Below are 221,110 nucleotides of genomic sequence, written 5' to 3'. Positions count from 1 at the left end.
TTCAAGCCCTTGCGCGGCCTGGACCGCACGCAATTGGCCGACGCCTTCCTCGGCGCCAAGCTGTACATCGACTTCGGCCACCACCCCGGCAAGGACCGCCTGCCGCGCGAAGCCGCCCTGCACGGCTGCTGCGTGATCACCGCGCGTCACGGCTCGGCCGCGAACGACGTCGACGTGCCGATCCCGGCGCGGTTCAAGCTGGATGTGAAGGCCCCGGACTTCGTCCAGCGCTTCGGCGCCGCCGCCGGCGAGGTCATGGCGAAGTTCGATGCGTGCTCGGCCGAACTCGCCCGCTACCGCAAGGTGATCGCCGAAGAGCCGGACACCTTCCGGCAGGACATCCGCCAGGCCTTCGCGCTGCCCTAGAGCAGCACGATGTCGTACTGCTCCTGCGCCATGGCGCTCTCGCTTTGCAGCGAGATCGGCTTGCCGATGAAGTCCGACAGCCCCGCCAGGTGCGCGCTTTCCTCGTCCAAAAACAGCTCCACCACCTTGGGGTTGGCGACGATGCGGTACTCGCGCGGGTCGAACTGGCGCGCCTCGCGCAGGATCTCGCGCAGGATGTCGTAGGCCACCGAGCGCGCGGTCTTCACCACGCCCTTGCCCTGGCACGACTCGCACGGCTCGCACAGCATGTGCGCCAGCGACTCGCGCGTGCGCTTGCGCGTCATCTCCACCAGGCCCAGGTTGGAGAAACCGCCCGACATGGTCTTCACGCGGTCGCGCACCAGCTGCTTGCGGAACTCGGCTAGCACGGCCTCGCGGTGGTCCTCGCGCTGCATGTCGATGAAGTCGACGATGATGATGCCGCCCAGGTTGCGCAGGCGCAGCTGGCGCGCGATGCCTTGCGCGGCCTCCAGGTTGGTCTTGAAGATCGTGTCGTCGAAGTTGCGCGCGCCGACGAAGCCGCCGGTGTTCACGTCGATCGTGGTCAGCGCCTCGGTCTGGTCGACGATCAGGTAGCCGCCCGACTTCAGGTCCACGCGCCGGCCCAGCGCCTTGGCGATCTCGTCGTCGATGGAGTACAGGTCGAAGATCGGCCGCTCGCCCTTGTACAGCTGCAGCTTCTGCGCCGCCTTGGGCATGAACTCGCTGCCGAAGGCCTGCAGCATCGCGTGCTGCTCGCGCGAGTCGATGCGGATGGTCTGCGTGTCCTCGGTGACCAGGTCGCGCAGCACGCGCTGCAGCAGGTTCAGGTCCTGGTGCAACAGCGACGGCGGCGGCACGCGCGTGGCCGAGTCCTTGATGCGCGTCCAGGTCTTGCGCAGGTAGGCGATGTCGTCGGCCAGCTCGCCGTCGGTGGCTTCCTCCGCGTTCGTGCGCAGGATGAAGCCGCCGCCTTCCTTGCCCACCAGCTGCTGCAGCCGGTTGCGCAGCGACTCGCGCTGCTCGGGCGGGATCTTCTGCGATACGCCCACGTGGTCGTCCTGCGGCAGGAACACCAGCAGCCGCCCCGCGATGCTCACCTGCGTGGACAGCCGCGCGCCCTTGGTGCCGATCGGGTCCTTGATCACCTGCACCATGATCGCCTGGCCCTCGAAGACCTGGCGCTCGATGGGCACGGGCGGCTGGTGGTTGCGCGCCATCGCCGGGGGCTCGCCGTCGGGCTGGCGGTGCCACACGTCGGCCACGTGCAGGAAGGCCGCGCGCTCCAGGCCGATGTCGATGAAGGCCGACTGCATGCCCGGCAGCACGCGCGCGACCTTGCCCAGGTAGATGTTCCCGACGAGGCCGCGCTCCAGCGTGCGCTCCACGTGCAGCTCCTGCACCGCGCCGGCTTCGATGATCGCCACGCGCGTCTCCTGCGGCGACCAGTTGATCAGGATGTCCTGCTGCATTGTTGTAGGAGTTGTGCGGTCTCGAACATCGGAAGCCCCATGATCCCTGAGTAGCTGCCGCTGATGGACGGAATATACGCCGCGGCCCCGCCCTGGATGGCATACGCGCCGGCCTTGCCCATGGGCTCACCGCTGGCGACGTAGGCGCGAATCTGCGCGGGCGTCAACTTCGCGAAGGTCACGCGCGATTCGTTGAGCGCCGCGACCCGCTTGCGGCCCGACTGCACCGCCACCGCCGTCAGCACCCGGTGCGTGGTGCCCGATAGCTCGCGCAACATGCGCGCCGCGTCCTTCGCATCGGCCGGCTTGCCGTAGATCGTGCGGCCCAGCGCCACGGTGGTGTCCGAGCACAGCACGGGCGCGGGCGGCAGGCCGCGCCGCTTCAGCCGCGCGATGGCCGCATCGAGCTTGAGGCCCGTCACGCGTTGCACGTAAGCCGCCGGCGCTTCGCCCTTCAGCGGCTCCTCGAGGCTTTCGGTGTCCTCGCCCGCATCGGGCAACAGCAGCTCGTGCTTGACCCCCAGCATCTCCAGCAGCTGGCGCCGCCGCGGCGACTGCGAGGCGAGGTAGATGAAGTCACTCACGGTGGTACGGATGCCCCGCGTTGATCGACCACGCGCGGTACAGCTGCTCGACCAGCAGCACGCGCACCATCGCGTGCGGCAAGGTGAGGTCCGACAGGCGGATGCGTTCGTGCGCCGTGCGCTTGAACTCGGGATCGAGCCCGTCGGGCCCACCGATGACCAGCGCGACGTCGCTGCCGCCCATCTGCCAGTCCTTGACGTGCTGCGCGAGCGCCATCGTGGTCAGGGCCGTGCCGCGCTCGTCGAGCACGGCCACGTGCGCGCCCTTGGGGATCGCCGCTTCGATGCGCTGCTTCTCCGCGGCGAAGATCGCTTCGAGCGACTTCGACGCACGGGCTTCCGTCTTCACCGCGCGCAGCTCGATGCGCAGCTCCGGCGGGAAGCGCTTGGCGTAGTCGTCCCATGCGGCCTGGGCCCAGTCGGGCACGCGCTGGCCGACGGCGACGACGACGAGCTTCATCCGCGCCGCTTGGGCGCGCCGGACTTTTTCGCGGGCGCCTTCTTGGCGGGCGCCTTCTTCGGTGCGCTCTTCGCGCCGGTCTTCGCAGTTGCCTTCTGCACGGTCTTCTTCGGCGCGGGTTTCTTCGCCGCGGCCGGGGTCGCCTTCGCGGACGACTTCTTCGGGGGCGCCTTCTTGGCGGGCGCACGATCCAGCGAGGGCATCGCGGGCTTGGGCGCGCCGAACTTCAGGCGCACCGGCTTCTCGCCCCAGATTTCCTCGAGGTGGTAGTACTGGCGGATCGCGGGCTGCATGATGTGCGCGACGGCGGCGCCGCAGTCCACGATGATCCACTCGCCGTTTTCCTCGCCCTCGATGCGCGGCTTGGGAAAGCCCGCTTCGCGCACCGAGTCGCGCACGCTCGCGGCGAGCGCCTTGGTCTGGCGGTTGGAGGTGCCCGAGGCGACGATCACCCGCTCGAACAACGGTGACAGGTGCTCCGTGTTGAAAACCGCGATGTCCTGCCCCTTGACGTCCTCCAGCCCATCGACGATGGCGCGCTGCAGGCGCTGGGTGTCCTTCTTGGCTGCGGTTTCCTGCTGGGTCATCAGTTTCCTTGGGTATACAGGTGGTGGGAGGCAATATAGCCTGCAACGCCGGGCGGGACCAGCGAGGAAATGTCCTCGCCGCGCGCGGCCTTGCGGCGGATGTCGGTGGCGCTTTCGGGCATGTCGGGCATGCCGAGCTCGACGATCGTCGCGCCGGGCACGGCCGGCAACGCACCCGCCGGGCCACGATGCGCGACGCACAAGGTGGCAATGCGCGCGATCTCGCCCCATTCGTGCCAGGTCGTGAAGGCCGCCGCCTGGTCCGCGCCCATCAGCAGGAACAGCTGCGACTCGCCGAACTCGCGGCGCAGCTCCCGCAGCGTATCGATCGTGTACGTGGGGCCGGCGCGCTTCACTTCACGGTCGTCGACCCGGGTCTTCGGAAGCTTGTCGAACGCCAGGCGCGCCATCGCCACCCGGTGTTCCGCCGCGCTGGGCTGATGCTTGCGGTGCCAGGCACTGCCCGTCGGGAAGATGCGCAGCTCGTCCAGGTTCAACTGCGCCACCGCCGCCTGCGCCAGCACGACGTGCGCGTTGTGCGGCGGGTCGAAAGCGCCGCCGTACATCCCGATCTTCACACCCAGTCCCTTCGCACGAGGAACTTCTCCAGCAGCTCGGCCTCGGGCGAGCCGGCCTGCGGCTGCGTGCCATAGCTCCAGCTCACCAGCGGCGGCATCGACAGCAGGATCGATTCCGTGCGGCCGCTCGATTGCAGGCCGAAGTGCGTGCCGCGGTCCCACACCAGGTTGAACTCGACGTAGCGCCCGCGCCGGTACAGCTGGAAATTGCGCTCGCGCTTGCCGAAGGGCGTGTCCTTGCGCCGCTGCAGGATGGGCATGTACGCATCGAGGAAGGCATCGCCCACGGCGCGGATGAGCGCGAAGCCGCCGTCGAAGCCGCCTTCGGAGTAGTCGTCGAAGAAGATACCGCCCACACCGCGCTGCTCGCCGCGGTGCTTCAGGAAGAAATACTCGTCGCACCACTGCTTGAAGCGCGGGTGCTTGTCGGGGCCGAACGGCTCGAGGGCCTGCTTGCAGGCGGCGTGGAAGTGCACCGCGTCTTCCTCGAAGCCGTAGTACGGCGTCAGGTCCATGCCGCCGCCGAACCAGTACACCGCGCCCTTGTCCTTGGGCTGCGCGCGCAGGCAGCGCACGTTCATGTGCACCGTGGGCGCATAGGGGTTGCGCGGGTGGAAAACGAGCGACACACCCATGGCCTCGAACGAAGAACCCGCGAGCTCGGGCCGGTGCTGCGTGGCCGAAGGCGGCAGCTTGGGCCCCGTGACGTGCGAGAAGCCGCAGCCCGCGCGCTCGAACACCGGGCCGCCTTCCAGGATCATGGTGATGCCGCTGCCCTGCAAGGGCTCGCCCGGCTCCTTGCGCCAGGCGTCCTCGACGAAGCGCGTGCCGTCGGCCTGCGTGCAGGCCGTGGCAATGCGCCGTTGCAGGTCCAACAGGTAATCGCGGACCGCGCCGGCCGACTCCATGGTCAATGCTTGATGGCGCGGTGACCGATGTCGTGGCGGTACTGCGCGCCGTCGAAATGGATGCCTTGCGCGATTTCGTAGGCGTGCGCTTGCGCGGCCTTCACCGTGTCGGCCAGCACCGTCACGCACAGTACGCGGCCGCCGCTGGTGACGATGTCGTCGCCCTTGCGCGTGGTGCCGGCGTGGAAGACGACGGCCTCGTCGGTCGGCTTCGGCAAGCCGGTGATCGCATCGCCCTTGCGCGGGCTCAGCGGGTAGCCCGCCGCCGCCATCACCACGCCCAGCGCCGTGCGGCGGTCCCACTGCAGTTCCATGTCGCCCAGCTGCTGGCCCGCGGCGGCATGGAGCACGTCGTACAGGTCGGACTTCAGCCGCATCATGATCGGCTGCGTCTCGGGGTCGCCCATGCGGCAGTTGAACTCCAGCGTCTTCGGGTGGCCGTCGCGGTCGATCATCAGGCCGGCGTAGAGGAAACCGGTGTACGGGATGCCGTCCTTCTCCATGCCCTTGATCGTCGGGATGATGATCTCGCGCATCGCACGGGCGTGGATGGCCGGTGTGACGATGGGCGCGGGCGAATAGGCGCCCATGCCGCCGGTGTTGGGGCCCAGGTCCCCGTCCTTCAGACGCTTGTGGTCCTGCGACGTCGCGAGCGGCACGACACTCTTGCCGTCGCACACGACGATGAAGCTCGCCTCCTCGCCCTGCAGGAACTCCTCGATGACGACGCGCGCGCCGCCTTCGTTGTGCGTCACGCCGAGCTTGTTGTCCAGCAGCATGAAGTCGATCGCTTCATGCGCTTCGGCCGTGGACATCGCGACCACCACGCCCTTGCCTGCGGCCAGGCCGTCGGCCTTGACCACGATCGGCGCGCCCTTGCGGTCCACGTACTCGTGCGCCTTCGCCGGGTCGGAGAAGGTTTCGTATTCCGCCGTCGGGATGCCGTGGCGCTTCATGAAGGCCTTGGAGAAGGCCTTGGAGCTCTCCAGCTGCGCAGCAGCCTGGGTGGGGCCGAACACGCGCAGGCCGTGCGCCTGGAATTCATCGACCACGCCGGCCGCCAGCGGCGCCTCGGGGCCGACGACCGTCAGCGCGATCTTGTTGGCGATGGCCCAGTCGCGCAGGGCCACGTTGCCTTCGATGGGCACGTTCTCCAGCCGCGGGTCCATCGAGGTGCCGCCGTTGCCGGGCGCCACGTACACGGCCTGCACCTTGGGTGATTGCGCGAGCTTCCAGGCCAGCGCGTGTTCGCGCCCGCCGCCGCCGATGACCAGGACTTTCATTCTTCGTCGATCTCGGCGTTGTGGTAGACCTCTTGCACGTCGTCGAGGTCCTCGAGCGCGTCCAGGAGCTTCTGCATCTTCTGCGCGTCCTCGCCCGTGAGGTCCACGGTGTTGTCGGCGCGCATGGTGACTTCGGCAATCTCGGGCTTCAGGCCCGCGCCTTCGAGCGCTTCCTTCACCTTCTCGAAGTCGCCGGGCGCCGTCAGCACCTCGATGGCGCCGTCCTCGCTGGCGATGACGTCCTCGGCGCCTGCGTCCAGCGCCACTTCCATCACCATGTCCTCGCTGGTGCCCGGGGCCAGGATCAACTGGCCGACGTTGCGGAACTGGAAGGACACCGAGCCTTCGGTGCCCAGGTTGCCGCCGTTCTTGGAGAACGCGTGCCGCACCTCGGCCACCGTGCGCACCTTGTTGTCGGTCATGGTGTCCACGATGATGGCCGCGCCGCCGATGCCGTAGCCCTCGTAGCGGATCTCCTCGTAGCTCACGCCTTCGAGGTTGCCGGTGGCCTTGTCGATGTTGCGCTTGATGGTGTCGGCCGGCATGTTCGCCGCCTTGGCCTTGTCAACCGCCAGCCTCAGCCGCGGGTTGGCCGACAGGTCGCCGCCGCCCTGCCGGGCCGCCACCATGATCTCGCGGATGCAGCGCGTCCAGATCTTGCCGCGCTTCTCATCCTGCCGGCCCTTGCGGTGCTGGATGTTGGCCCATTTGCTGTGTCCAGCCACGAATCGTCCTTTTGTCTGCTTGCGTTGCTATATTGGATCACCCGATTCTACTTTTCGAACCATGGCCGAACCCCTCCTCGTCGCAAAGAACGACAAGACCGAAAGCTTCCTGCTGCCGGCCCTGGCCAACCGCCATGGCCTGATCACCGGCGCCACCGGCACCGGCAAGACCGTGACGCTGCAGGCGCTGGCCGAGAAGTTCTCGCAGATCGGCGTTCCCGTCTTCCTCGCCGACATCAAGGGCGACCTGACCGGCATCAGCCAGGAGGGCAAGCTCGGCGGCAAGCTCGAGGCGGCGATCAAGGAGCGCAAGCTGCCCACGCCCGTGCCCTTCGCGGCGCCCACGACGCTGTGGGACGTGTTCGGCGAGCAAGGCCACCCGGTACGCGCCACGATCTCCGACATGGGCCCGCTGCTGCTGGGCCGCATGCTGGCGCTGAACGAGACGCAGGCGGGCGTGCTGAACCTGGTGTTCAAGATCGCCGACGACCAGGGCCTGCTGCTGCTGGACCTGAAGGACCTGCGCGCGATGCTGCAGTACGTCGGCGACAACGCGGGCGACTTCCGCACGCAGTACGGCAACATCAGCGCCGCCAGCATCGGCATCATCCAGCGCGGGCTGCTGCAGATCGAGACGCAGGGCGGCGAGAAGTTCTTCGGCGAGCCCATGCTGGACATCGAGGACTTCCTGCAGACCGACGAGAAGGGCCGCGGTGTCGTCAACATCCTCGCCGCCGACAAGCTCCTGAATTCGCCGCGGCTGTACGCAACCTTCCTGCTGTGGATGCTGTCGGAGCTGTTCGAGCGGCTGCCCGAGATCGGCGACCCCGACAAGCCCAAGCTGGTGTTCTTCTTCGACGAGGCGCACCTGCTCTTCGACGAAGCGCCCAAGGTGCTGGTCGAGCGCATCGAGCTCGTCGTGCGCCTGGTGCGCTCCAAGGGCGTCGGCGTGTACTTCGTGACGCAGAACCCCCTGGACATCCCCGATTCCGTGCTCGCGCAATTGGGCAACCGCGTGCAGCACGCCTTGCGCGCCTACACGCCGCGCGACCAGAAGGCCGTGAAAGCCACGGCCGAGACGATGCGGCAGAAGCCGGGGCTGGACATCGCCACCGCGATCACCGAGCTGGCGGTGGGCGAGGCGCTCATAAGCCTGCTCGACGAGAAGGGCCGGCCGAGCGTCACCGAGCGCGTCTACGTGATCCCGCCGGGCAGCCAGATCGGGCCGATCACGCCCGAGCAGCGCAAGGCGATCCTCGCGGGGTCGATCGTCGCGGGGACCTACGAGAAGGTCGTGGACCGCGAATCGGCGTTCGAGAAACTCAAGGGCCGCGCGCAGCAGGAACCATCGGCCACTTCCTCGGGCGGAAACGGACCCACTGCCACGTCGACAGGCCCCAGCATGGGCGGCCTGGGCGACATCCTCTTCGGCTCGACCGGCCCGCGCGGCGGGCGGCACGAAGGAATGATCGAAGCCGCGGCTAAGTCGGCGGTGCGAACCATCGGCAGCAGCGTCGGGCGCGAGATCGTGCGCGGGGTGCTGGGCAGCCTGCTCGGAGGCAAGCGGCGCTGATCGAGGCGGCCGGGAGCGCATAGCGCGACGGGGGACATTCGCGCAGAGGGGCTGGCCCGTCGCCGGCCGGCCCACCCCAACAGGGCGTCCTGAGCTAAAGTGATTTCATGTCCTCTACCGTCCCCGGCCCACGGCACATCCGCCTGACGTCGCACGCCGGCGGCTTCGGCGCGCTGCCCATCCATTGGGGTGCCGCGACGCCGCTGGAGCGCGGGCCCATCGTGGGCACGACGACGACGCGCGCGCACCGCAACGTCATCGGCACGCACAGCGGCTCCTACAGCGTCTACCGCGCGCTGGCTGTGGCGGCAGGCGCGTTGAAGCGCGACCACAAGGCCGACCTCACCAACACCGCGCCCACCGACGTGATCGGGCCCTATCCGCAATGGACCGAGCCCGGCCGCATCGTCAGCATGGACCCGTGGGGCGCGACGGTGTCCGAGGTGTTCGCGGATGCGCTGGCGGCGGGCTACGACATCCGCCCGACCATCGCCGTGACCAAGGCGCACGTGATCCTGCCGGAAGTGATCGAGGGCCTGCAGGCCGGGCGGCTGAAGGCCGACAACAAGTTCCTCACGTCCCAAGGCGCGGCGCTGGTGACGAAGGCCGCGATCGAGCCCGTGTGGTGGCTGCCCGGCGTGGCGCAGCGCTTCGGCTGCAGCGAATCGGACCTGCGGCGCGTGCTGTTCGAGGAAACCGGCGGGATGTACCCGGAACTCGTCACGCGCAGCGACCTCGAGGTGTTCCTGCCGCCCATCGGCGGGCAGACCATCTACATCTTCGGCAACCCGCGCGACCTGGCGAATCCGGACGTGGAACTCACGGCGCGCGTGCACGACGAGTGCAACGGCTCGGACGTGTTCGGCTCCGACATCTGCACCTGCCGCCCGTACCTCACGCACGCCATCGAGGAATGCATCCGCGGCGCCCAGCGCGGCGGCGTCGGCCTGATCGCGTATTCGCGCAAGGAAGGCCGCGCATTGGGCGAAGTGACGAAGTTCCTCGTCTACAACGCACGCAAGCGCCAAGTGGGGGGCGACACGGCCGACCAGTACTTCGCGCGCACCGAATGCGTGGCCGGTGTGCAGGACATGCGCTTCCAGGAACTGATGCCCGACGTGCTGCACTGGCTGGGCGTCAGGAAGATCCACCGGCTCGTGTCCATGAGCAACATGAAGTTCGACGCCATCACCAACAGCGGCATCGAGATCGGCGAGCGCGTGAACATCCCCGAAGGGCTGATTCCGGCGGACGCGCAGGTGGAGATCGACGCGAAGATCGCGGCCGGCTATTTCTCGCCGGGCTCGGTGCCGGACGCCGAGAAACTCAAGAAGACGAAGGGCCGGGGCCTATGAGCACGCACCTGGGTGACGAGCACGGCGCGGCCGAAGCGGCGGCCAGCGAGCTGAGGACCACCGCGGCGATCCGCGAGCGCGCCGCCCAGCTGTTGCGCCGCGCTCGCGACGGCGAATCGCGCTGGTTCATCGTGGACGACGGCTTTCGCGAGACGGCTGCCGACGAGATCATCCGCGCCACGCGCGAGCGCTACTCGCGCGGCGCCATCCCCATCCACAGCCGCTGGCGCCATTTCGAGGCCGGTGGCATCGACCGCCGCGCGGAGCTGCTCAAGCTGCTGGGCAACGTGCCGAATGCCGTGAAGGCGCATTGCCTGATCGACCTCACCATCCTGAGCGTGCTGCTCGATGCGGGCGCGGGCCCCGAGTGGAAGTACACCGAGGGCGGCAGCGGCAAGACCTTCACGCGCTCCGAAGGCCTGGCGCTCGCCAGCTACCACGCCTTTGTCGCCGGTCTGTTCTCGGGCGACAAGAACCATCCGCTGCAGGCCGACTCGGTGGGCCTGCGCGCGCTGCAGACCGACCACCTCGCGCGGGCGTTCCAGGTGACGGAGACGAACCCGCTGGTGGGGCTCGAAGACCGCGCGATCCTGCTGCGGCGCCTGGGCGAAGTGATGGCCGAGCGCCCCGAGACCTTCGGCGACGGCATGCAGCGCCCCTCGGGCATCTTCGACATGATGATCTCGCCGCTGGGCCCCGACGTGCCGCACACGGCCGACATCGGCGCGCACGACATCCTGTCGCAGCTGCTCATCTCGCTGCAGGACATCTGGCCCGCCAGCAACTACATCTCCAACGTGGCTTTGGGCGACTGCTGGCGCCACTCCGCCGTGCGCGGGCAAGGCCTGACCGACGGGTGGATGCCCTTCCACAAGCTGTCGCAGTGGATGACGTACTCGCTGCTGGAGCCCTTCGAGTGGAGCGGCGTGAAGGTGCACCACGTGGACCGCCTCACCGCCCTGCCGGAATACCGCAACGGCGGGCTCATGCTCGACTCGGGCCTGCTCGCGCTGCGCGACGAGAAGGCCGCCGGCGAAACCTGGCAGGTGGGCGACGAGATCGTCGTCGAGTGGCGGGCGCTGACCGTGGCGCTCATGGACGAAGTGGCCGACGCGGTGCGTAAGCGCATGGGCGTCGACGAGCGCCACATGCCGCTGGCGAAGGTGCTCGAGGGCGGCTCCTGGGCCGCCGGCCGCGCGCTGGCGCAGAAGCACCGCAACGGGCTGCCCCCGCTGCGCGTGGTTTCCGACGGCACGGTGTTTTAATCCGCCCATGAACAACGTCCACGTCCTCGATCACCCGCTGATCCAGCACAAGCTCACGCTGATGCGCAACAAGGAGGCGTCGACGAACAGCTTCCGGCGGCTGCTCAACGAGCTGGCGATGCTCATGACCTACGAGGTCACGCGCGACACGCCCACGCGCGAGATCGAGGTCGAAACGCCGCTGGAGAAGACGAAGCAGAAGGTCATCGACGGCAAGAAGCTGGTGTTCGTCTCCATCCTGCGTGCGGGCACGGGCATCCTGGACGGCATGCTCACCGTGGTGCCCGGCGCGCGCGTGGGCCACATCGGCCTGTACCGCGACCCCAAGACGCTGATGGCCGTCGAGTACTACTTCAAGATGCCGCAGGCCATGGAAGACCGCGACGTGATCGTGGTGGACCCGATGCTGGCCACCGGCAATTCCGCCATCGCGGCGGTGGAGCGCATCAAGGAGATGCGGCCGAAGTCCATCAAGTTCGTGTGCCTGCTCACGTGCCCCGAAGGCGTGAAGGCCCTGCAGGGCGCGCACCCCGACGTGCCGATCTACACCGCCGCCATCGACCGGCAGCTCAACGAGCACGGCTACATCCTGCCGGGCCTGGGCGACGCCGGCGACCGCATCTTCGGCACCAAGTAGCTAGCGCTGCTGCGCGTACACGCGCCGCACTTCCTCGCGCTTCATGCGCAGGTAGTCGTCGCGGTCGACCTCGTGCAGCTGGCGCGCGAAGCGCTCGGTCGCGTCGAACCACGCGGCGATGCTCTTCTCGGCGCGCTGCGCCGGCGGCAGCGCCAGCGAGCCCAGGTAGGCGTCGATGCACAGGTAGTAGCGCATGGTGTTGCGCTCGACGATGCCGCGCACCCCGCCCACATAGCCTTCGTCCTTGGGCGTGGGCGGGCGCTCGTGCGTGAAGCCCACCTTGTTGCGCCCGAAGGTGGCCAGGTACAGCTTCATCGCGACCGAGCTCGCGCCGCCGTAGCTGAGGGCGTAGCCCATGTGGATGAAGGTGTGCTTCGCGTCCAGCGGCACGCTCTCGACGAACAGGCGGTAGTCGCGCGTGTCGTAGGGCCCGTCCTCGGCATCCATCTGCACGGCGACGTAGTCCGCGCGGCGGGTGGCGCCGCGCCAATCGAAGGCCACCAGCTCGGCGTCCTCGGGCGGCTGCGGCTCCTTGCGGCCGACGCGGATCTCGATGCGCTGCCGCCCGTTCACGACCGTCTCGCGGCAGCCCTTGGTGTTCAGGTGCAGGATGAGGATCTCGCACCACTGCAGCGGGTCGGCCAGCGCGGCCGCCACGCTCTCGAACGGGTGGTCGAGCACCGCGAACACCTCGCCTTCGATGCGCCGCGGCGCCTCGTCCGAGCGCAGCAAGAGCGGCCCGCCGAATTCGCTGGCGGCCAGGTGCGGCGCGATCGCCGCGTGGTGCTGGCGCAGGCCGTTCGCCCCGAGGGCGCCGCCGGCTTGCGCCGCGAACGAAAGCAGCAAGGCTGCGAGGAACAGGATGGAACGCATGGAAGGCGCATCATGCCGCGTCCGGGCGGCGCGTGGGGCCGTCCCTTTAGACTCTCGCCCCGATGCACCGATTCGCGACGCCGGCCCTCATCCTTGCACTGGCGCTGTCGCCCGCCTTCGCCGCCCCGTTCACCCCCGCCGGCGACGCCGAGGTGGTCGAGCGCCTGCCCGCCACCACCAACGACCCATCCGTGCGCCGCGTCGAATCGCTGCGCAAGCAGCTGGCCGCGCGGCCCTTCGACGTGGACCTGCGGCTGGAGGTGGCGCGCCGCTACTTCGACCTGGCGATGGCGCAAGGCGACCCGCGCTACGTGGGTTACGCATCCGCGGCGATCGCCCCGCTGGAGAAAGCCGCGCCGGACAACGCCGCCTACTGGCTGGTGCGCGGCGTCCTGCAGCAATACAGCCATGACTTCAACGGGGCGCTCGCCAGCCTGAAGAGAGCCGGCGAGCTCGACCCGCAGTCGCCGGAGCCGCCCGCATGGCGCGCGGCCATCGACATGGTGCAGGCCAAGTACGCCGACGCGCTGGCCGAGTGCGCGAAGCTGGCAGCGGTGGCCCACCCGCTGCACGCGCAAGGCTGCACGGCTTACGCGCAGGCCAACACCGGCCAATTGCGCCCGGCCTACGACGCCCTCACGAAGGCACTCGCCGAATCGCGCGATGCGCCCGCCGGGCTCAAGCTGTGGGTCCGCACGCGCCTGGCCGAGATGGCGATCCGCCTGCAGCGCACCGACGAAGCGGAAAGGCATTTCAAGGAAGCGCTGGCGCTGGGCATCACCGACCAGTTCCTGCTGGGCGCCTATGCCGATTTCCTGCTCGCGCGCAAGCGCCCGCAGGAAGCCATCGCGCTGCTGAAGGACTGGGAGCGCTCCGACATCCTGCTGCTGCGCCTGGCGCTTGCCGGCAAGGCGGCCGACGACGCGCGCGCCAAGGGCTGGGCCAGCCAGTTGCGCGAGCGCTTCGACGACGCGGCGAAGCGTGGCGACACGTTGCACGAGCAGGAAGCGGCACGCTTCGAGCTGGACGTGCAGGGCAACGCGGCCAGGGCGCTCGAATTCGCCGTGCGCAACTACGCGACGCAGAAGGAAGCGCGCGACGCCGAGATGCTGATGCGGGCCGCGCTGGCCGCCAACCAGCCGAAGGCCGCCGATCCCGCGCTGGCATGGCTCCAGTCGAACGGCTACGAAGACCCGGCGCTGGTTGCCCTCGCCGCGCAATTGGCCGGGGCGAAGAAGTGATGCGCCTCCTCGCCTTCCTGGCGGCCTTGTTGCTGCCCCTGGCCGCGGCGGCCCACAAGCCGAGCGACAGCTACCTCACGCTGCGCGCCGACGCGAACCAGCACGAAGTCGCGGTGCGCTGGGATATCGCGCTGCGCGACCTGGACTACGTGCTGGAGCTGGACCGCGACGGCAACGGCCAGCTCACCTGGGGCGAGGTGCGCACGCGCGCTGACGAGATCACGCAGTACGCCACCGCCCGCCTTACGCTGGAGGCCGGCGACAAGGCGTGCGCCTGGCAAACCGCCGCGCCGCTGCAGCTCGACAAGCACAGCGACGGCACCTACGCCGTGCTGTCGCTCACGGCGAAGTGCGAGCCTTTCGCCAAGGGCCTGCGCTTGCACTACGCGCTGCTGTTCGACGTCGACCCCTCGCACCGCGGGCTCGTGCAGTGGGTGGCGCCGGGCGGCGCGTCGTCGCAGGCGCTCGTCTTCGGCACCGACAACGCGCAGCAACCGCTGGCCCTGCAGCCCGCCGGCGCATGGCAGACGCTGCGCCAGTACCTGGTGGACGGCACGTGGCACATCTGGATCGGCTACGACCACATCCTCTTCCTGCTGTCGCTGCTGTTGCCCGCGGTGCTGGTGCGCGTGGCCGGCGACTGGGAGCCGGCGCCCAGCCTGAAGCGCTCGCTCGTCGAGGTGCTCAAGGTCGTCACCGCGTTCACGGTGGCGCACTCGATCACGCTCAGCCTGGCGGCGCTGGAGGTGATCAGCCTGCCCTCGCGCATCGTCGAATCGACCATCGCGGCGTCGGTGGTGTTCGCGGCCCTCAACAACCTGCGCGGCACCATCGAGAAGAAGCGCTGGGTGATGGCTTTCGTGTTCGGCCTGATCCACGGCTTCGGCTTCGCGTCGGTGCTGGCCGACCTGGGGCTGCCCCAAGGCGCGCTGGCCCTCGCGCTGGTGGGTTTCAACCTGGGCGTGGAGGTCGGGCAGATCGCGATCGTCGCCGTGTTCGTGCCGATCGCCTTTGCCCTGCGGCGCACGGCCTTCTACCGCCACGGCGTACTCACCTTCGGCTCCATCGCTGTCGCGCTCATCGCCGCGTACTGGTTCGTGCAGCGCGCGTTCGACTTCCAGGGACCGTTCTAGCAGCGATAGACTGCGCCTTCGATGCGCCGCCTCCTCGCCCTCATCCTCGCGTTGCTGCTGGCCGGCTGCGCCGGCACGCCGCGCGACACGGCGCGCATCGCGGTCATTTCGGCCTTCGAGCCCGAGCTGGCGCTGCTGGCCTCGAAAGTGGTCGATGCGCGCCGGCAGACCATCAATGGCGTCGAGTTCATCACCGGCACGCTGCAAGGCAAGCCCGTGGTGCTGTTCCTGTCGGGCATCAGCATGGTCAACGCCGCCATGAACACGCAACTGGCGCTGGACCGCTTCCACGTGAGCCACATCGTCTTCAGCGGCATCGCGGGTGGCGTGAACCCCGAGCTGAAGGTGGGCGACGTCATCGTCGCGCAGCGCTGGACGCAGTACCTCGAGGTGCTGCTGGCGCGCGAGGTGGCGCCCGGCAAGTACCAGGCGCCGGCCTTCATCGACGACGCGAAGCTGCCCAACTTCGGGATGATCCACCCGCGGCCCGTGGGCGTGCGCTCGGCGGGCCGCAGCGGCGAGGAGAAGATCCAGTTCTTCGGCGCCGATGCGCAGCTGCTCGCGATCGCGCGGCGCGCCGCCGCCGACGTGAAGCTGGAGCGCTGCGACGCCGGCAGGCACTGCCTGGACCACCAGCCGCGGATCGTGATCGGCGGCAACGGCGTGTCGGGTGCGGCCTTCGTCGACAACGCGGCGTTCCGCGAATACACGTTCAAGGTCTTCGAGGCCAGCGTGCTCGACATGGAAACGGCCGCCGTCGCGCACGTGGCCTATTCCAACCGCGTGCCGTTCATCGCGTTCCGCTCGTTGAGCGACCTGGCCGGTGGCGGCGGCGGCGAGAACGAGATCGCGACCTTCTTCCAGATCGCCGCGGACAACTCGGCGCGGGTGCTGCTGGCGTTCCTGGCGGCCTGGAAATAGCGCGTCACCCCGGCGCAGGCCGGGGCCCAGTGCCTTTATGGCGCTCTCGAAAGACACTGGATCCCGGCCTTCGCCGGGACGACCGCTTTCCTTTGTCAGCGATCGGTTGTACGATATCTGACATGTACAAGGAGACGACATGCAAACCTTTGTCCGAATGGCCGCTGCTGCAACGCTGTTTCCGGGGTGCTGACCATGCAAGGTTGTGCGACATCCTCCACTGCCGCGGCCTACGTCTCCAATGCCGACAGCAAGGAGATCACCGTCCTGAAGCTCGATCGCGCGAAGGGCACGGTGCAAGTCACGCAGACGCTGGAAGTCGGCGGCACGGTGATGCCGATGGCGCTCAGCCCCGACAAGCGCTTCCTGTACGCGGCGCTGCGCAGCGAGCCTTTCAGCGTCGCGAGCTTCTCCATCGACCCGGCCACCGGCGCGCTCAAGCGCATCGGCACCGCGCCGCTGCCGGACAGCATGGCGAACATCATGACCGACCGCACCGGCCGCTGGCTGTTCGCGGCCTCCTACGGCGGCAACAAGATCAGCGTGAGCCCCATCGGCTCCGACGGCCTCGCGGGCGGCGCCGTCGCGGTGATCCCCACCGGCAAGAACGCGCACGCGGCCATCATCGACGCGTCCAACCGCAACCTGCTCGTCACCAACCTCGGCAGCGACCAGGTGCTGGTGTTCAAGTTCGACGCGGCCAGCGGCAAGCTCGCGCCCGCCGAGCCCGCGGCGTTCGCCACGCGCGCCGGCGCGGGGCCGCGCCACCTCGTGCTGCACCCGAACGGCAAGCACGCGTACCTGTTGCATGAACTCGATGCCACGGTGGACCTGCTCGGCTTCGACGCCGACCGCGGCAACCTGAAGCTGCTCAAGACCTGGCCGACGCTGCCGCAGGGCTCCACCGTGAAGCCCTGGGCTTCGGACATCCACGTCACGCCCGACGGCAAGTACCTGTACACCGCCGAGCGCAACACGCACACGATCGCGATGTGGAAGATCGACGCGGCCAACGGCGAGCTCACGCTGGTGGGCCATCAGCCCACCGAGAAGCAGCCGCGCGGCTTCCAGGTCGACTCCACAGGCACGTGGCTGCTGGCCGTGGGGCAGACGTCGCACCAGATGACGGCGTACAAGATCGACCCGGCCACCGGGAAGCTCTCGCAGGCCGCGCAGCTGCCCATGGGCAAGAACCCGAACTGGGTGGAGATCGTCGACCTCAAGTGATCACAATGGGGTCATGCTCGACCTCCTGATCACCAACTGCGCCCTGCCCGACGGGCGCACCGCCATGTCCGTCGCCGTCAGCGGCGGCAAAATCACCGACGTGGCTCCGGGGCTCTCGGCGCCGGCGAAGGAAACGGTGGACGCCAAGGGCTGGATGCTCGCGCCACCGTTCTGCGACGCGCACTTCCACATGGACACCACGCTCACGTACGGCCAGCCACGCGTGAACGAGAGCGGCACCCTGCTCGAAGGCATCGCGGTGTGGGCGGAGCTCAAGCCCTCGCTGCAGCAGGAGGACATCGTGCGCCGGGCGCTCGCCTATTGCGAGATGGCGATCGGCAAGGGCCTGCTCGCAATCCGCAGCCACGTGGACACGAGCGATGCGCGCCTGCTCGCCGTGGAGGCGCTGCTCGAAGTGAAGAAGCGCGTGGCCGGCGTGATCGACCTGCAACTCGTCGCCTTCCCGCAGGACGGCGTGCTGCGCTCGCCCGGCGGCGCCGACAACCTGAAGAAGGCGCTCGCCATGGGCGTGGACGTCGTCGGCGGCATTCCCCACTTCGAGCGCACGATGGCCCAGGGTGCGGAAAGCGTGAAGCTGCTGTGCGAGATCGCGGCCGCGCAAGGAAAGATGGTCGACATGCACTGCGACGAGTCGGACGACCCGCTCTCGCGCCACATCGAGACGCTGGCGTTCGAAACGCACCGCCTGGGCCTGCAAGGCCGCGTCACGGGCAGCCACTGCACGTCGATGCACTCGATGGACAACTACTACGTGAGCAAGCTGATCCCGCTCATCGCGGAGAGCGGCGTGTCGATCATCGCGAACCCGCTCGTCAACATCCACCTGCAGGGCCGACACGACACCTACCCCAAGCGGCGCGGCATGACGCGCGTGCCCGAGCTGATGGCCGCCGGCGTGACGGTGGGCATGGGCCACGACGACTGCATGGACCCGTGGTACCCGCTGGGCACCGCCGACATGCTGGAGGTGGCGCACTTGGGCCTGCACGTGGCGCAGATGACGAGCCAATCGGGCATCCGCGCGTGCTTCGACGCCGTGACGACGAACGCCGCGAAGATCATGCACCTGCAAGGCTACGGCATTGCGCCCGGCTGTGACGCGAGCTTCGTGCTGCTGCAGGCGACGGACGTCGTCGATGCCATCCGCCGCCGCGCGAACCGGGTGAAGGTCTACAAGCGCGGCAGGCTCGTGGCCGAGACGCCGCCGGCCCTCACGACTTTGCACTTGTAGCGCGCAGCGCCTATAACGACCGCAGCTTCCTGAGGAGGGGGCGTCCATGGTGCACACACGGTTGTACGCCGCGGCAGTCCTTTGCGCGCTCGTTTCCGCTTGCGGGGGAAGCGGCGGCCTTCCGCGGGCGCCGCAGCCCGAAGACTACGTCCCCAGCCCGCCCCCGCCACCCATGTCGGCAGCCCAGTGCCAGGCCATCCGCAACGCGTTCGACAAGAAGTTCGCCGGCTACATGGCGCATTGCAACAACTACGTGTTCACGAAGGACAACTACCGGAGCGCCCCACTGCCCCCGGCGCTGCTGCAGACGGATGCCTGGAAGACGCTGGTCCCCCAGCTGCCGGTCCTCTACCCCGACAGCCCCATGGAGATCGCCCTGACCATCGCCGGCTGGCGCCACGGCGCCTGCTTCGACTACGGCCCGGCGGTGGAGATCGACATGCGCTACACGACCTTCGTGATCTACCAGGGCCAGCGCATCACCGCGTTCGACATCCAGGTGCTGTACGTGGCGGGTCCGGGCGACCTGTCCCTCCTGGAGCCCTGGACCGATATGACCGGGGCGCACCTGTCGAACGTGCTGTATTCGGCGGTGGGGACACTCAACGAGCCACCCATCGTGGCGGACCTCGCGATCCGGACCCGGTCCACGAACGACTTCGCGCGGTGCGTCGCCGCTATTCCCCCGTGATCTTCTTCTCCCGCACGATCTTCCCCCACTGCTCCGACTCCTTCTTCATGAACTCCGCGAATTGCTCGCGCGTGGTCGGCATCGGCGTGACGCCGTGCTTGAGCAGCTGATCCTTGGTCGCGGGGTCGTTCAGCACCTTCACGATCTCCACGTTCCAGCGGTCGAGGATCTCCTTCGGCGTCTTGGCCGACGCGACGAAGGCGTACCAGTTGAGCGCCTCGAAGCCCGCGTAGCCCGATTCGGCGACGGTCGGCACGTTCGGCAGCTCGCGCATGCGCTGCAGCCCGGTCGTCGCGATCGGCGTGATCTTGCCCGCCTCGATCTGCGGCAATGCCGTCGGGGGCGCGGCGAAGTAGGACGTGAACCGGCCCGCGAGCAGGTCCGGCATGGCCGCGGAGCCGCCGCGGTACGGCACGTGCGTCATCTCCACGCCGGCCCTTTGCGCGAACAGCTCGCCCGTGAGGTGCGAGGCCGACCCCGGCCCGGTCGACGCGAAGGTCACGCCGCCCGGGTTCTTCTTCGCGGCCGCGACGAAATCGGCCAGCGTCTTGATGCCCGACGCCTGCGAGTTGACGACCAGGATGCTCGCGAACTGCACGCCGCCCGACAGCGGTGCGAGGTCCTTGAACGGGTCGTAGCCCACCTTGAGCATGTGCGGCGCGATCGTGAGCGGCCCGATGGAGCCGAAGAGGATCACGCTGCCGTCCGCGGGGCCTTGCGCGGTGAGCTGGTGCGCGATGTTGCCGCCCGCGCCGGGCTTGTTCTCCACCACCACCGACTGGCCGATGTTCTCGGTGAGCTTCTTCGCGATGAGGCGCGCCGATGAATCCGCGGCGCCGCCCGGGGCGAAGCCCACGTACATGGTGACGGGCTTGGCGGGCGGGAAGGTTTGCGCCAGCGCCGGGCCCGCCATCGCGGCGGCCGCCAGCGAGAGCAGGAGGGTTCTTCTCAACATCTTCGTCTCCTTGGTTTCGGATTCAGGTGCGGTAGCTCGCATCCAGCCGGTCCAGCTTGCGCAGCAGCGCCGGCCACTCCATCAGGCCGTAGGGGCGGCGCGTGCCGGGCTGGTACTGGTTCCAGGTCTGCTCCGCGACATCGGGCTGCACGCTTCTCAACGGGGTGTTGCACGACATCGCCGCGACCTGCGCGCGGCACGAGAGCTCCAGCCGGTGCGTCCAGTTGAAGGCCTCGCCCACCGTCCTGCCGACGACGAGCGCGCCGTGGTTGCGCAAGATCAGCGCCTCGCCCTGGCCCAGGTCGCGCAAGAGCGACGTCTTCTCGCGCTCGTCGAGCACCACGCCTTCGTAATCGTGGTAGCCGATCTTCAAGAAGCGCATGGACGTCTGCGTGATGGGCAGCAGGCCGCACTCCAGCGCCGACACGGCCATGGTCGCCCAAGTGTGCACGTGGATCACGCAGCGCACCTCGGGCCGCGCCTCGTGCACCGCGCTGTGGATCACGTAGCCCGCGCGGTTGATGCCGTAGTCGAGCGCGCCGAAGTCGGGCTTGGCCAGGATGTTGCCCGCCAGGTCCACCTTGATGAGCGACGACGCGGTGATCTCCTCGTACATCATCCCGTAGGGGTTGATGAGGAACGCGCCTTCTTCGCCCGGCACGCTCGAGGAGATGTGGTTGGCCATCATGTCCGACAGGCCGTACAGGTCCACCAGGCGGTAGCACGCGGCGAGGTCCACGCGCGCCTGCCATTCGGCGGGCGCGCAGCTGTCCTTCATCGACGCGATCTGGAGCATGGTCAATCCGCTGCAACGGCGACGGGGTTGCGCCGCCGCCTTTCCACCTGGTACTTCAACAACGCGGCCACGCGATAGGCCGCATGGGCGAACTTGCCATAAGGCAGCGTGAGGAACAAGGCCATCACGCAGCCGAGGTGGATGGCCAGCCATGTGGGCATGGCCGACGTGTCGCGCCAGCCCAGCAGCGCCAGGCCGGTGATGCTCGTGGCGAGCAGCAAGGCGATGAAGCCGACATCCATCGGGCGTTGCGACGGTTCCGTGTGCAGCGGGTGACGTCGAAAGTTCAACCAGAGCAGGCCCACGGGACCGATGACGAGTCCGATGCCGCCCAGCGTGCCGAGCACGACGGGCAGGCTCGCGAGCGGATACGGCGCATGCAGGCCCATTGCGTAGTGATAGACGGTGGCGACACACGTGGCTGCGAAACACAGCATGAAGCCGTAGAAGGTGAAGTGGTGGAACACGCGGCGGCGCAAGGTGAAGCGGTCGTCCTCGTCGTTGCAGCCTTCGCCGTGGCCGCCGTCGAGGTAGCGCAGGGTAAGTGCGTCGCGCGTGGCTTCGGCGGCGGCGCCGGGTTCGGAACCCTCGGGGCCGATCGCGCGCCAAAAACGTGTGACGCCAACGGCCAGTGCGAACAAGGCCCAGAGGAAGACCACGCCGAACATCGTGACGAGCGTGCCGTGCGGGAACACCGCGTAGAAGTTGCCGGCCAAAGACGCTGCGTCCCGTCCTTCGCCGGGACGACCCCAAGTGGCGAGCACGAGGAAGAAGGCGAGCCAAGCCGCGGTGGCCAGCGCCACGAACAGGCCGTTGCGGCGGTACAGGCCACCCAGCCCGCGCGGCCACGCGAATTCCTCGTACGTCTTCACGCGCAGCTGCGCCATCGCGCGCGGCACGTTCACCGCGAATTCGTGCGGCGGCGCGTACTGGCACGCATGCAGGCACGCGCCGCAGTTGTGGCACAGGTTGGCCAGGTAGTGCGCGTCGGCCCCATCGAACGACAGCCGCCGCGTCATCGCGGGGAACACCGCGCAGAAGCCTTCGCAGTAGCGGCAGGCATTGCAGATCTGCATCTGGCGGTCCACCTCCGCCTCAGCCGCGCGCACCAGCGCTTCAAGCTGCTGCACGCGCGGCCTCCGTTCCTGCGATGCGGCCGAAGGCCGTGCCGATCGTCATGCCCACGCCCGCCGTGTAGCCCTGGCCCAGCACGTTGCCGGCCATCATCTCGCCGGCGACGAACAGGTTGTCGCTGGGCGCGCCGCCGAAGTGCACCTGCGCCTTCTCGTTCGTCTTCAGGCCCAGGTAGGTGAACGTCACGCCCGGCCGCAGCCGGTAGCCCACGAAAGGCGGCGTGTCGATGGGGCGCGCCCAGTGCGACTTGGCGGGCACGAGGCCTTCGGTGCGGCAATCGTCCAGCACCGTGTGGTCGAACGTGCCCGGGCGGCACGCCGCGTTGAACGCGCGCATCGTCTGCATGAACGCCGCTTCGGGCAGGCCCAGCTTGCGCGCGAGTTCTTCCAGCGTTACGGCCTCCTCGCCCGGGAACACCGGCGGCATGAAGCGCCCCAGCGCCTTGCGGTCGATGATGCAGAAGCCCTCCTGCTGCGGCTGGAAAGCCACCAGCCGCCCCCACAGCGCATAGCGCTTGGGCCAGAAGTCCTCGCCCTCGTCGTGGAAGCGTTGGCCTTCGCGGTTGACCATCACACCCAGCGAAACCGCATCGACGCGCGTGACGATGCCGCCGTCGTACAGCGGCGCACGCGCATCGATGGCCACGCAGTGGGCCTGCGTCGGGTCGCCGACGATGTCGGCGCCCTGCTCGCGCATGTGCCGGATGAGCACGCCCTGGTTGAAGCGCGTGCCGCGGATGATGAAGTTCTCGGCGGGCCATTCGCCGCGTTCGTTCCGGCCCCACGCCTCGCGCAGCCACTCGCGGTTGGATTCGAAACCGCCCGCGGCCAGCACGCAGGCCTTCGCCTCGATGCGCTCGCCCTTGGCGACGGCGGCGACGAAGCGGCCGTCGCGGATTTCCAGCGTATCCACCGGCGTGCCGTAGCTCACGTCCACGCCCATGCGCGCGGCGCTGCGGTAGTACGCATTGACCAGCGCCTTGCCGCCGCCCATGAAGAACGCGTTGGTGCGCGAAAGGTGCAAGGTGCCCGGCAGCGCCGGCTGGAAGCGCACGCCATGCCGCCGCATCCAGGCGCGGCACGTCGCCGATTCGCGGATCGCCAGGCGCGCGAGCTTTTCGTTGGTGATCCCGCCGGTGACCTTCAGCAGGTCCTGCCAGAACTCCTCTTCGGGATAGGCGTCCACCAGCACGTCCTGCGGCGCGTCGTGCATGCAGCGCAGGTTGCGCGTGTGCGGCGAGTTGCCGCCGCGCCATTCGCGCGGCGCCGCCTCCAGCACCCGCACGCTCGCCCCGGCCTCGCGGGCCATCAGGGCAGCGCACAGGGCGGCGTTGCCGCCGCCGATGACGAGGACGTCGACCATCGCCGGCAAGCTTACCGGTGAAGCGGTAAGCATGCCAACGCGGCTGTCAGGTGGGCCGGCGCTTCTTGTGGGGCTTGAGCGGCCCGACGGAGCGGCGCAGCGCGCCGAGCACCAGCAGGCAAGCCACCGCGCCGCCGACGGCCATCGCGATCGACAGCAGGTTGATCGCCGATCCACCGGGCTGCGGAGCCAGGACCATCGCCGGCAGGAATTCGCCCCCGAGGAAGGCGCCGAAAACGCCGACGGCGACCGATTCGACCATGGTGACGAAGTTCTTGGGCTCGTTCATGCGGCTGGCCACCCAACCGAGGATCGCGCCCAGCGCGCACCACAAATAGGAACCCATGGACTGCTTTCACCATGGATGTCCATGGAGACCCATGGTGACAGGTATCCATGAGCCACGGCGAGTTTATTTGCCGCGCAGCAGTCGAGCTCCGGCCCCGGCGTTCCGGGGCGATGACGCCAAGGCGACAGGGGTTTCCACCCTTGGCGCGCGAGTCGCGCCCGCGACATAAACCAGCCCATGTCGGCAACGCTTCTCGAAGTCTCCGATGTCACGGTGCGGTTCGGGGGGATCACGGCGCTCGACCGTGTCTCCTTTTCCATCCAGCCGGGGCATATCACCGGCCTGATCGGGCCCAACGGTGCGGGCAAGACCACGCTCTTCAATTGCCTGTCGCGGCTGTACAGCTTCAGCGAGGGCAGCATCCGCTTCGAGGGCCGGCCGCTCACCGATTTCGCGGCGCACAAGATCGCGGCCCTGGGCATAGGTCGAACGTTCCAGAACCTCGCGCTCTTCCGCACCATGAGCGTGCTCGACAACGTGATGATCGGCGGGCACTGCCAGACCCGCAGCGGCTTCCTCGCCAACGCCCTGCGCCTGCCCTGGGTGATGCGCGAGCAGGCCGACCTGCACGGCCGCGCTGCCGAGGCCATCGGCCTGATGGACCTGGGCGACGTCGCGCACCGCCCGGTGTCGGACCTGCCGTTCGGCACGGCCAAGCGCGTCGAGCTGGCGCGCGCGCTGATGTCGCGGCCCAAGCTGCTGCTGCTCGACGAGCCGGCCGGCGGCCTGAACCACGAGGAGGTCGACGGCCTGCGCCTGCTGCTGCGGCGCATCCAGCAGGAGCTCAAGCTCACCATCCTGCTGGTGGAGCACCACATGAACCTGGTGATGCGCGTGTCCGACCAGGTGGTGGCGCTGGACTTCGGCCGCAAGATCGCCGACGGCACGCCGGCCGAGGTGCAGGCCAACCCCGACGTGATCAAGGCGTACCTGGGGGAAGAAGAGAAATGACGGCGCCCGTCCTCTCCGTGCGCAACCTGCACGCGCAGTACGGCCCGACCAAGGTGCTGCACGGCATCTCGTTCGACGTGCAGCAAGGCGGCATCACCACCATCCTCGGCGCCAACGGCGCGGGCAAGACGACCACCTTGCGCGCCGTGTGCGGCATGGTCAAGACGCAGGGCGAGGTGTCCTTCGCCGGCGAGCGCATCGACGGCAAGCCCACCGAGGACATCGTGCGCCGCGGCGTGGCGCACGTGCCCGACGGGCGTGGCACCTTCCTGAACCTGTCGACCGAAGAGAACCTGCGCATGGGCGCGTACACGCGCAAGGACAAGGCGCAGGTCGAGGCCGACTACGAGCGCATGTACGGCTACTTCCCGCGCCTGAAGGAGCGGCGCAAGCAGCAGGCCGGCACGCTGTCGGGCGGCGAGCAGCAGATGCTGGCCGTCTCGCGCGCGCTGATGCTGCGGCCCAAGTTGCTGCTGCTGGACGAGCCTTCGTTCGGCCTGGCCCCGCTGATCGTGCGCGAGCTTTTCGACATCCTCGGCGAGATCAACAAGGCCGAGGGCACCAGCGTGCTGCTGGTGGAGCAGAACGCGTCGCTCGCGCTGCGCCTGGCCGACCACGCCTACCTGCTCGAGACCGGCAACGTCGTCATCTCCGGCACCGCCGAATCCATCCGCAACGACGAGTCGGTGCGCCGCTCGTACCTGGGCTACTAGAACAAGAACATGGAACTGCTTTTGCACCAGATGGTCTCGGGCCTGGCCACGGGCAGCATCTACGCCAGCCTGGCGCTGGCGCTCGTGATGATCTACCAGGCCACGCACCTCGTGAATTTCGCGCAGGGCGAGATGGCGATGTTCGCCACCTACATCTGCTGGTCGCTGATCAGCGCCGGCATGCCTTACTGGGTGGCGTTCTTCCTCACGGTGGTGATCGCGTTCGCCGGCGGCGTGCTGATCCAGCGCGTGATCATGCGGCCGGTGCAGAACGCGCCGGTGCTGTCCGTCGTCATCGTGTTCATCGGCCTGCTGGTCATCTTCAACAGCGTCGCCGGCTGGATCTACAGCTACACCATCAAGCCCTTCCCCAGCCCCTTCCCCACGAGTTCGGTCCTGGACAACAGCTTCATCGGCCCGCACGAGATGGGCGCGATGTCGGTGACGCTCGTCGTGCTGGCGCTGGTGTTCGCCTTCTTCCGCTTCACGCCGCTGGGCCTGGCGATGCGCGCGGCGGCGCAGAACCCGGTGTCGAGCCGGCTCGTCGGCGTGCGCGTGAGCTGGATGCTGGCCCTCGGCTGGGGCCTGGCGGCGGCCATCGGCGCCATCGCGGGGATGATGGTCGCGCCCGTCGTGTACCTCGAGCCCAACATGATGGGCGGCATCTTGCTGTACGCCTTCGCGGGCGCGCTGCTGGGCGGCATCGACAACCCCTGGGGCGCGGTCGTCGGCGGCTTCATGGTGGGCGTGATCGAGAACGTGGTGGGCGTGTACCTCGGCACCGAGCTCAAATTGACGGTGGCGCTGGTGATCATCGTCGCCACCATGGTCCTCAAACCCAGCGGCCTCTTCGGCCGCGTCCACGTGGCGCGCGTATGAACCGCAACCAGGCCATCGGCGTCGCCATCGCCATCGCGCTCGCATGCGCCCTGCCCTTCGTGCTGGGCAACTACACCACCTTCCAGCTGACGATGGCGCTTTGCTACGCCATCGCGCTCATGGGCCTGAACATGCTCACGGGCTACAACGGGCAGATCTCCCTGGGCCACGGCGCCTTCTTCGCCATCGGCGCCTACACGGCGGCCATCCTGATGGACAAGGCCAACTGGGCGTACTGGGCGACCATCCCGGTTGCGGGGCTCGTGTGCCTGGTGGCGGGTTTCCTCTTCGGCCTCCCTGCGCTTCGCCTCGAGGGGCTGTACCTGGCGGTGGCCACGCTGGCGCTGGGCAACGCCGTGCCGCAGATCCTCAAGCACAAGGGCCTGGAGCACTGGACAGGCGGCTCCATGGGCGTGGTGATCATCAAGCCCGAAGCGCCCGAATGGACGGGCCTGAACCAGGACCAGTGGCTTTACTACTTCACGCTGCTGTGGGTGGTGCTGCTGTTCTTCGCCGCGTGGAACATCCTGCGCGGGCGCGTGGGCCGCGCGCTCGTCGCCATCCGCGACCACCCCATCGCCGCGCAGGCCATGGGCATCAACACCGCCATCTACAAGTCGCTCACCTTCGGCGTGTCGGCGCTGTACACCGGCGTGGCCGGCGCGCTCGCGGCCATTGCGGTGCAGTTCGCATCGCCCGACTCGTTCACCATCTTCCTGTCGCTCACGCTCCTGATCGGCATGGTGGTGGGCGGCCTCGCATCGATCTCGGGCGCGTTCTACGGCGCGCTCTTCATCCAGTTCACCCCCAACATCGCCGACCAGATCTCCAAGGCAGCACCCTGGGCGATCTACGGCGTCTTCCTCATCGGGTTCATGTACCTGATGCCTTCGGGCGTGGCCGGGCTGATCCGCGTCGTCCGCCACAAAGTGCAAGTGCCTCTCTCCAGAAAGGAAACAAGATGACCCTCAATCGACGCAAGACACTGGCGATCGGCGCGGCCGCCGTCGCAGCCCCCTACCTGAACACCGTGTACGCGCAGGCCAAGAAGGAGGTCAAGCTCGGGCAGACCATGCCTTACAGCGGGCCCGCATCGGCCTACGGCACCATCGGCAAGTTGCACCAGGCCTTCTTCAAGAAGGTCAACGCCGAGGGCGGCGTGAACGGCGCGATGGTCAACCTGATCTCGCTGGACGACGGCTACAGCCCGCCCAAGACGGTGGAACAGATCCGCCGCCTGGTCGAACAGGACAACGTCGACGCCCTGTTCCAGACGCTGGGCACGCCCAGCAACTCGGCCATCCACAAGTACGTCAACGCCAAGAAGATCCCGCACCTGTTCGTGGCGACCGGCGCGACCAAGTGGAACGACGCCAAGAACTACCCGTGGACCTTCGGCTTCAACCTGAGCTACCAGACCGAAGGCGAGATCTACGCCAAGTACATCCTGAAGAACCGGCCCAACGCCAAGATCGCGATCCTTTACCAGAACGACGACTACGGCAAGGACGTTCTCGCCGGCGTGGAAAACGTGCTCAAGGGCGACAAGGCCAAGATGATCGTCGCGCGCGCCACCTACGAAGTGACGGACCCGACGGTGGATTCGCAGATCCTCACGCTCAAGGCCAGCGGCGCCGACACGTTCATCAACATCACCACGCCGAAGTTTGCCGCGCAGGCCATCCGCCGCGTGTACGACTCGGGCTGGAAGCCGCCGCTGAACATCGTGAACAACGTGGGCGCCTCGGTGGGCAGCGTGCTCACGCCCGCGGGCCTGGACAAGAGCGTGGACGTGATCACGGTGCAGTACTACAAGGACGAATCCGACCCGACGTGGAAGGACGACCCCGCCATGCTCGAGTGGCGCGCCTTCATGGGCAAGCACTACACCGAGGGCAACGTGCTCGACGCGAGCAACGTCTATGCGTACATCACCGCCAACCTGATGCTGCAGACGCTGAAGCAGTGCAACGGCAACTACAGCAAGGACAACATCAAGAAGGCGGCCGAGAGCATCAAGAACTGGAAGCACGGCCTGCTGTTGCCCGGCATCTCCGTGAACACCAGCGCCACCGACCACGCGCCCATCGACCAGGCGCAGCTGTCCAAGTTCGACGGCAAGAAGTGGGTGCTGTTCGGCGAGGTGCTCGGGGGCGGCGCGGGCTAGATATTTTCAGCTGATCCTTAAGAAGGGGCCCGCGCGGCCCCTTTTCCTTGGGCGTCAGGAAGAGGGCTGCATAGCGTTAATGCTTTCCTACTTACGCTGAATGCAGGAGAAGGCGGTACTAATGCACAGAGCACGTTAGCTCCTGACGCACATCGCAAGACGACCCATTACATTAACTCTCATAACGAATCACCAGGGAGATCCAGCCGCGCGGACATGCACGGCCCATCGATCTAATTCGATGACAACAAGAAGACAGTCGTGAAGCAGTCCGACGCTTCATACGTGTCGACACTGCGTCCAGCAGTCACCCAACGCCGGGCGGCCCTCACCGTCGCCGCGGTGTCCGTGCTTTTCTTTGCCGCCGCCGCGCCCTTCGCGAAGCAGCCCCTGCCGCAGGTCCCCGGTTTCCTGCCGGTGTACCAGTCGGCGCTGGTCATCTTCGACCTGATCACGAGCGTGCTGCTTTTGGGGCAGTACCGCATGCTGCGCAGCCGCGCCCTGCTGCTGCTGGCCGCGGGCTACATCTTCAGCGGCGCGATGGCCGTCGCGCACCTCCTGAGCTTCCCCGGCCTGTTCGGCCCCGCCGGCCTGATCGGCGGCGGCACGCAAAGCACCGCGTGGATCTACTTCCTGTGGCATGGGGGCTTTCCGCTGTTCGTCATCGGCTACGCGCTGTCGAAGACGCAGGACCAGCGCCTGCCCACGCGCCGCTCCACCGCCGGCACCGGCGCCGTCGTGGCCATCGGCGCCGGCGCGGCAGCGGCCATGGTGCTGGCCGCCACCGCGACGCACGACCTGCTGCCGCCCATCATGGCCGGCAACTGGGACGCGCCCGGCAAATGGATCGTCGCGGTCATCACGTGGGCGATCGGCCTGGCGGCGCTGGCGACGATCTGGCTGCGCAAGCCGCACACGGTGCTGGACATCTGGCTGATGGTGGCCATGTGCGTGTGGACGGCCGACACGGCGCTGGCTGCGGTGCTAAATGGCGCCCGCTTCGACCTGGGCTGGTACTCGGGCCGCATCTACGGGCTGCTCGCCAACGGTTTCGTGCTGGTGGTGCTGCTGCTGGAAAACGGCACCTTGTACGCGCGCCTGGCCGAAGTGAACCGGGTGCTGGCCATGAAAAACGGCCAGCTGGCCGACGCGAGCCGGCTGAAGTCGGAGTTCGTCGCCAACATGTCGCACGAGTTGCGCACGCCGCTCAACGCCATCATCGGCTTCTCGGAGGTGCTCAAGGACGGCGTGGTCGGCGAGATGAAGGCCGAACAGCGCGAGTACGTCACCGACATCCATTCCAGCGGCCAGCACCTGCTGTCGCTCATCAACGACATCCTGGACCTGTCGAAGATCGAGGCCGGCCGCATGACGCTGGACCTGGAGCCGGTGGAGGTCAAGCCGCTCTTCGAGCAGAGCCTGGCCATCGTGCGCGAGCGCGCGATGGCGCGGCGCGTGCGCCTGGAGCTGGACGTGAACCTGGGCCGCGAGTCGCTGCTGCTCGATGCGCGCAAGACCAAGCAGATCCTCTACAACCTGCTGTCCAACGCCGTGAAGTTCTCGCAGCCGGGCGGGCGCGTGCTGATGCGCGTGCGGCGCGTGGAGGCACGCGACGTGAAGGGCTGGGGCGCGCGCGGCGCCACGCAGGTGCGCATGCCGCTGCCGCAGGTCTCCAGCGAGCATTTCGTCGAGATCCTGGTGCAGGACGAAGGCATAGGCATCGCGCCCGACGACGCCGACCGGCTGTTCACGATGTTTTCGCAGGTGGATTCGTCGCTGTCGAAGGAAGTGGAAGGCACGGGCCTGGGCCTGGCGCTGGTCGACCAGCTGTCGCGCCTGGCGGGCGGCACCGTGGCGCTTTCCAGCACGCCCGGCGAAGGCACGGGCTTCTACGTGTGGCTGCCCTGGCGCGATGCGGACGCACCGCCCGAGCCGGCCGGGTCCACGTTGACCTCCGGCAGCCACCCGGACCACCAGCCCATCGTGCTGGTGATCGAGGACAACGACCATGCCGCCGAATTGATCCGCCTGCAGCTGGAGCCCGAGGGCTTCCGCGTGGCGCGCGTGTCCACCGCGCGCGCGGCGCTGGCATGGATCGCCGACGGCATGCCCGAGCTGATCATCCTGGACCTGCTGCTGCCCGACATGGACGGCTGGGACCTGCTGGTGCAGCTGAAGCACTTCGACAACCCCGCCGCCCTGGTGCCGGTGGTCATCGTCTCCATCGTGGCCGACGCGCCGCGCGGCATGGCGCTGGGCGCCGCGGCGGTGCTGCAGAAGCCCTACTCGCGCGACGAGATGCTCGCCGCCCTGAACCATGCCGGTTTCATCACCAGCCTGCCGCGCGCGCGCAGCATCCTGGTGGACCAGGTGCACAAAGCGCTCGAGTCGAGCGAGGGAGTGGCGTCGTGAGCACACCGATCCTCGTCGTGGAAGACACGCCGGCCAACATGAAGTTCGTCACCATGCTGCTGCGCAGCGCAGGCCACCAGGTGCTGCAGGCACGCACGGGCGAGGAAGGCATCGCGCTGGCCCGCGAGCACGGGCCGCAGCTGGTCCTGATGGACATGAACCTGCCCGGCATGGACGGCCTGCAGGCCACGCGCATCCTGAAGGCCGACGTGCGCACGCGCGGCATCCCCGTGGTGGCCGTCACCGCGCTCGCGATGGCGGGCGATCGCGAGCGCATCCTGGCCGCCGGCTGCGACGGCTACGTCGCCAAGCCGATCCGCTACAAGGACTTCCTGCAGGAAGTCGAGCGCTTCGCACCCGCGCCGCTGCGCGCCGCCGAATGAGCAACGGCCTGCCCGTCATCTACGCGGTCGACGACAAGGAAACGAACCTTCGGCTGCTGCGGGCCTACCTGCAGGGAGAGCCGTACTCGGTGGTCACCTTCACCAACGCCAAGGAGGCGCTGGAGACCATCGAGGCCGCGCCGCCCGACCTGGTCCTGCTGGACCTGATGATGCCGGTGATCGACGGCTTTGCCGCGCTGGAGGTGCTGCGCGAGTCGGCGCCGCAGGTGCCGGTGCTGGTGGTGACGGCCACCGACGACCGCGACGCGCGCCTGCGCGGCCTGGCCGCGGGCGCGCGCGACTTCCTGACCAAGCCGCTGGACCGCTCGGAGCTCCTGATCCGCGTGCGCAACCTGGTGGCGCTGAAGCAATCCACCGACGCGCTGGAGCAGGCGATGTCGGACCTGCGCCTGGCCAACCGCGACCTGCAGTCCTTCGCCGGCACGCTGGCGCACGACCTGCAGCAGCCCATCACCACCATCAACTCGTTCGCGCAGGTGATGCAAAGCCAGGCGGGCGGCCTGACGCCGGCGAGCGCGGGGCACCTGGCGAAGATCATCGCGGCGTGCGATGCGGCGCGCGGCATGATCAAGGCGCTGCTGGAGTTCGCGCGCCTGGGCCAGGCGCAGGTGCGCAAGGAAGACGTGGACCTGAACCACGTGCTGGCCGATGCGCGCGAGATCGTCACCAACGGCGGCGACTCGCCCGCCGTCGAGTGGAAGATCGGCACCCTGCCGGTGGTGCAAGGCGACCCGTCGCTGCTCAAGCTGGCCTTCGTCAACCTCCTGTCCAACGCCGTGAAGTACTCGCGCAAGCAGGCCACGCCGCAGGTGAGCGTGACGGCCATCCTGCTGGCGCACAACGGCCATGCGATCCAGGTGCACGACAACGGCGTGGGCTTCGACATGGCGCACGCCGGCAAGCTGTTCAACCCCTTCGAGCGGCTGCACACGGTCAGCGAGTTCGAAGGCACGGGCATGGGCCTGGCCAACGTGCGCCGGATCATGGAAAAGCACGGCGGCACGGTGAAGGCCGAATCGCAGGTGGGCCACGGGGCCACCTTCACGCTGGTGCTTCGCTGAATTGCTACAGTCGTCCCATGCAGGACGACTGGACCGCCGGCTACGTGGCCGACATCGGCTACACGTACGGCTATTACACCGAGCTGAACCCCGTGGCGGCGCGCTTTGCGCTGCTGGCGGCGGGCTACGCGACGCCCGAGGTCGAAAACGCGTGCGAGCTGGGCTTCGGCCAGGGCGTCAGCATCAACATGCACGCGGCGGCTTCGAAGACGCGCTGGTGGGGGAACGACTTCCTGCCGCAGCAGGCGGCCTTCGCGCAAGGCCTGGCCACGGCCGCCGGGTCGAACGCCACGATCTCCGCCGAATCCTTCGACGCCTTCTGCCACCGCGCCGACCTGCCCGACATGGACTTCATCGGCCTGCACGGCGTGTGGACCTGGGTGAACGACGCCAACCGCACCACCATCGTCGACTTCATCCGCCGCAAGCTCAAGCCGGGCGGCATCGTCTACGCCAGCTACAACACGCAGCCGGGCTGGGCCAACGTGATCCCGGTGCGCGAGCTGTTCATCGCCTACGCCGACGCCGTGGGCGGCCCGAACCAGAGCACCGCCACGCGCATCGACACCGCGGTGGACTTCACCGAGAAGCTGCTGGCGACGAACCCGCGCTTCCTGATGGGCAACCAGCAGGCGCAGCAGCAGATTCGCCACATCGTCGCGCAGGACAAGAATTACCTGGCCCACGAGTACTTCAACCGAGACTGGGAACCGATGTCGTTCGCGAAGTTCTCCGACTGGCTGGAGCCCGCGGGCCTGGCCTTCGCCTGCCCGGGCCACCTGCTGGAACACGTGGACGCGCTGTACATGAGCACCGAGCAGATGGAGCTGGTGCAGTCCGTGCCCAGCGCGCGCGTGCGCCAGTCGGTGCGCGACTTCGTGCTGAACGCCAACTTCCGCCGCGACTACTGGGTGCGCGGCGGCAAGCGCATGGACCCCGAGGCGCAGCGCAAGGCGCTGGAGGCGCAGCACGTGGTGCTGGTGCAGCCCGCGCAGAACGTGGTGCTGAAGGTGGGCGACGCGCGGCTGTCGGATGCGATCTACAAGCCCATCCTGGAGGCGCTGGCGGACCACAAACCCAAGGCCATCGGCGAGCTGGCGCGCGCGATGGAGCCGCGCGGCGTGCCTTTCGGGCAGCTGATGCAGGCGCTGGTGGTGCTGGTGGGCAAGCACGACGTGCTGGCCGCGCAGGCGCCCGAAGACGCGTCGCCCGAAACGGCGACGCGCCTGAACCGGCACGTCATGGGCATGGCGCGCAAGGGCGCGCAGGTGCAATACCTGGCCAGCCCCGTGACCGGCGGCGGCCTCTTCGTGCCGCACACGGACTTGCTGCTGCTCTCCGACAAATCCTTCGCCGGCCCGCGAGCAGCCGCCTACCGCGCCCTCGGCCTCGCCTGACTGTCACCCCGGCGCAGGCCGGGGTCCAGTGTCTTGCTAGGGTTTGCCCAGCCTCTCGCAGGCTTTGGCATACCAAACCTCCAGCCCCTCCAGCAAATCGCTCTGGCTGAACGAGCAACTCTCCCCATCGAACAGGGCGCTCGACTCCATGCGATCCGCCAGGTGGGCGAGGACCTCTGAGAATTTCGGCGGCAATGCGGCGGGCAGGATAAGCCCCCTCAAGCGCCGTGCGAGCGTGCCCATGTCGAGCTCACCCGCCCGCGCGGCCTGTAGGTCGCGCTGCAGCGTTTCGAACTTCATGGGCGGCGATGGTGCATGAAAAAAGGCGCCCGGCGCGGCGCGCGCGCTTGGGGAATTCCCGGTTGCCGAGCCGCGCGGCACGACAATTGCGACTCACCTCAAACAACCGGGGGCTCGCATGTTCATTGGCCATTTCGGCGTGGGTTTCGCCGCGAAGCAGATCGCACCGCGCGTGTCGCTGGGCACCGCCTTCCTGGCGGCGCAGTGGCTGGACCTGCTGTGGCCCACCTTGCTCCTGCTGGGGTGGGAGACGGTGCGCATCGCGCCCGGCGCCACCGCGGTGACCCCGCTCGTCTTCGAGAGCTATCCCATCTCGCACAGCCTGGTCGCCGTCATCTGCTGGGGCATGGTGCTGGGCGCGATCCACTCGATCTGGCGCAAGGACGCGAGGGGCGCGCTCGTCGTCGGCGCCCTCGTGGTCAGCCACTGGCTGCTGGATGCCATCGTGCACGTGCCCGACCTGCCGCTCACCCCCGGCGGCACCGAGCGCATCGGGCTGGGCATGTGGGAATCGCGAGCCGCGACGATCGCCACCGAGGTGCCGATCTTCGTGCTGGGCGTGTGGATCTACGTGCGGGCGGTGTGGGCCACGCTGGACAAGGTGGGCCGGTTCGCACTGGCCGGACTGGCGGCCTTCCTCGCGCTCATCTACGTGGGCAACCTCTTCGGCGCACCGCCGCCGAGCGTGACGGCGATCGCCTGGGTGGGGCAGGCGCAGTGGCTGCTGGTGGCCTGGGCTTACTGGGTGGATTCGCGGAATCGACCGGCGTAGGATGCGCGCACCCCCCATCAGGAGCCCGCCATGACCGTCACGTCCCGCCGTTCCGTCCTTCGCACCGCCGCCCTCCTCCCGCTGGCGCTGGCCGTGCCCGCGTTCGCGCAAGCACAGGCCAAGAAGCACCGCCTGCTGATCGCCGTGAGCGACAACGACCCCGGCAAGTGGAACATGGTGATGAACAACGTGAAGAACGCCCAGGAGGACGTGGGCGGCGTCGACAAGATCGACATCGAGGTGGTCGCCTACGGCCCCGGCATTAACATGCTCAGGAGCGAGACGCCCGTCGCAGGGCACATCAACGACCTGCTGAAGACGGGCGTGAAGGTGGTGGGCTGCGAGAACACCATGAAGAACCTGAAGCTGGAAAAGAGCCAGATGATGTCGACCATCGGCTACGTGCCGGCGGCCGTGACGGAGATCATGCGGAAGCAGGAAGAAGGCTGGGCGTACGTGCGGCCGTGAGGAGCACCCTGCGGTATTGCATCATTCGAGGCTCCGAATCTTTTGGACATGGTTCGCAATTTCAGCCGACTCTCCTTCTTTGTATTCGGCCAACGCTGCCTGCCTTGCCGCCGCCGCCTCCGCCGTCTTCCCAAGAGCTCGCAGGCTCAGTATTTTCATGTAGATACTAAACAATACATCTTTCCGCAATGCAGGGACGCCCGAGTAACGTTCAGCAATCGCATCGTAAGCTCGAATTTCGTCGTCGCTCCGACTCAAGGCCTGCAACGAAAATGCCTTTTGCAAAAGGGCATTTGAAACTGTCTGCTGAATAGTGAGTACGTCTTCTTTTCCAAAGCGAGATTCAACCTCTTCGAATACGCGAATAGCATCATCATGCTTCGACATCTGGGCCAGAGTGAACCCTTTATAGAACATGGCCTTGGCTGTCATCTCTCGCATCTCCGGACGATTACTTCCACCGAACTGCGCTAAGAATCTTTCATACGCAGAGACTTCCTTTTCCGGCTCTTTGGTCTGCCCATACGTGAGCGCCTCAAAATACATTGCTCTTGCGAATGCGAGCTCGATTTCCGCATCGGCTTCGCCTTTGAACTTTTCTTGAATCTGTTTGTAAATCTCGATTTCTTTAAACCTGTTGCCTAACTTTCCGACGGCTCCAGCCTTACGAAGCATGGCATTCGCTATCAGCCTCCTTTGCGCGATGTCTTGCACGGAACCATGCTTGGTCAACGCCTTGTCGTACAAGTCAATTGCTTGAGCCAAATCGCCGAGCTTGCCCAATGTTCCAGCCTTGAATACGAGCGCCTTGAGGACGACGTCGTTGATTTCGGAGTTTTCTGTTGAGTCAGGAGCTAAATCTATGATTTCGCTGTACGCGGTGACTTCTGCATCTCTATTTCCGGCGCGGAACTGGTTCAAAGCCTTGGCCAGAAGTGCTTGCAAAACAATCAGGCGAATTTCCGTTTCTGCGTCCGTTCTAAAACGCCGGATCAAGGCTTCCAGAGTGCTTGCCTCTTCCTCGTTTCGCTGCAGCTTTCTCAGGGCACTCGCTTTGGATATATAAGATCTTGCGATGACTATCGCCCTATCAGTGGCAATGTCTGGCGTATCGCGCGCGATGAGTTCCTCGAGGTAAACGAGTCCTTGTTCTATGCTATCTGTTTGAATTAGCGTAATAGCACACATGAACTTGACCCGCATCAGTTGAACCTGGACGTGGTCTGATTCATCGCCACGAAAATCTCGATCGATCGCTTGGTACATTGCGATCTCTTCCTTGCGATTTCCGCGATTCCCAGCTTGGAATGCCGCTTCGATTCGGGCGCCAAGCTCCAACGCCACTCCTTGCCGTAGCGGTGCCTCGGGCAACTCGTCGAGATTTGTGCGTGCGGGTGCTTTTGCTTGCTGAGCGGCAGCCGTAAGCGGCTCCGAAGAGGCATTTTGTAGAGGCGCTTTGCCTTCCTCCACTTTAGCTGCTTGCCTATCCTTCGCATTCTGGAATGCTTGACGCGCCGCTTCTGCCTCAGTTTCGACTCTCTCTCGTGACTCTTTGATCTGTCGGCTGCTCTCTTCTGCTTGGGCCACCAAGGTGGCGATCTGCTCCTTCAGCTTGGATTCGTTCTTTTCGAACCAATCCTTTGCCTCGCGCTTTGCCTTCTCCGTTGCGCTGATGTACGTGATAAAACTCGCAAGAAAAACCAAGATCGTGGCCCCGATTGCGAGTACTGCGATCAAGTTGGCCACCCATGCTGTGTGAGTCCCCTGCATAGTTGCCAATGTCGCGAAATCCGCTAGTCGCTTGTCCACGTTTTCCGCCGTGGTTTGCAACGCTCGTTTTTGTTCGCCAAGCTCCTGTTGGAGCTGCTGCACTCGTTGGTCTACTTTGTCTAGTTCCCGGGAATCAGTACGTGCCGCAGACGTGGCAAAGCATATCGTGGCCAATCCAATGAGCATGGCGATTCTGATCATCCTCCCCCCTTTGCCCCCTCTATTTCCGGGACGAATGTTATGCGCCCCACTCCTGATGGGCAACACCTCACTCCGCCGTTATCCCATTCCTCCGAATCAACTCCCCATACTTCGCCAACTGCCCTTTCGTGGCGATACCTAGTTCCTCCGGGCTCGTCCCCCGCGGCGTAAGCCCCTGCGCATCCAGCTTCGCCTTCACCTCCGGGTCCTCCAGCGCCTTCTTCACCTCCTGCGCCAGCCGCGCCGTGATCTCCTTCGGCGTCCCCGCCGGCGCCATCAAGGCAAACCACGAGTTGAACTCGAACCCCGGCAACCCCGACTCGCCCACCGTCGGCACGTCGGGGAACTGCGCCATGCGCCGCGGCGTCGTCACGCCGATCAGCCGCACCTTGCCCGCCTGGATCAGCGACTTCACGGTGCTGATGCCCTGCATGGCCGTCAGCACCTCGCCCGCGCCCACGCCCACCGCCGCCTGCGTGGCGCCCTTGTAGGGCACGTGCTGCATCTGGATGCCGGCCTGGCTGGCGAGAAGCGCCATCGCGATGTGCTGCGGGCTGCCGTTGCCGCCCGAGCCGTAGTTGATCTTGCCCGGCTCCTTCTTCGCGGCCGCGATCAGGTCGGCGGCCGTCTTCTCGGGGGCCTGCGCGTTCACCACCAGGCCCCACTCCACCGTGGCCACCAGCGAGATGGGCTCGAAGTCCTTCGTGATGTCCCACGGCATCTTCGGCGTCATGTTGGGCACCATGGTCATGATGCTGTCGTTGAAGCCGCCCAGCGTGTAGCCGTCGGGCGCGGCCTTGGCCACGTTGCCCGCGCCGATCAGGCCCGCGGCGCCGGGCTGGTTCTCGATGACGATGCCCACGCCCATGTTGCGCGCCATCTTCTCGGTGACGATGCGGGCGGCGTTGTCGACGGCGGAGCCGGCGGCCAGGGGGACGATGACCTTGATGGGTTTGGTGGGGTAGGCGGATTGCGCGTGGGCCGAGAGGGCCAAGGCCGTGGTGACGAGGAAGGTGGCGATCTTCATGGGGGGACTCCGGAAAGACACTGGGTCCCGGCCTGCGCCGGGACGACAAGCACTAGGTGCGTGGGAGGGGTTGTACACCCAGGCCGCGGGCGAAATCGTCGAGTTGCGTGAGGAGAGCCGTGGGGAGAGAGATGCCCTCGCGCTCGTGCCGCAAGCGCTTCTCGTGGCTCTGCTCGCCCGGCAGCCAGATGCGGTCCACGCCCGGCATGCGGGCGCTGCCGCGCATCTCGCGGATCAGCTGGTCCACCTTGCGCTTGAAGGCCTCGCCTTCGCCGAACGCGTCGGGGTCGATCACGCAGATCGCCTGGCCAGTGTTGGTGTGCGTCACGTCGTCGGCGTTGAAGTCGATGGTCTCGCTGCCCATGGCCGCGCCGTTCAGCGTGCCGGCCAGGATGCCCACCACCAGCGCCAGGCCGTAGCCCTTGTAGTCGCCGATGGGCAGCAGGAAGCCCTCGCCCGCGCGCTTGGGGTCCGTCAGCGGCTGGCCGTTGCGGTCGATCATCCAGCCCACCGGCATCTGCTCGCCCCGCTGCGCCTTGGCCTTCACCTTGCCGTAGGCCGCAACGGTGGTGGCCATGTCCAGCACGATGGGCGGCTCGTCGCCCGCGGGGATGGCGCAGGCGATCGGGTTGGTCGACAGCAGCATGTCGGTGCCGCCCCACGGCGGCAGGTGGTTGGCGTTGCCCACCGCGAAGTACAGGCCGATCATCCCGTGCTCCAGCGCCATGCGCGCATACAGCGACGCGGGCCCGGCATGGTTGGAATGCTGCGCGCCTACCCAGGCCACGCCGCAGTTCTTCGCCTTCTCGATCGCGACCTGCGCGGCGCGCGACATCACCAGGTGGCCCATGCCGTTGTCGCCGTCGATGAGGGCCATTGCGGCCTTCTCCTTCGCGATACGGATTTTCGGGTGCAGGTTCATGCCGCCGGCGCGGATGCGGCGCGCGTAAGGCATCAGGCGGATGACGCCGTGCCCGTCGGAGCCCTGGGCTTCGGCGTCAGCCATCAGGCGCCCGCAGGTGGCGGCTTCGTCGGGCGGCAGGCCCAGGCGCTCGAGGCAGGCGGTGATGAAGCCGCGCAATTGCGCGACGCTGGTGCGGGGGCTGCTCATCCTCGATTCTGGGTCGCGCCGCGAGGTATCCGCAATTCGCGGTATCCGGGGCAGAAGAAGGTATTCCCCAATTGGGGGGAAATGCGTGGCGATGTGCCAACTAATGCACGACGCCATGGTGGAACTGCGCGGCAAATCAGCCTACTATGAATTTTCGGATGAACAGGGAGGCTGAAGCCACGGGCGCATAAGCCCGGGCATCGGCCGCAACGGTCGATGAACGGGAGCTTCGTTTCCACGCTGCAGCCCGCGTCCTCGCATCGCAAGGCCGCGCTGCTTGCCGTGCTCGTGTCGCTGGTGGTGTTTGCCGCCGCCGCGCCTTTCGCCAGGCTGCCGCTGGCGCAGGTGCCCGCGTTCCTTCCCATCTACCAGTCGGCGCTGGTCATCTTCGACATGATCACCGCGGTGCTGCTGCTCGGGCAGTTCCGCATCCTGCGCAACCGCGGCCTCATCCTGCTGGCGGCCGGCTACATCTTCAACGCGCTGATGGCCACGTCGCACACCTTGAGCTTCCCGGGCCTGTTCGGCCCGCAGGGCGTGATCGGCGGCGGCGGGCAGACGACGGCGTGGATCTACTACTTCTGGCACGCGGGCTTCCCGCTGTTCGTCATCGGCTACGCCATGCTCAAGCCCAACGGCCAGCAGCACACGCTGGGTGGCAGCGTGCGCCTGGCGGTGTACGCCGCGGCCGTGTCGGCCATCGCGCTCGCTGCGGCGATGGTGCTGGTGGCCACGGCCTTGCACGACATCCTGCCGCCCATCATGGCCGGCAACACCGACGCGCCGGGCAAGATCGTCGTCGCGGTCATCACCTGGGTGCTGGGCCTCCTGGCGCTGGCCGCCATCTGGCGCCGCCCGCCGCACACGGTGCTGGACCTGTGGCTGATGGTGGTGCTGTGCGTGTGGTCGGCCGAGACGGCGCTGGCCTCGGTGCTCAATGGCGGCCGCTTCGACCTGGGCTGGTATTCGGGCCGCATCTACGGGCTGCTCGCCAACGGCTTCGTGCTGGCGGTGCTGCTACTTGAGAACGGCTCGCTCTATGCGCGCCTGGCCGAAAGCAACAAGCTGCTGGCCGAGAAGTCCGAGGCGCTGGAAGTGACGATGTCCGACCTGGAGCTGGCCAACCGCGACCTGCAGGCCTTTGCCGGCAGCCTGGCGCACGACCTGCAGCAGCCGCTGACGACCATCGCCGCGTTCTCGCAGGTGATGCAGCGCAACGCCGACCGCATGCCCGCGGCCGACGTCGTGAACCTCGGCAAGATCACCGCCGCCGCCGCGACGGCCAAGCGCATGATCCGCGCGCTGCTGGAGTTCGCGCGCCTGGGGCAATCGCAGGTGAGCATGGCGCGGGTGGACCTGAACCAGGTGGTGGGCGAGGCGCGCAGCGCCGTGATGGCCACCGAGTCGCGCTACATCGAGTGGCGCATCGCCCCGCTGCCCGCGGTGCACGGCGACGCGTCGCTGCTGCTGCTGGCGTTCATCAACCTGCTGTCCAACGCGGTGAAGTACACGCGCCACCAGCGCGACACGGTGATCTCGATCGACGCCGTGCCGCACCCGCCCGACCGCTACGACGTGCGCGTGCGCGACAACGGCGTGGGCTTCGACATGACGCACGCGGTGCGGCTCTTCCGCCCCTTCGAGCGGCTGCACACGGCGGCGGAGTTCGAGGGCACGGGCATGGGCCTGGCCAACGTGCGCCGCATCATGGAAAAGCACGGCGGCAGCGTGCGCGCGCGCTCGCAGCTGGGCGCGGGCGCCGAGTTCACGCTGCGCCTGCCATCCGCCGACGAAGCGCCGCCACCGCGCAAGCAGGGCTCGTCAGGATCGGGCAGCTTGTCCGGGCCTGGGCCGCTGGCTGCGCACCCGACATAGAGAACTGCGCCAGCATCACGGCGTCGCGGTCCGCCAGCTGAGCGACGGCATCGGCGATCTTGCGGTGGTGTTCGTCGGCGCGGCCGGCGGCCAGGTCGTCCATCGCGCCGGGCACATGCACGGTTTGCAGGTCGATGGCCTGCTTGCGTTCGCGCGCCATCTGTTCGATCTCGGGGGCCATCGAATCTATCGAAGGCGCGAAGGTGGCTACCAGCGCCAACCTTCGGCCCATCCCCAGCGCCTGCTCGAACATCGCTTCATTGGGCTTGAGCGTGGGGATGCCCACCGCCCTGCCCGCCTCGTCGATGGCCGGGCCGAAAGCGGAGCAGGTGAAGAGGATCGCGTCGGCGCCCGTGCCCTTGGCGTAGGTGGCCAGCGTGACGAAGCGCTGCGTCATCGCCGGCGTGAGCTCGCCGTCGCGCTGCCGGTCGCGCGACAGTGAATCGTCCAGCAGATGCATACGTTCGGCTTCGGGCCACAGCTGCGCGAAAGCGGCGTTGATCGGCTCGATGGACAGCGGCGTGGCGTGGATCAGGGCAATGCGGAGCATGTTGGCGATTTTGGAGCCACAAAAAGCTTGCGACCGGGATCGCTAATGGCTAGATTGCGAGACATTAGAACGAACCGCTTGCAGCGCAGTATTTTTGTCTGGCACCCCCAGATTGGAGGAGGGATGGAGGCCATCGTCCGGGGACTTGCGCATGTGAAAAAAGCGACCGGCATCGCTACCGCTGCGTCTTGGATTTTGCTTGGCCTTGCGTACCTAGCCGCCCTTGCCTTCGGCACATTTGGCACCTTCAGCCTAGGCCTCTATACGAGCCTTTACGAAAAATCCAGCGGGTTGCTGGGCGAAGGATTCGGCTTGTTCATGTTCTTCGCAATGATCTTCTTTTATCCCATCGGGGACGAGAAGACACCGCTTTTCGAGAAACTCATGGGCGCGTTCATGAAAAGCATGGGCGTCCTCATCGGACTGGCCATAGCCTTGCTTCTCGTGGGCGTCTTGCTTCAGTTCGCTTTCGAGTTGATGCTCGCCTTCGCCCGCTGGCTGCATCACGAGGGAATTCCTGCGTGGAAAGAGATCTGCAAGTACATCTCGGTCGGCTGGTTCGTCCTGATGGCACTTTGTTTGGCCGGGCTGCTTGCACTAAGACGAAATGAGCAAGCTCTCAAGGTGATTCTCGAATTGATACTGGAGAGCGTTCAGGAAGTTTTTGAGTTTTTTATCGAATTGGTAGTGCATTCGCGCAAGGGTCCTGGCGGCTAGCCCGCCAACGCCTCTCGGCGGAGGGCGTTCATCGCGGCACAATGCGCCAGTTGTGCGCAAAGCCATTCCCCTTCTCGTCATCCTCACGCTCGTCTGGGGCACCAACTGGCCGCTCTTCCCCATCGCGATGCGCGAAGTGTCGGTGTGGACGTTCCGCAGCGTTTCGTTGATGGGCGCCGGTGCCGCACTGCTGTTGCTGGCGCGCGTGCGCGGTGTTCCGCTGGGCATTCCCCGCGAACATTGGCCGACGCTGCTGCAGGCATCGCTGGCCTACCTGGTGGTGTGGAACATCGCCAGCGGCTATGCGGCCATCCTCATCCCTTCGGGCCAGGCCGCGATCCTCGGCTTCACCATGCCTTTCTGGGGGGCGTTGATCGGCTGGATGGCGTTCGGCCAGCGGCCCACGCCGCGCGTGCTGCTCGCGCTCGTGATCGGTTTTGCGGGCGTGCTGCTGTTGATCATCAACGGCATGAGTGCGTACGCCAAGGCGCCATTGGGCTTTGCGCTGGGCCTGCTCGCAGGCATCGGCTGGGCCGTGGGCACGCAGATGCTCAAGCGCAAGCCCCTGCCCGGCTCGCCGCTGGTCACCACCGGCTGGCAGTTGCTGATCGCGAGCATTCCCATCACGCTCGTCGCATTGGCGCAAGGCGGTGGCGAATGGCACACGCCGTCGATGACGACGGTGCTCGTCATCGCGTACATCACCTTCGTGCCGATGGCGGTGGGCAACGCCGCATGGTTCAGCGTGGCGAGCATGCTGCCCGCGAACATCGCGGGCCTGTCGACGGTGATGGTGCCGGTGGTGGCGATGATCTCGGGCGCGATCGTGCTGCAGGAGCCGCTGGGGCCCGTGCAGTGGATCTCGATGCTGTGCTGCGCGGCGGGCGTGGCGCTGGCCTTGCAGCGCAGGTGATGTCATCCCGGCGCAGGCCGGGATCCAGTGTCTTTTGGGCTATTCCGCCTTCGCGCCCGACGACAGCACCACCTTCGCCCACTTCTCGGTCTCCATCTTGTGGATGGCCCAGAACTGCTCGGGCGTGCCGGGGATGGGCACACCGCCCAGGTTCGCGAGTTTCTCGCGCATCCCAGGGTCGGCCAGCGCGGCGTTGATCTCGCGGTTGATGCGGTTGATCGCATACGCAGGCGTGCCCTTCGGCGCCGCCGCGCCGAACCACGCGCTGGCTTCGTAGCCCGGCACCGTCTCGGCGATGGCGGGGATGCCGGGCAACGCGGGCGAAGGCTGCGCGGTGGTCACGCCCAGCGCACGCACGCTGCCGGCGCGGATGTGGCTGATGATCGACGGCATGTTGTCGAAGATCAGGTCCACCTGCCCGCCCAGCAGGTCGGTGGTGGCCGGGCCCGCGCCCTTGTACGGGATGTGCTTCATGTCGATGCCGGTCATCGACTTGAACAGCTCGCCCGACAGGTGCACCGAAGTGCCCGAGCCCGACGACGCCATGTTCACCTTGCCCGGGTTGGCCTTGGCGTAGGCGATGAACTCCGGCACCGTCTTCGCGGGGAAGTCCTTGCGCACGGTCAGCACGTTGGGCACGCGGATGATGCCGGCGATGGGCTGCAGGTCGTTCAGGAAGTTGAACGTGAGGTTCTTGTACAGCGTGGCGTTGATCGCGTTGGCCGGGTTCACCAGGAAGATGGTGTAGCCGTCGGGCGGCGACTTGATCGCCAGCTCCGTGCCGATGTTGTTGCCGCCGCCCGGCTTGTTGTCCACGATCACCTGCTGCTTCAGCCGGTCCGACAGCCACGTGGCCATCAGGCGCGCCAGCAGGTCGGTGGTGCCGCCCGGCGGGTACGGCACGATCCACTTGATGGGGCGGTTGGGGTAGTCGGCCTCGGCGCTTTGCGCGAACGACAGGGCCGAGCTGCAGACGAGCGCGAGGCCGACGAGGGCCTTGGACAGCAAGCGCATGGAGTCTCCTTGTGGGTTGCACGCAGGCTAACGGGCCCCTCGCGCGCGCGTCAACGGGCCTTACGCGCAGGTTTGCAGCTCGGCCGCAAATGAAGGATGACGCCTGCACACGAAAGGCGTACGCTGGGCGCCCCCTACAACCCATCGCGATCGGAGCCCTGCCATGAACGCACCTGCCAACCCCAACAAGGCACTCTGGGAGAAAGGCGACTTCACGCGCATCGCGGCTTCGATGCGCGAAAGCGGCGAGGCGCTCGTGAAGGCCATCGGCATCGCGCCAGGGCAGTACGTGCTGGACCTGGGTTGCGGCGACGGCACCACCGCGCTGCCCGCCGCCAAGCTCGGTGCCAACGTGCTCGGCGTCGACATCGCGCGCAACCTCGTCGAAGCGGGGAACAAGCGCGCCAAGGATGCGGGCCTGGCCAACCTCTCGTTCCAGGAAGGCGACGCGAGCAACCTCGCGGGCATCGAGAACAAGACGTTCGACCAGGTCGTGAGCATCTTCGGCGCGATGTTCGCGCCCAAGCCCTTCGACGTGGCCAAGGAAATGGTGCGCGTCACCAAGCCCGGCGGCAAGATCACGATGGGCAACTGGATCCCCGGCGACCCGACGCTGGTCGCGCAGGTCCTGAAGATCAGCTCCGCCTACTCGCCGCCGCCGCCCGAAGGCTTCATCAGTCCCATGACCTGGGGTGTGGAGCAGAACGTCGCCGAGCGCTTCGGCGCCGCGGGCGTCTCGTCGAAGGACATCTCGTGCGTGAAGGACACGTACACCTTCCGCTTCGACGGCACGCCGGTGGACCTGGTCGACACCTTCCGCCGCTACTACGGGCCGACGATGAACGCGTTCGACGCGGCGGCGAAGAACGGCAAGGAAGAAGACCTGCGCCGCGAACTGGAGGCGCTTTTCAACGCCAAGAACGAAAGCACGACGGCGGGCAAGACGGTGATCCCGGCGACCTTCCTGCGGGTGACGGTGCAGGTGCGCTAGCGCTGCGTCTTGCGCCAGGCCTCGTAGCGCTTCTTGTTCTCTTCGTTGGGCGGGTACAGCCCCGGCAGTTGCGCGCCCTTCTCCACCTCGGACATGATCCAGTTCTCGAGGTGTTCCTGCTCGGTGGCCGCGGCGATCACGTCGTCCAGCAGCGCCGCAGGGATGAGCACGGCGCCGTCCTGGTCGCACACGATGACGTCGTTCGGGAAGACCGCTACGCCGCCGCAATCGATCGGCTCCTGCCAGCCGACGAAGGTCAGGCCCGCGACCGAAGGCGGCGCGGCCCAGCCTTGCGCCCAGACGTCCAGGCCCGTGCCCAGCACGCCTTGCACGTCGCGCAGCACGCCGTCGGTGACCAGCGCGGCCACGCCTTTCTTCACCATGCGCGCGCAGAGGATGTCGCCGAAGATGCCGGCGTCGGTGACGCGCATCGCGCCGACCACCGCGATGCAGCCGGAGGGCATGGCCTCGATGGCGGCGCGGGTGGAGATCGGCGAACCCCACGACGCCGGCGTCGCGAGGTCCTCGCGCGCCGGCACGAAGCGCAGCGTGAAGGCGCGGCCCGCCACGCGCGGCTGGCCTTCCTTCATCGGCAGCGCGCCGCGGACCCAGGTGTTGCGCAAGCCCTTCTTGATCAGCACTGTGGTAAGCGTGCCGGTGGAGACGCCCAGGAGCGCCTGGAGCTTGTCCTTTTCGAGCGGGAGCGGGTCGACGGGATTCATGCGGCCAGTATAGGATTGCCGCCCATGCGTACCCTGCCCTGCCTCATTGCCGCGGCGCTGCTCGCAGCCTGCGCCACCCTCCCTCCCCCCGTCACCACCGCCAGCGGACTGGTCTACCAGTCGCTGCGCGAAGGCAGCGGCGCCCCGCCCGGCCCGACCGACGTCGTGCGCGTGAACTACCGCGGCACCTTCCCCGACGGCAAGGAGTTCGACGCGTCCAAGGGCGCGCCGGCCGAGTTCCCGCTCAACCGCGTCATCAAGTGCTGGACCGAAGGCGTGCAGATGATGAAGCCGGGCGGCAAGGCCAAGTTCGTTTGCCCCCCGTCGATTGCGTACGGCGAACGCGGCGCGGGGGGCGGCGTGATCCCGCCCAACGCCACGCTGCATTTCGAAGTGGAACTGCTGGAAGTGAAGCGGTGACGGCCTACTGGCTGATGAAGTCCGAGCCCGACGAGGTGTCGGTGGACGACGCCATCGCGGCGCCCAAATCCACCGTCGCATGGACCGGCGTGCGCAACTACCAGGCGCGCAACTACATGCGCGACCAGATGCGCGTGGGTGACGGCGTGCTGTTCTACCACTCGAGCTGCCCCGAGCCGGGCATCGCCGGCATCGGCAAGGTGGCGTCCACGCCCTACCCCGACCCGACGCAATTCGACAAGAAGTCCAAGTACTACGACGAGAAGTCGAAGAAGGACGAGCCGCGCTGGATGCTGGTGGACGTCCAGGTGACGAAGAAAATCCCCCTCATCTCGCTGGCCGAATTGCGCGAGCGGCCGGAGCTCGCGGAAATGCTGGTGCTCAAGCGCGGTAACCGGCTGTCGATCACGCCGGTGGAGCCCAAGCACTGGAAGGCCCTCGTCGGCAAGGACAAGCCTTAAATGAACTTCACGCTCATCGGGTTCGCGTTCACCGTGCTCCTGCTGTTCTGGATGGGGTTCTTCACGCTCGGCTCGCTGCCGCTGATGATCCTCAAGCACGACACGCTGCTCGATGCACGCTTCATCCGCGGGCTGTTCGACGTGTACTACAAGGCGGTGATGGTGGTGTCGACCGGCGGCGCCGCGTCGTACGCCCTTGCCCGGCACCCTGTCTCGGCGACGGCCATGTGCGTCATCTTCCTCGTCGCCTATCTCAGCCGGCGCGCCGTGCTGCCGCGAATGGACAGCTTGCGCACCCGCGACGAACCGATGGAGCCCCCGCAGGTTCGCAGTTTCCGGCGGCTGCACGTTGGCGGGATGGCGCTGAATTTCACCCAGCTGATCGGCCTGTGCTTCGGCATGTCGCGCATGGGCCTTTGAACAACCGAAGGAGACGACGATGAAGACCGTGTTGCTGGTTTCCGCGCTGCTGCTCACCGCGTGCGCAAGCGCCCCGCCGGGTTTGTCGCGCGACCAGGCGGCCGCGATCGTGGCGAGCAGCGACCGCACGGCCGCCGACCGCAAGAACGACGAGCGGCGCAAGCCCACCGAGCTGCTGGCCTTCATCGCCCCGCGCAAAGGCATGACCGCCCTTGACGTGAGTGCATCGGGCGGCTACACGACGGAGCTGGTCGCGCGCGCCGTCGGGCCCACCGGCAAGGTGATCGGGCAGTCGCTGGTGCCCGCCGCCGGGCCGCAGGCGCCGCCGCCCCCGGCCTTCGTCGAGCGCACCAAGAACCCGCAGCTGGCGCATATGCAGTACGTGCGCCGGCCATTCGAGGACCCGGTGCCGCCGGAGCTCAAGGGCAAGCTGGACCTGGTGACCTTCATGTTCAATTACCACGACATGGGGCACCTGAAGGTGGACCGCGACAAGTTGAACCGCTCGGTCTTCGAGGGGCTCAAGCCCGGCGGCATCTTCATCGTCGCCGATCACTCGGGCCGCGCCGGCACGGGCATCAGCGAGTCCGGCACGCTGCACCGCGTGGAAGAAGCCTTCGTGGTGAAGGAAGTCGAAGCCGCCGGCTTCAAGCTGGCCGCCCGCGGCGACTTCCTGCGCAACCCGCAGGACCCGCGCGACCAGGCCGAGCCGGCGCACCCCAAGGACGAATTCGTCCTCAAGTTCGTCAAGCCGTAGCGGCACGGGTGTTGCTTCTTCCCTGGCGAAGGAGCAACCATGAACCGCAACGACGTCACCGAAAAAATCATCGCCGCGAAGGTCTCGCGCGGCATCAGCTGGGCTTCCGTCGCCCAGAAGGTCGGGCAGTCCAAGGAATGGACCACCGCCCTGTGCCTCGGCCAGATGACCGCCAACAAGGAGCAGGCCGGCGCGATCGCCGAAGTCTTCGGGCTGAGCGGCGAAGAGGCGAAATGGCTCACCGTGGTGCCTTACAAGGGCTCGCTCCCCACGGCGGTGCCTACCGACCCGCTGATCTACCGCTGGTACGAGCTCGTGAACGTGTACGGCACCACCATCAAGGAACTCATCCACGAAGAGTTCGGCGACGGCATCATGAGCGCCATCGACTTCTCCATGGACATCACGCGCGAGCCCCATCCCAAGGGCGATCGCGTGCACGTCGTGCTGTCGGGTAAGTTCCTGCCCTACAAGACGTACTGACTGGGACTACGCCGGGCCCGCGCGGCCCGGCCTAAGGTGGTGATCAACCAACAAGGAGATCACCATGAGCGTCCTGGGCAACCTGTTCAACCGCATCTTCCACCGCAACCAGCCGGGTGCGGCCACGACGACGGCGCAGACGGCGCCCGCCGGCAGCGGCGCGGCCCCGCAACCGCAAGCCGGCGCCGCCGCGGCGACGACCGAGCGCGTCGACATCGAGAAGGTGCTGAACGAGATGGCCGAGAAGAACCCGCAGAAGCTGAACTGGCGCACCTCCATCGTCGACCTGATGAAGCTCGTGGGCATGGACAGCTCGCTGGCCGAGCGCAAGCAGCTCGCGGACGAACTGGGCTACACCGGCGACAAGAACGACAGCGCCTCGATGAACATCTGGCTGCACAAGCAGGTGATGAAGAAGATGTCCGAGAACGGCGGCAAGGTGCCGGCCGATTTGCTGGACTGACCGCTTAGCGCCTCGTTTCCGCAGCAACGACTGCTTTCGACGCACAGGGCCTGGGGCTTCGTCCTACAGGTCCTGCTCTGCCTCGTGCCTACAATGAATCGCTTCCTCGCGCTGCAACGGCGCGACTCACACCAAGGACCGAATGAGCCAGGAAACGGAAGCAATCCACTCCCTTTTGCAGCAAGACGAAGCAGGCGTGCTGCAGGGCTGGCTCGATGAAGCGGGAACAGGACACGACGGGACGCAGCGCGCCAATCAGCAGGAGGCGCGCGAAATCCTCCATGCCATGAAGGCCGCCCTGGCGGGCAACGCCGACACCGAACAGTTCCAGGGCCCCGCGTGGGCGGGCCTGCGGGACGTGCTGTCCTCCATCTCGCGATCGCGCGCGGCGCAGGGCAAGACGGCCGGGGACACCAGCGTGTTCATCCTGGCGGTCAAGCGGCCCATCTTCACGCTGATCCAGAAGCGGCTGGCCTCCAGCCCGCAGGTGCAGGTGTCGGCGCTGTGGGCCCTGTCGTCGCTGGTCGACCAGATGGCGCAGTGGACGGTGAACACCTACCAGCAGTCGCGCGAGGACATCATCAAGCGCCAGCAGGAAGAACTGCTGGAGCTGTCGACCCCCGTGATCAAGCTGTGGGACGGCGTGCTGGCCGTGCCGATGATCGGCACGCTCGACTCGGCGCGCACGCAGGTCGTCATGGAGGCGCTGCTGCAGCGCATCGTGGACACCGGCTCGCAGCTGGCGATCATCGACATCACCGGCGTGCCCACCGTGGACACGCTGGTGGCGCAGCATTTGCTGAAGACCGTCAGCGCCATCCGCCTCATGGGCGCGGACTGCATCATCAGCGGCATCCGCCCGCAGATCGCGCAGACGATCGTGCACCTGGGCATCGACCTGCAGGGCATCGCCTCGAAGGCGACGCTGGCCGACGCGCTGGCGCTCGCACTGGAACGCAACGGTTTCCGCGTGACCAACGAGCCCCTCGCCGCTTGACCGGCGGCCGCGCATGAACCGCATCCCCATTCTGCAGATGGGCAGCTTCCTGCTCGTCACCATCCAGGTGGACATGCAGGACCAGACGGCCCTGGCCCTGCAGGACGACCTGGCGACCAAGATCTCGAACTCGGGCGCCAAGGGCGTGCTGATCGACATCTCGGCGCTGGAGATCGTCGACTCCTTCGTCGGCCGCATGCTGGCGTCGATCTCGGGCATCGCCCGCATCCTGGACGCGGCCACGGTCGTCGTCGGCATGCAGCCGGCGGTGGCCATCACGCTGGTCGAACTCGGCCTTTCCCTGGAAGGCGTGCGCACCGCGCTGAACGTCGAACGCGGCATGGAACTGCTGCGCCCGGCGCGGCGAGGGAGCGCGCATGGCCGTTGACATCGAAGGCACGCTGCCGATCCGCAGCGAGGAAGACATCGTCGCCACCCGCCAGGCGGTGCGGCAGATCACGCAGCAGCTGAAGTTCTCGCTGGTCGACCAGACCAAGATGATCACGGCGGCCAGCGAGCTGTCGCGCAACACGCTCGTGCACGGCCGCGGCGGCCACATGCGCTGGGAGCTGCTGGAGCAGGGCCTCAAGCGCGGGCTGCGGCTGCACTTCGAGGACCAGGGCCCCGGCATCGCCGACCTGAAGATGGCGATGACCGACGGCTACACCAGCGGCGGCGGCATGGGCCTGGGCCTGCCCGGCAGCAAGCGCCTGGTGCACGAGTTCGACCTGGACTCCGCGCCCGGCGAAGGCACCCGCGTGCGCATCACGCGCTGGAAGTAGCCGCGTGGCCTTCATCGCAGGACGCACGCACGCGGTCTTCCCGATCGCCGACGCCAGCCGCGTCGGCGAAGCGCGCCGCCATGCCGCATCGCTCGCCGCCCGCTGCGGCTTTGACGAAACACTCGCGGGCCGGCTGGCGATCGTCGTGACGGAACTGGGCACCAACCTGTTTCGCCACGCGCAGGACGGCCGCATGCTGCTGGCGGCGTCGGGCGACGAGGTGGAGGTGATCGCCATCGACCGCGGCCCCGGCATCGCCGACGTGCGCCGCAGCGTCGCCGACGGCTTTTCCACCGGCGGCACGCCCGGCACCGGGCTGGGCGCGGTCAAGCGCCTGTCCACCGATTTCGATCTGCACTCCGTGCCGGGCGAAGGCACGCTGATCGTCGCCCGCCTGCGCGTAGGCGCGAAGCCTCCCGCGCACGACGAGCCCCTGTGCATCGCCGGCATCGCCACGTGCGCGCCGGGCGAATTCGTGTGCGGAGACTCGTGGGCCGCGCGGACCGAGGGCGACCGCGCCACCGTGATCCTGGCCGACGGCCTGGGCCACGGCGAAGCGGCCGCGGAAGCCTCGCGCGATGCGGTGGAAGTGTTCCGCACCGGGCTGCCGGCCAGCCCGCGCTCGCTGCTGGAGCAGGCGCACGTCGCGCTTCGCACCACGCGCGGCGCCGCGGTGGCGATCTTCCACGCCGACCGCGCCGCCGGCAAGTTCAACTACGCGGGCGCCGGCAACGTCGTCTCGCGCGCCGTGTCGGGCACGTCCGACCGCACGCTGCTCACGCAGCACGGCACGGCGGGCCTGCAGATGCGCCGACCCGAGGAGGCCACCGCGGACTGGCCGCCGCACGCCGTGCTGGTGATGCACAGCGACGGCATCGAGGCGCGCTGGACCCCGCAGCGCATCGTCCCGCTGCTTGGGCGCGACCCCGCGCTGATTGCCGCCGTGTTGATGCGCGACCACTGCCGGGGCCGCGACGATGCGACGGTCGTGGTCGTGGCCGCCCGAAAGTAGGTGCCCGTGAGCGATCCCATGACCCTCCTCGAAACCGCCCAGCGCGACCTGGTGTCACTGCGCTCGGAACTCGACGAGACGAACCGCGGCGTGCTGGCGCTGTACGCCGAGCTGGACATGCAGGCCGAGCAGCTGAAGCAGGCGACCGAGCTGAAGAGCCGCTTCCTCGCCTACATGAGCCACGAGTTCCGCACGCCCATCGGCTCGATCCGCAGCATCGTGCGCCTGCTGCTGGACCGCGTGGACGGGCCGCTCACCGGCGAGCAGGAAAAGCAGGTGCAGTTCATCGAGCAGAACGCGCGCGAGTTCGCCGAGATGGTGGACGACCTGCTGGACCTGGCGAAGGTCGAGGCCGGCCGGGTGGAGATCTCGCCGGCGTGGTTCGAGATGGTGGACCTGTTCTCGGCGCTGCGCGGCATGTTCAAGCCCGTGCTGACCAACCCGGACGTGCACCTGGTCTTCGAGGAACCGCCGCAGGACATCCCGCGCCTGTACACCGACGACCGCAAGCTGTCGCAGATCCTGCGCAACTTCATCTCGAACGCGCTGAAGTTCACGCGCAACGGCGAGGTGCGCGTGACGGCGCTGCCCGACGGCGCCGGCCACGTGACCTTCCGCGTCAGCGACACCGGCATCGGCATCGCGCCGGAGTACCAGAACACCTTGTTCGAGGACTTCAAGCAGGTGCACGAGAACTCGGCGCTGCAGCGCAAGCTGAAGGGCACCGGGCTGGGGCTGTCGCTCAGCCGGCGCCTGGCCCACCTGCTCGGCGGCGACGTCGGCCTGGAGAGCGAGCTGGGCAAGGGCTCGGTGTTCCGCGTGACCATCCCCGTGCAGCTGCCGCCCGCGAACCCATGAACGACACGGACGTCATCAACGTCACCGTCGACCGGGGCCAGCACACGGTGCTGGTGGTCGACGACAACGACGCCACGCGCTATTCGACGGCGCGGGTGCTCAAGGCCGCCGGCTTCCGGACCGACGAGGCCGCGAACGGCACCGAAGCCATCGCGAAGTCGGCCAGCGGCGTGTCGGCGATCGTGCTGGACGTGAACCTGCCCGACATGGACGGCTTCCACGTGTGCCGCGTGATCCGCGCGCGGCCAGAGACCGAACACATTCCCGTCATCCACCTGTCCGCGACGCACGTGGCCAGCGAGGACCGCATCACGGGCCTGAACGCCGGCGCCGACGCCTACCTCGTGCACCCGGCCGAGCCCGCGGTGGTGGTGGCGACGATCCAGGCGCTGATCCGCGCACGCACGGCCGAGGAAGGCCTGCGCCGCAGCGAGCACCGCTTCCGCGCGATCTACGACCATGCGCAAAGCGGCATCGCGCTGCTGGACGTGCACGGCGGGTTCGCCGATGCCAACGGCGCCATGCTGCGCCTGCTGGGGCGGCCCCTGAAAGATGTCGTCGGCCGGCCGCTCGCGTCGTTCGCCGCGCCCGGGTTCGAAGCCTCGTTCCCCGCGCACGAAGCGAGCCACGTCGAAATGCCGGTGCAGCACCCCGACGGGCGCATCGCCTTCCTCGACTGGACGATCTCCGCGCCCATCGGCGAGGGGCTTCGGATCGCCACCGCGTCGGACCTGTCCGAGCGGCACGAACTGGAGCAGCGCCGGCGCGAAGTGCTGGAGCGCGAGCAGGCCGCGCGCGCCGCGGCCGAACAGCACAGCCGCACCAAGGACGATTTCATCGCCGTGCTGTCGCACGAGCTGCGCACGCCGCTGAACTCCATCGTGGGCTGGGTCGCCATCCTGCAAAGGCGCGACCCCACGCCCGAGGCGCTGAAGGGCCTGGCCGCGATCGAGCGCAACGTGAAGGCGCAGGCGCGCATCATCTCCGACATCCTGGACGTCTCGCGCATCAACTCGGGCAAGCTGCGCCTGGAGCGCGAGCGCGTGGACCCGGCGGAGGTGGTGACCAACGCGCTCACCGCGCTGCAGAAGGACATCGACGACCGGTCGATCCACGTCGACGTGGACTTCGACTGCGGCAACGACCCGGCATGGATGGACCCGAACCGCTTCGAGCAGATCGTCTGGAACCTGATGACCAACGCGGTGAAGTTCTCGCCGGCGGGCAGCCGCGTCGACGTGCGCCTGCGCCGCGAGCGCGACACCCTGCAGCTGGTGGTGCGCGACTTCGGGCAGGGCGTGGCGGCGGAGTTCCTGCCGCGCCTGTTCGACCGCTTCTCGCAAAGCGATTCGCCGGGCAACCGCCACCACGGCGGGCTCGGGCTGGGCTTGTCCATCGTCAAGCACCTGGCCGACCTGCACGGCGGCCGCGTATCGGCGTTCAGCGCCGGGCCGGGCACGGGCGCGACGATGCAGGTGGACCTGCCCGTGTTCGGCTCCGCTTTCAGCGCCGAGCGCCCGCCCGATTCGGAGCTGGACGACCGCAGCCCCGACGAGCTGCAGGCGCGCCCGCTCGAGAACCTGGACATCCTCGTGGTCGAGGACGACGCCGGCGCGGCCGAGATGCTGTGCGTGGTGCTCGCCGACCGCGGCGCGACCGTGCGCAGCGCGCGCGACTACGACACCGCGCTCGAGGCACTGGGGGCTTCATGGCCCGACGCGCTGGTGAGCGACATCGGGCTGCCCGGTCGCGACGGCTACGAACTGATCCGCGCCGTGAACGCGATGGCGCGCCAGAGCGGGCGGCGGCTGCCCGCCGTGGCGCTGACGGCCTTCGCGCGGCCCGAGGACCGCTCGCGGGCGATCGACGCGGGCTTCGACCTGCACGTCGCGAAGCCGCTCAAGCCGCACGCGCTGGTGAGCGCGCTGCTGTCGGTCACGCCGTCGCGGCGCAAGCCGGCCGCTTAAGCCTTCGTGATCACAGCGCACGCGATGCGTGCGCCGGAATTGCCCGTCGGCTGCGTCTTGTAGTCGTCGGGGTCGCGGTGCACGATGAGCCCCCTGCCCACGACGTCGTTCGCAGCGCCGCTGCCCACAGCAATCGTCGCGCTTTCGTACTTGAAGCTCGCGACGCCGTTCGCATCCGATTTCAACGACATGAGGTCGCCCGCGTGATGCGGCGCGTGGCCATGCTCGCCGTGCGGCTTGCCGTCGGGATTGAAGTGGCCGCCGGTGGTCATGCCGTCGGCGCCGGAACAATCACCCTTCTCGTGCACGTGGAAGCCGTGCAGCGCGTTGGGCTTGAGCCCGCGCACTTCACCGCTGACTAGCACCTTGCCGCCGGACTGCGCGAAGGTGACCGTGCCGCTCGCGGTGTTGCCCGCGGTGGGCTGCAGGCGAGCGGTGGCGCTGGGGCCGGAATGCATCGAGGCGCAGCCTGCGACAAGCAGAAGCGCGGACAGTTTCATCAAGCGGGTCATCAGCGTCTCCTTTTATTTGCCGCGACTCTAGCGCCTAAATGAAGAAGCCGCCCGGAGGCGGCTTCACAACTGACACGGGGCTTACTCAGTTGCCCCCGCCCTCGGACACTTCCTCGGGTTCGGGCTTGGCCTTGCCCTCCTTCTTGGGCAGCGGCTGGATGTCCAGCAGCACTTCGTCCTTGTCGTCCAGGTCCACCGTGAGGCGGCCGCCTTCGGTGAGCTTGCCGAACAGGAGTTCGTCGGCCAGCGCCCGGCGGATCGTGTCCTGGATCAGGCGCTGCATCGGGCGCGCGCCCATCAGCGGATCGAAGCCCTTCTTGGCCAGGTACTTGCGCAGCTTGTCGGTGAAGGTCACTTCCACCTTCTTCTCGGCCAGCTGCTGCTCCAGCTGCAGCAGGAACTTGTCGACCACGCGCAGGATGACCTGCTCGTCGAGCGACTTGAAGCTCACCGTCGCGTCGAGGCGGTTGCGGAACTCCGGCGTGAACAGGCGCTTGATGTCCGCCATCTCGTCACCCTGCTCGCGCGAGTTGGTGAAGCCGATGGTCGACTTGTTCAGCGACTCGGCCCCCGCGTTCGTCGTCATGATGATGATGATGTTGCGGAAGTCGGCCTTGCGCCCGTTGTTGTCGGTCAGCGTGCCGTGGTCCATCACCTGCAGCAGCACGTTGAAGATGTCCGGGTGCGCCTTCTCGATCTCGTCGAGCAGCAGCACCGCGTGCGGCTTCTTCGTGATGGCCTCGGTAAGCAGGCCGCCCTGGTCGAAGCCCACGTAGCCCGGGGGCGCGCCAATCAGGCGGCTCACGGCATGGCGTTCCATGTACTCCGACATGTCGAAGCGGATCAGCTCGATGCCCATGATGTAGGCGAGCTGCTTGGCGGCTTCGGTCTTGCCGACGCCCGTGGGGCCGGAGAACAGGAACGAGCCGATCGGCTTGTCGCCCTTGCCCAGGCCCGAGCGCGCCATCTTGACGGCGGACGCCAGCACCTCGAGCGCCTTGTCCTGGCCGAACACGACGGCCTTCAGGTCGCGCTCGATGTTCTGCAGCTTGCCGCGGTCGTCGCTGGACACGTTGGCCGGCGGGATGCGCGCGATCTTGGCCACGATCTCCTCGACTTCCGCCTTGGAGATGGTCTTCTTGCGCTTGGTCACCGGCAGGATGCGCTGCGCCGCGCCGGCCTCGTCGATCACGTCGATGGCCTTGTCGGGCAGGTGCCTGTCGTTGATGTACTTCGCGCTCAGTTCCGCAGCCGCTTGCAGTGCGTTGGCCGCGTACTTGACGCTGTGGTGCTCCTCGAAGCGGCTCTTCAGCCCCTTGAGGATCTCGATCGTCTCGGCCACGGTCGGCTCGACCACGTCGACCTTCTGGAAGCGGCGCGACAGCGCCGCGTCCTTCTCGAAGATGCCGCGGTATTCCGTGAACGTGGTGGCGCCGATGCACTTGAGCGTGCCTTGCGACAGCGCCGGCTTGAGCAGGTTGCTCGCGTCCAGCGTGCCGCCCGAAGCGGCGCCGGCGCCGATCAGCGTGTGGATCTCGTCGATGAAGAGGATCGCGTTGGGCTTGTCCTTGAGCGACTTCAGCACGCCCTTCAGGCGCTGCTCGAAATCGCCGCGGTACTTGGTGCCCGCCAGCAGCGCGCCCATGTCGAGCGAATACACGGTGGACTCGGCCAGGATTTCCGGCACGTCCTTCTGCGTGATGCGCCAGGCCAGGCCTTCGGCGATGGCCGTCTTGCCCACGCCGGCCTCACCCACCAAGAGCGGGTTGTTCTTGCGGCGGCGGCACAGGATCTGGATGACGCGCTCGACCTCGTACTCGCGGCCGATCAGCGGATCGATCTTGCCGTCCTTGGCCGACTGGTTGAGGTTTTGCGTGAACTGCTCCAGCGGCGAAGCCTTCTCGCTCTTCTCGCCGCCCTCTTCGCTTTCGCCGCCCGTGGACTCGCCACCCTTCGTGGGCTCCGGCGGGTCGCTCTTCTTGATGCCGTGGGCGATGTAGTTCACCACGTCCAGGCGCGTCACGCCCTGCTGGTGCAGGTAGTAGACGGCGTGCGAGTCCTTCTCGCCGAAGATCGCCACGAGCACGTTGGCGCCCGTCACTTCCTTCTTGCCGTTGCCCGTGCTCTGCACGTGCATGATGGCGCGCTGGATCACGCGCTGGAAACCCAGCGTGGGTTGCGTGTCGACATCGTCGGTGCCGGCCACCTGCGGGGTGTTGTCCTTGATGAAGTTGGACAGCGACTTGCGCAGGTCGTCGATGTTGGCCGAACAGGCGCGCAGCACTTCCGCCGCGCTGGGGTTGTCCAGCAAGGCCAGCAGGAGATGCTCCACGGTGATGAATTCGTGGCGCTGTTGCCGCGCTTCCACGAACGCCATGTGCAGGCTGACTTCCAGTTCCTGGGCGATCATTTGAATTCCTTCTGCCTTGGTTTCTCGAATACTGTAGATCGGTTCGACCGGCCTTTATTCAACCGGTTCACTCAAACACTGAAGCGGGTGGCCCGCTTGGCGCGCGGCCTCCTGCACCTGTTCCACCTTGGTGTTGGCGATGTCGCGCGGGTAGACACCGCAGATGCCTTTCCCGTCCAGGTGGATCTTGAGCATGATCTGGGTGGCCGTTTCGCGGTCCTTGTGGAAGAACTCCTGGATCACGACCACCACGAATTCCATCGGGGTGTAGTCGTCATTGAGCATGACGACCTGGTACATCTGGGGGGGCTTGGTGCGCTGGGTGCGCCTCTCGAGCACGACCGAACCGCCGTCGTCGCTCTTCGGCCGGACCACGGGGGGCGCCGGCACGGGAGGTTCGGGGGGTTGGGTCGCCATCAAATTCATTCTAGCCAGCGGCACTTCGCACCGCAGCCTGCCAGTGAATTGGTGGCACCAGCGCGACATTCAAGCGGCAACTCGCAGTGTCATTTTCCGCGGGCGCATTTGACCGCCGCAACGGCCCGGCCGGGCCACCCCGAACCGGCCCGTCGTCCCCGAAACTTTAGTATGTGAAATCATTGACAGCCGAGCGCTTAACCGTGAAACTTCGCACGGTCAAGAGGGGCATTCTGAAGGAAGAAGAAATGGCGACAGGCACTGTCAAATGGTTCAATGATGCAAAGGGGTTCGGCTTCATCGAACCCGACGGCGGCGGTGCGGACGTGTTCGCGCATTTCTCGGCCATCGCGATGGATGGTTTCAAGACGCTGAAGCAAGGCGCACGCGTCAATTTCGAGATCACGCAAGGCCCCAAGGGCCAGCTCGCGCAGAACATCCACGCCGAGCCGGGCACCGGCGAGGTCAAGCCCATCACCACGCAACCCTCCGCCGACCGGCAGCCGCGCCACTCCAAGGTGCGCGCGCCGCAGTTCCATGCTTCCGGGCATGGGGACCTGTCGCAGAAGTAAGCAGCCTGCCCCGACAAGAAAAAAGCCGCCCGAGGGCGGCTTTTTTCATGCGCTCACGCGTCACATGTTCTCGATCATCACCTGCCCGAACCCCGAGCAGCTCACCTGCGTCGCGCCTTCCATCAGGCGCGCAAAGTCGTACGTGACCTTCTTCGACAGGATCGCTTTTTCGAGCGAGCTGATGATCAGGTCGGCGGCCTTGGTCCAGCCCATGTGGCGCAGCATCATCTCGGCCGAGAGGATTTCGGAACCGGGGTTCACGTAGTCCTTGCCGGCGTACTTGGGCGCCGTGCCGTGCGTGGCTTCGAACATCGCGACCGAGTCGCTCAGGTTCGCGCCGGGCGCGATGCCGATGCCGCCCACTTGCGCGGCAAGCGCGTCGGAAACGTAGTCGCCGTTGAGGTTCAGCGTCGCGACGACGCTGTACTCCGCCGGGCGCAGCAGGATCTGCTGCAGGAACGCGTCGGCGATCGAGTCCTTGATGACGATGTCCTTGCCCGTCCTCGGGTTCTTGAACTTGCACCACGGGCCGCCGTCGATCTCGACCGCGCCGAATTCCTTCTTCGCGAGCGCGTAACCCCAGTCACGGAAGCCGCCTTCCGTGTACTTCATGATGTTGCCCTTGTGCACGAGCGTGACGCTGGGCTTGTCGTTGTCGATCGCGTACTGGATCGCCTTGCGCACCAGGCGCTCGGTGCCCTCGATCGACACGGGCTTGATGCCGATGCCCGACGTCTCGGGGAAGCGGATCTTCTTGACGCCCAGCTCGTTCATCAGGAACTTGATGACCTTCTGCGCCTTCTCGCTCTTGGCTTCCCACTCGATGCCGGCGTAGATGTCTTCCGAGTTCTCGCGGAAGATGACCATGTTGGTCTTCTCGGGCTCCTTCAGCGGCGAGGGCACGCCGGCGAAATACTGGATGGGGCGCAGGCAGACGTACAGGTCCAGCTCCTGGCGCAGGGCCACGTTCAGCGAGCGGATGCCGCCGCCCACCGGCGTGGTCAGCGGGCCCTTGATCGATACTACGTACTCGCGCACGGCGGCGAGCGTCTCCTCGGGCAGCCACACGTCGGGGCCGTACACCTTGGTCGATTTCTCGCCGGCGTAGACCTCCATCCAGTGGATCTTCTTGCTGCCGCCGTAGGCCTTGGCCACCGCGGCATCGACCACCTTGAGCATGACGGGCGTGATGTCCATGCCGGTGCCGTCGCCCTCGATGTAGGGAATGATCGGCTGGTCGGGGACGTTCAGCGAGAAGTCCTTGTTGACGGTGATCTTCTGGCCCTGCGAGGGGACCTTGATGTGCTGGTATGCCATGTGGGGGGTTGTCTCCGGGTAAACCATGGGATTCTAGTCCTGAAAAACCTACGCCTTCCTGTCAACGGATGAGCAGCAAGCGGCGTTTCCGGGGGGTTGCCCATAGGAACGGGCAGCAATTTTTCGAAAACCATCCCTGGAAGGACTCCAAATGAACAAGCTGCTCGCCGCCCTCGTGGCCACCCTCTTCGCCGGCGCCACGTTCGCCGCTTCGCACGCCGGCGCCCCCATGGCCGCCGCCTCCGGCGCCAAGCCGGCTGCTTCCGCCGCCAAGCCGGCCGCCTCCGGCGCCAAGGCTGCCGCGTCCGCCGAGAAGAAGGCCGAGACGAAGGCCGACAAGAAGGCCGCCAAGGCCGAGAAGAAGGCTGCGAAGGCCGAAGCCAAGGCCGAGAAGGCCAAGACCGAAGCCAAGGAAGCCAAGGCCGAAGCGAAGGCCGAGAAGAAGGCCGACGCCGCTTCCGCCAAGAAGTAAATCGGGTTTCCCGATCGTGATGAACGCCGCCTGCGGGCGGCGTTTTTCATGGCGTGTCAACCAGCTCTTCCAGCGCGGCGTTGTTCATGCACCTTCCGCCAGTTGGGAGGGTTTTCGAAAAAATCATCCGCATCCCTGAAAGGACCTGAGAAATGAACAAGCTGCTCGCGACCCTCGTCGCCACCCTGTTTGCCGGCGCCGTGTTCGCGCAAGCAACCCCCGCCACGCCGGCCACCCCGGCGACGCCCGCGAAGCCCGCCGCTTCCGCCGCCGCCGACAAGCCGGCCGCGAAGGCCGAGAAGAAGGCCACCAAGAAGGCCACCAAGAAGGCTCCGAAGGCCAAGAAGGCTGCTTCGTCGTAATCCGGCCTCGCCCGCAGTAACGAATGCCCGCCCTGCGCGGGCATTCGCGTTTCAGGGATCACGCCACAATCACGCCATGAAGTCGCTCGCCACCGCCCTCGCCTCGCTGGCCTTCGCTGCCGCAGCCCTGGCCCAGGACCGCCCGCAGATGGACCTGCCGCGCGTGAAGCTGGCCGCCGGCATGCACCAGATCGACGCACAGGTCGCCGCGGACCTGAACACGCGCATGGTCGGCCTGATGTTCCGCAAGGAGATGCCGCAGCACGAGGGCATGCTGTTCGTCTTCGACCAGCCGTCGGTGCAGTGCTTCTGGATGCGCAACACGCTGCTGCCGCTCAGCGCCGCGTTCATCGCCGACGACGGCACGATCGTGAACGTCGAGGACATGAAGCCGCTCACCGAGGAGTCGCACTGCTCGAAGAAGCCGGTGCGCTACGTGCTCGAGATGAACCAGGGCTGGTTCGCGAAGAAGGGGATCAAGCCCGGCGCGAAACTCTCCGGCCCCCCGTTCCATTAAAGGACAAGGCCCGCAAGTGCGGGCCTCGTTTTGTGTTGGAGCGGAGCAGTTACCCGAAATTCTTCGCCGCGAAATCCCAGTTCGCCAGCTTGTCGACGAAGGTCTCGACGAACTTCGGGCGCAGGTTGCGGTAGTCGATGTAGTACGCGTGCTCCCACACGTCGACGGTGAGCAGCGCCTTGTCCGCGGTGGTCAGCGGCGTGCCGGCCGCGCCCGTGTTCACGATGTCGACGGTGCCGTCGGGCTTCTTCACCAGCCAGGTCCAGCCCGAGCCGAAGTTGCCCACGGCCGACTTCACGAAGGCTTCGCGGAACGCCGCGTAGCTGCCCCACTTCTTGTTGATCGCGTCGGCCAGCGCGCCCTTGGGCTCGCCGCCGCCCTGCGGCTTCATGCAGTTCCAGAAGAACGTGTGGTTCCACACCTGCGCCGAGTTGTTGTAGATGCCGCCGGAGGATTTCTTGATGATCTCCTCGAGCGTCATGTTCTCGAACTCGGTGCCCTTCTGCAGGTTGTTCAGGTTCACGACGTAGGCGTTGTGGTGCTTGTCGTGGTGGTATTCGAGCGTTTCGCGCGAGTAGTGCGGCGCGAGCGCGTCGTAGTCGTACGGCAGCGGGGGCAGCGTGTGTTCCATGGTTCCTCTTGTTCGTGGGGTGTACGTGAAGCGCCGATTCTAGGGAGGAAATCACGCCTTGGCGCGCACGGTGAGAGCAACCTCGCCGTCGGCGAGGGTTGCGCTCACCGCCTGCCCCGGATGAGTTTGCTTCGCGCTCGTGATCGGTGCGCCGCCCTCGTCGCGCAGCAGCGCATAGCCGCGCTCGAGCACGAGCTTGGGGTCGAGCAGTTCCAGCCGCTGCTCCGTCAGCTCCAGGCCGTTGAGTTCGCGGTGCAGCCGCGAACGCAGCGCGAAATGCAGGCGGTGGGCATGGCGCCCGAGCGCCAGGTGTTGCTCCGACAGGCGTGCCAGCGGCCGGCCCAGGCGCGATGCGACATGGTCCAGCCGCTGCTGCGCCGAGTCGATGCGCCGCTGCACGCTGCGCTGGAGCACGGCGGCGCTGCCGCCCAGCTGGTCCAGCCACTCCTGCCGCGCCCGTGAAGCAAGTTCGGCCGCGGCCGTCGGCGTGGGCGCGCGCACGTCGGCGCAGAAGTCGGCGATGGTGAAGTCGGTCTCGTGGCCCACGCCGCACACCAGCGGCACGGGGCTGCGCACGATGGTGCGGGCCAGGCGCTCGTCGTTGAAGGCCCACAGGTCCTCGATCGAGCCGCCGCCGCGCACGAGCAGGATCACGTCGATCTCGCCGCGTTCGGCGCGCTGGTACAGGGCTTCGAGTGCATCGACCAGCTCGGCGGGCGCGCCGCTGCCCTGGACCGCGGCGGGCGCGAACACCACCGGCACATGGCAGGCGCGACGCCTGAGCGCGGTCACCACGTCGTGCAAGGCCGCGGCCTGGGGCGACGTCACGAGGCCGATCCCGCGCGGGAACACGGTCAGCTCGCGCTTGCGGCCCTCGTCGAACAGCCCTTCGGCCTCGAGCTGGGCCTTCAGCCGCAGGAACTGCTCGAACAAGGCGCCCTGCCCCGCGCGGCGCATCGTTTCCACGATCAACTGCAGGTCGCCGCGCTGTTCGTAGACGCCCAGGCGCCCCCACACCTCGACCAGCTCGCCGTCGCGCGGGGCGAAGTCCATCATCGACGCCGCGCGGCGGAACATCGCGCAGCGAATCTGCGCCTGCGAATCCTTCAGCGAGAAGTACAGATGCCCGCTGGACGGGCGCGACAGGCCCGAAACCTCGCCTCGGACCGCGACGGGATTGAAGCGGGACTCCAGGGAATCAGCAACGGCGCGGCACAGCGGGCCGACTTGCCAGATTCGCGGCGCCAATACTGGGTTCGGGTTGTCGGACATCGGAAAAATCGAGGCGTGGCGCGGGTTTGCCGGGCTTCAGTTAGTCCACAGATGCACGGACGCGGGCCGCGCGATGCAGCGAACGCCGCCAAACGCGCATTTTGTCGAGCAAGCCCTTGATTTCATTCGGGATTTCCGTGCCCGTTTTGTCATCGATCTGTCATGTCGAAGCATTGACGCGGGTTTGCGCGGGCCGGGAGCAGGGTTCTCAACAAAGTTGTCCACAACTTCTGTGGGTCGTGTCCTACTTGCTCCTACAGCTTGCCTCCATAATCGCGCGCACCAACAGGCAGTACACGCATTTCGCGCGGAGATCCGTCCCCTTGTTTTCGATCATACAAGCCGCAGGCTGGCCGATCTGGCCGCTCATTGCCTGCTCCATCCTCGCGCTGGCCCTCGTCATCGAACGGTTCATGAGCCTCAAGACCAGCAAGGTGGCGCCGCCGCAACTGCTGGACGAAGCGCTGGCCGTCTCGCGCAGTTCGGTGCCCACGCCGGACGTCGTCAAGCAGCTGGAACAGAACTCGGCGCTGGGCGAAGTGCTGGCCAGCGGGTTTCGCGCGCTCAACTCCAACCCGCGCTGCTCCGAGATGGACCTGCGCGCCAGCATGGAGGCCACGGGCCGCGCGGTGGCGCACCGGCTGGAGCGCTACCTGAGCGCGCTGGCCACCATCGCCTCGGCCGCGCCGCTGCTGGGGCTGCTGGGCACCGTGATCGGCATGATCGAAATCTTCGGTTCGCAGTCGCCCGCGGGCGGTGCCACCGGCGGCAACCCGGCGCAGCTCGCGCACGGCATCTCGGTGGCCCTGTACAACACCGCGTTCGGCCTGATCGTGGCGATCCCGTCGCTGATCTTCTGGCGCTACTTCCGCGTGCGCGTCGACGACTACCTGCTCACGCTGGAGCTCGCGGCCGAGCGCTTCGCCCGCCACCTGGTGTCGCTGAGGGGCCGATGAACTTCCGCCCGCGCCAGAAAGAGGAACCGGAGATCAACCTGATCCCGTTCATCGACGTGCTGCTGGTGATCCTGATCTTCCTGATGCTGACCACCACGTACAGCAAGTTCACCGAGGTGCAGCTGCGCCTGCCGGTGGCCGACACCGACGTGCAGCGCGACTACCCCAAGGAGATCATCGTCACGGTGACGAACGACGGGCGCTACACCGTCAAGGGCAACACGGTGCTGGGCCGCAACGTCGAGGCCGTGGCGCAGGCGCTGTCGGAGACGCAGCCGCAGAAGGACAGCGTCATCATCATCACGGCCGACGCCGCGGCGCCGCACCAGGCGGTGATCACGGTGATGGAGGCCGCGCGCCGCGTCGGCTTGAGCCAGATCACCTTCGCCACGCAGAACTCGGCGCACGCCGGGACGCGCTGACCATGCGCGAGGCGCTGCAGCGGGCCTGGCTGCATCGCGGGGCGCTGGCGTGGCTGCTCTTGCCCTTGTCGCTCGTGTTCGGGCTCGTCGCGGCGCTGCGGCGCGCGACGGCAGCCCCGCAGCGCGTCGGCGTGCCGGTGGTCGTGGTCGGCAACGTCATCGCCGGCGGGTCCGGCAAGACGCCGGTCGTGCAGACGGTCGTGCGCCACCTGAAAGCGCGGGGATTGAAAGTCGGGGTCGTTTCGCGCGGCTACGGCCGGCGCACGAGCGACTGCCGCGAAGTGACGGCACAGAGCGAAGCAGCAGACGTGGGCGACGAGCCGCTGCTCATCGCGCGCAGCTGCGGCGTGCCGGTGTTCGTCGCGGCCAAGCGCGTCGAGGCGGCGCAAGCGCTGTTGCGGGCGCATCCCGGCACGCAGGTCATCGTGAGCGACGACGGGCTGCAGCACCACGCGCTGGCGCGCGACATCGAGATCTGCGTGTTCGACGAGCGCGGCACCGGCAACGGCTGGCTGCTGCCGGCCGGGCCGCTGCGCGAACCGTGGCCGCGCCGGGTGGATTTCGTCATCGGCCATGGCGGCCTCGCCGTGTTGCGGCAGCTGGCCACGGAAGCCGTGCGCGCGGACGGCTCGCACACGCCGCTGGCGCGGCTGCAGGACGTCACGGCCGTCGCCGGCATCGCCAAGCCGCAGGCGTTCTTCGACATGCTCACGGCCGCGGGTGTCGGTGTGACGCGAACCATCGCCCTGCCCGACCACCACGATTTCGCCGCGCCGCCCGACGTGCGCGGCACGCTCGTCTGCACCGAGAAGGACGCCGTGAAGCTGTGGCGCACGCGGCCCGACGCATGGGCGGTGCCGCTGCAGGTCGAGCTCGACCCGGCGTTCTGGACAGCGTTCGATGCAAAGCTATCATCGACGCTCGATGGACCACAAACTGCTTGAGCTGCTCGTGTGCCCGGTGACCAAGGGCCACCTGGACTACAACCGCGAGCGCCAGGAGCTCATCTCGCGCAGCGCGCGGCTGGCCTACCCCATCCGCGACGGCATCCCGATCCTGCTGGAGCAGGAGGCGCGCACGCTCAGCGACGACGAGCTCGAGAAGCTGCCGCCGCGCACCCCGCTGGTCTGATGGGCTTCACGGTCCTCGTCCCCGCGCGGCTCGCGTCCACCCGCCTGCCGAACAAGCCGCTCGCCGACATCGCGGGCCTGCCTATGATCGTGCGCGTCGCGCAGCGCGCCGCGCAGTCAACGGCGCAGCGCGTGGTGGTCGCGGCGGACCATGCCTCGATCGTCGATGCGTGCAAGGCCAACGGCGTCGAAGCGGTGCTGACGCGCGAGGACCATGCCTCGGGCAGCGACCGGCTGGCGCAGGCCTGCGAGATCCTCGGGCTCGACGGCGACGCCGCCGTGGTCAACGTCCAGGGCGACGAGCCGCTGATCGATCCCTCGCTCATCGACGCCGTCGCGGCGCTCCTCGACGAACGCCGCGAGGCGCAGATGTCCACGGCGGCGCATGCGATCCACGACGCGGCCGACCTCACCAACACCAACGTCGTGAAGGTCGTGCTCGATGCGCGCGGCCTGGCGCTGTATTTCAGCCGCGCGCTCATCCCATGGTCGCGCGACGCGTTCGCCAACGGTGTGCGCGCCGTGCCGCCGATGCCGGTGCTGCGCCACGTGGGCATCTATGGGTACCGCGCGGCATTCCTGCGCCAATTCCCGAAGATGCCGCAGGCGCCCATCGAAACCGCGGAGGCACTGGAACAGTTGCGGGCGCTGTGGCATGGCCACCGCATCGCCGTGCACGTGACCGAAACGCCGCCCGGCGTGGGCGTCGACACACCCGCCGATCTGGAGCGAGTCAGAGCCCTTTTCGCGTAAGCCACGCGAAGGGTCGCATGCTATTCTCTGCACCGAAAGAGGGAACCATGAGACTCATCCTGTTGGGCGCGCCCGGTGCCGGCAAGGGCACGCAGGCGACGTTCATCTGCCAGAAATTCGGCATCCCCCAGATCTCCACCGGGGACATGCTGCGCGCGGCCGTCAAGGCCGGCACGCCGCTCGGGCTGGCAGCCAAGAAGGTGATGGACTCCGGCGCGCTGGTCAGCGACGACATCATCATCGGCCTGGTCAAGGAGCGCCTCGCGCAGCCCGATTGCGCCAAGGGCTTCCTCTTCGACGGTTTCCCCCGCACCATCCCGCAGGCCGAGGCGATGAAGAACGCCGGCGTGAAGCTCGATTACGTGCTGGAGATCGACGTGCCCTTCGACGCGATCGTGGAGCGCATGAGCGGCCGCCGCTCGCACCCCGCCTCGGGCCGCACGTACCACGTCAAGTTCAACCCGCCGAAGGTCGAAGGCAAGGACGACGTCACGGGCGAGCCGCTCGTGCAGCGTGACGACGACAAGGAAGAAACGGTCACGAAGCGCCTGCAGGTCTATTCGGACCAGACACGGCCGCTCGTCGACTACTACGCCAACTGGGCGAAGGCCGACCCGAAGAACGCGCCGCGCTACCGCGCCATCAGCGGCATGGGCAGCGTCGAAGAGATCACGCAGCGCGTGTTCGCCGCGCTAGCCGCCTAGCAGCAGCAGGATCCGCGCCTTCACGGGCGAGAGGTTCGTCGACGGCAGCTCGTCGCCGGGCTGCGCGATGACGCCACCTTCCGCGCAGCGGCTCGCCCTCAGCACCTTCACGCCCTGCTTCTGCGCATCCAGCAGCGCCGGCATGAGCTCGCGATGGACCGTCCCGTTGCCGGTGGTCGCGACGACGATGCCTTGCACGCCACTGCGCACGAGGGCGTCGACGTGGTCGCGCGAGGCCCCGGCGTGGCTGAAGACGATCTCGACGCGCTGCAAAGGCACGGGCGCCGTGCGCGTGTACAGGATCCAGTCGCCGGGCCAGTTGCGCACGAGGCGAACCTCGCCCTCCTCGACGTAGCCGATAGGCCCCGCGTCACCCGAGCTGAAAGGATCGAGCCGGTAGTGGTGGACCTTCATGACGTCGCGCGAATCGTGGATCACGCCCGCGCACACGACGACCACGCCGCAGGCCTCTTCCTGCGTCGCCACGGCCACGGCATCGACGATGTTCTGCGGCCCGTCGGGGCTGAGCGACGTCGCCGGCCGCATCGCGCAGGTCAGCACCACGGGCTTCTGCGGTGAGAGCACTTCCTGGAGGTAGAAGGCGGTCTCCTCGATCGTGTCGGTGCCGTGCGTGATCACGATGCCGGCGACTTCCTCGCGGCCGAGGTGGTGCTTGCAGCGGTCCTCGAGCTTGTCCCAGACGCCGCGCGTCATGTCCTTGCTGTCCACCTGCGCGACCTGCTCCGTCTCGATCGGCACCCCCCTCAGCAGCGGGATCGCCCCCACCAGGTCCGCGATCCCCACCTGCGCCGCCGTGTAGCCGACGTTGTCGCCCGGCCTGCTGGAAGTGCCCGCCAGGGTGCCGCCTGTCCCCAAAACAACGATCTTTCGTTGAGCCACTTGCGTTTTCCGTGTCAGCTGGTTAAAAATACAGGTACTGGATATGAAAACAGGAGCAGAAGCTGTGGACCAACCCAAGCTCACGCCGCGCCAGCAACAGATTCTGGACCTGATCCAGAGCGCCATCGCACGCACGGGCGCTCCACCCACTCGCGCCGAGATCGCCGCGGAGCTCGGCTTCAAGTCCGCCAACGCGGCCGAGGAGCACTTGCAGGCCCTCGCGCGCAAGGGCGTGATCGAACTCGTCAGCGGCACCTCGCGCGGCATCCGCCTGCGCAGCGAGGCGCTGCGGCAGATCAACGAGTCGCGCATCAAGCAGTTCTCGCTGCCCCTGCAGAACCTCGCGCAGCTGGCCCTGCCGCTGGTCGGCCGCGTGGCCGCGGGCTCGCCCATCCTGGCGCAGGAACACATCGACCAGACCTACTACGTCGAGAGCACGCTGTTCCAGCGCCGGCCCGACTACCTGCTGAAGGTGCGCGGCATGTCCATGCGCGACGCCGGCATCATGGACGGCGACCTGCTTGCCGTGCAGTCCACCAAGGAAGCCAAGAACGGCCAGATCGTCGTCGCCCGCCTGGGCGACGAGGTCACGGTCAAGCGCTTCCGCCGCAACAAGCACCTGATCGAGCTGCATGCGGAGAACCCGGACTACCCGACCATCGTGGTCGAGCCCGGCGAACCGTTCGAGATCGAAGGCCTCGCCGTCGGCCTGATCCGCAACACGATGCTCATGTAGCCGTCGTCATTCGTCCGCGCGCCGCAGGTGGCAGGCGTGTCCCGTCCCGGGACTACCCTGCGGCAAGGCCGGATCCCCCGTAGCAATCCTGCCGTGTGATTCTTCGAAGGAGTCCCACGTGGCCGCTGCTTTGTTTTCTTCGCTCGTTTCCATTGCCCGCTCGCTGTTGCCCCGCCGGGAGTGCAACGCGTTGCCCACCATGCATTCCCTGAGGGTGCGCGGCGGGCAGCGCGGCGGCGTTCCCGGCGGCTCTTTTTGCGAAGCGCGGCGCGCGCCCACGCTGCGCGTGGTCCGTGACACGGGTCGCATCGTGATCTCCGGCCGCATGGCCGACGTGTGCGCGGAGCTGGACCGCCTGGCCGCGCTGGAGAGCGCGGGCGCCTAGCCGGCGCTGCCCACCAGGAAGTCGCGCTTGCCCAGCTCCACGCCGTTGTGGCGCAGGATCGCGTAGGCGGTCGTGATGTGGAAGAACATGTTGGGCATGGACCAGGTCGTGAGGTACGCCTGCGCCTTCATGGTCCGCGACGAGTCGCGCCCCACCGGGAAAGTGACGTCCTTGTCCTCGGTGCCATCGAGCTGGTCGGGGCGCACGGAGGCCAGGAAGTCCAGCGTCTTCTGGATGCGCGCCTTCAGCTCGGGAAAGCTCGCCTCGTTGTCGTCGAACTTGGGCGCCTCGATGCCCGCCACGCGCGCCACGCCGTTCTTGCAGGCGTCGCACGCGATCTGGATCTGCTTGGTGAAAGGCAGCATGTCCGGCGCCAGCCGGTAGTTGAGCAGGTTCGCGGGGTCGAACTTCTTCGCCTCGGCGTGCGCCGCCGCCTTGTCGAGGAGGTGGGACAGGTTGCCCAGCATGTGCTTCATCACGGGGACGCTCGCGGCGTACATCGACATCGTCATTTCCTTGCTCCTCGTTATGTAACGATCCGAAAGCGCGGATGCTAAGCCTTCGCCGGATTTCCTGCAGGCGGCGGGCCCCCGCACGCAAGGCACAATCCGGGGATGAACATCGTGATCCTCGACGATTACCAGGACGCCGTGCGCAAGCTCAAGTGCGCGTCCCGGCTCGAAGACTATCCGGCGAAGGTCTACACGAACACGGTCAAGGGGATCGGCCAGCTGTCGGTGCGCCTGCGCGACGCCGACGTCATCGTGCTCATTCGCGAGCGCACCCACATCACCCGCCAGCTGCTCGAAAAGCTGCCCCGCCTGCGCCTGATCGCGCAGACCGGGCGCGTCGGCGCGCACATCGACCTGCAGGCCTGCACCGAGCGCGGCATCGCCGTGGCCGAAGGCGTGGGCTCGCCGATCGCGCCGGCCGAGCTCACGTGGGCGCTGATCATGGCGGCGATGCGCCGGCTGCCGCAGTACATCGGCAACCTGAAGCACGGCGCGTGGCAGCAATCGGGCATGAAGGCGGCGTCGATGCCCGCGAACTTCGGCCTGGGCCTGGTGCTGCGCGGGCGCACGCTGGGCATCTGGGGCTACGGCAAGATCGGCCAGCTGGTGGCCGGCTACGGCAAGGCCTTCGGCATGCGCGTGCTGGTGTTCGGCAGCCAGTCGTCGCGCGAGCGCGCGGTGGCCGACGGCCTGCAGGCCGCCGCTTCGCGCGAGGAGCTGTTCCAGGAAAGCGACGTCCTGAGCGTGCACCTGCGCCTGTCGGACGAGACGGCGGGCATCGTCACGCTTGAGGACCTGGGCCGGATGAAGCCCACGGCCCTGTTCGTGAACACCTCGCGTGCGGAGCTGGTCGAGACCGACGCCCTCATCGCGGGCCTGAACCGCGGCCGCCCCGGCATGGCCGCCATCGACGTCTTCGAGAGCGAGCCGATCCTGCAAGGCCACGCGCTGCTGCGGCTGGAGAACTGCATCTGCACGCCGCACATCGGCTACGTGGAGCTGGACAGCTATGAGCTTTACTTCGGCGCGGCTTTCGACAACGTGGTCAACTTCATCAAGGGCACGCCCACGAACATCGTGAACCCCGGCGCCTTGCAGGTCCGGCGTTAACGGCCATGGACCGGTTGGATGCGCCACGCGCATGCGACCGATTCCAATTCATCGTTTGTACGGGGCGCGGGCGGCCCGTATATTGATTCTCCCCAAGAATGCCAAACGGAGAAGAACCGATGCTGTCCCAAGCCCAGGCCGTGGCCGCAGCGCCGCAGGCCGAACGCCTGCCCGCCGTCCTCTGGCCCCTTCTGTTCGGCAACTTCGTCATCGGCAGCGGCGTCATGGTGGTGCCCGGTGCGCTGAACGACATCCAGGCCAACCTCGACATCTCGATCGCCACCGCGGGCCAATTGATTTCCGCCGGCGCGCTGCTCATGTGCCTGGGCGCGCCCCTGTTCGCAGCCTTCGTCGCGGGCTGGGACCGCCGCCGGCTCCTCGCGCTGTCGATGGCCTGGTACGGCATCTTCCACCTGGCCTGCATCGCGGCCACCAGTTTCGCGGCCCTTCTGCCGCTGCGCGTGGTTGCGCTGATTGCCCCTGCCATCTTCACGCCCCAGGCCGCGGCCTGCGTGGGCTTGCTGGTGCCGCCCGAACAGCGCGGCAAGGCCATCACCTTCGTCTTCCTCGGCTGGTCGGTGGCCTCGGTGCTGGGCCTGCCCATCGCGGCCTACGTCGGCGAGACGCTCGGCTGGCGCAGCGCCTTCTCGCTGGTGGCGCTCATGAGTTTCGTGAGCGCGCTGTGGGTGTGGCGCAGCATGCCCGACGGCGTCAAGCCGCCGGCCCTGTCGCTGGGCGCGTGGAAGGAAACCTTCCGTTCCGGCGCGCTGATGCTCACGGTGCTGGTCACCGTGCTCTATGCCGCGGGCCAGTTCGTGCTGTTCTCGTACATGGCGCCGTACTACAAGGCGAAGATCGGCATGACGCCGGGCCAGATCGGGCTGCTCTTCATGTGGTTCGGCGCCTTCGGCTTCATCGGCAACGTGCTGATGACGCGCCACATCGACCGCCTCGGCGCGCCGCGCGCGATCATGATCGCCATCGCGGGCATGGCCGCCAGCCTGCTGCTGTGGCCGCTGGGCACGACCATCGCGCTGGTCGCCCTCATCATCATCCCCTGGGCGCTGGGCTGCTTCTCGTCCAACTCGGCGCAGCAGGCGCGGCTGGTGGGCATCGCGCCGCCGCTGGCGTCGGCATCGATCTCCCTGAACAGCTCCGCGATGTATGCGGGCCAGGCCATCGGCGCCGCCGCGGGCGGCTGGATGATCGCGCAGGGCCGCATGGACTCGCTGCACTGGGTGGGCTTCGTGATCCTGCTCGCTTCCATGGCCGTCAGCTGGTGGGCGACGACCTTCTCGCACGGCCGATAATGGCCGGATGTCCCTGACGTTTTCGAAAGTCGGCGTCGTCGGCGCCGGTGCAATGGGCCGCGGCATCGCGCAGATCGCGGCGCAGGCCGGCAGCACCGTCCTCCTGTACGACACGCAGCCGCAGGCCGTCGACAAGGCCATCGCCGAGGTGTCGTCGCAATGGGCCCGCCTGCAGGAAAAGGGCCGCATGGACGACGCGCAGGTGCGCGCGTGCCGCGATCGGCTGAAGCCCGCCGGCGCCCTTGCCGACCTGGCCGGCTGCGAGCTCGTCGTCGAGGCGATCGTCGAGCGCCTCGACGTCAAGAAGCCGCTCTTCGCCGAGCTCGAAGGCGTCGTCGGCGAAACCGCGATCCTCGCGACCAACACCTCGTCGCTCTCCGTGACCGCCATCGCCGCGGGCTGCAAGCGCCCGCAGCGCGTCGCCGGCTACCACTTCTTCAACCCGGTGCCGCTGATGAAGGTGGTCGAGGTCATCGCGGGCCTGAAGACCGACGCCGAGGTGTGCGCGCGGCTCGCGTCGTATGCGCGCGAGATGGGCCATACGCCCGTGCAGGCGCAGGACACGCCCGGGTTCATCGTCAACCACGCCGGCCGGGCCTACGGCACCGAGGCGCTGCGCCTCGTGAGCGAAGGCGTCGCCGATTTCGCCACCGTCGACCGCATCCTCAAGGACCAGGTGGGCTTCAAGCTCGGGCCCTTCGAGCTGCTGGACCTCACGGCGCTCGACGTGTCGCACCCGGTGATGGAGTCCATCTACCGCCAGTACTACGACGAGCCGCGCTACCGGCCGAACGTCATCACGGCGCAGCGGCTCGCGGGGGGCGTGGTCGGGCGCAAGTCGGGTGAAGGCTTCTTCCGCTACGTCGACGGCAAGGCGCAGCTGCCGCCCGAGCCGGCCGTTCCGCAGGTCGAGGACATCCCCCCGGTGTGGGTCTCCACGCGTGCCGCGCGGCGCGCCGAGCTGTTCCAGCTGCTCAAGGAACTGGGCGCGAAGATAGAAACCGGCCAGTCGCCCTCGCTGAACGCGCTGACCCTGGTCGCACCGCTGGGCTTCGACATCACGACGGTGGCCGTGGTCGAGCGGCTCGATCCGGCGCGCACCATCGGCATCGACCTGCTGGTCGACGACGCGGCGACGAAGCGCCGCGTGCTCGCGACCAACCCCGCCACGCGCACCGACATGCGCGACGCGGCGCACGCCCTCTTCGCCCGCGACGGCAAGGCCGTCAGCGTGATCCGCGACTCGGGCGGTTTCGTCACGCAGCGCGTGGTGGCGGCCATCGTGAACATCGCCTCCGACATCTGCCAGCAGCGCATCTGCACGCCGAAGGACCTCGAGACCGCCGTGACGCTGGGCCTGGCCTACCCCCTGGGCCCGCTCGCCATGGGCGATCGCTGGGGCCCCGCGAACATCCTCGAGGTGCTGTTCAACATGCAGACCGTCTATGGCGACCCGCGCTACCGCCCCAGCCCGTGGCTGCGCAGGCGCGGCGCCATCGGCCTGTCGCTGATGCACGAGGAGGAGTAGAGCGCGATGCCCGCCGAACTGAAGAGCACCAGCCAGGGCCGCACCATGGTGCTGGCGATCAGCAACCCGGACAACCGCAACGCGCTGGACCCCGCGATGTATGCGGCGGGCGTCGAGGCGCTGAACGTCGCCGAGACCAACCCCGAGGTGCGCAGCGTGATCCTCACCGGCGAGGGTTCCATGTTCTGCGCGGGCGGCAACCTGCAGCGCCTGCAGGCCAACCGCCAGCAGCCGCCCGAGGTGCAGGCCCGCAGCATCGAGGGGCTGCACAGCTGGATCGAGGCGATCCGCACCTTTCCCAAGCCGGTGATCGCCGCCGTCGAAGGCCCGGCCGCGGGCGCCGGCTTCTCGCTGTGCCTGGCCTGCGACTACATCGTGGCCGCGCAGGACGCGGTGTTCGTCATGGCCTACAGCAACGTGGCGCTCTCGCCCGACGGTGGGGCCACCTGGCACCTGGCGCGCATGCTGCCGCGGCAGGTGGCCAGCGAGCTGCTCCTGGGCGGCGAGAAGATCGCCGCGGCCCGCCTGCATGAGCTGGGCGTGGTCAACCGCGTCACGGCTCCCGGGGCCGCCCTGGCCGAAGCGCTGGCGCTCGCCGAGCGCCTGAACGCGCGCGCGCCCAATGCGCTGGCCAGCATCAAGGAGCTGCTGAACGAGGCGAAGGACACCTCGCTCAGCCGCCAGCTGGCCGCCGAGCGCGACCACTTCGTGCGCAACCTGCACCACGCCAACGCCGGCATCGGCATCGAGGCCTTCCTCTCGAAGAAGCCGCCGCGCTACGAGTAGTTTCCTCCGCCTGCGGCGCCGGAAGGCGTCTCCTGTTACTCAGGCGACAACCCTGTTGGTGCAAGTTGGTCCCTCACGCGACAATGGGACCGGCCCCTAGTCACGCACCCGACAGACCATGGACGATCCCATTCTTAGCATCGAGGAACGAGAGGCGATCAATGCCGGTCGCTGGTTCTCGTCGCTATCACCCTCACTTCGACACGACATCCTGCGATGCGCCTACGTCAAACGCTACAAGGACGGCGAGCTGATCGCCGCACGCGGCGACATGGCGGAAGCATGGAGCGCGGTGGCGCGGGGGGCGGCCCGCGTGAGCTCGACGTCGATCACGGGCAAGCAGGTGACGCTGACGTACGTGGAACCGGGCATCTGGTTCGGCGACATCGCGATGTTCGACGGGGACCGGCGGACGCACGACGCGTTCGCGCACGGGGATACGACGCTGCTGTGCGTCTCGCGCGGGGACTTCAAGAAGATCCTGTCGCAGCACGTGGAGCTGTACGAGGCGCTGCTGCGCCTGCAGGCGCGCCGCCTGCGCCAGATGTTCGGCCTGATCGAGGACCTGAACACCTTGCCGCTGCGCGCGCGCCTGGCCAAGCAACTGGTGCACCTGGTGCGCAGCTACGGGGTGCCATCCCTGTCGGACGGTCGCGAGATGCGCATCGGCCTGCAGCTGGCGCAGGAAGAACTCGCGCAGCTGCTCGGGGCATCCCGGCAGCGCGTCAACCAGGAACTCAAGCAGATGGAGCGCGAGGAAGTGATCCGGATCGAGCCCGGCGGGCTCGTGATCCGCAACCGCGATGCGCTGATGCACATCGTGGAGAGCGACGAATGAGCCAGTTCGACCATTTCGTGGGCACGCGGCCGGTGGCCGACCAGCACCGCTTCGACGCCGCGGCGCTCACGGCCTGGCTGCAGGCGAACATCGAGGGCTTCCAGGGCCCGCTGACGGTGGAGATGTTCAAGGGCGGCCAGTCCAACCCCACGTACAAGCTCATCACGCCGTCGCGCAGCTACGTGATGCGGGCCAAACCCGGCCCCGTGGCCAAGCTGCTGCCCTCGGCGCACGCGATCGAGCGCGAGTTCGCCGTGATGAGCGGCCTGGCGGGCACCGCGGTGCCGGTGCCGCGCATGTACGGCCTGTGCGAGGACGAGGCCGTCATCGGCCGCGCCTTCTACATCATGGAGTTCATGCAGGGCCGCGTGCTGTGGGACCAGTCGCTGCCCGAGTTCACGCCCGCGCAGCGCGGCGAGATCTACGACGAGATGAACCGCGTGATCTCGGCCCTGCACACGGTGAAGTTCGCCGAGCGCGGCCTCGCCGGCTACGGCAAGCCGGGCAACTACTTCGAGCGCCAGATCGGCCGCTGGAGCAAGCAGTACAAGATGTCCGCCGACGGCGCGGGCCCGATGTCGCAGCCGATTCCCGAGATGGACCGCCTGGTCGAGTGGCTGCCGGCGCACATCCCCGCCGCGGCGCGCGACGAGGCCAAGGTGTCCATCGTCCACGGCGACTTCCGCCTGGACAACCTGATGTTCCACCCCACCGAGAACCGCGTGATCGCCGTGCTCGACTGGGAGCTGTCGACGCTGGGCCACCCGCTGGCCGACTTCAGCTACCACTGCATGGCCTGGCACATCCCGAACAGCTCGTTCCGCGGCATCGGCGACCTGGACCTCACCGGCCTGGGCATCCCGCGCGAGGACGAATACATCCGCCGCTACTGCGAGCGCACGAAGCTCACCACGCCCGGCGAGCTGAAGGCGGACTGGAATTTCTACATGGCCTACAACCTGTTCCGCCTCGCCGCGATCCTGCAGGGGATCGCCAAGCGCGTCGAAGCGGGCACGGCCTCGAGCGCGCAGGCAGCTTCGTCTGGCGCCAGTGCGAGGCCCCTGGCCCAGATGGCCTGGGCATTCGCCGAAAAATCCGCGTCAAGGCCCTAACAACCGATCATCCCCAAGGAAGGCAAGATGGATTTCGACTACTCCCCCAAGGTCAAGGACCTGCAGCAGCGCGTGCAGCGCTTCATGGACGACCACGTCTACCCCAACGAGAAGGCCTTCACGGACGAACTCGAGGCCAACACGAAGGCGGGCAAGCGCTGGAGCGCGCTGCAGACCATCGAGAAGCTCAAGCCGAAGGCGCGGGAAGCGGGCCTTTGGAACCTGTTCCTGCCGGTCGACAGCGCGCATGCCTCGGGCTACAAGGGCGCGGGCCTGACGAACCTGGAATACGCGCCGCTCGCCGAGATCATGGGCCGGGTGGGCTGGGCCAGCGAGGTGTTCAACTGCTCCGCGCCCGACACCGGCAACATGGAGACGCTGGCGCGCTACGGCTCCGAGGAGATCAAGGCCAAGTGGCTCAAGCCGCTGCTCAACGGCGAGATCCGCTCCGCATTCGCGATGACGGAGCCGGAAGTCGCCTCGTCCGACGCCACCAACATCTGCACCCGCATCGAAAAGCAGGGCGACCACTACGTCGTCAACGGCCACAAGTGGTGGATCTCCGGCGCGGCCGACCCGCGCTGCGCGGTCTTCATCACCATGGGCAAGACCGACCCCGAGGCGCCCCGGCATTCCCAGCAAAGCATGATCGTGATCCCGGCCGACACGCCCGGCATCCGCATCGTGCGGCCGCTGAACGTGATCGGCTACGACGACGCGCCGCACGGCCACGTCGAGATGTACTTCGAGAACGTGAAGGTGCCCGCCAACAACATCCTGCTGGGCGAAGGCCGCGGCTTCGAGATCGCGCAAGGGCGCCTGGGCCCCGGCCGCATCCACCACTGCATGCGCCTGATCGGCATGGCCGAGCGCGCGCTGGAGCTGATGTGCAAGCGCGCCCTGTCGCGCGTGGCCTTCGGCAAGACCGTGGCGCAGCAGACGGTGACGCAGGAGCGCATCGCCGAGGCGCGCTGCAAGATCGACATGGCGCGCCTGCTCACGCTGAAGGCGGCTTGGATGATGGACGTGGCCGGCAACAAGGTGGCGCGCACCGAGATCGCGATGATCAAAGTGGTGGCGCCGACGATGGCGCTGCAGGTGATCGACTGGGCCATGCAGGTGCACGGCGCGGGCGGCATGTGCGACGACTTCCCGCTGGCGCATTTCTTCGCCGGTGCGCGCACCCTGCGCTTCGCCGACGGCCCGGACGAGGTGCACCGCAACGCGATCGCCAAGTGGGAGCTGGGCAAGTACGGCGCCTACGGCAAGGATGCCGAGGCCGCGGTCACCCGCGGGAGCTGAGCGCTACTTCTTCCGGAACACGCCGACGGCCGCCTCGCACGCACTGGTGAAGATGCGTGCGGCGTGCTGCAGCGTGCCGAGCTCGGCCGGCGTGTATTCCATGCGCAGGTAGGCCTTGCCGTTCAGGAGCAGCAGCACGAAAGGCACTTCGGCCGACGGTGCGGGCCGGGGCCACTCGGTAAGCAGCTCGGCCAGCACGGGGTCGATCCAGGCGAGCGCGCAGGCGCGGTTGTCCGTGAGCACCGAGAAGCGCGTCCAGAAGTGCTCGGGCAGCTTCTCCCACGCCACCTCCTCGAACATCGCGAGCCAGCGCATCTCCTCGGGCAGGCTCGAGTCCACCGAGGTCTGCAGCGTGTTCGTGTACATCTCGTAGGCGCGCTTCTCGAGCGCCTCCTTCAGCGGTCGGTTCATGACCAGCACCGCGACGTCCTCGGGGATGCCCAGCTCCGCGCGGCCGCGCACTTCCTCGCCGAAGATGTAGTTGCGGGTGGGCTTGCCCAGCTGCAGCCGCCAGGGACGGCCGCCGATCTTGCCTTCGAGCGCGACGTTCTGGCCGCCGTCGAGGACGGAGAAGCCGAAGCCCTGGGTGGCGGCCCATTCGGACATGGGGCCCGCCGCGAACTGGGACGGCGTCTCCTCGGCGGATTTCGCCTCCTTGCTGAAGGCCTTCTTGATGCGCTCGAACATCGGCTTCCCGCTTCCCCTAAAGTGGTCCCATTATCGGATCAAACCCCCCGAACGGTAGCAAGCCAATGATCGACGTCTACACCTGGCCCACCCCCAACGGCCACAAGGTGCACATCATGCTGGAGGAATGTGGCCTCGCGTACACGGTGCATGCCGTGAACATCGGCGCGGGCGACCAGTTCGAGCCCGACTTCCTCGCCATCAGCCCGAACAACAAGATCCCCGCCATCGTCGACAGCGACGGGCCCGATGGCGGCGAGTTTTCGCTGTTCGAGTCGGGCGCGATCCTGGTGTACCTGGCCGGCAAGACGGGCAAGTTCCTGCCACGCGGCGACCGCAAGCGCTACGAGGTGCTGGAATGGCTGATGTTCCAGATGGGCGGCGTGGGCCCCATGCTCGGACAGAACCACCACTTCCGCCAGTACGCGCCCGAGAAGCTGCCGTACGCCATCGACCGCTACACGAACGAGGCCAAGCGCCTCTACGGCGTGATCGACAGGCGCCTGGCGAAAAGCGAATGGCTGGGCTGCGACGAGTATTCGATCGCCGACATCGCCACCTGGCCGTGGCTGCGCAACTGGAAGAACCAGGGCATCGAGCTCGACGCCTACCCGCACCTGAAGGCCTGGTTCGAGCGCATCGAGCAGCGTCCCGCGGTGCAGCGTGGCGTGCAGGTGCTGGCCGACCGGCGCCGCCCCATCACCGACGACAAGGCGCGCGAGGTGCTGTTCGGCAAGACCCAGTACGAGCGGCGCTAGGGGCTCCCGGGCCCCACGAACTGTCCAGCAAGGCCTATCATGGCCCGATGGCCGCGCGCACTCTCTCCAAGCCAGAGATCGAGGCGCGTTCGGCCTTCCGCCAGCAGCTGCGCCAATTCGAGCGCAGCGGCGAGGACACGGCGAAGAGCCACGGCATCACCTTCCCGCAATACCTCGTGCTGCTGCACGTGAAAGGCATGCCGGGCCGCTCCTGGGCCCTGGTCGGCGAACTCGCCGAACGCATGCTGCTGGAGCACCACAGCGTCGTCGGCCTGGTCTCCCGCTGCGAGGGTGCGGGGCTCGTCAAGCGCAAGCGCAGCCTGGAGGATGCGCGGCAGGTGGAGGTGCACCTCACCGCGAAGGGCGAGCGCGCCATGAACGCGGTGGCCGCGGCCCAGTCCGACGAACTCAAGGGCCTGCTGCGCTTCCTCGCGGCGGCGGCGAAGCGCTCGGTGCGCCGCCGGGCATAGAATCCCCACCTGTCGGAGCGTAGCGCAGCCTGGTAGCGCATCTGGTTTGGGACCAGAGGGTCGGAGGTTCGAATCCTCTCGCTCCGACCAAGTCGATCGAACCCACTGGAGGAGACGCCATGGCGCTGAAGATCTACTACCACCCCGCTTCCACCACCTGCCGGCCGATCATGCTGTTCGCGCGCGAACAGAAGGTCGACGCCGAATTCGTGCTCGTCGACCTCTTCACGGGCGAGCACATGCAGGAGGCCTATGCGCGGAAGAACCCGAACAAGCTGGTGCCCCTGCTCGAAGACGGCGACTTCCGCCTGACGGAGAGCTCGGCGATCCTCAAGTACCTGGCCGACCTGTCGAACTCGCCCGCCTACCCGAAGGACCTGAAACGGCGCGCGAAGGTCAACGAGATGATGGATTGGATCAATACGCAGGTCTGCCGCGACTTCGCGTACGGCTTCGTCTACCCCCAAATCTTCCCGTTCCACGACCGCGGCGACGAGGCCGTGCAGAAGGCCACGCTGGCCTGGAACGGCGAGCGCGCCCGCAAGTGGCTGCAGGTGCTCGATCGCGACCTGCTGGGGTCCCGCAAGTTCCTCTGCGGCGACGAGCTGACCATCGCCGATTACTTCGGCGCGTGCTTCGTCGCGCTGGGCGAAATCACGCGCAGCGACTTCAGCGCGTTCCCGAACGTGTCGGCGTGGCTCGGGCGCATGAAGCAGCTCCCGAGCTGGAAGCCGGTGTTCGAGGCCATCGACGGCTACGCGGCGTCGATGAAGGACAAGCAGTTCGCCAGCCTGTGAGGTCGCGATGCTGAAGAAGCTGCACCACAACGCCTACCGCTGCCGCGACTCGGAGGAGACGCGGCGCTTCTACCAGGACTTCCTGGGCCTGCCGCTCGTGCACACGCTGGAGATCAAGGAGACGAAAAGCGGGCGCAAGACCGGGACGCTGCACACCTTCTACCAAATGGACGACGGCTCGTGCCTGGCCTTCTTCGAGGCGCCGGACATGCCCTTCGAGTTCAAGGCGCAGCATGACTTCGACCTGCACATCGCGCTGGAGGTGGACCCGCCCGTGATCGACGACATGCTCGCCAAGGGCAGGAAGGCAGGCATCGAAACGCGCGGCCCGTCGGACCACGGCTTCATCCGGTCCATCTACTTCCGCGACCCCAACGGCTACGTGATCGAGCTCACGGCCAAGGAGGCGGGCCACGACGACGCGATGGACCCTGCGCGCAACGAAGCACGCGCGCGGCTCGATGCGTGGCAGGCCGCCAAGAGGTAGTCGCCCGGGTCACCACCAGCTCACGCGCGCGGTGCGCATGTGGCGCTCGGCGCGCGCAGTGGCCGCGAACGCCAGCTGCTCGGGCGCGCGGACGGCGCTGGCGGACACCAGCATCCTGAATTCACGCAAGAGCGAAGCCGGCTGCGGATTGCGAACCCGGATGGCCGGGGCGGCCTGGTTGCTCTTGCTCATCTTCCATCTCCTGGCCGAAGCGGCCTGGGACGCATTCAACTCCCATGCGAGCCCTCGCGCATCCCCCAATCGAGCGAGAAGCGCCGATCTGGAAACTTTGCCGCGGTACTTTTTGGCGGTTCATGCGCCGCAGGCCGCCAAGGGATAATCGGGCCCGCACTGCCCGTAGCTCAGTTGGATAGAGCAACAGCCTTCTAAGCTGTGGGTCGGGGGTTCGACTCCCTCCGGGCAGGCCAGTCGTACCCCGCGCATCGCAGACAACCATCCATGGCAACCATCCTCCTCATCACCGGCCTGAACAAGACCGGCACGCAGTCCCTGCAGGCGACGTGCATGCGCAACCGGGCGGAGCTCGCCCGGCGCGGCGTCGTCTACCCGGCTTTCGAATTCGGCGACGGCTGGCAGCGGCGCAACCACAACCCGTTGCTCGAGAGCTGCTTCGGTCGCCTCGAAGGCGTCGATGCCGCCACCCGGGAGCAGGCGCGGGCGGCGCTGAAAAGTACCCTGGGGGACGCGCAGCGCGTGATCCTCGCCGCCCCTGAACTCTCGGGCTTCGCACCGGCGCACCTTGGGGAACTGAGGCGCTGGATGCGCGCCCAGGGCCACACGTTGCAGCCGACCTGCATGGTCCGCCACCTGTCGAGCTGGACCCACTCGTTCACGGCTCAGCGCGTCACGGGCCGCCGCCGGCGCACCATCGAGCAGGTGGTCCAGACGTTCTCGGTGCGTGGGTTCGTGCGCTGGCGCATCGAGCTGCTGAAATCCGTGTTCCCCAAACTGCGCTTCGGCAGCTTCGAATCCGCCTTGAAGCACCCGCAGGGGCCGGCGGGCGCGATCCTCGAATCCTTCGGCGTGGACATTGCCGGCCTGAAGTTCGTCCGCGCCAACGAATCGGCAAGCGACGCCGCCGTGCGCGCCATCTCCGAACTGAACGCGCGCGACCGCACGGCCGACATCACGAAGCTGCTGGAGCTGCCCGGGCCCCGGTTCCGCCTGCTTCCCGCCGAATTCCCGCCGGAGCTGGTGGCGAAGCTCGACGAGGAGCGCGCTTGGCTCGGCACGGCGCTGGGCGAGCGCTTCGCGGGCGGGCCGATCGAACTGAAGCCCGCGGCGTAGGGCTCAGAGCTTCACGTACTCGTACTCGACCGGCTGCGCATTGATGCCGCGGTCGGGCGGCGCGATCCAGCCGGCGATCCTGCCGGGCTCGGTCACGCGCTGCATCAGGCTCTTGACGAAGCGCTGGTCGTCCTCGCTCGGGATCCACCCGTGCTTCTTCGCGTCGAACTCGGCCTGCGTGATCGGCTGGCCCTCGGGCGTGGTCGGGATGCCGGCCCACGCGCCGACGTCGCGGCGGAAGCGCGTGGACGGCAGCTTGAGCTCGAAGGCCACGCCCGCGCGCTTGATCATCATGTTCCAGCGCGTCACGCCGACGTTGCAGTCCTTGACGTACTCCAGCCGCGTCACCTCGTTCAGGCCGTTGCGCACGCTGATCGTCTCGTCCTTGAGCCCGCCCTTGCCGTCCGGGACCTGGAGGGTCATCGTGGTCTCGGCCTCGACGTGGTCGGCGAACTTGGCTTCGTCGGGCCGGCCCTTGATGCCGTTGCTGAAGTAGTTGGCGGCGTTGGACGACGACTCGGAGCCGAAGAGGTCGAGCGAGTCGGTGAACCAGTAGTTCAGGTAGCGCTGGATCGTCGGCAGGTCGATGGCGCCAGCGTTGCGGATGGCGCCGGGTTCGTCCGTGTCGAGCTCCTTCATCACTTCCAGCGTGCGCTTGATGACGCGGCCGATGCCCGTCTCGCCCACGAACATGTGGTGCGCTTCCTCTGTCAGCATGAAGCGCGTGGTGCGCGCCAGCGGGTCGAACGCGCTCTCGGCGAAGGACTTGAGCTGGAACTTGCCGTCGCGGTCGGTGAAGTAGGTGAAGCAGAAGAAGGACAGCCAGTTGTCCATGGGCTCGTTGAACGTGCCCAGGATGCGCGGCTTGTTGGGGTCGCCCGAATGGCGCTCGAGCAGTTCCTCGGCTTCCTCGCGGCCGTCGCGGCCGAAGTGCGCGTGCAGCAGGTACACCATCGCCCACAGGTGGCGGCCCTCTTCCACGTTCACCTGGAACAGGTTGCGCAGGTCGTACAGCGACGGCGCGGTGTGGCCGAGCATGCGTTGCTGCTCGACGGACGCCGGTTCGGTGTCGCCTTGCGTGACGATCAGGCGGCGGAAGGTCGAGCGGAATTCACCGGGCACCTCCTGCCAGACGTCCTGGCCCATGAAGTCGCCGAAACCGATCTTGCGGTTCTCTTCCTTGTCGGCCAGGAAGATGCCCCAGCGGTAGTCGGGCATGGGCGTGTAGCCGTAGCTGGCCCAGCCCTGCGCGTCCACGCCGACGGCGGTGCGCAGGTAGACCTCCTTGGCCTTGAAGTCGCTCGGGCCCATCTCGTCCCACCAGTTCAGGAAGGCGGGCTGCCACTTTTCCAGTGCGCGCTGCAGCTGGCGGTTGTCCGCCAGGTTCACGTTGTTGGGGATGAGGGCTTGGAGGTCAATCGAGGACATATCAGATCCGCTTCCAGTCGAACCTGGCCTTCTTGCCGGTCCCGAACAATTTGAGGGCGCCCTCTTCGCCGACGGCGTTGGGGCGGATGAAGATCCAGTTCTGCCACGCGGACAGGCGCCCGAAGACGCGCGTGAGCATCGTCTCCTTGCCCGGAAAGCGCAGCGATGCTTCCATGCCGGTGAGCGCATCGGGCGAGAGCGACGCGCGCTCCTCCAGCATGATGCGGATCTCCTCGTCCCAGTCGAGGTCGTCCGGCGTGAGCGTGACCAGGCCCAGTTCCAGCGCCTGGTCGGCGCGCAAGGCGCTGTCCTGCAGGCCGTGCAATTGCTCGATGGCCTTCGCGTCGTCGTAGAAGCGCGTCTGCAGGCGCGTGAGGCCATTGACCGCCGGGTAGCGGCCGAAATTGGCTTCGCTCAGTTGCAGCGACGGCGCGGCATCGGGCGAGTCCGGCAGGTCCAGCATGTAGATGCGGTCGCACGCCAGGGCCAGTTCGTAGAAGGTGCCGGCGAAGCAGGAGCCCTCGTCCACCAGCGCGATGAGCGAGCGGCTCGTCACGTCCAGGCGCGCGAGCGCGCGGCGCAGCAAGCCGGTGGTTTCGCGCACCAGCCAGTGCGACTTGTGCTTCTCGAGCACCTCGTCGGCCAGCATGACCTTGTTGTGGTCGCCGCGCGTCTTGAGGACCCAGGTGCCGACTTCGAGCTCGTTGGTGCGCAGGTTGAGGATGGCGTCGTCGAGCTCGCGCGCGAACTGCAGCGGCCACCAGGCGGTGCCGGCCTGCTCGATCGCTTCGGGCGTGGATTCGATGGACTTGGCCGGCGCGTGGACGGTGATCGTCGCGATGCGCTTGTCGCGGTCGACCTGCGCGTCGACGGTGGCGTAGTGGTAGCCCTGCTCGTCGATCTTCACTTGCAGCGGCGTGAGCGTGATGCCCTTCGCCGGGCCGCTGCGGTTCGACTTGGCGCGCAGCGCCGCGATTTCATGGTCGACCAGTTGCGGGAATTGCTGCGGCTTGGCATGCGCGTCGATCAATTTCCAGTCGCGCGCGCGGTCGGCACGCACGCCTTCGCTGGTCGTGCAGAAGATGTCGGCGAGGTCGCGGCGCACCTTGCGCTTGTCCGTCACACGCGTCAGGCCGCCGGTGCCCGGCAGCACGCCGAGCAGCGGCACCTCGGGCAGGCTCACGGTGGACGAGCGGTCGTCGACCATCACGATGCGGTCGCAGGCCAGTGCCAGTTCGTAGCCGCCGCCGGCGCACGCACCCGTCACGGCGGCCAATGACTTCAGGCCTTCGTGCTCGGAGGAGTCTTCCAGGCCGTTGCGCGTCTCATTGGTGAACTTGCAGAAGTTCACCTTCCATGCGTGCGTCGAAAGACCGAGCATGTAGATGTTGGCGCCCGAGCACCAGATGCGGTCCTTGGCGCTTTCGAACACCACCACCTTCACGCCGGGATGCTCGAAGCGGATGCGGTTGACCGCATCGTGCAATTCGATGTCGACACCGAGGTCGTACGAATTGAGCTTGAGCTTGTAGCCGGGCTTGATGCCGCCCTCCTCGTCGATGTCGAGCTTCAGGCGCGCGACGTCGCCTTCGACGGCCAGCGTCCAGTGGCGGTACCTCGACGGGTCGGTGGCAAAGCTCACCAGCTCGCGGTCGCCCTGCTTGAACAGGAGCGGCTCGGTCATGGCGTTCATCGTTTCGTCTCCTTGCCGGCGGGCACGGCCCGCTCGAGGTCTTTGAGGGATTGCTTGACGGTGCGCGACGCCGTGTCCACCACGGCATCGGCTCGCGCATACAGGGCTTCGCGGCTGGCCAGGATGCGGCGCAGGTCCTCCAGCGCCTCCCCGGTCGCGCCGCGCGTGGAATCGAAGGGGCGCATGTCGCCTTGCGCGACCACGCGGCCCATGTGTTCCTCGGGGCTGGCCTTGATCCACACGCAATAGAAGCGGCCCTGCAGCAGGTCGAAGGTCTCTCGCTCGCTCACGATGCTGCCGCCGGTGGTCATCACCACGCCTTCGGGGTATTCGTCGGCAATGCGCAGCAGCGCGCGCCGCTCGTAGCGGCGGTAGCCGGCCTGGCCGTGCAGCAGCAGGATCTCGTTCATGCTGGTGCCGGCCTCGCGCTCGATCTCGCGGTCCAGTTCGATGAAGGGCACGCCGCGCTGCTGCGCGAGCTGCTCGCCCAGCGTGGACTTGCCCGCGCCGCGCAGGCCGATGAGCGCGACCCGCTTGTCGCGGCCCTTGTCCTCGCCGATGCCGAACTGGTCGGTGAGCAGCTGGTAGGCCTGGTCGAGCTGCGTGTCGTCCAGGTGGCCGAGCAGGCCCTGCACGCGGGCCAGCGCGGGGCGCGGCGAATCCTGCAGCAACTCGATCAGCGAGATGTTCAGCGCGCGCGCCGTTGCCTCCAGCGAATTGACGGAGGCGTTGCCCTTGCCGCCTTCGACGTCGGCGAGGAAGCGCTCGGACAGGCCCGAGTCCTCCGCCAGCTGCTTGCGGGTCATGCCCCGGCGCGCCCGCCAGGCGCGGATCCGCGCGCCCAGCTCGGGGAGCGTTGCGCGGGCTTCCTGCTCAGTCAGGGTTTGCATGGGTCAAGAACTTTCTGCGGGGGACTTGCGCTGGATCAAGATTGCAGTATACTTCCTGTCATCCCGCTGTCAAGCAGTTTAGTGCATATCGGAGATACCGGATGAAGCTCAAGATCCTCGTCGGCACGATGACCAACACGGCCGAGTACGTCGCGCAGGCCATCGAGATGGATTGCGCCGGCCTCATCGACGAGATCGAGATCACGATGATGGACGGCTTGTCCATCGACGTCTTCGACGAGGATGCGCTTTACCTCATCTGCACCTCCACCTACGGCTCCGGCGACGTGCCCGACAACGCGCGCGCCCTGTACGACTCCCTCGACACCAATCCCAAGTACCTGGGACACGTGAAGTACGGCGTGATCGCGCTGGGCGACCGCACCTACCAGCAGACCTTCGCCTTCGGCGGCCGCAAGTTCGACGAGCGCCTGTCGGGCCTGGGCGCGCAGCGCATCGGCGACCTCTTCATCCACGACGCCAGCGCCGGCACGATGCCGGAAGAACTCGGCACGGCCTGGTGCCGCGAGTGGCTGCCGGTTGCAGTCGCAGCGATGACGAAGCAGCCGGCCTGACGCCATGCACCTCAGTCACGCGGATCACGGCAGCACCCCGCCCCGAATCGAGATCCCGCGCGACTACAACGCGGCGCACGACCTGCTTGCGCGCAACGCGTCGCGCAGCGAGAAGGTCGCGTTCATCGACGGCGCCAGCGGCGCGCAACTGACCTACGGCCAGCTGGCCGAGCAGGCGCATCGCTTCGCGAATGCGCTGCGCAAGCAAGGCATCGCGCCCGAAGCGCGCGTGATGCTGGCCATGCTCGACACGCTCGAGTGGCCGGTGGTGTTCCTCGGCTGCATCCTTGCCGGCGTCGTGCCGGTCGCGGCCAACACGCTGCTGACCACGAAGGACTTCGAGTTCATGTTGCGGGACTCGCGCGCGCAGGTGCTCTTCGCCTCCAAGCCCCTGCTCGCGACGTTCGAGCCGCTGGTCGGCAAGATCGGGTCGCTGCGCTCGATGGTGATCGCGGGCGAGACCGGGCCGAATTCCGTCGCCGCGATGATCCAGTCCGGCGCGGCCGACGCGCGCGTCGAAAGCACGTGCAGCGACGACCCCTGCTTCTGGCTGTATTCGAGCGGCTCCACCGGCACGCCCAAGGGCACGGTCCACCTGCACTCGCACTTGATCCAGACCGCCGAGCTCTATGGCCGCGGCGTGCTGGGCATCCGCGAGGACGACCTCGTCTTCTCCGCCGCCAAGCTGTTCTTCGCCTACGGCCTGGGCAACGCCCTCACCTTCCCCATGAGCGTGGGCGCCACCACGGTGCTGTGGCCCGCACGGCCGACGCCGGCCGATGTCTTCGGCGTACTCACCAGGTTCAAGCCCACGATCTTCTACGGCGTGCCCACTCTGTATGCCGCACTGCTCGCGGATGCAAACCGCCCGAAGAAAGCGGATGTCGCGATGCGCGTGTGCACCAGCGCCGGCGAGGCGCTGCCGGCGGAGATCGGCAAACGCTGGACCGCCGAATACGGCTGCGAGATCCTCGACGGCATCGGCTCCACCGAGATGCTGCACATCTTCCTGTCGAACCGTCCGGGCGAGGTGCGCTACGGCACCACGGGCAAGGCGGTTCCCGGCTACGAGCTGCGCATCGTGGGCGACGACGGCCGCGAATGCGGCGACGGCGAGATCGGCGAGCTGCAGATCAAGGGCCCGAGCGCCGCGCTGATGTACTGGAACAACCGCGCCAAGACGAAGGCCACCTTCGCCGGCGAATGGACCAAGAGCGGCGACAAGTACACGCGCGACAAGGACGGCTTCTACACCTACGGCGGGCGCAGCGACGACATGCTCAAGGTTGGCGGCATCTACGTCTCGCCCTTCGAAGTCGAGGCCTGCCTGATGACGCATGCAGCGGTGCTGGAAGCCGCCGTGATCGGCGTGGCCGACACCGACGAACTCGTGAAGCCCAAGGCCTACGTCGTGCTCAAGCCCGGCCAGCAAGCCAGCGCCGAGGACCTGCAAGTCCACGTGAAGAACGCGCTCGCCCCCTACAAGTACCCGCGCTGGATCGAGTTCGTGCCCGAGCTGCCGAAGACGGCGACGGGCAAGATCCAGAGGTTCAAGCTGCGGGCGGCGAACGCGTAGGGAAATTCAGGTGGCGTTCGCGGCGAACTTGGGTTAAAAATACTTTAAGCCTAAACAATCCAGAAGAAGGAGCCCCCACCCATGACCACCCGCCGCCTCGTCCTCACCCGCAGTGCCGCCATCGTCGGCGCCGCGTCCACCGGCCTGCTGCTGCCGCAGATCGTTCGTGCGCAGTCGAACAAGGTGCGCGTCGGCCTCATGCTCCCGTACACCGGCACCTTCGCGCAGCTGGGCGTCGCCATCGAGAACGGCGTGCGCATGGCGATCGCCGAAAAGGGCGGCAAGCTGGGCGGCCGCGAGATCGAGTGGTTCAAGGTGGACGACCAGTCCGAGCCGGCCAAGGGCGTTGAGAACGCCACGCAGCTCGTGCAGCGCGACAAGGTCGACGTGCTCATCGGCACCGTGCACTCGGGCGTGCAGATGGGCATCCAGAAGGTCGCGCGCGACTCCGGCGTCCTCAGCCTGATCCCCAACGCGGGCGTGCATGCCGCCACGCGCGCGCTGTGCGCCCCCAACGTCTTCCGCACCTCGTTCACCAACTCGCAGCCCACGCTGGCGCTGGGCAAGCCGATGGTCGACAAGGGCCTGAAAAAGGCTGTGTGGATCACCTGGAAGTACGCGGCGGGCGACGAAGCCTTCGAAGGCTTCCGCGACAGCTACACCAAGGCCGGCGGCACGATCGTGAAGGAGCTGGGCCTGCCCTTCCCGAACGTCGAGTTCCAGGCGCTGCTCACCGAGATCGCGTCGATCAAGCCCGATGCGGTGGCGTGCTTCTTCGCCGGTGGCGGCGCGGCCAAGTTCATCCGCGACTACGCGGCTGCGGGCCTGAAGGACAAGATCCCGCTGTGGGGCTCGGGCTTCCTCACGGAAGGCGTGCTCGATGCAGCCGGCCCCGCGGCCGACGGCATCATGACCACGATGCACTACAGCGATTCGCTCGACACGCCGCGCAACAGGCAGTTCCGCACGGCCTACGCCACGCAGTTCAAGCTGCAGCCCGACGTCTACGCGGTGCAGGGCTACGACACGGGCCTGCTGCTGGTGCAAGGCGCCAACGCAGTGAAGGGCGACCTGTCGAACAAGCAGGCCCTGTACAAGGCCATGGAAGGCGCGAAGATCGACAGCCCGCGCGGCACGTGGACCATGAGCCAGGCGCACAACCCGATCCAGGACATCTACCTGCGCCGCGTCGAGAACAAGGAGAACAAGGTGATCGGCGTGGCCGCCAAGGCGCTGTCCGACTCCGGCGCCGGCTGCAAGATGGGCTGATTCCCTCGCGACGCGACAATGGGAGGTGAAGGCCTCCCATTTTTTTGACCCTCGCATCTCCCGATGACGCTTTCGACCTATCTCCTCTTCCTGGTTGCGGTGACGCTGCTGATCGTCACGCCCGGCCCGACGATGCTGATGACGCTCACGAACTCCGTGAACCACGGCCCATGGCGTGCGTTGGCCTCCCTGTCGGGCGCGCTGGCAGCCAACTTCGCCATCATGGTGCTGTCGGCCCTTGGCCTCGGCGCGGTGCTTGCGGCATCCGAGGCCGCGTTCACGACGCTCAAGGTGATCGGCGCGGCCTACCTGGTCTGGCTGGGCATCCGCACCTTCCGCGGCGCGGGCGGCCTCGACATGGGCGCAGCCGGCCCGCCGCGCGGCGGGTCGCTCTTCATGCAGGGCGTGCTGGTCGGCGCGAGCAACCCGAAGTCGCTCCTCTTCTTCACGGCGTTCTTCCCGCAGTTCATCGACCCCTCGGCGCCGTTCCTGCCGCAGTTCCTGCTGCTGTCGCTCACCTTCGTGCTCGGCGACTTCCTGATCCTCGGCGCGGGCGCATTCGGCGTCGGGCGCGTCGCGCCCTGGCTGCGGCAGGCGCACGTGGTGCGGTGGATCAACCGCGTGTGCGGCGGCCTGTTCGCCGTGCTCGGCGGCCTGCTGCTGTTCGCGCGCCGCAACGCCTGATGGACGTCTCCAACTTCCTGATCCAGCTGCTGAACAGCGTGCAGTACGGCCTGCTGCTGTTCATGCTCGCCGCAGGCCTGACGCTGATCTTCGGGATCATGGGCGTGGTGAACCTGGCGCACGGCAGCTTCTACATGCTGGGCGCGTACCTGGCGTGGTCGCTCTCCAGCCTGACGGGCAGCTTCACGATCGCCGTGGTCGGCGGCGCGCTCCTGTCGGTCGCCTTCGGCCTGCTGCTGGAGCGCCTGCTGTTCCGCCATTTCTACGACCGCGACCACCTCGACCAGGTGCTGCTCACCTTCGGCCTGATCTACATCTTCGAGGAGTCGCGCTCGCTGCTGTGGGGCGACGACGTGCACGGCGTGACCATCCCGTCGCTGCTTTCCGCGTCCATCCCCCTCACCGACACGATGTCCTACCCGGTGTACCGCCTCTTCATGTCGGGCGTGTGCATCCTGCTCGCGCTCGGCCTGTACTTCCTGATCTCGAAGACGCGCCTGGGCATGAAGATCCGCGCGGGCGCCTTCAACCGCGACATGACCGAGGCGCTGGGCGTCAACATCAAGTTCATCCACGCCATCGTGTTCGCGATCGGCGTGGCTCTGGCCACTGTCGCCGGCATGATCGCCTCGCCGATCTCCAGCGTGTACCCGAACATGGGCTCGCAGGTGCTGATCATGTGCTTCGTGGTCGTGGTGATCGGCGGCATCGGCTCCGTGCGCGGTGCGCTCATCTCCGCGCTGCTGGTGGGCTTCGTCGACACCTTCGGCAAGGTGCTCTTGCCGCAGGTCGCCGGCATGCTGGTCTACATGCTGATGGCCGCCGTGCTGCTGTGGCGTCCCGAGGGCCTGTTCAAGCAATGAGCACCAAGGCCAACCTCGAGTCGCTGCCGCGCAGCCTGAACGCCGTGCTGGCCGTGGGCTTCCTCGCGCTCGCCGTCTTTCCTTTCGTGGGCACCGACTTCTATGCGCAGGTCGTGGCACGCATGATGATCCTGGCGATCTTCGCGATGAGCCTGGACCTGCTGCTGGGCGTGACCGGCCTCGTGTCGCTCGGGCATGCGGCCTTCTTCGGCCTCGCGGGCTACACGCTCGCCTTCGTCACGCCGCAAGGCGAAGCCGCGAGCCTGTGGTGGACGCTGCCGGCATCGGTGGGCGCCTCGGCGCTGGCGGCGCTGGTGATCGGCTTCTTCGTGGTCCGCACCAAGGGCATCTACTTCATCATGGTGACGATGGCCTTCGCGCAGATGGTCTATTACCTGTTCTTCGACAACAAGGTGCTGGGCGGCTCCGACGGCCTCTACGTCAACTTCAAGCCGAAAGCGGTGCTGTTCGACCTGGAGAACAAGACGGCCTTCTATTACTTCGTGCTGGCGATGCTGCTGGCCACGTACCTTTTCCTGCGCCGCCTGCTGTTCAGCCCGTTCGGCCGCGCGCTCGCGGGCATCCGCGTCAACGAGCACCGCATGCGCGCCATCGGCTTCGGCACCTTCGGCTACAAGCTGGCGGCCTTCACGCTGGCCGGTGGGCTCGCGGGCCTGGCGGGCTACCTGTGGGCCGCGCAGACCGGCTTCGTGAACCCGGAGCTCATGGGCTTCCACATGAGCGCGCACGCGATCATGATGGTCATCCTCGGGGGCATGGGCAACTTCGCCGGCGCGATCGTCGGCGCCTTCGCCTTCGAGTGGCTCCTGCACTTCTTCCAGGACCTGCCCGCCGTCGGCTCCTTCCAGACCGGCAAGCACTGGCAGCTGTGGATGGGCCTGTTCATCGTGCTGGTCGTCACCTTCGCATCGCGCGGACTCATGGGCGCGGCGGCGCGCATCCTCGCGCGCAAGGAGCAGGCGCATGAGTGACGCGCTGCTCGTCGCATCGAACCTCACGAAGCGCTTCGGTGGCCTCGCCGCGGTGAACGACGTCTCGCTCGAGCTGCACCAGGGCCGCATCCATGCGGTGATCGGGCCCAACGGCGCGGGCAAGTCCACCTTGACCAACCTGCTCTCGGGCGACCTGCCGCCCACCAGCGGCCGCGTGGTGCTGGCGGGCCACGACGTCACGGGCTGGAACCCCGAAAAGATCTCGCGCGCGGGCCTGGGCCGCAGCTACCAGAAGACCAACATCTTCCTGCCCTTCACGGTGTGGGAGAACGTGCGCCTGTCCGCGCAATCGCGCCAGCCGCACGCCGCGCGCTGGCTGAACCTGGCGACGGGCTTCGCGGCGACCAACGAGCGGGCCGAGCGCGCGCTGGAACTGGCCGGCCTGAAAGACCGCCGCAACGCCACGGCGGGCGCGACCAGCCACGGCGAGCAGCGCCAGCTCGAGATCGCGATGACGCTCGCCACCGGCCCGCGCGTGCTGCTGCTGGACGAGCCGCTGGCCGGCATGGGCACGGCCGAAGCCGAGCGCATGGTGCAACTGCTGCTGAAGCTGAAGCCCGGGCACGCCATGATGCTCGTCGAGCACGACATGGACGCCGTGTTCGCGCTGGCCGACCAGTTGACGGTGATGGTCAACGGGCAGGTCATCGCCAGCGGCACGCCGCCGCAGGTGCGCGCCGACGCCAACGTGCAGGCGGCGTACCTCGGCGAGGAGCACGCATGACGGACATGCTCATCGCAGCCAAGGGGCTGCACACCTACTACGGCCAGAGCCACATCCTGCGCGGCATCGACTTCCACGTCGCGCGCGGCGAGACCGTGGGCCTCATGGGCCGCAACGGCATGGGCAAGAGCACCTTGCTCAAGACGCTCATGGGGCTGGTCAAGCCGCGCGGGGGCACGGTCCAAGTCGCCGGCAAGGAGATGACGGGCCGCGCGCCGTACGAGATCGCCCAGCTGGGCATCGCCTACGTGCCCGAGGGCCGCGGCATCTTCGGCAACCTGTCGGTGAAGGAAAACCTCGAGATGGCCGCACGCGCGGGAACGCGCGGCCAGCGCGACTGGACCTATGCCCGCGTGCTAGACACCTTCCCGCGCCTGAAAGAGCGCCTGGGCCACGGCGGGCAGCAGCTCTCGGGCGGCGAGCAGCAGATGCTCACCATCGGCCGCGCGCTGATGACCAACCCCGACGTGCTGATCCTCGACGAGGCGACCGAAGGCCTCGCGCCGCTCATCGCCCGCGAGATCTGGCGCATCTGCGCGCTCATCCGTGAAAGCGGCATCTCCAGCGTGATCGTCGACAAGAACTGGAAGCACGTCACGCAGGTCACCGACCGCAACGTCATCCTCGTCAAGGGCGAGGTGGTGTTCACCGGCTCTTCCGATGAGCTGCGCGCGCAGCCGGCGCTGCTCGACCAGTACCTCGGCGTGTAGCACAGGCGCGGCTTTCCCATGGTCGAGCAAATCCTTCACGCAAATCGCACGGTCGAGTCGGCGCGCACTCGCATTTCCGTCATTCGCCCTCCCGGCGCCAAGTAGTTCAGGCGCCGCTTCCGGTGTAGGCGCGGGACTACGCCGCCACGTCAACGCTTCCTTCATAGCTCTCCCGTACCGCGCCCCAGAATCGTTCGCTCTGGTTCGGCGGAGAACATGGGCGAGTACACAACCACAAGGGCGCAGAACGGCAACGCGGGGAGCCTTGCCGGAAGCTGGCACGGCGCGCATCACCACCGGCAGTTCGAGGTGATGGGCGCCCATCCGGTGCAGCACGGCACGCACTTCGCGGTGTGGGCGCCCAACGCACGCTTCGTCGGTGTCATCGGCTCGTTCAACGGCTGGAACTGCCAGCCCCTGCACCGCATCGACGACGGCACCGGCCGCTGGATGGGCACGGTCGAGAACGCGCGCGCCGGTGACTGCTACAAGTACCGCATCCAGGGGCCCAACGGCGAGTGGTTCGACAAGGCCGACCCCTACGGCTTCCGCGCCGAGCACCCGCCCGGCACCGCGTCGCAGGTGTGGGACATCTCGCACGACTGGGGCGACCGCGAGTGGATGGCCCGGCGTGGCGTCGTGCAGTCGCACGACGCGCCGATGTCGATCTACGAAGTGCACCTGGGCTCGTGGCAGCGCGAGGAGGACGGCCGTTTCCTCAACTACCGCGACATCGCGCGCCGCCTGGCCACGCACTGCCACAACATGGGCTTCACGCACGTGGAGCTGCTGCCCATCACCGAGCACCCGTTCTACGGCTCCTGGGGCTACCAGACCACCGGATACTTCGCGCCGAGCGCGCGCTACGGCACGCCGCAGGACCTGATGGTGCTGGTGGACACGCTGCACCAGGCGGGCATCGGCGTGATCCTGGACTGGGTGGCCTCGCACTTCCCTTCGGACGCGCATGGCCTCGCGCGCTTCGACGGCACGGAACTGTTCGAGCACGCCGACCCGCGCAAGGGCTTCCACCCGCAGTGGCAAAGCCTCATCTTCAATTACGGCCGCTACGAGGTGCGCGACTTCCTCATCTCCAACGCCCTCTTCTGGCTGGAGAAGTACCACTTCGACGGCCTGCGCGTGGACGCGGTGGCGTCGATGCTGTACCTCGATTTCGCGCGCGGCCCGGGCGAGTGGGTGCCCAACCAGTACGGCGGCAACCAGAACCTGGAGGCCGTGCACTTCCTGCAGGACCTGAACTCCGCCGTGTACGGCCAGTTCCCGGACGTGCACATGATCGCCGAGGAGTCCACGGCGTGGGGCGGCGTGTCGCGGCCCGTGCACCACGGCGGCCTGGGTTTCGGCATGAAGTGGAACATGGGCTGGATGAATGACACGCTGCGCTACGTGTCGCGCCCGCACTTCTTCCGCCGCTGGCACGGCGATGACATCCGCTTCTCCGCGGTGTACGCCTTCGCCGAGAACTATGTGCTGCCGCTGTCGCACGACGAGGTGGTGTACGGCAAGGGCAGCCTGCTCGGGCGCCAGCCCGGCGACGACTGGCAGCGCTTCGCCGGCCTGCGCAACCTGTACGGCTACATGTGGACGCACCCGGGCAAGAAGCTGCTCTTCATGGGCGGCGAGTTCGCGCAGCCCGACGAGTGGCACCACGAGCGCACGCTCGACTGGCACCTGTGGGCGCGGCCCTTCCACGCGGGTGTGGCGCACTGGGTCTCGGACCTGAACGCCGCGTACCGGCGCATGCCGGCGCTGCACGTACACGATTTCGACCCCGTGGGCTTCAGCTGGCTGCCGCTGGAGCACTACGACCCTGACATCCTCGCGTTCGTGCGCCGCGGCGAACCCGGCCAGCCGTTGGCCGTCGTGGTGGTGAACATGACGCCGCAGCCCCGCTTCGGGCTGCGGCTGGGCGTGCCCCATGCGGGCGACTGGTACGAAGTCCTCAACAGCGACGCCGCCGTTTACGGCGGCAGCGGCGTCGGCAACCTGGGGCGCGCGCATGCCGCGCACCAGCCGATGCACGGCCAGGGCGCCACCCTGGAATTCACGCTGCCACCGCTGGCAACGCTCATCTTTTCAGACCAACCCTGTGACCTCACCCAAGCATTACCCGGAGTTGTCCATGCCCGCCACTAGAAACGTCCTGGCTTTCGTCATGGCCGGCGGTGAAGGCTCGCGCCTGCACCCCCTTACCGCCAACCGCTGCAAACCGGCCGTTCCCTTCAATGGCAAACACCGCATCGTCGACTTCGTGCTGTCCAACCTGGTCAACTCGGAGATCTACTCGACCTACCTGCTGGTGCAGTACAAGTCGCAGTCGCTGATCGAGCACGTGCGCCAGACATGGACCATGGCGCGCTTCATGCCGCAGCAGTTCATCACCGTGGTGCCGCCGCAGATGCGCAACGGCCGCGAGTGGTTTCAGGGCACGGCCGACGCGATCTACCAGAACATCTTCCTGATCGAAAGCTTCAAGCCGGACATCGTCGCCGTGTTCGGCGCGGACCACATCTACCGCATGGACATCCGGCAGATGCTGGACTTCCACGTGAAGACGGGCGCGCACGCCACCGTGGCCACGCTGCCGGTGCCGCTGGAGCAGTGCGGCGAATTCGGCATCGTCGACACCGACGACAAGCACCGCATCGTCGAATTCCGCGAGAAGCCGCGCAGCGCCCGCCCCATGCCGGGCAGCCGCTCGCACGCGCTGGCGTCGATGGGCAACTACATCTTCGACACCGACGTTCTGCTGGAGCAATTGCACCGCATGCACGAGGAGCACACCAGCGACTTCGGCAAGCACATCCTGCCGCAGATGGTGAAGAGCCACCGCCTGATGGCCTACGACTTCGACACCAACCTGATCCCCGGCGTGGAGCCCTACGAGGAGCACGGCTACTGGCGCGACGTCGGCACGATCGACGCATACTTCGACGCGCACTTCGACACGCTCGGCGCCGCGCCGCGCTTTCGCATGACCAACCGCCAATGGCCCATCTACGCCAGCCCTGACCAGACCGAGTCCGCGCAGATCGAGAACGGCGTCATCAACCGCTCCGTGGTCGGCAGCGGCAGCGTCGTGGACGGCGCCACCCTCGACCACGCCATGCTGCGCCGCTCGGTCATCGTGGAGCGCCATGCGCGCCTGGAGCACTGCATCATCATGGAGCGCTCGCGCATCGGCCGCGGCGCGCAGGTGCGCCGCGCCATCATCGACCAGGACAACGACGTGCCGGCCAACGTGCGCATCGGCTACGACGAGGACGAGGATCGCCGCCGCTTCCACGTGACCGACAGCGGCATCGTCGTGGTGCCGGCCGGCTACTTCCCGGCGCGTGCCGGGAAGGTGCAATTGCCGCCCAAGGCAACGGGCATCGAGCACGCGGCCCATCCTGAAAGGGTCGAGGTGCCTGCATGACGGCTCGTGCCGTCGCCAAGCCACACGCCGCCCGCCGCACTTCGGAGCATTCCCACGCCGACCCCGCGGCGACGCCTCGCTGCGAGCGCGGCCACCCCTGGCCGCTGGGCGCGACCGTGGAGGCCGCCGGGGTCAACTTCGCCCTCCACTCCAGCGTCGCGGAGAAGGTCGAGCTGTGCCTGTTCGACGACAGCGGCGCGCGCGAGACAGCGCGCATCGCGCTGCCCTGCCGCACCGACGACGTCTGGCATGGCTTCGTCCCGGGCCTGAAGGCCGGGCAGCGCTACGGCTACCGCGTGCACGGGCCTTACGCGCCCGAGACCGGCATCCGCTGCAACCCGAAGAAGCTGCTGCTCGACCCCTATGCGCGGGCGATCGACCGCGTGATGCACGGCGCCGCGTGGCAGTACGCGTACAAGTTGGGCAGCGCCGAACGCGACCTGAAGGTCGACACGACGGACAACGGCGCGATCGCCGCCAAGTGCATCGTGGTCGACCCGTCCTTCGACTGGGAAGGCGACGAGCGGCCCCGCATCCCCATGCACGACACGGTGTTCTACGAGGCGCACGTGCGCGGCGTGACGATGCAGATGGAGGAGCTGCCGCCCGCGATCCGCGGCACCTTCTCGGGCATCGCCTCCGACGCCGCCATCGCGCACTTCAAGCGCCTGGGCGTAACCAGCATCGAGCTGCTGCCCGTGCAGGCCTACAACGACGAGCGGCGCCTGATCGACATGGGCCTGTCGAACTACTGGGGCTACAACACGGTCGGCTTCTTCGCGCCCGAGCCGCGCTACTGCGCCGGCGGCGACCCCAACGACTTCCGCCGCATGGTCAAGGCGCTGCACGCCGCCGGGCTCGAAGTGATCATCGACGTGGTCTACAACCACACCTGCGAAGGCAACCACCTGGGCCCCACGCTGTCGTTCAAGGGCATCGACCACCCTTCGTACTACCGCCTCGCCGAGGACCGCCGCCACATGATGGACTTCACCGGCACGGGCAACACGCTCGACGTGAGCCATCCGGCGACGCTGCGCCTGGTGATGGATAGCCTGCGCTACTGGGTCGAGGAGATGCACGTCGACGGCTTCCGCTTCGACCTGGCGCCGGCCATCGCGCGCAACGGCTCCGGCGGTTTCGACCACCGCTCGCCCTTTCTCTCGGCCGTCGCGCAGGACCCGGTGCTGAAGAAGGTGAAGCTCATCGCCGAGCCGTGGGACGTCGGGCCCGGCGGCTACCAGGTGGGCGGCTTCCCGCAGGGCTGGTCGGAATGGAACGGCCGTTACCGCGACAGCGTGCGCGACTTCTGGCGCGGCGAAGGCGGCGCGGTCGCGGACTTCGCGGCGCGCCTGTGCGGCTCGGCGGACATCTACGGCCCCAGCCGGCGCACGCCGTGCGCCAGCGTGAACCTGGTGACGGTGCACGACGGTTTCACGCTGCACGACCTCGTCTCGTACAACCACAAGCACAACGAGTCGAACGCCGAGGACAACCAGGACGGCGAGAGCCACAACCGCAGCTGGAATTGCGGCTTCGAAGGGCCGACCGAGAAGGCCGAGATCGTGCAGCTGCGCGAGCGCCAGAAGCGCAATTTCCTCGCCACGCTGTTCGTCTCGCGCGGTGTGCCCCTGCTGCTCGGCGGCGACGAGATGAGCCGCACGCAATGCGGCAACAACAACGCCTATTGCCAGGACAACCCGATCAGCTGGTACGAGTGGACCGAGGAGCGCCGCTCCGATGCCCTGCTCGCCTTCGTGCGGGCGCTCGTCGACCTGCGCCGCGAGCTGCCCGTGCTGCGCGCCGACCGCTGGTACACCGGCGAGGAAGACGGCGAAGGCCGCCGCGACATCGCGTGGTACAGCGTCTGGGGCCTGCCCATGACCACCGAGGAATGGGCCGACCCGCAGGTGCGCGTGATCGCGGCGCTGGCCGACGGCGCCTTCGTGCCGGGCGGCAAGCCCTGCGACAGCGTGCTGCTGCTGTTCAACGCGTCCGACGAGGAAGTGTCGTTCACGCTGCCGCAGACGCCCGTCGCCGAAGGCGAATGGCGCGTGCGCGTGGACACGTCCGACGACGCCTCGCTGGCGGGCACGCGGCGCGTGGACGCCGAAGACAAGTTCGAGCTGGCCGCGCATGCGATGGCCGTGCTCACGCAGCCCGTGAAAGGCCGCGGGGATGCGTTGTAGCCACGAGATGCCGTTCGGCGCGACGCCGCTGCCGGGCGGCGGCGTGGTGTTCCGGCTGTGGGGACCGACGGCTCGGCAGGCCGAAGTGGCGACCTACCCCGGCGCTGGCGCCACGGTCGCGCAGTTCCACGCGGCCGAGTGCGACTCGCAAGGCTGGTGGGAATGCACGGTGGAGGAAGCCTCCGCCGGCACGCTGTACCAATGGCGCATCGACCACGAGCTGCTGGTGCCCGACCCGGCCTCGCGCCAGAACCCCTACGGCGTGTTCGCCCCGAGCGCGGTCGTCGACCCGCTGCAGTTCGAATGGGACGGCGACTGGCGCGGGCGGCCGTGGAACGAGGTCGTGCTGTACGAGCTGCACACGGGCACCTTCACGCGCGAAGGCACGTTCGACGCTGCGTGCGAGCGGCTCGAGTCGCTCGCGCAGCTGGGCATCACGGCGATCGAGCTGATGCCGGTGGCCGACTTTCCCGGCCGCTTCGGCTGGGGCTACGACGGCGTGCTGCCCTTCGCGCCGCACGAGCGCTACGGCACGCCCGACCGGCTCAAGCACTTCATCCAGCAGGCGCACCGCCTGGGCCTGATGGTGTTCCTCGACGTGGTCTACAACCACTTCGGCCCGTCGGGCAACTTCCTGGGCCGCTATGCGCCGCAGTTCTTCTCGGAAACGCACGCCAGTCCCTGGGGCGCGGCGATCAACTACGACGGCCCGCTCAACCGCGTGGTGCGCGACTTCTTCGTGCACAACGCGCTGTACTGGGTGCAGGAATTCCGCATCGACGGCCTGCGGCTCGATGCGGTGCACGCGATCGTCGACAAGGGTCGCACGCACATCCTCAAGGAGATCTCGGACACGGTGCGTGCCGCCACGGCCGGTCGCCACGTGCACCTGGTGCTCGAGAACGAGAACAACGAGTACGCCTGGCTGGCGCCGCGCGCACAGCCCAGCCGCTACGACGCGCAGTGGAACGACGACTTCCACCACGTCGTGCACGTGGCGCTGACGGGCGAGACCCAGCGCTACTACCACGACTACGGCGACGAGCCGCTCAACCACCTGGCCCGTTGCCTCACGCACGGCATGTTGTACGAGCCCTCGGAGCGCCGCGAAGGCGGAGCGCGCATCGACCCGCGCGAAGCGCCCGCGCAACCGCTGGGCGCACTGGTGAATTTCGCGCACAACCACGACCAGACAGGCAACCGGCCCTTCGGCGAGCGCCTGCGCCAGCTCGTTCCGCCCGGCGCCGCTCCGCTGGCCACGCTGCTCGCGCTGCTGACGCCGGCGATCCCGATGCTGTTCTTCGGCGAGGAATTCGGCTCGGCCACGCCCTTCCTCTACTTCGCCGACTGGGAAGGCGACCTGCGCGACGCGGTGCGCGAAGGGCGCAAGCGCGAGTTCGGCCACGTCGCGCAGGCCGCGCTGCCCGACCCGTGCAGCCCGGAGACTTTCGATGCGAGCCGCCCCGACGAAGCGCAGCGTGATTCGGACGACGGCCGCCGCTGGCTGGAGATGGTGCAGGAGGCGTTGCGCGTGCGCCGGCTGCACTTCGCGCCGCGGCACCACCTGCTTGCCACCGGCAGCCACACCGCGCATCGCGTCGGCGAGACGGGCATCGAGGCGTGCTGGCGCTACGAAGACGGCCAGGCCATCGTGCTGCAGCTGAACGTGGGCCCGCAGCCCGTGACGGCGAAAGAGCCATCGTTGGCCCTGGTGGAGCCTCAGGTGCTGTTCTCTCACGCGTGGCCCGACGGCACCGCTGAAGGCGTGTGGCCCGCCTGGTCCGCCCGCTGGTGGATGGGCGCGCAGCCATGAACGAGGTCTCGCACGAGGTTGCGACGCTGGCGCAGCGCAGCGGCGTCGCCTTGCGCTACAGCAGCTTCTGGGGCGAGGACCTGCACGTGGCCGAGGACGTGCTGCGGCGCGCGCTCGCGGCGATGGGGGTGTCAGGCGATTCGCCCTCCGAATCCGGGCCGGGCTTCCCGCGCGCCGTCGTCGCTGTCGAGGGCACGGCGCTGCGCATCGAATGGCACGGGCAGCCGCAGCCCGGCGCGTGGCAGCTGAAGCCGCGCGATGCCGCCAAGGGTGCGCGGGCACGCAAGGGCCATGGCGCCGTCGAGCTGCCCGCCGACCTCGAACGCGGCTATTGGGACCTCGTCGTGGAAGGCGCGGACGAATGCCTCGTCATCGTCGCGCCGCGCCGTTGCTGGACGCCGCCCGCGCTGGAAGCCGGCGAGCGCTGGTGGGGCTGCACCGTGCAGCTCTACGCGCTGAAGTCCTCGCACGACTGGGGCATCGGCGATTTCGGCGACCTGCGCCGGCTGGTGGAGATCGCCTCGCGCCAGGGCGCGTCGTTCATCGGCCTGAGTCCCTTGCACGCCCTCTTCCCGCACCGGCCCGAGGTCGCCAGCCCCTACAGCCCGTCCAGCCGCAACGCGCTGAACCCCATCTACCTCGACGTGCAACTGCTCATCGACCAGGGCGGCTGCCGTGAGGCCTCCGTGCACGTGAACTCGGACGCGTTCCACGCGCGGCTGCACGCGCTGCGCGAAACCGAGTTCGTGGACTACGCCGGCGTCGCCGCGGCCAAGGAGGAAGTGCTGCAGCTGCTGTGGCGCCACTTCGAGGCGAAGGAGATCGCCCGCCACAGCCCGCGCGCGGCGCACTTCGAGGCGTTCGTGAAGCAGCGCGAAGCGACGCTCGGCCGCCACGCCTTGTTCGAAGCGCTGCAGGCGCACTTCTTCCGGCAGGACCCGGCCGTCTGGGGCTGGCCGGCGTGGCCCAAGGAATACCGCGAGGTCGATGCGGAACCCGTGAAGGCTTTCGCGCGCGCGCATGCGTCCGACGTGCGCTTCCGCTTCTGGCTGCAGTGGCTGGCCGAGCAGCAGCTGGAAAGCGTGCAGCGCTACGCGCGCAGCCGCGGCATGGGGCTGGGCCTGTACTGCGACCTGGCCGTCGGCTCCAACGAAGGCGGCGCGGAAACCTGGGTCCAGCCGCGCCTGTACGCGCTGGGCATGCACGTGGGCGCGCCGCCCGACCCGCTCAACGCCCTCGGGCAGGACTGGGGCCTGCCGCCGGTCAACCCCGTCGCGCTGCGGCATGCGCGCTTCGCGCCGTGGATCGAGACCGTGCGCGCCAACATGCGGCACGCCGGCGCCCTGCGCCTGGACCACGTCATGAGCCTGATGCGGCTCTTCTGGACCAGCGACCAGGGCGGCACCTACGTGAGCTACCCGCTGGAGGAGATGCTGGGCATCCTGGCGCTGGAAAGCCACCGGCACGAGTGCATGGTGATCGGCGAGGACCTGGGCAACGTGGCCCCGCGCATGCGCGAGGCGATGGCCGACCACGCCCTGCTGTCGTACCGGCCGCTGCTCTTCGAGCGCACGGAAGACGGCGCCTTCAAGCCGCCCGCGGAATGGCACGCGCAGGCGCTGGCCGTCGTCAGCACGCACGACCTGCCCACCTTGCGCGGCTTCTGGCTGGGCGAGGACATGGGCGTGCTGGCGCAGTTGAACCTCTACCCGAACGACGCCGCGCGCGAGCAGCACGTCGTCGACCGTGCCCAGGACCGAGCGCGCCTGCTGCTGGCGCTGGAGCGCGAACAGCTGCTGCCGTCTGGCGTCACGGTGCAACCGACCTCCCTGCCCGACGCCACACCGGCATTCGTCGACGCCGTCTACGCCTACCTCGCCCGCACGCCGTGCTGGCTCGTCGGCGTTCAGCTGGAAGACGTCACGGGGCAATTGCTGCAGGTGAACGTGCCCGGCACGACGGAGGACCGCTACCCCAACTGGCGGCGCAAGTTGCCCGTGACCGTGGACGACCTGGCGAGCGATTCGCGCTTCGCGTCGCTGGCGTCGGTGCTGCGCGCCGAGCGCAGCGGTCCCGCGCCCGCCGATTCCGCGGCCACCGACCTGCCGCCGCTGCACACGGCGCACGTCCCCGTCGCCACCTACCGCGTGCAGTTCCACAAGGACTGCACCTTCGACATGGTGACGCGCGCCATCCCCTACCTGCACGCGCTGGGCATCAGCCACCTGTACAGCTCGCCGTACCTGCGCGCGCGGCCGGGCAGCACGCACGGCTACGACATCATCGACCACAACGCGCTGAACGCCGAGGTCGGCGACGCCCGCGCCTACGACCGCATGTGCGAGGCGCTGCACGCGCACGGCATGAACCAGGTGCTGGACGTCGTCCCCAACCACATGGGTGTGCTCGAGGCCGACAACGCCTGGTGGCTGGACGTGCTCGAGAACGGCCCCGCCTCCGCGCACGCGCAGACCTTCGACATCGAATGGCATCCCGTCGCGCCGGAGATGACCGGCCGCGTGCTGCTGCCGGTGCTGGGCGACCACTACGGCCGCGTGCTGGAAGCCGGCGAGATCCAGCTGCATTTCGACGCCCATGCCGGCGAGTTCTCGCTGCACTACTGGAACCACCGCTTCCGCATCGACCCCAGCCACTACCCCGACATCTTCGCGGTGCTGGCCGCGCCCGGCGCACGCAGCGAGGCCGAGGCCGACAGCCACGCCGTCGCGGCCTCGCTGCTGGGCTCGTTCGAGCGCCTGCCGCCGCGGACGGTGCAGGACGAGAGCGGCAAGCGCGCCCGATCGCGCGATGCCGCCGTGTACAAGCAGACGCTGGCGCGCCTGGTGCGCAAGCACGACTGGCTGGCCGACTGGGTCGCCAATTGCCTGAAGCACCTGAACGGCCACGTCGGCAATGCCGCGAGCTTCGATGCGCTCGATGCGCTGATCTCGCGCCAGGCCTACCGCCTGACCAACTGGCGCGTGGCCAGCGACGACGTCAACTACCGGCGCTTCTTCGACGTGAACACGCTGGCCGGCCTGCGCATGGAGCAGCACTCGGTGTTCGAGGCGACGCACCGCCTGGTGCTGCGCTGGCTGCGCAACGGCCAGCTGTCGGGCCTGCGCATCGACCACCCCGATGGCCTGTCGGACCCGCAGCAGTACTTCGAGCGCCTGCAGTCCCACTACGCGCGCGAGGCGACGATCGCCGGCCAGGAGCCGCGCGCGCTGTACCTGGTCGTCGAGAAGATCCTCGCGGAGCACGAGAACCTGCCGGAAGCCTGGCCGGTGCACGGCGACACGGGCTACCGCTTCTCCGCCATGGTGAATGGCCTGTTCGTCGACAGCTCGCGCGAGGCCGAAATCGACGCGCTGTACCGCGGCTTCACGGGCGAGGCGCAGGACTACGACGAAATCGTCTACCGCTGCAAGAAGGTCATCATCTACACGGCCTTGTTTTCCGAGCTGCGCTGGCTGGCCACGGCCATCCACCACATCACGCGCGCCAACCGCCGCACCTGCGACTTCACGCGCCCGCGCCTGCGGGTGGCCCTGGCCGAGACGGCCGCGGCTTTCCCGGTGTACCGCACCTACCTGCGCGACGACGAAGCGCCCAGCGCCAGCGACCGGCAGCACATCGACTGGGCCATCGCCTCGGCCAAGCGGCGCCTGGGCAGCGCCGAGGCCGCCGTGCTCGACCACCTGCGCGACGTGCTGCTCGGCGAAGGCGAAGCGGCGCAGGCGGATCCCAAGTTGCGGGCGCGCTTCATCGCCCGCTGGCAGCAGTTCACGGCGCCAGTGATGGCAAAAGCGGTGGAGGACACGGCCTTCTACCGCTACGTGCGGCTGGTGTCGCTCAACGACGTCGGCGGCGACCCGCGCACCTTCGGCATCTCGCCGGCCGCTTTCCACTCGGCCAACCAGAGCCGCCTGCGCTTTCGCGCGCACTCGATGCTCGCGACGTCCACGCACGACAGCAAGCGCGCCGAAGACCTGCGCATGCGGCTGGACGTGCTGTCGGAGGACCCGCCGCTGTGGGACGACGGGCTGCAGCGCTTCCACCACTGGGCCGAGCGCTACGTAACCCCGACCGAGGCCGGCCCGGCGCCGACGCGCAACGACATCTGGCTGCTGTTCCAGACGCTGGTGGGCCTGTGGCCCGCGCGGCCCGCGGACGAGCGCGAGCGCGACGAGCTGCGCCACCGCGTGCAGGCCTACATGCTCAAGGCGATCCGCGAGGCCAAGAAGAACACGAGCTGGACAAGCCCCGTGCCGGCCTACGAGGACGCCGTGGAGCGCTTCGTCGACGCCGTGCTGCGGTCGGGCCAGCCGAATCCCTTCGCCGACGGGCTTGACCGCATCACGGCGCGCATCGCGCCCTTCGGATTCCGCAACAGCCTGGCGCAGGTGGCGCTCAAGTTCACCGTGCCCGGCGTGCCCGACCTGTACCAGGGCAGCGAGCAGTGGACTTTCAGCCTGGTCGACCCGGACAACCGGCGGCCGGTCGATTTCGCGAAGCTCGCTGCGCAGCTCGATGGGCTGCGCAGGCTGTGCAAGGAAGGCACCGCCGGCGTGTGGCCGCAGCTGCTGCGCGAAGCTGCCGACGGGCGCATCAAGCAGCTCGTGACCTGGCGGCTCCTGCAGCTGCGCGGTGCGTTCCCGAAATTGTTCGAATGCGGCGGCTACCTGCCCTTGGCGCTGCGGGGCGCCGCGGCGGACCACGCAGTCGCGTTTGCGCGACCACACGAAGGCGAAGTCGTGCTGGTGGTTGCCGCGCGACTGACCTACACGCTGTGCGGCGGCGACGATGCGCGGTGGACGCCTGCTGCGTGGCGCGACACGCAATTGGACATGGCCAACGACGCGCTGGCGGGCGTCGCGCGCTGGCGCGACTGGCTCACCGGCGAGGAACACACCGTCGCGCGCACGGGCGAAGCCGTCCTTGACCTCGAAGCCGTCTTCGCGAAGGCGCACGGGCTGCCGTTCGCGGTGCTGGTGCCGGCATGAAGATCCTGTTCGCCACGCCGGAATGCGCGCCGTTCGTGAAGACGGGCGGGCTGGGCGACGTGAGCGGCGCGCTCCCGCAGGCGCTGGAGCGGCTCGGCCACGACGTGCGCGTGCTGATGCCGGCCTATGGCGGCATGAAGGTCGACGGCGACGTCGAAGGCAGCGTGGACTTGCCCGGCGAAGGCCACTGGCCGGCTGCGCAGCTCATCACGGTGCAGACGCCGACGGTGAAGCTGCTGCTGCTCTCCTGCCCCGCCCTCTTTGACCGCGCCGGCGGGCCTTACGTGGCGCCAGGAGGCCAGGACCACCACGACAACGCCTTCCGCTTTGGCTTCCTCTCGCGCGTGGCCGCGCGCATCGGCCTGCCTTCGACGCCGCTTGCCGGCTGGCAGGCCGACGTGGTGCACGCCAACGACTGGCCCTGCGGCCTCGCCCCGCTGTACCTGGCCGACTGGCGATCGCCCCTGCCGAGGGGCCAGCGCGCCGCCGGCGTCGTCACCATCCACAACATCGCGTTCCAGGGCATCTTCCCGATGGCCACCGCCGACGTGCTGCAAATCCCCTGGCACTGGCGCGGCATGGATGCGGTGGAGTTCTGGGGGCAGATGTCGATGCTGAAGGGCGCGCTGCAATTCTCGGACGCGATCACCACGGTGAGCCCGACCTATGCGGACGAGATCCGCACCGAAGCCTTCGGCGTCGGGCTGCACGGCGTGCTGCAGGCGCAGTCGCACAAGTTGACCGGCATCCTCAACGGCATCGACACCGCCGTGTGGAACCCGCGCACCGATCCACTGCTGGTGCAGAACTTCGGCGCCGCCGACCTGGCCGCGCGGCAGGCGAACAAGGCGGCGCTGCAGGCGCACTGCGCCCTGGCGCTGGATCGCAGCGCGATGCTGTTCGGCGTGGTCAGCCGGCTCACGTCGCAAAAGGGCATCGACCTGGTGCTGCAGCTGCTGCCGCGCATGGTCGAACACGGTGCGCAGCTCGTCGTGCTCGGGCAGGGCGAGCCGTGGCTGCACGAGGCGCTGCAAGCCGCGGCGCAGCGCCACCCGCGCTCGGTGTCGGCCAACTTCGCGTTCGACGAAGGCCTGGCCCACAACATCGAGGCCGGCATCGATTGCTTCCTGATGCCGTCGCGCTTCGAGCCCTGCGGCCTGAACCAGATGTACAGCCAGGCCTACGGCGCGCCGCCCATCGTCGCGCCCACGGGCGGGCTGAAGGACTCGGTCGTCGACGCCGACGCGGACCGCCTGCACGGCAGCGGCTTCGTGATGAAGACCGCGGATGCGGCCGGCTTCGAGGATGCGGTGCTGCGCGCGTTTGCCGCTTTCGCCGACAAGGACCGCTGGCAGCGGATCCAGCGCAACGGCATGGACCGCGACTTCGGGTGGGACCGCAGCGCCCAGCAGTACGTGCGCGTGTACGAGGCCGCGCTCGCGGCCGCGCGCGGCTAGACCGGGCAGTCCTGCCCTTCGGCGGTGACGTTCTCGCCGAGGAAGTCGAGGAAGCGCCGCACGGCGGGCACCATGCCGCGGCGCGACGGGAACACGGCATGCATGATCCCCGGCCGCGGGCGCCATTCGGGCAACAGGTCCACCAGCGTTCCCTCGCGCAATTCGCGCCGCATCATGTAGTCGGGCATCACGGTCATGCCCGAGCCCTGCAGCGCGGCGTACTTGAGCGTGAGCAGGTCGTCGGCCGTCAACACGGGCTTGATGTGCAGCGCGAACTCGCGGTCGCCCGGCCCGCGCAGGTACCAGATCGCGCGGCCGTCCACCGCCGACATCGCGATGCTCGGCAGCTTCGCCAGGTCCTCGACGGATTGCGGCCGGCCGTGCGCCTCGATCAACGACGGGTGCGCGACCACCAGGCTTTGCGACGTCGCGAGCTTCTTCACGACGAGGCTGCTGTCCTCCAGCGTGGGCCGCACGCGCAGCGCCACGTCCACGCCGTCCTTCACCAGGTCGACGACGCGGTTGGTCAACTGCATCTCGACGCGCACCAGCGGGTGCTCCTTCAGGAAGCGCGGCAGGATGGGCCCGATCGTCGTCTGCGCCAGCGTGATCGGGCACGTCACGTGAATGGTGCCGCGCGCTTCGCTCTGCACCATCGCGACGGCTTCCTCCGCCGCCTCCGATTCCTCGCGCACGGCCACCGCGTGGCGGTGGAACAGTTCGCCGGCCTCGGTCAGGGAGAGCTTGCGCGTCGTGCGCTGGAGCAGGCGCACGCCCAGGCGCTGCTCCAGCTCGGCCACGCGGCGCGACAGCTTGGATTTGGGGATACCCAGGGAGCGGCCGGCCGCGGCAAAGCCGCCTTGGTCCACCACCTCGGCGAAATAGACCATGTCGTTGAGATCTCTCATGCGATTGTCCTGCCAGTGAGAACAATGTAGCCCGATTTTGCCGACTTATCAATTGATCGACGCATGCCCACAATCACTCCTAAGCCAATTAGGCCAATCAGGAGAACGATCCATGAAACTGCTGCACATCGATTCCAGCGCCCTCGGGGGCAATTCCGTCTCCCGTGAGCTCACCCGCCGCATCGTCGGCGAATGGCGCGCCGCCAACCCGGGCGCCACCGTCGATTACCTCGACCTGGCCAAGGACGCGCCGAGCCACCTGAACGTCGACTCGCTGGGCTTCCGCATGGGCGTGAACGCCGAAGGCCTGTCCGACGTGCAGCGCCGCGAGAACGAGGTTTCCGAGCGCCTGGTGAGCCAGTTCCTCGCCGCCGACGTGATCGTCGTGGGCGCGCCCCTGTACAACTTCTCGATCCCGACCCAGCTGAAGGCCTGGATCGACCGCATCGCGCAGGCCGGCCGCACCTTCAAGTACACCGAGAAGGGCCCCGTGGGCCTGGCCGGTGGCAAGACGGTGATCGTCGCCTCCTCGCGCGGCGGCATGTACTTCGGCAACCCCGTCATGGAGTCGATCGAGCACCAGGAGAGCTACCTGAAGACCGTGTTCGGCTTCTTCGGCATCACCGACGTGCGCATCGTGCGCGCCGAGGGCGTGGCCATGGGTGAGGAAGCGAAGGCGAAGGCCTTCGAGGCCGCCGACATCGCTATCCGCGCCGCGGTGCGCGAAGCGGCCAACGAAGCCGAAGCCGCGCTGGCCGCCTGAGCGTAGCCGGGAGAGAAAGAGCGCCGCATCGCGGCGCTCTTTTCACTTCCGCGTGTAAATCTGGTCGAAGGAGCCGCCGTCCGCGAAGTGCTCCTTGTCCGCCTTGCCCCAGCCACCGAAAGCCTGGTCGATGGTGAACAGGTTGATCTTCGGGAACTGCTTGGCGTACTTGGCCTGGGCCTTCTGCGAAACGGCCGGGCGGTAGAAGTTCTTGCCGATGATGTCCTGGCCTTCCTCGCTGTAGAGGAACTTCAGGTACTCGGTCGCCACCTCACGCGTGCCCTTCTTGTCCACGTTCTTGTCGACCACCGCCACCGCCGGCTCCGCCAGGATGGAGATCGACGGCGCGACGACGTCGAACTTGGCGCCGAATTCCTTCTCGAGCAGGAACGCCTCGTTTTCCCAGGCGATCAGCACGTCGCCCTGCGCCCGCTGCGCGAACGTGATCGTCGAGCCGCGCGCGCCCGTGTCGAGCACCGGCACGTTGTTGTACAGCCTGGCCACGAACTCGCGGGCCTTGGCGTCGCCGCCGTACTTGCGCTTGGCGAATTCCCACGCGGCCAGGTAGTTCCAGCGCGCGCCGCCCGAGGTCTTCGGGTTGGGCGTGATCACGCTGACCCCGGGCTTGGCCAGGTCGTCCCAGTCCTTGATGCCCTTCGGGTTGCCCGCGCGCACCACCAGCACGATGGTCGACGTGTAGGGCGACGCGTTGTGCGGCAGCTTCTTCTGCCAGTCGGGCGAAAGCCATGCGCCGTTCTTCACCAGCGCGTCGGTGTCGCCGGCCAGCGCGAGCGTGGCCACGTCGGCGTCGAGGCCGTCGATGATGGAGCGGGCCTGCTTGCCCGAGCCGCCGTGCGATTGCTTCACGGTCACGTCCTGCCCGGTCTTGCCCTTCCAGTACTTCGCAAAGGCCTGGTTGAACTCCACGTAGAGCTCGCGCGTCGGGTCGTAGGAGACGTTCAGGAGGGCCACGGGACCCTTCGCGGCCGGCTGCTGCTGGGCGAGCACGCCCGCGCCGGTGAGGGCCATGCCCGCCAGGGCGGCGGCGGCCAGGGGAATCTTGATAAAGTTGCGACGGGTGCTCACTGCACGGCTCCTTGTTGTTGCTGGAGGCGATTGTTCAGTGGGCCGCCGCGAACGGGAACGACAGAGTTTTCAGTTGTTTATCCGCATAAGCTAATCCGCACCACCGCACCAAGAGGTTCCCCATGCCCCGCACCGTCCAATGCATCAAGCTCGGCAAAGAGGCCGAAGGCCTGGACTTCCCGCCCTACCCCGGCGAGCTGGGCAAGCGCATCTACGAAACCGTCAGCAAGGAAGCGTGGCAGGCGTGGATCAAGCAGCAGACCATGCTGGTCAATGAAAACCGCCTGAACCTGGCCGACCAGCGCGCCCGCGAGTACCTCAAGCGCCAGATGGAGGCGCACTTCTTCGGCGGCGGCGCGGACGTGGCGCAGGGCTACGTGCCTCCCAAAGAGTGACCGCGCGTGGCGGAGCCTGTCGAGTGGCGGCCTGACGGCACGCCCTACAGCGCCCGCTTCGACGACGTCTACCGTCCCGCATCCGGCGGCCTGGAGCAGGCCCGCCACGTCTTCCTGCGCGGCTGCGGCCTGCCCGAGGCCTGGGGCGGGCGCGCGCAGTGGCGCATCCTCGAGACCGGCTTCGGGCTGGGGTTGAACTTCCTCGCCGCCTGGCGCGCGTGGAAGGACGACCCGCAACGCCCGCGCCTGCTGCACTTCGTGTCGGTCGAGGCATGGCCTGTCGCGGCCGAGGACATCGTGCGCAGCGCCGCGGGCCACGCGCAGCTGGAGCCGCTGGCGCGCGAGCTCGCCGCGCAGTGGTTCGGCCTTGCGCCCGGCGCGCATCGCCTCTCCTTCGACGACGGGCGCGTGCTGCTCACGCTGCACGTGCGCGACGCACAGGAGATGCTGCGGCAGGAGCCGTTCACCGCCGATTCGGTGTTCCTCGACGGCTTCGATCCGCAGCGCAACCCCCAGATGTGGGACGAGCCACTCATCAAGGCCGTGGCCCGCCACTGCCGGCGCGGCGCGCGCCTGGCGACGTGGACGGCTTCCGGGGACGTGCGCCGCGCGCTGGCCGCGGCGGGCTTCGAGGTGCACAAGGTCGAAGGGCTGGCGCCCAAGCGGCATGCGACGCACGCCCTGTTCGACCCGCGCTGGGAGCCCAAGGGCGCGCATCGCGAGCCGCCACCTGCCGGCGACGCCGTGGTGATCGGCGCCGGGCTTGCGGGTGCGGCCACGGCCGCCAGCCTCGCGCGCCGCGGCTGGCGCGTGACGGTGCTAGACGCAGCGGCGGCGCCCGCCGCGGGCGCGTCGGCCCTGCCTGTCGGCTTGCTCGCGGCGCACGTGTCGGCGGACGACGGCCTGCTGTCGCGGCTGTCGCGCGAAGGCGTGCGCATGACGCTGGGCGAAGCGCGGCGTGCGTTGCGCGACGGCGAAGATTGGCGCGAGACCGGCGTGCGCCGCAACGACGGCCTGTGGCAGGAGCGCGCGGCCTGGATCAAGCCGGCCCCGCTCGTTCGCGCGTGGCTGTCGCAACCGCGGATCGAGTTCCGGGGGAACACCCGCGTTGAATCTCTCAGTGACCTGAGCGCCGACCTCGTCGTCGTCGCGGCGGCGCACGGCTCGCAGGCGCTCGTCGGCGATCGGGTCCAGCTGCATCCCGTGCGCGGGCAGGTCGCCTGGGGCCGCCAGGAAGATGGCTGGGCCGTGCCGGCGTCGCCGGTCAACGGCGACGGGCACTTCATCCCCTCGGTGCCCCTCGACGGTTCGCTCGCGTGGTTCTGCGGCTCGACCTACGGGCGCGGCGACGCCGACACGGCCATCCGCGACGAAGATACGAAGGCCAACCTGCAGCGCCTGCGCGCGCTGCTACCCGACATGGCCGCGCAGCTCGAGGGCCGCGACGTGAAGGCCTGGGCCGGTGTGCGCTGCACGTCGCGCGACCGCAGGCCGCTGGTGGGCGAAATCGATCCGCGGGTGTGGCTCGTTACCGCCATGGGTTCGCGCGGCCTGACCTTCAGCCTGCTCGCGGCGGAGTTGCTCGCCGCACGCCTCCACGATGAGCCCTTGCCGATCGACGCGCGCCTGGCGGCAGCCATCGACGTCGCGCGGGCCCTGCGTCCTCAGGCCTGAGCCAGCAGCTCCTGCAGCCGCACCGGGTCCGGCGGCTTGGCCAGGAAAGCCGCAACGCCAGCGCTGCGCGCCCGCATGCGCTCGCCGAACGTGGGCCGGGACGCCGTGACGATCACCTTCGGGATGGGATGCGTTCCGCGCGAGAGCTCCTTCAGGAAGTCCCACCCGCGCAACCCGCCCAGGCCCAGGTCGACGATGGCCAGCACGTAGTCGCGGTCGCGCACGAGCTCCAGCGCTTGCGGGGCCGTCTCGGCCTCGTCGGCGATGGTCAGGCCCGCGAGCGCCAGCTTGGCCCGCAGGTACAGCCGCTCGTCGAGGCTGGCGCAGGCGATCAGGGCGCGCCTGGGCTTCTCCACCTCCGGCGGCTGCGTGTCCGGCGGCACGGTGTCGGAGTAGCCGCTGTCGGGAGGCAGCGTGTCGAGCTGCTCCAGGTCGATGTCGAAGCCGCTGTCGGTCGGGTCGAAGGGGTAGAGCTCGTCCAGCGCCCGGATGATCTCCGGCCACTGGATGGGCCGCGCGAACTTGCGGAAGGCCTTGAAGGGCGCCTGCGGGCCCACCCACAGCACGGGGATTTCGGCGTTGCGGGGCAGCTCCAGCTCGACCCGCGCCTCGTAGCTCTCGCCGTCGATCAGCGCCACCCGCGCGGGCTCCGGGGCCTGCGGCTGCCACAGCGCGAAGGCGGTCGCGTGCTCCTCCGACATGCGGAACAGCAGGTTCAGGGCGTGGCGTTCCTCGTCCGTGAAACCGACGACATTGACGAAGACCCTCTGTGCCATTCCCTCGGTTGTGTTCGTTGCTGGGGCAGGCCGCCATTATCGGGGTGCGTTCCGCCTCGACGGGGCCTTATCCGGAATGAGCTTGTGCCACCCCGCAAACCCGCGCCACGCCTTGTGCATAAGCTTATCCGCATATCGCGTGAACCAAAAAATAGTTTGGTTCCATAAGGGCCGCCCGTACATTCGCAGCTCCCCGAGGGACGGGGCCGCACCGCCATGTACCAATACTCCGAATTCGACAAACAGTTCGTCCGCAACCGGGCCGCGCAGTACCGCGACCAGCTCGAGCGCAACCTCGCCGGCACGCTGAGCGACGACGAGTTCCGGCCGCTGCGCCTGCAGAACGGCTGGTACCTCCAGCGCTACGCGCCCATGGCGCGCATCTCGGTGCCCTACGGCGAACTGTCCAGCGAGCAGCTGCGCGTGCTCGGCACGATCGCGCGCGACTACGACAAGCCCGATGCCGCCCTGCTGGCCGAGGCGCAGGAAAAGCAGACGGCCCTGGGTACCGTGCCCGTGCCCGGCACCAACCGCCAGGTCGGCAGCGAGCTGAAGTACGGCTACGGCCACTTCACCACGCGCACCAACGTGCAGTTCAACTGGATCCCGCTCGTGAAGAGCGCGGAAGTGATGGAACTGCTGGCGTCCGTGAACATGCACGGCATCCAGACCAGCGGCAACGCCATCCGCAACATCACGGCCGACCACCTGGCCGGCATCGCGGTCGACGAGGTCGCCGACCCGCGCCCCTTCGTGGAGATCATCCGCCAGTGGGCCGCGCTGCACCCGGAATTCGTGTTCCTGCCGCGCAAGTTCAAGATCGCCGTGAACGGCGCCCAGGAAGACCGCGCCGCGCTGGGCTGGTACGACATCGGCCTGCAACTGCTGCGCAACGAGGCCGGCGAGCTCGGCTTCCGCGTGCAGGTGGGCGGCGGCATGGGCCGCACGCCGATCATCGGCACGGTGGTCGGCCAGTTCGTGCCGTGGCAGCAGATCCTCAATTACATCGAGGCCTGCGTGCGCGTGTACAACCAGTACGGCCGCCGCGACAACATCTGGAAGGCCCGCATCAAGATCCTCGTGAAGAGCGAGGGCCAGGCCTACATCGACAAGGTGGAAGAAGAGTTCCGCCAGATCGTCGAGCTCGACGGCGCCCCGCACACCATCACGCAGGCCGAGTACGACCGCATCGCCGCGCAGTTCGCGCCGCCCGTCCTGCAGCGCCAGCCGCGCGACGCCGCCGCGCAGCAGGTGCACCAGATCATCCGCGCCGATGCCGAGGCCGACCCCGGCTACGACCGCTGGCTGCAGCGCAACGTGCTGCCGCACCGCAACCCCGAGCTGCGCGCGGTGGTGCTGTCGTTCAAGCGCCTGGGCCAGCACCCGGGTGACTGCACCGCCGACCAGTTCGACGCTGCCGCCCAACTGGCCGAGCGCTTCTCCGCCGGCGAGGCCCGCGTGACGCACGAGCAGAACCTGCTGCTGCCCTGGGTGCACCAGGACGACCTGCCCGAGCTGTGGGCCGCCGCCCGCAAGCTGGGCCTGGCGCGCCCGAACATCGGCCTGATCACCGACATGATCGCCTGCCCCGGCGGCGACTTCTGCTCGCTGGCCAATGCGCGCTCGCTGCCCATCGCCGAAGCCATCACCGAGCGCTTCCAGGACCTCGACGAGGAATGGGACATCGGCGAGATCGACATCAACTTCTCGGGCTGCATCAACTCGTGCGGCCACCACCACGCCGGCCACATCGGCATCCTCGGCGTCGACAAGGACGGCAAGGAGTGGTACCAGATCACGCTCGGCGGCGGCGACGGCTCGCGCGCCGGCGGCCCGGCCTCGCCCGGCAAGATCGTCGGCCCCTCGTTCGCCAAGGAAGAGGTCGCCGGCGTGATCGAGGCGCTGATCGACACCTACCGCCAGCTGCGCCAGCCCGCCGCCAACGGCCGCCTGGAAACCTTTATCGCCACGCTGCGCCGCGTCGGCCACGAACCCTTCAAGGCCGCCGCCAACGCCGCACGCTTCGTCGAGAAGGAGGTGGCGTGATGCAGCAGACCATCCGGATCCTCTCGGCCGCGCAGCATGAGGCGCAGGGCCAAGGGCGCGTGTTGCAACTGACGAACGACGTCGACCCGCTCACGGTGTCGCTGGAAGGCGTCGACCGCGTGGAATTGAACTTCCCCAAGTTCACCGACGGCCGCGCCTACAGCCAGGCCTGGCTGATCCGCCGCCGCCGCCGCTTCGCCGGCGACATCCGCGCCACCGGCGACGTGCTCATCGACCAGCTGGTGCAGATGCAGCGCACCGGCTTCACTAGCGCCGTGCTGAAGGAAGGCAAGGACCCGGCCGAGGCCCAGCGCCAGTTCGCCCGCTTCGCCGAGTACTACCAGGGCGACGCGCAGGAGCAGCGTCCCCACTTCGCGAGGTTCGGCTGATGGGAGCGATCGCCCTGCACGCCCGGCCCTCGAAGGACTTCGAAGCCAAGCTCGCGCAGACGAAGGAGCTGCTGCAACGCGCCGCGCGGGAGTTCACGCCGCTCAAGCAGGCCTCGAGCCTGGGCGCGGAAGACGTCGTCATCACGCACCTGATCGCTTCGCTGGGCCTGGACATCCCCGTGTTCGTGCTGGACACCGGCATGCTGCACAAGCAGACGCTGGAGCTGCTCGAGCGCACGAAGGCCGATTCGCGCCTGCGCATCGAGGTGCTGCATCCCCAGCACGAGGCCGTGGTGCACTTCGTCAAGCGCGAGGGCAAGGAGCCCATGTACAAGAGCGTCGAGCTGCGCAAGGCCTGCTGCCACATCCGCAAGGTGGAGCCGCTGGAGCGCGCCCTCGCCGGCCAGAAGGCCTGGATCACGGGCCTGCGCCGCGAGCAATCGCAGGCGCGCGCCGACGTGCCGCTGGTCGACGACAGCGAGGGGCGCACCAAGCTCAACCCGCTCGCCGACTGGACCTGGGGCGACGTCTGGTACTACATCGAGCAGGAGAAGGTCGACTACAACCCGCTGCACGACGAGTTCTACCCCAGCATCGGCTGCGCGCCCTGCACGCGCGCGATCTCGCTCGGCGAGGATTTCCGGTCCGGCCGCTGGTGGTGGGAGGACGAAACGGCCAAGGAATGCGGCCTGCATGTGAAGGAAACGGCATGAACGCCCGCGTGGAACCCCAATTGCTCGTGCCGCTGTCGAACCGGCACCTCGACGCGCTCGAGGAAGAAGCCATCTTCATCCTGCGCGAAGTCGCCGGCGCCTTCGAGCGCCCCACCCTGCTGTTCTCCGGCGGCAAGGATTCGCTGGTGCTGCTCAAGCTCGCCGAAAAGGCGTTCGGCGTGGGCCGCATCCCCTACCCGCTGCTGATGATCGACACGGGCCACAACTTCCGGGAAGTCACGGACTTCCGCGACTACCGTGCGAAGCAGCTGGAGGCCGAGCTCATCGTGCGCAGCGTCGAGGATTCGATGAAGCGCGGCACGGTGCGCCTGTCGCGCCCGGACGAGTCGCGCAACGTGCACCAGTCGGTGACGCTGCTGGAAGCGATCGAGGAGTTCCGCTTCGACGCCCTGATCGGCGGCGCGCGCCGCGACGAAGAGAAGGCCCGCGCCAAGGAGCGCATCTTCTCGCACCGCGACAGCTTCGGCCAGTGGCAGCCCAAGGCCCAGCGCCCCGAGCTGTGGACGCTCTTCAACACGCGCCTGCAGCCGGGCGAACACTTCCGCGTGTTCCCGATCTCCAACTGGACCGAGCTCGACGTGTGGCAATACATCGAGCGCGAGGCCATCGAGCTGCCTTCGATCTACTACGCGCACGAGCGCCAGGTGGTCGACCGCCGCGGCCTGCTCGTGCCGGTCACCGAACTCACGCCGCCCAAGGCCGGCGAGACGGTCGAGACGCGCACCGTGCGCTTCCGCACCGTCGGCGACATCACCTGCACCTGCCCGGTCGCCAGCACGGCGGCCAACGCGGCCCAGGTCGTGGTGGAAACGCTCACCGTGGACGTGAGCGAACGCGGCGCGACGCGCATGGACGACAAGACGTCCGACGCGTCGATGGAAAAGCGCAAGAAGGACGGGTACTTCTGATGGCGGTCGTCGAACTCCCCCGCCGCGACGACGCGGTGGAACATGACCATGTGTCGGCGCTGCGCTTCATCACCTGCGGCTCGGTCGACGACGGCAAGAGCACGCTGATCGGCCGCCTGCTGGTGGACAGCAAGGCCGTGCTGCAGGACCAGCTGGCCGGCGTGCAGCGCTCGGGCGAGACCGACCTGGCGCTGCTCACCGACGGCCTCACCGCCGAACGCGAGCAAGGCATCACGATAGACGTGGCCTACCGCTACTTCGCCACGCCGGCGCGCAAGTTCATCATCGGCGATGCGCCGGGCCATGAGCAGTACACCCGCAACATGGTGACGGCTGCCTCCAGCGCCGACGCGGCCGTCGTGCTGGTCGATGCGACCAAATTGCAGTGGCAGAACCCCGGCCTGGAGCTGCTGCCGCAGACGCGCCGCCATTCGCTGCTGGTCAACCTTCTGCGCGTGCCCTCCATCGTCTTCACGGTGAACAAGCTCGACGCCGTCGAAGACCCCACCGTGGCGTTCAACAACATCCAGGGCGCGCTGGTGCGCTTCGCGCAGGCGGCGGGCATCGAGGTGCGGGCCATCGTGCCGATCTCCGCGCTGAAGGGCGACAACGTCGTGGAGGCCACGCCCGGCTGGGCCGGCTACCAGGGCCCGTCGCTGCTGCAGCTGCTGGAACAGCTGGACGTGACCGCGTGCGAAGCGGGTGAAGCCTTCGCCTTCCCCGTGCAATGGGTCGAGAAGTTCTCGTCCTCTTCGGACACGAAACAGGGCCGCCGCGTCTTCTGGGGCCGCGTGGCCGCCGGCGGCGCCAAGGCCGGCCAGCAGGTGCAGGTGATGCCCAGCGGGCAGACCGCCGTGATCGCGCAAGTCCTGAACCACGCGCGCAAGCCCGGCGACGTGCCCCCCGGCCACAGCGCGGGCATCGTGCTCGATCGCGAGGTCGACGTCTCGCGCGGCGACTGGCTGCTGGCCCCCGGCGCGCACCAGGCCACGCGGGAGCTCTCTGCGACCATCGCCTGGATGGACGACGAGCCCCTGGTGGCCGGACGCGCCTACTGGGCGCTGCATGGCCACCGCTGGGTCAAGGCCAAGGTCAAGCGCATCGTGCACAAACTGGACATCCACACGCTGGCGGAAGCGGACGCGGACCACCTGGAGCCGAACAGCATCGGCCACGTGGACCTGGCGCTGCAGGAAGCCTTGCCGCTCGAACCGTTCGCGCGCTCGCGCCAGCTCGGCTCGCTCGTGCTGGTCGACACGGCCTCGCACAAGACCTCGGGCGCGGTGCTGGTTCGCTGAGCTCCTAGAATCGGGGGGTAGCATCGCCCCGCCTTAGAACAACATGACCCACGTCGTCACCGAATCCTGCATCCGCTGCAAGTACACCGATTGCGTGGACGTCTGCCCCGTGGACTGCTTCCGCGAAGGGCCGAACTTCCTCGTGATCGACCCCGACGAATGCATCGACTGCGCGGTGTGCATCCCCGAGTGCCCCGTCAACGCGATCTACGCCGAGGAAGACACGCCGCCCGACCAGGTGCAGTTCATCCAGATCAACGCCGAGCTCGCGAAGGCCTCGGGCTGGAAGAGCATCACCAAGCGCCACGCGCCGCTGCCCGACGCGGACGATTGGAAGGACAAGACGGGCAAGATCAACGAGCTGAAGCGGGACGCCGAAGGCTGATGGTCGAAGCCGACGCGGTCGTCATCGGGGCCGGCCCGGTCGGCCTGTTCCAGGTGTTCGAGCTGGGCCTGCTCGAGATCAAGGCCCACGTGATCGACACGCTGCCCTACCCCGGCGGCCAGTGCATCGAGCTCTATCCCGACAAGCCGATCTACGACATCCCGGCCGTGCCCGTTTGCACCGGCAAGGAGCTCACGGACAACCTCCTGAAGCAGATCGAGCCCTTCGGCCCCACGTTCCACTTGGGCCACACCGTCATGACGCTGGAAAAGCGCGACGACGGGCGCTTCGCGATCACCACGGACAAGGGCGGCGACTTCCTCGCCAAGACAGTGTTCATCGCGGCGGGCATGGGCGCCTTCGAGCCGCGCGCACTGGCGCTGGAGGGCATCGCGAAATACCGCGACACGCAGCTGTTCTACAGCGTGAAGAAGCCCGCGCTGCTGGCGGGCAAGCACCTCGTGATCCTCGGCGGCGGCGACTCGGCGCTGGACTGGGCACTGAACTTCGCGCAGGACGGCCCCAACAAGGCCGCGAGCATCACGCTCGTGCACCGGCGCGACGGCTTCAAGGCCGCGCCCGCATCGATCGCGAAGATGAAGGAGCTGGTCGAGGCGAAGCAGATGCGCTTCGTCGTCGGCCAGGCGAGCGCCTATGCGGAGCAGGACGGCCAACTGTCCTCGGTGACGATCACCGCGCCCGACAACAGCACGCAGGACGTCCGCGCCGATGCCGTGCTCGTCTTCTTCGGCCTGTCGCCTCGGCTGGGCCCCATCGCCAACTGGGGCATCGACATTGAGCGCCGCCAGCTGAAGGTGGACACCGAGAAGTTCTCCACCAGCGTGCCGGGCATCTTCGCGGTGGGCGACATCAACACCTACCCGGGCAAGAAGAAGCTGATCCTGTCGGGCTTCCATGAGTGCGCATTGGCCGCATTCGGCGCAGCGCCCATCGTCTTCCCGGGCAAGCCCGCGCACCTGCAGTACACGACGACGTCGACGAAATTGCACAAGGTGCTGGGCGTCGAGACGCCCACCTTCGACTAAAATTCCAGCTGCGATCCATCCCGGGTCGCACTCGCCAGGGGTGTTGCCGCGCAAGCGGCGACTGAGAGAGTCCCTTAGAACCTGATCGAGGTAATCCTCGCGAAGGAAGGCCCAATTGAAGACACACACGCATCCATTGCGCGCCGTCGCGCGCGCCATCTCGCTGCTGCTCCTCGCGGGCACAGCCCATTCCCAAGTCCAGCAGACGCTCAAGCCCGTCACGGTGACCGGCCAGGCGTTCCCGCCCGCGGCCGACGTGACCGGCTTCGGTGACGTCCCGCTGAAGGACGTGCCCGTCTCCGCGAGCGTCATCGACAGCCGGATGATCGAGCAGACCGGCGCGCGGCGCCTCGCGGACCTCACGCGCTACGACCCGTCGGTCGCCGACGCGTACAACGCGCCGGGCTACTGGGACTTCCTGTCCGTGCGCGGCTACGTGCTGGACAACCGCTACAACTACCGCCGCGAAGGCCTGCCCGCCAGCGCCGAGACCACCATCCCGCTGGACAACAAGGAGCGCATCGAGATCCTGCGCGGCACCAGCGGCATGCAGGCGGGCACCAGCGCGCCCGGCGGGCTGGTGAACTACGTCGTCAAGCGCCCCACCGACAGCGACCTGCGCGCGGTGCGGGTGGAGTTCACGCAGCGCGCGAGCCTGCTCGCCGCCGCCGACCTCGGAGGCCGCTTCGGCAACGGCGGTGCGTTCGGCTACCGGCTGAACGTCGCGCAGGAACAGCTGCGCCCGCTCGTGCGCGGCCTCGATGGACGCCGCAGCCTCGTGTCGTTCGCGGGCGACTGGCGCCTGGCGAACGAAGCCCTGCTCGAAGGCGAAGTCGAGTGGAGCCGCAAGGTGCAGGCAAGCCAGGCGGGCTTCAGCCTGCTCGGCGGCGTGCTGACTTCGGTGCCCGACCCGCGCCTGAACCTGAACAACCAGCCTTGGTTGCAGCCTTCGCGCTTCGACGCGCTGACCGGCACCTTGCGCTACTCGCAGCCCGTCGCGCGCGACTGGCGCGTGAGCCTGCAGGCCGGCACGCAGCGCCTGAAGAGCGACGACTACACGGCCTTCCCCTTCGGCTGCAGCAGCGAAAACAACTACACACGCTTCTGCTCCGACGGCACCTTCGACTACTACGACTACCGCAGCATCGGCGAGAAGCGCCGCCACGATTCGCTCGCACTGGACCTGAAGGGCAAGGCCGAAATCGCCGGCACGAGGCACGACGTGTCTTTCGGCGTCCTGCGCGACGAGGCGCGCGACCGCCTGCCCGACTACGCGTACAACTGGGTCGGCTTCGGCAACGTCGACGGCACCGCGATCGTGGGCGAAGACGCCAGGCCGCTCTATCCCGGCACGCGCCGCGACGAGCGCTCGCTGGAGTTCTCGGCGCGCGATGCGATCCACTGGAACGACCGCGCGACGACCTGGCTGGGCGTGCGCCACACGCGGCTGGACCGCAGCAACGTGCCCAGCGACGGCGTGGGCGCGACGGGCTATTCGCAGTCGCTCACGACGCCGTGGGCCGCCGCGAGCTACAAGCTGGGTGGCGGGTCGCTGGCCTACGCGAGCTGGGGACAAGGCGTGGAGTCGCGCGTGGTGCCCAACATGGCCGGGGTCTACACGAACGCCGGCGCCGTGCTCCCGGCGCTCAAGTCGCGCCAGTGGGAACTCGGCTTCAAGGGCACCTACGAAGCCTGGACGTGGCAGGCGAGCGCGTTCGACATCCGCCGCCCGGTGACGAACGTCGACACCTGCGCGGCACCCTGCACGGCGCGCACCGATGGCGTGGCGCACCACCGCGGCCTCGAAGCCGCGCTGCACTGGGCGAGCGGCGCGTGGCGCGCGGGCGCGACGGCGATGGCGTTGAAGGCGACGCGCGAAGGCAGCACCGAGGACCCGGCCGCGAACGGCCTGAGGCCCGTGAACGTGCCGCAGTTCGTGGCACGTGCGTATGGCGCATGGCGACTGCCCGGCGTGGACGGGTTGGAACTGCAGGCCTCGCTGTCACACGAAGGGAGCCGCCCGGTTCTCGCCAACGAATCGGTGATGCTTCCCGCATGGACACGCGTGGACGCGGCTTTGCGCTACCAGGCGCAGCTCGGCGCCACCGCCACGACCTGGCTGCTGGGCGTGGACAACGTGACGAACCGGCGCTACTGGCGCGAGTCGCCGTTCCAGTTCGGGCACGTGTACCTCTACCCCGGCGCGCAACGCACGCTGCGCCTCTCGGTCACGGTGTCGCTCTGAGCGCATCCGTCCGGAAGCCCTGCCAAATGACGCTATAATCGAAGGCTTGTTCCCCGATAGCTCAGTCGGTAGAGCGCCGGACTGTTAATCCGTAGGTCCCTGGTTCGAGCCCAGGTCGGGGAGCCAGAACATCGAAGGGCCCGCACATCCCGTGTGCGGGCCCTTTCCATTTGCTGCTGGATGCCGACGCACCTGTGATGCGGACACCAGCGCGGCCTTTGCGCCTACGCCACCTAAGGCTGAGCCTCCTACAGCACAGCTTGGGGCCGTCGCCTATCCTTCTCTTGCCATAGGTGTCTTCAACTCTTTGAAGGTGTCATCGGGCCGGCAGCAATGCCGGCCCTTTTTTTTTCATTGGGGCGGCCGCTCGGCCTGGTCCAGCTTGCGGCGCAGGACCGCCACCTTGTTGAGCGGGCCGCCCAGGTTCTCCATCAGCGCCACTTCCTCGCGCGCCTTCTGCACATCGCCCGACTGGATGTACGCAGTGGCCAGGTAGCGGTGGACTTCGGCGAACGTCGGCGCGAGGTCCTTGGCGCGCTGCAGCGAGGAAATGGCCCGGCGCGGCTCGTTCGCCGCGATCTGCTGCAAGCCGCGGCTCATCCAGTAGTACGGGTCGGCGGCCTGGCGCGCCTCGAGCTTGCGCTGCACGTCCGCGGCCTCGCCCACACGCCCCTGGTCGCGCAGCAGCCGGTGCAGCTCGTGCAGCGCCACGTCGCTCGTGCCGCCCAGCCCTACCGCGAACCGCAGCAGGCTTTCGGCCTCCTGCTCATGCCCGCTGCGCCGGTACAGCACGGCGAGGTTGCCGTAGGGCGACACGTACCCGGGGTCCGACAGGATGGCCGCCTTGAAGTGCGCATAGGCCATGCGCGCATCGCCGCGCGCCATGTGCTCCACGGCGACGTTGTTGTAGAAACGCGCGAGGATGGCCGGCTCGGTCAGCTGCGTGCCGCGCCGCGCGGTGGCGAAGTCCGGCTCGAAATCGAGCACGACGTCGTGGCCCCAGGGATCGGAGACGAGGAAGTCGCTGCGCGCCGACGGCAGCAGCACGTTGACGTGCTGGTTCACGACGTCCAGCTGGCCGGAGCGGCCGAACACCGCGGGCGTCTGCACCTCCTGCATCACGGCCGACATGCCGATCTTCTTCGCCACCGCGTACGTGAGCACGGTGAGCGACAGGCAGTCGCCGGCGCGGTCGCGCCAGGTGTCGGCGGCCACCGTGGAATGGCCGGCGCGGTAGGCGAAGCCCTTGCGGTCGGCCCCGAAGATGATGTCGACGACGCGGCGCAGGCGCACGTCCTTGAACACCTCGCGCACGTTCGGTTCCGCCAGGCGCTGCTCGAGGTCGGCGTCGAGCCGGAACAGGTCCTGCGCCGTCACGGTGACGAGCGCGGCGTCGTGCTGGAACTGGGCGTCCAGCCACGGCGTGGTGGCGGGCGCGGGGGCGGTGCTGGCACACCCGGCCAGTACCGCAGCGGCGACAAGCGCGAGCAGGCGGTTCATCACTGCACAATAGCAGCGTCGCGGCAAGATGGCGATGCGAGATTCACCCGAGAATGAACCTGCCCTGGCTCGATCCCGGCGATGCTTTCCCCGAACCGGCGCGCGCGTGGGACGCGCGCCAGCCGGCGCCCGGCCTGCTGGCCGCCGGCGGCGCGCTGGACGTCGACAGCCTGCACCGCGCCTACTCCACCGGCATCTTCCCGTGGTTCAGCGACGGCCAGCCGATCCTGTGGTGGAGCACCGACCCGCGCATGGTGCTGGTGCCCGGGGAATTCCGCCTCCACCGTTCGCTGCGCAAGACGATCGCGCGCCTGCTGGAGCGCGGTGACCTCGAGATCCGCATGGACTCCGCGTTCGACGAGGTGATCCGCGCCTGCGCCGCCAGCCCGCGCGAAGGCCAGGCCGGCACCTGGATCGTGCCGCAAATGGTGCGCGCCTACAGCGCCTTCCACCGCGCGGGCTTTGCGCACAGCGTGGAGACGTGGATCGGCGGGCGCCTCGCCGGCGCGCTCTATTGCGTGAACATCGGGCAGGCGGTGTTCGGCGAATCGATGTTCACGCGCGAGCCCGACGCATCGAAGGTGGCGCTCGCGGCGCTCGTCGCGTTCTGCCTGGAGCACGGCATCGCGACGATCGATTGCCAGCAGAACACGCAGCACCTCGCGTCGCTGGGCGCGCGCGAGATCCCGCGCGACGCGTTTGTGGCGCAGGTCGCACAAAGCGTGAAAAAACCGGCGCCACGCTGGCGATTCGAGCCCATATACTGGCAACGACTCCTGCCGCGAAGCCCGTGACGCACCTCAAGGACCTTCCGCTCCAGACGCTGCAGTTCTATGCGACAGCGCCTTACCCGTGCAGCTACCTGCCGGGCAAGCAGGCGCGCTCGCAGGTCGCCACGCCCAGCCACCTGATCCACAACGACGCGTATTCGGACCTGGTGACCAGCGGCTTCCGCCGCAGCGGCATGTTCACGTACCGCCCGTATTGCGACGGCTGCCGCGCCTGCGTGCCGCTGCGCGTGCTGGCCGGCGAGTTCCAGCCCGGCCGCAGCCAGCGCCGCGCCTGGGCCAAGCACCAGGGCCTGCAGGCGCGCGTGCTCAAGCTGTGTTTCGTGCCGGAGCACTACCACCTGTACCTGCGCTACCAGACCGGCCGCCATGCCGGCGGCGGCATGGACCACGACAGCATCGACCAGTACACGCAGTTCCTGCTGCAAAGCCGGGTCAACTCGCGGCTGGTGGAGTTCCGCGAATCGCGCGCCGACGGCACGCCCGGCCCGCTGCGCATGGTGTCCATCCTCGACGTGCTGAACGACGGCATCTCGGCGGTCTACACCTTCTACGAGCCCGACGGCGGCGCCAGCTACGGCACCTACAGCGTCCTGTGGCAGATCGACCAGGCCCGGCGCCTGAAACTGCCCCACGTCTACCTGGGCTACTGGATCGGCCAGAGCCCCAAGATGAACTACAAGGCCCGCTTCTCCCCCCACGAGGTCCTGGTCGACGGCCAGTGGGTCCGGGACGACAGCCCCGGCACCTGACGGGGGCCCCGCGGCGGGGTGGCTTTTCACCAAGTAAAATGGCGGGTCCGGTTTTCCTGGCCCCCATGCGAAAAAAAGACTCCCAGGCGCTCGCCAAGCCCACGATCCAGGTGATCGAACGCATGTTCGCCCTGATCGACGTGCTGGCCTCGCGCGAAGACGCGGTCTCCCTGAAGGAGATCAGCGAAAGGACGGGGCTGCACCCGTCCACCACCCACCGCATCCTGAACGACCTGGCCACCGGCCGTTTCGTGGACCGGCCCGAGGCCGGCAGCTACCGCCTGGGCATGCGGCTGCTCGAGCTGGGCAACCTGGTCAAGGCGCGCCTGAACGTGCGCGACGCGGCCCTGAGCCCCATGCGCGAGCTGCACAAGCAGATCCAGCAGCCGGTGAACCTGGCCATGCGCCAGGGCGACGAGATCGTCTACATCGAGCGCGCCTACAGCGAGCGTTCGGGCATGCAGGTGGTGCGCACCATCGGCGGCCGCGCGCCATTGCACCTCACCTCCAGCGGCAAGTTGTTCCTGGCCGCTGACGACCCGACGCGCGTGCGGCAGTACGCCACGCGCACGGGGCTGGCCGGGCACACGCGCAACAGCATCACGCAACTGCCGATCCTCGAGCGCGAACTGGCCAAGGCCAGGCAGTACGGCATCGCGCGCGACAACGAGGAGCTGGAGCTGGGCGTGCGCTGCATGGCCGCCGGCATCTACGACGACCAGGCGCGCCTGGTGGCGGGCCTGTCGATCTCGGCGCCGGCGGATCGGCTCGACGACGCGTGGCTGACGAAACTGCAGTCCACCGCTAGCCAGATTTCATCGGCCCTGGGTTACCACCCGCCGGCTGCGAAGGCTGCCTAACAAAAAGGGCCCGAAGGCCCTTTTTTGTTTAACCGCTTACCTGGCGGATCACGGTGCTGGTCGGTGTCACCGCCTGCTGCTTTTCCAGCCAGTGGCGCACGCGCTCGGCGTCGCCGATCCGGCTCAGCTTCCCGGCGGAATCGAGGAACACCATGATCAGCTTGCGGCCGGCCACCTTGGCCTGCATCACCAGGCACTGGCCGGCCTCGGAGATGTAGCCGGTCTTCTGCAGGCCGATGTCCCACTGCGGGTTCTTCACCAGGCGGTTGGTGTTGTTGAACTGCATGTTGCGCTTGCCCACGGCCACCAGCTTGCCCGGCGACGTGGAGAACTCGCGCAGCATCGCGTCGTCGTAGGCGTTGGCCACCAGCGTGGCGAGGTCATGCGCGCTCGACTGGTTCTTGCTGGACAGGCCCGTCGGCTCGACGTACTTCGTGTCCTTCATGCCGAGCAGCTGCGCCTTGGCGTTCATCGCCTCGACGAACTTGCCCAGGCCGCCGGGATACGTGCGGCCCAGCGCATGCGCGGCGCGGTTCTCGCTGGACATCAGCGCCAGGTGCATCAGCTCCCCGCGCGACAGCGACACGCCCACCTTCAGGCGCGAGCGCGAATGCTTTTCCGTGTCGACGTCTTCCTGCGTGATGGTGATCATCTCGTCCATCGGCAGCTTGGCTTCGCTCACGACGAGGCCGGTCATCAGCTTGGTGATGGAGGCGATCGGCAGCACGGCCGCATCGTTCTTGCGCAGCAGGACCTCGCGCGTGTCCTGGTCGATGATGAGGGCGACGCTGGACTTCAGGTCCAGTTCGTCCGGCGTGCCGTGCAAGCCCGCGAGTTCACCGAAGGACGGCTTGGCGGGAATGGCCGCGCGCACCACCGACGGGTGCTTGGCCATGGAATAGGTACGGACGACGCGGCGCGGTTCGGCCTTCTTGCTCTTCCGTTGCGCGGCATCCGCATGGGCGGGCACCAACGCAGCGGCGACAGCCCCGAGGACCACCACGCTCATCCATTGCTTCAGCTTCGAGTTCAGGCTCATCACATCCCCAACAACGCCACAGCAGCAGGTGAAGTTTACTCACCGCCCGAAAAAGTTACATAGCCACAATGGGTTATGTAACCTTCCTCAGCCGTTGTGTCAATTGTAGGACAGCGCCTCAGCCTTGTGCAGGAACCCGATCCGCTTTGCCTTGTAACTTATTGAGAGCGCTGAGATAAGCCTTTGCCGAGGCCACGATGATGTCCGGGTCGGCCCCCACCCCGTTGACCACCCGGCCGGCGTTCTGGAGGCGTACCGTGACCTCGCCCTGGCTCTCGGTGGACCCGCTGATGGCGTTGACCGAGTACAGGACCATTTCCGCCCCGCTCTTCACCTGGGACTCGATGGCCTTCAGGGAGGCGTCCACCGGGCCGTTGCCGTCGGAGCTGGCCTTGACCTCCTTGCCGTCCACCTTGAAGACGATGCTGGCCTGCGGGCGCTCCCCGGTTTCGCTGTGTTGCGCCAGGGACACGAAGTGGTATTTGTCCTGCCCGTGCTCCTGGCCCACGCTCTCGTCGGCCACGAGGGCCAGGATGTCCTCGTCGAAGATCTCGCTCTTGCGGTCGGCCAGCTCCTTGAACTTGGCGAAGGCCGCATTGATGTCGGTCTCGCTGTCCAGCTGCACGCCCAGCTCCTGCAGGCGCTGCTTGAAGGCGTTGCGCCCGGAGAGCTTGCCCAGCACGATCTTGTTGGCGCTCCAGCCGACGTCCTCGGCGCGCATGATCTCGTAGGTGTCGCGCGCCTTGAGCACGCCGTCCTGGTGAATGCCGCTCGCATGCGCGAAGGCATTGGCGCCGACCACCGCCTTGTTGGGCTGCACGACGAAGCCCGTGGTCTGGCTCACCATGCGGCTGGCGGCGACGATGTGCTTCGTGTCGATGGCCAGCTCCAGCCCGAAGTAGTCCTTGCGGGTCTTCACGGCCATCACGATCTCTTCCAGCGAGCAGTTGCCCGCGCGCTCGCCCAGGCCGTTGATCGTGCATTCCACCTGCCGCGCACCGCCGATCTTCACGCCGGCCAGCGAGTTGGCCACCGCCATGCCCAGGTCGTTGTGGCAGTGCACCGACCACACCGCCTTGTCGCTGTTCGGGATGCGCTCGCGCAGGGTCTTGATGAAGTTGCCGTAGAGCTCAGGCACGGCATAGCCGACCGTGTCCGGCACGTTGATCGTCGTCGCGCCTTCCTTGATGACCGCCTCCAGCACGCGGCACAGGAAGTCGACCTCGCTGCGGTAGCCATCCTCGGGCGAGAACTCGACGTCCCCACACAGGTTGCGTGCGAAGCGCACCGACTGCCGGGCCTGCTCCAGCACCTGGTCGGGCGTCATGCGCAGCTTCTTTTCCATGTGCAGCGGCGACGTCGCGATGAAGGTGTGGATGCGCGAGCGGTTGGCTTCCTTCAGCGCCTCGGCGGCACGCGAGATGTCGCGGTCGTTGGCACGCGACAGGCCGCACACCGTGGACTCTTTGATCGCGCGCGCGATGGCCTGCACGGCGTCGAAGTCGCCGTTGGAGCTGGCGGGAAAGCCCGCCTCGATCACGTCGACCTTCAGGCGCTCGAGCTGGCGCGCGATGCGCAGCTTCTCGTCCTTGGTCATGGACGCGCCGGGCGACTGCTCGCCGTCGCGCAAGGTGGTGTCGAAGATGATCAGCTGGTCTGCCATGCCGCGTTCCTGTCTCCTGAATGGGCCGAGGCCGTTGCGCGCTGGACGCCCGAAATGATGGCCTTGAGCGAAGCCGAGACGATATTCGAATCGATGCCGACGCCAAAGAGCGTCTGCTGGCCCACGCGCAGTTCGAGGTAGGCCACGGCCTGGGCATTGGCGCCGGCGCCGATGGCGTGTTCGTGGTAGTCCAGCACCCGGATCGTCTCGCCGCACGCGAGGGAAAGACCCTCGACGAAGGCGTCGATCGGCCCGTTGCCCGTGCCGATGACGGGCAGGCGTTCGCCGTTGAAGACGGCCTCGGCGGCCAGGCGCACCAGCGCGCCCGTGGCGCCCTGCCCGTCCTCGATGGACTGGTTCTTCGGCGCTTCGACCGTGTGCAGGCCGTACTCGCGCTCGAACAGGTCGAAGATGTCGTGCGCGGTGAACTCCTTGCCGGTGGCGTCCATCGCGTCCTGGACCACCCGGCTGAACTCGATCTGCAGGCGGCGCGGCAGCTCCAGCCCGTATTCCGCTTCGAGCAGGTAGGAGATGCCGCCCTTGCCCGACTGGCTGTTGACGCGGATCACCGCCTCGTAGCTGCGGCCCACGTCCTTGGGATCGATCGGCAGGTAAGGCATGTCCCAGGTGTCGCCCTCCTTGCGGGCCGCAAAGGCCTTCTTGATCGCGTCCTGGTGCGAGCCCGAGAACGACGTGTACACGAGGTCGCCGGCGTAGGGGTGGCGCGGGTGCACCGGCAGCTGGTTGCAGTGCTCGACCGTGCGGCGGATCTCGTCGATGTCGGAGAAGTCCAGGCCGGGGTCCACGCCCTGCGAATACAGGTTGAGCGCGACGTTCACCAGGTCGAGGTTGCCGGTGCGCTCGCCGTTGCCGAAGAGGCAGCCTTCGAGGCGGTCGGCGCCGGCCATGATCGCGAACTCGCCGGCGGCCGTGCCGGTGCCGCGGTCGTTGTGCGGGTGGATCGACAGCACCACGGAATCGCGCCGGGCCATGTTCCGGTGCATCCACTCGATCATGTCCGCGAAGATATTCGGCGTGGAGTGCTCGACCGTCGAAGGCAGGTTGATGATGCACTTGCGGGCCGGCGTCGGTTGCCACACGTCCGTGACCGCGTCGACCACGCGCTTGGCAAACGCAAGCTCGGTGCCGGAGAACATCTCGGGCGAGTACTGGAAGACCCAGTCGGTTTCCGGCTGCTGCGCCGCCAGTTCCTGGAACAGGCGGGCCTGGGAAGTGGCGAGCTGCACGATGCCGTCCTCGTCGAGCCCCAGCACCACCTTGCGCATCACGGGCGCGGTGGCGTTGTACAGGTGCACGATCACGCGCCGCGCGCCGCGCAGCGATTCGAAGGTCTTGCGGATCAACTCCTCGCGCGCCTGCGTCAGCACCTGGATCGTCACGTCGGCGGGGATCAGGTCTTCCTCGATCAGCTTGCGGACGAAGTCGTATTCGATCTGCGAGGCCGAGGGGAAGCCGACCTCGATCTCCTTGAAGCCCACGCCCACCAGCGTCTCGAACATGCGCAGCTTGCGCGGGATGTCCATGGGCTCGATCAGCGCCTGGTTGCCGTCGCGCAGGTCCACGCTGCACCAGATGGGCGGCTTGGCGATCACCGCATCCGGCCACGTGCGGTCGGTCAGGCGCACCGGCGCGAAGGCTCGGTACTTGGTGGCGGGGTTCTTCAACATCGGCATGGGTGGCTCCAGAAACAAAAAGGCCCGGTGCGGGTGCATCGGGCCTGATACGGGAAGCTGTTTACTCGCGCGCGCTACCGTCTCCGCCCGGGGGGGGATAGGAGGATTAGCGCCAGCGAAATCATGTGCATGGGATCAATGTACCACATTACTTGTGGAGGCCGCGCTCGTCCGGTTCGTCCGTGGACGTGGCGATGACGCTGGTCGGCTCGCCGCGCGTGCGCCGCAGCGCATAGAACACGTACCCCGACAGGCTGTAGATCACGAACAGGGCAAAGAGCACCGTGGGCGGGTGGATGGTGATCACCGCGATGCCCAGGGCGATGGCCACGATGACGATGAAAGGCACGGTCTGCTTCATCCGCACGTCCTTGAAGCTGTAGAACGGCACGTTGGTCACCATCGTGAGGCCCGCGTAGAGGGCGAAGCCGAACATCACCCACTGCAGTTCATAGCCTTTCCAGCCCAGGTCGTTCATGAGCCAGATGAAGCCGGCGACGAGGGCGGCGGCGGCCGGCGACGGCAGGCCCTGGAAGAAGCGCTTGTCCACCACCTGGGTGTTCACGTTGAAGCGCGCCAGGCGCAGTGCGGCGCAGGCGCAATACACGAAGGCCGCGAACCAGCCCCACCGGCCCAGGCCGCGCAAGGCCCATTCGTAAGCCACGAGGGCCGGCGCCGCGCCGAAGGACACCATGTCCGACAGCGAATCCATCTGCTCGCCGAAGGCGCTTTGCGTATTGGTCATCCGCGCGACGCGGCCGTCCAGGCTGTCCAGCACCATGGCGCAGAAGATGCCGATGCCGGCCAGGTCGAAGCGGCCGTCCATCGCCATCACGATCGCGTAGAAACCGCCGAACAGCGCCGCCAGCGTGAACAGGTTGGGCAGGATGTAGATGCCCTTGCGGCGCTTGCGCACGACCATCGGCGCGTCGTCGGCCGCTTCGTGGTCGTGTTCGTGTCCGTCGTGCATGGGTCGGAAGTGTAATCCGCCAAAAAGAAAAGCCGCCCGAAGGCGGCTTCATCGGCCGACGACGCTCAGTTGCGCGCTTTGTCGACCAGCTTGTTCGCCTTGATCCACGGCATCATCGCGCGCAGCTTCTCGCCGACCACCTCGATCTGGTGCTCGCCCATCAGGCGGCGGCGCGACTGCAGCGTGGGCGCACCCGCGCGGTTCTCGATGATGAAGCTCTTGGCGTACTCGCCCGTCTGGATGTCGCGCAGGCACTGGCGCATGATTTCCTTGGTCTGCGCGTTCACGACCTTCGGGCCCGTCACGTACTCGCCGTACTCCGCGTTGTTGGAGATCGAGTAGTTCATGTTGGCGATGCCGCCTTCGTAGATCAGGTCGACGATCAGCTTGAGCTCGTGCAGGCACTCGAAGTACGCCATCTCGGGCGCGTAGCCGGCTTCCACCAGCACTTCGAAGCCGGCCTTGATCAGCTCCACGGTGCCGCCGCACAGCACGGCCTGCTCGCCGAAGAGGTCGGTCTCGGTCTCTTCGCGGAAGTTCGTCTCGATGATGCCGGCCTTGCCGCCGCCGTTGGCCATCGCGTACGAGAGGGCGAGGTCACGCGCCTTGCCGCTCTTGTCCTGGTGCACCGCCACGAGGTGGGGCACGCCGCCGCCTTGCGTGTAGGTGTTGCGCACCGTGTGGCCCGGCGCCTTGGGGGCGACCATCCACACGTCGAGGTCGGCGCGCGGCACGACCTGGCCGTAGTGCACGTTGAAGCCGTGGGCGAAGGCCAGCGATGCGCCCTGCTTGATGTTCGGCTCGACGTCCTTGCGGTACACCTCGGCGATCTGCTCGTCGGGCAGCAGGATCATGACCACGTCGGCCATCTTCACGGCCTCGTTCACGGCCGCGACCTTCAGGCCGGCCTTCTCGACCTTCGGCCACGATGCGCCGCCCGGGCGCAGGCCGACGACGACCTTCACGCCGCTGTCGTTGAGGTTCTGCGCGTGCGCATGGCCTTGCGAGCCGTAACCGATGATGGCCACCGTCTTGCCCTTGATCAGGCTCAGGTCGCAGTCCTTGTCGTAATAAACCTTCATGTCACTCTCCAATGTCAAAAACGAAAACTAGACGCGCAGGATCCTCTCGCCGCGGCCGATGCCCGAGCTGCCCGTGCGGACGGTCTCGAGGATGGCGGTGCGGTCGATCGCTTCCAGGAACGCGTCGTTCTTCGCCTGGTCGCCGGTCAATTCGATGGTGTAGCTCTTCTCGGTCACGTCGATGATGCGGCCGCGGAAGATGTCGGCCATGCGCTTCATCTCCTCGCGTTCCTTGCCCACCGCGCGCACCTTCACCATCATGAGCTCGCGCTCGGTGTAGGCGCCTTCGGTGAGGTCGACGACTTTCACCACCTCGATGAGGCGGTTCAGGTGCTTGGTGATCTGTTCGATCACGTCGTCCGAGCCCGTGGTCTGGATCGTCATGCGGGACAGCGACGGGTCTTCCGTCGGCGCCACCGTGAGCGATTCGATGTTGTAGCCGCGGGCCGAGAAAAGGCCCACGACGCGGGAGAGAGCACCCGGCTCGTTCTCCAGCAGCACTGCGATGATGTGTTTCATGGTCTGCGGCTCGGCTTTTCGGTGCCCTCCCCCTCTGCCGGTAAGCAGCGGGCTTGGCAGCCAATAGCTTCGCCGTCCGTTGGTTAGAGGTCTTCGCTGCCCAGCAGCATCTCGGTGATGCCCTTGCCCGCCTTCACCATCGGGAAGACGTTCTCGGTCGGGTCGGTGCGGAAGTCCATGAAGACCGTGCGGTCCTTGAGCTTCTTGGCTTCCTTCAGCGCCGGTTCGATGTCGCGCGCGTGTTCGATCAGCATACCGACGTGCCCATAGGCCTCGGCGAGCTTCACGAAGTTGGGCAGCGCGTCCATGTAGCTGTGGCTGTAGCGGCCTTCGTAGTCGAGTTCCTGCCACTGCCGCACCATGCCGAGGTAACGGTTGTTCAGCGACACGATCTTGATCGGCGTGTTGTATTGCAGGCAGGTGGACAGTTCCTGGATGCACATCTGCACCGAGCCTTCGCCCGTCACGCAGTAGACGTCGGCCTTGGGCTTGGCGAGTTTGATGCCCATGGCGTACGGGATGCCCACGCCCATCGTGCCCAGGCCGCCGGAGTTGATCCAGCGCCGCGGCTCGTCGAAGCGGTAGTACTGCGCGGCCCACATCTGGTGCTGGCCGACGTCGGACGTGATGTACACGTCGTCGTCCTTGGTCATTTTCCAGAGCGTCTCGACCACGGCCTGCGGCTTGATCACCTCGGTGTTCTTGCGGTCGTACTTCAGGCAGTCGCGGCCGCGCCACTCCTCGATCTGCTGCCACCACTCGGCAACCGCCGGCGCGTCGGTCTTCAGGCCCGACTCCTTGATCATCGCGATCAGGTCCGTCAGCACGTCCTTGACGTCGCCGACGATCGGGATGTCGACCTTCACGCGCTTGGAGATGGACGACGGGTCGATGTCGATGTGAATGATCTTGCGTTCGTTCTGCGCGAAGTGCTTGGGGTTGCCGATCACGCGGTCGTCGAAACGCGCGCCGACGGCCAGCAGCACGTCGCAGTTCTGCATGGCGTTGTTGGCTTCGAGCGTGCCGTGCATGCCGAGCATGCCGAGGAACTTCCTGTCGGAGGCCGGGTACGCGCCCAGCCCCATCAGCGTGTTGGTCACGGGGTAGCCGAGCATGTCCACCAGCGTGCGCAGCTCGTTCGTCGCATTGCCCAGGATCACCCCGCCGCCCGTGTAGATGTACGGCCGCTTGGCCGTCATCAAGAGCTGCAGCGCCTTGCGGATCTGGCCCGCGTGGCCCTTGCGCACCGGGTTGTACGAGCGCATCTCGACGCCTTGCGGATAGCCCGCCCACGTCGTCTTGTTGAACGACACGTCCTTCGGGATGTCCACCACCACGGGGCCCGGACGGCCGCTGCGCGCGATGTGGAAGGCCTTCTTCATGACCTCGGCCATCTGGCGCACGTCCTTCACCAGGAAGTTGTGCTTGACGATGGGGCGCGTGATGCCGACCGTGTCGCACTCCTGGAAGGCGTCCAGGCCGATGGCGGGCACCGGCACCTGGCCGGTGATGATCACCATCGGGATCGAATCCATGTAGGCGGTGGCGATGCCCGTCACCGCGTTGGTGACGCCCGGGCCGGACGTGACCAGCGCGACGCCGACGTCGCCCGTGGCGCGCGCATAGCCGTCGGCCGCGTGCACCGCGGCCTGCTCATGCCGCACCAGGATGTGCTGGATGGTGTCCTGCTTGTAGAAAGCGTCGTAGATGTGCAACACCGCGCCGCCTGGATAGCCCCAGACGTACTTGACGTTCTCGGCCTGCAGCGACTTGACGAGGATTTCCGCGCCGCGGAGTTCCAGGGGTGAATTGCCGTTTGCGGCCTGCGCGGCCGCGGCGGAGGTGATCTCCGCTTTCGAGATTTCCATGATGAACCTTCGCGAATTTCTCAAAGAGAAAACCTTGGGTGCCCCTCGCGGACCCTTGTGAGGCCGGTATGGGACTTAGAACCAGTGGCCATGGGCGGGCCGATCGCGCCGCCGGACCAAGGCTCGTTTGCCTTTTGACTTGCAGCCCGCATTATCGCACTGCAGCACATCCATCGCCAAACACAGCCGGAATCCGGGCTGCATCCCGGGCGATAATCGCGCCGCCGCGGGCGGCAGCGCGGCGCATACGAAGGTCCCTTCCCCCTCCTTGGCCACCGAAAAAGAACTCTCGGATTTCCTCAAGAGCGTCGAAAAGCGGGCGTTCAAGCGCTCGATCTACCACGTTCGCGACGAGGAGGCGGCTCTGGACATCGTGCAGGACGCGATGATGAAGCTCGCCGAGCATTACGGCGACAAGCCGCCCAACGAGCTGCCGATGCTGTTCCAGCGCATCCTGTCCAACTGCACCCTGGACTGGTTCCGGCGCCAGAAGACCCGCAAGGCCCTGTTTTCGAACATGAGCGACTTCGAAAGCGCCTCGGACGACGGCGATTTCGACCTCCTTGAAACTTTTTCCTTCGAGGAAGGCTCCCAGCAGACGGAGAGCGCCGAAGACAGCACCCGCCGGGCACAGATCCTGCGAGAGATCGAGGGTGAAATCCAGCTGTTGCCGGCCCGTCAACGGGAAGCCTTCCTGATGCGTTACTGGGAAGACATGGACGTCGCCGAGACGGCGGCGGCCATGGGCTGTTCGGAGGGCAGTGTCAAGACGCACTGTTCCCGGGCGGTCGCGGCCCTCAGCAAGGCTCTGAAGGCAAAGGGAATACAACTATGAACGCCAACCAGCTCATCGCCGCCGACCTGTACGGTCGCCGCGTGGCCGCGCGCCTCTCCGAGGGCACGGCCGGGCTGCCTTACGAGATCACGGAACGCCTGCGCGCCGCCCGCATGCAGGCCCTGGCCCAGCGCAAGCGCGTGGCCGGCCTGCGCACGGCCGCCACGGTGTCCGGCGCCGGCGCCGCCACCCTCACGGCGGACGAAGATTTCTCCCTGTGGCAGATGGCGGCCTCCGCCCTGCCCATCCTGGCCCTGGTCGCCGGCCTGGTGTTCATCCACACCATCCAGAACGAAACCCGCGCCAACGAAGTGGCCGAGGTCGATGCCGCCCTGCTGACGGACGACCTGCCGCCCTCCGCCTACGCCGATCCCGGCTTCATCCAGTTCCTGAAGCAATCCGGCAACAAGGAATAGGCGCCGCCCCCGCGATGAGAGCGCGCCTTGCGTCCCTGACGAGCCCGCCGCTGCTTGCCGCAGCGGCGTTTGTCGTTTCCGCCCTGGCCACCGCGGCGCTGGCACAGGCGCCCGCCGCAGGCTCCACGCCGGCCGCCAAGGCGGCCCCGGCAGCCTCGCAGGCTGCCGCCCGCACTGGCCGAAATGGCAATGGGCAACGCGCGACGGCCGGCCCCGCCTGGCGCGAACTTTCTCCCAGCCAGCAAAAGGCACTGGCCCCCTTGTCTGCCCAGTGGGACACGCTGAGCGAGGCGCAAAAGCGCAAGTGGATCGCGCTGTCGGCCAACTACCCGAAGATGTCCGGCGAGGAGCAGGCCAAGCTCCACAGCCGCATGAGCGAGTGGGTGGCCCTGAGCCCGCAGCAGCGCAGCGCCGCGCGCCTGAACTACGGCGAGACGAAGAAGCTCGCGCCCGACGACAAGAAGGCCAAGTGGGAGGCCTACCAGGCCCTGCCCCCGGAAGAAAAGAAGAAGCTCGCCGCCGGCGCGCAGAAGCCGCCCGCCATGGCCGCGGCGGTCAGGCCGGTGCCGCGCGAGAAGCTGGCGTCGGTGCCCAAGCCGCGCGCCAGCGCCACCGCGCAGGCGAGCAAGGCGCCGCGCATCGCAGCCGCGCCGAACCAGGTGGACCACAACACCTTGCTGCCCCAGCAGCCGCAAGCGCAGCCGCCCCAGCCCGGCTCCACCCACTGAGGTGGCGCCGACGTTGAGGCGCAGGCTCGCCAGCCTGCTGTACGAAGCGCTCGTCGGCCTCGCCGTCGTGCTCGTCGCGGTGGCCCTCTTCTCGCTCGTGACCACCTTCGCGCCGGCGTTGCCGCACCAGCGGCCGCTGCTGCTGGCGAGCTGCTTCGTCACGCTCGGGGGCTACTTCATCTACTGCTGGCGCCATGGCCAGACGCTGGCGATGCGCGCGTGGCAGCTGAAGATCGTCGACGGGGCCGGCCATCCGCCCGCGATGGGCCGGGCCTGCCTGCGTTTCGTGCTCGGTTGGGTCTGGGTGGCACCGCCCCTGGCCCTGGCCGCGCTCGCCCGGCCGCATGCGGCCTCGCTGGGCGCGGGCCTCGCCCTGGGTTGCGGCGCCGTGCTCGCGTGGGTCGTGGTGTGGTCCTTCGCATGCGTTTTGCGCAAGGACCGGCAGTTCTGGCACGACGTGCTGGCGGGCACGCGCATCGTCATGGCGTGATCGTCGACCTCGGCGACAATCGATCCCGATGTCGTCGTCCCCGCCCGAGTTCGTTTCACCCGCGCAGCAGCAGAAACTGCGCTCCGGCCTGGACCGCGTGTGGCACGCGGCGGGGTTCTCGTTCGCGGGCTTGCGCGCCGGCTGGGACGAAACCGCGTTCCGCCAGGAGGCGATCGCTGCCATCGTGCTGCTCCCGGCATCGTTCTGGCTCGGGCGCGGCTGGATCGAAGTCGCGCTGCTTGCCGGCTCGGTGCTCCTCGTGCTGATCGTGGAATTGCTGAACACCGGCATCGAGAACGCCGTGGACCGCATCGGCCCCGAGTGGCACGACCTGTCCAAGCGGGCCAAGGACATGGGCAGCGCCGCCGTGATGCTGTCGCTCGTGCTGTGCGGCGGCATCTGGCTCGCGGCCGTGCACCAGAGGTTCTGGGCATGAAGCCGGCCTTCTCGCTGTGCGTGTACTGCGGCTCGCGCGCCGGCAGCGGCGAAGCGTTCAAGTCCGTCGCCGCGGAGGTGGGCCGCTGGATCGGCGAGAACGACGGCCAGCTGGTTTATGGCGGCGGCAACGCAGGCCTGATGGGCGTGGTCGCGGACGAAACGCTCCTGGCCGGTGGGACGGTCGTCGGCGTGATCCCGCACGCGCTGGTGGCGCGCGAGCTCGCCAAGCGCGATTGCACCGAGCTGCACATCGTCGAGAACATGCACGAGCGCAAACGCATGATGGCCGAGCGCGCCGACGCCTTCCTCGCGCTGCCCGGCGGCATCGGCACGATGGAGGAATTCTTCGAGGTGTGGACCTGGCGCCAGCTCGGCTACCACGACAAGCCCGTGGGCCTGCTCAATTCCGGCGGCTACTACGACGCGCTGCTCACGTTCCTGGCATCGACCGTGACGCAGGAGTTCATGAGCGACTGGCAGATGGACCTGGTGCGCGTGGGCACCGACGTGCCGACGCTGCTGCCGGAGCTGATCCAGGCCAGCGACCTGAGCTCCGGCTTTTCCGACCTCTCGGAAATCTAGATCGCCGACTCGTCGACTTCACCGGTGCGGATGCGCACGATGCGCTCCACGGTGGTGACGAAGATCTTGCCGTCTCCGATCTTGCCGGTGCGCGCGGCCTTCACGATGGCGTCGACGCAGCGCTCGACGTCGCCGTCCTTCACGACGACCTCGACCTTCACCTTGGGCAGGAAGTCCACGACGTACTCGGCGCCGCGATAGAGCTCGGTGTGGCCCTTCTGGCGGCCGAAGCCCTTGACTTCGGTGACCGTCAGGCCGGTGACGCCGCAGTCGGCGAGCGCCTCGCGCACTTCCTCCAGCTTGAAGGGTTTGACGATGGCGGTGATCTGCTTCATGCGGTGGTGTCTCCTCTTCCCATGCGGCTATGCGCTGAATTTCCCGGTAATAGGATAGCGCCAATCCTTGCCGAAGCTGCGGTGGGTCACGCGGATGCCCGGCGGGGCCTGGCGGCGCTTGTATTCGTTGATGCGGATCAGGCGCGCCACGCGTTCGACGACCTTGCGCTCGTACCCGGCGGCGATGATCTTCTCGATGCCCTCGTCGTCCTCCATGTAGCGCTCGAGGATGGCGTCGAGGATCTCGTAGGGCGGCAGGCTGTCCTGGTCGACCTGCCCGGGCCGCAGCTCGGCGCTGGGCGGGCGCGTGATGATGCGCTCGGGGATGGGGCTGATGCCGGTGCCGTAAGGGTCGTGGACGTTGCGCCAGCGCGCGAGCTTGAAGACCGTGGTCTTGAGCACGTCCTTGATCACCGCGAAGCCGCCGGCCATGTCGCCGTACAGCGTGCAATAGCCCGTGGCCATCTCGCTCTTGTTGCCGGTGGTCAGCACGATGCTGCCGAACTTGTTGGACAGCGCCATGAGGAACACGCCGCGGATGCGCGCCTGGATGTTCTCCTCAGTCGTGTCCTCGGCCAGGCCCGCGAACTCCTTGGCGAGGGACTGGCGGAAGGCCTCGAACTCCGGCGTGATGGAGATCTCGTCGTAGCGCACGCCCAGCCGCGCGGCCATGTCGCGGGCGTCGATCCAGGAGATGTCGGCCGTATACGGCGAAGGCATCATCACCGCGCGCACCTTGTCGCGCCCCAGGGCGTCGACAGCGATCGCGAGCACCAGCGCCGAATCGATGCCGCCCGACAGGCCCAGCAGCACGCCGGGGAAGCCATTCTTGGTGACGTAGTCGCGCACGCCCAGCACGAGGGCGTCCCACAGCTCGGCCTCGGCACCGCGGTCGTGCGCCGAAGGGCCGGAAACAACGACGCGGCCATTCACGCGCTCCGCGCTGACCAGGTGCAGGTCTTCCTGGAAGCTGGGCGCGCGCGTGGCGAGCGTGCCGTCTGCGGCGACGGAGAACGACGCGCCGTCGAACACGATCTCGTCCTGCCCGCCCACCATGTGGGCGTACAGCACCGGGATGTCGAGCGCCTTCGCGCGCTCGGACATGCGCGCCACCCGCTCCCCCGTCTTGCCCACATGGAACGGTGAAGCGTTGGGCACGACCAGGATTTCCGCGCCGGCCTCCTTCGCGAGCAGCCCCGGCTCCTCGAACCACGCGTCCTCGCAGATCACGAGCCCGACGCTCACGCCTTCGACCGGGAACACGCAGGTGCCCTGGCCCGGCGTGAAATAGCGGCGCTCGTCGAACACCTGGTAGTTCGGCAGTTCGCGCTTGGAATACGTTTCGAGCACGCGCCCGTCGCTGACGATGCTGGCCGCGTTGAAGCGCCGCTGCACAGCCACCGACTTGGTGCGGACGTCGCCGCCCATCGGGTGGCCGACCACCACGTGGAGGCCTTTCAACCCCGCGAGTTCGCGGGCCACCGCCTTCACGGCATCATCGCAGGCGGACATGAAGGCCGGGCGCAGCAGCAGGTCTTCGGCGGGATAGCCGCAGATGGACAGTTCGGGCGTGAGCACGAGCCGCGCGCCCTGCGCATAGGCGGACTTCGCTGCGGCGATGATCTTCTGTGCGTTGCCTGCGGTGTCGCCCACCAGGAAATTGAGCTGGGCAATGCAGATCTTGAGGGTCATGTGAGCGTGGGAAACGTCTCGAACGATTATGTCACCCGGGTGCTGGACACGCCGGGCGCCATCGATGCCCGTACATGGGATGCGCTCTTGGCTGAGCAGGCGGAGCCGACACCGTTCATGCGGCACGCGTACCTCGCGGCGATGCACGAGAGCGCCAGTGCCGTGCCGCGCACGGGATGGACGCCGCGCTTCCTCACGCTGTGGCGCGGCGGCGAATTGCATGCCGCAAGCCCGCTCTACCTCAAGGCGCATTCGTACGGCGAGTACGTCTTCGACTGGGCCTGGGCGAACGCCTACGAGCAGCATCACCTGGAGTACTACCCCAAGGCGCTGGTCGCCGTGCCCTTCACGCCGGTCCCGGGCACGCGGCTGCTGGCGCGCGACACGAAGGCGCGCGAGGCGCTCGCGCGCGAACTCGTCGCCTGGTCACGGTGGGAGAAGCTCTCGTCGCTGCACCTGCTGTTCGCGACGGATGAAGATGCCGCGGCCTGCGAGGCGGCCGGGATGATGCTGCGCCACAACGTGCAGTTCCACTGGACGCACGGGGGCTGGCCCGACTTCGACGCGTTCCTGGCGAGCCTGTCGCACGACAAGCGCAAGAAGATCCGCCAGGAGCGGCGCAAGGTGCGCGACGCGGGCGTGTCGTTCCGCTGGTCGCGCGGCACGGGCATCGCCGATGCCGACTGGGACTTCTTCTACCGCTGCTACGAGCAGACCTACTGGGAGCACGGCAACTCGCCTTACCTCACGCGCGACTTCTTCTCGCGGATGAAGCGCGACATGGCGGCCAACTGGCTCCTCTTCATCGCCGAGCGTGGCGGCCAGCCCATCGGCTGCAGCCTGATCGCGCTGGAGGGCGAGCGCATCGCTTATGGCCGCTACTGGGGCGCCATCGAGCGCGTCGACTGCCTGCACTTCGAGGCCTGCTACTACCAGCCGCTCGAGTGGTGCATCGCCCACCGCTTCGAGAGCTTCGAAGGCGGCGCGCAGGGCGAGCACAAGATGGCGCGCGCGCTCATGCCGGTCAAGACGACCAGCGCCCACTGGCTGGCCCATCCGGCCTTCGCCGACGCCGTCGAGAAGTTCCTGCAGCGCGAGGGCCGCGGCATCGAGAATTACCTCGAACACCTGGAGGCCCGCACGCCCTTCCGTCAGTCACCTGGGTGATACGGCTAGAGCGCTTTCCCTAGGGAGTGGCTCGCGGGGGCAGGTCTAATCTCGGCATGAGGAGACGAAGCGCCATGAAGACACTCAGCGGGCTGGACGCGACCTTCCTCTACCTGGAAACGCCCGAGACGCCGATGCACGTCGGCTCGCTGCACCTGTACGAGCTGCCCGCCGGCTTCAAGGGCAGCTTCCACCGCGCGGTGCAGGAGCACATCGCCCGCCGCATGCACCTGGCGCCCATCTTCTCGCGCCGCCTGGCCTTCATGCCGTTCGACCTGGGCCACCCGGTGTGGGTGGAAGCCGACACGGTCGACCTCGACTTCCACATCCGCAAGGTCGCGGGCAAGGCGCTGACGGTCAGGCAGGTCGAGGCCGCCGCGGCCAAGTTGCATTCGAAGCTGGTGGACCGCGAGCATCCGCTCTGGGAGTTCCACGTCTTCGAGAACATCACGGCGCCCGCCGGCATGAAGACCGAGGGCAAGCTGGTGGGCTTCTACTCGAAGATCCACCACGCCGCGCTGGACGGCAAGGGCGGCACGGTGCTGGCCAACGCCATCCTCGACCTGTCGGCGCAGCCGCGCGAGGTCGAGCCCGCCGACCCGTCGCGCAAGCGCCGCACCGCCGGCGACCTCAAGGTCGGGCAGATGATCGGCGCGGTGTTCTCCAATTCGCTCGCCCAGTACGCGAAGATCGCGCGTTCGCTGCCGGCCGCCGTTACTTCGGTCTCCGGCGCGGTGGCGGGGCAGGCGAAGTCGGCCGTGACCAACGTCAAGTCGCCGGTGGGCCTGGCGCCGCGCACCATCTTCAACGCGGGCATCACGAAGGACCGCGCGTTCGCGACCGCCACGGTGCCTTTCGCCGAATGCCGCGCGATGTCCAAGGCCGTCGGCGGATCGTTCAACGACGTCGTCCTGTGGCTGTGCGCCACGGCCTTGCGCGACTACCTCGGCAAGCACGACAGCATCCCGAAGAAGCCGCTGGTCGCCGCCATGCCGGTGAGCCTGCGCGAAGAGAGCAACAAGGAGCTGAACAACCAGGCGTCGATCTCGCTGGTGGAGCTGGGTACGCAGCACGCCGACCCGCTCAAGCGCATGACGGCGATCATGGAGTCCACCGCCAAGGTGAAGGCGGCGCTGGCGAACCTGAAGTCGGTGCTGCCCACCGACTACCCGTCGCTGATGTCGCCATGGCTCGTGGGCGGCGCCGGCAATGCGCTGCTGCGCACCTACGGCCGCAGCGGCATCGCCGAGAAGCTGCCGGCGCTGGCCAACCTCGCGATCAGCAACGTGCCCGGGCCGCAGGTGCCGCTGTACCTGGCCGGCGCGCGCATGCTTACCTTCCACCCGCTGTCGATCATCCTGCACGGCATGGCACTGAACATCACCGTGCAGACATACGCGGGCCATGTCGACTTCGGCATCATCGCCTGTCCCAAGGCCGCGCCGCACGTGAACGAACTGGCGCAAGCGCTCGGCGAAGCATTCGAGCAGGCCCGGAAGATCTTCGCGCCGGCCCCGCAGGCCGCGCCCCCTGCACCCAAGCGCGCGCCGCGCAAGGCCGTCGCGCGCAAGAAGTCCCCCGCGGCCCGCAAGGCCGCCGCCTAGAACAACGCAAGAATGGCAACACCCACCCACAACGCCGACCTGCGCGCGCCCAGCCTCGCGCTGCTCGCCCTGGAATTCCGTGCCCCGTTCGAGTTCGGCGCCGTCCTGCCCGCGTGGCCCGCGCTGCAGAAGGCGCCGCGCGGCGACGGGCACTCGGTCCTCGTCTTCCCCGGCCTCGCCGCGAGCGATCCCACCACGCTGCCGCTGCGCGGCTATCTCGCGTCGCTGGGCTATGCCACCGAAGGCTGGTCGCAGGGCTTCAACTTCGGCCCGCGCGCCGGCGTGCTCGAGGCGGCGCGGCGGAACCTGGTCGAGGCCTTCGAACGTTCGCGCCGCAAGGTCAGCCTCATCGGCTGGAGCCTGGGCGGCGTCTACGCGCGCGAGCTCGCCAAGCAGATGCCGGACAAGGTGCGCTGCGTGATCACGCTGGGCACGCCTTTCGCCGGCCCGCCGAAATCGACCAATGCCTGGCGCGTGTACGAGCTGACCAGCGGCCGCAGCATCGAGCAGGAGCACGCCAGCTACGAGCTGCATGAGGCGCCGCCCGTGCCCACGACCAGCATCTACTCGCGCAGCGACGGCATCGTGGCCTGGCGCGGCAGCGTGCAGGACCCCGCGTCCGGCCATACCGAGTGCGAGAACATCGAGGTCGTGGCCAGCCACATCGGCATGGGCGTGAACCCCAGCGCCTGGTGGGCGGTGGCCGACCGGCTGGCCCAGCAGGAAGGCCGCTGGCGGCCCTTCGACCGCGCGGGCATCTTCGGCTTCAAGTCGCTGCTGTTCCCCGACCCGCAACGCCGCTGAGTCACGCGGCAGCGACATGCCGATGCGGCGCGCGCCGACAGCGCGGGGCCCTCGTGCGTCTTCCAATGGCCGCATGCAGTACCCCAACACCCTCCGAAGGCAAGCCGTGCAGTCCGAAGCCGTGCACAGCATCGGCTACGACGAGGACAACTGGCTGCTGCAGGTCGAATTCGTGGGCGGCAAGGTGTTCAACTACCTGCGCGTGCCGCCCGAGGAGTACGCGAAGCTCAGGCGCGCGGAGTCCGTCGATCGCTTCCTGAAGCGCGAGGTCGAGCGCTACTACGAGAGCGAGGAAGCCGAAGCGGCCCATGCCTGACGGGTCACGGCTGACCGTCACCCACGCCACGCGCGTCATCGACCCCGCTACGGGATTCACAAAGCTCGACCTGGTGCGCTACTACGCGCTCGCGGCGCCGTGGGCCATGCCGCACCTGCAGGGACGCCCTGCGTACATCCGGCAGGCCACACAAGGCATCCACCAGCCGATGAAGTTCCTCCAGCACCCGTCGTACCGCAACCTCAAGGGCACCGACCCGAAGCTGTGGCCGGGCCACGATCCGGCGATCGCCTTCGACACGCCCGAGGACCTCGTGGCCGCCGCGCAGGTCGGTATGGTGGAGATCCACACGTGGAATTCGACCGATCGCGCGATCGGGAAGCCGGACCGCATCGTGTTCGACCTGGATCCCGGCGAAGGGCTGACTTGGGAGGCGATGCGCGAAGGCGCGCTGCTGCTGCGCGCCCTGCTCCACGAGCTGGGGCTCGAAAGCTGGCTGAAGACGACGGGCGGCAAGGGGCTGCACCTCTTCGTGCCGCTCAAGCCCGACAAGGACTACGAAACCGTACGCGATTTCTCCGAACGCGTTGTCCAGCACATGGCGCGCACTATTCCCGGGCGATTCGTAGCCGTGCTGGGCCCTCGCAACCGCGTCGGAAAGATCTTCATCGACTACCTGCGCAACGGGTGGGTGCAATCGACGGCCGAAGCCTATTCAGCGCGGGCGCGTCCCGGCATGGGTGTGTCCATGCCGATCGCATGGGAGGAACTGGCCACCGTCGGGAGCGGCGCCCAGTGGGACATCACCACCGCCCCGCAGCGCCTCGACTCCGTGAAGAAAGACCCGTGGGCCGGGTATTGGAAGGCCCGGCAGAAGCTGCCTTCCTTACGCGCCGCCTAGCCGTTCGCCTTCTTGTAGTTGGCGATCCCGTCCAGCACTTCCTTCTTCGCCGCTTCCGGGCCTTCCCAGCCCAGCACCTTGACCCACTTGCCGGGCTCGAGGTCCTTGTAGTGCTCGAAGAAGTGCGCGATGGTCTTCAGGCGCAGGGGGTTCATGTCCTCCGGCTTTTGCCAGTGCGTGTAGATCGAGAGGATCTTGTCCGTGGGCACGGCGAGCACCTTGCCGTCGTCGCCCGCTTCGTCCTGCATCTTCAGGATGCCGATCGGGCGGCACGTCACCACCACGCCGGGGATGAGGGGCACGGGCGTGATCACGAGCACGTCGACCGGGTCGCCGTCGCCGCTGATCGTCTTGGGCACGTAGCCGTAGTTGGTCGGGTAGTGCATCGACGTGGACATGAAGCGGTCCACGAAGATCGCGCCGGTCTCCTTGTCGACCTCGTACTTCACGGGGTCGGCGTTCATCGGGATCTCGATGATCACGTTGAACGAGTCGGGGACGTGCTTGCCGGGAGTGACTTGGTCGAGGGACATGGTTGTTGTATGAGTCGTTGAACCTAGGATTAACCCTGATTTTAGTTTCACCACCTTTCACCAGCCCGACAGCCCGCGAAACCGTCATCTTTTCGCCTGTATAGTCCGCGCGTTGGCCAATCTGGTCCCGTCGGGGAGCCAAGAGGAAGCAACGCAGCGGTGGTGCCGCTAGCGTGGCACCTCTTCGCAACGTACACATCGACAGGAGAAACCAAGATGACAGGCAACTCGGCGCTGATTCTCGCGCTCGTTTGCGGCCTCGTCGCCGTGGCATACGGCGTCTGGGCCCGCAGCTGGATCCTTTCACGCGACGCGGGCAATCCCCGCATGCAGGAGATCGCCGCGGCCATCCAGGCCGGCGCGTCCGCCTACCTCGCCCGCCAGTACAAGACCATCGGCATCGTCGGCGTCGTGCTCGCGATCCTGATCGGCATCTTCCTCGACGGCACCACCGCCGTGGGCTTCATCATCGGCGCCGTGCTCTCCGGCGCGTGCGGCTTCATCGGCATGAACGTCTCGGTGCGCGCCAACGTGCGCACCGCGCAGGCCGCCACGCACGGCATCGGCCCGGCGCTGGACGTCGCGTTCCGCGGCGGCGCCATCACCGGCATGCTGGTGGTGGGCCTGGGCCTGCTGGGCGTCACGGGCTTCTACTGGTTCCTCGCCGGCAACGGCAACCTCAAGCCCGACGCGAACCTCGCGCAGCTGCTCAACCCGCTGATCGGCCTGGCCTTCGGCGCGTCGCTCATCTCGATCTTCGCGCGTCTCGGTGGCGGCATCTTCACCAAGGGTGCCGACGTCGGCGCCGACCTCGTGGGCAAGGTCGAAGCCGGCATCCCGGAAGACGACCCCCGCAACCCGGCCGTGATCGCCGACAACGTCGGTGACAACGTCGGCGACTGCGCCGGCATGGCCGCCGACCTGTTCGAAACCTACGCCGTCACGCTGATCGCCACCATGGTGCTGGGCGCGCTGCTGGTGGGCAACGCCGCCACCAACGCGGTGCTGTACCCGCTGGCGCTCGGCGGCGTCTCCATCGTCGCTTCGGTGATCGGCTGCTTCTTCGTGAAGGCCTCGCCCGGCATGAAGAACGTGATGCCCGCGCTCTACAAGGGCCTGGCCATCGCCGGCGTGCTGTCGCTGATCGCCTTCTACTTCGTCACCACCTGGCTGATCCCGGACAACGCCATCACCTCGACGGGCTCGCAGGTGCGCCTGTTCGGCGCTTGCGCGGTGGGCCTGATCCTGACCGGCGCGCTGGTGTGGATCACCGAGTTCTACACCGGCACGCAGTACTCGCCGGTGCGCCACATCGCGCAAGCCTCGACCACCGGCCACGGCACCAACATCATCGCCGGCCTCGGCGTGTCGATGCGCTCCACCGCGTGGCCCGTGCTGTTCGTGTGCCTGGCGATCATCGTCGCCTACCAGCTGGCGGGCCTGTACGGCATCGCCATCGCCGCGACCTCGATGCTGAGCATGGCCGGCATCGTCGTGGCGCTCGACGCCTACGGCCCGATCACCGACAACGCCGGCGGCATCGCCGAGATGTCCGACCTGCCCGCGTCCGTTCGCGACATCACCGACCCGCTCGATGCGGTGGGCAACACGACGAAGGCCGTGACCAAGGGCTACGCGATCGGCTCCGCCGGCCTGGCCGCGCTGGTGCTCTTCGCCGACTACACGCACAAGCTGGAAAGCTTCGGCCGCGCGATCACCTTCGACCTGTCGGACCCGATGGTCATCGTGGGCCTGTTCATCGGCGGGCTGATCCCCTACCTCTTCGGCGCGATGGCGATGGAGGCCGTGGGCCGCGCCGCCGGCTCCGTGGTGGTGGAAGTGCGCCGCCAGTTCCGCGAGATCAAGGGCATCATGGAAGGCACCGCGAAGCCCGAGTACGGCGTGGCGGTGGACATGCTGACCAAGGCGGCCATCAAGGAAATGATGATCCCGTCGCTGCTGCCGGTGGTCGTGCCGATCATCGTCGGCCTGGTTCTCGGCCCCAAGGCGCTGGGCGGCCTGCTCATGGGCACGATCGTCACGGGCCTGTTCGTCGCCATCTCGATGTGCACGGGCGGCGGCGCGTGGGACAACGCCAAGAAGTACATCGAGGACGGCAACCACGGCGGCAAGGGCAGCGAAGCCCACAAGGCCGCGGTCACGGGTGACACCGTGGGCGACCCCTACAAGGACACCGCCGGCCCGGCCGTCAACCCGCTGATCAAGATCATCAACATCGTGGCGCTGCTGATCGTGCCGCTGGTGGTGAAGTTCCACAGCGGCGATGCGAAGGCGGATACGCACACCACGGCAAGCCCGCCGGCGGTGACCGCGCCTGCAGCCGCAGCCTCCAAGTGAACAAAGGGCCTTCGGGCCCTTTGTTCATTGACCCGTGACGGCGTGGACCAGGCGGCTCGAAGGTTCGACCAGTTCCCCGAGCCTGTCGACCTTGTCCTGCTCGATGTACTCCAGCACCAGCTCGTTGATGCCGCCGACGATGGCCATCGCCATCTTGGGCGTGATGGCCTTGGAGCCGACGGTCTTCACGATGAAATCGGCCAGCTCCTGGTTCACGCGCCGCCGCGACGCGAGGCCCTCGGCGCCCAGGTGCAGGATCTCGATGAACAAGGTGCGCACGAGCACGGGGTTGGACGCCATGCAGCCCAGGTACGCGCGCAAGGCGCTGTCCACCTGCGTCTGCCAGCCGTGCGCCGGGTCGATCGCATCGCGCAGCACCTTCAGCGAGTTGTGGCTCGCCGCTTCGTACAGCGCGATCAGGCACTCGGCCTTGGAGTCGAAGTGCTCGTAGAACGTACGCCGGGACACACTGGCCTCGCCCACGATGTCGGCGATGGTCGTGTCGGCATAGCCCTTGCGCGAAACGGCATGGGCCATGCCTTCCAGCACGCGGGTGCGGTGTTCTCGGTTGGCGACGGGCATCTCGGCCATGGCCGATTGTCACTTGACAAGGCTTGGTACTAGTCAGTACCATCCGCGCCCATGACCGATCTCGTCGTCCGCCGCCTCCTCGTCGACATGGAACAGCCCATCGCGCGCCACTGGTGCGCGGGCGACGCCTTCCGTACGGCCCTCTTCAACGCCCTTTCGATGAGTTTTCCCGTCGGGGAGCAGTTCTTCATCGACGCCGTTCGCAACGGATTCAAGGAGCTGCCGCCCGAGAAGCAGGCGCTGTTCCAGAAGGACGTGCAGGGCTTCATCGGGCAGGAGGCCACGCACCGCCGCCTCCACTCTTTGTACAACGCGCACCTCGAAAAGCTGGGGCTGGTCAACGAATGGGCGCCCCGCGCGCAGGAGCGCCTCAAGCCGCTGGAGACCGTCGACGTGCGCCATGCGGTCGCGATCACCGCCGCCAACGAGCACTTCACCGCACTCATGGCGGACTGGATGCTGCACAACGCCGACCTGTTCGGCGACCAGGACGAGCGCCTGAAGACCCTGTGGCTGTGGCACAGCGCCGAGGAGTCGGAGCACAAGAGCATCGCCTTCGACGTGTACGTGGCGCTGGGCGGCAACCACGAGTGGCGCGTGCAGTGGATGAAGCGCGTGACCTGGATCTTCCTGGGCGACACGCTGCGCCAGACCATCGCCAACCTGCGCCGCGACGGCACGCTGTGGAAATGGGGCACGTGGACCTCCGCCTTTTCCTACCTGTTCGGCAAGCGCGGCATCGTGCGCCAGAACTACAAGGCCTGGCGCGAGTACTTCCGCCCGGACTTCCATCCGAGCCAGCAGGACAGCACCGCCTCCGAGCGCTGGCTGAAGGAACACAGCGCCGTCTTCGTGCCCGTCGGCGCGTAAACAGCCTTCACCTGCATGGCGCAAAATGAGCGCCATGCAATTCCACTTCATCGCCAACCAGACGCAGGCGTCCACGAGCGGGCGCACGATCCCCGTCATCGACCCGTCGGACGGCCAAGCCTACGACGAGATCCAGCGCGGTTCGCCCGAGGACATCGACGTGGCCGTGCGTGCCGCGCGCACCTGCTACGAGACGGTGTGGAGCAAGTTGAGCGCCGCCGAGCGCGGCCGCCTGCTGATGCGCCTGTCGCAGAAGATCGCCGAGCATTCGCAGGAGCTCGCCGACATCGAGCAGCGCGATTGCGGCAAGCCCACCAAGCAGGCGCGGGCCGACGCCCTCGCGCTGGTGCGCTACTTCGAGTTCTACGCCGGGGCCTGCGACAAGCTGCACGGCCAGACCCTGCCCTACCTCGACGGCTACACCGTGCTCACGTGGCGCGAGCCGCACGGCGTCACGGGCCACGTCATCCCGTGGAACTACCCGATGCAGATCTTCGGGCGCAGCGTCGGCGGCGCGCTCGCGGCGGGCAACGTGTGCGTGGTCAAGCCGTCGGAAGACGCGTGCATGTCGCTGATCCGCGTGGCGCAGCTCGCGGCCGAAGCGGGCTTCCCCGCCGGCGCGATCAACATCGTCACGGGCTTCGGCCACGAAGTCGGCGACGCGCTCGCGCGCCACGAGGGCGTGGACCACATCAGCTTCACCGGCAGCCCGCGCGTGGGCACGCTCATCCAGCAGGTCGCGGCTGAAAGGCATTGCCCCGTGACTCTGGAACTGGGCGGCAAGAGCCCGCAGGTCATCTTCGAGGACGCGAACCTGGACGAGGCGCTGCCGGTCATCATCAACGCCATCGTGCAGAACGCCGGCCAGACCTGCTCGGCCGGCTCGCGCGTGCTGATCCAAAAGTCGATCTACGAGCCCCTGCTCGACAAGCTGGCGACGGCGTTCGAGAACCTGCGAGTCGGCCCCGCGGCCATGGACCTCGACGTCGGCCCGCTGATCCGCCAGACGCAGCAGCAGCGCGTGTGGGACTTCCTGTCCGATGCGCAGCACGCCGAGATCCCGATGGTGGCGCAGGGCCAGATCGTCGACGAAGCGCCCGAAGGCGGCTACTACCAGGCGCCCACGCTGCTGCGCGACGTGCCCGTCACGCACCGCCTCGCGCAGGAGGAAGTGTTCGGCCCCGTCCTCTCCGCCATGAGCTTCAAGGACGAGGACGAAGCGGTGAACCTCGCCAACGCGACGAAGTTCGGGCTGGTGGCCGGCATCTGGACGCGCGACGGTTCACGCCAGCTGCGCATCGCCAAGCGCATCAGGAGCGGCCAGGTGTTCATCAACAACTACGGCGCCGGCGGCGGCGTCGAGCTGCCCTTCGGCGGCGTGAAGTCCTCGGGCTACGGCCGCGAGAAAGGCTTCGAGGCGCTGTACGGCTTCACCACCCTCAAGACGGTGGCGATCAAGCACGGCTAGGAGCCGCGGATGCGCGCGGTCTTCACGACCGCCTCGGCCATCGGCAGCAGCGCATCGTAGAAGCCCAGGCGCGGCGCGACGAAGGTCGCCGCGTAGAGCTCGCCGCCCTGCTCCGCGGCCCAGCCGGTGCCCTTCAGGACGAGGTCGTCGGCACGGCGCGCCAGCGTGAACTCGAAACGCACGCCCTTCGCGCCGGCGAACACCGTGGGCTCGACGCGCGTGACCGTCACCGCGCCTTCGTTCGCGTACAGCGACTGGAACACCGCAACGAGCCGGTCCGCCGGCAGGCCCGCGGTGAAGGTCGGGTAGCGCGGGTCCTTCTCGCCGGGCGAGCGGAACCACGGCATGCTGCGCTTGGCCACCAGCGTCTTGCCAGACGCGACGCCGCCCCACAGCCGCAGGTGGTCCAGCGGCAGGCCCTCCTGCGTCCAGACGTCGTAGGGCTCGCGCTCCCACGGTTCAGTCACCTTGTTCCACGCGGCGGGCACCTGCACCGCCAGCTTGCCGCCGACGACCTGTTCGCCTTCGACTCGCGAGATCGTCGTGCAAGCGGCAAGGAGGCACGCAACCAGCAGGGCAAGGAAGACGCGCATCACGGCTTCAGCTCCGAGAGATAGGCCTTGACCATGCCCGCATCGGAAGCGCCGGGCGCGAGGGCCAGGTAGCGCTCGAACGCCTGCGCCGCAGCGGCCGCGTCGCCCGCCTGCCGCTGCGCGAGCCCGAGAGACGACCACGCGGGCACGGGGACGTCCGCATGTTGCGTCGCGCGCGCCAGCTCGCCGATCGCCAGCTTCAGGTCGTCGCCCTCGGCGCGCAGCCGCAGCACTTCGCCGCGCGCGTAGCGCACCTGCGCGTCGTTCGCGTCCGATGCAAGCAGGCGCTCGAACAGCACCAGGCTCTCCTCGTACTGCCCGCGCTGGATCTCGTCCTGCACCCAACCGAAGCGCAGCGGCGCGACGACGCGCCGCAGTTCGTCGCGCCCCGTGAAGCCGCCGCCGTCGCCCGCGAGGCGCCGCAGGTCGTCGCGGCGGTTGCCGGCAGGCGGGTGCGTGGCGAAGAGCGCGCTGCGCTCGCCCACGTCGGCGCCGCCGGTGATCTTCAGCTCGCCCAGCAGGTTCTCCCACACCTTCGCGGCCTCGCGACCGTCGTAGCCTGCTTCCAGCAACATGCGCATGCCCGCACGGTCGGCGCGCGCCTCATGCTCGCGCGAGAAGGCGAACATGCTCGCGAGGATGCCGACGCGGCCCAACGCGCCCGCGACACCGCCCACCAGGCCCACCAGTTGCGCGAGCACGGCCTTGTCCTTCGCGTCGCGCAACTGCTGCACGGCGTGGCGCTCGAGGTAGTGGCCCAGCTCGTGGCCGAGGATGGCCGCGAGCTGCGCCTCGTTCTCCACGCGCAGCAGCAGGCCGCTCCACACCTGCATCATCCCGTTGGGCGCCATGCTGGCGTTGAAGTACGGCGTGCGCATCGCGTAGGCGCGCACGTCGGGGCAATGGCCTTGCGCGAGCTTGCAGGTGACGTCGGTGAGGTATTTCGTGAGCGCCTCGTCCCGGATCGCGAGCGGGCTGCGCTTCAGGCGCGTCTCCTCGCGGTCCATCAGGCTCCACAGGCCGCCCTCGTCGGTATCGGCGGCGGGCCGCGAGAAGCGCGAAGGCATCTTGAAGGCGGCGGCGTCCTGCGCCGCAGCGGCGGACGCAGAGCCGAGCAAGGCAAGGCCGACGCAGTGGCGGCAGGTGCTTCGCAGGAAGGCGCGCCGCCGCATCACTTCGCCTCCGGAAAGCCCTTGAGCAAGGTCTCCAGCGTTTCCTCCGCGCCGGGGACTTCGCGCAAATCGCCCATCAGGCGGTAGAGCTCGTTGAACCACACCACCCGTCCGGTCGACAGGTCGACGAGCGATGCATAGCCGAGCTGCTCGCCGCCGAAGGTCACGGCGCCGAGGAAAGCCATCGCCAGGATCGCCGCCTTGCGCTCCGGGCTGGCGTAGCTGTCGCGGATCCAGGCGAAGAGGGCGTAGTCGGCGCCCGTCTTCGCCTTCAGCGGCTTGACGGCCTCTCCCAGCGTCCACTGGAGCCGGCCCTCCTTGGTCGGCAGCGCCAGGTTCGGGCGCGCGTGGTGGATGAAGATCGCGGCGCCCACGGCGCGTTCGAGCGCCAGGAACTCGCCGAACTCGTCCATCTCGGCGTCCGACAGCACACGCACGTCCGGGCCCAGGCGCGCGCCGCGCTTGGCCAGCGCCTCGCGCAGGTTGCGCTGCGCCGCTTCGGTCCAGTCGGCGCGCGGCTCCTCGATGCCGCCGGCGCTGATGGAGAACAGTTCCATGTCGAGCGGCAGGACGACCAGCCGCGAACCGGCGGGGCGGGCTTCGAATCCGGGGGCGAGGTAGCGCGATGGGGAATCGGCGGCGTGCGCGGCCATGGCCACCGCGAAGGTGGCGAGCGCGAGAAAGCGGCGCATGGATCCGGGCACGTGCGACTCCTGCCTCTACCGTGCGACCATTGTGCGCCCCGGCCGGGCCACGCCACCCCGGCGAAACCCGCATCCGCCGGATCAGCAACAATCGGTTGTCCACGTTCGTAGGAGCCGTCCATGCGCGTCCAGGGAAAGTCCATCATCGTCACCGGCTCGGGCGGCGGCATCGGCGAAGGCATCGCGAAGCGCCTCGCGGCAGAAGGCGCGCAGGTGATCGTCAACGACATCAACCGCGAGGCCGGCGAGAAGGTGGCCGCCCAGATCCAGTCGGCGGGCGGCAAGGCCTCGTTCTTCGCCGCCGACGTCACGAAATCGGCCGACATGAAAGCTTTGGTGGACACCGCCGTCAAACGCCACGGCAAATTGGACGTGATGGTGAACAACGCCGGCTGGACGCACCGCAACCGGCCCGCGCTGGAGGTGAGCGAAGAGGAGTTCGACCGCGTCTACGCGATCAACATGAAGAGCATCTACCTCTCCACCATCCACGCCGTGCCCGCGTTCCGCGCCAACAAGGGCGGCTCGTTCATCAACATCGCCTCCACCGCCGGCATCCGCCCGCGGCCGGGGCTGGCCTGGTACAACGGTTCCAAGGGCGCCGTGATCACCACCAGCAAGTCGCTGGCCGCCGAATTCGGCCCCGACAACATCCGCGTGAACTGCATCAATCCCGTGTTCAACCCGGACACGGGCCTGTCCGCCGAGTTCGCGGGCGGCCCGGTGGACGAGGCGCGGCGTGCGAAATTCCTCGCGACCATTCCCCTGGGGCGGTTTTCCACGGCGCTCGACGTGGCCAACGCCGCCCTGTACCTGGCCAGCGACGAAGCCGCCTTCATCTCCGGGGTATGCATCGAGGTGGATGGCGCCCGCTGCGTTTGACTGGGACAATCGGGGCATGGCCGAACGCGTGATCCCCCTGGTGGACCAGCGCGCCGCCGCACGGGCGGCGACCGTGCCCGCGCACGCCATCGCGCCCAGCGGCCTGCTGGCCGACGCGCTGGGCCGGCCCCTGCGCGACCTGCGCATCAGCGTGACCGACCGCTGCAACTTCCGCTGCAGCTACTGCATGCCCAAGGAAGTCTTCGACAAGGACTACACCTACCTGCCGCATGGCGACCTGCTCACCTTCGAGGAGATCACGCGCGTCGCGCGCCTGTTCGTGGCGCACGGCGTGCACAAGGTGCGGCTGACGGGCGGCGAGCCGCTGCTGCGCAAGAACATCGAGATCCTCATCGCGCAGCTGGCGCAGCTGCGCACGCCGGACGGCACGCCGCTGGACCTGACGCTCACCACCAACGGCTCGCTGCTCGCGCGCAAGGCCAAGGCGCTGAAGGCCGCGGGCCTGCACCGCGTGACGGTCAGCCTCGACGGCCTGGACGACGCCGTCTTCCGCCGCATGAACGACGTGGACTTCCCCGTCGCCGAGGTGCTGGCCGGCATCGACGCCGCGCGCGAAGCAGGCTTGGGCCCCATCAAGGTCAACATGGTGGTCAAGCGCGGCACCAACGAGCACGAGATCCTGCCCATGGCCCGCCACTTCAAGGGCTCGGGCATCGTGCTGCGCTTCATCGAATACATGGACGTGGGCGCCACCAACGGCTGGCGCATGGACGAGGTCGTGCCTTCCGCGGAAGTGATCGAGACGATCCGCCGCGAGCTGCCGCTCGTGCCGCTGGAAGCCGCCGCCCCGGGCGAGACGGCGCAGCGCTGGGGCTACGCCGACGGCAAAGGCGAGATCGGCGTGATCAGCAGCGTCACGCAGGCTTTCTGCGGCGACTGCAACCGCGCGCGCCTGTCCACCGAAGGCCAGGTCTACACGTGCCTCTTCGCGACGCAGGGCCACGACCTGCGATCGCTCATCCGCGGCGGCGCGAGCGACGCCGACATCGCTTCGGCCATCGGCCATGTCTGGCAAGGCCGCGAGGACCGCTACTCGCAGTTGCGAGCCAGCCTGCCGCCCGACGCGCGCGCGGGCCAGCGGCGCGTCGAGATGAGCTACATCGGCGGATGATCGACCCCAGCGAAGTCACCGGCGTCATCCTCGCGGGCGGCCGCGGCTCGCGCATGGGCGGCGTCGACAAGGGGCTGCAGAACTTCAACGGCATGCCGCTGGCGCTGGCGACGCTGATGCGCCTGCAGCCGCAGGTCGGGCAGGTCCTCATCAACGCCAACCGCAACCTCTCCGCCTACGAATCGTTCGGCGTGCCGGTGTGGCCCGACGTGATTCCCGATTTCGCCGGCCCGCTCGCGGGCTTCCTCACGGCGCTGGAGCGCTGCGAAAGCTCGTGGCTCGTCACGGTGCCGTGCGACACACCTTTGTTCCCGCTGGACCTTGTCGAGCGGCTCTCGGCTGCGGCGAGTGCACAGGACGCCGACATCGCCATGGCCGCCGCGCGCGAGGAGGACGGCCAGCTGCGCACGCAGCCGGTGTTCTCGCTGCTGCGGGTGGGCCTGCTGGAAAGCCTGGTGGTGTTCATGAACGAGGGCGGCCGCAAGATCGACGCCTGGACGGCGCGGCACAAGACCGTGGTCGTGCCCTTCGACAGGCCGGCCGACCCGCCGCGCGCCTTCTTCAACGCCAACACGCTCGCCGAGCTGCACCAGCTCGAGAAACCATGAAGAGCCTGGCCGAGATCGCGGCGCAGCTGCAAGGCTACGACCCGAAGGCGCTGAGCGCCGATGCGGTGAACGACTTCCTCGCGCGGCTCGTCGAGCCCGTGCGCGAAACCGAGGACGTGCCGGTGATGGAAGCGCTGGGGCGCGTGGTGGCGCGCGACATCGTGTCGCCCATCTCCGTGCCGCCGCACGACAACTCGGCGATGGATGGCTTCGCTTTCGATGGCGCGCTGCTCGCAGCGGGCGGCACCATTGCGCTGGACGTCATCGGCACGGCCTTCGCCGGCAAGGCCTGGCAAGGCACCGTGGGCCCCGGCCAGGGCGTGAAGATCATGACCGGCGCGATCATGCCCGCGGGGCTGGACACCGTGGTGCCGCAGGAGTTCACGCAGGCGCAGGACGACAAGCGCGTGACCTTCCCCGCCGACACCCTGCGCCGCGGCGACAACCGGCGCCTGAAGGGCGAGGATCTGCAGGAAGGCAAGCCGGCGCTGGCCGCCGGCACGCGCCTGGGGCCCGCGGCCTGCGGCCTGGTCGCGAGCCTGGGCCTGGCGCGGGTGCCGGTGTTCCGCAAGCTGCGCGTCGCCTACTTCTCCACCGGCGACGAGATCCTGAGCCTGGGCGAGGCGCCACGCGAAGGCGCGGTGTACGACAGCAACCGCTACACCGTGCACGGCCTGCTCACGCGCCTGGGTTGCGAGGTGATCGACATGGGCGTGGTGCGCGACGAGCCCGCCTTGCTGGAGGCCGCGTTTCGCGAGGCCGCCGCAAAGGCGGACGCGATCATCACGAGCGGCGGCGTGAGCGTGGGCGAGGCCGACTACACGAAGGCGATGATGGCGAAGCTGGGCGACGTCGCCTTCTGGCGCATCGCCATGCGCCCCGGCCGGCCGATGGCGGTGGGGCGCATCGGCTCATCCGTGCTGTTCGGCCTGCCCGGCAATCCGGTGGCCGTGATGGTGACCTTCCTCGCCTTCGTGCGGCCGGCGCTCTTGAAGATGATGGGCGCGGCCGCGCCAGCCCAGCCGTACCTGCGCGCGCGCAGCGCCGAGGCGATGCGCAAGAAGCCCGGCCGCACCGAATACCAGCGCGGCATCGTGAGCACGGGCAAGGATGGACAGCTCGAGGTACGCACCACGGGCAACCAGGGCTCGGGCGTACTCAGCTCGATGGTGCAGGCCAACGGGCTGATCGTGCTGCATCACGCGCAAGGCAACGTCGCGGCTGGCGACGCCGTGGATGTGCTGGTCTTCGACGGCGCGATCTGATCTATCGGTTTCGTCCTACAACCGAAGGACGCCCCAGGACGTTTCCTAAGTGGGCCGGGTTCGCCGGTCCTCTTTTCACAGGAAACACGACATGAAGAACATCATCGCCCTCGCCGCAGCGCTGTGCCTCGGCTTCTCCGCCTCGGCTTTCGCCCAGACCACCGCCCCGGCCACCCGCAGCGCTTCGGCGCCCGCCGCGCCCATGACGTCGACCGCGCCTTCCGCCGCCGCCGAAGCCAAGGCCGACGCCAAGGCCATGAAGAAGCAGGCCGACGGCGACTACAAGGCCGCCAAGGCCAAGTGCAAGCCCCTGAAGGGCAAGGAAGAGACGGCGTGCAAGAAGGACGCCAAGGCCGCGCACGAGAAGGCGCTGGCCGACGTGAAGCGCGCCGAAGCCGACGCCAAGGCCGCCAAGAAGGCGAAGTCCTAAGCGACTTGCACGCAGGCGATCGGCGGCAGGTCGCGCGAGACGCAGTGCCATGAAGCGCCCGCGTCTTCGCTGACCCACAGGCCGCCGGTCGTCGAGCCCATCGCGAGCGTCGCCCCGTCCTCGCCCACCGCCAGCGCATGGCGGTAGACGAGGTGGTAGGCGTCGCGCTCGGGCAGCCCCTTGCCGATCGCCTCGAAGGAGGCGCCGCCGTCACGCGTGCGCGTGGCGACCATGCGGCCGTCCGCCGGCATGCGCTGCTGGTCGGAATGCGCCGGCACGAACCAGGCCGTGTCCGCGTCGCGCGGATGCACGGCGACCGCGAAACCGAAGTCCGTCGGCTGCGGCGGCGGGATGCGCGACCACTGCATGCCGCCATCGGTGGAGCGGTAGATGCCGAAGTGGTTCTGGGCCCACAGCACGTCGGGCTTGCCGGCGCACTGCACCATGCGGTGCACGTCCTGGATGTTCGGGTCTTCCTGGCGCTCCGGCGGCATGAAGGTCGCGACCATTCCCTTCGAGGTATTCGCCCACGTCTTGCCGCCATCGCGCGTCTGCCACACGCCGCCGCACGAGATGGCGATGGTCACGTGCTCGGCATCGCGCGGGTCCACCGCGATCGAGTGGATGCCCGCGTGGTCGTAGCCGCCGCCGAACCACTCCTTGCGCTCGGGCCGCAGCCACAGGCTCTCCTGCAATTGCCACGAAGCGCCGCCGTCGGTGGACTTGAACAGGCCCGCCGGCAGGCAGCCGGCCCACAGCGTGCCCCCTTGCGCGTGCAGGCCCCACACCATGTCGACCGTCCACGGCGTGGCGTCGTCCTTCCATTCGCCTTCCGTGGGCTTGGCCGGGAATGCGGGCGCCGCGGCCTCTTTCCATTCGCCGCCGTCCGTGCCCTTCCACACCTTCACGCCGAAGTGCCCGAGGCGCAGCGCCGCGTAGCAGTCGCCCGTCTTCGCATCGCGCGCGAACTGCGACACCGGCTCGCCCGGGAAGCGCGGCGCGCCGAGGGACCAGCCCGACGCGCCCTTGCGTACGGCGAAGAGGCCCTTGCGCGTTCCGACCCAGATCGTGGGAGCTGCCATGTGATCACCCTCCGGTGAGCGCTTGAATGACCATGACCTTGTCGCCCGCGGAAAGCGGCACGTCGAGGTTCACGCGGTCGGTCACCATGCGCGCATTGACGAAAACCGCGACATGCTTGCGTACCGCACCCTGCTCGTCAAGCACGTAGTGGCGCATCGCGGGCGCGGCCGCGAAGGCCTGGGCCAGCGCCGCGCGCAGGGTCGCCGCCGGCACGTCCTGCGGCGGGCAGGCCACGTGGCGCGTCAGCGCCGGTGCGAATTCGACCCTGGGCATCGGCGCATTATTGCGCCGCACGCTCCTTGGCGACCAAGTCGACGTGCGGGTGCGCTTCCTCGTCGATCTCCGACCTGATCGCGCCGGGCACGCGCCGGCGCGCGAAGAGCAGGTACATCGTCGGCACGACGAAGATCGTGAGCATGGTGCCCAGCGACATCCCGCCCACGATGACCCAGCCGATCTGGACGCGGCTTTCGGCGCCCGCGCCGGTGGCGGTGGCCAGGGGCAATGCGCCCAGCACCATGGCGCCGGTGGTCATCAGGATCGGGCGCAGGCGCTGCGAAGCGGCTTTCACCACCGCCTCGACCATGTCCATCCCCTGCTCCCGCAGCTGGTTGGAGAACTCCACGATCAGGATGCCGTGCTTCGTGATGAGGCCCACCAGCGTGATCAGGCCGATCTGCGAGTACACGTTCAGCGAGCCGCCGGACCACTTCAGCGCCAGCAGGGCGCCGATCATCGACAGCGGCACCGACAGCATGATCACGAACGGGTCGACGAAGCTCTCGAACTGCGCCGCGAGCACGAGGAAGATGAACAGCAGCGCCAGCACGAACACGATGGCCAGCGCGCCCTGCGAGCTGCGGAACTCGCGCGACGTGCCGTTCAGGTCCGTCGTGTAGCCGGGCTTGAGCACCCGGGCGGCCGTCTGGTCCATGAATTGCAAGGCCTGCCCGAGCGAATAGTCGGACGCGAGGTTGGCCGTGATGGACACCGAGCGGCGCTGCCCGAAGTGGTTCAGCTCCCGCGGGCTCACGCTCTCGTTCACTTTCACCAGCGCCGACAGCGGGATCATCGTGTCGTTGCGCCCGCGCACGTACAGTGAGTCGATGTCCTCCGGCGTCGTGCGGCCGCTGGCGCGGTTCTGGATGATCACGTCGTACTGCTCCGCGTCGCGCTTGTAGCGCGTGACCTGCCGGCCGCCGAGCGCGGTCTCGACCGCGCGCGCCACGACCTCGACGCTCACGCCCATGTCCGCGGCCTTCTCGCGGTCCACGACGATCTTCAGCTCGGGCTTGTTCAGGCGCAGGTCCACGTCGACGCCCATGAGGCCCGGGTTCTTCGCCATCTCGTCCAGGATCTGGCGCGTGATGCGGTTGAGGTTCTCGTAGCTGTCGGAAGTCTGGATCACGAAGTTGAGCGGACGCTCGCGGAAGCCCTGGCCGAGCGACGGCGGCGTGATCGGGAACGCGCTCACGCCGGGCATCGCGTTGAACTTCGGCGTCATCTCGCGGGCGATCTCCAGCGTGGTGCGCGTGCGGTTCTCCCAGTCGACCGCGCGGTACACGACGCTGCCCTGGGACACCGTCGGGTTGCCGATGTTCGCGAAGATGCGGTCGAACTCCTTGTACTGCTGCCCCAGCTGCTCGAGGACGTTGGCGTAGCGGTTGGTGTACTCCAGCGTCGCGCCGTCGGGTGCGTTGATGTTCGCGAGGATCACGCCCCGGTCTTCCAGCGGCGAGAGCTCCGACTTCATCGAGGGCCAGACGATCCCGATCGCCAGCGCGCTGGTCGCCATGATGCCGATCACGATCCACCGCGCCTGCAGCAGCCGCCCGCGCCACGTGCCGGGCTCGGCCGGTGCCCGCGCCAGCAGGACCCAGCGCAGCGCGCGGGCATAGCGGTCGGTCAGCGCGGTCAGCCACCGCTCCATGTGCACGTCGAACCAGCTCGGCTTCGGGTTGTGGCGCAGCAGCTTGGAGCACATCATCGGCGTGAGCGTCAGGGCGACGAAGCCCGACACCAGCACGGAGCCCGCGAGCGCCAGCGCGAATTCGACGAACAGGCGCCCCGTGCGCCCGGGCGTGAAAGCCAGCGGGGCGTACACCGCCACCAGCGTCAGCGTCATCGAGACGACCGCGAAACCGATTTCGCGCGCGCCCTTGATCGCGGCCGAGAACGGGTCCATGCCCTCCTCGATGTGCCGGAAGATGTTCTCCAGCATCACGATGGCGTCGTCCACCACCAGGCCGATCGCCAGCACCAGCGCCAGCAGGGTGAGCGTGTTGATAGTGAATCCGAAGAGCGCCATCATCGCGAAGGCGCCGATGAGGCTCACCGGGATGGTCACCAGCGGGATGATCGAGGCGCGCACCGTGCGCAGGAAGACGAAGATCACCAGCGCCACCAGCAGGATGGCCTCGCCGATCGTGTGGTACACGTTCTTCACCGAGCGGTCGATGAACAGCGAATTGTCGTTGGCGATCTCGACGTTGATGTCCGCCGGCAGGTCCTGCTTCAGGCGCGGGATCATCTCGCGCACGCCCTGCGACAGCGTGAGCGGGTTCGCGGTGGCCTGGCGGATCACGCCGGCCGAGATCGCGTAGCGGCCGTTCAGGCGCACGGCGCTGCGCTCGTCCGCCGCCGCCTCCTCCACGCGGGCGACGTCGCGCATCTTCACCGGGAAGCCGTTGACGCTCTTCACGACGATCTCGCCGAACTGCGACGCGCGGACCAGGTCGGTCTGCGAGGTGACGCTGAACTCGCGCTGCTGCGACTCGATGCGGCCGGCGGGCACCTCGAGGTTGCTGCGCTTGACGGCGTCCTCGATGTCCTGCGTGGTGAGCCGGTATCCCGCGAGCTTGTCCGGGTCGAGCCAGATGCGCATGGCGTACTTGCGCTCGCCGTAGATGCGCACGTCGGCCACGCCGGTCACCGTCTGCAGGCGCGGCTTGACGATGCGGTTGACCAGGTCGTTGATCTGCAGCGGGTTGAGCGTATCGCTCGTGAAGGCCAGCCAGATCACGGGGAAGGCGTCGGCTTCCACTTTCGCGATCACGGGCTCGTCGATGCTCTGGGGCAGCTTGTTGCGCACGCGCGAGGTCCGGTCGCGGACTTCCGCGGCGGCGGCGTCCGCGTCCTTTTCGAGGCGGAAGCGCACGGTGATCTGCGTCTGCTCGGCGCGGCTGATCGACGTGATGACGTCGACGGCGTCGATGCCCGCGATCGAATCCTCCAGCGGCTTGCTGACCTGCGACTCCATCACCTCGGGCGACGCGCCCTTGTACGTGACGGTGACGGTCACGACCGGCTCGTCGATCTTGGGGTACTCGCGCACCGACAGGCGCGTGAAGCTCACGATGCCGACGAGCAGCACCAGCAGCGACAGCACCGTCGCGAAGACCGGGCGGCGGATCGAGATCTCGGGCAGTTGCATCGCGTGCCTGTCAGGCGCGGCGCGCGGCCCGCCGGGCCTCGGGCGCGGCCGCGGGCGCGCTCATCGCGCAGGGGTCGCCCGCCGCAGGGGCCTGCGCCTGCTGCGCGGGCGCGGAAGCAGCCGAAGCGGCGGCAGCCGCGGGGCGCGATGCGGCGGAGCGGGCGCTTTCGCCTGCGCGCAGGTCGGTCGCGCGCACCGGCATGCCGTCCTTTTGCACGCGCTGCTGGCCCGCGCTGATCACGACGTCGCCGGGCTGCAGGCCCTCGAGGATCTCGACGCGGCCGGGCAGGCGCAGGCCGAGCTTCACCTCCACGCGCTGCGCGATCTTGGTGTCCTGATCCGGGCCGTCGGCAAGGCGGTAGACGAACTGCCGCCCGGCTTGCGGGACCAGCGCTTCTTCCGGGATGACGCGGGCGTTCTCGCGCTGGCCGAACACCGCCGTCACGCGGGCGAACATGCCGGGGCGCAGTTGCATCTGGCGGTTGTCGATGCAGGCGCGGATGCCCAGCGAGCGGCCATTGGCGTCCACCGCCGGGTCGACGGCCTGGACGAGCGCGGAGAACCTGCGCCCTGGCAATGCGTCGACTTCGACGCTGGCGCGCTGGCCGCGCTGGACCTTGGTCTGGAAGCGCTCGGGCAGCCGGAAGTCGACGAAGATCGCATCGAGGTCCTCGATGTTCACGATGTCGGCGCCGTCCTTGAGGTAGTCGCCCACGCTGATGCTGCGGATGCCCGCGATGCCGTCGAACGGCGCGACGAGGCGCATGCGCGCGGCGTTCGCTGCCGCGAGCGCGAGCTTGGCCTCGGCCACCTTGAGGTTGGCCGAGCTTTCGTCGACCGAACGCTGGCTGATGAAGTTCTGCGCCACCAGCTCCTGGTTGCGCTTGTGGTTGGCGCGGGCGATCGAGAGCTCGGCTTGCGCCTGCTGGGTCTGGGCGGCGACGAGCTGGTCGTCCAGCTGCACGAGCACCTGCCCGCGGCGCACCCGTTCGCCGTCGCGGAAGTTGATGCGCGTGACGCGCCCGCTCACCTCCGGCTTCAACATCACGCTCTGGCGCGAACGCAGGCTGCCCACGGCCTGCGTGTCGTCGGCCAGGCGCATGACCTCCACGCGCGCGATCTCGACCGTGGGGGGGCGTGCCGCGCCTTGTCCCTGCGGGGCTGCCGTGGCGGACGCCGCTTGCGTCGAAGCGCTGGAAGGCCTTTGCAGCCACCAGGCGGCAAGGGATGCAACCGCGATGCCGGCCGCGGCGATGAGGGTGTAGGTGGTCCTGGATGGCATGGAATTGCGGGGCTCGCGCAGGGCGCGCGCTCTGCCCAGCAATGTATCAGCAGCATGCTAACGCCGCATTGCTGCGAGCCCGCACCGGACCGCGCGGGCATGCCAAAAGAAGCGCTTTTACGCCCGCTTTACACGGCCGGCGGCGGCCTGCGGCCCAGGGCCACTTCCACGCCGAAATTGGCCAGCTCGTCGGCCCGCTCGTTCCCCGGGTCGCCGTCGTGCCCGCGCACCCAGCGCCAGTCGATCGCGTGGCCCGAACCGGCGACGAGTTCGTCCAGGCGCTGCCACAGCTCCACGTTCTTGACCGGCTGCTTGGCCGCCGTGCGCCAGCCCTTGGCCTTCCAGCCGGGCAGCCACTCGGTCATGCCCTTGAGGACGTACAGGCTGTCCACGTGCAGCTGCACCGCGCACGGGCGCTTGAGCGCCTGCAGGCCCTGGATCACCGCCATCAGCTCCATCCGGTTGTTGGTGGTCTCGCGCTCGCCCCCGTACAGCTCCTTCACGTTGGGCCCGGCCTGCATCAGCACGCCCCATCCGCCGGGGCCGGGGTTGCCCTTGCACGCCCCGTCCGTGTACATCACCACTTCGTTCACGTCACTTCTTCTTCCATGTAGGTGGGCTGGCCGCGGTTCGCGAGCGGCACCGGCGCGGTCGCGATCGCCGGGCTCGGCTTCCAAGCCGGGCCGATCATCTTGATGCCGCGCACGCGCTTGACGGCCACGATGAAGTAGACGGCGCCGAGGATGGGCCACCAGCGCTCGCCGACGTGGTCCAGCCAGTCGAAGCGCTCGAGCCAGCGTTCGGTCATGAACGAAGGCCGGTAGCAGCCGAAGGCGCTCGTCTCGACTTCGAAGCTCAGCAGGCGCAGCCAGTCGCGCAGCCGCCAGTAGCCGATGAACTCGCCCTCGGCCGGCAGATACAGCTCGCCGAAGCCGAGCTTGCGGTACAGGTGGGCGCGCCGCTGGCGCAGGCCCCACAGGCTCGCGGGGTTGAGGCAGCAGATGACGATCTTGCCCTCGGGCACCAGGACGCGCTCGACCTCGCGCAGCGTGGCGTGCGGATCTGCGTTGAGTTCCAGCGAGTGCGGCAGCACGACCAGGTCGAGGCTGTTCTCCTCGAAGGGCAGCGCGGCGAAATCGGTGACCAGCGCGGGCTTGATGCCGCTGCCCGGCCGTGGCGGCTCGGATAGCGCGAGCCAGCGGTGCGGCATGCGGTTGGTGCGCAGCGTGTCGAATTCGGGAAGGCCGAGCTGGAGTGCGTGGAAGCCGAAGATGTCGCCGACGGCGCGGTCGAATTCGGCCCTTTCCCAGGCGGCGAGGTAGCGCCCGGGAGGGGTCTCGAACCACTCGTGCATTCCTATAATCGCCTCACTCATGAGATTGACACCGCTGCCGGCGTTCCAGGACAACTACCTGTGGTTCTTGCACGACGGGCAGCGGGCCCTGGTGGATGCGGGCGACGCACAGCCCGTCAAGGCTTCGCTGCAGCGGGAAGGCCTGGAGCTTGGGGCGATTCTAGTCATCGACCTGCCCGGGCACGCCGCGCCGGCCCGGATGCGCCAATCGCTGGAAAAGTTGGCATCTTGGCCGGGCGGCACGCGGGTGTGCCGCACACATGAATACACACTCAGCAATTTGAAATTCGCAAGGGCCGCGGAACCGGGTAACCTCCAGCTGATCCATTGTCGGCAGCGCTGCGAAGAACTGCGCGCCCAAGGACTGCCCACCCTGCCCTCGTCGGGGCCCACAGCGCCGGATGAAGTGAGCGTGTTCGCCACCTTCCGGCCATGGAAAAACGGATTCCAATGAAGTACCTGTATCCCGCCGGGCTCGCCGCACTCCTCTTCCTCGCCGGTTGCGCCACGTCGCAGTCGCCCGCGCCGGTCAGCGACACCGCCAAGAACGACAAGAGCGTCGCCGCGGCCTCCTCCAGCACCTCCGCCCCGCCGCCCGCACCCGTCGCCGCGGTGATCCCCGGCGGCGACCTCAAGCCCATCGCCCCCGTCGAGACCGCGTCGCGCCAGGTCACCCTGCTGCTGCCGCCGGCCGACCTGTGGGAGCGCATGCGCCGCGGGTTCAAGATGAATGACCTGCAGAGCGACTACGTGCGCCAGCAGGAGCAGTTCTACCTGCAGCGGCCCGACTACATCGGCCGCATGACCGAGCGCTCGCGCAAGTACCTCTTCCACATCGTCGAGGAACTGGAGCGCCGCGACATGCCGACCGAACTGGCCCTGCTGCCCTTCGTCGAGAGCGCCTTCAACCCGCAGGCCGTTTCCAGCGCGCGCGCCGCCGGCATGTGGCAGTTCATCCCGTCCACCGGCAAGGTGTTCGACCTGAAGCAGAACGTCTTCCGCGACGACCGGCGCGACGTGCTGGCCTCCACGCGCGCCGCGCTCGACTACCTGCAGAAGCTCTACGGCATGTTCGGCGACTGGCACCTGGCGCTGGCCGCGTACAACTGGGGCGAAGGCAGCGTGGGCCGCGCCATCGCGCGCAACCAGAAGCTGGGCCTGGGCACGAAGTACCCCGACCTGAACATGCCCAACGAGACGCGCTGGTACGTGCCCAAGCTGCAGGCGCTCAAAAACATCGTCGCCAACCCCGACGCGTACAACGCGGAGCTGCCGCTGATCGGCAACCACCCGTACTTCCAGGCCGTCACGATCACGCGCGACCTCGACGTCAAGCTGGCCGCGCAGCTGGCCGACGTGCCGCTGGAGGACTTCAAGGCGCTGAACCCCTCGATGAACCGCCCGATCATCCTGGCCAACGGCAACCCGCAGATCCTGCTGCCCTGGGACAACGCCACGATCTTCCAGCGCAACTTCGAGGCCCACACGGCCGGCCAGTACGCGAGCTGGACGGCCTGGAAGGTCCCTTCGAACATGAGCCCCACCGAGGCCGCCAAGCGCACCGGCATGCAGGAGGCCGACCTGCGCGCCGTCAACACCATCCCGCCGCGCATGCTGATCAAGGCCGGCTCGGTGCTGATCGTGCCGCGCTCCTCGAAGATGCAGGCCGACGTGCCCGACGAGATCGCCGACGGCGGCCAGCTGCACCTGCAGGCCGAAGCGGTCACGCGCAAGATGACCGTGAAGGCCGGCAAGAAGGACACCGTCGCCAGCCTGGCGCGCCGCTACAAGGTCAGCGCCAAGCAGGTCGCGGAGTGGAACGACCTGTCGCCCACCACCGAGCTGAATGCCGGCCAGCAGGTCGTGCTGTACGTGACGGTGAAGACCGGGCCGCGTGCCGGCGGCAAGAAGGGCGGCACGACGCGCAAGCAGTCGGCCTCCGCGAAGAAGCCGGCCATCAAGGCCAAGCGCTAGAGCTTCTCCGTCTCGCCCTGGCGCGGCTGCCAGGTCATGAGCCTGGCCTCGATGCGGCCGACGATCGCATCGAGCACCAGCGCGAAGGCCGTCAGCACCACGATCCCCGCGAACACCGTGTTCACGTCGAACGTGCCTTCGGCCTGCAGGATCAGGTAGCCGACGCCGCGCGCCGAGCCAAGGTACTCGCCCACCACCGCGCCGACGAACGCCAGGCCCACCGAGTTGTGCAGGCTGGCGAACACCCAGCTCGTGGCGCTGGGCAGGTACACCGTGCGCAGCAACTGCTTGTGGTTGGCGCCCAGCATGCGCGCGTTGGCCAGCACCACGGGGCTCACCTCGCGCACGCCCTGGTACACGTTGAAGAAGACGATGAAGAACACCAGCGTGACCGCCAGCGCCACCTTGCTCCAGATGCCAAGGCCGAACCACAGCGCGAAGATGGGCGCCAGGATCACGCGCGGCATCGAGTTGAGCGCCTTGATGTAGGGATCGAGGATCGCGCTGGCCGTCGGCGCCAGCGCCAGCCACAGGCCGAAGGCCAGCCCCAGCACCGTGCCGATCGCGAACGCCAGCACCGTCTCGAGCAGCGTCACGCCCAGGTGCACGTAGATGTCGGCGCGGCCGGGCAGCCCCTCGTCGAACAGCACGTTCGGCTCCAGCGGGAACGGCAGGAACCACGACCAGATGCGCCCCGCCACCTTGATCGGCTCGCCGAGGAAGAAGGCCGTCTGGTCGTTGCGCGTGACCGCGTGCCACAGAAGGAGCAGCACGACGAAGACGACGACCTGCCAGGCGCGCAGGTTCTTCTCGTTGGGCGCCAGGCTCATGGTCAGGCAGCCTTCTTCAGCTGCTGCGCGTAGCCCTTGAGGACTTCCTCGCGCAGCACGGCCCAGATCTGCGAGTGCAGCTCGACGAAGCGCGGGTGCGCGCGCACCTCGGCGACGTCGCGCGGGCGCGGCAGGTCGATCGCGAATTCGCCGATCGGCCGCGTCGCGGGCCCCGCGGACAGCACGACCACCCGGTCGCTCATTGCAATGGCTTCGTCGAGGTCGTGCGTGATGAAGAGAACCGCCTTGCGCTTGGCGGCCCACAGGGCCAGCACCTCGTTCTCCATGAGCTGGCGCGTCTGAATGTCGAGCGCCGAGAACGGCTCATCCATCAGGATGATGTCCGGGTCCAGCGCGAGCGTTTGCGCGAGCGCCGTGCGCTTGCGCATGCCGCCCGAGAGCTGGTGCGGGTAGCGGTCGGCGAAGTCGCGCAGGCCCACGCGTTCCAGCCAGGCCAGCGCCTGTTCGCGCGCCTGCTCGCGCGCGACGCCGTGGTACTCCAGCCCCACCATCACGTTCTCGATGGCGTTGCGCCAGGGCATGAGCGCCTCGGTCTGGAACATGTAGCCCGCGCGGCGGTTGAGGCCTTGCAGCGGTTCGCCGAAGACGCGCACCTCGCCGGCCGATGGCGCCAGCAGGCCGGCCGCGATGTTCAGGAGGGTGGACTTGCCGCAGCCCGTGGGCCCGACAACGGAGACGAATTCCCCGGCGCCCACCTGCATCGAGGTGTCGGCGACAGCGGTGTAGCGCTCGCCCGCTTCGCGCGAGCGGAAGGTGACGGTCAGGTCCTTGAACTCCAGCGCGGCCTGCATGTTGCGGAGGATAGCGCTAGATGATCTGCTCCCTCTCCCCCTCGGGGGAGAGGGATGGGGTGAGGGGGTTCGTGATGCCGCCGCGGGGCGTGAGGCGCAGCCTCACGCCTTGTACTTGTCCTTGGCGCGGCGGGCGAAGTCGTTGGTGTACGTCCTCGCGAGGTCGATCTTCTGCGGCTGCACCTCGGGCTCGAAGCTCGCGAGCGCGCGCAGCGCCGTCTTCGGGCCGTCCTCGGGCAGCAGGCCGTCGAGCGCGATGGCTTCGCGGATCTTGTTGAACGACGCGAGGTACAGCGCCCGGTCGCCGAGCAGGTAGGTCTCGGGCACCGTCTTGATGATGTCGCTGGGGCCCGCGGTCTGCAGCCACTTCAGGCCGCGCACCACCGCGTTGGCGAGCGCCTGGCAGGTGTTGGGGTTGGCCTTGATGAAGTCGGCCCGCGTGTACAGGCACGCCGCCGGCATGGTGCCGCCGAAGACGTCCTGCGCGCCCTTGAGCGTGCGGGTGTCGCTGATGATCTTCACGTCGCCCTTCTGCTCGAGCATCGTCATGATCGGGTCGGTGTTGCTGATCGCGTCGATCTGGCCCGCGCGCATCGCGGCGATCGCGCCAGAGGACGTGCCCACGCCGACGAAGCTGACGTCGCTGGCCTTCACGCCCGCGCGCGACAGCACGAGGTTGGCCACCATGTTGGTCGACGAGCCCGGCGCCGAGACGCCGATTTTCTTGCCCTTGAGGTCGGCGGGCCCGCGGTAGTTGGGAAGGGCCTTGGGCGACACGCCCATGGAAATCTGTGGCGCGCGGCCCATCAGGACGAACTCCTGGATGAACTGGTTGCGCGCCTGCATGTTGATCGTGTGCTCGTAGGCGCCGTTGACGATGTCGGCGGAGCCGCCCATGAGGGCCTGCAGCGCCTTGGCGCCGCCGGCGAAGTCGGAGATCTCGACGTCCAGCCCCTCGGCCTTGAAGTAGCCCAGCTGTTCGGAGATGGTCAGCGGAAGGTAGTAGAAGGCCGCCTTGCCGCCGACGGCCAGCGAAATCCTGGTTTTTTCCGGGCGCGGCTGCGCGCGCAGCGCGGGCGCGGCGACGGCGGCTGCCGCCAGTGCGGCGCCGGCGGTGAAGGTGCGGCGCGAGAGGTCCGTGGTCATGGCTGGCTACCCTGCTTCTTGTTTTCTTCGAGGGTAGTTCGCGCCCCAGCGCCCCGCATCGGGACCATCCCCTGCGGGTTTCCACGTAACTTCAGCGGAATCCGGCGAAGAAGATGGCGATGTTGACGATCAGCGCGAGGAACCAGATGACCGAGCGCGCCGTCGGCAGGCCGCCCACGTACATCGCCACGAAGACGATGCGCAGCGTGACGAACAGCACCGCGAGGATGTCGACGATGCCCTGCGGTGCCTTGAGCTGGTGCGCCACGATGACGGCGCCGATAAAGAACGGCAGCGCCTCGAAGGTGTTGGCCTGCGCGGCGTTGGCGCGCGCCTGCCAGTCGGTCTGCCTGGCCAGCCACGCCCGCGGGTCGGCGTTGTCGAAGCCGCCCTCGCGCCGCGGCTTGCCGACCCCGGGTCCCTTCGCGAGGGCGACGCAGACGAACGGCAGCATCGCCGCGATGAACACGCACCAGTACGCAATGGTGAAATGCGGAAGCATCCTCGTCTCCTCTACCTGCGGTCGACCAGTGCGTGCGCGATGGTGCCCAGGTCCACGTATTCGAGTTCGCTGCCGGCCGGCACCCCGCGCGCGAGGCGCGTGACCTTCAGCCCGCGGGCTTTCAGCGCCTCGCCGATCACGTGCGCGGTGGCTTCGCCTTCGGCCGTGAAGTTGGTTGCCAGGATCACCTCCTGCACCAGGCCGTCGCCGGCACGTTCGAAGAGCTTGGCCAGGCCGATGTCCTTCGGGCCCACGCCGTCGAGCGGGCTCAGCTTGCCCATGAGCACGAAGTACAAGCCCTTGTAGGCCGACGTGCGCTCCACCGCCGCCTGGTCGGCGGGCGTTTCCACCACGCACAGCTTGCTGGCGTCGCGCTGGGGGTCGCGGCAGGTGGAACACACCTCCGCTTCGGTGAAGGTGTGGCAGCGGCTGCAGTGGCGGATGTCGGCGGCCGCGCGCTCGAGCGACTGCGCCAGCTGCGCCATGCCCGTGCGGTCGTGCTGCAGCAGGTGGAAGGCCATGCGCGACGCCGACTTGACGCCCACGCCGGGCAGGCGGCGCAGCCCTTCGATGAGCGCGTCGAGGGCCGAGGGCATCAGAACGGCAGCTTCATCCCGGGCGGGAGGCCGGCGGTGATCTTGCCGAGCTTCTCCTGCGAGGTCTCCTCCGCCTTGCGCACGGCGGCGTTGAAGGCGGCGGCCACCAGGTCCTCGAGCATGTCCTTGTCGTCGGCGAGCAGGCTGGGGTCGATCTGCACGCGCTTGACGTCGTGCTTGCAGGTCATCGTGACCTTCACGAGGCCGGAGCCGGATTCGCCGCTGACCTCGATGGTGGCGAGCTCATCCTGCGCCTTCTTCAGGTTGTCCTGCATGGCCTGGGCCTGCTTCATGAGGCCGGCGAGCTGTCCCTTGTTGAACATGGTGTGCTTTCGTTGGTTCCGTCAGTGGGGCTTGATGCTGCCCGGCACGATTCTCGCGCCGAAGTCGCGCATCAGGTCCTGAACGAAGGGATCGTTCAGGATGATGTCTTCCGCCGCCTTCTGGCGCGCGGCGGCCGCGGCGTTGTTGCGCCGCGCGGGGCTGTCGGTCACGGCTCCGACTTCGACGCCCAGGCGGACGTCGTGGCCGGCCGCCTTCAGCGCCGCCTGCAGCCGCTCGCGGCTGGCGCCCTGGTTGAGCGACTCGCGCTCCACGCGCAGCATCCAGTGGCCCTCGTCGCGCGCGACCAGCTGCGACTGCAGCGCGAGCTCGCGCACCAGCGCCGTCACGGCTTCGCGCGCGATGAGCTCCTGCACCAGGCCGTGCCAGAAATCGCCTTCGGGCGTGGGCGTGTAGGCGGTGGCGGGGGCCGGTGTCTCGCGCGTGGGCTCGGCCTGCACGCGCACCGGCACGCCCATCACGTCCGAACCCGTCCGCCCGCCCGGCGGCACGGGCCGCGCCGTCGGCTGCACGCGCTGCGGCTTCGGTTCGACGACGGGCAGCACGCGCCCGGGCGGTGCGGCGACGGCTGAGGTGGTCATCGCAGGCGCCGACGCGCGGGCGGGCGCCACGGCCGCGCGCGGCGCGGCGTCATTCAGAGTTTTTTTTTGCGCAGGCTTGAACGCCAGCAGCCGCAGCAGGACCATCGTGAGGGCCGCGTATTCGTCCGCCGCCAGGCCCAGTTCCGCCCGGCCGTTGAGGCACATGCTGTAGAGCAGCTGCGTCTCGTCGGGGGGCATGGCCGCCGCCAGGCGCGCGATCTGCGCCGTTTCCTCGTCGCCGTCGTCGGCGGAGCCGGGCACGGCCTGGATCACGGCCATGCGCTGCAGCACCGCGCACATCTCTTCCAGGGTCGAGCCCGCGGACCACCCGTGTTCGCGCAGCTGGTCGGAGATGTCCACCACGGTCTTGCCGTCGCCTTCGGCCAGCGCCTTCACCAGCTTGAACACGTGGCTGCGGTCGACGCTGCCCAGCATCTGGCGCACGCCGGCCTCTTCGATCTTGCCGCTGCCGTAGGCGATGGCCTGGTCGGTGAGCGACAGCGCATCGCGCATCGAGCCGCGCGCCGCACGCGCGAGCAGGCGCAAGGCGTGCGCATCGGCCGGCACGCCTTCGGCCTGCAGCACCCGGTCGAGGTGCACGTGCACGGTCTCGGGCGCCATGGGCCGCAGGTTGAACTGGAGGCAACGCGACAGCACGGTGACGGGCACCTTCTGCGGGTCGGTCGTCGCCAGCACGAACTTGAGGTATTCGGGCGGCTCTTCCAGCGTCTTGAGCATCGCGTTGAACGCGTGGCCCGTGAGCATGTGCACTTCGTCGATCATGAAGACCTTGAAGCGCCCCTGCACCGGCTTGTACACGGCCTGCTCGAGCAGCGCCTGCACCTCGTCAACGCCGCGGTTGGAGGCGGCGTCCAGCTCGGTGTAGTCGACGAAGCGCCCGGCGTCGATGTCCAGGCAGGGCTGGCACACGCCGCAGGGCGAGGCGGTGATGCCGCCGTTGCCGTCGGGCCCGACGCAGTTGAGCGACTTGGCGAGGATGCGCGAGACGGTGGTCTTGCCGATGCCGCGCGTGCCCGTGAACAGGTACGCATGGTGCAGCCTCTGGCTGCTGAGCGCGTTCGTCAGGGCCTGCACCACGTGCTCCTGGCCGACCATCTCCGGGAAGGTCCGCGGCCGGTACTTGCGGGCGAGCACGACGTACGACATCGCGCGCATTCTACGTGCCGCATCGCGCCCGTCCGCCGTGCGCGCACCCGTACAATCGCCAGTGACGGGCCTCCCCGCATGGGGAAGCGGCCAACCGGGTCAGGTGGGGAACCAAGCAGCCCTAACTGTGGACCCAGTGCCGGGGGTAAGGCTCGTCACTTCCCCTCTTTTCCCTCCTCCTGTCCCGTTCGGACTAGTCCGCCCCGTGCGGCGTCCCGCAGGCCCTGCGCGCCCTAGCCGACCGTGCGTCCCGCCAGCGTCCGACAAGCTGAGCGTTTGACTCCTCCTACGCTTGCGGCAGCAGTCCGGGAGGTTCCATCATGTTTGCGATCCTTGCGCATTTCCCCACGGGTTCCGCCATTGCGGTGCCCCTGGCAACGATCGCCATGCTCCTGGCGAGTGCCAACGCATCCGCGGCACGTTCGGACCGCGCCGAAAGCGCGGGCGAAGCCGTGCTGGTGGCGGCCGCCGACCTGCCGCGCCCGCAGCTCGAAGTCTCGGCCTCCACCCTGCCCCGCTTCGACAACGTCGACGCCAACACGCAGACGGCCCGCATCGACATGCGGCTGATGTCGGCCAAGCAAAGCGGCCTGGGCCTGGCCCTGGGCATGAACAACGCCACCGGCGCGCAGCCCGGCACGATCGCCACGCTGGCGCCCGCGCGCTCGGTGGACCTGGGCGTGCACTGGCGCTACACGTTCGACAGCAACTACCGCTTCGACGTCACGGCCTACCGCCGCATGCCCAATGCCGACGCCATCAGCCTGATCGAAAGCCGCGACCCGACCTACGGCGCGCGCGTGGAGATGGGCTTCGGTTCGACCAGCACGCGCAAGGGCTTCGTCGCCGACCGCGGCTTCGTCGGCCTGCAGCTCGAAGGCGGGGCGCGCCTGGCCGTCAAGCGCAAGAACGGCGGGCCGATGTTCTACTACCGCAACCAGTTCTGATCAGGGCACGAGCACCAGCTTGCCCTGTGCGGTGAGGAAGGCCGCGCGCACCGTTTCCCCCGGATGGATCGCCTGCAGCGCGGCGCGGTAACGCTGCATCTGCGCGAGCTTGGCCGCGTCGTCCTCGGGACGCGCGGCACTCTTGTAGTCGAGCACCCACCATTCGCCGGCGCGCCGCACGAGCCGGTCGATGCGCAGCAGTTCCCCCGCGTGGTGCAAGGGCACTTCGTCGGCATGCCACTCCACGACGGACGAATCCCAGGCCCAACCCCCTTCGCCACGCACGATGCGTTCGGCCATGCGCGCCGCCTGCTCGGCCTGCGCGCGCTCCAGCGCGAACTGGCGTGCGATGCGCCGCAGCTGCGCCGGCGTCGCAGCGCCGGCGCCGGCCGTCTCCAGCAGGCGGTGCATCGCCTGCCCCATCCGCGACTCGAGCGAATCCCGCGCCGCCGGGGCGAGTGTTTCCGTTCGCTCGGGCAAAGCGGCGATCTGCGGCAGCACGAAATGCTCGTGCGATCCCGTCGTTGCGAGCGGTGCGCCCACCGGCACTTCGACCTCGGTGGCCAGCCCTTCCAGCCGCCGCCACCAGCTGCCGGCGTTCACGCTGGTGGGCTCGGCCGCGGACACCACCAGTTCGCGCCGCGCACGCGTCATCGCGACGTACAGCATGTTGAGGTCTTCGCGCTGGCGCAGGCCCAGCTCGATGCCCAGTGCTTCCACATGGCACGGCGGCGGCTTCGATTCGCTGGCGATGAACGAAAAGCGCCAAGGCGCCGGCGCTTCACCCGGCCATTCGACGACGACGCCCATGCTCTCGGGCTGCTGCGGCCGCGCATCGGTGTCCAGCATTACCACGACATCGGCTTCCAGGCCCTTCGCGCCGTGCACCGTGAGCAGGCTGACGGCATCGCCGGCCTGCATCGCGGGCGCCTCGAGCCCGCCTGCCTTGAGCGCGCGGACGAAGGCATAGGGCGTCGGGTAGCGCCCGCCGTTCCACGCCAGCGCGGCGCCCAGCAGGGCGCGCAACCGCGCGAGCACCAGCGGGCGCAGAGCCACCGGCGAGGCGGCGCCGAAGCGCGCCAGCACGTCGCCCTCGGCGAAGATCGCCGCGAGGGCATCGTGCGGGGGCAGCGCGTCCACGCGCACTTTCCACGCAGCGAGGCGGCGGCCCGCATCGCGGACGGGCGCCGGCATCGCCTCTTGCTGGACCAGCTCGAACCACGACAGCAGCGGCTGCGCGCGCGCGGCCAGCGCGATCGTGACAAGCGCGTCGTCGCCGAGCCCGAACAGCGGCGACTTGAGCACGCGCGCCAGCGACAGGTCGTGGCCCGTCGAGACCAGCACGTCCAGCAACGCGACCACGTCCTGCACCTCGGGGGCATCGCACAGATCCGTGCGCTCGGGCTGCAGGGCCGGCACGTGCAAGGCGCGCAGTTCCGCCTCCATCACCGTCAACCGGTCGCGCTTGCGCGCCAGCACCATGATCTGGCCGGGTGGCACGCCCGCGGCAATGCGTGCGGCGATCCACGCCGCGGCCTGCCGGCTCTCGAGCGCGACCAGCTTTTCTTCCGGCAGCTCGCGCGGCGTCACCAGGCTGTCGCGCCATGCGGCGCCGCCAGCCGCTTCCGGCCGCACCAGGGCGCCGCGGCCCACGTACGGCAGGCGCGAGACGAAGCCGCGCTCACGCGATTCGGTCGTGTGCGCGCGGAAGCTGTCGTATTGGTGCGCGTCCTGCGCCGCGGACATCGCGCTGTTCACCGCCGCGAGGACGTCGGGCGAATTGCGGTGCGTGTGGTCGCAGCTGAGCACGTCGCCGCCGATTTCCTCGATGAACCCCTGCGCCGCGCGGAACACCTGCGGCTCCGCGCGCCGGAAGCGGTAGATGCTCTGCTTGGGGTCGCCGACGAGGAACACGCTGGGGCCGGAGCCCGCGCCCCCGTACGACTGCAGCCACGAATGCAGCGCCTGCCATTGCAGCGGGTTCGTGTCCTGGAATTCGTCGATCAGCAAATGGCGCGTGCGCGCATCGAGCCTTTCCTGCACCCAGCCCGAGAGCACGGGGTCGGCCAGCATCGACAGGGCGGCCCGCTCGACGTCGTTCATGTCGATCCAGCCGCGTTCGCGCTTGAGCTGCGCGTACTGCTCGAGCGCGATGCGCGCGAGCCTGGTCAGGCGCTGCTGGTGCAACCACGCTTCGTGCTGGCGCCGCGCCTCGCAGATCGCCTGCAGTTCGCGTTCGGCCTCCTGCGCTGCCGCAAAACCGGACAGGTGGTGCGTGAGGCGGTCCTCGTCGGCGGTAAAGAACGCCTTGCGCAGCACGCGGAACCGCTGGTCGAGGTCGTCCGCGAAGAAGGCCGTGGCGATGGCGTCGGCAGCCGTGCGCGGTGTCTTGTTCTTCTCCACGGCGAGGGCACGCGCGTGCGCCGCCCAGCGGCCGGCGGCGACGTCCCCGTCGAGCATGGCCTCCGGCGCCGGCATCCCGGCGAATGCTGGGAACTGCTCGCCGAAGGGCTTGACCGAGGCTTCGGGCACACCTCTCTCGTCGGCCAGCGCGAATTCCGTGCGCTTCTGGATGGCCGCCTTCAGCGCGTTCTGCGTCTGCGAACGCCCGTACGCCGCGACCGACGCCTCGTAGTCGGCGCGCGCCGCCTCGTCGCGCGCGACCGCCGTGTAGAAGCGCCGCCACACGAGTTCGATCGCGTCCTGGTCGCGCTCCAGCAGCTCGTAGTTGGCGGGCAGGCGCAGCTCTTCGAGGACCGCGAGCGGCGCATTGCGCAGCAGCGCGGCGAACCAGCTGTGGAAGGTCCGCACCTGCACGGGCCGCCCGCCCGCAAGCACGCGCGCCTGCAGGCCGCGCAGCGCCGCCACCTGCACATCGTCCGGATGGGCGACGCCGCGCAGGACCAGCGCCTCGCGCAGCTTGTCGTCGGGGCAGTTGCTGAAATCCGCCAGCCACTCGTGCAGGCGGTCGCGCATCTCGCCGGCCGCCTTCTTGGTGAACGTGATGGCGAGGATCTCGTGCGGCTGCGCCCCGTCCAGCAAGGCGCGCAACATGCGCGAGACGAGCATCCAGGTCTTGCCGGCGCCGGCGCAGGCTTCCACCGCGACGCTGCGCCGCGGGTCGCAGGCGATCTCGTAGAAGCGCTCGCGGCTGACGCGCTGCCGGTTGTGCTCGTACGCGAGCGGCGTGCCGCGCGCGCTCACGGCCAGAAGTCCTTGCGGCACAGGCCGCGCGCGCCGCACCAGTCGCAGGCCTTGCCCTCGCCCAGCGCCGGCAGGGGGGCGCCCTGGCCGATGCGGCGGAAGTCGGCGGCGATGCCGGCCAGCAGCATGTCGCGCGCCGCGGCGACCTCCCCCTGCTCGACGGTTTTCGTTTCGCCGCGCTCGCCGATGTTGACGTAGGCCGCGCGCAGGTCTTCATCGCCCAGCAGCGCGGCGTAGAAGGCGAGCTGCGTGTCCTCGCCCGGCTGCTTCACGCGGGCCTGGCTGGTCGCGAGGCTCTCGGTCTTGTAGTCCATCACCATCCGGCCGCCCGCACGCAAGGTGTCGATGCGGTCGACGCGGCCCAGGAGCTGCACGCCTGCGTGTTCCAGCGTGTGCTGGCTCTCCGCCGCCTGGAAGGTCGCTCCCTCCTTCGCCTCGTGTTTCGCCAGCCACGCCAGGTAGCCTTCGCGCGCCTGCGCCCACGCGGCGCGGAAGGGCAGGAACTCGCCTTCGTCCAGGCGCATCTCGCGCATGACCTGCTCCGCCGCTTCGTCGAGCAGCTCGCGCCGCGGCGCCGAGGCGTCGCGTGCGAGGCGTTCGTGGAACGCGTTGAGCACGCGGTGCAGCCAGTTGCCGAAGTCGCGCTTGTCCACGTCGACGTCGATCTCGTCGGGCTCGCGCAGCGCGAGTTGCCGCAGCGCGAAGAAGCGGTAGGGGCACTTGCGCAGGTCCTCGTAGGCGCTGGCGGAAAGCGACGCCAGGGGCAGCGCGTGCGCCGCCGGAACCGGGCGCGAGGTGGGCTGCACGGCGACTTCCCGCTGCGTGCGCGGGTCGGAGCCCTGGGCCGCGGCACGCGCCAGCACGAGCTCCTGGACCAGCGTTGCCGGCAGCACGGCTTCGCCGCTCTCGTCGGCGCACCGCCACAGGATGTCGCCGTGCGGCGCCTGCAGCGCCTGGCGCCAGGCCTCGCGCGTTTCGCGCTCCAGCGCCTGCCGTGTCGGGAGCCCGAGCGCCTCGCGCTGCGCGGGTGTCCAGACCCCTGCGGGGTCGGGCGACGCGGGCAAGCGCGCCTCGTCGCAGCCGGGCACCACCAGCGCCGCGAAAGGCCGGCCCAGCAGCTGGTGGAAGGGCAGGATCACCACCTGCGCATCGGCAGCCCCGGGCGGGCGGAAATTCTCCGCCTCCAGGATGTCGTTGGCCCATGCGACGAATTCGGCAAGGCCCATCCGGCGGCGCGCGGGCGGGAACGCGTCGAGCTCGGCGCGGTCCGACTCCGCAAGGCGCAGCGCCGCGATCACCTGCTGGCCGGCCGCATCGCCCTCGAGCGCGCGCCACTGGCCGCTGCCCTGGAGAACCGATCGCCACTGCGCGAGCCATTGCGGCAGCGGCCGCGCTTCCTGCATCGCCTCACGCGCGGCCTGGACGAAGTCGAAGACGACCTGTTGCCCGTCGCCGAGGTCCGAGGCCAGCACGTGCCGCCATTCGCGCGTGCCGTTGCGGCGCACGCGGCGCTCCAGCGCCAGCACCGAAGCCGGGGCGTGCACGGGTGAGTTCTTGAGCCAGTCGATCACCGCGTCGGAACTCGCGGCGTGGAGCGCCGTGCGCAACGCGAGCATCGCGTGCGCGCCGGCACGCGTGGTGGACAGCTTCCACCCCGTCTCGTCGCGGAGGGTGGCGTGGCCCTGTTCGAGCAGGGCACGGATGCGGCGCGTGAGCTGGCGGTCGACCGCGGCGAGCGCCACCGGGACGCGGCCTTCGCGGACGTGCTGCAGGACGCAGGCGGCGGCGCGCTCGGCCTCGTCCGCCGGATCGCCCGCTTCGTGCAAGGTGATGGCGCCCATGGCACCGTCCGCCTGCAGCCTCACGACATGCGCCTTGTCGCCGTGGGCGCGCGCGAGTGCGAGCGGCAAGGGTTCGTCACGCAGTCCTTGCGCGACCACGATCAGCTCGGTGCCCGCCGATGGCACGAGCAAGGAGTCGGTGGCGAAGGACGAGGCCGCGACCCACTCCACCGCGATGCTCGCCACGGCCGCCTCGTGCGCGAGCACGGGCGCATCGAACGCGGCAGCCAGCGAATGGCGCGCGCGCGCCGCCCACGCTCCTCGCGCCGCGGGCTCGATCGCGGCCGCGACCGGGGCCAGTTGCCCCGCCGCTTCGGCCAGCCGCGGCGCGAGCAGGTCGGCCTGCGCGCCCAGCCCCGCGCGCTCCAGCAGCGAACGCGCCGCGAGCAGGTCGCGCGCAAGTTCGCCGCAAAAGTCGTCGACGCCGGGCTCGAACGCGGCGCCGGCGCTCCAGGTTGCGGTGGTTTCGAAGCGGGGCATGAAGCCCAGGGGCGAAACGCGGGCCCAGGCCTCGCGGGCCGGCTGCAGGAGGTGCACGAAAGGCAGCAGCACGACGGTGCGCGCCGGGTGCGCGCCATGGCGCTCGATGAGCTCGCCCACACGGCTCATCAGGCCGGCCAGGGGGCTGCCGGCGTGATGGGTTTCCGCTATCGCATCCATAGCGGGGCCGACTGCACCCTCACGCCTTGGGGGGACTTGGTTTCTGACACAATGACCCGACTGTAGCGGCTACCCGCAGCACCCAAAAGGAAAGATTCCATGGCCAGCGACCTGATCAAGCATGTCTCCGACGCCACCTTCGAATCCGACGTCCTGAACGCCGGCAAGCCGGTCCTGGTGGACTACTGGGCCGAGTGGTGCGGCCCCTGCAAGATGATCGCGCCGATCCTCGACGAAGTGGCCGGCACCTACGGCGACAAGCTGCAGGTGGCCAAGATGAACGTCGACGAGAACCGCGAGATCCCCGCCAAGTTCGGCATCCGCGGCATCCCGACGCTGATGCTGTTCAAGAATGGCGAGCTCGCCGCCACCAAGGTGGGCGCGATGAGCAAGGCGCAGCTCACGGCCTTCCTGGACCAGCAGCTGAGCTAAAACGTTAGCAAGCTAACGCCATGAAAGATGGGGCCTTCACGGCCCCATTTGTTTGTCTATAATTTGCCCGACAGCGCCGGAAGCCACGAGCCAGCCGGCCCCGTCGACCGCCCCGAGGCACCCCGCCTCGCTCCGGCTCCCCTCCCCCAGACATTCCAACAAGAAACTCCGACGCGGAGTCCCTCATGCACCTGAACGAACTCAAGGCACTGCACGTCTCCGAAGTCCTGAAGCAAGCGGAGGAGCTCGAGATCGAGAACACCGGCCGCATGCGCAAGCAGGAGCTGATGTTCGCGATCATCAAGAAGCGCGCGCGTGCCGGCGAGCAGGTCTTCGCGGACGGCGTGCTGGAAATCCTGCCCGACGGCTTCGGCTTCCTGCGCAGCCCGGACACGAGCTACACCGCGAGCACGGACGACATCTACATCTCGCCCTCGCAGGTGCGCCGCTTCAACCTGCACACCGGCGACATGATCGAGGGCGAGGTCCGCACGCCCAAGGACGGCGAGCGCTACTTCGCCCTCACCAAGCTGGACAAGGTCAACGGCCGCGCGCCCGAGGACAACAAGCACAAGGTGATGTTCGAGAACCTGACGCCGCTGTTCCCGAAGGAGCAGATGCGGCTGGAGCGCGACAACCTCAAGGCCGAGGAGAACCTCACGGCCCGCATCATCGACATCATCGCGCCCATCGGCAAGGGCCAGCGCGCGCTGATCGTCGCGCCGCCCAAGAGCGGCAAGACAGTGATGATGCAGCACATCGCGCACGCCATCGCCGCCAACTACCCGGACAGCTACATGATGGTGCTGCTGGTGGACGAGCGTCCCGAGGAAGTGACCGACATGCAGCGCTCGGTGAAGGGCGAGGTCATCGCCTCCACCTTCGACGAGCCCGCCGCGCGCCACGTGCACGTGGCCGAGATGGTCATCGAGCGCGCCAAGCGCCTCGTCGAACTCAAGCAGGACGTCGTCATCCTGCTGGACTCGATCACCCGCCTCGCCCGCGCCTACAACAACGTCGTGCCCTCCTCGGGCAAGGTGCTCACCGGCGGCGTGGACGCCAACGCGCTGCAGCGCCCCAAGCGCTTCCTGGGCGCCGCGCGCAACGTCGAAGAAGGCGGTTCGCTCACCATCATCGCCACCGCGCTGATCGACACCGGCTCGCGCATGGACGAAGTGATCTTCGAGGAGTTCAAGGGCACCGGCAACTGCGAACTGCACCTGGACCGGCGCCTGTACGAAAAGCGCGTCTTCCCCTCGATCCAGCTCAATCGCTCCGGCACCCGCCGCGAGGAGCTCCTGCTGGCCCCCGAGGTGCTGCAGAAGACCCGCATCCTGCGCCAGTTCATGTACAACATGGACGAGATCGAGGCCATGGAGATGGTCCTCAAGTCGATGAAGGCCACGAAGTCGAACGTGGAGTTCTTCGACATGATGCGCCGCGGCGGGTAAGCCCGCATCGCGCCCTGCCGCCCGCTGGCTACACTCCGGGCGCATGAAGACCCGTCGCACTTTTCTCTTAGCCGCGGCTGCCGTCGCCACGACCGGCGCCTGGGCCCGCCCCCTCGACGCCATCAAGAAGAGCGGCAAGCTGGTGGCCGCCACCGAAGGCGCCTTCACCCCGTTCAACTACTTCGACGGCGCCAAGCTCACCGGCTTCGAGGTCGAGGTCGCCGAACTCATGGCGAAGAAGATGGGGCTGGCGATCGAATGGAAGACCGTCGGCTTCGACGCCCTGCTCACGGGCCTGGCGCAGGACCGCTGGGACCTGGTGATCGCCTCCCACGGCATCACCGACGAGCGCGCCAAGGCCGTGACCTTCACCGCGCCCCACTACTGCTCGGGCGGCATGATCGTGGCGAAGGACGCCAAGATCAAGACGGCCAAGGACCTCACGGGCAAGACAGTGGGCGTGCAGACCGGCACCACCTACTTGTCCAACGTGCAGAAGCTCGGCACGGCGAAGGAGGTGCGCAACTTCCCTTCGGATGCGGACGCGCGTTCCGCGCTCGCCGCCGGCCGCGTGGATGCGTGGGTCACCGACCGCTTCACCGCCATCGAGTCGGCGCGCAAGAACCCGCAGCTCAAATTGAACCTGGGTGCCCTGCTCTTCACCGAGCAGATCGCCGCTGCGGCAGCCAAGGGCAACACCACGCTCGCACAGGCGTGGAACGATGCGCTGGCCAAGGCCATGGCCGACGGCTCCTACGCGGCCCTGTCGAAGAAGTATTTCGGCGAAGACGTGCGCTGCAAGTGATCGTCGCGCTGTGGCCCGCGTCGTGGACGCGCCAGGCGCGCAGCAACGCCACGCTGGCCGCGACGGCCTTCCTGCTGGTCGCCGCGCTGTGGGCGCTGGGCGCCGTTCTCTCCCTCCTGCCTGAACCGATCGGCAACAACGCCGAGCAGTTCGCCCTGGGCGCGCGCACGACCTTGTGGCTCACGGTCCTGTCCGGCGCGATCGGGCTCGTCCTCGGCCTGGTTGCGGCGCTGGCGAAGACGTCGAACAACGCCTTCCTGCGTTCCGCGGCGTCCTTCTACATCTGGCTGATCCGCGGCACGCCGCTGCTGGTGCAGATCCTCTTCGTCTACTTCGCGCTGCCCGTGCTCGTGCCGGCGCTGGTGCTGCCCGACTTCGCCGCCGCGGTGATCGCGCTGGCTGTCAACGTCGGCGCCTACAACGCCGAGGCGATCCGCGGCGCGCTGCTCGCGGTGCCGCAGGGCCAGCGCTACGCCGCCACTGCGCTGGGCATGGCCCCGCGGCAGGTGCTGGGCTGGGTCATCCTGCCGCAGGCGGCGCGCGTGGCCATGCCGCCCCTGGCGAGCAACGTCGTCGCCCTGCTGAAGGATTCGTCGCTGGCGTTCGCCATCGGCGTCGTGGAGCTCACGAACGTGGGCAACCGCGTGCAGGCCGTGAGTTTCCAGCCGGTCGCCACGTTGGCGACCACGGCGTGCATCTACCTGCTGCTCACCACCTTGCTCACGCAGGTCTCCGGCGCGCTGGAGCACCGGCTCGAGCGTCAGTAGAGGCTGAAGCCGTCGTTCACGCCGATCAGCGCCACGGCGTTGGCAGTGCTCGTGGACGTTACCGCGTCGACGATCGCCATGCCCTGCGTGATGTTGGCCGCGGAGGTGTTGAACACCAGGCCGTCGGAGATCGCGAACAGCTTGCCCACGGCGATCTTGTTGTCCAGCAGGTCGGCGACGAAGCCGAAGGTCGCGTCGCCCTTGAACGTGTGAGCGGAAGCCAGCATCTCGGCCACCATGCCGCCGCGGCCGGACGTCTCCAGCCGCGCCGTCCAGAAGGCCAGGCCTTCCGCATCCGGCGAAGAGCGGCCCAGCACGTTCTGGTACACGTGCGTCACGAAGGCGCCGTTGCTCATGTTCGCGGTGTAGCCCGTGAGGTCGCCGAACTGCACCGCCGCTTCGTAGAACGACTGCCCGATCTGGTCCAGCGTGCGTCCGGCCTGCAGCTGCGCGATCCAGAAGGCCATGCCGTCCGCGTCCGGCACGCGGTCGATGTAGGCGATGTACAGCTCCACCAGCGAATCGAGCTGGGCGCCGGAGATCCCGTGCGCCGCCGCGCCTATGCCCAGGTTCACGCTCAGGTCGGAGAACTGAAGGCGCTCGATGGCGCCCACGCTTTGCGTCCCTGTCCCCGTGCCGCTCACCGTGTAGCCGCCGGCCGCGGCCGCAACCGTGTACCCCGAGCGCGCGCCGGCGAAAGAGGCGACGTCCTCGGTCGGCGCCGCGCCGGCCAGGCCCAGGGCGGCGTTGAACTGGAATTCGTCGTGAAAGGTGTATTCCACGTCGTAGCCGGTCAGCAGCGTGTAGTCGACGGCGTAGCCGCCGTGCCCCGCCAGCGAGTACTGCCCGTTGGCGAAGGCGAGGGTCAGGGCGCCGCCCAGGACGCCGCCCCCCGCCAGCGTGATGGCCCAGGGGCCGTCGTTGTCGCCCGTGCCGGTGAGGGTGCCTGAGATCGACTTCGAGCCCGACGTGCCATAGAACACGTCCGAGTCCCGGTAGGTGCCGGCGAACGACCAGGTCCCCGTGATGGTGCCGTCGGCGTTGCCCGTGATGGCTGCCGTGAAGGTGCCGGTGGTGCTCAGGCGGCCCTGGGTGCCCGATGCGCTGCCGCTGAGGGTGACGGTTGCGAAACTCATGGGGATTCCTTGGCAATGGCGCCGCGGAGTGTGGGAAACCGCCCCGCTTCCCGCAAACCGGCCTGCCCGGCTATAATGGCGGGCTTCCCCCAGTGGTAAGTAGCAGGTGTTACCCGCCTGCCGGCTGCCGCACCAGACCCAAGGACACCATGAAAGAAGGCATTCACCCCAACTACCGCGAAGTGCTCTTCGTGGACCTTTCGAACGGATTCAAGTTCGTGACGCGCTCGTGCGTCGCGACCAAGGAAACGGGCAAGACGGACGACGGCCGCGAGCTGCCGCTCTTCAAGCTGGACACCTCCAGCGAGTCGCACCCCTTCTACACCGGCACCCAGAAGTCCGTGGACAACATGGGCGGCCGCGTCGAGAAGTTCCGCAACCGCTTCGGCACGAAGAAGTAAACCCGCTTCGCGCACGCAAAGGGCAGCTTCGGCTGCCCTTTTCATTTGCGCACCGATAATGCGCGTCGAGTGAACCAGCCCACCCCCGCCATCGTCGCCGAGGACGCGGTGCGCCGCCTGCCCCGGCTGGCCCTGATCCTCTTCTGCACGGCCTACGTCCTGCCCGGCTTCGTCGGCCGCGAGCCCTGGAAGAGCCAGGACATCACGGGCTTCGGCTACATGTTCGAGCTGGCCCGCGGCGGGGCGTCGTGGCTGTCGCCCACGCTGATGGGCCAGGCGCCCGAATTCGACGCCCTGCTGCCCTACTGGCTGGGCGCCTGGGCCATGCGCCTCGCGCCGGGCTGGATCGCACCGGACTTCGCCGCGCGGCTGCCTTTCATCGCGCTGCTGGTGCTGACGCTCACGGCCACGTGGTACGGCGTCTACTACCTCGCGCGCAGCCCTCAGGCCCAGCCCGTGCCTTTCGCCTTCGGCGGCGAAGCCAAGCCGACGGACTACGCTCGCGCGGTCGCCGACGGCGGCTTGCTGGCGGTGGTCGCGACGCTGGGCCTGGCGCAGTTCTCGCACGAGACCACGCCTTCGCTGGCCCAACTCGCCTTCACCGCGACCGCGTTCTACGGCATCGCGGCGCTGCGCTACCGCCCGTGGAGCGCGACCGCGGGGCTCGTCATCGGCCTCGTGGCGCTGTCGCTGAGCGGCGCGCCGACCATGGCCGTGCTGTTCGCCGTGGGCGGCATCGTCGTCGTGCTCGTTGACCGGCACCCGGACCCGGCGGCGGTCCTGGAGCCCGGCGTGCGTGCAGCGCTCGTCGCCGGGGCCATCGCCATCACCGTCGCCGTGTCGACCGCGCTGGGCCTGTGGCAATGGCGCATGACCCCTGCCGGCATTCCGCACGAGTGGCGCAGCTTCGGCCGCCTGTTGGTGTGGTTCACGTGGCCCGCATGGCCGCTGGCGCTGTGGACGCTGTGGCGCTGGCGGCTGCAGCTCACGAGCCGCCACGTAGCCGTGCCGTTGTGGTTCGTCGTGGTGTCGCTGCTGACGACCGTCTTCACGCCCTCGTCGGACCGCTCGCTGCTGCTGGCGCTGCCGGCGCTGGCCGCGCTCGCGGCGTTCTCGCTGCCGACGCTCAGCCGCAGCGTGTCGGCCCTGATCGACTGGTTCTCGCTGATCTTCTTCAGCATCTGCGCGATCACGGTGTGGGTGGTGTGGCTGTCGCTGCACACGGGCATCCCGGCCAAGCCGGCGCAGAACGTCGCGAGGCTCGCGCCTGGCTTCGTGCCCACCTTCTCGCTCATCGCCCTGGTCGCGGCGATCGCGGCGACGCTGGCGTGGTTCTGGCTGGTGCGCTGGCGCACGGGCCGCCACCGCCCGGTGATCTGGAAGAGCCTGGTGCTGCCCGCGGCCGGAACGGCGCTGCTGTGGGTGCTGTTCATGACGCTGTGGCTGCCCGCGCTGGACTACGCGCGCAGCTACGTGCCGCTGGTGCGCAACGTGCAGAAGCTGATGGACCGCCCCGGCTGCGTCGAGCAGCTGGGCCTGTCGCGCGCCCAGGCCACCGCGTTCATGTACCACGGCGCGATGGACTTGCGCCACGCGACGCACGAAGGCGCCTGCCCGTGGCTGCTTCTGTCCGCGCCGATGCAGGCCTCTGCGCACCTCGCGCTCGACATGAAGGCCTGGCAGCCCGTGGCGAGCGTGCGCCGGCCTTCCGACAGCGACGAGAACGTGCTGCTGTACCGCAGGGCCGCCGCGAAGTGAGCGAGCTGCGGACGATCGCCCGGCACGCGTCGACGGTGCTGGTGGGGCAGCTGGCCGTGATGGCTTTCGGCGTCACCGACACCATCGTCGCGGGCCGCTACTCGGAACACGCGCTGGCGGCCCTGTCGGTCGGCGCCGCCGTGTACGTGACCGTCTTCGTCGCGCTCATCGGCGTGCTGCAAGCCTTGCTGCCCACCTGGGCGGAGCTGCACGGCGCGCAGAAGCGCCACGAGCTCGGCAAGTCGGTGCGGCAGTCGCTCTACCTCGCGGGCATCGGCACCGTGGTGGGGACCACGGCCCTGCTCTTTCCCGGCACGCTCCTGCACTGGACGGAAGTGCCGGCCACGCTGGAAGGCGACGTGCTGCGCTACCTGGGCGTGCTCACCTTCGCGCTGCCCGCGTCGCTGCTGTTTCGCCTGTACGGCACGCTGAACCAGAGCCTGGGCCACCCGCGCATCGTCACCGTGCTGCAGGCGCTGTCCCTGGTGATCAAGGTGCCGCTCACGATCTGGTTCTGTTTCGGCGGCCTCGGCCTGCCCGAAATGGGCGCCGTGGGCTGTGCGTGGGCCACCGTGGCCGTGCAATGGCTGATGGTCGCCGTCTCGATGTGGCTCGTGAAGACACAGGACTTCTACAAACCCTACGCCATCTGGCAGCGGCTGGAGCGGCCGCATTGGCCCACCATCGGCGCCTTCGCGCGCCTGGGCGTGCCCGGCGGCCTGGCGGTGATGGTGGAAGTCACGTCGTTCACGCTGATGGCCCTCTTCATCGCGCGCCAGGGGGCGGTCGCGTCGGCGGCGCACCAGGTCACGGCGAACGTCGCCGCGGTGATGTACATGGTGCCCCTGTCGCTGTCGATCGCGACCAGCGCGCGCGTGAGCTACTGGCTGGGCGCAGGCGACCCGAAGCTGGCGCGCCGAGCGATCCGCACGGGCTTCAAGATCGCCCTGGGCATGGCCCTCGCCATGGCGTCGGCCGTCTTCCTCGCGCGCGGCTGGATCGCTTCGGCCTACTCGCCCAACCCCGAGGTGGTACGGATCGCTTCGGGCCTGTTCGCCGTGCTGGCGCTGTTCCACCTGGGCGATTCCTCGCAGGCGATGTGCGTGTTCGTGCTGCGCTGCTACCGCGTCGTCATCGCGCCGCTGGTGACCTATTGCGTGCTGCTGTGGGGCGTGGGGCTGGCGGGCGGCTACGCGCTGGCGTACCTCGGGCTCGGCCCCTTCGCCGCGCAGAATTCGCCGGCAGCGTTCTGGGTCGCCGCCGCGCTGGCGCTGCTGATGGTGCCGCCTATCCTGGCTGCGATTCTGTGGCGGGCCGTTCGCTCATACCCGGGCTGACCGCGGGGCGCACCCGCGAAGCGGGCAGGACGATCGCGAACGTCGAACCCGAACCCGGTGCGCTGTCGATCTTCAGCTCCGCCCCATGGCGCTGCACCACGTGCTTGACGATGGCCAGGCCCAGCCCCGTGCCGCCGGTCTCGCGCGAGCGGCTGCGGTCGACGCGGTAGAAGCGTTCGGTCAGGCGCGCGATGTGTTCGGCCGCGATGCCGGGGCCGCTGTCCTTCACCGAGAACTCCGCGCGGCCGCCGTCCAGCGGCTGCCAGCGCACCTCGATGCGCCCGCCGCCCGGCGTGTAGCGCACGGCGTTGGAAAGCAGGTTCGACATCGCGCTTTGCAGTTCGCTCAACGACCCCGAGACGTCGATCGCGGGCACCGGGTGGAACAGGAATTCGTGCGGCCGGCCGGGCGACAGCACGCCGGACAGCGACCTTGCCTCCTGCTCCGATTGCGCCAGAAGCGTGCCCACCGGCAGCCAGTCGCCCATGCCCGGCGGCGGGCTGCCTTCCAGCTTCGACAGCGTCAGCAGGTCGTTCACCAGCGTCTGCATGCGCTGCGCCTGCTGCGACATCATGGCGAGGTAGCGCGAGCGCTCGTCGGCGTCGAGCGGCAGCGTCTGCAGCGTCTCGACGAAACCGGCCAGCACCGTGAGCGGCGTGCGGATCTCGTGCGACACGTTGGCGACGAAGTCGCGCCGCATTGCTTCGGCCTGCTCCATCGCCGTGACGTCGCGGCTCAGGATCAAGCGGCGGCTGCCCGCATAGGGATGCGCCTGCACCGACAGCTTGCGCGGCGCCGAGCCCGCGACGGGCGTCGCCAGCACCACGTCGCGCGTGTAGTTCCACGAGGCCATGTAGGCGGCGAACACCGGGTCGCGCACGAGGTTGCCGATGTACTGCAACCGGTCGCGCGCGGCATCGAAGCCGAAGTGCGAGGCCGCCGTCTGGTTGCACCACTCGATGCGGCCGTTCTCGTCCAGCAGCACCACGCCGTTGGGCGAGTTCTCCAGGGCGACCAGGAACTCCTCGAGCCGCGCCTGGCTTTCCCTCAGGCGCTCGTCGCGCTCGCGCAGCAGCTTGGCGATGCGCTGCGCGGCCTCGCCCCAGTTGCCGCCGACCCGCGCCGGCAGGGCCACGGGCGCGCCCTGGCGCAGCGACTGCAGCACGCGGCGCGCACGGGCGTGCTCCAGCGCCCACCGCACCCCCAGCACGAGGGCCAGCGCGCCGAGAAGCCACACCGCAAGGTCCATCCCGGCAGGTTATCAGGTGCGCTTCAGGCCTGCGCGGAGAGGCGGTAGCCCGCCCCGCGCACGGTTTCGATCATCTGGCCGCCGTCGCCGAGCGACTCGCGCAAGCGCTTGATGTGGACGTCCACCGTGCGTTCCTCGATGAACACATGGTCGCCCCAGACCTTGTCGAGCAATTGCCCCCGGCTGTGGACCCGCTCGGGGTGCTTCATGAGGTAGTGCAACAGCTTGAACTCGGTCGGGCCGAGCTTGACGGGCTCGCCCTGCCAGGCCGCGCGGTGCGTGGACGCGTCGAGCGACAGGCTGCCGATGGTCACCGTGTCGTGCACGTTCTCCGGCGAGCGGCGGCGCAGCACGGCGCGGATGCGCGCCAGCATCTCCTGCGTCGAGAAGGGCTTGGTGATGTAGTCGTCGGCGCCGGCGTCCAGGCCGGCCACCTTGTCCGGCTCGTCGCCGCGCGCCGTCAGCATCAGGATCGGGACGGCCTTGGTGCGCGATTCGCGACGCCACTTGCGCGCCAGCTCGATGCCCGGCTGGCCGGGCAGCATCCAGTCCAGCAGGATCGCATCGGGCAGGACCGCCTCGAGCTCGCGCTGGGCGGCGATGCCGTCCTCGGCCCACACCGGCTGGAAGCCGTTGTGGCGCAGGTTGACGGCGATGAGTTCCGCGATCGAAGGCTCGTCCTCGACGATCAGGATGCGGGGCTGCTGTTTCATTGAACCGCGGATTCGACCTGTGCGAGCGAAGTATGGCGCACGTCGGCGCCCTTGACGACGTAGATGATGAATTCGGCGATGTTCTTGGCGTGGTCGCCGATGCGCTCGATGGCCTTGGCCAGGAACAGCAGGTCCAGGCTGGGCGAGATCGTGCGCGGGTCTTCCATCATGTAGGTGATGAGCTTGCGCACGAAGCCGTCGAATTCCTGGTCGATCAGGTCGTCTTCCTTCAGGATCGCCAGGGCCGCCTGCACGTCCAGGCGGGCGAAGGCGTCCAGCGCCTTGCGCAGCTGGCCCGAGGCCAGTTCGGCCTCGACCTTCAGCTCGGAAGCCGGCAGCGTGCGCGCCGCGCCGGCGTTCTTCTCGACGATCGACTTGACCATGCGGGCGATCTTCGCCGCCTCGTCGCCCACGCGCTCGAGGTTGGCCGTGGTCTTGGAGATGGCGATGAGCAGGCGCAGGTCGCGCGCAGTCGGCTGGCGCCGGGCGATGATGGACGAGAGCTCGCGGTCGATCTCCACTTCCATCGCGTTCACGCGCTGCTCGATCTCCATCACCTGCGCCGCCGCTTCGGTGCTGTACTGCGACAGGGCGTAGATCGCCTGGCGGATCTGCGACTCGACGAGGCCCCCCAGCTCCATCACGCGCGAGGAGACGGCGTTGAGCTCGGTGTCGAACTGCGTTGAAAGGTGCTTGTCGGACATGGCGATGTTCCCTTCGGTTACCCGAACCTCCCGGTGATGTAGTCCTCGGTCTCCTGGCGCTTGGGCTTGAAGAAGATCTGCTCGGTCTCGCCCACCTCGATCAGGTCGCCCAGGTACATGTAGGCCGTGTAGTCGCTGCAGCGCGCGGCCTGCTGCATGTTGTGCGTGACAATCACCACCGTGTAGTCGTTCTTCAGCTCGGCGATCAGCTCTTCGATCTTGCCGGTGGAGATCGGGTCCAGCGCCGAGCACGGCTCGTCGAGCAGCAGCACCTCCGGCTTGATGGCGATGCCGCGTGCGATGCACAGCCGCTGCTGCTGGCCGCCCGACAGGCCCGAGCCGGACTGCTGCAGCTTGTCCTTCACCTCGCCCCACAGGGCCGCCTTGCGCAGCGCCCATTCGACGCGGTCGTCCATGTTGGAAGACGAGAGGTCTTCGAACAGGCGCACGCCGAAGGCGATGTTGTCGTAGATGGACATCGGGAACGGCGTGGGCTTCTGGAACACCATGCCGACCTTGGCGCGGATCAGCGCCACGTCCTTCTTCGACGTGACGAGGTTCTCGCCGTCCAGCACCACCTCGCCTTCGGCACGCTGCTCCGGGTACAGCGAGTACATGCGGTTGAAGGTGCGCAGCAGCGTCGACTTGCCGCAGCCCGAGGGCCCGATGAAGGCCGTGACCTTCTTCTCGGGGATTTCGAGGTTGATGCGCTTGAGCGCGTGGAAGCGCCCATAGTAGAAGTCCAGGTTGCGGACCGAGATCTTGGCCGGTGTGGGTTCCATGGGATCAGTGTTTGCTGCGCGTGACCACGCGCGCGAGGATGTTGAGGCCGAGCACGGCGAGCGTGATGACGAAGACGCCCGCCCAGGCGAGCCTCTGCCAGTTCTCGTACGGGCTCATGGCGAACTTGAAGATGGTCACCGGCAGGCTGGCCATGGGCTCGGACAGGCTGGAGGTGAAGAACTGGTTGTTCAGCGCGGTGAAGAGCAGCGGCGCGGTCTCGCCCGCGATGCGCGCCACGGCCAGCAGGATGCCGGTCACGACCCCCGCCCGCGCCGCGCGCAGCGTGATGCTCGTGATGACCTTCCACTTGGGTGCGCCCAGAGCGTAGGCCGCTTCGCGCAAGCCGGCGGGCACCAGCTGCAGCATGTTTTCCGTCGTGCGGATGACGACCGGGATGACGATCAGCGCCAGCGCGGCGACGCCCGCCCAGCCCGAGAAATGCTTGAAGCGCGACACCAGCACCGCGTAGACGAACAGGCCGATGACGATGGACGGGGCCGACAGCAGGATGTCGTTGACGAAGCGCGTGACCGAGCCGAGCGGCCCCTTGGCGTCGTATTCGGCCAGGTAGATGCCGGCCATCACGCCGATGGGCGCGCCGATGAAGGTCGCGAGCGACACCATCAGGGCCGAGCCCCACAGCGCGTTGGCGATGCCGCCCTCCTCGTTGGGCGGCGGCGTCATCTGCGTGAGCGCCGTCCAGGTGAGGCCGCCCAGGCCCAGGCGCAGCGTCTCCCACAGGATCCACACCAGCCAGAACACGCCGAAGGCCATGGCGGCCAATGACAGGGCCAGCGCGACCTTGTTGACGCGCTTGCGGATGGCGTACTTGCGCTCGCGCTCGCCCGCCAGGTCGGCGGCGGCGAGAAGCCTCGCCCCCGTGTTCATGAACGCAGCCCTTCCGCCCGGCGCATGCGCGCCAGCAGCAGCTTGGACAGCGCCAGCACCACGAAAGTGATGAGGAACAGGACCAGCCCGAGGTAGATCAGCGCCGCCTGGTGCAGGCCGCTCGCCGCTTCGGCGAATTCATTGGCCAGCGCCGAGGTGATGCTGTTGGCGGGCTGGAAGAGCGACAGCGAATCGAGCTGGTTGAAGTTGCCGATGACGAACGTCACGGCCATCGTCTCGCCGAGCGCGCGGCCCAGGCCCAGCATGATGCCGCCGATGACGCCCGCCTTCGTGTAGGGCAGCACGACGCGCGAGACCACTTCCCAGGTCGTCGAGCCGAGGCCGTAGGCCGATTCCTTCAGCAGGGCCGGCGTGACTTCGAACACGTCGCGCATCACGGCCGCGATGAAGGGGATGATCATGATGGCGAGGATGATCCCCGCCGACAGCAGGCCGATGCCCACCGGCGGGCCCGACACCAGCGCGCCGAGATAGGGCACGCCGGCCAGCAGCGACTGCAGCGGCTGCTGCACGTAGGTGGCGAGGATGGGCCCGAACACCAGCAGGCCCCACATGCCGTACACGATGGACGGCACGGCGGCCAGCAATTCGATCGCCGTCCCCAGCGGGCGCTTCAGCCACGAGGGCGACAGCTCGGTCAGGAACACCGCGATGCCGAAGCTCACTGGCACGGCGATCACCAGCGCGATCAGCGACGAGGCCAGCGTGCCGTAGATCATCACCAGCCCGCCGTATTCGTTGCCGACGGGGTCCCAGGTGGTGCTGGTGAGGAAACCGAGGCCGTAGCGCTCGATGGCCGGCCAGGCGCCGGCCAGCAGGGACATCAGGATGCCGGCCAGCAGGGCCAGCGTGAGGACCGCGGCGGCCCGCGCAGCCCAGGCGAACAGCGGGTCCGCCAGCGGCATCGAGACGGTGCGGCGCGGCGCCGCGGGTGCGGGCGGCGCGGTGCCCGCCACGCCGGCCGGGACGGTACCCGTCATCGTCATTTCGCGGCCGCGTGGATGCCCTTGCCCGAAGCGTCCTTGATCTCGGTCGTCCAGAGCTTCTCGACCTGCGCCTTCACGCTCGCGGGCATGGGCACGTAGTCGAGGTCGTCGGCGGTCCTGTCGCCGCCCTTGTAGGCCCACTCGAAGAACTTCAGGACCTGCGCGGCCTGCGCGGGCTTGTCCTGCACCTTGTGCATCAGGATGAAGGTGGCGCCGGTGATGGGCCAAGACTGCGCGCCCGGCTGGTTGGTGAGGATCTGGTAGAAGCTCTTGCTCCACTCCGCGCCGGCGGCGGCGGCCTTGAAGGCCGAGTCGTCCGGGCCGACGAACTGGCCGGCCGCGTTCTGCATCAGGGCGTAGGTCATCTTGTTCTGCTTGACGTACGCGTACTCCACGTAGCCGATGGCGTTGGGCAGGCGGCCCACGAAAGCGGCCACGCCCTCGTTGCCCTTGCCGCCCGCGCCCGTGGGCCAGTTGACGGCCGTACCTTCGCCGACCTTGGCCTTCCACTCGGTGTTCACCTTGGACAGGTAGTTGGTGAAGATGAACGTGGTGCCCGAACCGTCGGCACGGCGCACCGGCGCGATGGCGGCGTCGGGCAGGTTCAGCGACGGGTTCAACGCCTTGATCGCGGCGTCGTTCCACTTCGTGATCTTGCCCAGGTAGATGTCGCCCAGCACCTGGCCGTTCAGGCGCAGCTGGCCGGGGGCGATGCCGTGGACGTTCACTACCGGTACGACACCGCCGATGACCATCGGGAACTGCACCTGGCCTTTGGCGGCCAGCTCCTCGTCCTTCAGCGGCATGTCCGACGCACCGAAGTCCACCGTTTTCGCATCGACCTGCTTGATCCCGGCGCCCGACCCCACCGATTGGTAGTTCACCTTCACGCCTGTCGCCTTGTGATAGTCGGAGGCCCACTTGGCGTAGAGCGGGGCCGGGAAGCTGGCGCCGGCGCCGGTGACTTCCTGCGCGCGGGCCAGGCCCCCGAAGACGAGTGCGGCGGCGCCGACGAGGACGAAGGGATGGATGCGGGACATCATGTTGACGCGACTGTAGGAAGCTTTTGTGACATGCCCGTGACAAGCACGCCGCTCGCGCGCCCTGCGCTCGTGGACCCGGTGCTATGCTGGCCGCGCCCTCTTCCATCGCGATGCAAAACGGAACCCTGCTCGCCGCCGTCGACCTCGGCTCCAACAGCTTTCGCCTGGAGATCGGCCGGCTCGAACATGGCCAGGTGCGGCGCACCGAGTACATCAAGGAGACGGTGCGCCAGGGCAACGGCCTCGACTCCTCGCGCAACCTCACCCGGGAAGCGATGCAGCGCGGCTGGGACTGCCTGGCGCGTTTCGGCGAGCGGCTGGCGGGTTTCCGCAAGTCGCAGGTGCGCGCAGTGGCCACGCAGACGCTGCGCGAAGCGCGCAACCGCGAGGAGTTCCTGGCGCAGGCGCACCGCGTGCTGGGCTTCCCCATCGACGTCATCCCCGGCCGCGAGGAAGCGCGCCTGATCTACCAGGGCGTCGCCCACCTCCTGCCGCAATCGGACGAGCGCCGCGTCGTCGTCGACATCGGCGGGCGCTCCACCGAAATCATCCTGGGCCACGGCTACGAAGCCGGCACCATGGAGAGCTACCGCGTCGGCAGCGTCGCGTGGTCCATGCGCTACTTTCCGCAAGGGCACTTGACCGAGGAAGCTTTCGATGCGGCCGAGGTTGCCGCACAGGCCATCCTCGAGGAAGCCGCACTCTCGTATGCGCCGTCACGCTGGGACGTCGCGTACGGCTCGGCGGGCACGATAGGCGCAGTGGCCGACATCGTCGCGGCCGCCGGCGGCACGGCCGGCACCGTCACGCGCGAGGACCTCGACTGGCTGCGCGATGCGCTGGTGGCCGGCGCCCATGTCGACAAGCTGCGGCTGGCCGGCCTCAAGGACGACCGGCGCCCGGTGATCGGCGGCGGCGTCGCGGTGCTGCGCGCCGTGTTCGACCTTCTGGAGATCGAGAGCATGCAGGCGGCGCAAGGCGCGCTGCGCCACGGCGTGCTGTATGACATGCTGGACCGCGAGAAGGTGGACACCGACGTGCGCTCGGCCACCGTAAGCCGCCTGTGCGCCAAGTTCGAGGCCGACGCCGCGCAGGCCACGCGCGTGGCGCGCACGGCGTGCGCCCTGCTGCGCCAGCTGCGCACCGGCGACGACGCGGAGGAACTGGCGCGGCACGAACGCAAGCTCGGCTGGGCCGCGCGCCTGCACGAGATCGGCAACGCCGTCTCGCACAGCGACTACCACAAGCACGGCGCGTACATCCTCGACAACACCGACGCACCGGGCTTCGCCGTGCCGGAGCTGCACCACCTCGGCCTGCTGGTGCTGGGGCACCGCGGCAAGCTGCGCAAGCTGGTCGACGTCGATTTCACCGATGCGCTGTTCGTGCACCAGCTGCTCTGCCTGCGGCTGGCGGTGATCCTGTGCCACGCGCGCCGCGACCCGGATGCGGGCGGGCTACAGCTGGCGGCCAGCGGCAAGAAGATCGCGCTGAAGCTGCCCGCCGGCTGGGCTCGCAACTACCCGCAGTCGGCCTACCTGCTGCGCGAGGAAGTGACGGCGTGGCAGAAGACGCCGTGGGCTTTCAGCGCGGAATGAGCTAGACGGTATCGGGCGAGATCGCGGCGACCAGCACGTTCTGGTCCTCGCCGCCACGGTCGCGCGAGCGGAACCACCACACCGCGCCCTTGCGGATGGCAAAGCCGCCCCTGGCTTCGAGAAGCAGCGCGGCGACTTCGCCCAGCACCGGCTGGTGACCCACGACCAGCACCGGCTGCTTCGCGTCGGGCCATCCCGCTGCTTCGAGGATCGCCTTGGGCGACGTGCCCGGCGCGAGCTCGGAATGCACCTTGTACTTGCGCCCCAGGGGCGCCACGGTCTGCTCGCAGCGCAGCGCGGGGCTGCACAGGATCTTGACGCCGTCGGTGAGCTGGCGGTCCAGCCAGGCTGCCACGCGCGCTGCCTGCTTCTCGCCGCGCGGCGTCAGCGCGCGCTGCAGGTCGTCGCCGCCCGGCGCCTCGTCCTCGGCCTCGGCGTGGCGCCACAGGATCAGGTCCATGTCACAGCCCTCCTTCCGATTCGCCCGGCTGCGCCGCGTAGCGGGCCATCAGCGCGGCCTGCGCGCCATGGCCCTTGGGCTCGCCCGCGCCCTTCACGCGCTTGTAGCGGCCGTCGGGCATCAGGTCCCACGCGTCGCGGTCGTCGTGCAGGTAGGCCACCAGGCATTCATCGATGAGGCGCTGGCGCAGCTTGGGGTCCTGGATGGGCCAGGCCAGCTCGACCCGGCGCAGCATGTTGCGATTCATCCAGTCGGCGCTGGACAGGAACAGCTGCTCGTCGTCGTCGAGCCGGAAGTAGAAGATGCGCGAGTGCTCGAGGAAGCGGCCGATGATGGAGCGAACGCGGATGTTGTCGGTTTCGCCGGGCACGCGCGCCGGCAGCATGCACGCGCCGCGCACGATGAGGTCTATCTGCACGCCTTTGCGGCCCGCGCGCACCAGCGCCTGGATGAGCGGCACGTCGGTGAGCGCGTTGAGCTTGAGCACGATGCGCGCCCGCTTGCCGGCGGCCGAGCCCTCGGCCAGCGCGTCGATGCGGTCGATCAACTTGCGGTGCAGGTGGAAAGGCGCCAGCCACACCTGGTTCAGGCGCGGCAGGCGGCTGTGGCTGGCCAGGTGCACGAAGACGGCGTCGACGTCCGCGGTGAGTTGCGCATCGCCCGTGAAGAACCCGATGTCGGTGTAGGCGCGCGCCGTGCGCGGGTTGTAGTTGCCCGTGGACAGGTGCGCGTAACGCACCAGGCTGCGGCCCTCGCGTCGCGTCACCAGCAGCATCTTGGCGTGCGTCTTCAGCCCGACCACGCCGTAGACCACCTGCGCGCCGATCGCCTCGAGGCGTTCGGCCCAGTTGATGTTGGCCTCCTCGTCGAAGCGCGCCTTCAGCTCCACCACCGCGGTCACCTCCTTGCCGCGGTGCACCGCCTCCTCCAGCAGTTCCATGAGCTCGGAATCGGCGCCGGTGCGGTAGATGGTCTGCCTGATCGCGAGCACCTTCGGGTCCTGCACCGCCTCGCGCATGAAGGCCAGCACGCCCTCGAAGCTTTCGAAGGGGTGGTGGACCAGCACGTCGCGCTTCTTCAGCTGGTCGAAGATCGAGCGGCCCGGCAACAGCTGCGTCGGGTAGGAGGGCTTGTACGGCGGGAACAGGAGCTTGGGCTTCTCGACCAGGTCGATCAGCTGCGCGAGGCGCACCAGGTTCACCGGCCCGTGCACGCGGTACAGCGCGGGCTCCGGCAACACGAACTGCTGCAGCAGGAAGTTGGACAGGAATTCGGATGCCCCAGCCGACACCTCCAGCCGCACCGCCTGCCCGTAGTGCCGCTGCTGCAGGCCCAGCCGCAGCGCGGTGCGCAGGTCCTTCACGTCGTCCTCGTCCACCGCCATGTCCGAATGGCGCGTGACGCGGAACTGCGAGAACTGCCCGACCTCGCGCCCCGGGAAGAGGCTTTCGAGGTGCGCGCGGATGACGCTCGACAGCGACACGAAGAGCGTCTTGCCGTCCGACACCTTGTCGGGCATGCGGATCAGCCGCGGCAGCACGCGCGGCACCTTGACGATGGCGATCTCGTTTTCGCGGCCGAAGGCGTCCTTGCCGCCCAGGCGCACGATGAAGTTGAGCGACTTGTTGGCGACCTGCGGGAAGGGATGCGCCGGGTCCAGGCCCACCGGGATCAGCAGCGGCCGGACCTCCTCCTCGAAATACTCGTGCACCCACGTGCGCTGCGCGGGCGTGCGATCGCCGTGCGAGACGATCTCGATGCCCTGCTTGGCGAACGCCGGCATGAGCTCGTCGTTGTAGAGCGCGTACTGGCGCTCCACCAGTGCGTGCGCCGCACGCGCGAGCGCGTCGAAGCTGTGGACGGTGTATTCGCCCTTGATGTCGCCGACCTTCGAGGCGGCCAGGTGCGGCGCGGCGCGCACCTCGAAGAACTCGTCCAGGTTCGACGACACGATGCACAGGTAGCGCAGCCGCTCGAGCAGGGGCACGTCGGCGCGATGCGCCCAGTCGAGCACCCGCTCGTTGAAAGCGAGGATGCTGTGGTCACGGTCGAGAAGCTGCATACCCTCGGCGGGTGCCGCGGGCGTCATGACGGCGGGCATGGGTCGGTGGTTTCCGGCTCATGGCAGTGTCGAGCTGCGCGATGACGGTTTCGTGACACTGCGGCTGCCGCCCGGGCAGGCTCCCAGTGTGCCTCGAATAAGCCCCGCCGGGAAACGCATCGCGGCGCGACAATGCGGGCATGTCGCGCACTTCGAAAGACCCGTGGCTGCCCTACCGCTTCGCGGGCGAGGATGCCAAGGTGTCGCTGGCGGCGATCGACCCCGCGGCCAAGCCCTTCTCCGGCGGCAGCAAGAAGCAGGACAAGGAACGGGTCGACGCGCTGGCGCTGGAACTGGACGAGCTGCAGAACCTGTTCTACGCCGACCGGCGTTACCGCCTGCTCGTGGTGCTGCAGGGAACGGACACGAGCGGCAAGGACGGCACCTTGCGGGCCGTCTTCGGCCGCATGAGCCCGCTGGGCGTCCGTACCGTCGCATGGCGGGCCCCCAGCGAGTCCGAACGTGCCCACGACTTCCTGTGGCGGATCCACTGGCAGGTACCGTCGGCGGGGGAATTCGTGGTCTTCAACCGCAGCCACTACGAGGACGTGCTCGTGCCCGTCGTGCACGGCGACATCGACAAGGCCGAGGCGAAACGCCGCTTCGCGCAGATCAACGACTTCGAGCGCCTGCTCGCCGAGCACCGCACGGTGATCCTGAAGTTCATGCTGCACATCTCGAAGGACGAGCAGCGCCAGCGGCTGCAGGAACGGATCGACGACCCGGCCAAGCGCTGGAAATTCCAGCGAGCCGACCTGGACGACCGCAAGCACTGGGACGATTTCCAGCGCGCGTACGAGCGCGCGATCCGCGCCACCGCGACGCCGTGGGCGCCGTGGATCGTCGTCCCCGCGGACTCGAAGACACACCGCAACCTGATGATCGCGACCGCGCTGCGCGCCGCGCTGAAGTCGCTGGACCTGCGCTATCCCGACGACGACCCCGCGGTCGCGTCGATCAAGGTGCAGTGACGGAAGCTAGAAGCGGAAGCCCGCGGAGAACCGCAGGTTTTCCGTGGGCGTGAGCGTCAGGCCCTGGTCGTACGTGAAGCGCACGAAGTAGCGCGGCCAGTCGTAGCTGACGGCGAGCCCCAGGCGCGGCAGCGGCCCGCGCGCGCGGCTCACCTGCAGCGACAGCGACTGGCCGTCGTTGAAGCGGTAGCCGCCGCCGACGTTGAGGACGTCGTTGCTGCCCGGCGTGAGCGCGTTCAGCGGCGCCTGCGACAGGCCGACCTGCCCGAACCAGTGCCGCGACAGGTCGTAATCGGCGGTGAATCCCTGGGCGTGGGCAAGCCCGGCCGATGCAGCCAACACGGCCGCGGCGACGAGGTGTTTTGCCTTATCCATGAGCTTCAATGTAGCGCGGCGCGTGCGTTTCTGCACAGCCACGCAAGCCGCCCTGTCGCCTAGGCGCGACGAGGGGTTACACGGCGTTCAGCGCGCGGCGCGGAAGCAACGAAAGTTGCACTTCCACACCGGTTCCGGCGCGATCCGGCTCAGCCGGCCTTGACAGCGCCCGCCAGCCGCTCTGCGACCTTCTTCGCGACGTGGGCATCGCGCGCCTCGACCATCACGCGCAGCAGCGGCTCGGTGCCGCTCGGGCGGATGAGCACGCGGCCCGCGGAAGCGAGTTCGCCCTCGGCCTTGCGGATTTCGCCGGCCAGCACCTGGTTCTTTTTCCAGTCCTGGCCGGGCTCCAGCTTCACGTTGATCAGCGTCTGCGGAAAGAGCGCCACGCCCTCCAGCAGCTCCGAGAGCTGCTTGCCGCTGCGCGCGATCGCCATGAGCACCTGCAGCGCGCTGATGAGGCCGTCGCCGGTGGTGTGCTTGTCCAGCGCCAGCAGGTGGCCCGATCCTTCGCCGCCCAGGAGCCAGCCGCGCTGCTCCAGCTCCTCGAGCACGTAGCGGTCGCCGACCTTCGCGCGCACGACGTCGACGCCGCGCGCCTTCAGTGCCACCTCGATCGCCATGTTGGTCATCAGCGTGCCGACGACGCCGGGCACCTTCTCGCCATTCGCGAGGCGGTCCATGGTCATCACGTAGAGCAGCTCGTCGCCGTTGTACAGGCGCCCCGAGCCGTCCACGACCTGCAGGCGGTCGGCGTCGCCATCGAGGGCGATGCCAAAGCTTGCGCCTTGCGCCTTCACCGCCGCCACGAGTGCATCCGGGTGCGTCGCGCCGACGCGGTCGTTGATGTTCAGGCCGTCGGGCGCGCAGCCGATGCACGAGACCTCGGCGCCCAGCTCGTGGAAGACCTTGGGGGCGATGTGGTACGCCGCGCCGTTCGCGGCATCGACCACGATGGCCAGGCCGCGCAGCGAGAGGTCGCTGGCGAACGTGCTCTTGCAGAACTCGATGTAGCGCCCCGCCGCGTCGTCCAGGCGCTTGGCCTTGCCCAGGGTCGCGGAGTCGGCCCATTGCGGCGGCTCTTCCAGCGCGGCCTCGACCGCCGCTTCCCATTCGTCGGGCAGCTTCGTGCCCTGGGCGCTGAAGAACTTGATGCCGTTGTCGGGGTAGGCGTTGTGGCTGGCGCTGATGACGACGCCCAGGCTCGCGCGCTGCGCGCGCGTGAGGTAGGCGACGCCCGGCGTGGGCAGCGGGCCGAGCAGCACGACGTCCACCCCGGCCGAGTTGAAGCCCGACTCCAGCGCGCTTTCCAGCATGTAGCCGGAGATGCGCGTGTCCTTGCCGATCAGCACCGTTGGGCGCTGCTCGCGCCGCTTGAGCACGCGGCCTACCGCATGCGCCAGGCGCAGCACGAAGTCCGGCGTGATCGGCGCCTGCCCGACGGTGCCGCGGATGCCGTCGGTCCCGAAATATTTCCTGCTCATTCCTTGGACTCCTCGCCGGCAGCCAGCATCGCAGCGCGAACCTTCAACGCCGCCAGCGTTTCCTTCACATCATGCACGCGCACCACGTGGGCGCCGCGCTCCACCGCGAGCAGCGCCGCCGCGACGCTGGGCGCCACGCGCTCGTTCACGGGCAGGCCGGTGGCCGCGCCCAATGAAGACTTTCGCGACCAGCCGATCACCAGCGGATGGTGCGCGTCGTGCAGCTCGCGCTGGCGCGCCAGCAACGCGAAATTCTGCTCCACCGTCTTGCCGAAGCCGATGCCCGGGTCCCACGCGATGCGCGAGGCGACGATGCCGCGCGCGCGCAGCACCTCGCTGCGCTCTTCGAGGAAGCGCCGCACCTGCGGCACCGCGTCGCCTTCCATGGGCTCGCGCTGCATGGTCTGCGGCTCGCCGTGCATGTGCATCACGCACACGCCGCAATCGGGGTGGGCCGCGACGGCTTCCACGGCGCCGGCGCGCCGCAGGCCCCAGATGTCGTTGATGACGTCCGCGCCCAGGTCCAGCGCCTCGCGCATGATCTCGGGCTTGTAGGTGTCCACGGAGACCGGAACGCCCAACGTGACCGCCTCGCGCAGCACGGGCATCACGCGCGCCCTCTCCTCTTCCAGCGGGACCGGCGGGGTGCCGGGCCGGCTCGACTCGCCGCCGATGTCGAGGATGTGCGCCCCCTGGACGAGCAGCGCCTCGCAGTGCGCCAGCGCCGCGCGGGTGCTGGCGTAGTGCCCGCCGTCGGAAAACGAGTCGGGCGTGACGTTCACGATGCCCATCACCTTGGGCTTCGCGAGGTCGATGCGGTAGCGCGTGGTCTGCCAATGCATGAGGCAATTGTGCTGCAAGCGCAAAAGCAAAAGGGACCCCGGGGTCCCTTTTTACTCTTCCAGACTATCGCCTCAGGCGGCGCTGGGCGCGGGGTTGTCGGCCCCCACCGCGCTGCCGCCGCCGGGCGAGCCGGGCGTGCGCGGCGAGAAGTCCTTCGGCGGGCGCGGCTCGCGGCCGGCCATGATGTCGTCGAGCTGGTCGCTGTCGATGGTTTCCCACTCGAGCAGCGCCTTCGCCATGGCGTGCATCTTGTCGCTGTTGTCCTCGATCAGCTTGCGCGCCAGCGCGTACTGCTCGTCGATGATGCGCCGCACTTCCTGGTCGACCTTCTGCATGGTCGATTCGGAGATGTTGGTGGTCTTGGTGACCGAGCGACCCAGGAAGACCTCGCCCTCGTTCTCCGCATACACCATCGGGCCGAGCGCGTCGCTCATGCCGTAGCGCATCACCATGTCGCGGGCCAGGTGCGTGGCGCGCTCGAAGTCGTTCGAGGCGCCGGTGGTCATCTGGTTCATGAACACTTCTTCCGCGATGCGCCCGCCGAACAGCATGGCGATCTGGTTGAGCATGTACTCGCGGTCGAAGCTGTAGCGGTCCCTCTCGGGCAGGCTCATGGTCACGCCCAGCGCGCGGCCGCGCGGGATGATGGTGACCTTGTGCACCGGGTCGCACTTGGGGAGCATCTTGCCGATGAGCGCGTGGCCGGCCTCGTGGTAGGCCGTGTTGCGGCGCTCTTCCTCGGGCATGACCATGGACTTGCGTTCCGGGCCCATGATGATCTTGTCCTTGGCCTTCTCGAAGTCCTGCATCTCGACCACGCGCGCGTTGCGGCGGGCGGCCATCAGCGCGGCTTCGTTGCACAGGTTCGCGAGGTCGGCGCCCGACATGCCCGGCGTGCCGCGGGCGATGACGCCGGCGTTGACGTCCTGGCCAATCGGCACCTTGCGCATGTGGACGTTCAGGATCTGCTCGCGGCCGCGGATGTCGGGCAGCGTCACGTAGACCTGGCGGTCGAAGCGGCCGGGGCGCAGCAGCGCGGCGTCCAGGATGTCGGGGCGGTTCGTCGCAGCCACGACGATGACGCCAAGGTTGGTCTCGAAGCCGTCCATCTCGACCAGCATCTGGTTGAGGGTCTGCTCGCGTTCGTCGTTGCCGCCGCCCAGGCCCGCGCCGCGCTGGCGCCCGACCGCGTCGATTTCATCGATGAAGATGATGCAGGGCGCGTTCTTCTTGGCGTTCTCGAACATGTCGCGCACGCGGGCCGCGCCCACGCCGACGAACATCTCGACGAAATCCGAACCGGAGATCGAGAAGAACGGCACCTTGGCCTCGCCGGCGATGCCCTTGGCGAGCAGCGTCTTGCCGGTGCCCGGGGGGCCGACCAGCAGCAGGCCGCGCGGGATGCGCCCGCCCAGCTTCTGGAATTTCTGCGGGTCCTTCAGGAAGTCCACGACTTCCTTCACCTCTTCCTTCGCCTCGTCGCAACCCGCAACATCGGCAAAGGTGACGGTGTTGTTGTTCTCGTCGAGCATGCGCGCCTTGCTCTTGCCGAACGAGAAGGCGCCGCCCTTGCCGCCGCCCTGCATCTGGCGCATGAAGTAGATCCACACGCCGATCAGCAGGAGCATGGGGCCCCAGCTCACGAGCAGCGTCATGAGAAGGGAGCCCTCCTCGCGCGGCTTGACGTCGAACTTGACGCCGTTGTTGATCAGGTCGCCGATGAGGCCCTTGTCGAGGTAGGTCGCGGTGGTGCGCACCTTGCGGTCATCGGTGGTGACCGCGACGATCTCGGTGCTGCCCGCCTGGCCCTCCTGGATGACGGCCTGCTTGACCTGACGGTTGCGGACCTGCTCGAGGAAGTCGGAGTAACCGACGACCTGGGCGCCGGCGGCGCCGCGCGTGTCGAATTGCTTGAAGACGGTGAAAAGCACGAGTGCAATCACCAGCCACACGGCAATCTTCGAAAACCACTGATTGTTCAAACCTGTCTCCGAGGCTGGGAAGGGGGCCTTGACCCCCACTTGACACCCATTCTAGGGGTTTCAAGTGCCGGGCTGATGCATTTTGGCTAGGCGGGCCATTGAGCGGCGTCAGCGGGGGAGAAAGCCTCGTGAAAGGACCGCTTCCCGCCTATTTGAGCCCGATTCCTACAAGAAAGGTCTCGGACGACTTGTCCCGAGACGCCTTGGGCTTCACGGGCTTGACCGTGCGGAAGGTTTCCTTGAACAGCTTCACCAGCTGGCTGTAGCCGCTGCCGTGGAACAGCTTGGCCACCAGGGCCCCGTCGGGCTTGAGGTGCGAACGCGAAAACTCCACGGCCAGCTCGACGAGGTGGGCGATGCGCGCGGCATCCGCCGACTCGATGCCCGACAGGTTGGGCGCCATGTCCGAGATCACGACGTCGACGGGCTTGCCGCCCACCAGCGCGTCCAGCTTGGCCAGCATCTCCGGCTCGCGGAAATCGCCCTGCAGGAAGGTGACGCCCTCCACCGGCTCCATGGGCAGGATGTCCAGCGCGACGATGCGCCCGTTCAGCTCGCCGGCGGCCGCGCCCTGGGGCGACAGCTTGCGGCGCACGTACTGGCTCCACGCGCCCGGGGCCGAGCCCAGGTCGACGACCAAGTCGCCCGGCTTGATCAGCTTGAGCGCCTCGTCGATCTCCTTGAGTTTGTAGGCGGCGCGCGCGCGGTAGCCGTCCTTCTGCGCCAGCTTCACATAGGGGTCGTTCACGTGGTCGTTCAACCACGCCTTGTTGACCTTCTTGCTCTTGGTTTTGACTTTCATGCAAACCCGATAATACGGAGATGTCCCGAATCGAGCTCTCCATCCAGGACCGCAAGGTCCACCGCGCCGACGCGCATCACCTCGACCCGGTCGTCATGGTCGGCAACGACGGGCTGACACCGGCGGTCAAGAAGGAGATCGACGCGGCGCTCAAGGCCCACGGCCTGGTCAAGGTGCGCGTGCAAGGCGACGACCGCCTGGAGCGCGAGCGCATGTACGGCGAGATCGCCGACGACCTGCGCGCCGCGCAGATCCAGCACATCGGCAAGCTCCTGGTGTTCTGGCGCCCCAAGCCGAAGAAGGAGCGCGAAGCCGACGAGGACCGCAAGCCGGGCCCGAAAGAGTACAAGGTGCTCAAGTACAGCTCGCGCGGCGGCCAGCGCCCCGAGGTGAAGCACGTGCGCGTCCTGGGTAATCAGCGCCTCACGCCCGGCGGCAAGGTCAAGAAGGCCAAGCCCAAGCAGAAGTCGGTCAAGCGGACCGCGCGCTGAGCTTCCAGAAGACCGCGGCCGCGCACACCCACTGCAGGCCATAGGCGGCGGTTCCCGCCGTGTGCCAGAACGCCAGGTCCTGCCGCGCCACGATGCGCGGCGCGATGGCGAATTCGCCCAGGATCGCGAGCAGCAGGCCTACCAGCACGAAGCCGATGGCGCCGCGGGCCCAGTCCATGCTGGCCGTGCCTTCGTCGCCGCGCGCGCCCATGAGGACCACCAGGCCGCAGGCGATCGAAGTCCAGGCCTGGCCGGTGAACAGGCGCGCCGCGGCCTGGCCCGCCGTCGCGGCCGGGAAGTGCGAGAAGAGGATGGGGACGGCGATGAACCCGACGGCGGTGAGGCTGCCCCACCACAGCGCCGCCGCGAGCAGCGGGACGCGTGCTTTCCAGTGCATCAGAGGTAGTGCACGGCCACGATCTCGTAGCGCTTGACGCCGCCGGGCGTCTGCACCTCGGCGGTGTCGCCCTCCTCCTTGCCGATCAGCGCGCGCGCGATCGGGCTGGAGACGTTGATCAGGCCGTGCTTCAGGTCGGCTTCGTCCTCGCCGACGATCTGGTACTTGACCTGCTCGCCGCTGGCTTCTTCCTCGAGTTCCACGGTGGCGCCGAACACCACCTTGCCGTGGGCGTCCAGCGTCGAAGGGTCGATGACCTGCGCGGCGGCCAGCTTGCCTTCCAGCTCGCGGATGCGGCCTTCGATGAAGGCCTGGCGGTCCTTGGCGGCGTCGTACTCGGCGTTCTCGGAGAGGTCGCCGTGCGAGCGCGCCTCGGCGATCGCGTTGATGACGGCGCGGCGGTCCACCGTCTTGAGGCGATGAAGCTCGGCCTTCAGCATTTCGGCGCCGCGCTTGGTGATCGGTATGGTGGCCATCTTGCTGTTCCGGGGGTTCTCAAAAGAAACGCCGGACTGTCTCGTCCGGCGTCTGTCGTTCCTGGGGCGGGCGCCTAGGTGATCGGGTGCCCGGCCAGCCGGCCAAGGATGGCCAGCGGGCTCGCATCCGGATTGTATTGCTTGCCGACCGGCAGGTGGAACGTCTGCTCCATCATGTACTGCCCCGACATGGCCGCATGCACCGTCTGGTCGGAAAAGCAGACCCAGGCCGAACCGGGCGGAAACTCGAACCTCAGCTGGGGGCAATCGCGCTGGTAGGCCTCGTCGGCCTTCATCCGGTCGTGGATCTGCAGCATCAGGTGGTCGTACTCGCTGCGCAGGGATTTCGTCACGCCCAGGGTGTTGAGCGCCTTCGCCTGCCAGGCCGAATAAGGCTTGGCGCGGGGGACGAACTGCCGTGCCACGTCGCCGAACGGCTCACCCACCCGCCACACCCGCGCCTCGCCGTGCGGGTTGATGTTGGCAAACACGCGCAGGATGCGCTCGCCGCGGTTGGGGCGCGAAGGGAAGGCATCGACGTGCAGCCGCCGGTCGTCGGCGCGCACGGACTGCTGGCGGTTGGAAACTGAAGTCGGGCGCAGGCTCGTCGGGGCCGGCCGCAGGTGCTGCGCATATGCGGGGAACAGGGCATTCACCAGCGCCGTCGCCTGCGCCGCAAAGCGCGAGACGAGCGCCGTGACCTGCTCTTGCACCGGGCCCTCGCCCGCGGCGCCCTTGAGCCCGCGCTGCGCGTCCCAGCTGATGTTGCGCACGCCCGGGGCCAGCAAGTCAGGCTTGAGCAAGGCCGTTTCCCCGCCCGACAGCGCGAACGCCAGCTGCGGGAAGTACAGGACCTTGCCGTCCTCGACGGCGGCGATCCAGGCCGGATCGCTGCCGGGCGCGTGCCAGTCGCGCGCGCCGATCTCGACGATCCGGTCCCGCATGCGCCTCAAGCGAGCTGCGCGTGCAGCTCCTGCACGGAGTACACCTCCAGGTCGTCGACGTACTTCATGCCTTCGACGGCCGCCTCGGCGCCGGCGATCGTCGTGAACGTCGTCACGCGCGCCTGCAAGGCCGACGTGCGGATCGCCCGCGAGTCGGCGATGGCATTGCGGCGCTCCTCCACGGTGTTGATCACCATGCAGATCTCGCCGTTCTTGATCATGTCGACCACGTGCGGCCGCCCTTCGGCCACCTTGTTGACGGACTCGCAGGGGATGCCGGCGGCGTTGATGGCGACCGCGGTGCCCTTGGTGCCGGCGATCTCGAAGCCCTGCGCGTGCAACTGGCGCGCGATCTCGATCGCGCGCGGCTTGTCGCCGTCCTTCACGGTAAGGAAGACCTTCTTCACCGGGTCCGCGCTGCGCGGCAGCTTGGTGCCCGCGCCGAGCTGGCTCTTGATGAAGGCCTCGCCGAAGCTCTTGCCCACGCCCATCACCTCGCCCGTGGACTTCATCTCCGGGCCCAGGATGGTGTCCACGCCCGGGAACTTGACGAAGGGGAACACGGCCTCCTTCACGCTGAAGTAAGGCGGCGTGACTTCCTCGCGGATGCCCTGCTGCTCCAGCGTCTGGCCGACCATGCAGCGCGCCGCGACCTTCGCCAGCTGGATGCCGGTGGCCTTGCTGACGAAGGGCACCGTGCGCGAGGCGCGCGGATTCACTTCCAGCACGTAGATGACGTCCTTGCCGTCCTGCTCCTGGATGGCGAACTGCACGTTCATGAGGCCGACGACGTTCAGCGCCTTGGCCATCGCCGCGGTCTGCTTCTTCAGCTCGTCGATGGTCGCCTTCGCCAGCGAATACGGCGGCAGCGAGCACGCGGAATCGCCCGAGTGCACGCCGGCCTGCTCGATGTGCTCCATCACGCCGCCGATGAAGGTGCGCTGGCCGTCGGACAGGCAGTCCACGTCGCACTCGATCGCGTCGTTGAGGAAGCGGTCCAGCAGCACGGGCGAATCGTTGGAGACCTTCACGGCCTCGCGCATGTAGCGCTCCAGGTCGCGCTGCTCGTGCACGATTTCCATCGCCCGGCCCCCCAGCACGTAGCTGGGACGCACCACGAGCGGATAGCCCAGCGCCGCGGCCTTCTCCAGCGCCTCGGCTTCCGTGCGCGCGGTGGCATTGGGCGGCTGCTTCAGGTTCAACTGGTGCAGCAGCTTCTGGAAGCGTTCGCGGTCTTCCGCGGCGTCGATCATGTCGGGCGAGGTGCCGATGATGGGGACGCCTTCCTTTTCCAGGCCCAGCGCGAGCTTCAGCGGCGTCTGGCCGCCGTACTGCACGATCACGCCCAGCGGCTTTTCCTTGTCGACGATTTCCAGCACGTCCTCGAGCGTGAGCGGCTCGAAGTACAGGCGGTCGCTGGTGTCGTAGTCGGTCGACACGGTCTCCGGGTTGCAGTTGACCATGATGGTCTCGTACCCGTCCTCGCGCATGGCGAGGGCCGCGTGCACGCAGCAGTAGTCGAACTCGATGCCCTGGCCGATGCGGTTGGGCCCGCCGCCGAGCACCATGATCTTCTTCTTGTCCGTGGGTTCGGCCTCGCACTCGTCCTCGTAGGTCGAGTACATATAGGCCGTGTTGGTCGCGAACTCCGCGGCGCAGGTGTCCACGCGCTTGTAGACGGGACGGATGCCCAGCGCGCGGCGCTTGTCGCGCACCACCTTGTCGGTGGTGTGGAGCAGCTTGGCGAGGCGCCGGTCGGAGAAGCCCTTGCGCTTGAGCATGCGCAGCGTGGCCGCGTCGACCTTGTCGAACTGCGTCTTCTCCAGCTCCAGCTCGATCTGCACGATCTCCTCGATCTGCACCAGGAACCACTTGTCGATCTTCGTCAGGTCGTGGACCTCGTCGAGCGACCAGCCCGACGCGAACGCGTCACCCACGTACCAGATGCGCTCGGGGCCGGGCTCGCCCAGCTCCTTCTTGAGCACCTCGCGGTCCTTGGTCTTCTCGTTCATGCCGTCCACGCCGACCTCGAGGCCGCGCAGGGCTTTCTGGAACGACTCCTGGAAGGTGCGGCCGATGGCCATCACCTCGCCCACCGACTTCATCTGCGTCGTCAGGCGCGAATCGGCCATGGGGAACTTCTCGAAGGCGAAGCGCGGCACCTTGGTGACGACGTAGTCGATCGTCGGCTCGAAGCTCGCGGGCGTGGCGCCGCCGGTGATCTCGTTGCGCAGCTCGTCGAGCGTGTAGCCCACGGCCAGCTTGGCGGCAACCTTGGCGATCGGGAAGCCCGTGGCCTTGGAGGCCAGCGCCGACGACCGCGACACGCGCGGGTTCATCTCGATCACGATCATGCGCCCGTCCTTCGGGTTGATCGCGAACTGCACGTTCGAGCCGCCGGTGTCCACGCCGATCTCGCGCAGCACCGCGATCGACGCGTCGCGCATGATCTGGTATTCCTTGTCCGTGAGCGTCTGCGCCGGCGCGACGGTGATGGAGTCGCCGGTGTGCACGCCCATCGGGTCCAGGTTCTCGATGGAGCAGACGATGATGCAGTTGTCCGCCTTGTCGCGGACCACTTCCATCTCGTATTCCTTCCAGCCGAGCAGCGACTCCTCGATCAGCAGCTCGCTCGTGGGCGACGCTTCCAGGCCGCGCTTGCAGATCGCCTCGAACTCCTCGGGGTTGTAGGCGATCCCGCCGCCCGTGCCGCCCAGCGTGAAGCTGGGGCGGATCACCACCGGGAAGCCGACGGTCTTCTGCACGGCCCACGCCTCGTCCAGCGAATGCGCGATGCCCGAGCGCGCCGAGCCCAGGCCGATCTTCGTCATCGCTTCCTTGAACTTCAGGCGGTCCTCGGCCTTGTCGATCGCCTGCGGCGTGGCGCCGATCAGTTCGACCTTGTGCTTGTCCAGCACGCCGTTGTGCCACAGGTCCAACGCGCAATTGAGCGCCGTCTGGCCGCCCATGGTGGGCAGGATCGCGTCGGGCTTTTCCTTGGCGATGATCTTCTCGACCGTCTTCCAGGTGATCGGCTCGATGTAGGTGACGTCGGCCGTGGCCGGGTCCGTCATGATCGTCGCGGGGTTGCTGTTGATCAGGATGACCTTGTAGCCCTCCTCGCGCAGGGCCTTGCAGGCCTGCACGCCGGAGTAGTCGAACTCGCAGGCCTGGCCGATGATGATCGGGCCGGCGCCGATGATGAGGACGCTCTTGATGTCGTTGCGCTTCGGCATGCTTACTTCTTCTCCATCAACCCGACGAAGCGGTCGAACAGGTAGCCAATGTCGTGCGGGCCGGGGCTGGCCTCCGGGTGACCCTGGAAGCAGAACGCGGGCTTGTCGGTGCGGGCCAGGCCCTGCAGCGTGCCGTCGAAGAGGCTCACGTGCGTCGCGCGCAGGTTCGCAGGCAGCGTCTTCTCGTCCACCGCGAAGCCGTGGTTCTGGCTGGTGATGGACACGCGGCCGGAATCGAGGTCCTTCACCGGGTGGTTCGCGCCGTGGTGGCCGAACTTCATCTTGAAGGTCTTCGCGCCCGAGGCGAGCGCCATGATCTGGTGGCCCAGGCAGATGCCGAAGGTCGGGTAGCCGGCCTCGATCAGCTCGCGCGAGGCTTCGATCGCGTAGTCGCAGGGCTCCGGGTCGCCGGGGCCGTTGGAGAGGAACACGCCGTCGGGCTTGAGCTTCTTCACCTCCGACGCGGGCGTCTGCGCCGGCACCACGGTGACCTCGCAGCCGCGCTCGGTCAGCATGCGCAGGATGTTCTTCTTGACGCCGTAGTCGAACGCCACGACGTGGTGCTTGCCGCTCTCGCGCCTGGCGAAGCCGGCGCCCAGGCGCCATTCGCCTTCGACCCACTCGTACGGCTGTTTGACCGAGACTTCCTTCGCGAGGTCCAGGCCCGCCATGCTCGGCGCGGAGCGCGCGAGGCCGATGGCCTTGTCCGTGATCGCCGGTGTCACCTGCTCGCCCGCCGCGAGCGCGACGATCGCGCCGTTCTGCGCGCCCTTGGAGCGCAGGATGCGCGTGAGCTTGCGCGTGTCCAGGTCGGCGATCGCCACCGTCTCCTGCGCGCGCAGGTAGTCCTGCAGCGTCTGCTGGGTGCGGAAGTTCGAGGCCAGCAGCGGCAGGTCGCGGATGATCAGGCCGGCCGCGTAGACCTTCGTGGCCTCGACGTCTTCTTCGTTGACGCCGTAGTTGCCGATGTGGGGATACGTCAGGGTGACGATCTGGCGGGCATAGCTCGGGTCCGTCAGGATTTCCTGGTAGCCGGTGATCGCCGTATTGAAGACGACCTCGCCGGTGGTGGAGCCTGTGGCCCCGATGGAAATGCCCTGGAAGACCGTGCCGTCCGCGAGCGCCAGGATGGCCGCCGGATGGGCTCCCTGTTTAGACAAAAGCACTGGGTTCTCCGATGTTCGGGTACGCCCAACCGCGCTCAAGAGTTCACCTCTTGGTGCTTTTTTGTCTGGGAGGGGGCTTGGAGGCGCTAGGCGTACGGGGATTGCGGGAAAGCCCCTGATTATAAATCGAAGGGCCTTATCCCCTGCCCGCCGTGGCGCTGGCGTGGAGGCAGATGGCGGCCGCCGCCGCCACGTTCAGCGACTCCTCCCCGCCCGGCTGGGCGATCCGCACCGAAAGCTTCGCCCGCCAGGCCAGGTTGTCGTCCACGCCCTGCCCTTCGTGGCCCAGCAGCCAGGCGCACGGCCAGGGCAGCTGCGCTTCCTGCAGCAGCTGCCCCTCGTGCGAGCTGGTCGTGATGAGCGCCACCTGCAGCGTGTCGAGCTCGTGCGTCTCCACGGCCTCGACGAGCGACAGCGCGAAATGCGCGCCCATGCCGGCGCGCAGCACCTTGGCGCTCCACAGCGCCGCCGTGCCCTTCATGGCGATCACCTGCGTGAAGCCGAAGGCCGCCGCGCTGCGCAGGATCGAGCCGACGTTGCCCGGGTCCTGCAGGCGGTCGAGGACCACGCTGGGGGCCTGCGGGTCGATCGGGGGGCGCTGCGGCGCCTCGATGACGAAGCCGACGTGGCCCGGCGACTCCAGAGAGCTCACGGTGGCGAAGAGCGCGTCGGGAAGGATCACGTCGCGCTCGGCCTCGCCGCTGAAGCGGAACGACTGCTCGTCCCACAGCGACTGCGGGAAGACGGCCAGTTGCGGCCTGACGCCGCGCTTGAGCGCCGCCCCGCACAGGTGGTCGCCTTCGAGCCAGATGCGCCCGAGCTTGCGGTAGGCCGTGCTTTCCTGCGCGAGCTGGCGCAGGTCCTTGACCAGCGGGTTCGCCGCCGAGGTGATGAGTTGCGGCCCCGCGCTCACCGCGCCTCGCGCAGCGGGATGTCCTGCGCCTCGGGCGGTGGGAGGTCCTGCGCGCCGCGCAGCTCGATGACTTCGCCTTCGGGCGTGCGGAACGTGGCGGCGACCGGGCTGAAACCCTTGCGGTGGTGCTTGCATGCGCCGTGCGCGCGCAGGGCTTCGAGGTGCTCGGGCGTGCTGTAGCCCTTGTGGGCCGCGAAGCCGTACTGCGGGAACTCGTCGTGCAATTGCGTGAGGATGCGGTCGCGGTGGACCTTGGCGATGATCGAAGCGGCCGAGATCGACTGGATCTTGGCGTCGCCGTCGACGATGGCCTCGCAGTACACCTCCAGGCGCGGCAGGCGGTTGCCGTCGACCAGCACGCGCGCCGGCTTCAGGCGCAGGCCTTCCACGGCACGCTTCATCGCCAGCATGGTCGCGTGGAAGATGTTCAGCTGGTCGATCTCCTCGACCGACGCCTCGCCCACCGAGCAGCACAGGGCCTTGTCGCGGATCTGGTCGTAGAGCCGGTCGCGCGCCAGGGCGGTGAGGATTTTCGAATCGGCGAGGCCGCGGATGCGCCTGGCGTCGTCCAGGATCACGGCGGCGGCCACCACGGGGCCCGCCAGCGGGCCGCGCCCGGCCTCGTCGACGCCCGCGGTCAGGCCCACCGGTTCCCAGCCCGCGAGGCGGGCCTGTTCACCCCTGGAGAGTCTTTTCGATGGCATCGGTGGCTAGCGTGGCGGTGTCGCGGGCGAGCAGTTCGTGCAAGGCGCTGAAACGCTCCCGCACCGCCGCCATTCTGTCAGGAGCTTCCAGCCAATCCAAGAGCGCGCGAGCGAGCGACTCGGGATTGACTTGCGACTGGATCAACTCCGGAACCACCGTTTCGCCGCACAGGATGTTCGGCAACCCGATCCACGGCTGCAGGGCTTTCGGCTTCATCAGGCGATAAGTGATCCAGTGGAGGCGGTAGGCGATCACCATCGGCAGCTTGAAGAGCGCGGCCTCCAGCGTGGCCGTGCCGCTGGCGATCAGCGTCAGGTCGGCGGCGGCCAGCGCCTCGTGCGAACGCCCGTCGAGGATGTGGATGTCCTGGTGCAGCCCGGCGAGCCGCGCGGCATGTTCGATGCGGGCTTTCAGCGAGGGAATGGCCGGCACGACGATGTGCATGCCCGGCCGGGCGCGTTGCACCCTGGCCGCAGCCGCGAGAAATGGTTCCGCGTGGTAATCGATCTCGGAGGCGCGGCTGCCCGGCAGCACCGCCAGCACTTCGGCGCCCGCGGGGATGCCCACCTGCGCCCGCGCCGCGGCCTTGTCGGCCTCCTTCGGGATGACGTTGGCGAGCGGGTGGCCGACGTAGGTCGCCGGGACGCCTTCGCGCGCGAGGATTTCCGGCTCGAAGGGGAACAGGCACAGCACGTGGCCGGCCGCACGCTTGAGCTGGTGGATGCGCTGGGGCCGCCACGCCCAGATCGAGGGGCAGACGAAGTGCACGGTGCGGATGCCGCGCGCCTTCAGCGTTTCCTCGAGCCCGAGGTTGAAGTCCGGCGCATCGACGCCGATGAAGCAGTCGGGCGGGTCGGCCAGGAGCCGCTCGCGCAGCGCGTTGCGGATCCCGACGATCTCGCGGTAGTGCCGGAGCACCTCGACGTAGCCGCGCACCGCGAGCTTCTCGTGCGGCCACCAGGGCTGGAAGCCGTGCCGCTGCATCTGCGGGCCGCCGATGCCGTCGGTCTGCAACGCCGGCCAGCGCCGGGTCAATCCTTCGAGGAGCAGGCCTGCGAGAAGGTCGCCGGATGCTTCGCCGGCCACCATCGAGAAGCGCATGGCGACCTCAGCGTGCGATGCCGCGCTCGGCCTGCGCGAGGAAGGCGGACATCAGCTGCACGTCCGCCGCGGCCTCCGGCGTCTCGCGCGCCAGCTGCGCGATCGCGGCCTTCGCGTCCTCGAGCGTGCGGCCTTCGCGGTACAGCAGCTTGTGCATCTTGCGCACGGCGGCGATGCGCGCGTCGCTGAAGTCGCGGCGCTTCAGCCCCGTGACGTTCACGCCGCGCACGGCAAGCGGATTGCCGTCCACGAGCATGAACGGCGGCACGTCCTGCGACACGGCGCTCTGGAAGCCGAGCATTGCGTGCGCGCCCACCTTCACGAACTGGTGGATGCCGCACAGCCCGCCGACCGTCACCCAGTCGCCGATCTCCACGTGCCCGCCCAGCGTCGTGTTGTTGGCCATGGTCGTGTTGTTGCCCACCACGCAGTCGTGCGCGACGTGGGTGTAGGCCATGATCCAGTTGTCGTTGCCGATGCGGGTGACGGCCTTGTCCTGCACCGTGCCAATGTGGAAGGTGACGAACTCGCGGACGGTGTTGCGGTCGCCGACCACGAGCTCGCAGGGCTCGCCCTTGTACTTCTTGTCCTGGTTGGCGGCGCCTATGGAGCCGAACTGGAAGAAGCGGTTGTCGCGTCCGATGGTGGTGTGGCCCTCGATGACGCAGTGCGGGCCGATCACGGTGCCTGCGCCGATCTTCACGTGCGGGCCGATCACCGTGTAGGGGCCGACCGTGACGCTGGAGTCGAGCTCGGCGCCCTTTTCGATCACCGCCGTGGGATGGACCGCTGTCATGCCACCTTGCGCATGGTGCACATCAGGTCGGCCTCGCAGGCCAGGTCCTCGCCCACGCGCGCCTGCGCCTTGAACTTGTAGATGCCGGCCTTGGCGCGGTCGGTGAAGATGTCCATCACCAGCTGGTCGCCCGGCTCCACCGGCCGCTTGAAGCGCGCCCCGTCGATGCCCGCGAAATAGAACACCGAGTTGTCGTCGAGCTTCTCGATGCCAACGGTGGCGAAAGCCAGCAGCGCGGCGCTTTGCGCCATGGCCTCGATCATCAGCACGCCCGGCATCACCGGGCGGTTGGGGAAATGGCCGTTGAAGAACTGCTCGTTGATCGTGACGTTCTTCAGCGTGCGGATGGTCTTGCCCGGCTCGAGCGCCAGCACCCGGTCCACCAGCAGGATCGGGTAGCGGTGCGGCAGTTTCTTCAGGATGCCGTGGATGTCCAGGACGGGGGCGCTCAAGTCTTCTTCTCCAATGCCTTCACGCGGTCGCGCAGCCCCGAGAGCTGGCGCAGCGCCGCGGCGTTCTTCAACCAGTTCGCATTGTCGTCGATGGGGAACGCGCCGGCGTAATGCCCCGGTTTCTGGATGGAGCCCGACACCAGCGAGAAGCCGGCCACCGTGACGTGGTCGCAGATGGTCAGGTGCCCGGCGATGCCGACGCCGCCGCCGATCATGCAGTGCGCGCCGATGCGCGAGCTGCCCGAGATGCCGACGCAGCCGGCGACGACGGTGTGCTTGCCGATGCGCACGTTGTGGCCCACCTGGATCAGGTTGTCCAGCTTGACGCCGTCCTCGATCACGGTGTCCGCCAGCGCGCCGCGGTCGATGCAGGTGTTGGCGCCGATTTCGACGTCGTTGCCGATGACGACGGCGCCGAGCTGTTCGATCTTGACCCACTCGCCGCCGTGCGGCGCGAAGCCGAAGCCGTCGGCGCCGATCACCACGCCGGGGTGGACGATGCAGCGATCGCCGATCGTGCAGCGCTCGCCCACGTGGATGCGCGAGTGCAGGAGCGTGCCCGCGCCGATGCGCGCGCCCCGCTCGACCACGCACAGGGGGCCGATGCGCGCCGTGGGGTCGATGACCGCATCGGGGTGCACGACGGCGCTGGGATGCACGGGCGGGGCGTCGCCCGGCGACTCGTGCTTCTTCCACCACTGCGTCAGCCGCGCGAAGTACAGGTACGGGTCGTCCGTGACGATGCAGTCGCCGCGCGCCACGGCGGCTTCTCGCACCGCGGCGCCCACGATCACGCAGCCCGCCTTGGAGGCGAACAGCTGCTGCTGGTACTTGGGGTTGGACAGGAAGCTGATCGCTTCCGGGCCGGCCGACTCGAGCGGCGCGATTTCGGCGATGGGACGTGCGGCGTCGCCGTGCAGTTCGCCGCCCAGCGCCTGGACGATGGAGCCTAGGCGGTGCGCCACGGACGCGCCTGCTGGCGGCTAGCGCGCCGCGTTGAGCGCGCGAATCACCTTGTCGGTGATGTCGTGCTTCGGGTTGACGTAGACGGCCTCCTGCAGGATCACGTCGTACTTCTCCTGCTCCGCGACCTGCTTGACCACGCGATTGGCGCGGTCCAGCACCTGCTGCAGCTCCTCGTTCTTGCGCGAGTTGAGGTCCTCCTGGAACTCGCGGCGCTTGCGCTGGAAGTCGCGGTCCATGTCGATGAGCTGGCGCTGGCGCTGCTGGCGCTGGCTCTCGGACAGGGTGGGCGCCTCGCGCTCGAACTTGTCCGAGGCCGACTTCAGCGAATTGCCGAGGTCGTTGAGTTCCTTCTCGCGCTTGGAGAACTCCTGCTCCAGCTTCGACTGCGCGGAGCGCGCCGTGTTGGCCTCGCGCATGATGCGGTCGGTGTTGACGAAACCGACGCGGAAGTCATCGGCCCAGGCCGGGGCATGCGCGAGCGTGGCCGACGCGAAGAGGACGGCGGTCGTGCAGGCGCGGGCGAGGTACTTCATCAGAAGGACGTTCCGATCTGGAATTGCAGGGACTGTAGTTTATCTCCCGCGAACTTGCGCACCGGCTTGGACCAGGCCAGGCGCAGCGGGCCCATCGGCGAGACCCACGACAGGCCGAAGCCAACGGAGGCGCGCATGTCCTTGAAGGACATCTTCTCCTCCTCGCCCCACACGTTGCCCGCGTCGGCGAAGGCGAAGACGCGAAGCGAGCGGTCGTTGCCGGCGCCCGGCAGCGGCGTGAGCACCTCGGTGCTGAAGTTGAGCTTCTTGGTGCCGCCGGCGATGAAGCCCGTGATGTCGCGGGGGCCGAGCGTGCTCTGCTCGAAGCCGCGCACCGACCCCAGGCCGCCGCCGTAGAAGTTCTTGAACACCGGGAAGGGATGGTTCTGCAGGCCCTTGCCGTAGCCGATCTCGCCGCTGGCGGCCAGCGTGAACGCCTTGGTCAGCGGGAAGAAGTGCTGGTGCTGGTAGTCCAGGCGGAAGTAGTGCGCGTCGCCGATCAGGCCCACTTCGCCCGAGGCGCGCTGGTAGCGGCCCTTGGTCGGCGAGACGGCGCTGTCGCGCGTGTCGCGGCCCCAGCCCACCGTGAACGGCACGTTGGTGGTGGTGTAGCCGAAGCGCTCGGCGTACGCCAGGTACACGGCCGGGATGTTGGTGCCGGGGACGATCTTCACGCGCTCGACGTTCGTGCCGAAGTACACGGTGTCGGACTCGGTGAACGGCACGCCGAAGCGCAGGCCGCCGCCTGTGGTCTCGAGCCGGTAGTTGCCGCCCTGGTTCTCGTAGGGACGCGAGGAGCGGTGGTACAGGTCGATCGCGCGCGACACGCCGTCGGGCGTGAAGTACGGGTTGAGCGACTGCAGCGCGATGACGCGGTTGTACTTGCTGGTGTTGACGTCCACGCCCAGGTAGTGGCCGGTGCCGAACGCGTTTTCCTGCTTGATGGAGAACGACAGCGTGAGCTTCTCGGCCTGCGAGAAGCCGGCGCCCAGCTGCAGGCTGCCCGTCGGCTTTTCCTGCACCGTGAAGTTGAGGTCCACCTGGTCCGGCGCGCCGGGCACGTCGGTGGTCTCGATGTTCACTTCCTTGAAGTAGCCCAGGCGGTCGACGCGGTCGCGCGACAGCTTGATCTTGTCGGCGTCGTACCAGGACGATTCGAACTGGCGGAACTCGCGGCGGATGACTTCGTCGCGCGTGCGGTTGTTGCCCGAGATGTTCACGCGGCGCACGTAGGCGCGGCGCGACGGGTCGGCCACCAGCACGAAGGCCACGCGGTTGGTGGCGCGGTCGACCTCGGGACGCGCTTCGACGCTGGCGAAGGCGTAGCCGAAGTTGCCGAAGTAGTCGGTGAAGGCCTTGGTGGTCGCGGTCACCTGGTCGGCGTTGTAGGGCTCTCCCGGCTTGATCGTGATGAGCGACTTGAACTCGTCTTCCTTGCCGAGGTAGTTGCCCTCCAGCTTGACGCTGGAGACGACGTAGCGCTGGCCCTCGGTCACGTTCACGGTGATCGAGATGTCCTGCTTGTTCGGCGAGATGGCGACCTGCGTGGAATCGATGCGGAACTCGAGGTAGCCGCGCGACAGGTAGTAGGACTTGAGCGTCTCCAGGTCCGCGTTGAGCTTGGTGCGCGAGTAGCGGTTGGACTTGGTGTAGAACGACAGCCAGTTGCCCTCGTCCAGGTCGAACAGGCCCTTGAGCGTGCGTTCGCTGAAGGCGCTGTTGCCCACGATGCGGATCTCGCGGATCTTGGCGGGCTCGCCTTCGGTCACCGTGAACGTGAGGTTCACGCGGTTGCGCTCGATGGGCGTGGCGGTGGTGACCACCTGCGCGCCGTACAGGCTCTTGTCGATGTACTGGCGCTTGAGTTCCTGCTCGGCGCGGTCGGCCAGGCCCTGGTCGAAGGGGCGGCCCTCGGTCAGGCCCACGTCGCGCAAGGCCTTGCGCAGGCTGTCCTTGTCGAACTCGCGGATGCCGGTGAAGTCGATGTCGTTGATCGTGGGCCGCTCCTCGACCACCACCACGACGACGTCGCCGGTGACTTCGATGCGCACGTCCTTGAACAGGCCCAGCGCGAAGAGCGCGCGGATCGCCGCGGAGCCCTTCTCGTCGTTGTACTGGTCGCCGATGCGGAACGGCAGCGACGCAAAGATGGTGCCGGGCTCGACGCGCTGCAGGCCCTCGACGCGGATGTCGCGCACGCTGAAGGGGTCGACGGCCCAGGCGTTCGCGGCGAAAGCGATGGCCACGAGGGCCGAGACGGAACGCACGCGAAAGCGCTTGATGTGTTTCTTCATTGAATCAGGGTTCGCCCGCATCGCTCATGGCGATGCTTTCTTCGGCACTTCAGGGTTCATCCAAAGAGGCGCGTGACGTCGTTGAACAGCGCGATCGACATCATCAGCAGCAGCACCGCGACCCCGCCACGCTGCAGGCGCTCCATCCACGTGTCGGAGATGCTCCGGCCCGTGACGGCCTCCCAAAGATAATACATCAGGTGCCCCCCGTCCAAGACGGGCAGAGGCAGCAGGTTCAGCACGCCGAGGCTCACCGAAATCAGGGCGAGGAAGGTGATGTACTGGATCAGGCCGAGGCTCGCGGTCTTGCCCGCGTACTCGGCAATCGTGATGGGCCCCGAGAGGTTCTTGTACGAGGCCTGGCCGATCACCATCTTGCCCAGCATGCGCAGGCTGAAGGCGGCCATCTCCCAGGTGCGCTCCACGGCCCGGGTGACGCCTTCGATGGGCCCGTACTGCACGCGCACCATCTCCGGCATGCCGCCGCCCACGCGGGCGTTGATGCGGCCGAAGGAGCCGCTGGCGTCCTTCTCCACGACCGGCGTCACCGCGATGTCCTGCGTGCGGCCGTCGCGCTCGACGGTCCAGGACTGGGTCTTCGCGGTGCCGCTGCGGCCCGACGCGCGGATCGCATCGAACAACTGCACGCCGTCGGCAATGCGCACGCCGTCGATGGCCAGCACCTTGTCGCCGGACTTCAGGCCTGCGCGCTCGGCAGCGCCGCCCGGCAGCACTTCCGCGATGCCTGCCTTGGTAAAGGGCGAAACGACCCCGATGGTTTTGGCCAGCTGGGGGTCGCTGCCGCGCGCATGCAGCTCGCCCAGCGGCAGCGCGGCACTGCGGCCGCCCGCGACGTGGACCGTGACGTCCTTGTCCACGAACGCGGCCTTGGTGAGCAGCCACACGAGCTCGTCGAAGGAACGCACCTTGCGCTCGTCCTCGCCGGCGAAGGTCACGCCTTCGATGAAGTCGCCGCTGCGCAGGCCCGCGCGCTCGGCCATGGAGCCGGCAACGGGGGTCGCGATGACGGCCTTGGCCTCCTGCACGCCCCACCAATTCACGCAGGCATAGAGCACCACGGCCAGCAGCAGGTTGGCGATGGGCCCCGCGGCGACGATCATCGTGCGCGAACTCAAGGGCTGCGTGTTGAAGGCCAGGTGGCGCTCCTCGGGCGGCACGGGCCCTTCGCGCTCGTCGAGCATCTTCACGTAGCCGCCCAGCGGGAACGCGCCGATCACGAATTCGGTGTCCTGGCCCGGGCGCTGCTTCTTCGGCTTGTAGCGGAACAGGGTCTTGCCGAACCCGACCGAGAAGCGCAGCACCTTGACGCCGCAGGCCACGGCCACGCGGTAGTGGCCCCATTCGTGCACCGCGATCAGCACGCCGAGCGCGACGACGAAAGCGACGAAGTAAAGCATCGGGCCCCTTTCAGGCTTGGAGCCGGGCTACCTGGGCGGTGGCGGCGGCGCGGGCGCGCGCGTCCAGGTCCAGCAGGTCGTCCAGCGTTGCGGGGTTGGATGCCGCAACCGCCGACAAAGTTGCAAGGTTCACCGCATGGATGCCGTCGAAGCGGATGCGGCGCGCCAGGAAGGCCTCCACCGCCACCTCGTTCGCGGCATTCAGCACAGCCGTGGTGCCCGCCGGCGCGCGAAGCGCCTGCCAGGCGAGCGCCAGGCCCGGGAAGCGCTCGGGGTGCCCGCGGCTGTCCATGGCCTCGAATGTCATGTCCGCGAGCTTGTGGAAATCGAGCGCCTGCGCGCCGGACTCGACGCGGTCGGGCCATGCCAGGCCGTAGGCGATGGGCACGCGCATGTCCGGCGTGCCCAGTTGCGCGACCACGGACTTGTCGTGGTACTGGACCATGGAGTGGATGACGCTTTGCGGGTGGATCACCACCTCCAGCCGTTCGGGCGCGAGGCCGAACAGGTAGCGCGCCTCGATCACCTCCAGCGCCTTGTTCATCATCGTC

The 221,110-nt window shown here is 68.1% G+C and carries 219 protein-coding genes, 3 tRNA genes, 1 other RNA gene and 1 riboswitch (2 of these 224 running past the window's edge); of the genes, 126 read left to right on the top strand and 97 right to left on the bottom strand.

Translation table 11 applies throughout. The features are described from left to right. On the top strand, positions 1 to 366 hold the 3' end of the coding sequence (locus WG903_RS12945; protein ID WP_340075961.1) for a hypothetical protein. Its footprint begins 627 nt before the window's first position; 366 of the gene's 993 nt are visible here — the last part of the coding sequence; its start codon lies off the left edge, out of view; it ends in the stop codon at positions 364 to 366. On the opposite strand, the gene rng is transcribed toward WG903_RS12945, so the two are convergent. From rng to WG903_RS12905, 8 genes are read right to left on the bottom strand one after another with little or no spacing between them, the layout of a single operon-like run. Further along, on the bottom strand, positions 363 to 1,838 hold the full coding sequence (gene rng, locus WG903_RS12940) for a ribonuclease G (protein ID WP_340075959.1): 1,476 nt from the start codon (positions 1,836 to 1,838) through the stop codon (positions 363 to 365). The two genes, WG903_RS12945 and rng, sit on opposite strands and share 4 nt — an antisense overlap. Further along, positions 1,820 to 2,422 (bottom strand): Maf family protein, encoded by a 603-nt coding sequence (locus tag WG903_RS12935; RefSeq protein ID WP_340075957.1) that lies wholly within the window; start codon positions 2,420 to 2,422, stop codon positions 1,820 to 1,822. The genes rng and WG903_RS12935 overlap by 19 nt, the downstream gene beginning before the upstream one ends. Further along, on the bottom strand, positions 2,415 to 2,882 hold the full coding sequence (rlmH, locus tag WG903_RS12930) for a 23S rRNA (pseudouridine(1915)-N(3))-methyltransferase RlmH (protein WP_340075955.1): 468 nt from the start codon (positions 2,880 to 2,882) through the stop codon (positions 2,415 to 2,417). Before rlmH ends, WG903_RS12935 begins: the two co-directional genes overlap by 8 nt. Then, a complete protein-coding gene (gene rsfS, locus WG903_RS12925) occupies positions 2,879 to 3,469 on the bottom strand; it encodes a ribosome silencing factor (protein WP_340075953.1) in 591 nt (196 codons plus the stop codon). Before rsfS ends, rlmH begins: the two co-directional genes overlap by 4 nt. Beyond that, positions 3,469 to 4,047 (bottom strand): nicotinate (nicotinamide) nucleotide adenylyltransferase, encoded by a 579-nt coding sequence (gene nadD / locus WG903_RS12920; protein WP_340075950.1) that lies wholly within the window; start codon positions 4,045 to 4,047, stop codon positions 3,469 to 3,471. The genes rsfS and nadD overlap by 1 nt, the downstream gene beginning before the upstream one ends. Continuing rightward, positions 4,044 to 4,955 (bottom strand): oxygen-dependent coproporphyrinogen oxidase, encoded by a 912-nt coding sequence (hemF, locus tag WG903_RS12915; protein ID WP_340075948.1) that lies wholly within the window; start codon positions 4,953 to 4,955, stop codon positions 4,044 to 4,046. The genes nadD and hemF overlap by 4 nt, the downstream gene beginning before the upstream one ends. Before the next feature lie 2 nt (positions 4,956 to 4,957). Continuing rightward, positions 4,958 to 6,238, bottom strand: a complete 1,281-nt coding sequence (gene purD / locus WG903_RS12910) for a phosphoribosylamine--glycine ligase (RefSeq protein WP_340075946.1) — start codon at positions 6,236 to 6,238, stop codon at positions 4,958 to 4,960. After that, positions 6,235 to 6,963, bottom strand: a complete 729-nt coding sequence (locus tag WG903_RS12905) for a YebC/PmpR family DNA-binding transcriptional regulator (RefSeq protein WP_340075943.1) — start codon at positions 6,961 to 6,963, stop codon at positions 6,235 to 6,237. The genes purD and WG903_RS12905 overlap by 4 nt, the downstream gene beginning before the upstream one ends. A 61-nt stretch (positions 6,964 to 7,024) precedes the next feature. Here WG903_RS12905 and WG903_RS12900 point away from each other — a divergent pair, with 61 nt between their 5' ends. The 4 genes from WG903_RS12900 (at position 7,025) to upp (ending at position 11,793) form a co-directional block, all read left to right on the top strand. After that, entirely contained in the window at positions 7,025 to 8,536 is a 1,512-nt protein-coding gene (locus tag WG903_RS12900; protein WP_340075941.1) for a helicase HerA-like domain-containing protein, read from the top strand. A gap of 107 nt (positions 8,537 to 8,643) precedes the next feature. Continuing rightward, on the top strand, positions 8,644 to 9,891 hold the full coding sequence (locus WG903_RS12895) for a GTP cyclohydrolase II (RefSeq protein ID WP_340075938.1): 1,248 nt from the start codon (positions 8,644 to 8,646) through the stop codon (positions 9,889 to 9,891). Beyond that, a complete protein-coding gene (locus WG903_RS12890) occupies positions 9,888 to 11,156 on the top strand; it encodes a URC4/urg3 family protein (RefSeq protein WP_340075936.1) in 1,269 nt (422 codons plus the stop codon). Before WG903_RS12895 ends, WG903_RS12890 begins: the two co-directional genes overlap by 4 nt. Before the next feature lie 7 nt (positions 11,157 to 11,163). After that, complete coding sequence (upp, locus tag WG903_RS12885) at positions 11,164 to 11,793, top strand: uracil phosphoribosyltransferase (protein ID WP_340075934.1); 630 nt, start codon at positions 11,164 to 11,166, stop codon at positions 11,791 to 11,793. Here upp and WG903_RS12880 read toward each other — a convergent pair whose 3' ends face one another. Further along, on the bottom strand, positions 11,794 to 12,666 hold the full coding sequence (locus WG903_RS12880) for a hypothetical protein (protein WP_340075932.1): 873 nt from the start codon (positions 12,664 to 12,666) through the stop codon (positions 11,794 to 11,796). A 62-nt stretch (positions 12,667 to 12,728) separates the two neighbouring features. Between WG903_RS12880 and WG903_RS12875 the strand changes: the two genes are divergently transcribed. The 6 genes from WG903_RS12875 to WG903_RS12850 all read left to right on the top strand — a co-directional run bounded on the left by WG903_RS12875 (position 12,729) and on the right by WG903_RS12850 (position 19,131). Continuing rightward, a complete protein-coding gene (locus tag WG903_RS12875) occupies positions 12,729 to 13,907 on the top strand; it encodes a hypothetical protein (protein WP_340075930.1) in 1,179 nt (392 codons plus the stop codon). Continuing rightward, on the top strand, positions 13,907 to 15,040 hold the full coding sequence (locus WG903_RS12870) for a HupE/UreJ family protein (RefSeq protein WP_340075927.1): 1,134 nt from the start codon (positions 13,907 to 13,909) through the stop codon (positions 15,038 to 15,040). Before WG903_RS12875 ends, WG903_RS12870 begins: the two co-directional genes overlap by 1 nt. Before the next feature lie 21 nt (positions 15,041 to 15,061). Further along, on the top strand, positions 15,062 to 15,961 hold the full coding sequence (locus WG903_RS12865; protein ID WP_340075924.1) for a 5'-methylthioadenosine/S-adenosylhomocysteine nucleosidase: 900 nt from the start codon (positions 15,062 to 15,064) through the stop codon (positions 15,959 to 15,961). A gap of 195 nt (positions 15,962 to 16,156) precedes the next feature. Beyond that, positions 16,157 to 17,188 (top strand): lactonase family protein, encoded by a 1,032-nt coding sequence (locus WG903_RS12860; RefSeq protein WP_340075922.1) that lies wholly within the window; start codon positions 16,157 to 16,159, stop codon positions 17,186 to 17,188. 13 nt (positions 17,189 to 17,201) lie between these two features. Next, entirely contained in the window at positions 17,202 to 18,440 is a 1,239-nt protein-coding gene (locus tag WG903_RS12855) for an amidohydrolase family protein (RefSeq protein ID WP_340075920.1), read from the top strand. A 172-nt stretch (positions 18,441 to 18,612) separates the two neighbouring features. After that, entirely contained in the window at positions 18,613 to 19,131 is a 519-nt protein-coding gene (locus WG903_RS12850; RefSeq protein WP_340075918.1) for a hypothetical protein, read from the top strand. Here WG903_RS12850 and WG903_RS12845 read toward each other — a convergent pair. From WG903_RS12845 to WG903_RS12825, 5 genes are read right to left on the bottom strand one after another with little or no spacing between them, the layout of a single operon-like run. Continuing rightward, complete coding sequence (locus WG903_RS12845) at positions 19,118 to 20,086, bottom strand: Bug family tripartite tricarboxylate transporter substrate binding protein (protein WP_340075915.1); 969 nt, start codon at positions 20,084 to 20,086, stop codon at positions 19,118 to 19,120. The genes WG903_RS12850 and WG903_RS12845 overlap by 14 nt on opposite strands. Positions 20,087 to 20,108: 22 nt before the next feature. Next, positions 20,109 to 20,882 (bottom strand): class II aldolase/adducin family protein, encoded by a 774-nt coding sequence (locus WG903_RS12840; RefSeq protein WP_340075913.1) that lies wholly within the window; start codon positions 20,880 to 20,882, stop codon positions 20,109 to 20,111. 2 nt (positions 20,883 to 20,884) lie between these two features. Then, positions 20,885 to 22,012 carry a tricarballylate utilization 4Fe-4S protein TcuB gene (gene tcuB, locus WG903_RS12835; RefSeq protein WP_340075911.1) on the bottom strand — a complete coding sequence of 376 codons (1,128 nt, stop codon included), beginning with the start codon at positions 22,010 to 22,012 and terminating at the stop codon, positions 20,885 to 20,887. Next, complete coding sequence (tcuA, locus tag WG903_RS12830) at positions 21,999 to 23,378, bottom strand: FAD-dependent tricarballylate dehydrogenase TcuA (RefSeq protein WP_340075909.1); 1,380 nt, start codon at positions 23,376 to 23,378, stop codon at positions 21,999 to 22,001. Before tcuA ends, tcuB begins: the two co-directional genes overlap by 14 nt. Positions 23,379 to 23,424: 46 nt before the next feature. Next, the gene (locus tag WG903_RS12825; RefSeq protein WP_340075907.1) at positions 23,425 to 23,724 is read right to left on the bottom strand and encodes a GlsB/YeaQ/YmgE family stress response membrane protein; all 300 of its coding nucleotides are present in this window, start codon (positions 23,722 to 23,724) and stop codon (positions 23,425 to 23,427) included. A 180-nt stretch (positions 23,725 to 23,904) separates the two neighbouring features. Here WG903_RS12825 and WG903_RS12820 point away from each other — a divergent pair, with 180 nt between their 5' ends. The 9 genes from WG903_RS12820 (at position 23,905) to WG903_RS12780 (ending at position 33,711) form a co-directional block, all read left to right on the top strand. Further along, positions 23,905 to 24,678 (top strand): ABC transporter ATP-binding protein, encoded by a 774-nt coding sequence (locus WG903_RS12820; protein WP_340075905.1) that lies wholly within the window; start codon positions 23,905 to 23,907, stop codon positions 24,676 to 24,678. After that, on the top strand, positions 24,675 to 25,391 hold the full coding sequence (locus WG903_RS12815; protein ID WP_340075903.1) for an ABC transporter ATP-binding protein: 717 nt from the start codon (positions 24,675 to 24,677) through the stop codon (positions 25,389 to 25,391). The genes WG903_RS12820 and WG903_RS12815 overlap by 4 nt, the downstream gene beginning before the upstream one ends. Positions 25,392 to 25,400: 9 nt before the next feature. Further along, positions 25,401 to 26,270: a branched-chain amino acid ABC transporter permease gene (locus tag WG903_RS12810; protein WP_340075900.1), complete on the top strand. Its 870-nt coding sequence runs from the start codon at positions 25,401 to 25,403 to the stop codon at positions 26,268 to 26,270. Beyond that, positions 26,267 to 27,235 (top strand): branched-chain amino acid ABC transporter permease, encoded by a 969-nt coding sequence (locus WG903_RS12805; protein ID WP_340075898.1) that lies wholly within the window; start codon positions 26,267 to 26,269, stop codon positions 27,233 to 27,235. Before WG903_RS12810 ends, WG903_RS12805 begins: the two co-directional genes overlap by 4 nt. Further along, complete coding sequence (locus WG903_RS12800) at positions 27,232 to 28,437, top strand: ABC transporter substrate-binding protein (RefSeq protein WP_340075896.1); 1,206 nt, start codon at positions 27,232 to 27,234, stop codon at positions 28,435 to 28,437. The genes WG903_RS12805 and WG903_RS12800 overlap by 4 nt, the downstream gene beginning before the upstream one ends. 261 nt (positions 28,438 to 28,698) lie before the next feature. Next, the gene (locus tag WG903_RS12795) at positions 28,699 to 30,849 is read left to right on the top strand and encodes an MASE4 domain-containing protein (RefSeq protein WP_340075894.1); all 2,151 of its coding nucleotides are present in this window, start codon (positions 28,699 to 28,701) and stop codon (positions 30,847 to 30,849) included. Further along, the gene (locus tag WG903_RS12790; protein WP_340075892.1) at positions 30,846 to 31,232 is read left to right on the top strand and encodes a response regulator; all 387 of its coding nucleotides are present in this window, start codon (positions 30,846 to 30,848) and stop codon (positions 31,230 to 31,232) included. The genes WG903_RS12795 and WG903_RS12790 overlap by 4 nt, the downstream gene beginning before the upstream one ends. Beyond that, positions 31,229 to 32,314: a sensor histidine kinase gene (locus WG903_RS12785; RefSeq protein WP_340075890.1), complete on the top strand. Its 1,086-nt coding sequence runs from the start codon at positions 31,229 to 31,231 to the stop codon at positions 32,312 to 32,314. Before WG903_RS12790 ends, WG903_RS12785 begins: the two co-directional genes overlap by 4 nt. 17 nt (positions 32,315 to 32,331) lie before the next feature. Then, a complete protein-coding gene (locus WG903_RS12780) occupies positions 32,332 to 33,711 on the top strand; it encodes a class I SAM-dependent methyltransferase (protein ID WP_340075888.1) in 1,380 nt (459 codons plus the stop codon). Positions 33,712 to 33,747: 36 nt separating this feature from the next. On the opposite strand, the gene WG903_RS12775 is transcribed toward WG903_RS12780, so the two are convergent. Then, on the bottom strand, positions 33,748 to 34,011 hold the full coding sequence (locus WG903_RS12775; protein WP_445263602.1) for a hypothetical protein: 264 nt from the start codon (positions 34,009 to 34,011) through the stop codon (positions 33,748 to 33,750). A gap of 118 nt (positions 34,012 to 34,129) precedes the next feature. On the opposite strand from WG903_RS12775, the gene WG903_RS12770 reads away from it, so the two are divergent. Both WG903_RS12770 and WG903_RS12765 read left to right on the top strand, forming a co-directional pair. Next, positions 34,130 to 34,783: a hypothetical protein gene (locus WG903_RS12770; RefSeq protein WP_340075886.1), complete on the top strand. Its 654-nt coding sequence runs from the start codon at positions 34,130 to 34,132 to the stop codon at positions 34,781 to 34,783. 30 nt (positions 34,784 to 34,813) lie between these two features. Continuing rightward, positions 34,814 to 35,251: a DsrE family protein gene (locus tag WG903_RS12765; RefSeq protein WP_340075884.1), complete on the top strand. Its 438-nt coding sequence runs from the start codon at positions 34,814 to 34,816 to the stop codon at positions 35,249 to 35,251. A 21-nt stretch (positions 35,252 to 35,272) separates the two neighbouring features. Here the strand turns inward: WG903_RS12765 and WG903_RS12760 are convergent, their stop codons facing one another. The 3 genes from WG903_RS12760 to WG903_RS12750 all read right to left on the bottom strand — a co-directional run bounded on the left by WG903_RS12760 (position 35,273) and on the right by WG903_RS12750 (position 39,360). Beyond that, on the bottom strand, positions 35,273 to 37,222 hold the full coding sequence (locus WG903_RS12760) for a hypothetical protein (protein ID WP_340075882.1): 1,950 nt from the start codon (positions 37,220 to 37,222) through the stop codon (positions 35,273 to 35,275). Positions 37,223 to 37,289: 67 nt separating this feature from the next. After that, on the bottom strand, positions 37,290 to 38,249 hold the full coding sequence (locus WG903_RS12755) for a Bug family tripartite tricarboxylate transporter substrate binding protein (protein WP_340075880.1): 960 nt from the start codon (positions 38,247 to 38,249) through the stop codon (positions 37,290 to 37,292). 52 nt (positions 38,250 to 38,301) lie between these two features. Continuing rightward, positions 38,302 to 39,360 (bottom strand): Ldh family oxidoreductase, encoded by a 1,059-nt coding sequence (locus WG903_RS12750; RefSeq protein ID WP_340075878.1) that lies wholly within the window; start codon positions 39,358 to 39,360, stop codon positions 38,302 to 38,304. A 216-nt stretch (positions 39,361 to 39,576) separates the two neighbouring features. Between WG903_RS12750 and WG903_RS12745 the strand changes: the two genes are divergently transcribed. Then, positions 39,577 to 41,235: a sensor histidine kinase gene (locus WG903_RS12745; protein WP_340075876.1), complete on the top strand. Its 1,659-nt coding sequence runs from the start codon at positions 39,577 to 39,579 to the stop codon at positions 41,233 to 41,235. Here the strand turns inward: WG903_RS12745 and WG903_RS12740 are convergent. Further along, the gene (locus tag WG903_RS12740) at positions 41,126 to 41,785 is read right to left on the bottom strand and encodes an aspartate/glutamate racemase family protein (RefSeq protein ID WP_340075874.1); all 660 of its coding nucleotides are present in this window, start codon (positions 41,783 to 41,785) and stop codon (positions 41,126 to 41,128) included. The genes WG903_RS12745 and WG903_RS12740 overlap by 110 nt on opposite strands. Positions 41,786 to 41,908: 123 nt before the next feature. Between WG903_RS12740 and WG903_RS12735 the strand changes: the two genes are divergently transcribed. After that, entirely contained in the window at positions 41,909 to 42,502 is a 594-nt protein-coding gene (locus tag WG903_RS12735; protein WP_340075872.1) for a hypothetical protein, read from the top strand. Between the two features lie 52 nt (positions 42,503 to 42,554). Then, a complete protein-coding gene (locus tag WG903_RS12730) occupies positions 42,555 to 43,415 on the top strand; it encodes a DMT family transporter (RefSeq protein ID WP_340075870.1) in 861 nt (286 codons plus the stop codon). A 39-nt stretch (positions 43,416 to 43,454) separates the two neighbouring features. On the opposite strand, the gene WG903_RS12725 is transcribed toward WG903_RS12730, so the two are convergent. Continuing rightward, a complete protein-coding gene (locus tag WG903_RS12725) occupies positions 43,455 to 44,429 on the bottom strand; it encodes a Bug family tripartite tricarboxylate transporter substrate binding protein (RefSeq protein WP_340075868.1) in 975 nt (324 codons plus the stop codon). A 163-nt stretch (positions 44,430 to 44,592) separates the two neighbouring features. On the opposite strand from WG903_RS12725, the gene WG903_RS12720 reads away from it, so the two are divergent. Next, positions 44,593 to 45,420: a class I SAM-dependent methyltransferase gene (locus WG903_RS12720; RefSeq protein ID WP_340075866.1), complete on the top strand. Its 828-nt coding sequence runs from the start codon at positions 44,593 to 44,595 to the stop codon at positions 45,418 to 45,420. Here the strand turns inward: WG903_RS12720 and WG903_RS12715 are convergent. Beyond that, on the bottom strand, positions 45,417 to 46,142 hold the full coding sequence (locus WG903_RS12715) for a ribonuclease activity regulator RraA (protein ID WP_340075864.1): 726 nt from the start codon (positions 46,140 to 46,142) through the stop codon (positions 45,417 to 45,419). The two genes, WG903_RS12720 and WG903_RS12715, sit on opposite strands and share 4 nt — an antisense overlap. Positions 46,143 to 46,166: 24 nt before the next feature. Here WG903_RS12715 and WG903_RS12710 point away from each other — a divergent pair, with 24 nt between their 5' ends. From WG903_RS12710 to WG903_RS12655, 12 genes are all read left to right on the top strand, one after another. Then, positions 46,167 to 46,562 carry an FKBP-type peptidyl-prolyl cis-trans isomerase gene (locus WG903_RS12710; protein WP_340075862.1) on the top strand — a complete coding sequence of 132 codons (396 nt, stop codon included), beginning with the start codon at positions 46,167 to 46,169 and terminating at the stop codon, positions 46,560 to 46,562. Continuing rightward, positions 46,559 to 47,023 carry an EVE domain-containing protein gene (locus WG903_RS12705; protein WP_445263601.1) on the top strand — a complete coding sequence of 155 codons (465 nt, stop codon included), beginning with the start codon at positions 46,559 to 46,561 and terminating at the stop codon, positions 47,021 to 47,023. Before WG903_RS12710 ends, WG903_RS12705 begins: the two co-directional genes overlap by 4 nt. Further along, positions 47,024 to 47,443, top strand: coding sequence for a hypothetical protein (locus WG903_RS12700; RefSeq protein WP_340075860.1), 420 nt, complete (start codon positions 47,024 to 47,026; stop codon positions 47,441 to 47,443). A gap of 19 nt (positions 47,444 to 47,462) precedes the next feature. Further along, positions 47,463 to 48,200 carry a class I SAM-dependent methyltransferase gene (locus tag WG903_RS12695; RefSeq protein ID WP_340075858.1) on the top strand — a complete coding sequence of 246 codons (738 nt, stop codon included), beginning with the start codon at positions 47,463 to 47,465 and terminating at the stop codon, positions 48,198 to 48,200. A gap of 39 nt (positions 48,201 to 48,239) precedes the next feature. After that, positions 48,240 to 48,683, top strand: coding sequence for a cyanase (gene cynS, locus WG903_RS12690; RefSeq protein WP_340075856.1), 444 nt, complete (start codon positions 48,240 to 48,242; stop codon positions 48,681 to 48,683). A gap of 64 nt (positions 48,684 to 48,747) precedes the next feature. After that, positions 48,748 to 49,146 carry a DUF3597 domain-containing protein gene (locus WG903_RS12685; RefSeq protein WP_340075854.1) on the top strand — a complete coding sequence of 133 codons (399 nt, stop codon included), beginning with the start codon at positions 48,748 to 48,750 and terminating at the stop codon, positions 49,144 to 49,146. Positions 49,147 to 49,288: 142 nt separating this feature from the next. Further along, positions 49,289 to 50,143 carry an STAS domain-containing protein gene (locus WG903_RS12680; RefSeq protein WP_340075852.1) on the top strand — a complete coding sequence of 285 codons (855 nt, stop codon included), beginning with the start codon at positions 49,289 to 49,291 and terminating at the stop codon, positions 50,141 to 50,143. Positions 50,144 to 50,156: 13 nt separating this feature from the next. Next, on the top strand, positions 50,157 to 50,531 hold the full coding sequence (locus WG903_RS12675; protein WP_340075850.1) for an STAS domain-containing protein: 375 nt from the start codon (positions 50,157 to 50,159) through the stop codon (positions 50,529 to 50,531). Continuing rightward, positions 50,521 to 50,925: an anti-sigma regulatory factor gene (locus tag WG903_RS12670; RefSeq protein WP_340075848.1), complete on the top strand. Its 405-nt coding sequence runs from the start codon at positions 50,521 to 50,523 to the stop codon at positions 50,923 to 50,925. The genes WG903_RS12675 and WG903_RS12670 overlap by 11 nt, the downstream gene beginning before the upstream one ends. A gap of 4 nt (positions 50,926 to 50,929) precedes the next feature. Continuing rightward, positions 50,930 to 51,937 carry an ATP-binding protein gene (locus WG903_RS12665; RefSeq protein WP_340075846.1) on the top strand — a complete coding sequence of 336 codons (1,008 nt, stop codon included), beginning with the start codon at positions 50,930 to 50,932 and terminating at the stop codon, positions 51,935 to 51,937. 18 nt (positions 51,938 to 51,955) lie between these two features. Beyond that, positions 51,956 to 52,795, top strand: a complete 840-nt coding sequence (locus tag WG903_RS12660) for a sensor histidine kinase (protein WP_340075844.1) — start codon at positions 51,956 to 51,958, stop codon at positions 52,793 to 52,795. Continuing rightward, on the top strand, positions 52,792 to 54,762 hold the full coding sequence (locus WG903_RS12655) for a response regulator (RefSeq protein ID WP_340075842.1): 1,971 nt from the start codon (positions 52,792 to 52,794) through the stop codon (positions 54,760 to 54,762). The genes WG903_RS12660 and WG903_RS12655 overlap by 4 nt, the downstream gene beginning before the upstream one ends. On the opposite strand, the gene WG903_RS12650 is transcribed toward WG903_RS12655, so the two are convergent. The 3 genes from WG903_RS12650 to clpS form a co-directional block, all read right to left on the bottom strand. After that, on the bottom strand, positions 54,759 to 55,274 hold the full coding sequence (locus tag WG903_RS12650; RefSeq protein ID WP_340075840.1) for a superoxide dismutase family protein: 516 nt from the start codon (positions 55,272 to 55,274) through the stop codon (positions 54,759 to 54,761). The two genes, WG903_RS12655 and WG903_RS12650, sit on opposite strands and share 4 nt — an antisense overlap. An 85-nt stretch (positions 55,275 to 55,359) precedes the next feature. Next, the gene (clpA, locus tag WG903_RS12645; protein WP_340075838.1) at positions 55,360 to 57,684 is read right to left on the bottom strand and encodes an ATP-dependent Clp protease ATP-binding subunit ClpA; all 2,325 of its coding nucleotides are present in this window, start codon (positions 57,682 to 57,684) and stop codon (positions 55,360 to 55,362) included. A gap of 54 nt (positions 57,685 to 57,738) precedes the next feature. Continuing rightward, positions 57,739 to 58,110: an ATP-dependent Clp protease adapter ClpS gene (clpS, locus tag WG903_RS12640; RefSeq protein WP_340075836.1), complete on the bottom strand. Its 372-nt coding sequence runs from the start codon at positions 58,108 to 58,110 to the stop codon at positions 57,739 to 57,741. A gap of 239 nt (positions 58,111 to 58,349) precedes the next feature. Between clpS and WG903_RS12635 the strand changes: the two genes are divergently transcribed. Then, a complete protein-coding gene (locus WG903_RS12635; protein WP_340075834.1) occupies positions 58,350 to 58,673 on the top strand; it encodes a cold-shock protein in 324 nt (107 codons plus the stop codon). A gap of 60 nt (positions 58,674 to 58,733) precedes the next feature. Here the strand turns inward: WG903_RS12635 and icd are convergent, their stop codons facing one another. Continuing rightward, a complete protein-coding gene (gene icd, locus WG903_RS12630) occupies positions 58,734 to 59,990 on the bottom strand; it encodes an NADP-dependent isocitrate dehydrogenase (RefSeq protein ID WP_340075832.1) in 1,257 nt (418 codons plus the stop codon). 151 nt (positions 59,991 to 60,141) lie between these two features. On the opposite strand from icd, the gene WG903_RS12625 reads away from it, so the two are divergent. The 3 genes from WG903_RS12625 (at position 60,142) to WG903_RS12615 (ending at position 61,341) form a co-directional block, all read left to right on the top strand. Continuing rightward, the gene (locus WG903_RS12625) at positions 60,142 to 60,462 is read left to right on the top strand and encodes a cell envelope biogenesis protein TolA (protein ID WP_340075830.1); all 321 of its coding nucleotides are present in this window, start codon (positions 60,142 to 60,144) and stop codon (positions 60,460 to 60,462) included. A gap of 152 nt (positions 60,463 to 60,614) precedes the next feature. Continuing rightward, entirely contained in the window at positions 60,615 to 60,824 is a 210-nt protein-coding gene (locus tag WG903_RS12620; RefSeq protein ID WP_340075828.1) for a hypothetical protein, read from the top strand. A 76-nt stretch (positions 60,825 to 60,900) separates the two neighbouring features. After that, positions 60,901 to 61,341, top strand: coding sequence for a DUF192 domain-containing protein (locus WG903_RS12615; RefSeq protein ID WP_340075826.1), 441 nt, complete (start codon positions 60,901 to 60,903; stop codon positions 61,339 to 61,341). A 49-nt stretch (positions 61,342 to 61,390) separates the two neighbouring features. On the opposite strand, the gene WG903_RS12610 is transcribed toward WG903_RS12615, so the two are convergent. Together WG903_RS12610 and xseA are read right to left on the bottom strand one after the other, a co-directional pair. Further along, on the bottom strand, positions 61,391 to 61,972 hold the full coding sequence (locus WG903_RS12610; protein WP_340075824.1) for a superoxide dismutase: 582 nt from the start codon (positions 61,970 to 61,972) through the stop codon (positions 61,391 to 61,393). 51 nt (positions 61,973 to 62,023) lie between these two features. Then, entirely contained in the window at positions 62,024 to 63,244 is a 1,221-nt protein-coding gene (gene xseA / locus WG903_RS12605) for an exodeoxyribonuclease VII large subunit (protein ID WP_340075822.1), read from the bottom strand. Between the two features lie 323 nt (positions 63,245 to 63,567). On the opposite strand from xseA, the gene WG903_RS12600 reads away from it, so the two are divergent. Genes WG903_RS12600 through adk form a run of 6 tightly spaced genes read left to right on the top strand, consistent with a single transcriptional unit; the run spans position 63,568 to position 67,209 of the window. After that, positions 63,568 to 64,200, top strand: a complete 633-nt coding sequence (locus tag WG903_RS12600) for a MotA/TolQ/ExbB proton channel family protein (protein ID WP_340075820.1) — start codon at positions 63,568 to 63,570, stop codon at positions 64,198 to 64,200. Beyond that, the gene (locus WG903_RS12595) at positions 64,197 to 64,622 is read left to right on the top strand and encodes an ExbD/TolR family protein (RefSeq protein ID WP_340075818.1); all 426 of its coding nucleotides are present in this window, start codon (positions 64,197 to 64,199) and stop codon (positions 64,620 to 64,622) included. The genes WG903_RS12600 and WG903_RS12595 overlap by 4 nt, the downstream gene beginning before the upstream one ends. 2 nt (positions 64,623 to 64,624) lie before the next feature. After that, positions 64,625 to 65,566, top strand: a complete 942-nt coding sequence (gene lpxK / locus WG903_RS12590) for a tetraacyldisaccharide 4'-kinase (RefSeq protein ID WP_340075816.1) — start codon at positions 64,625 to 64,627, stop codon at positions 65,564 to 65,566. Further along, entirely contained in the window at positions 65,547 to 65,753 is a 207-nt protein-coding gene (locus tag WG903_RS12585; RefSeq protein ID WP_340075814.1) for a Trm112 family protein, read from the top strand. Before lpxK ends, WG903_RS12585 begins: the two co-directional genes overlap by 20 nt. Next, positions 65,753 to 66,505 carry a 3-deoxy-manno-octulosonate cytidylyltransferase gene (kdsB, locus tag WG903_RS12580; protein WP_340075812.1) on the top strand — a complete coding sequence of 251 codons (753 nt, stop codon included), beginning with the start codon at positions 65,753 to 65,755 and terminating at the stop codon, positions 66,503 to 66,505. The genes WG903_RS12585 and kdsB overlap by 1 nt, the downstream gene beginning before the upstream one ends. A gap of 47 nt (positions 66,506 to 66,552) precedes the next feature. Further along, positions 66,553 to 67,209: an adenylate kinase gene (gene adk / locus WG903_RS12575; RefSeq protein ID WP_340075810.1), complete on the top strand. Its 657-nt coding sequence runs from the start codon at positions 66,553 to 66,555 to the stop codon at positions 67,207 to 67,209. Here the strand turns inward: adk and WG903_RS12570 are convergent. Next, complete coding sequence (locus tag WG903_RS12570; RefSeq protein WP_340075808.1) at positions 67,198 to 68,109, bottom strand: asparaginase; 912 nt, start codon at positions 68,107 to 68,109, stop codon at positions 67,198 to 67,200. The two genes, adk and WG903_RS12570, sit on opposite strands and share 12 nt — an antisense overlap. A 64-nt stretch (positions 68,110 to 68,173) precedes the next feature. Here WG903_RS12570 and lexA point away from each other — a divergent pair, with 64 nt between their 5' ends. Then, a complete protein-coding gene (gene lexA, locus WG903_RS12565) occupies positions 68,174 to 68,845 on the top strand; it encodes a transcriptional repressor LexA (RefSeq protein ID WP_340075806.1) in 672 nt (223 codons plus the stop codon). A gap of 199 nt (positions 68,846 to 69,044) precedes the next feature. Then, entirely contained in the window at positions 69,045 to 69,230 is a 186-nt protein-coding gene (locus WG903_RS12560) for a hypothetical protein (protein ID WP_340075804.1), read from the top strand. Here WG903_RS12560 and WG903_RS12555 read toward each other — a convergent pair. Continuing rightward, positions 69,227 to 69,742: a DUF1993 domain-containing protein gene (locus tag WG903_RS12555; RefSeq protein WP_340075802.1), complete on the bottom strand. Its 516-nt coding sequence runs from the start codon at positions 69,740 to 69,742 to the stop codon at positions 69,227 to 69,229. The genes WG903_RS12560 and WG903_RS12555 overlap by 4 nt on opposite strands. A gap of 102 nt (positions 69,743 to 69,844) precedes the next feature. On the opposite strand from WG903_RS12555, the gene WG903_RS12550 reads away from it, so the two are divergent. The 7 genes from WG903_RS12550 to WG903_RS12520 all read left to right on the top strand — a co-directional run bounded on the left by WG903_RS12550 (position 69,845) and on the right by WG903_RS12520 (position 77,728). Next, a complete protein-coding gene (locus tag WG903_RS12550; RefSeq protein WP_340075800.1) occupies positions 69,845 to 70,852 on the top strand; it encodes a D-2-hydroxyacid dehydrogenase family protein in 1,008 nt (335 codons plus the stop codon). Between the two features lie 119 nt (positions 70,853 to 70,971). Further along, positions 70,972 to 72,162, top strand: a complete 1,191-nt coding sequence (locus WG903_RS12545) for an MFS transporter (RefSeq protein ID WP_340075798.1) — start codon at positions 70,972 to 70,974, stop codon at positions 72,160 to 72,162. A 7-nt stretch (positions 72,163 to 72,169) separates the two neighbouring features. Next, the gene (locus tag WG903_RS12540; protein ID WP_340075796.1) at positions 72,170 to 73,690 is read left to right on the top strand and encodes a 3-hydroxyacyl-CoA dehydrogenase; all 1,521 of its coding nucleotides are present in this window, start codon (positions 72,170 to 72,172) and stop codon (positions 73,688 to 73,690) included. Positions 73,691 to 73,696: 6 nt separating this feature from the next. Then, the gene (locus tag WG903_RS12535; protein WP_340075794.1) at positions 73,697 to 74,476 is read left to right on the top strand and encodes an oxepin-CoA hydrolase, alternative type; all 780 of its coding nucleotides are present in this window, start codon (positions 73,697 to 73,699) and stop codon (positions 74,474 to 74,476) included. A 118-nt stretch (positions 74,477 to 74,594) separates the two neighbouring features. Next, the gene (locus tag WG903_RS12530; RefSeq protein ID WP_340075792.1) at positions 74,595 to 75,314 is read left to right on the top strand and encodes a Crp/Fnr family transcriptional regulator; all 720 of its coding nucleotides are present in this window, start codon (positions 74,595 to 74,597) and stop codon (positions 75,312 to 75,314) included. Then, positions 75,311 to 76,426 (top strand): phosphotransferase, encoded by a 1,116-nt coding sequence (locus WG903_RS12525; RefSeq protein ID WP_340075790.1) that lies wholly within the window; start codon positions 75,311 to 75,313, stop codon positions 76,424 to 76,426. The genes WG903_RS12530 and WG903_RS12525 overlap by 4 nt, the downstream gene beginning before the upstream one ends. Positions 76,427 to 76,453: 27 nt before the next feature. Next, positions 76,454 to 77,728, top strand: a complete 1,275-nt coding sequence (locus WG903_RS12520) for an acyl-CoA dehydrogenase family protein (protein ID WP_340075788.1) — start codon at positions 76,454 to 76,456, stop codon at positions 77,726 to 77,728. 3 nt (positions 77,729 to 77,731) lie between these two features. Here WG903_RS12520 and WG903_RS12515 read toward each other — a convergent pair whose 3' ends face one another. Next, on the bottom strand, positions 77,732 to 78,415 hold the full coding sequence (locus WG903_RS12515; protein WP_340075786.1) for a hypothetical protein: 684 nt from the start codon (positions 78,413 to 78,415) through the stop codon (positions 77,732 to 77,734). A 65-nt stretch (positions 78,416 to 78,480) separates the two neighbouring features. Here WG903_RS12515 and WG903_RS12510 point away from each other — a divergent pair, with 65 nt between their 5' ends. From WG903_RS12510 to WG903_RS12490, 5 genes are all read left to right on the top strand, one after another. After that, positions 78,481 to 79,173 carry a glutathione S-transferase C-terminal domain-containing protein gene (locus WG903_RS12510; protein ID WP_340075784.1) on the top strand — a complete coding sequence of 231 codons (693 nt, stop codon included), beginning with the start codon at positions 78,481 to 78,483 and terminating at the stop codon, positions 79,171 to 79,173. A 47-nt stretch (positions 79,174 to 79,220) separates the two neighbouring features. Beyond that, entirely contained in the window at positions 79,221 to 79,643 is a 423-nt protein-coding gene (locus WG903_RS12505) for a MarR family winged helix-turn-helix transcriptional regulator (protein WP_340075782.1), read from the top strand. A gap of 13 nt (positions 79,644 to 79,656) precedes the next feature. Beyond that, a tRNA-Pro gene (locus WG903_RS12500) sits at positions 79,657 to 79,733 on the top strand. Between the two features lie 29 nt (positions 79,734 to 79,762). Next, a complete protein-coding gene (locus tag WG903_RS12495; protein ID WP_340075780.1) occupies positions 79,763 to 80,440 on the top strand; it encodes a glutathione S-transferase family protein in 678 nt (225 codons plus the stop codon). A 7-nt stretch (positions 80,441 to 80,447) separates the two neighbouring features. Further along, positions 80,448 to 80,927, top strand: coding sequence for a VOC family protein (locus tag WG903_RS12490; RefSeq protein WP_340075778.1), 480 nt, complete (start codon positions 80,448 to 80,450; stop codon positions 80,925 to 80,927). A gap of 9 nt (positions 80,928 to 80,936) precedes the next feature. Here the strand turns inward: WG903_RS12490 and WG903_RS12485 are convergent, their stop codons facing one another. Continuing rightward, positions 80,937 to 81,119, bottom strand: coding sequence for a hypothetical protein (locus WG903_RS12485; RefSeq protein ID WP_340075776.1), 183 nt, complete (start codon positions 81,117 to 81,119; stop codon positions 80,937 to 80,939). 159 nt (positions 81,120 to 81,278) lie between these two features. On the opposite strand from WG903_RS12485, the gene WG903_RS12480 reads away from it, so the two are divergent. After that, a tRNA-Arg gene (locus WG903_RS12480) sits at positions 81,279 to 81,355 on the top strand. Positions 81,356 to 81,386: 31 nt separating this feature from the next. Further along, on the top strand, positions 81,387 to 82,235 hold the full coding sequence (locus WG903_RS12475) for a hypothetical protein (RefSeq protein WP_340075774.1): 849 nt from the start codon (positions 81,387 to 81,389) through the stop codon (positions 82,233 to 82,235). A gap of 3 nt (positions 82,236 to 82,238) precedes the next feature. Here WG903_RS12475 and boxB read toward each other — a convergent pair whose 3' ends face one another. Genes boxB through WG903_RS12460 form a run of 3 tightly spaced genes read right to left on the bottom strand, consistent with a single transcriptional unit; the run spans position 82,239 to position 86,246 of the window. Then, entirely contained in the window at positions 82,239 to 83,663 is a 1,425-nt protein-coding gene (gene boxB, locus WG903_RS12470; protein WP_340075772.1) for a benzoyl-CoA 2,3-epoxidase subunit BoxB, read from the bottom strand. 1 nt (position 83,664) lies between these two features. Next, on the bottom strand, positions 83,665 to 85,356 hold the full coding sequence (gene boxC, locus WG903_RS12465; RefSeq protein ID WP_445263600.1) for a 2,3-epoxybenzoyl-CoA dihydrolase: 1,692 nt from the start codon (positions 85,354 to 85,356) through the stop codon (positions 83,665 to 83,667). Next, entirely contained in the window at positions 85,353 to 86,246 is an 894-nt protein-coding gene (locus tag WG903_RS12460; protein ID WP_340075770.1) for a helix-turn-helix transcriptional regulator, read from the bottom strand. Before WG903_RS12460 ends, boxC begins: the two co-directional genes overlap by 4 nt. A gap of 101 nt (positions 86,247 to 86,347) precedes the next feature. Between WG903_RS12460 and WG903_RS12455 the strand changes: the two genes are divergently transcribed. The 14 genes from WG903_RS12455 (at position 86,348) to glgA (ending at position 107,564) form a co-directional block, all read left to right on the top strand. Beyond that, complete coding sequence (locus WG903_RS12455; RefSeq protein ID WP_340075768.1) at positions 86,348 to 86,821, top strand: flavodoxin domain-containing protein; 474 nt, start codon at positions 86,348 to 86,350, stop codon at positions 86,819 to 86,821. A gap of 4 nt (positions 86,822 to 86,825) precedes the next feature. Further along, on the top strand, positions 86,826 to 88,397 hold the full coding sequence (locus WG903_RS12450; RefSeq protein WP_340075766.1) for a benzoate-CoA ligase family protein: 1,572 nt from the start codon (positions 86,826 to 86,828) through the stop codon (positions 88,395 to 88,397). A gap of 81 nt (positions 88,398 to 88,478) precedes the next feature. Then, a complete protein-coding gene (locus WG903_RS12445; protein ID WP_340075764.1) occupies positions 88,479 to 89,666 on the top strand; it encodes an ABC transporter substrate-binding protein in 1,188 nt (395 codons plus the stop codon). Positions 89,667 to 89,729: 63 nt separating this feature from the next. After that, on the top strand, positions 89,730 to 90,350 hold the full coding sequence (locus WG903_RS12440) for a LysE family translocator (protein WP_340075762.1): 621 nt from the start codon (positions 89,730 to 89,732) through the stop codon (positions 90,348 to 90,350). Further along, positions 90,350 to 91,213 carry a branched-chain amino acid ABC transporter permease gene (locus tag WG903_RS12435; RefSeq protein WP_340075760.1) on the top strand — a complete coding sequence of 288 codons (864 nt, stop codon included), beginning with the start codon at positions 90,350 to 90,352 and terminating at the stop codon, positions 91,211 to 91,213. Before WG903_RS12440 ends, WG903_RS12435 begins: the two co-directional genes overlap by 1 nt. Further along, positions 91,210 to 92,205: a branched-chain amino acid ABC transporter permease gene (locus WG903_RS12430; protein WP_340075758.1), complete on the top strand. Its 996-nt coding sequence runs from the start codon at positions 91,210 to 91,212 to the stop codon at positions 92,203 to 92,205. The genes WG903_RS12435 and WG903_RS12430 overlap by 4 nt, the downstream gene beginning before the upstream one ends. Continuing rightward, positions 92,198 to 92,950, top strand: coding sequence for an ABC transporter ATP-binding protein (locus tag WG903_RS12425; RefSeq protein WP_340075756.1), 753 nt, complete (start codon positions 92,198 to 92,200; stop codon positions 92,948 to 92,950). Before WG903_RS12430 ends, WG903_RS12425 begins: the two co-directional genes overlap by 8 nt. Further along, entirely contained in the window at positions 92,947 to 93,660 is a 714-nt protein-coding gene (locus tag WG903_RS12420) for an ABC transporter ATP-binding protein (protein WP_340075754.1), read from the top strand. The genes WG903_RS12425 and WG903_RS12420 overlap by 4 nt, the downstream gene beginning before the upstream one ends. 216 nt (positions 93,661 to 93,876) lie before the next feature. Further along, positions 93,877 to 95,817, top strand: coding sequence for a 1,4-alpha-glucan branching protein GlgB (gene glgB / locus WG903_RS12415; protein ID WP_340075752.1), 1,941 nt, complete (start codon positions 93,877 to 93,879; stop codon positions 95,815 to 95,817). Continuing rightward, positions 95,804 to 97,099, top strand: coding sequence for a glucose-1-phosphate adenylyltransferase (glgC, locus tag WG903_RS12410; RefSeq protein ID WP_340075750.1), 1,296 nt, complete (start codon positions 95,804 to 95,806; stop codon positions 97,097 to 97,099). The genes glgB and glgC overlap by 14 nt, the downstream gene beginning before the upstream one ends. Continuing rightward, on the top strand, positions 97,096 to 99,288 hold the full coding sequence (glgX, locus tag WG903_RS12405) for a glycogen debranching protein GlgX (RefSeq protein ID WP_340075749.1): 2,193 nt from the start codon (positions 97,096 to 97,098) through the stop codon (positions 99,286 to 99,288). The genes glgC and glgX overlap by 4 nt, the downstream gene beginning before the upstream one ends. Then, the gene (gene treZ, locus WG903_RS12400; protein WP_340075746.1) at positions 99,278 to 101,101 is read left to right on the top strand and encodes a malto-oligosyltrehalose trehalohydrolase; all 1,824 of its coding nucleotides are present in this window, start codon (positions 99,278 to 99,280) and stop codon (positions 101,099 to 101,101) included. The genes glgX and treZ overlap by 11 nt, the downstream gene beginning before the upstream one ends. Then, positions 101,056 to 106,107 (top strand): malto-oligosyltrehalose synthase, encoded by a 5,052-nt coding sequence (locus WG903_RS12395; RefSeq protein WP_340075744.1) that lies wholly within the window; start codon positions 101,056 to 101,058, stop codon positions 106,105 to 106,107. The genes treZ and WG903_RS12395 overlap by 46 nt, the downstream gene beginning before the upstream one ends. Continuing rightward, positions 106,104 to 107,564 (top strand): glycogen synthase GlgA, encoded by a 1,461-nt coding sequence (gene glgA / locus WG903_RS12390; RefSeq protein ID WP_340075742.1) that lies wholly within the window; start codon positions 106,104 to 106,106, stop codon positions 107,562 to 107,564. The genes WG903_RS12395 and glgA overlap by 4 nt, the downstream gene beginning before the upstream one ends. Here glgA and WG903_RS12385 read toward each other — a convergent pair. Further along, positions 107,561 to 108,472 (bottom strand): LysR substrate-binding domain-containing protein, encoded by a 912-nt coding sequence (locus WG903_RS12385; protein WP_340075740.1) that lies wholly within the window; start codon positions 108,470 to 108,472, stop codon positions 107,561 to 107,563. The two genes, glgA and WG903_RS12385, sit on opposite strands and share 4 nt — an antisense overlap. Before the next feature lie 112 nt (positions 108,473 to 108,584). Here WG903_RS12385 and WG903_RS12380 point away from each other — a divergent pair, with 112 nt between their 5' ends. Further along, on the top strand, positions 108,585 to 109,235 hold the full coding sequence (locus WG903_RS12380) for an FMN-dependent NADH-azoreductase (protein ID WP_340075738.1): 651 nt from the start codon (positions 108,585 to 108,587) through the stop codon (positions 109,233 to 109,235). Between the two features lie 42 nt (positions 109,236 to 109,277). Here the strand turns inward: WG903_RS12380 and WG903_RS12375 are convergent, their stop codons facing one another. Further along, positions 109,278 to 110,321: a sulfate ABC transporter substrate-binding protein gene (locus tag WG903_RS12375; RefSeq protein WP_340075736.1), complete on the bottom strand. Its 1,044-nt coding sequence runs from the start codon at positions 110,319 to 110,321 to the stop codon at positions 109,278 to 109,280. A gap of 122 nt (positions 110,322 to 110,443) precedes the next feature. Here WG903_RS12375 and WG903_RS12370 point away from each other — a divergent pair, with 122 nt between their 5' ends. After that, positions 110,444 to 110,716 (top strand): oxidative damage protection protein, encoded by a 273-nt coding sequence (locus WG903_RS12370; protein ID WP_340075734.1) that lies wholly within the window; start codon positions 110,444 to 110,446, stop codon positions 110,714 to 110,716. Positions 110,717 to 110,722: 6 nt separating this feature from the next. After that, positions 110,723 to 112,390, top strand: coding sequence for a tRNA (5-methylaminomethyl-2-thiouridine)(34)-methyltransferase MnmD (gene mnmD / locus WG903_RS12365; RefSeq protein WP_340075732.1), 1,668 nt, complete (start codon positions 110,723 to 110,725; stop codon positions 112,388 to 112,390). On the opposite strand, the gene WG903_RS12360 is transcribed toward mnmD, so the two are convergent. Then, complete coding sequence (locus WG903_RS12360) at positions 112,381 to 113,166, bottom strand: response regulator (RefSeq protein WP_340075730.1); 786 nt, start codon at positions 113,164 to 113,166, stop codon at positions 112,381 to 112,383. The two genes, mnmD and WG903_RS12360, sit on opposite strands and share 10 nt — an antisense overlap. Before the next feature lie 216 nt (positions 113,167 to 113,382). On the opposite strand from WG903_RS12360, the gene WG903_RS12355 reads away from it, so the two are divergent. The 9 genes from WG903_RS12355 to WG903_RS12315 all read left to right on the top strand — a co-directional run bounded on the left by WG903_RS12355 (position 113,383) and on the right by WG903_RS12315 (position 122,343). Next, the gene (locus WG903_RS12355; protein ID WP_340075728.1) at positions 113,383 to 115,212 is read left to right on the top strand and encodes a nitrite/sulfite reductase; all 1,830 of its coding nucleotides are present in this window, start codon (positions 113,383 to 113,385) and stop codon (positions 115,210 to 115,212) included. Continuing rightward, positions 115,212 to 115,601: a DUF934 domain-containing protein gene (locus WG903_RS12350; protein ID WP_340075726.1), complete on the top strand. Its 390-nt coding sequence runs from the start codon at positions 115,212 to 115,214 to the stop codon at positions 115,599 to 115,601. The genes WG903_RS12355 and WG903_RS12350 overlap by 1 nt, the downstream gene beginning before the upstream one ends. Next, the gene (locus WG903_RS12345; RefSeq protein WP_340075724.1) at positions 115,601 to 116,314 is read left to right on the top strand and encodes a phosphoadenylyl-sulfate reductase; all 714 of its coding nucleotides are present in this window, start codon (positions 115,601 to 115,603) and stop codon (positions 116,312 to 116,314) included. Before WG903_RS12350 ends, WG903_RS12345 begins: the two co-directional genes overlap by 1 nt. After that, the gene (gene cysD, locus WG903_RS12340; protein WP_340075722.1) at positions 116,311 to 117,243 is read left to right on the top strand and encodes a sulfate adenylyltransferase subunit CysD; all 933 of its coding nucleotides are present in this window, start codon (positions 116,311 to 116,313) and stop codon (positions 117,241 to 117,243) included. The genes WG903_RS12345 and cysD overlap by 4 nt, the downstream gene beginning before the upstream one ends. Continuing rightward, on the top strand, positions 117,243 to 118,541 hold the full coding sequence (locus WG903_RS12335; RefSeq protein WP_340075720.1) for a sulfate adenylyltransferase subunit 1: 1,299 nt from the start codon (positions 117,243 to 117,245) through the stop codon (positions 118,539 to 118,541). Before cysD ends, WG903_RS12335 begins: the two co-directional genes overlap by 1 nt. Before the next feature lie 43 nt (positions 118,542 to 118,584). After that, positions 118,585 to 118,926 carry a ferredoxin FdxA gene (gene fdxA / locus WG903_RS12330; RefSeq protein ID WP_340075718.1) on the top strand — a complete coding sequence of 114 codons (342 nt, stop codon included), beginning with the start codon at positions 118,585 to 118,587 and terminating at the stop codon, positions 118,924 to 118,926. Beyond that, complete coding sequence (locus tag WG903_RS12325) at positions 118,926 to 119,972, top strand: NAD(P)/FAD-dependent oxidoreductase (RefSeq protein WP_340075716.1); 1,047 nt, start codon at positions 118,926 to 118,928, stop codon at positions 119,970 to 119,972. Before fdxA ends, WG903_RS12325 begins: the two co-directional genes overlap by 1 nt. 26 nt (positions 119,973 to 119,998) lie before the next feature. After that, positions 119,999 to 120,097: riboswitch (TPP riboswitch) on the top strand. Next, on the top strand, positions 120,088 to 122,217 hold the full coding sequence (locus WG903_RS12320) for a TonB-dependent siderophore receptor (RefSeq protein WP_340075714.1): 2,130 nt from the start codon (positions 120,088 to 120,090) through the stop codon (positions 122,215 to 122,217). Its footprint overlaps the riboswitch before it by 10 nt. A gap of 50 nt (positions 122,218 to 122,267) precedes the next feature. After that, a tRNA-Asn gene (locus WG903_RS12315) sits at positions 122,268 to 122,343 on the top strand. A gap of 225 nt (positions 122,344 to 122,568) precedes the next feature. Here WG903_RS12315 and WG903_RS12310 read toward each other — a convergent pair. Then, entirely contained in the window at positions 122,569 to 123,717 is a 1,149-nt protein-coding gene (locus tag WG903_RS12310; protein WP_340075712.1) for a tetratricopeptide repeat protein, read from the bottom strand. A 53-nt stretch (positions 123,718 to 123,770) separates the two neighbouring features. On the opposite strand from WG903_RS12310, the gene aat reads away from it, so the two are divergent. The 3 genes from aat to WG903_RS12295 all read left to right on the top strand — a co-directional run bounded on the left by aat (position 123,771) and on the right by WG903_RS12295 (position 126,117). After that, entirely contained in the window at positions 123,771 to 124,511 is a 741-nt protein-coding gene (gene aat / locus WG903_RS12305) for a leucyl/phenylalanyl-tRNA--protein transferase (protein ID WP_340075710.1), read from the top strand. Next, the gene (locus tag WG903_RS12300) at positions 124,508 to 125,257 is read left to right on the top strand and encodes an arginyltransferase (RefSeq protein ID WP_340075707.1); all 750 of its coding nucleotides are present in this window, start codon (positions 124,508 to 124,510) and stop codon (positions 125,255 to 125,257) included. The genes aat and WG903_RS12300 overlap by 4 nt, the downstream gene beginning before the upstream one ends. A gap of 65 nt (positions 125,258 to 125,322) precedes the next feature. Then, on the top strand, positions 125,323 to 126,117 hold the full coding sequence (locus WG903_RS12295; RefSeq protein WP_340075704.1) for an IclR family transcriptional regulator: 795 nt from the start codon (positions 125,323 to 125,325) through the stop codon (positions 126,115 to 126,117). Between the two features lie 28 nt (positions 126,118 to 126,145). Here WG903_RS12295 and WG903_RS12290 read toward each other — a convergent pair whose 3' ends face one another. The 7 genes from WG903_RS12290 to WG903_RS12260 all read right to left on the bottom strand — a co-directional run bounded on the left by WG903_RS12290 (position 126,146) and on the right by WG903_RS12260 (position 134,952). Further along, on the bottom strand, positions 126,146 to 127,156 hold the full coding sequence (locus WG903_RS12290) for a serine hydrolase (RefSeq protein WP_340075702.1): 1,011 nt from the start codon (positions 127,154 to 127,156) through the stop codon (positions 126,146 to 126,148). Between the two features lie 118 nt (positions 127,157 to 127,274). Beyond that, positions 127,275 to 128,819: a 2-isopropylmalate synthase gene (locus WG903_RS12285; RefSeq protein WP_340075700.1), complete on the bottom strand. Its 1,545-nt coding sequence runs from the start codon at positions 128,817 to 128,819 to the stop codon at positions 127,275 to 127,277. After that, positions 128,804 to 130,507 carry a 2-isopropylmalate synthase gene (gene leuA, locus WG903_RS12280; protein ID WP_340078235.1) on the bottom strand — a complete coding sequence of 568 codons (1,704 nt, stop codon included), beginning with the start codon at positions 130,505 to 130,507 and terminating at the stop codon, positions 128,804 to 128,806. Before leuA ends, WG903_RS12285 begins: the two co-directional genes overlap by 16 nt. Positions 130,508 to 130,661: 154 nt before the next feature. After that, positions 130,662 to 131,483, bottom strand: a complete 822-nt coding sequence (pssA, locus tag WG903_RS12275; protein ID WP_340075698.1) for a CDP-diacylglycerol--serine O-phosphatidyltransferase — start codon at positions 131,481 to 131,483, stop codon at positions 130,662 to 130,664. A gap of 65 nt (positions 131,484 to 131,548) precedes the next feature. Then, a complete protein-coding gene (gene ilvC / locus WG903_RS12270) occupies positions 131,549 to 132,565 on the bottom strand; it encodes a ketol-acid reductoisomerase (RefSeq protein WP_340075696.1) in 1,017 nt (338 codons plus the stop codon). A 27-nt stretch (positions 132,566 to 132,592) separates the two neighbouring features. After that, positions 132,593 to 133,084 (bottom strand): acetolactate synthase small subunit, encoded by a 492-nt coding sequence (ilvN, locus tag WG903_RS12265; RefSeq protein WP_340075694.1) that lies wholly within the window; start codon positions 133,082 to 133,084, stop codon positions 132,593 to 132,595. Between the two features lie 83 nt (positions 133,085 to 133,167). Then, positions 133,168 to 134,952 (bottom strand): acetolactate synthase 3 catalytic subunit, encoded by a 1,785-nt coding sequence (locus tag WG903_RS12260; protein ID WP_340075692.1) that lies wholly within the window; start codon positions 134,950 to 134,952, stop codon positions 133,168 to 133,170. A 268-nt stretch (positions 134,953 to 135,220) separates the two neighbouring features. Here WG903_RS12260 and WG903_RS12255 point away from each other — a divergent pair, with 268 nt between their 5' ends. The 6 genes from WG903_RS12255 to WG903_RS12230 all read left to right on the top strand — a co-directional run bounded on the left by WG903_RS12255 (position 135,221) and on the right by WG903_RS12230 (position 138,441). Further along, complete coding sequence (locus tag WG903_RS12255) at positions 135,221 to 135,787, top strand: RNA polymerase sigma factor (RefSeq protein ID WP_340075690.1); 567 nt, start codon at positions 135,221 to 135,223, stop codon at positions 135,785 to 135,787. After that, the gene (locus tag WG903_RS12250; RefSeq protein ID WP_340075687.1) at positions 135,784 to 136,203 is read left to right on the top strand and encodes a DUF3619 family protein; all 420 of its coding nucleotides are present in this window, start codon (positions 135,784 to 135,786) and stop codon (positions 136,201 to 136,203) included. The genes WG903_RS12255 and WG903_RS12250 overlap by 4 nt, the downstream gene beginning before the upstream one ends. A 260-nt stretch (positions 136,204 to 136,463) precedes the next feature. Beyond that, complete coding sequence (locus WG903_RS12245; protein WP_445263599.1) at positions 136,464 to 136,931, top strand: DUF3106 domain-containing protein; 468 nt, start codon at positions 136,464 to 136,466, stop codon at positions 136,929 to 136,931. A gap of 13 nt (positions 136,932 to 136,944) precedes the next feature. After that, the gene (locus WG903_RS12240) at positions 136,945 to 137,421 is read left to right on the top strand and encodes an RDD family protein (RefSeq protein ID WP_340075682.1); all 477 of its coding nucleotides are present in this window, start codon (positions 136,945 to 136,947) and stop codon (positions 137,419 to 137,421) included. A 28-nt stretch (positions 137,422 to 137,449) separates the two neighbouring features. Further along, entirely contained in the window at positions 137,450 to 137,857 is a 408-nt protein-coding gene (locus WG903_RS12235) for a diacylglycerol kinase (protein WP_340075680.1), read from the top strand. Continuing rightward, on the top strand, positions 137,854 to 138,441 hold the full coding sequence (locus tag WG903_RS12230) for an LOG family protein (protein ID WP_340075678.1): 588 nt from the start codon (positions 137,854 to 137,856) through the stop codon (positions 138,439 to 138,441). Before WG903_RS12235 ends, WG903_RS12230 begins: the two co-directional genes overlap by 4 nt. Here the strand turns inward: WG903_RS12230 and WG903_RS12225 are convergent. Continuing rightward, complete coding sequence (locus tag WG903_RS12225) at positions 138,438 to 138,776, bottom strand: P-II family nitrogen regulator (protein ID WP_340075676.1); 339 nt, start codon at positions 138,774 to 138,776, stop codon at positions 138,438 to 138,440. The genes WG903_RS12230 and WG903_RS12225 overlap by 4 nt on opposite strands. Before the next feature lie 27 nt (positions 138,777 to 138,803). Further along, positions 138,804 to 140,468 carry an NAD+ synthase gene (locus WG903_RS12220; protein ID WP_340075674.1) on the bottom strand — a complete coding sequence of 555 codons (1,665 nt, stop codon included), beginning with the start codon at positions 140,466 to 140,468 and terminating at the stop codon, positions 138,804 to 138,806. A 6-nt stretch (positions 140,469 to 140,474) separates the two neighbouring features. On the opposite strand from WG903_RS12220, the gene WG903_RS12215 reads away from it, so the two are divergent. The 5 genes from WG903_RS12215 (at position 140,475) to ligD (ending at position 145,221) form a co-directional block, all read left to right on the top strand. Then, complete coding sequence (locus WG903_RS12215; protein WP_340075672.1) at positions 140,475 to 141,635, top strand: GNAT family N-acetyltransferase; 1,161 nt, start codon at positions 140,475 to 140,477, stop codon at positions 141,633 to 141,635. Positions 141,636 to 141,709: 74 nt separating this feature from the next. Then, positions 141,710 to 143,239 (top strand): wax ester/triacylglycerol synthase family O-acyltransferase, encoded by a 1,530-nt coding sequence (locus WG903_RS12210; protein ID WP_340075670.1) that lies wholly within the window; start codon positions 141,710 to 141,712, stop codon positions 143,237 to 143,239. A 12-nt stretch (positions 143,240 to 143,251) separates the two neighbouring features. Further along, the gene (locus WG903_RS12205) at positions 143,252 to 144,043 is read left to right on the top strand and encodes a PGAP1-like alpha/beta domain-containing protein (RefSeq protein ID WP_340075668.1); all 792 of its coding nucleotides are present in this window, start codon (positions 143,252 to 143,254) and stop codon (positions 144,041 to 144,043) included. A 73-nt stretch (positions 144,044 to 144,116) separates the two neighbouring features. Beyond that, on the top strand, positions 144,117 to 144,359 hold the full coding sequence (locus WG903_RS12200) for a KTSC domain-containing protein (RefSeq protein ID WP_340075666.1): 243 nt from the start codon (positions 144,117 to 144,119) through the stop codon (positions 144,357 to 144,359). Further along, positions 144,352 to 145,221: a non-homologous end-joining DNA ligase gene (gene ligD, locus WG903_RS12195; protein ID WP_340075664.1), complete on the top strand. Its 870-nt coding sequence runs from the start codon at positions 144,352 to 144,354 to the stop codon at positions 145,219 to 145,221. The genes WG903_RS12200 and ligD overlap by 8 nt, the downstream gene beginning before the upstream one ends. Here the strand turns inward: ligD and ppa are convergent. After that, positions 145,218 to 145,754 (bottom strand): inorganic diphosphatase, encoded by a 537-nt coding sequence (ppa, locus tag WG903_RS12190; protein WP_340075662.1) that lies wholly within the window; start codon positions 145,752 to 145,754, stop codon positions 145,218 to 145,220. The two genes, ligD and ppa, sit on opposite strands and share 4 nt — an antisense overlap. 216 nt (positions 145,755 to 145,970) lie before the next feature. Between ppa and WG903_RS12185 the strand changes: the two genes are divergently transcribed. Further along, complete coding sequence (locus WG903_RS12185; protein ID WP_340075660.1) at positions 145,971 to 148,112, top strand: sodium-translocating pyrophosphatase; 2,142 nt, start codon at positions 145,971 to 145,973, stop codon at positions 148,110 to 148,112. Positions 148,113 to 148,136: 24 nt separating this feature from the next. On the opposite strand, the gene WG903_RS12180 is transcribed toward WG903_RS12185, so the two are convergent. Beyond that, positions 148,137 to 148,703 carry a TetR/AcrR family transcriptional regulator gene (locus WG903_RS12180; RefSeq protein WP_340075658.1) on the bottom strand — a complete coding sequence of 189 codons (567 nt, stop codon included), beginning with the start codon at positions 148,701 to 148,703 and terminating at the stop codon, positions 148,137 to 148,139. Between the two features lie 51 nt (positions 148,704 to 148,754). On the opposite strand from WG903_RS12180, the gene WG903_RS12175 reads away from it, so the two are divergent. Then, positions 148,755 to 149,573 (top strand): metal-dependent hydrolase, encoded by an 819-nt coding sequence (locus tag WG903_RS12175; protein ID WP_340075656.1) that lies wholly within the window; start codon positions 148,755 to 148,757, stop codon positions 149,571 to 149,573. Positions 149,574 to 149,607: 34 nt separating this feature from the next. Continuing rightward, entirely contained in the window at positions 149,608 to 151,041 is a 1,434-nt protein-coding gene (locus WG903_RS12170) for an aldehyde dehydrogenase family protein (protein WP_340075654.1), read from the top strand. Here WG903_RS12170 and WG903_RS12165 read toward each other — a convergent pair. From WG903_RS12165 to WG903_RS12155, 3 genes are read right to left on the bottom strand one after another with little or no spacing between them, the layout of a single operon-like run. Beyond that, entirely contained in the window at positions 151,038 to 151,634 is a 597-nt protein-coding gene (locus WG903_RS12165) for a hypothetical protein (protein ID WP_340075652.1), read from the bottom strand. The two genes, WG903_RS12170 and WG903_RS12165, sit on opposite strands and share 4 nt — an antisense overlap. Then, positions 151,634 to 152,806 carry a M48 family metallopeptidase gene (locus WG903_RS12160; RefSeq protein ID WP_340075650.1) on the bottom strand — a complete coding sequence of 391 codons (1,173 nt, stop codon included), beginning with the start codon at positions 152,804 to 152,806 and terminating at the stop codon, positions 151,634 to 151,636. The genes WG903_RS12165 and WG903_RS12160 overlap by 1 nt, the downstream gene beginning before the upstream one ends. After that, positions 152,806 to 153,510: a hypothetical protein gene (locus tag WG903_RS12155; RefSeq protein WP_340075648.1), complete on the bottom strand. Its 705-nt coding sequence runs from the start codon at positions 153,508 to 153,510 to the stop codon at positions 152,806 to 152,808. The genes WG903_RS12160 and WG903_RS12155 overlap by 1 nt, the downstream gene beginning before the upstream one ends. A gap of 120 nt (positions 153,511 to 153,630) precedes the next feature. Between WG903_RS12155 and WG903_RS12150 the strand changes: the two genes are divergently transcribed. The 5 genes from WG903_RS12150 (at position 153,631) to WG903_RS12130 (ending at position 157,827) form a co-directional block, all read left to right on the top strand. Then, complete coding sequence (locus WG903_RS12150) at positions 153,631 to 154,392, top strand: SDR family oxidoreductase (RefSeq protein ID WP_340075646.1); 762 nt, start codon at positions 153,631 to 153,633, stop codon at positions 154,390 to 154,392. A gap of 16 nt (positions 154,393 to 154,408) precedes the next feature. Next, a complete protein-coding gene (gene moaA / locus WG903_RS12145) occupies positions 154,409 to 155,524 on the top strand; it encodes a GTP 3',8-cyclase MoaA (protein ID WP_340075644.1) in 1,116 nt (371 codons plus the stop codon). Further along, complete coding sequence (gene mobA / locus WG903_RS12140; RefSeq protein ID WP_340075642.1) at positions 155,521 to 156,132, top strand: molybdenum cofactor guanylyltransferase MobA; 612 nt, start codon at positions 155,521 to 155,523, stop codon at positions 156,130 to 156,132. The genes moaA and mobA overlap by 4 nt, the downstream gene beginning before the upstream one ends. Then, complete coding sequence (gene moeA, locus WG903_RS12135) at positions 156,129 to 157,397, top strand: molybdopterin molybdotransferase MoeA (protein ID WP_340075640.1); 1,269 nt, start codon at positions 156,129 to 156,131, stop codon at positions 157,395 to 157,397. Before mobA ends, moeA begins: the two co-directional genes overlap by 4 nt. A 91-nt stretch (positions 157,398 to 157,488) precedes the next feature. Next, complete coding sequence (locus WG903_RS12130) at positions 157,489 to 157,827, top strand: hypothetical protein (RefSeq protein WP_340075638.1); 339 nt, start codon at positions 157,489 to 157,491, stop codon at positions 157,825 to 157,827. Here WG903_RS12130 and WG903_RS12125 read toward each other — a convergent pair. The 6 genes from WG903_RS12125 to WG903_RS12100 form a co-directional block, all read right to left on the bottom strand. Continuing rightward, positions 157,824 to 158,909 carry a WD40/YVTN/BNR-like repeat-containing protein gene (locus WG903_RS12125; RefSeq protein ID WP_340075636.1) on the bottom strand — a complete coding sequence of 362 codons (1,086 nt, stop codon included), beginning with the start codon at positions 158,907 to 158,909 and terminating at the stop codon, positions 157,824 to 157,826. The genes WG903_RS12130 and WG903_RS12125 overlap by 4 nt on opposite strands. A gap of 4 nt (positions 158,910 to 158,913) precedes the next feature. Further along, positions 158,914 to 159,183 carry a MoaD/ThiS family protein gene (locus WG903_RS12120; protein WP_340075634.1) on the bottom strand — a complete coding sequence of 90 codons (270 nt, stop codon included), beginning with the start codon at positions 159,181 to 159,183 and terminating at the stop codon, positions 158,914 to 158,916. A gap of 7 nt (positions 159,184 to 159,190) precedes the next feature. Then, entirely contained in the window at positions 159,191 to 162,343 is a 3,153-nt protein-coding gene (locus tag WG903_RS12115) for an efflux RND transporter permease subunit (protein WP_340075632.1), read from the bottom strand. A gap of 10 nt (positions 162,344 to 162,353) precedes the next feature. Then, the gene (locus WG903_RS12110; RefSeq protein ID WP_340075630.1) at positions 162,354 to 163,625 is read right to left on the bottom strand and encodes an efflux RND transporter periplasmic adaptor subunit; all 1,272 of its coding nucleotides are present in this window, start codon (positions 163,623 to 163,625) and stop codon (positions 162,354 to 162,356) included. Positions 163,626 to 163,753: 128 nt separating this feature from the next. After that, the gene (rnhA, locus tag WG903_RS12105) at positions 163,754 to 164,218 is read right to left on the bottom strand and encodes a ribonuclease HI (protein WP_340075628.1); all 465 of its coding nucleotides are present in this window, start codon (positions 164,216 to 164,218) and stop codon (positions 163,754 to 163,756) included. Further along, positions 164,215 to 164,979: a class I SAM-dependent methyltransferase gene (locus WG903_RS12100; RefSeq protein ID WP_340075626.1), complete on the bottom strand. Its 765-nt coding sequence runs from the start codon at positions 164,977 to 164,979 to the stop codon at positions 164,215 to 164,217. Before WG903_RS12100 ends, rnhA begins: the two co-directional genes overlap by 4 nt. A gap of 19 nt (positions 164,980 to 164,998) precedes the next feature. Between WG903_RS12100 and WG903_RS12095 the strand changes: the two genes are divergently transcribed. Together WG903_RS12095 and WG903_RS12090 are read left to right on the top strand one after the other, a co-directional pair. Further along, the gene (locus WG903_RS12095) at positions 164,999 to 165,433 is read left to right on the top strand and encodes a hydroxyacylglutathione hydrolase C-terminal domain-containing protein (RefSeq protein WP_340075624.1); all 435 of its coding nucleotides are present in this window, start codon (positions 164,999 to 165,001) and stop codon (positions 165,431 to 165,433) included. Further along, positions 165,430 to 166,953, top strand: coding sequence for a transglycosylase SLT domain-containing protein (locus WG903_RS12090; protein WP_340075622.1), 1,524 nt, complete (start codon positions 165,430 to 165,432; stop codon positions 166,951 to 166,953). The genes WG903_RS12095 and WG903_RS12090 overlap by 4 nt, the downstream gene beginning before the upstream one ends. Here WG903_RS12090 and WG903_RS12085 read toward each other — a convergent pair. From WG903_RS12085 to dnaX, 7 genes are all read right to left on the bottom strand, one after another. Further along, positions 166,950 to 167,783, bottom strand: a complete 834-nt coding sequence (locus WG903_RS12085; RefSeq protein WP_445263598.1) for an ABC transporter permease — start codon at positions 167,781 to 167,783, stop codon at positions 166,950 to 166,952. The genes WG903_RS12090 and WG903_RS12085 overlap by 4 nt on opposite strands. 2 nt (positions 167,784 to 167,785) lie before the next feature. Then, a complete protein-coding gene (locus WG903_RS12080; RefSeq protein WP_340075619.1) occupies positions 167,786 to 168,595 on the bottom strand; it encodes an ABC transporter ATP-binding protein in 810 nt (269 codons plus the stop codon). Between the two features lie 102 nt (positions 168,596 to 168,697). Then, positions 168,698 to 169,741 (bottom strand): ABC transporter substrate-binding protein, encoded by a 1,044-nt coding sequence (locus WG903_RS12075; protein ID WP_340075617.1) that lies wholly within the window; start codon positions 169,739 to 169,741, stop codon positions 168,698 to 168,700. 91 nt (positions 169,742 to 169,832) lie between these two features. Further along, a complete protein-coding gene (locus tag WG903_RS12070; protein ID WP_340075615.1) occupies positions 169,833 to 170,243 on the bottom strand; it encodes an MAPEG family protein in 411 nt (136 codons plus the stop codon). A gap of 11 nt (positions 170,244 to 170,254) precedes the next feature. Then, positions 170,255 to 170,839 carry a recombination mediator RecR gene (recR, locus tag WG903_RS12065; RefSeq protein WP_340075613.1) on the bottom strand — a complete coding sequence of 195 codons (585 nt, stop codon included), beginning with the start codon at positions 170,837 to 170,839 and terminating at the stop codon, positions 170,255 to 170,257. Beyond that, positions 170,839 to 171,162 carry a YbaB/EbfC family nucleoid-associated protein gene (locus tag WG903_RS12060; RefSeq protein ID WP_340075611.1) on the bottom strand — a complete coding sequence of 108 codons (324 nt, stop codon included), beginning with the start codon at positions 171,160 to 171,162 and terminating at the stop codon, positions 170,839 to 170,841. The genes recR and WG903_RS12060 overlap by 1 nt, the downstream gene beginning before the upstream one ends. 21 nt (positions 171,163 to 171,183) lie before the next feature. Then, positions 171,184 to 172,929 (bottom strand): DNA polymerase III subunit gamma/tau, encoded by a 1,746-nt coding sequence (gene dnaX, locus WG903_RS12055; RefSeq protein ID WP_340075609.1) that lies wholly within the window; start codon positions 172,927 to 172,929, stop codon positions 171,184 to 171,186. Between the two features lie 63 nt (positions 172,930 to 172,992). Here dnaX and ffs point away from each other — a divergent pair. Together ffs and WG903_RS12045 are read left to right on the top strand one after the other, a co-directional pair. Continuing rightward, an RNA gene (gene ffs / locus WG903_RS12050) (signal recognition particle sRNA small type) lies at positions 172,993 to 173,089 on the top strand. 160 nt (positions 173,090 to 173,249) lie between these two features. Further along, positions 173,250 to 173,876 (top strand): hypothetical protein, encoded by a 627-nt coding sequence (locus WG903_RS12045; protein WP_340075607.1) that lies wholly within the window; start codon positions 173,250 to 173,252, stop codon positions 173,874 to 173,876. Here WG903_RS12045 and WG903_RS12040 read toward each other — a convergent pair whose 3' ends face one another. Together WG903_RS12040 and WG903_RS12035 are read right to left on the bottom strand one after the other, a co-directional pair. Next, positions 173,877 to 177,080 (bottom strand): UvrD-helicase domain-containing protein, encoded by a 3,204-nt coding sequence (locus WG903_RS12040; RefSeq protein WP_340075605.1) that lies wholly within the window; start codon positions 177,078 to 177,080, stop codon positions 173,877 to 173,879. It lies immediately after the preceding gene. After that, positions 177,077 to 179,581 (bottom strand): PD-(D/E)XK nuclease family protein, encoded by a 2,505-nt coding sequence (locus tag WG903_RS12035; RefSeq protein ID WP_340075603.1) that lies wholly within the window; start codon positions 179,579 to 179,581, stop codon positions 177,077 to 177,079. Before WG903_RS12035 ends, WG903_RS12040 begins: the two co-directional genes overlap by 4 nt. 99 nt (positions 179,582 to 179,680) lie before the next feature. Between WG903_RS12035 and trxA the strand changes: the two genes are divergently transcribed. The 4 genes from trxA to WG903_RS12015 all read left to right on the top strand — a co-directional run bounded on the left by trxA (position 179,681) and on the right by WG903_RS12015 (position 183,036). Further along, positions 179,681 to 180,013, top strand: a complete 333-nt coding sequence (trxA, locus tag WG903_RS12030; protein ID WP_340075601.1) for a thioredoxin TrxA — start codon at positions 179,681 to 179,683, stop codon at positions 180,011 to 180,013. 185 nt (positions 180,014 to 180,198) lie between these two features. Then, positions 180,199 to 181,464 carry a transcription termination factor Rho gene (rho, locus tag WG903_RS12025; protein WP_340075599.1) on the top strand — a complete coding sequence of 422 codons (1,266 nt, stop codon included), beginning with the start codon at positions 180,199 to 180,201 and terminating at the stop codon, positions 181,462 to 181,464. A 43-nt stretch (positions 181,465 to 181,507) separates the two neighbouring features. Then, positions 181,508 to 182,269: an ABC transporter substrate-binding protein gene (locus tag WG903_RS12020; protein ID WP_340075597.1), complete on the top strand. Its 762-nt coding sequence runs from the start codon at positions 181,508 to 181,510 to the stop codon at positions 182,267 to 182,269. Beyond that, positions 182,266 to 183,036 (top strand): amino acid ABC transporter permease, encoded by a 771-nt coding sequence (locus WG903_RS12015; protein WP_340075595.1) that lies wholly within the window; start codon positions 182,266 to 182,268, stop codon positions 183,034 to 183,036. The genes WG903_RS12020 and WG903_RS12015 overlap by 4 nt, the downstream gene beginning before the upstream one ends. Here WG903_RS12015 and WG903_RS12010 read toward each other — a convergent pair. Then, positions 183,030 to 184,172, bottom strand: coding sequence for a DUF4214 domain-containing protein (locus WG903_RS12010; RefSeq protein WP_340075593.1), 1,143 nt, complete (start codon positions 184,170 to 184,172; stop codon positions 183,030 to 183,032). The two genes, WG903_RS12015 and WG903_RS12010, sit on opposite strands and share 7 nt — an antisense overlap. Before the next feature lie 149 nt (positions 184,173 to 184,321). On the opposite strand from WG903_RS12010, the gene WG903_RS12005 reads away from it, so the two are divergent. The 3 genes from WG903_RS12005 (at position 184,322) to WG903_RS11995 (ending at position 187,668) form a co-directional block, all read left to right on the top strand. Further along, on the top strand, positions 184,322 to 184,573 hold the full coding sequence (locus tag WG903_RS12005) for a type B 50S ribosomal protein L31 (protein ID WP_340075591.1): 252 nt from the start codon (positions 184,322 to 184,324) through the stop codon (positions 184,571 to 184,573). A gap of 69 nt (positions 184,574 to 184,642) precedes the next feature. Beyond that, on the top strand, positions 184,643 to 186,331 hold the full coding sequence (locus WG903_RS12000; RefSeq protein ID WP_340075589.1) for a hypothetical protein: 1,689 nt from the start codon (positions 184,643 to 184,645) through the stop codon (positions 186,329 to 186,331). Next, positions 186,328 to 187,668, top strand: coding sequence for an MATE family efflux transporter (locus WG903_RS11995; RefSeq protein WP_340075587.1), 1,341 nt, complete (start codon positions 186,328 to 186,330; stop codon positions 187,666 to 187,668). Before WG903_RS12000 ends, WG903_RS11995 begins: the two co-directional genes overlap by 4 nt. Here WG903_RS11995 and phoR read toward each other — a convergent pair. Genes phoR through pstS form a run of 7 tightly spaced genes read right to left on the bottom strand, consistent with a single transcriptional unit; the run spans position 187,619 to position 194,052 of the window. After that, complete coding sequence (gene phoR / locus WG903_RS11990) at positions 187,619 to 188,917, bottom strand: phosphate regulon sensor histidine kinase PhoR (RefSeq protein ID WP_340075584.1); 1,299 nt, start codon at positions 188,915 to 188,917, stop codon at positions 187,619 to 187,621. The genes WG903_RS11995 and phoR overlap by 50 nt on opposite strands. A gap of 23 nt (positions 188,918 to 188,940) precedes the next feature. Beyond that, entirely contained in the window at positions 188,941 to 189,630 is a 690-nt protein-coding gene (gene phoB / locus WG903_RS11985) for a phosphate regulon transcriptional regulator PhoB (RefSeq protein WP_340075582.1), read from the bottom strand. After that, the gene (phoU, locus tag WG903_RS11980; RefSeq protein WP_340075580.1) at positions 189,627 to 190,334 is read right to left on the bottom strand and encodes a phosphate signaling complex protein PhoU; all 708 of its coding nucleotides are present in this window, start codon (positions 190,332 to 190,334) and stop codon (positions 189,627 to 189,629) included. Before phoU ends, phoB begins: the two co-directional genes overlap by 4 nt. Positions 190,335 to 190,351: 17 nt before the next feature. Continuing rightward, positions 190,352 to 191,116, bottom strand: coding sequence for a phosphate ABC transporter ATP-binding protein PstB (gene pstB / locus WG903_RS11975; RefSeq protein WP_340075578.1), 765 nt, complete (start codon positions 191,114 to 191,116; stop codon positions 190,352 to 190,354). Positions 191,117 to 191,120: 4 nt separating this feature from the next. Beyond that, a complete protein-coding gene (gene pstA / locus WG903_RS11970; RefSeq protein ID WP_340075576.1) occupies positions 191,121 to 192,005 on the bottom strand; it encodes a phosphate ABC transporter permease PstA in 885 nt (294 codons plus the stop codon). Then, positions 192,002 to 193,006, bottom strand: coding sequence for a phosphate ABC transporter permease subunit PstC (gene pstC / locus WG903_RS11965; RefSeq protein WP_445263597.1), 1,005 nt, complete (start codon positions 193,004 to 193,006; stop codon positions 192,002 to 192,004). The genes pstA and pstC overlap by 4 nt, the downstream gene beginning before the upstream one ends. 2 nt (positions 193,007 to 193,008) lie before the next feature. Further along, positions 193,009 to 194,052, bottom strand: a complete 1,044-nt coding sequence (gene pstS, locus WG903_RS11960; RefSeq protein ID WP_445263630.1) for a phosphate ABC transporter substrate-binding protein PstS — start codon at positions 194,050 to 194,052, stop codon at positions 193,009 to 193,011. Between the two features lie 113 nt (positions 194,053 to 194,165). Between pstS and ppx the strand changes: the two genes are divergently transcribed. Continuing rightward, entirely contained in the window at positions 194,166 to 195,653 is a 1,488-nt protein-coding gene (gene ppx, locus WG903_RS11955) for an exopolyphosphatase (protein WP_340075572.1), read from the top strand. Position 195,654: 1 nt separating this feature from the next. Here the strand turns inward: ppx and WG903_RS11950 are convergent, their stop codons facing one another. Together WG903_RS11950 and ppk1 are read right to left on the bottom strand one after the other, a co-directional pair. Next, positions 195,655 to 196,113, bottom strand: a complete 459-nt coding sequence (locus WG903_RS11950) for a SixA phosphatase family protein (protein WP_340075570.1) — start codon at positions 196,111 to 196,113, stop codon at positions 195,655 to 195,657. A gap of 1 nt (position 196,114) precedes the next feature. After that, positions 196,115 to 198,214: a polyphosphate kinase 1 gene (gene ppk1 / locus WG903_RS11945; protein ID WP_340075568.1), complete on the bottom strand. Its 2,100-nt coding sequence runs from the start codon at positions 198,212 to 198,214 to the stop codon at positions 196,115 to 196,117. A gap of 140 nt (positions 198,215 to 198,354) precedes the next feature. Here ppk1 and WG903_RS11940 point away from each other — a divergent pair, with 140 nt between their 5' ends. Continuing rightward, positions 198,355 to 199,185, top strand: a complete 831-nt coding sequence (locus tag WG903_RS11940; protein WP_340075566.1) for a PPK2 family polyphosphate kinase — start codon at positions 198,355 to 198,357, stop codon at positions 199,183 to 199,185. A gap of 6 nt (positions 199,186 to 199,191) precedes the next feature. Here the strand turns inward: WG903_RS11940 and WG903_RS11935 are convergent, their stop codons facing one another. The 5 genes from WG903_RS11935 to WG903_RS11915 form a co-directional block, all read right to left on the bottom strand. After that, positions 199,192 to 199,560, bottom strand: coding sequence for a hypothetical protein (locus tag WG903_RS11935; RefSeq protein WP_340075564.1), 369 nt, complete (start codon positions 199,558 to 199,560; stop codon positions 199,192 to 199,194). A gap of 149 nt (positions 199,561 to 199,709) precedes the next feature. Further along, positions 199,710 to 201,044, bottom strand: a complete 1,335-nt coding sequence (glmM, locus tag WG903_RS11930) for a phosphoglucosamine mutase (protein WP_340075562.1) — start codon at positions 201,042 to 201,044, stop codon at positions 199,710 to 199,712. Next, positions 201,041 to 201,886 carry a dihydropteroate synthase gene (gene folP, locus WG903_RS11925; protein WP_340075560.1) on the bottom strand — a complete coding sequence of 282 codons (846 nt, stop codon included), beginning with the start codon at positions 201,884 to 201,886 and terminating at the stop codon, positions 201,041 to 201,043. Before folP ends, glmM begins: the two co-directional genes overlap by 4 nt. Before the next feature lie 72 nt (positions 201,887 to 201,958). Continuing rightward, a complete protein-coding gene (gene ftsH / locus WG903_RS11920) occupies positions 201,959 to 203,869 on the bottom strand; it encodes an ATP-dependent zinc metalloprotease FtsH (RefSeq protein WP_340075558.1) in 1,911 nt (636 codons plus the stop codon). A 148-nt stretch (positions 203,870 to 204,017) separates the two neighbouring features. Next, positions 204,018 to 204,671 (bottom strand): RlmE family RNA methyltransferase, encoded by a 654-nt coding sequence (locus WG903_RS11915; protein WP_340075556.1) that lies wholly within the window; start codon positions 204,669 to 204,671, stop codon positions 204,018 to 204,020. Between the two features lie 20 nt (positions 204,672 to 204,691). Between WG903_RS11915 and WG903_RS11910 the strand changes: the two genes are divergently transcribed. Further along, complete coding sequence (locus WG903_RS11910; RefSeq protein WP_340075554.1) at positions 204,692 to 205,162, top strand: YhbY family RNA-binding protein; 471 nt, start codon at positions 204,692 to 204,694, stop codon at positions 205,160 to 205,162. On the opposite strand, the gene WG903_RS11905 is transcribed toward WG903_RS11910, so the two are convergent. The 15 genes from WG903_RS11905 to ispC form a co-directional block, all read right to left on the bottom strand. Continuing rightward, entirely contained in the window at positions 205,143 to 205,559 is a 417-nt protein-coding gene (locus WG903_RS11905; RefSeq protein ID WP_340075552.1) for a DUF4149 domain-containing protein, read from the bottom strand. The two genes, WG903_RS11910 and WG903_RS11905, sit on opposite strands and share 20 nt — an antisense overlap. After that, complete coding sequence (gene greA / locus WG903_RS11900) at positions 205,559 to 206,035, bottom strand: transcription elongation factor GreA (RefSeq protein WP_340075550.1); 477 nt, start codon at positions 206,033 to 206,035, stop codon at positions 205,559 to 205,561. The genes WG903_RS11905 and greA overlap by 1 nt, the downstream gene beginning before the upstream one ends. 74 nt (positions 206,036 to 206,109) lie before the next feature. Beyond that, positions 206,110 to 206,979: a Kdo hydroxylase family protein gene (locus WG903_RS11895; protein ID WP_340075548.1), complete on the bottom strand. Its 870-nt coding sequence runs from the start codon at positions 206,977 to 206,979 to the stop codon at positions 206,110 to 206,112. A gap of 5 nt (positions 206,980 to 206,984) precedes the next feature. Then, positions 206,985 to 210,215 carry a carbamoyl-phosphate synthase large subunit gene (gene carB, locus WG903_RS11890; RefSeq protein ID WP_340075546.1) on the bottom strand — a complete coding sequence of 1,077 codons (3,231 nt, stop codon included), beginning with the start codon at positions 210,213 to 210,215 and terminating at the stop codon, positions 206,985 to 206,987. A gap of 2 nt (positions 210,216 to 210,217) precedes the next feature. Further along, positions 210,218 to 211,381, bottom strand: a complete 1,164-nt coding sequence (carA, locus tag WG903_RS11885; RefSeq protein ID WP_340075544.1) for a glutamine-hydrolyzing carbamoyl-phosphate synthase small subunit — start codon at positions 211,379 to 211,381, stop codon at positions 210,218 to 210,220. A gap of 136 nt (positions 211,382 to 211,517) precedes the next feature. Continuing rightward, entirely contained in the window at positions 211,518 to 212,294 is a 777-nt protein-coding gene (locus tag WG903_RS11880) for a TrmH family RNA methyltransferase (RefSeq protein WP_340075542.1), read from the bottom strand. Beyond that, a complete protein-coding gene (gene rnhB, locus WG903_RS11875) occupies positions 212,291 to 212,998 on the bottom strand; it encodes a ribonuclease HII (RefSeq protein WP_340075540.1) in 708 nt (235 codons plus the stop codon). Before rnhB ends, WG903_RS11880 begins: the two co-directional genes overlap by 4 nt. After that, a complete protein-coding gene (lpxB, locus tag WG903_RS11870; protein WP_340075538.1) occupies positions 212,970 to 214,100 on the bottom strand; it encodes a lipid-A-disaccharide synthase in 1,131 nt (376 codons plus the stop codon). Before lpxB ends, rnhB begins: the two co-directional genes overlap by 29 nt. 7 nt (positions 214,101 to 214,107) lie before the next feature. Beyond that, positions 214,108 to 214,896 carry an acyl-ACP--UDP-N-acetylglucosamine O-acyltransferase gene (lpxA, locus tag WG903_RS11865; protein ID WP_340075536.1) on the bottom strand — a complete coding sequence of 263 codons (789 nt, stop codon included), beginning with the start codon at positions 214,894 to 214,896 and terminating at the stop codon, positions 214,108 to 214,110. Beyond that, a complete protein-coding gene (gene fabZ / locus WG903_RS11860) occupies positions 214,893 to 215,348 on the bottom strand; it encodes a 3-hydroxyacyl-ACP dehydratase FabZ (protein ID WP_340075534.1) in 456 nt (151 codons plus the stop codon). Before fabZ ends, lpxA begins: the two co-directional genes overlap by 4 nt. Then, positions 215,345 to 216,313 (bottom strand): UDP-3-O-(3-hydroxymyristoyl)glucosamine N-acyltransferase, encoded by a 969-nt coding sequence (gene lpxD, locus WG903_RS11855; protein ID WP_340075533.1) that lies wholly within the window; start codon positions 216,311 to 216,313, stop codon positions 215,345 to 215,347. Before lpxD ends, fabZ begins: the two co-directional genes overlap by 4 nt. Before the next feature lie 18 nt (positions 216,314 to 216,331). Further along, positions 216,332 to 216,847 carry an OmpH family outer membrane protein gene (locus tag WG903_RS11850; protein WP_340075530.1) on the bottom strand — a complete coding sequence of 172 codons (516 nt, stop codon included), beginning with the start codon at positions 216,845 to 216,847 and terminating at the stop codon, positions 216,332 to 216,334. Then, positions 216,847 to 219,141, bottom strand: a complete 2,295-nt coding sequence (gene bamA / locus WG903_RS11845) for an outer membrane protein assembly factor BamA (protein ID WP_340075528.1) — start codon at positions 219,139 to 219,141, stop codon at positions 216,847 to 216,849. The genes WG903_RS11850 and bamA overlap by 1 nt, the downstream gene beginning before the upstream one ends. A gap of 56 nt (positions 219,142 to 219,197) precedes the next feature. Continuing rightward, entirely contained in the window at positions 219,198 to 220,559 is a 1,362-nt protein-coding gene (rseP, locus tag WG903_RS11840; RefSeq protein ID WP_340075526.1) for an RIP metalloprotease RseP, read from the bottom strand. Between the two features lie 10 nt (positions 220,560 to 220,569). Further along, a protein-coding gene (ispC, locus tag WG903_RS11835; protein ID WP_340075524.1) for a 1-deoxy-D-xylulose-5-phosphate reductoisomerase crosses the window boundary here: on the bottom strand, positions 220,570 to 221,110 show its final stretch. The gene runs 653 nt beyond the window's last position; only the last 541 of its 1,194 coding nucleotides appear in the window; its start codon lies beyond the right edge, outside the window — the gene reads right to left on this strand; the stop codon is at positions 220,570 to 220,572.

Origin of the sequence: Ramlibacter sp. PS4R-6 (assembly GCF_037572775.1) — a bacterium.
Classification (GTDB): domain Bacteria; phylum Pseudomonadota; class Gammaproteobacteria; order Burkholderiales; family Burkholderiaceae_C; genus Ramlibacter.
Note: the sequence above shows the minus strand (reverse complement) of the source record. Positions and strands in the feature narration are given on the sequence as shown.

What these genes read in the sequence shown, in the direction of transcription:
- rng (WP_340075959.1), bottom strand. Translation starts at nt 1,838, where the DNA reads ATGCAGCAGGACATCCTGATCAACTGGTCGCCGCAGGAGACGCGCGTG.
- rlmH (WP_340075955.1), bottom strand. Translation starts at nt 2,882, where the DNA reads ATGAAGCTCGTCGTCGTCGCCGTCGGCCAGCGCGTGCCCGACTGGGCC.
- rsfS (WP_340075953.1), bottom strand. Translation starts at nt 3,469, where the DNA reads ATGACCCAGCAGGAAACCGCAGCCAAGAAGGACACCCAGCGCCTGCAG.
- hemF (WP_340075948.1), bottom strand. Translation starts at nt 4,955, where the DNA reads ATGGAGTCGGCCGGCGCGGTCCGCGATTACCTGTTGGACCTGCAACGG.
- purD (WP_340075946.1), bottom strand. Translation starts at nt 6,238, where the DNA reads ATGAAAGTCCTGGTCATCGGCGGCGGCGGGCGCGAACACGCGCTGGCC.
- WG903_RS12900 (WP_340075941.1), top strand. Translation starts at nt 7,025, where the DNA reads ATGGCCGAACCCCTCCTCGTCGCAAAGAACGACAAGACCGAAAGCTTC.
- WG903_RS12895 (WP_340075938.1), top strand. Translation starts at nt 8,644, where the DNA reads ATGTCCTCTACCGTCCCCGGCCCACGGCACATCCGCCTGACGTCGCAC.
- WG903_RS12890 (WP_340075936.1), top strand. Translation starts at nt 9,888, where the DNA reads ATGAGCACGCACCTGGGTGACGAGCACGGCGCGGCCGAAGCGGCGGCC.
- upp (WP_340075934.1), top strand. Translation starts at nt 11,164, where the DNA reads ATGAACAACGTCCACGTCCTCGATCACCCGCTGATCCAGCACAAGCTC.
- WG903_RS12880 (WP_340075932.1), bottom strand. Translation starts at nt 12,666, where the DNA reads ATGCGTTCCATCCTGTTCCTCGCAGCCTTGCTGCTTTCGTTCGCGGCG.
- WG903_RS12875 (WP_340075930.1), top strand. Translation starts at nt 12,729, where the DNA reads ATGCACCGATTCGCGACGCCGGCCCTCATCCTTGCACTGGCGCTGTCG.
- WG903_RS12870 (WP_340075927.1), top strand. Translation starts at nt 13,907, where the DNA reads ATGCGCCTCCTCGCCTTCCTGGCGGCCTTGTTGCTGCCCCTGGCCGCG.
- WG903_RS12865 (WP_340075924.1), top strand. Translation starts at nt 15,062, where the DNA reads ATGCGCCGCCTCCTCGCCCTCATCCTCGCGTTGCTGCTGGCCGGCTGC.
- WG903_RS12860 (WP_340075922.1), top strand. Translation starts at nt 16,157, where the DNA reads ATGCAAGGTTGTGCGACATCCTCCACTGCCGCGGCCTACGTCTCCAAT.
- WG903_RS12855 (WP_340075920.1), top strand. Translation starts at nt 17,202, where the DNA reads ATGCTCGACCTCCTGATCACCAACTGCGCCCTGCCCGACGGGCGCACC.
- WG903_RS12850 (WP_340075918.1), top strand. Translation starts at nt 18,613, where the DNA reads ATGTCGGCAGCCCAGTGCCAGGCCATCCGCAACGCGTTCGACAAGAAG.
- WG903_RS12845 (WP_340075915.1), bottom strand. Translation starts at nt 20,086, where the DNA reads ATGTTGAGAAGAACCCTCCTGCTCTCGCTGGCGGCCGCCGCGATGGCG.
- WG903_RS12840 (WP_340075913.1), bottom strand. Translation starts at nt 20,882, where the DNA reads ATGCTCCAGATCGCGTCGATGAAGGACAGCTGCGCGCCCGCCGAATGG.
- tcuA (WP_340075909.1), bottom strand. Translation starts at nt 23,378, where the DNA reads ATGGTCGACGTCCTCGTCATCGGCGGCGGCAACGCCGCCCTGTGCGCT.
- WG903_RS12825 (WP_340075907.1), bottom strand. Translation starts at nt 23,724, where the DNA reads ATGGGTTCCTATTTGTGGTGCGCGCTGGGCGCGATCCTCGGTTGGGTG.
- WG903_RS12820 (WP_340075905.1), top strand. Translation starts at nt 23,905, where the DNA reads ATGTCGGCAACGCTTCTCGAAGTCTCCGATGTCACGGTGCGGTTCGGG.
- WG903_RS12815 (WP_340075903.1), top strand. Translation starts at nt 24,675, where the DNA reads ATGACGGCGCCCGTCCTCTCCGTGCGCAACCTGCACGCGCAGTACGGC.
- WG903_RS12810 (WP_340075900.1), top strand. Translation starts at nt 25,401, where the DNA reads ATGGAACTGCTTTTGCACCAGATGGTCTCGGGCCTGGCCACGGGCAGC.
- WG903_RS12805 (WP_340075898.1), top strand. Translation starts at nt 26,267, where the DNA reads ATGAACCGCAACCAGGCCATCGGCGTCGCCATCGCCATCGCGCTCGCA.
- WG903_RS12800 (WP_340075896.1), top strand. Translation starts at nt 27,232, where the DNA reads ATGACCCTCAATCGACGCAAGACACTGGCGATCGGCGCGGCCGCCGTC.
- WG903_RS12785 (WP_340075890.1), top strand. Translation starts at nt 31,229, where the DNA reads ATGAGCAACGGCCTGCCCGTCATCTACGCGGTCGACGACAAGGAAACG.
- WG903_RS12780 (WP_340075888.1), top strand. Translation starts at nt 32,332, where the DNA reads ATGCAGGACGACTGGACCGCCGGCTACGTGGCCGACATCGGCTACACG.
- WG903_RS12775 (WP_445263602.1), bottom strand. Translation starts at nt 34,011, where the DNA reads ATGAAGTTCGAAACGCTGCAGCGCGACCTACAGGCCGCGCGGGCGGGT.
- WG903_RS12770 (WP_340075886.1), top strand. Translation starts at nt 34,130, where the DNA reads ATGTTCATTGGCCATTTCGGCGTGGGTTTCGCCGCGAAGCAGATCGCA.
- WG903_RS12765 (WP_340075884.1), top strand. Translation starts at nt 34,814, where the DNA reads ATGACCGTCACGTCCCGCCGTTCCGTCCTTCGCACCGCCGCCCTCCTC.
- WG903_RS12760 (WP_340075882.1), bottom strand. Translation starts at nt 37,222, where the DNA reads ATGATCAGAATCGCCATGCTCATTGGATTGGCCACGATATGCTTTGCC.
- WG903_RS12755 (WP_340075880.1), bottom strand. Translation starts at nt 38,249, where the DNA reads ATGAAGATCGCCACCTTCCTCGTCACCACGGCCTTGGCCCTCTCGGCC.
- WG903_RS12750 (WP_340075878.1), bottom strand. Translation starts at nt 39,360, where the DNA reads ATGAGCAGCCCCCGCACCAGCGTCGCGCAATTGCGCGGCTTCATCACC.
- WG903_RS12745 (WP_340075876.1), top strand. Translation starts at nt 39,577, where the DNA reads ATGAACGGGAGCTTCGTTTCCACGCTGCAGCCCGCGTCCTCGCATCGC.
- WG903_RS12740 (WP_340075874.1), bottom strand. Translation starts at nt 41,785, where the DNA reads ATGCTCCGCATTGCCCTGATCCACGCCACGCCGCTGTCCATCGAGCCG.
- WG903_RS12735 (WP_340075872.1), top strand. Translation starts at nt 41,909, where the DNA reads ATGGAGGCCATCGTCCGGGGACTTGCGCATGTGAAAAAAGCGACCGGC.
- WG903_RS12725 (WP_340075868.1), bottom strand. Translation starts at nt 44,429, where the DNA reads ATGCGCTTGCTGTCCAAGGCCCTCGTCGGCCTCGCGCTCGTCTGCAGC.
- WG903_RS12720 (WP_340075866.1), top strand. Translation starts at nt 44,593, where the DNA reads ATGAACGCACCTGCCAACCCCAACAAGGCACTCTGGGAGAAAGGCGAC.
- WG903_RS12715 (WP_340075864.1), bottom strand. Translation starts at nt 46,142, where the DNA reads ATGAATCCCGTCGACCCGCTCCCGCTCGAAAAGGACAAGCTCCAGGCG.
- WG903_RS12710 (WP_340075862.1), top strand. Translation starts at nt 46,167, where the DNA reads ATGCGTACCCTGCCCTGCCTCATTGCCGCGGCGCTGCTCGCAGCCTGC.
- WG903_RS12700 (WP_340075860.1), top strand. Translation starts at nt 47,024, where the DNA reads ATGAACTTCACGCTCATCGGGTTCGCGTTCACCGTGCTCCTGCTGTTC.
- WG903_RS12695 (WP_340075858.1), top strand. Translation starts at nt 47,463, where the DNA reads ATGAAGACCGTGTTGCTGGTTTCCGCGCTGCTGCTCACCGCGTGCGCA.
- cynS (WP_340075856.1), top strand. Translation starts at nt 48,240, where the DNA reads ATGAACCGCAACGACGTCACCGAAAAAATCATCGCCGCGAAGGTCTCG.
- WG903_RS12685 (WP_340075854.1), top strand. Translation starts at nt 48,748, where the DNA reads ATGAGCGTCCTGGGCAACCTGTTCAACCGCATCTTCCACCGCAACCAG.
- WG903_RS12680 (WP_340075852.1), top strand. Translation starts at nt 49,289, where the DNA reads ATGAGCCAGGAAACGGAAGCAATCCACTCCCTTTTGCAGCAAGACGAA.
- WG903_RS12675 (WP_340075850.1), top strand. Translation starts at nt 50,157, where the DNA reads ATGAACCGCATCCCCATTCTGCAGATGGGCAGCTTCCTGCTCGTCACC.
- WG903_RS12670 (WP_340075848.1), top strand. Translation starts at nt 50,521, where the DNA reads ATGGCCGTTGACATCGAAGGCACGCTGCCGATCCGCAGCGAGGAAGAC.
- WG903_RS12660 (WP_340075844.1), top strand. Translation starts at nt 51,956, where the DNA reads ATGACCCTCCTCGAAACCGCCCAGCGCGACCTGGTGTCACTGCGCTCG.
- WG903_RS12655 (WP_340075842.1), top strand. Translation starts at nt 52,792, where the DNA reads ATGAACGACACGGACGTCATCAACGTCACCGTCGACCGGGGCCAGCAC.
- WG903_RS12650 (WP_340075840.1), bottom strand. Translation starts at nt 55,274, where the DNA reads ATGACCCGCTTGATGAAACTGTCCGCGCTTCTGCTTGTCGCAGGCTGC.
- clpA (WP_340075838.1), bottom strand. Translation starts at nt 57,684, where the DNA reads ATGATCGCCCAGGAACTGGAAGTCAGCCTGCACATGGCGTTCGTGGAA.
- clpS (WP_340075836.1), bottom strand. Translation starts at nt 58,110, where the DNA reads ATGAATTTGATGGCGACCCAACCCCCCGAACCTCCCGTGCCGGCGCCC.
- WG903_RS12635 (WP_340075834.1), top strand. Translation starts at nt 58,350, where the DNA reads ATGGCGACAGGCACTGTCAAATGGTTCAATGATGCAAAGGGGTTCGGC.
- icd (WP_340075832.1), bottom strand. Translation starts at nt 59,990, where the DNA reads ATGGCATACCAGCACATCAAGGTCCCCTCGCAGGGCCAGAAGATCACC.
- WG903_RS12625 (WP_340075830.1), top strand. Translation starts at nt 60,142, where the DNA reads ATGAACAAGCTGCTCGCCGCCCTCGTGGCCACCCTCTTCGCCGGCGCC.
- WG903_RS12620 (WP_340075828.1), top strand. Translation starts at nt 60,615, where the DNA reads ATGAACAAGCTGCTCGCGACCCTCGTCGCCACCCTGTTTGCCGGCGCC.
- WG903_RS12615 (WP_340075826.1), top strand. Translation starts at nt 60,901, where the DNA reads ATGAAGTCGCTCGCCACCGCCCTCGCCTCGCTGGCCTTCGCTGCCGCA.
- WG903_RS12610 (WP_340075824.1), bottom strand. Translation starts at nt 61,972, where the DNA reads ATGGAACACACGCTGCCCCCGCTGCCGTACGACTACGACGCGCTCGCG.
- xseA (WP_340075822.1), bottom strand. Translation starts at nt 63,244, where the DNA reads ATGTCCGACAACCCGAACCCAGTATTGGCGCCGCGAATCTGGCAAGTC.
- WG903_RS12595 (WP_340075818.1), top strand. Translation starts at nt 64,197, where the DNA reads ATGAACTTCCGCCCGCGCCAGAAAGAGGAACCGGAGATCAACCTGATC.
- lpxK (WP_340075816.1), top strand. Translation starts at nt 64,625, where the DNA reads ATGCGCGAGGCGCTGCAGCGGGCCTGGCTGCATCGCGGGGCGCTGGCG.
- WG903_RS12585 (WP_340075814.1), top strand. Translation starts at nt 65,547, where the DNA reads ATGGACCACAAACTGCTTGAGCTGCTCGTGTGCCCGGTGACCAAGGGC.
- kdsB (WP_340075812.1), top strand. Translation starts at nt 65,753, where the DNA reads ATGGGCTTCACGGTCCTCGTCCCCGCGCGGCTCGCGTCCACCCGCCTG.
- adk (WP_340075810.1), top strand. Translation starts at nt 66,553, where the DNA reads ATGAGACTCATCCTGTTGGGCGCGCCCGGTGCCGGCAAGGGCACGCAG.
- WG903_RS12560 (WP_340075804.1), top strand. Translation starts at nt 69,045, where the DNA reads ATGCATTCCCTGAGGGTGCGCGGCGGGCAGCGCGGCGGCGTTCCCGGC.
- WG903_RS12555 (WP_340075802.1), bottom strand. Translation starts at nt 69,742, where the DNA reads ATGACGATGTCGATGTACGCCGCGAGCGTCCCCGTGATGAAGCACATG.
- WG903_RS12550 (WP_340075800.1), top strand. Translation starts at nt 69,845, where the DNA reads ATGAACATCGTGATCCTCGACGATTACCAGGACGCCGTGCGCAAGCTC.
- WG903_RS12545 (WP_340075798.1), top strand. Translation starts at nt 70,972, where the DNA reads ATGCTGTCCCAAGCCCAGGCCGTGGCCGCAGCGCCGCAGGCCGAACGC.
- WG903_RS12540 (WP_340075796.1), top strand. Translation starts at nt 72,170, where the DNA reads ATGTCCCTGACGTTTTCGAAAGTCGGCGTCGTCGGCGCCGGTGCAATG.
- WG903_RS12535 (WP_340075794.1), top strand. Translation starts at nt 73,697, where the DNA reads ATGCCCGCCGAACTGAAGAGCACCAGCCAGGGCCGCACCATGGTGCTG.
- WG903_RS12530 (WP_340075792.1), top strand. Translation starts at nt 74,595, where the DNA reads ATGGACGATCCCATTCTTAGCATCGAGGAACGAGAGGCGATCAATGCC.
- WG903_RS12525 (WP_340075790.1), top strand. Translation starts at nt 75,311, where the DNA reads ATGAGCCAGTTCGACCATTTCGTGGGCACGCGGCCGGTGGCCGACCAG.
- WG903_RS12520 (WP_340075788.1), top strand. Translation starts at nt 76,454, where the DNA reads ATGGATTTCGACTACTCCCCCAAGGTCAAGGACCTGCAGCAGCGCGTG.
- WG903_RS12515 (WP_340075786.1), bottom strand. Translation starts at nt 78,415, where the DNA reads ATGTTCGAGCGCATCAAGAAGGCCTTCAGCAAGGAGGCGAAATCCGCC.
- WG903_RS12510 (WP_340075784.1), top strand. Translation starts at nt 78,481, where the DNA reads ATGATCGACGTCTACACCTGGCCCACCCCCAACGGCCACAAGGTGCAC.
- WG903_RS12505 (WP_340075782.1), top strand. Translation starts at nt 79,221, where the DNA reads ATGGCCGCGCGCACTCTCTCCAAGCCAGAGATCGAGGCGCGTTCGGCC.
- WG903_RS12495 (WP_340075780.1), top strand. Translation starts at nt 79,763, where the DNA reads ATGGCGCTGAAGATCTACTACCACCCCGCTTCCACCACCTGCCGGCCG.
- WG903_RS12490 (WP_340075778.1), top strand. Translation starts at nt 80,448, where the DNA reads ATGCTGAAGAAGCTGCACCACAACGCCTACCGCTGCCGCGACTCGGAG.
- WG903_RS12485 (WP_340075776.1), bottom strand. Translation starts at nt 81,119, where the DNA reads ATGAGCAAGAGCAACCAGGCCGCCCCGGCCATCCGGGTTCGCAATCCG.
- WG903_RS12475 (WP_340075774.1), top strand. Translation starts at nt 81,387, where the DNA reads ATGGCAACCATCCTCCTCATCACCGGCCTGAACAAGACCGGCACGCAG.
- boxB (WP_340075772.1), bottom strand. Translation starts at nt 83,663, where the DNA reads ATGTCCTCGATTGACCTCCAAGCCCTCATCCCCAACAACGTGAACCTG.
- boxC (WP_445263600.1), bottom strand. Translation starts at nt 85,356, where the DNA reads ATGAACGCCATGACCGAGCCGCTCCTGTTCAAGCAGGGCGACCGCGAG.
- WG903_RS12460 (WP_340075770.1), bottom strand. Translation starts at nt 86,246, where the DNA reads ATGCAAACCCTGACTGAGCAGGAAGCCCGCGCAACGCTCCCCGAGCTG.
- WG903_RS12455 (WP_340075768.1), top strand. Translation starts at nt 86,348, where the DNA reads ATGAAGCTCAAGATCCTCGTCGGCACGATGACCAACACGGCCGAGTAC.
- WG903_RS12450 (WP_340075766.1), top strand. Translation starts at nt 86,826, where the DNA reads ATGCACCTCAGTCACGCGGATCACGGCAGCACCCCGCCCCGAATCGAG.
- WG903_RS12445 (WP_340075764.1), top strand. Translation starts at nt 88,479, where the DNA reads ATGACCACCCGCCGCCTCGTCCTCACCCGCAGTGCCGCCATCGTCGGC.
- WG903_RS12440 (WP_340075762.1), top strand. Translation starts at nt 89,730, where the DNA reads ATGACGCTTTCGACCTATCTCCTCTTCCTGGTTGCGGTGACGCTGCTG.
- WG903_RS12435 (WP_340075760.1), top strand. Translation starts at nt 90,350, where the DNA reads ATGGACGTCTCCAACTTCCTGATCCAGCTGCTGAACAGCGTGCAGTAC.
- WG903_RS12430 (WP_340075758.1), top strand. Translation starts at nt 91,210, where the DNA reads ATGAGCACCAAGGCCAACCTCGAGTCGCTGCCGCGCAGCCTGAACGCC.
- WG903_RS12425 (WP_340075756.1), top strand. Translation starts at nt 92,198, where the DNA reads ATGAGTGACGCGCTGCTCGTCGCATCGAACCTCACGAAGCGCTTCGGT.
- WG903_RS12420 (WP_340075754.1), top strand. Translation starts at nt 92,947, where the DNA reads ATGACGGACATGCTCATCGCAGCCAAGGGGCTGCACACCTACTACGGC.
- glgB (WP_340075752.1), top strand. Translation starts at nt 93,877, where the DNA reads ATGGGCGAGTACACAACCACAAGGGCGCAGAACGGCAACGCGGGGAGC.
- glgC (WP_340075750.1), top strand. Translation starts at nt 95,804, where the DNA reads ATGCCCGCCACTAGAAACGTCCTGGCTTTCGTCATGGCCGGCGGTGAA.
- glgX (WP_340075749.1), top strand. Translation starts at nt 97,096, where the DNA reads ATGACGGCTCGTGCCGTCGCCAAGCCACACGCCGCCCGCCGCACTTCG.
- treZ (WP_340075746.1), top strand. Translation starts at nt 99,278, where the DNA reads ATGCGTTGTAGCCACGAGATGCCGTTCGGCGCGACGCCGCTGCCGGGC.
- glgA (WP_340075742.1), top strand. Translation starts at nt 106,104, where the DNA reads ATGAAGATCCTGTTCGCCACGCCGGAATGCGCGCCGTTCGTGAAGACG.
- WG903_RS12385 (WP_340075740.1), bottom strand. Translation starts at nt 108,472, where the DNA reads ATGAGAGATCTCAACGACATGGTCTATTTCGCCGAGGTGGTGGACCAA.
- WG903_RS12380 (WP_340075738.1), top strand. Translation starts at nt 108,585, where the DNA reads ATGAAACTGCTGCACATCGATTCCAGCGCCCTCGGGGGCAATTCCGTC.
- WG903_RS12370 (WP_340075734.1), top strand. Translation starts at nt 110,444, where the DNA reads ATGCCCCGCACCGTCCAATGCATCAAGCTCGGCAAAGAGGCCGAAGGC.
- WG903_RS12360 (WP_340075730.1), bottom strand. Translation starts at nt 113,166, where the DNA reads ATGGCACAGAGGGTCTTCGTCAATGTCGTCGGTTTCACGGACGAGGAA.
- WG903_RS12355 (WP_340075728.1), top strand. Translation starts at nt 113,383, where the DNA reads ATGTACCAATACTCCGAATTCGACAAACAGTTCGTCCGCAACCGGGCC.
- WG903_RS12350 (WP_340075726.1), top strand. Translation starts at nt 115,212, where the DNA reads ATGCAGCAGACCATCCGGATCCTCTCGGCCGCGCAGCATGAGGCGCAG.
- WG903_RS12345 (WP_340075724.1), top strand. Translation starts at nt 115,601, where the DNA reads ATGGGAGCGATCGCCCTGCACGCCCGGCCCTCGAAGGACTTCGAAGCC.
- cysD (WP_340075722.1), top strand. Translation starts at nt 116,311, where the DNA reads ATGAACGCCCGCGTGGAACCCCAATTGCTCGTGCCGCTGTCGAACCGG.
- WG903_RS12335 (WP_340075720.1), top strand. Translation starts at nt 117,243, where the DNA reads ATGGCGGTCGTCGAACTCCCCCGCCGCGACGACGCGGTGGAACATGAC.
- fdxA (WP_340075718.1), top strand. Translation starts at nt 118,585, where the DNA reads ATGACCCACGTCGTCACCGAATCCTGCATCCGCTGCAAGTACACCGAT.
- WG903_RS12325 (WP_340075716.1), top strand. Translation starts at nt 118,926, where the DNA reads ATGGTCGAAGCCGACGCGGTCGTCATCGGGGCCGGCCCGGTCGGCCTG.
- WG903_RS12310 (WP_340075712.1), bottom strand. Translation starts at nt 123,717, where the DNA reads ATGAACCGCCTGCTCGCGCTTGTCGCCGCTGCGGTACTGGCCGGGTGT.
- aat (WP_340075710.1), top strand. Translation starts at nt 123,771, where the DNA reads ATGAACCTGCCCTGGCTCGATCCCGGCGATGCTTTCCCCGAACCGGCG.
- WG903_RS12295 (WP_340075704.1), top strand. Translation starts at nt 125,323, where the DNA reads ATGCGAAAAAAAGACTCCCAGGCGCTCGCCAAGCCCACGATCCAGGTG.
- WG903_RS12290 (WP_340075702.1), bottom strand. Translation starts at nt 127,156, where the DNA reads ATGAGCCTGAACTCGAAGCTGAAGCAATGGATGAGCGTGGTGGTCCTC.
- WG903_RS12285 (WP_340075700.1), bottom strand. Translation starts at nt 128,819, where the DNA reads ATGGCAGACCAGCTGATCATCTTCGACACCACCTTGCGCGACGGCGAG.
- leuA (WP_340078235.1), bottom strand. Translation starts at nt 130,507, where the DNA reads ATGTTGAAGAACCCCGCCACCAAGTACCGAGCCTTCGCGCCGGTGCGC.
- pssA (WP_340075698.1), bottom strand. Translation starts at nt 131,483, where the DNA reads ATGCACGACGGACACGAACACGACCACGAAGCGGCCGACGACGCGCCG.
- ilvC (WP_340075696.1), bottom strand. Translation starts at nt 132,565, where the DNA reads ATGAAGGTTTATTACGACAAGGACTGCGACCTGAGCCTGATCAAGGGC.
- ilvN (WP_340075694.1), bottom strand. Translation starts at nt 133,084, where the DNA reads ATGAAACACATCATCGCAGTGCTGCTGGAGAACGAGCCGGGTGCTCTC.
- WG903_RS12260 (WP_340075692.1), bottom strand. Translation starts at nt 134,952, where the DNA reads ATGGAAATCTCGAAAGCGGAGATCACCTCCGCCGCGGCCGCGCAGGCC.
- WG903_RS12250 (WP_340075687.1), top strand. Translation starts at nt 135,784, where the DNA reads ATGAACGCCAACCAGCTCATCGCCGCCGACCTGTACGGTCGCCGCGTG.
- WG903_RS12235 (WP_340075680.1), top strand. Translation starts at nt 137,450, where the DNA reads ATGTCGTCGTCCCCGCCCGAGTTCGTTTCACCCGCGCAGCAGCAGAAA.
- WG903_RS12230 (WP_340075678.1), top strand. Translation starts at nt 137,854, where the DNA reads ATGAAGCCGGCCTTCTCGCTGTGCGTGTACTGCGGCTCGCGCGCCGGC.
- WG903_RS12225 (WP_340075676.1), bottom strand. Translation starts at nt 138,776, where the DNA reads ATGAAGCAGATCACCGCCATCGTCAAACCCTTCAAGCTGGAGGAAGTG.
- WG903_RS12220 (WP_340075674.1), bottom strand. Translation starts at nt 140,468, where the DNA reads ATGACCCTCAAGATCTGCATTGCCCAGCTCAATTTCCTGGTGGGCGAC.
- WG903_RS12210 (WP_340075670.1), top strand. Translation starts at nt 141,710, where the DNA reads ATGAAGACACTCAGCGGGCTGGACGCGACCTTCCTCTACCTGGAAACG.
- WG903_RS12205 (WP_340075668.1), top strand. Translation starts at nt 143,252, where the DNA reads ATGGCAACACCCACCCACAACGCCGACCTGCGCGCGCCCAGCCTCGCG.
- WG903_RS12200 (WP_340075666.1), top strand. Translation starts at nt 144,117, where the DNA reads ATGCAGTACCCCAACACCCTCCGAAGGCAAGCCGTGCAGTCCGAAGCC.
- ligD (WP_340075664.1), top strand. Translation starts at nt 144,352, where the DNA reads ATGCCTGACGGGTCACGGCTGACCGTCACCCACGCCACGCGCGTCATC.
- ppa (WP_340075662.1), bottom strand. Translation starts at nt 145,754, where the DNA reads ATGTCCCTCGACCAAGTCACTCCCGGCAAGCACGTCCCCGACTCGTTC.
- WG903_RS12185 (WP_340075660.1), top strand. Translation starts at nt 145,971, where the DNA reads ATGACAGGCAACTCGGCGCTGATTCTCGCGCTCGTTTGCGGCCTCGTC.
- WG903_RS12180 (WP_340075658.1), bottom strand. Translation starts at nt 148,703, where the DNA reads ATGGCCGAGATGCCCGTCGCCAACCGAGAACACCGCACCCGCGTGCTG.
- WG903_RS12175 (WP_340075656.1), top strand. Translation starts at nt 148,755, where the DNA reads ATGACCGATCTCGTCGTCCGCCGCCTCCTCGTCGACATGGAACAGCCC.
- WG903_RS12170 (WP_340075654.1), top strand. Translation starts at nt 149,608, where the DNA reads ATGCAATTCCACTTCATCGCCAACCAGACGCAGGCGTCCACGAGCGGG.
- WG903_RS12165 (WP_340075652.1), bottom strand. Translation starts at nt 151,634, where the DNA reads ATGCGCGTCTTCCTTGCCCTGCTGGTTGCGTGCCTCCTTGCCGCTTGC.
- WG903_RS12160 (WP_340075650.1), bottom strand. Translation starts at nt 152,806, where the DNA reads ATGCGGCGGCGCGCCTTCCTGCGAAGCACCTGCCGCCACTGCGTCGGC.
- WG903_RS12150 (WP_340075646.1), top strand. Translation starts at nt 153,631, where the DNA reads ATGCGCGTCCAGGGAAAGTCCATCATCGTCACCGGCTCGGGCGGCGGC.
- moaA (WP_340075644.1), top strand. Translation starts at nt 154,409, where the DNA reads ATGGCCGAACGCGTGATCCCCCTGGTGGACCAGCGCGCCGCCGCACGG.
- mobA (WP_340075642.1), top strand. Translation starts at nt 155,521, where the DNA reads ATGATCGACCCCAGCGAAGTCACCGGCGTCATCCTCGCGGGCGGCCGC.
- moeA (WP_340075640.1), top strand. Translation starts at nt 156,129, where the DNA reads ATGAAGAGCCTGGCCGAGATCGCGGCGCAGCTGCAAGGCTACGACCCG.
- WG903_RS12130 (WP_340075638.1), top strand. Translation starts at nt 157,489, where the DNA reads ATGAAGAACATCATCGCCCTCGCCGCAGCGCTGTGCCTCGGCTTCTCC.
- WG903_RS12125 (WP_340075636.1), bottom strand. Translation starts at nt 158,909, where the DNA reads ATGGCAGCTCCCACGATCTGGGTCGGAACGCGCAAGGGCCTCTTCGCC.
- WG903_RS12120 (WP_340075634.1), bottom strand. Translation starts at nt 159,183, where the DNA reads ATGCCCAGGGTCGAATTCGCACCGGCGCTGACGCGCCACGTGGCCTGC.
- WG903_RS12115 (WP_340075632.1), bottom strand. Translation starts at nt 162,343, where the DNA reads ATGCAACTGCCCGAGATCTCGATCCGCCGCCCGGTCTTCGCGACGGTG.
- WG903_RS12110 (WP_340075630.1), bottom strand. Translation starts at nt 163,625, where the DNA reads ATGCCATCCAGGACCACCTACACCCTCATCGCCGCGGCCGGCATCGCG.
- WG903_RS12100 (WP_340075626.1), bottom strand. Translation starts at nt 164,979, where the DNA reads ATGCACGAGTGGTTCGAGACCCCTCCCGGGCGCTACCTCGCCGCCTGG.
- WG903_RS12095 (WP_340075624.1), top strand. Translation starts at nt 164,999, where the DNA reads ATGAGATTGACACCGCTGCCGGCGTTCCAGGACAACTACCTGTGGTTC.
- WG903_RS12090 (WP_340075622.1), top strand. Translation starts at nt 165,430, where the DNA reads ATGAAGTACCTGTATCCCGCCGGGCTCGCCGCACTCCTCTTCCTCGCC.
- WG903_RS12085 (WP_445263598.1), bottom strand. Translation starts at nt 167,783, where the DNA reads ATGAGCCTGGCGCCCAACGAGAAGAACCTGCGCGCCTGGCAGGTCGTC.
- WG903_RS12080 (WP_340075619.1), bottom strand. Translation starts at nt 168,595, where the DNA reads ATGCAGGCCGCGCTGGAGTTCAAGGACCTGACCGTCACCTTCCGCTCG.
- WG903_RS12075 (WP_340075617.1), bottom strand. Translation starts at nt 169,741, where the DNA reads ATGACCACGGACCTCTCGCGCCGCACCTTCACCGCCGGCGCCGCACTG.
- WG903_RS12070 (WP_340075615.1), bottom strand. Translation starts at nt 170,243, where the DNA reads ATGCTTCCGCATTTCACCATTGCGTACTGGTGCGTGTTCATCGCGGCG.
- recR (WP_340075613.1), bottom strand. Translation starts at nt 170,839, where the DNA reads ATGCCCTCGGCCCTCGACGCGCTCATCGAAGGGCTGCGCCGCCTGCCC.
- WG903_RS12060 (WP_340075611.1), bottom strand. Translation starts at nt 171,162, where the DNA reads ATGTTCAACAAGGGACAGCTCGCCGGCCTCATGAAGCAGGCCCAGGCC.
- dnaX (WP_340075609.1), bottom strand. Translation starts at nt 172,929, where the DNA reads ATGTCGTACGTCGTGCTCGCCCGCAAGTACCGGCCGCGGACCTTCCCG.
- WG903_RS12045 (WP_340075607.1), top strand. Translation starts at nt 173,250, where the DNA reads ATGTTTGCGATCCTTGCGCATTTCCCCACGGGTTCCGCCATTGCGGTG.
- WG903_RS12035 (WP_340075603.1), bottom strand. Translation starts at nt 179,581, where the DNA reads ATGGATGCGATAGCGGAAACCCATCACGCCGGCAGCCCCCTGGCCGGC.
- trxA (WP_340075601.1), top strand. Translation starts at nt 179,681, where the DNA reads ATGGCCAGCGACCTGATCAAGCATGTCTCCGACGCCACCTTCGAATCC.
- rho (WP_340075599.1), top strand. Translation starts at nt 180,199, where the DNA reads ATGCACCTGAACGAACTCAAGGCACTGCACGTCTCCGAAGTCCTGAAG.
- WG903_RS12020 (WP_340075597.1), top strand. Translation starts at nt 181,508, where the DNA reads ATGAAGACCCGTCGCACTTTTCTCTTAGCCGCGGCTGCCGTCGCCACG.
- WG903_RS12010 (WP_340075593.1), bottom strand. Translation starts at nt 184,172, where the DNA reads ATGAGTTTCGCAACCGTCACCCTCAGCGGCAGCGCATCGGGCACCCAG.
- WG903_RS12005 (WP_340075591.1), top strand. Translation starts at nt 184,322, where the DNA reads ATGAAAGAAGGCATTCACCCCAACTACCGCGAAGTGCTCTTCGTGGAC.
- phoR (WP_340075584.1), bottom strand. Translation starts at nt 188,917, where the DNA reads ATGGACCTTGCGGTGTGGCTTCTCGGCGCGCTGGCCCTCGTGCTGGGG.
- phoB (WP_340075582.1), bottom strand. Translation starts at nt 189,630, where the DNA reads ATGAAACAGCAGCCCCGCATCCTGATCGTCGAGGACGAGCCTTCGATC.
- phoU (WP_340075580.1), bottom strand. Translation starts at nt 190,334, where the DNA reads ATGTCCGACAAGCACCTTTCAACGCAGTTCGACACCGAGCTCAACGCC.
- pstB (WP_340075578.1), bottom strand. Translation starts at nt 191,116, where the DNA reads ATGGAACCCACACCGGCCAAGATCTCGGTCCGCAACCTGGACTTCTAC.
- pstA (WP_340075576.1), bottom strand. Translation starts at nt 192,005, where the DNA reads ATGAACACGGGGGCGAGGCTTCTCGCCGCCGCCGACCTGGCGGGCGAG.
- pstC (WP_445263597.1), bottom strand. Translation starts at nt 193,006, where the DNA reads ATGACGGGTACCGTCCCGGCCGGCGTGGCGGGCACCGCGCCGCCCGCA.
- pstS (WP_445263630.1), bottom strand. Translation starts at nt 194,052, where the DNA reads ATGTCCCGCATCCATCCCTTCGTCCTCGTCGGCGCCGCCGCACTCGTC.
- ppx (WP_340075572.1), top strand. Translation starts at nt 194,166, where the DNA reads ATGCAAAACGGAACCCTGCTCGCCGCCGTCGACCTCGGCTCCAACAGC.
- WG903_RS11950 (WP_340075570.1), bottom strand. Translation starts at nt 196,113, where the DNA reads ATGGACCTGATCCTGTGGCGCCACGCCGAGGCCGAGGACGAGGCGCCG.
- ppk1 (WP_340075568.1), bottom strand. Translation starts at nt 198,214, where the DNA reads ATGCCCGCCGTCATGACGCCCGCGGCACCCGCCGAGGGTATGCAGCTT.
- WG903_RS11940 (WP_340075566.1), top strand. Translation starts at nt 198,355, where the DNA reads ATGTCGCGCACTTCGAAAGACCCGTGGCTGCCCTACCGCTTCGCGGGC.
- WG903_RS11935 (WP_340075564.1), bottom strand. Translation starts at nt 199,560, where the DNA reads ATGGATAAGGCAAAACACCTCGTCGCCGCGGCCGTGTTGGCTGCATCG.
- glmM (WP_340075562.1), bottom strand. Translation starts at nt 201,044, where the DNA reads ATGAGCAGGAAATATTTCGGGACCGACGGCATCCGCGGCACCGTCGGG.
- folP (WP_340075560.1), bottom strand. Translation starts at nt 201,886, where the DNA reads ATGCATTGGCAGACCACGCGCTACCGCATCGACCTCGCGAAGCCCAAG.
- WG903_RS11915 (WP_340075556.1), bottom strand. Translation starts at nt 204,671, where the DNA reads ATGAAAGTCAAAACCAAGAGCAAGAAGGTCAACAAGGCGTGGTTGAAC.
- WG903_RS11910 (WP_340075554.1), top strand. Translation starts at nt 204,692, where the DNA reads ATGTCCCGAATCGAGCTCTCCATCCAGGACCGCAAGGTCCACCGCGCC.
- WG903_RS11905 (WP_340075552.1), bottom strand. Translation starts at nt 205,559, where the DNA reads ATGCACTGGAAAGCACGCGTCCCGCTGCTCGCGGCGGCGCTGTGGTGG.
- greA (WP_340075550.1), bottom strand. Translation starts at nt 206,035, where the DNA reads ATGGCCACCATACCGATCACCAAGCGCGGCGCCGAAATGCTGAAGGCC.
- WG903_RS11895 (WP_340075548.1), bottom strand. Translation starts at nt 206,979, where the DNA reads ATGCGGGACCGGATCGTCGAGATCGGCGCGCGCGACTGGCACGCGCCC.
- carB (WP_340075546.1), bottom strand. Translation starts at nt 210,215, where the DNA reads ATGCCGAAGCGCAACGACATCAAGAGCGTCCTCATCATCGGCGCCGGC.
- rnhB (WP_340075540.1), bottom strand. Translation starts at nt 212,998, where the DNA reads ATGCCATCGAAAAGACTCTCCAGGGGTGAACAGGCCCGCCTCGCGGGC.
- lpxB (WP_340075538.1), bottom strand. Translation starts at nt 214,100, where the DNA reads ATGCGCTTCTCGATGGTGGCCGGCGAAGCATCCGGCGACCTTCTCGCA.
- lpxA (WP_340075536.1), bottom strand. Translation starts at nt 214,896, where the DNA reads ATGACAGCGGTCCATCCCACGGCGGTGATCGAAAAGGGCGCCGAGCTC.
- WG903_RS11850 (WP_340075530.1), bottom strand. Translation starts at nt 216,847, where the DNA reads ATGAAGTACCTCGCCCGCGCCTGCACGACCGCCGTCCTCTTCGCGTCG.
- bamA (WP_340075528.1), bottom strand. Translation starts at nt 219,141, where the DNA reads ATGAAGAAACACATCAAGCGCTTTCGCGTGCGTTCCGTCTCGGCCCTC.
- rseP (WP_340075526.1), bottom strand. Translation starts at nt 220,559, where the DNA reads ATGCTTTACTTCGTCGCTTTCGTCGTCGCGCTCGGCGTGCTGATCGCG.